The 226,690-nt window shown below is 61.0% G+C and carries 199 protein-coding genes, 2 tRNA genes and 5 pseudogenes (2 of these 206 only partly in view); 95 read left to right on the top strand and 111 right to left on the bottom strand.

Going from position 1 to position 226,690, the window contains the following annotated elements:
* The 3 genes from gshA to J3P89_RS26995 form a co-directional block, all read right to left on the bottom strand.
* Nucleotides 1-366: the 5' end (the start) of a glutamate--cysteine ligase gene (gene gshA, locus J3P89_RS27005; RefSeq protein WP_434696194.1), read on the bottom strand. The gene continues 1,218 nt to the left of window position 1, outside the view; the window shows 366 of its 1,584 coding nt (coding positions 1-366); the start codon lies at nt 364-366; its stop codon lies off the left edge, out of view.
* A 272-nt stretch (nt 367-638) separates the two neighbouring features.
* On the bottom strand, nt 639-1,022 hold the full coding sequence (locus J3P89_RS27000) for a PaaI family thioesterase (protein WP_434654137.1): 384 nt from the start codon (nt 1,020-1,022) through the stop codon (nt 639-641).
* The gene (locus tag J3P89_RS26995) at nt 1,022-3,346 is read right to left on the bottom strand and encodes a Tex family protein (protein ID WP_434696193.1); all 2,325 of its coding nucleotides are present in this window, start codon (nt 3,344-3,346) and stop codon (nt 1,022-1,024) included. Before J3P89_RS26995 ends, J3P89_RS27000 begins: the two co-directional genes overlap by 1 nt.
* 353 nt (nt 3,347-3,699) lie before the next feature.
* Here J3P89_RS26995 and ompR point away from each other — a divergent pair, with 353 nt between their 5' ends.
* The gene (ompR, locus tag J3P89_RS26990) at nt 3,700-4,440 is read left to right on the top strand and encodes an osmolarity response regulator transcription factor OmpR (protein ID WP_039592639.1); all 741 of its coding nucleotides are present in this window, start codon (nt 3,700-3,702) and stop codon (nt 4,438-4,440) included.
* Nucleotides 4,441-4,550: 110 nt separating this feature from the next.
* A complete protein-coding gene (locus tag J3P89_RS26985; RefSeq protein ID WP_434570347.1) occupies nt 4,551-5,864 on the top strand; it encodes an ATP-binding protein in 1,314 nt (437 codons plus the stop codon).
* An 84-nt stretch (nt 5,865-5,948) separates the two neighbouring features.
* On the opposite strand, the gene rimK is transcribed toward J3P89_RS26985, so the two are convergent.
* Both rimK and J3P89_RS26975 read right to left on the bottom strand, forming a co-directional pair.
* A complete protein-coding gene (gene rimK / locus J3P89_RS26980) occupies nt 5,949-6,854 on the bottom strand; it encodes a 30S ribosomal protein S6--L-glutamate ligase (protein ID WP_003196697.1) in 906 nt (301 codons plus the stop codon).
* Entirely contained in the window at nt 6,851-7,315 is a 465-nt protein-coding gene (locus J3P89_RS26975) for an ATP-dependent zinc protease family protein (RefSeq protein ID WP_434698062.1), read from the bottom strand. Before J3P89_RS26975 ends, rimK begins: the two co-directional genes overlap by 4 nt.
* Before the next feature lie 253 nt (nt 7,316-7,568).
* On the opposite strand from J3P89_RS26975, the gene J3P89_RS26970 reads away from it, so the two are divergent.
* The 3 genes from J3P89_RS26970 to J3P89_RS26960 all read left to right on the top strand — a co-directional run bounded on the left by J3P89_RS26970 (nt 7,569) and on the right by J3P89_RS26960 (nt 10,838).
* On the top strand, nt 7,569-7,973 hold the full coding sequence (locus J3P89_RS26970; protein WP_434570345.1) for an RNA-binding S4 domain-containing protein: 405 nt from the start codon (nt 7,569-7,571) through the stop codon (nt 7,971-7,973).
* Nucleotides 7,974-8,212: 239 nt separating this feature from the next.
* Nucleotides 8,213-9,115, top strand: a complete 903-nt coding sequence (gene hslO, locus J3P89_RS26965) for an Hsp33 family molecular chaperone HslO (RefSeq protein ID WP_434654132.1) — start codon at nt 8,213-8,215, stop codon at nt 9,113-9,115.
* Nucleotides 9,116-9,293: 178 nt separating this feature from the next.
* Nucleotides 9,294-10,838 (top strand): phosphoenolpyruvate carboxykinase, encoded by a 1,545-nt coding sequence (locus J3P89_RS26960; RefSeq protein ID WP_092253286.1) that lies wholly within the window; start codon nt 9,294-9,296, stop codon nt 10,836-10,838.
* 56 nt (nt 10,839-10,894) lie between these two features.
* Here J3P89_RS26960 and J3P89_RS26955 read toward each other — a convergent pair.
* From J3P89_RS26955 to J3P89_RS26945, 3 genes and pseudogenes are all read right to left on the bottom strand, one after another.
* A pseudogene (locus J3P89_RS26955) lies at nt 10,895-12,166 on the bottom strand (type II toxin-antitoxin system HipA family toxin).
* Nucleotides 12,163-12,657 (bottom strand): helix-turn-helix domain-containing protein, encoded by a 495-nt coding sequence (locus J3P89_RS26950; protein ID WP_434696192.1) that lies wholly within the window; start codon nt 12,655-12,657, stop codon nt 12,163-12,165. Before J3P89_RS26950 ends, J3P89_RS26955 begins: the two are co-directional and overlap by 4 nt.
* Before the next feature lie 174 nt (nt 12,658-12,831).
* Nucleotides 12,832-13,194, bottom strand: a complete 363-nt coding sequence (locus J3P89_RS26945) for a DUF1493 family protein (RefSeq protein WP_434696191.1) — start codon at nt 13,192-13,194, stop codon at nt 12,832-12,834.
* A gap of 178 nt (nt 13,195-13,372) precedes the next feature.
* On the opposite strand from J3P89_RS26945, the gene J3P89_RS26940 reads away from it, so the two are divergent.
* The 5 genes from J3P89_RS26940 to J3P89_RS26920 all read left to right on the top strand — a co-directional run bounded on the left by J3P89_RS26940 (nt 13,373) and on the right by J3P89_RS26920 (nt 16,957).
* Nucleotides 13,373-14,608 (top strand): colicin E3/pyocin S6 family cytotoxin, encoded by a 1,236-nt coding sequence (locus J3P89_RS26940; RefSeq protein WP_434696190.1) that lies wholly within the window; start codon nt 13,373-13,375, stop codon nt 14,606-14,608.
* An 8-nt stretch (nt 14,609-14,616) separates the two neighbouring features.
* Nucleotides 14,617-14,868 (top strand): colicin E3-like toxin immunity protein, encoded by a 252-nt coding sequence (locus J3P89_RS26935; RefSeq protein WP_434696189.1) that lies wholly within the window; start codon nt 14,617-14,619, stop codon nt 14,866-14,868.
* Nucleotides 14,869-14,912: 44 nt separating this feature from the next.
* The gene (locus tag J3P89_RS26930; RefSeq protein ID WP_434696188.1) at nt 14,913-15,140 is read left to right on the top strand and encodes a hypothetical protein; all 228 of its coding nucleotides are present in this window, start codon (nt 14,913-14,915) and stop codon (nt 15,138-15,140) included.
* Nucleotides 15,141-15,262: 122 nt separating this feature from the next.
* Nucleotides 15,263-16,489, top strand: a complete 1,227-nt coding sequence (locus tag J3P89_RS26925; protein WP_434696187.1) for a 3-hydroxyacyl-CoA dehydrogenase NAD-binding domain-containing protein — start codon at nt 15,263-15,265, stop codon at nt 16,487-16,489.
* 48 nt (nt 16,490-16,537) lie between these two features.
* On the top strand, nt 16,538-16,957 hold the full coding sequence (locus tag J3P89_RS26920; RefSeq protein ID WP_434696186.1) for an acyl-CoA thioesterase: 420 nt from the start codon (nt 16,538-16,540) through the stop codon (nt 16,955-16,957).
* 83 nt (nt 16,958-17,040) lie between these two features.
* On the opposite strand, the gene J3P89_RS26915 is transcribed toward J3P89_RS26920, so the two are convergent.
* From J3P89_RS26915 to J3P89_RS26900, 4 genes are all read right to left on the bottom strand, one after another.
* Nucleotides 17,041-17,523, bottom strand: a complete 483-nt coding sequence (locus J3P89_RS26915; RefSeq protein ID WP_305497521.1) for a glycine zipper domain-containing protein — start codon at nt 17,521-17,523, stop codon at nt 17,041-17,043.
* A gap of 239 nt (nt 17,524-17,762) precedes the next feature.
* Nucleotides 17,763-20,111: an FdhF/YdeP family oxidoreductase gene (locus tag J3P89_RS26910; RefSeq protein WP_434696185.1), complete on the bottom strand. Its 2,349-nt coding sequence runs from the start codon at nt 20,109-20,111 to the stop codon at nt 17,763-17,765.
* Nucleotides 20,108-20,947 carry a formate dehydrogenase accessory sulfurtransferase FdhD gene (gene fdhD / locus J3P89_RS26905; RefSeq protein WP_305497519.1) on the bottom strand — a complete coding sequence of 280 codons (840 nt, stop codon included), beginning with the start codon at nt 20,945-20,947 and terminating at the stop codon, nt 20,108-20,110. The genes J3P89_RS26910 and fdhD overlap by 4 nt, the downstream gene beginning before the upstream one ends.
* A 93-nt stretch (nt 20,948-21,040) precedes the next feature.
* Nucleotides 21,041-21,925 carry a LysR family transcriptional regulator gene (locus J3P89_RS26900; RefSeq protein WP_305497518.1) on the bottom strand — a complete coding sequence of 295 codons (885 nt, stop codon included), beginning with the start codon at nt 21,923-21,925 and terminating at the stop codon, nt 21,041-21,043.
* Nucleotides 21,926-22,060: 135 nt separating this feature from the next.
* Here J3P89_RS26900 and lysM point away from each other — a divergent pair, with 135 nt between their 5' ends.
* Nucleotides 22,061-22,501 carry a peptidoglycan-binding protein LysM gene (gene lysM / locus J3P89_RS26895; protein ID WP_434696184.1) on the top strand — a complete coding sequence of 147 codons (441 nt, stop codon included), beginning with the start codon at nt 22,061-22,063 and terminating at the stop codon, nt 22,499-22,501.
* Nucleotides 22,502-22,609: 108 nt separating this feature from the next.
* Here lysM and yrfG read toward each other — a convergent pair whose 3' ends face one another.
* Nucleotides 22,610-23,272: a GMP/IMP nucleotidase gene (yrfG, locus tag J3P89_RS26890; protein ID WP_305497516.1), complete on the bottom strand. Its 663-nt coding sequence runs from the start codon at nt 23,270-23,272 to the stop codon at nt 22,610-22,612.
* Nucleotides 23,273-23,361: 89 nt separating this feature from the next.
* Here yrfG and nudE point away from each other — a divergent pair, with 89 nt between their 5' ends.
* Both nudE and cysQ read left to right on the top strand, forming a co-directional pair.
* Nucleotides 23,362-23,928 (top strand): ADP compounds hydrolase NudE, encoded by a 567-nt coding sequence (gene nudE / locus J3P89_RS26885; RefSeq protein WP_305497515.1) that lies wholly within the window; start codon nt 23,362-23,364, stop codon nt 23,926-23,928.
* The gene (cysQ, locus tag J3P89_RS26880) at nt 23,925-24,752 is read left to right on the top strand and encodes a 3'(2'),5'-bisphosphate nucleotidase CysQ (protein WP_434696183.1); all 828 of its coding nucleotides are present in this window, start codon (nt 23,925-23,927) and stop codon (nt 24,750-24,752) included. The genes nudE and cysQ overlap by 4 nt, the downstream gene beginning before the upstream one ends.
* 145 nt (nt 24,753-24,897) lie before the next feature.
* Here cysQ and J3P89_RS26875 read toward each other — a convergent pair whose 3' ends face one another.
* The 4 genes from J3P89_RS26875 to rfbC all read right to left on the bottom strand — a co-directional run bounded on the left by J3P89_RS26875 (nt 24,898) and on the right by rfbC (nt 29,192).
* On the bottom strand, nt 24,898-25,353 hold the full coding sequence (locus J3P89_RS26875) for a YiiD C-terminal domain-containing protein (RefSeq protein WP_434696182.1): 456 nt from the start codon (nt 25,351-25,353) through the stop codon (nt 24,898-24,900).
* A 35-nt stretch (nt 25,354-25,388) separates the two neighbouring features.
* Complete coding sequence (locus J3P89_RS26870) at nt 25,389-26,777, bottom strand: sigma-54-dependent transcriptional regulator (protein WP_434696181.1); 1,389 nt, start codon at nt 26,775-26,777, stop codon at nt 25,389-25,391.
* Complete coding sequence (locus tag J3P89_RS26865; protein ID WP_434696180.1) at nt 26,774-28,582, bottom strand: sensor histidine kinase; 1,809 nt, start codon at nt 28,580-28,582, stop codon at nt 26,774-26,776. The genes J3P89_RS26870 and J3P89_RS26865 overlap by 4 nt, the downstream gene beginning before the upstream one ends.
* Nucleotides 28,583-28,643: 61 nt before the next feature.
* On the bottom strand, nt 28,644-29,192 hold the full coding sequence (rfbC, locus tag J3P89_RS26860; protein WP_434696179.1) for a dTDP-4-dehydrorhamnose 3,5-epimerase: 549 nt from the start codon (nt 29,190-29,192) through the stop codon (nt 28,644-28,646).
* 151 nt (nt 29,193-29,343) lie between these two features.
* Between rfbC and J3P89_RS26855 the strand changes: the two genes are divergently transcribed.
* The 5 genes from J3P89_RS26855 to J3P89_RS26835 all read left to right on the top strand — a co-directional run bounded on the left by J3P89_RS26855 (nt 29,344) and on the right by J3P89_RS26835 (nt 36,524).
* Complete coding sequence (locus J3P89_RS26855; RefSeq protein ID WP_434696178.1) at nt 29,344-32,256, top strand: aminotransferase; 2,913 nt, start codon at nt 29,344-29,346, stop codon at nt 32,254-32,256.
* A gap of 249 nt (nt 32,257-32,505) precedes the next feature.
* A complete protein-coding gene (gene aguB / locus J3P89_RS26850; protein ID WP_434673309.1) occupies nt 32,506-33,384 on the top strand; it encodes an N-carbamoylputrescine amidase in 879 nt (292 codons plus the stop codon).
* A 3-nt stretch (nt 33,385-33,387) separates the two neighbouring features.
* Complete coding sequence (gene aguA / locus J3P89_RS26845; RefSeq protein WP_434570310.1) at nt 33,388-34,494, top strand: agmatine deiminase; 1,107 nt, start codon at nt 33,388-33,390, stop codon at nt 34,492-34,494.
* A 244-nt stretch (nt 34,495-34,738) separates the two neighbouring features.
* On the top strand, nt 34,739-34,939 hold the full coding sequence (locus J3P89_RS26840; protein ID WP_305497506.1) for a hypothetical protein: 201 nt from the start codon (nt 34,739-34,741) through the stop codon (nt 34,937-34,939).
* Between the two features lie 298 nt (nt 34,940-35,237).
* A complete protein-coding gene (locus tag J3P89_RS26835; RefSeq protein WP_434696177.1) occupies nt 35,238-36,524 on the top strand; it encodes an OprD family porin in 1,287 nt (428 codons plus the stop codon).
* A gap of 274 nt (nt 36,525-36,798) precedes the next feature.
* On the opposite strand, the gene J3P89_RS26830 is transcribed toward J3P89_RS26835, so the two are convergent.
* From J3P89_RS26830 to J3P89_RS26820, 3 genes are read right to left on the bottom strand one after another with little or no spacing between them, the layout of a single operon-like run.
* A complete protein-coding gene (locus tag J3P89_RS26830; protein ID WP_434696176.1) occupies nt 36,799-37,191 on the bottom strand; it encodes an Imm50 family immunity protein in 393 nt (130 codons plus the stop codon).
* Between the two features lie 3 nt (nt 37,192-37,194).
* Entirely contained in the window at nt 37,195-41,886 is a 4,692-nt protein-coding gene (locus tag J3P89_RS26825) for an RHS repeat-associated core domain-containing protein (protein ID WP_434696175.1), read from the bottom strand.
* Nucleotides 41,886-42,626 (bottom strand): DUF4123 domain-containing protein, encoded by a 741-nt coding sequence (locus tag J3P89_RS26820; RefSeq protein ID WP_434696174.1) that lies wholly within the window; start codon nt 42,624-42,626, stop codon nt 41,886-41,888. Before J3P89_RS26820 ends, J3P89_RS26825 begins: the two co-directional genes overlap by 1 nt.
* A gap of 123 nt (nt 42,627-42,749) precedes the next feature.
* On the opposite strand from J3P89_RS26820, the gene J3P89_RS26815 reads away from it, so the two are divergent.
* The 5 genes from J3P89_RS26815 (at nt 42,750) to J3P89_RS26795 (ending at nt 45,232) form a co-directional block, all read left to right on the top strand.
* Nucleotides 42,750-42,947, top strand: a complete 198-nt coding sequence (locus J3P89_RS26815) for a hypothetical protein (protein WP_434696173.1) — start codon at nt 42,750-42,752, stop codon at nt 42,945-42,947.
* 81 nt (nt 42,948-43,028) lie between these two features.
* Nucleotides 43,029-43,775 carry a 2OG-Fe dioxygenase family protein gene (locus J3P89_RS26810; RefSeq protein ID WP_305497502.1) on the top strand — a complete coding sequence of 249 codons (747 nt, stop codon included), beginning with the start codon at nt 43,029-43,031 and terminating at the stop codon, nt 43,773-43,775.
* A 13-nt stretch (nt 43,776-43,788) separates the two neighbouring features.
* The gene (locus J3P89_RS26805) at nt 43,789-44,226 is read left to right on the top strand and encodes a GNAT family N-acetyltransferase (protein ID WP_434574309.1); all 438 of its coding nucleotides are present in this window, start codon (nt 43,789-43,791) and stop codon (nt 44,224-44,226) included.
* A complete protein-coding gene (locus J3P89_RS26800) occupies nt 44,223-44,936 on the top strand; it encodes an AzlC family ABC transporter permease (RefSeq protein WP_305497501.1) in 714 nt (237 codons plus the stop codon). Before J3P89_RS26805 ends, J3P89_RS26800 begins: the two co-directional genes overlap by 4 nt.
* On the top strand, nt 44,915-45,232 hold the full coding sequence (locus tag J3P89_RS26795) for an AzlD domain-containing protein (RefSeq protein WP_305497500.1): 318 nt from the start codon (nt 44,915-44,917) through the stop codon (nt 45,230-45,232). The genes J3P89_RS26800 and J3P89_RS26795 overlap by 22 nt, the downstream gene beginning before the upstream one ends.
* On the opposite strand, the gene J3P89_RS26790 is transcribed toward J3P89_RS26795, so the two are convergent.
* Nucleotides 45,149-46,072, bottom strand: coding sequence for a LysR family transcriptional regulator (locus J3P89_RS26790; protein WP_434696172.1), 924 nt, complete (start codon nt 46,070-46,072; stop codon nt 45,149-45,151). The genes J3P89_RS26795 and J3P89_RS26790 overlap by 84 nt on opposite strands.
* 313 nt (nt 46,073-46,385) lie before the next feature.
* Here J3P89_RS26790 and J3P89_RS26785 point away from each other — a divergent pair, with 313 nt between their 5' ends.
* Complete coding sequence (locus J3P89_RS26785; protein WP_434570298.1) at nt 46,386-46,796, top strand: MbcA/ParS/Xre antitoxin family protein; 411 nt, start codon at nt 46,386-46,388, stop codon at nt 46,794-46,796.
* Nucleotides 46,796-47,473 (top strand): RES family NAD+ phosphorylase, encoded by a 678-nt coding sequence (locus J3P89_RS26780; protein ID WP_434626540.1) that lies wholly within the window; start codon nt 46,796-46,798, stop codon nt 47,471-47,473. Before J3P89_RS26785 ends, J3P89_RS26780 begins: the two co-directional genes overlap by 1 nt.
* 64 nt (nt 47,474-47,537) lie before the next feature.
* On the opposite strand, the gene J3P89_RS26775 is transcribed toward J3P89_RS26780, so the two are convergent.
* Nucleotides 47,538-49,145 carry a methyl-accepting chemotaxis protein gene (locus tag J3P89_RS26775; protein WP_434696170.1) on the bottom strand — a complete coding sequence of 536 codons (1,608 nt, stop codon included), beginning with the start codon at nt 49,143-49,145 and terminating at the stop codon, nt 47,538-47,540.
* A 232-nt stretch (nt 49,146-49,377) separates the two neighbouring features.
* The gene (locus J3P89_RS26770; protein ID WP_305497495.1) at nt 49,378-49,656 is read right to left on the bottom strand and encodes a DUF3077 domain-containing protein; all 279 of its coding nucleotides are present in this window, start codon (nt 49,654-49,656) and stop codon (nt 49,378-49,380) included.
* A 444-nt stretch (nt 49,657-50,100) separates the two neighbouring features.
* On the opposite strand from J3P89_RS26770, the gene J3P89_RS26765 reads away from it, so the two are divergent.
* From J3P89_RS26765 to J3P89_RS26740, 6 genes are all read left to right on the top strand, one after another.
* Nucleotides 50,101-50,343 carry a CopG family ribbon-helix-helix protein gene (locus tag J3P89_RS26765; protein WP_434626539.1) on the top strand — a complete coding sequence of 81 codons (243 nt, stop codon included), beginning with the start codon at nt 50,101-50,103 and terminating at the stop codon, nt 50,341-50,343.
* Nucleotides 50,333-50,617: a type II toxin-antitoxin system RelE/ParE family toxin gene (locus J3P89_RS26760; RefSeq protein ID WP_434696169.1), complete on the top strand. Its 285-nt coding sequence runs from the start codon at nt 50,333-50,335 to the stop codon at nt 50,615-50,617. Before J3P89_RS26765 ends, J3P89_RS26760 begins: the two co-directional genes overlap by 11 nt.
* Nucleotides 50,618-50,809: 192 nt before the next feature.
* On the top strand, nt 50,810-51,451 hold the full coding sequence (locus J3P89_RS26755; protein ID WP_434626537.1) for a BRCT domain-containing protein: 642 nt from the start codon (nt 50,810-50,812) through the stop codon (nt 51,449-51,451).
* Between the two features lie 630 nt (nt 51,452-52,081).
* Nucleotides 52,082-52,666: a hypothetical protein gene (locus J3P89_RS26750; RefSeq protein WP_434626536.1), complete on the top strand. Its 585-nt coding sequence runs from the start codon at nt 52,082-52,084 to the stop codon at nt 52,664-52,666.
* A 319-nt stretch (nt 52,667-52,985) separates the two neighbouring features.
* Complete coding sequence (locus J3P89_RS26745) at nt 52,986-53,372, top strand: TIR domain-containing protein (protein WP_434626535.1); 387 nt, start codon at nt 52,986-52,988, stop codon at nt 53,370-53,372.
* A complete protein-coding gene (locus tag J3P89_RS26740; RefSeq protein WP_434626533.1) occupies nt 53,372-54,358 on the top strand; it encodes a caspase family protein in 987 nt (328 codons plus the stop codon). Before J3P89_RS26745 ends, J3P89_RS26740 begins: the two co-directional genes overlap by 1 nt.
* Nucleotides 54,359-54,433: 75 nt before the next feature.
* Here the strand turns inward: J3P89_RS26740 and J3P89_RS26735 are convergent, their stop codons facing one another.
* Nucleotides 54,434-54,697, bottom strand: a complete 264-nt coding sequence (locus J3P89_RS26735) for a hypothetical protein (protein WP_434626531.1) — start codon at nt 54,695-54,697, stop codon at nt 54,434-54,436.
* A gap of 565 nt (nt 54,698-55,262) precedes the next feature.
* Between J3P89_RS26735 and J3P89_RS26730 the strand changes: the two genes are divergently transcribed.
* On the top strand, nt 55,263-56,261 hold the full coding sequence (locus J3P89_RS26730) for a hypothetical protein (RefSeq protein ID WP_434696168.1): 999 nt from the start codon (nt 55,263-55,265) through the stop codon (nt 56,259-56,261).
* An 812-nt stretch (nt 56,262-57,073) separates the two neighbouring features.
* Here J3P89_RS26730 and J3P89_RS26725 read toward each other — a convergent pair.
* From J3P89_RS26725 to J3P89_RS26690, 8 genes are all read right to left on the bottom strand, one after another.
* Nucleotides 57,074-57,889, bottom strand: a complete 816-nt coding sequence (locus tag J3P89_RS26725) for a hypothetical protein (RefSeq protein WP_434626529.1) — start codon at nt 57,887-57,889, stop codon at nt 57,074-57,076.
* Between the two features lie 96 nt (nt 57,890-57,985).
* Nucleotides 57,986-58,061, bottom strand: a tRNA-Thr gene (locus J3P89_RS26720).
* A 360-nt stretch (nt 58,062-58,421) separates the two neighbouring features.
* Entirely contained in the window at nt 58,422-59,675 is a 1,254-nt protein-coding gene (locus J3P89_RS26715) for a methyltransferase (protein WP_434696167.1), read from the bottom strand.
* The gene (locus tag J3P89_RS26710) at nt 59,656-60,345 is read right to left on the bottom strand and encodes an ABC transporter permease (protein ID WP_434696166.1); all 690 of its coding nucleotides are present in this window, start codon (nt 60,343-60,345) and stop codon (nt 59,656-59,658) included. The genes J3P89_RS26715 and J3P89_RS26710 overlap by 20 nt, the downstream gene beginning before the upstream one ends.
* Entirely contained in the window at nt 60,342-61,037 is a 696-nt protein-coding gene (locus tag J3P89_RS26705) for an ABC transporter permease (protein ID WP_434696165.1), read from the bottom strand. Before J3P89_RS26705 ends, J3P89_RS26710 begins: the two co-directional genes overlap by 4 nt.
* 78 nt (nt 61,038-61,115) lie before the next feature.
* Complete coding sequence (locus J3P89_RS26700; RefSeq protein ID WP_434602537.1) at nt 61,116-61,868, bottom strand: ABC transporter substrate-binding protein; 753 nt, start codon at nt 61,866-61,868, stop codon at nt 61,116-61,118.
* A 13-nt stretch (nt 61,869-61,881) separates the two neighbouring features.
* Nucleotides 61,882-62,655, bottom strand: coding sequence for an ABC transporter ATP-binding protein (locus J3P89_RS26695; protein ID WP_434570273.1), 774 nt, complete (start codon nt 62,653-62,655; stop codon nt 61,882-61,884).
* A 259-nt stretch (nt 62,656-62,914) separates the two neighbouring features.
* Nucleotides 62,915-63,082 carry a hypothetical protein gene (locus J3P89_RS26690; protein WP_434626524.1) on the bottom strand — a complete coding sequence of 56 codons (168 nt, stop codon included), beginning with the start codon at nt 63,080-63,082 and terminating at the stop codon, nt 62,915-62,917.
* A 133-nt stretch (nt 63,083-63,215) separates the two neighbouring features.
* Here J3P89_RS26690 and J3P89_RS26685 point away from each other — a divergent pair, with 133 nt between their 5' ends.
* Nucleotides 63,216-63,665 (top strand): carboxypeptidase regulatory-like domain-containing protein, encoded by a 450-nt coding sequence (locus J3P89_RS26685; RefSeq protein ID WP_434696164.1) that lies wholly within the window; start codon nt 63,216-63,218, stop codon nt 63,663-63,665.
* A 9-nt stretch (nt 63,666-63,674) separates the two neighbouring features.
* Here the strand turns inward: J3P89_RS26685 and J3P89_RS26680 are convergent, their stop codons facing one another.
* The 11 genes and pseudogenes from J3P89_RS26680 to panM all read right to left on the bottom strand — a co-directional run bounded on the left by J3P89_RS26680 (nt 63,675) and on the right by panM (nt 73,033).
* Nucleotides 63,675-64,121, bottom strand: a complete 447-nt coding sequence (locus J3P89_RS26680) for a hypothetical protein (protein ID WP_434654057.1) — start codon at nt 64,119-64,121, stop codon at nt 63,675-63,677.
* A 40-nt stretch (nt 64,122-64,161) separates the two neighbouring features.
* The gene (locus tag J3P89_RS26675; RefSeq protein WP_434696163.1) at nt 64,162-66,396 is read right to left on the bottom strand and encodes an ATP-binding protein; all 2,235 of its coding nucleotides are present in this window, start codon (nt 66,394-66,396) and stop codon (nt 64,162-64,164) included.
* Nucleotides 66,393-66,998 carry a biliverdin-producing heme oxygenase gene (locus tag J3P89_RS26670; RefSeq protein WP_434696161.1) on the bottom strand — a complete coding sequence of 202 codons (606 nt, stop codon included), beginning with the start codon at nt 66,996-66,998 and terminating at the stop codon, nt 66,393-66,395. Before J3P89_RS26670 ends, J3P89_RS26675 begins: the two co-directional genes overlap by 4 nt.
* A gap of 196 nt (nt 66,999-67,194) precedes the next feature.
* Nucleotides 67,195-67,512, bottom strand: a pseudogene (locus J3P89_RS26665) (DUF1016 N-terminal domain-containing protein); the annotation flags it as partial.
* Between the two features lie 199 nt (nt 67,513-67,711).
* Nucleotides 67,712-68,119 carry a hypothetical protein gene (locus J3P89_RS26660; RefSeq protein WP_434654047.1) on the bottom strand — a complete coding sequence of 136 codons (408 nt, stop codon included), beginning with the start codon at nt 68,117-68,119 and terminating at the stop codon, nt 67,712-67,714.
* 61 nt (nt 68,120-68,180) lie between these two features.
* The gene (locus tag J3P89_RS26655; RefSeq protein ID WP_434570261.1) at nt 68,181-68,510 is read right to left on the bottom strand and encodes a DHCW motif cupin fold protein; all 330 of its coding nucleotides are present in this window, start codon (nt 68,508-68,510) and stop codon (nt 68,181-68,183) included.
* 119 nt (nt 68,511-68,629) lie between these two features.
* Nucleotides 68,630-68,705, bottom strand: a tRNA-Phe gene (locus tag J3P89_RS26650).
* Nucleotides 68,706-68,807: 102 nt separating this feature from the next.
* The gene (locus J3P89_RS26645; RefSeq protein WP_003186755.1) at nt 68,808-69,080 is read right to left on the bottom strand and encodes an oxidative damage protection protein; all 273 of its coding nucleotides are present in this window, start codon (nt 69,078-69,080) and stop codon (nt 68,808-68,810) included.
* Entirely contained in the window at nt 69,077-70,144 is a 1,068-nt protein-coding gene (gene mutY / locus J3P89_RS26640; protein WP_434696160.1) for an A/G-specific adenine glycosylase, read from the bottom strand. The genes J3P89_RS26645 and mutY overlap by 4 nt, the downstream gene beginning before the upstream one ends.
* Nucleotides 70,141-72,366, bottom strand: coding sequence for an AsmA family protein (locus J3P89_RS26635; RefSeq protein WP_434696159.1), 2,226 nt, complete (start codon nt 72,364-72,366; stop codon nt 70,141-70,143). Before J3P89_RS26635 ends, mutY begins: the two co-directional genes overlap by 4 nt.
* 268 nt (nt 72,367-72,634) lie before the next feature.
* Nucleotides 72,635-73,033, bottom strand: a complete 399-nt coding sequence (panM, locus tag J3P89_RS26630) for an aspartate 1-decarboxylase autocleavage activator PanM (RefSeq protein WP_434696157.1) — start codon at nt 73,031-73,033, stop codon at nt 72,635-72,637.
* Between the two features lie 263 nt (nt 73,034-73,296).
* On the opposite strand from panM, the gene J3P89_RS26625 reads away from it, so the two are divergent.
* The 6 genes from J3P89_RS26625 (at nt 73,297) to hisF (ending at nt 78,284) form a co-directional block, all read left to right on the top strand.
* Complete coding sequence (locus tag J3P89_RS26625) at nt 73,297-74,958, top strand: OFA family MFS transporter (protein WP_434626513.1); 1,662 nt, start codon at nt 73,297-73,299, stop codon at nt 74,956-74,958.
* 280 nt (nt 74,959-75,238) lie between these two features.
* Nucleotides 75,239-75,832: an imidazoleglycerol-phosphate dehydratase HisB gene (hisB, locus tag J3P89_RS26620; protein ID WP_003186751.1), complete on the top strand. Its 594-nt coding sequence runs from the start codon at nt 75,239-75,241 to the stop codon at nt 75,830-75,832.
* Nucleotides 75,832-76,470, top strand: coding sequence for an imidazole glycerol phosphate synthase subunit HisH (gene hisH, locus J3P89_RS26615; protein WP_434602549.1), 639 nt, complete (start codon nt 75,832-75,834; stop codon nt 76,468-76,470). Before hisB ends, hisH begins: the two co-directional genes overlap by 1 nt.
* Nucleotides 76,470-76,724, top strand: a complete 255-nt coding sequence (locus tag J3P89_RS26610; RefSeq protein WP_030141479.1) for a DUF2164 domain-containing protein — start codon at nt 76,470-76,472, stop codon at nt 76,722-76,724. Before hisH ends, J3P89_RS26610 begins: the two co-directional genes overlap by 1 nt.
* 42 nt (nt 76,725-76,766) lie before the next feature.
* Nucleotides 76,767-77,504, top strand: coding sequence for a 1-(5-phosphoribosyl)-5-[(5-phosphoribosylamino)methylideneamino]imidazole-4-carboxamide isomerase (gene hisA, locus J3P89_RS26605; protein WP_434602550.1), 738 nt, complete (start codon nt 76,767-76,769; stop codon nt 77,502-77,504).
* A 9-nt stretch (nt 77,505-77,513) separates the two neighbouring features.
* On the top strand, nt 77,514-78,284 hold the full coding sequence (gene hisF / locus J3P89_RS26600) for an imidazole glycerol phosphate synthase subunit HisF (RefSeq protein WP_305497440.1): 771 nt from the start codon (nt 77,514-77,516) through the stop codon (nt 78,282-78,284).
* Between the two features lie 32 nt (nt 78,285-78,316).
* On the opposite strand, the gene J3P89_RS26595 is transcribed toward hisF, so the two are convergent.
* Nucleotides 78,317-79,825, bottom strand: coding sequence for a trypsin-like serine peptidase (locus J3P89_RS26595; RefSeq protein ID WP_434696154.1), 1,509 nt, complete (start codon nt 79,823-79,825; stop codon nt 78,317-78,319).
* Nucleotides 79,826-80,034: 209 nt separating this feature from the next.
* Here J3P89_RS26595 and J3P89_RS26590 point away from each other — a divergent pair, with 209 nt between their 5' ends.
* Entirely contained in the window at nt 80,035-80,790 is a 756-nt protein-coding gene (locus J3P89_RS26590; protein ID WP_434696153.1) for a substrate-binding periplasmic protein, read from the top strand.
* A 10-nt stretch (nt 80,791-80,800) separates the two neighbouring features.
* Here the strand turns inward: J3P89_RS26590 and J3P89_RS26585 are convergent, their stop codons facing one another.
* The 4 genes from J3P89_RS26585 to gpmI all read right to left on the bottom strand — a co-directional run bounded on the left by J3P89_RS26585 (nt 80,801) and on the right by gpmI (nt 86,020).
* On the bottom strand, nt 80,801-81,580 hold the full coding sequence (locus J3P89_RS26585; protein ID WP_434696152.1) for a divergent polysaccharide deacetylase family protein: 780 nt from the start codon (nt 81,578-81,580) through the stop codon (nt 80,801-80,803).
* A gap of 1 nt (nt 81,581) precedes the next feature.
* Complete coding sequence (locus J3P89_RS26580; RefSeq protein WP_434602554.1) at nt 81,582-82,898, bottom strand: S41 family peptidase; 1,317 nt, start codon at nt 82,896-82,898, stop codon at nt 81,582-81,584.
* A gap of 32 nt (nt 82,899-82,930) precedes the next feature.
* A complete protein-coding gene (locus tag J3P89_RS26575; protein WP_434696151.1) occupies nt 82,931-84,223 on the bottom strand; it encodes a murein hydrolase activator EnvC family protein in 1,293 nt (430 codons plus the stop codon).
* Nucleotides 84,224-84,490: 267 nt separating this feature from the next.
* On the bottom strand, nt 84,491-86,020 hold the full coding sequence (gene gpmI, locus J3P89_RS26570; protein ID WP_434696150.1) for a 2,3-bisphosphoglycerate-independent phosphoglycerate mutase: 1,530 nt from the start codon (nt 86,018-86,020) through the stop codon (nt 84,491-84,493).
* 152 nt (nt 86,021-86,172) lie between these two features.
* Between gpmI and J3P89_RS26565 the strand changes: the two genes are divergently transcribed.
* The 3 genes from J3P89_RS26565 to secB are packed head-to-tail and all read left to right on the top strand — an operon-like array spanning nt 86,173 to nt 87,364.
* The gene (locus J3P89_RS26565) at nt 86,173-86,586 is read left to right on the top strand and encodes a rhodanese-like domain-containing protein (protein ID WP_305497431.1); all 414 of its coding nucleotides are present in this window, start codon (nt 86,173-86,175) and stop codon (nt 86,584-86,586) included.
* A 1-nt stretch (nt 86,587) separates the two neighbouring features.
* Nucleotides 86,588-86,842, top strand: a complete 255-nt coding sequence (gene grxC, locus J3P89_RS26560) for a glutaredoxin 3 (RefSeq protein ID WP_434696149.1) — start codon at nt 86,588-86,590, stop codon at nt 86,840-86,842.
* Between the two features lie 39 nt (nt 86,843-86,881).
* Entirely contained in the window at nt 86,882-87,364 is a 483-nt protein-coding gene (secB, locus tag J3P89_RS26555) for a protein-export chaperone SecB (protein WP_305497429.1), read from the top strand.
* 130 nt (nt 87,365-87,494) lie between these two features.
* Here the strand turns inward: secB and trmL are convergent, their stop codons facing one another.
* Nucleotides 87,495-87,950: a tRNA (uridine(34)/cytosine(34)/5-carboxymethylaminomethyluridine(34)-2'-O)-methyltransferase TrmL gene (gene trmL / locus J3P89_RS26550; protein ID WP_092401422.1), complete on the bottom strand. Its 456-nt coding sequence runs from the start codon at nt 87,948-87,950 to the stop codon at nt 87,495-87,497.
* Here trmL and J3P89_RS26545 point away from each other — a divergent pair.
* Nucleotides 87,949-88,389 carry a hypothetical protein gene (locus J3P89_RS26545; RefSeq protein WP_434602557.1) on the top strand — a complete coding sequence of 147 codons (441 nt, stop codon included), beginning with the start codon at nt 87,949-87,951 and terminating at the stop codon, nt 88,387-88,389. The two genes, trmL and J3P89_RS26545, sit on opposite strands and share 2 nt — an antisense overlap.
* Nucleotides 88,390-88,885: 496 nt before the next feature.
* On the opposite strand, the gene ntrC is transcribed toward J3P89_RS26545, so the two are convergent.
* The 6 genes from ntrC to glnA form a co-directional block, all read right to left on the bottom strand.
* Nucleotides 88,886-90,322 carry a nitrogen regulation protein NR(I) gene (gene ntrC / locus J3P89_RS26540; protein WP_186613250.1) on the bottom strand — a complete coding sequence of 479 codons (1,437 nt, stop codon included), beginning with the start codon at nt 90,320-90,322 and terminating at the stop codon, nt 88,886-88,888.
* Entirely contained in the window at nt 90,319-91,404 is a 1,086-nt protein-coding gene (gene glnL / locus J3P89_RS26535; protein ID WP_434570233.1) for a nitrogen regulation protein NR(II), read from the bottom strand. The genes ntrC and glnL overlap by 4 nt, the downstream gene beginning before the upstream one ends.
* A gap of 254 nt (nt 91,405-91,658) precedes the next feature.
* The gene (locus J3P89_RS26530) at nt 91,659-92,285 is read right to left on the bottom strand and encodes a DUF4124 domain-containing protein (RefSeq protein ID WP_434696148.1); all 627 of its coding nucleotides are present in this window, start codon (nt 92,283-92,285) and stop codon (nt 91,659-91,661) included.
* On the bottom strand, nt 92,282-92,800 hold the full coding sequence (locus J3P89_RS26525) for a DUF4124 domain-containing protein (RefSeq protein ID WP_434696147.1): 519 nt from the start codon (nt 92,798-92,800) through the stop codon (nt 92,282-92,284). Before J3P89_RS26525 ends, J3P89_RS26530 begins: the two co-directional genes overlap by 4 nt.
* A gap of 195 nt (nt 92,801-92,995) precedes the next feature.
* Entirely contained in the window at nt 92,996-93,553 is a 558-nt protein-coding gene (locus tag J3P89_RS26520) for a chorismate mutase (protein WP_434696146.1), read from the bottom strand.
* A gap of 119 nt (nt 93,554-93,672) precedes the next feature.
* A complete protein-coding gene (gene glnA, locus J3P89_RS26515; RefSeq protein ID WP_186638815.1) occupies nt 93,673-95,079 on the bottom strand; it encodes a type I glutamate--ammonia ligase in 1,407 nt (468 codons plus the stop codon).
* A 328-nt stretch (nt 95,080-95,407) separates the two neighbouring features.
* Here glnA and thiI point away from each other — a divergent pair, with 328 nt between their 5' ends.
* Nucleotides 95,408-96,862: a tRNA uracil 4-sulfurtransferase ThiI gene (gene thiI / locus J3P89_RS26510; RefSeq protein WP_434696145.1), complete on the top strand. Its 1,455-nt coding sequence runs from the start codon at nt 95,408-95,410 to the stop codon at nt 96,860-96,862.
* Between the two features lie 134 nt (nt 96,863-96,996).
* Nucleotides 96,997-98,817 (top strand): translational GTPase TypA, encoded by a 1,821-nt coding sequence (gene typA / locus J3P89_RS26505; protein ID WP_305497421.1) that lies wholly within the window; start codon nt 96,997-96,999, stop codon nt 98,815-98,817.
* A 218-nt stretch (nt 98,818-99,035) separates the two neighbouring features.
* Here the strand turns inward: typA and J3P89_RS26500 are convergent, their stop codons facing one another.
* Entirely contained in the window at nt 99,036-99,473 is a 438-nt protein-coding gene (locus J3P89_RS26500) for a YkgJ family cysteine cluster protein (RefSeq protein WP_024778075.1), read from the bottom strand.
* A gap of 255 nt (nt 99,474-99,728) precedes the next feature.
* On the opposite strand from J3P89_RS26500, the gene J3P89_RS26495 reads away from it, so the two are divergent.
* From J3P89_RS26495 to J3P89_RS26475, 5 genes are all read left to right on the top strand, one after another.
* Nucleotides 99,729-102,179, top strand: coding sequence for a glycogen/starch/alpha-glucan phosphorylase (locus tag J3P89_RS26495; protein ID WP_434570225.1), 2,451 nt, complete (start codon nt 99,729-99,731; stop codon nt 102,177-102,179).
* A gap of 290 nt (nt 102,180-102,469) precedes the next feature.
* A complete protein-coding gene (locus tag J3P89_RS26490; protein WP_434696144.1) occupies nt 102,470-106,093 on the top strand; it encodes a DUF2339 domain-containing protein in 3,624 nt (1,207 codons plus the stop codon).
* Between the two features lie 50 nt (nt 106,094-106,143).
* A complete protein-coding gene (locus J3P89_RS26485) occupies nt 106,144-107,460 on the top strand; it encodes a DUF3999 domain-containing protein (protein ID WP_434698061.1) in 1,317 nt (438 codons plus the stop codon).
* Nucleotides 107,461-107,688: 228 nt separating this feature from the next.
* A complete protein-coding gene (locus J3P89_RS26480; RefSeq protein WP_030141457.1) occupies nt 107,689-108,699 on the top strand; it encodes a class 1 fructose-bisphosphatase in 1,011 nt (336 codons plus the stop codon).
* A 3-nt stretch (nt 108,700-108,702) separates the two neighbouring features.
* Nucleotides 108,703-109,299 carry a DUF924 family protein gene (locus J3P89_RS26475; RefSeq protein ID WP_434696143.1) on the top strand — a complete coding sequence of 199 codons (597 nt, stop codon included), beginning with the start codon at nt 108,703-108,705 and terminating at the stop codon, nt 109,297-109,299.
* A 7-nt stretch (nt 109,300-109,306) separates the two neighbouring features.
* On the opposite strand, the gene J3P89_RS26470 is transcribed toward J3P89_RS26475, so the two are convergent.
* From J3P89_RS26470 to J3P89_RS26460, 3 genes are all read right to left on the bottom strand, one after another.
* On the bottom strand, nt 109,307-109,639 hold the full coding sequence (locus J3P89_RS26470; protein ID WP_434696142.1) for a type II toxin-antitoxin system RelE/ParE family toxin: 333 nt from the start codon (nt 109,637-109,639) through the stop codon (nt 109,307-109,309).
* On the bottom strand, nt 109,636-109,908 hold the full coding sequence (locus tag J3P89_RS26465) for a type II toxin-antitoxin system Phd/YefM family antitoxin (RefSeq protein ID WP_434626496.1): 273 nt from the start codon (nt 109,906-109,908) through the stop codon (nt 109,636-109,638). Before J3P89_RS26465 ends, J3P89_RS26470 begins: the two co-directional genes overlap by 4 nt.
* A gap of 174 nt (nt 109,909-110,082) precedes the next feature.
* Nucleotides 110,083-111,975, bottom strand: a complete 1,893-nt coding sequence (locus J3P89_RS26460; RefSeq protein WP_434696141.1) for a methyl-accepting chemotaxis protein — start codon at nt 111,973-111,975, stop codon at nt 110,083-110,085.
* Nucleotides 111,976-112,258: 283 nt separating this feature from the next.
* Between J3P89_RS26460 and J3P89_RS26455 the strand changes: the two genes are divergently transcribed.
* The gene (locus J3P89_RS26455) at nt 112,259-112,513 is read left to right on the top strand and encodes a hypothetical protein (RefSeq protein WP_092328762.1); all 255 of its coding nucleotides are present in this window, start codon (nt 112,259-112,261) and stop codon (nt 112,511-112,513) included.
* 43 nt (nt 112,514-112,556) lie between these two features.
* A complete protein-coding gene (locus J3P89_RS26450) occupies nt 112,557-113,126 on the top strand; it encodes a lipocalin family protein (RefSeq protein ID WP_434570215.1) in 570 nt (189 codons plus the stop codon).
* A gap of 134 nt (nt 113,127-113,260) precedes the next feature.
* Here the strand turns inward: J3P89_RS26450 and J3P89_RS26445 are convergent, their stop codons facing one another.
* Entirely contained in the window at nt 113,261-114,625 is a 1,365-nt protein-coding gene (locus tag J3P89_RS26445; RefSeq protein ID WP_434696138.1) for a formimidoylglutamate deiminase, read from the bottom strand.
* Between the two features lie 142 nt (nt 114,626-114,767).
* Between J3P89_RS26445 and hutC the strand changes: the two genes are divergently transcribed.
* The 17 genes from hutC (at nt 114,768) to mdoH (ending at nt 136,541) form a co-directional block, all read left to right on the top strand.
* Nucleotides 114,768-115,478: a histidine utilization repressor gene (gene hutC, locus J3P89_RS26440; RefSeq protein WP_305501386.1), complete on the top strand. Its 711-nt coding sequence runs from the start codon at nt 114,768-114,770 to the stop codon at nt 115,476-115,478.
* Complete coding sequence (locus J3P89_RS26435) at nt 115,475-116,044, top strand: HutD/Ves family protein (RefSeq protein ID WP_434696136.1); 570 nt, start codon at nt 115,475-115,477, stop codon at nt 116,042-116,044. The genes hutC and J3P89_RS26435 overlap by 4 nt, the downstream gene beginning before the upstream one ends.
* A 460-nt stretch (nt 116,045-116,504) precedes the next feature.
* Nucleotides 116,505-118,193 carry a urocanate hydratase gene (gene hutU, locus J3P89_RS26430; protein ID WP_434696134.1) on the top strand — a complete coding sequence of 563 codons (1,689 nt, stop codon included), beginning with the start codon at nt 116,505-116,507 and terminating at the stop codon, nt 118,191-118,193.
* 147 nt (nt 118,194-118,340) lie between these two features.
* Entirely contained in the window at nt 118,341-119,807 is a 1,467-nt protein-coding gene (locus J3P89_RS26425; protein WP_305497402.1) for a purine-cytosine permease family protein, read from the top strand.
* A 70-nt stretch (nt 119,808-119,877) separates the two neighbouring features.
* Nucleotides 119,878-120,846 (top strand): ABC transporter substrate-binding protein, encoded by a 969-nt coding sequence (locus J3P89_RS26420; protein ID WP_434696131.1) that lies wholly within the window; start codon nt 119,878-119,880, stop codon nt 120,844-120,846.
* 71 nt (nt 120,847-120,917) lie between these two features.
* The gene (locus J3P89_RS26415) at nt 120,918-121,769 is read left to right on the top strand and encodes an ABC transporter permease (protein WP_109752006.1); all 852 of its coding nucleotides are present in this window, start codon (nt 120,918-120,920) and stop codon (nt 121,767-121,769) included.
* Entirely contained in the window at nt 121,766-122,596 is an 831-nt protein-coding gene (locus J3P89_RS26410) for a quaternary amine ABC transporter ATP-binding protein (RefSeq protein WP_305497396.1), read from the top strand. The genes J3P89_RS26415 and J3P89_RS26410 overlap by 4 nt, the downstream gene beginning before the upstream one ends.
* A gap of 172 nt (nt 122,597-122,768) precedes the next feature.
* Entirely contained in the window at nt 122,769-124,295 is a 1,527-nt protein-coding gene (gene hutH, locus J3P89_RS26405; protein WP_434698060.1) for a histidine ammonia-lyase, read from the top strand.
* A gap of 129 nt (nt 124,296-124,424) precedes the next feature.
* On the top strand, nt 124,425-125,957 hold the full coding sequence (hutH, locus tag J3P89_RS26400) for a histidine ammonia-lyase (RefSeq protein ID WP_434696129.1): 1,533 nt from the start codon (nt 124,425-124,427) through the stop codon (nt 125,955-125,957).
* A 117-nt stretch (nt 125,958-126,074) separates the two neighbouring features.
* Nucleotides 126,075-127,277 carry an imidazolonepropionase gene (hutI, locus tag J3P89_RS26395; protein ID WP_434696126.1) on the top strand — a complete coding sequence of 401 codons (1,203 nt, stop codon included), beginning with the start codon at nt 126,075-126,077 and terminating at the stop codon, nt 127,275-127,277.
* A gap of 11 nt (nt 127,278-127,288) precedes the next feature.
* Complete coding sequence (gene hutG, locus J3P89_RS26390) at nt 127,289-128,092, top strand: N-formylglutamate deformylase (protein WP_434696124.1); 804 nt, start codon at nt 127,289-127,291, stop codon at nt 128,090-128,092.
* Between the two features lie 260 nt (nt 128,093-128,352).
* Complete coding sequence (locus J3P89_RS26385; protein WP_434696122.1) at nt 128,353-129,300, top strand: choline ABC transporter substrate-binding protein; 948 nt, start codon at nt 128,353-128,355, stop codon at nt 129,298-129,300.
* Nucleotides 129,301-129,463: 163 nt separating this feature from the next.
* Complete coding sequence (locus J3P89_RS26380; RefSeq protein ID WP_434696120.1) at nt 129,464-130,375, top strand: alpha/beta hydrolase; 912 nt, start codon at nt 129,464-129,466, stop codon at nt 130,373-130,375.
* 104 nt (nt 130,376-130,479) lie between these two features.
* Nucleotides 130,480-131,451, top strand: a complete 972-nt coding sequence (gene pip / locus J3P89_RS26375) for a prolyl aminopeptidase (protein ID WP_003196909.1) — start codon at nt 130,480-130,482, stop codon at nt 131,449-131,451.
* Nucleotides 131,448-131,885, top strand: a complete 438-nt coding sequence (gene dtd, locus J3P89_RS26370; RefSeq protein ID WP_434653960.1) for a D-aminoacyl-tRNA deacylase — start codon at nt 131,448-131,450, stop codon at nt 131,883-131,885. The genes pip and dtd overlap by 4 nt, the downstream gene beginning before the upstream one ends.
* Before the next feature lie 350 nt (nt 131,886-132,235).
* The gene (locus J3P89_RS26365) at nt 132,236-133,978 is read left to right on the top strand and encodes a glucan biosynthesis protein G (protein ID WP_434602573.1); all 1,743 of its coding nucleotides are present in this window, start codon (nt 132,236-132,238) and stop codon (nt 133,976-133,978) included.
* Nucleotides 133,971-136,541, top strand: coding sequence for a glucans biosynthesis glucosyltransferase MdoH (gene mdoH / locus J3P89_RS26360; protein ID WP_434570189.1), 2,571 nt, complete (start codon nt 133,971-133,973; stop codon nt 136,539-136,541). Before J3P89_RS26365 ends, mdoH begins: the two co-directional genes overlap by 8 nt.
* A 1,407-nt stretch (nt 136,542-137,948) precedes the next feature.
* Here the strand turns inward: mdoH and J3P89_RS26355 are convergent.
* From J3P89_RS26355 to ubiE, 10 genes and pseudogenes are all read right to left on the bottom strand, one after another.
* A complete protein-coding gene (locus J3P89_RS26355; RefSeq protein ID WP_434626477.1) occupies nt 137,949-139,865 on the bottom strand; it encodes a methyl-accepting chemotaxis protein in 1,917 nt (638 codons plus the stop codon).
* Between the two features lie 213 nt (nt 139,866-140,078).
* Nucleotides 140,079-140,786 carry a 16S rRNA (uracil(1498)-N(3))-methyltransferase gene (locus J3P89_RS26350; protein WP_434696116.1) on the bottom strand — a complete coding sequence of 236 codons (708 nt, stop codon included), beginning with the start codon at nt 140,784-140,786 and terminating at the stop codon, nt 140,079-140,081.
* A complete protein-coding gene (gene tatC, locus J3P89_RS26345) occupies nt 140,783-141,580 on the bottom strand; it encodes a twin-arginine translocase subunit TatC (RefSeq protein WP_434696114.1) in 798 nt (265 codons plus the stop codon). Before tatC ends, J3P89_RS26350 begins: the two co-directional genes overlap by 4 nt.
* Nucleotides 141,577-141,990 carry a Sec-independent protein translocase protein TatB gene (tatB, locus tag J3P89_RS26340; protein ID WP_434570182.1) on the bottom strand — a complete coding sequence of 138 codons (414 nt, stop codon included), beginning with the start codon at nt 141,988-141,990 and terminating at the stop codon, nt 141,577-141,579. Before tatB ends, tatC begins: the two co-directional genes overlap by 4 nt.
* 10 nt (nt 141,991-142,000) lie before the next feature.
* Nucleotides 142,001-142,288, bottom strand: a complete 288-nt coding sequence (locus J3P89_RS26335; RefSeq protein WP_434696112.1) for a twin-arginine translocase TatA/TatE family subunit — start codon at nt 142,286-142,288, stop codon at nt 142,001-142,003.
* 24 nt (nt 142,289-142,312) lie between these two features.
* On the bottom strand, nt 142,313-142,645 hold the full coding sequence (locus J3P89_RS26330; protein ID WP_003186671.1) for a phosphoribosyl-ATP diphosphatase: 333 nt from the start codon (nt 142,643-142,645) through the stop codon (nt 142,313-142,315).
* Nucleotides 142,638-143,036: a phosphoribosyl-AMP cyclohydrolase gene (hisI, locus tag J3P89_RS26325; protein WP_305497371.1), complete on the bottom strand. Its 399-nt coding sequence runs from the start codon at nt 143,034-143,036 to the stop codon at nt 142,638-142,640. The genes J3P89_RS26330 and hisI overlap by 8 nt, the downstream gene beginning before the upstream one ends.
* 81 nt (nt 143,037-143,117) lie before the next feature.
* Entirely contained in the window at nt 143,118-144,722 is a 1,605-nt protein-coding gene (gene ubiB / locus J3P89_RS26320) for a ubiquinone biosynthesis regulatory protein kinase UbiB (RefSeq protein ID WP_434570178.1), read from the bottom strand.
* Nucleotides 144,719-145,343, bottom strand: a pseudogene (locus J3P89_RS26315) (ubiquinone biosynthesis accessory factor UbiJ). The gene ubiB and the pseudogene J3P89_RS26315 overlap by 4 nt, the downstream one beginning before the upstream one ends.
* A complete protein-coding gene (gene ubiE, locus J3P89_RS26310; RefSeq protein ID WP_024779926.1) occupies nt 145,343-146,113 on the bottom strand; it encodes a bifunctional demethylmenaquinone methyltransferase/2-methoxy-6-polyprenyl-1,4-benzoquinol methylase UbiE in 771 nt (256 codons plus the stop codon). Before ubiE ends, J3P89_RS26315 begins: the two are co-directional and overlap by 1 nt.
* Nucleotides 146,114-146,268: 155 nt before the next feature.
* On the opposite strand from ubiE, the gene J3P89_RS26305 reads away from it, so the two are divergent.
* From J3P89_RS26305 to J3P89_RS26295, 3 genes are all read left to right on the top strand, one after another.
* Nucleotides 146,269-146,544: a polyhydroxyalkanoic acid system family protein gene (locus tag J3P89_RS26305; RefSeq protein ID WP_434696110.1), complete on the top strand. Its 276-nt coding sequence runs from the start codon at nt 146,269-146,271 to the stop codon at nt 146,542-146,544.
* 257 nt (nt 146,545-146,801) lie between these two features.
* On the top strand, nt 146,802-147,224 hold the full coding sequence (locus J3P89_RS26300) for a phasin family protein (protein ID WP_434696109.1): 423 nt from the start codon (nt 146,802-146,804) through the stop codon (nt 147,222-147,224).
* Nucleotides 147,225-147,234: 10 nt separating this feature from the next.
* Nucleotides 147,235-148,137, top strand: a complete 903-nt coding sequence (locus tag J3P89_RS26295) for a phasin family protein (protein WP_434696107.1) — start codon at nt 147,235-147,237, stop codon at nt 148,135-148,137.
* 152 nt (nt 148,138-148,289) lie between these two features.
* Here the strand turns inward: J3P89_RS26295 and J3P89_RS26290 are convergent, their stop codons facing one another.
* The 10 genes from J3P89_RS26290 to J3P89_RS26245 all read right to left on the bottom strand — a co-directional run bounded on the left by J3P89_RS26290 (nt 148,290) and on the right by J3P89_RS26245 (nt 161,313).
* The gene (locus tag J3P89_RS26290) at nt 148,290-148,910 is read right to left on the bottom strand and encodes a TetR/AcrR family transcriptional regulator (protein ID WP_434696106.1); all 621 of its coding nucleotides are present in this window, start codon (nt 148,908-148,910) and stop codon (nt 148,290-148,292) included.
* 61 nt (nt 148,911-148,971) lie between these two features.
* Nucleotides 148,972-150,654, bottom strand: a complete 1,683-nt coding sequence (gene phaC, locus J3P89_RS26285; protein ID WP_434696105.1) for a class II poly(R)-hydroxyalkanoic acid synthase — start codon at nt 150,652-150,654, stop codon at nt 148,972-148,974.
* Nucleotides 150,655-150,766: 112 nt separating this feature from the next.
* A complete protein-coding gene (phaZ, locus tag J3P89_RS26280; RefSeq protein WP_039592414.1) occupies nt 150,767-151,624 on the bottom strand; it encodes a poly(3-hydroxyalkanoate) depolymerase in 858 nt (285 codons plus the stop codon).
* Nucleotides 151,625-151,717: 93 nt separating this feature from the next.
* Nucleotides 151,718-153,397: a class II poly(R)-hydroxyalkanoic acid synthase gene (phaC, locus tag J3P89_RS26275; protein ID WP_434696104.1), complete on the bottom strand. Its 1,680-nt coding sequence runs from the start codon at nt 153,395-153,397 to the stop codon at nt 151,718-151,720.
* 277 nt (nt 153,398-153,674) lie between these two features.
* Nucleotides 153,675-154,052 carry a gamma-butyrobetaine hydroxylase-like domain-containing protein gene (locus J3P89_RS26270; protein WP_434602581.1) on the bottom strand — a complete coding sequence of 126 codons (378 nt, stop codon included), beginning with the start codon at nt 154,050-154,052 and terminating at the stop codon, nt 153,675-153,677.
* A 194-nt stretch (nt 154,053-154,246) separates the two neighbouring features.
* Nucleotides 154,247-155,584 (bottom strand): ATP-dependent protease ATPase subunit HslU, encoded by a 1,338-nt coding sequence (gene hslU / locus J3P89_RS26265; protein ID WP_434696103.1) that lies wholly within the window; start codon nt 155,582-155,584, stop codon nt 154,247-154,249.
* A gap of 43 nt (nt 155,585-155,627) precedes the next feature.
* On the bottom strand, nt 155,628-156,158 hold the full coding sequence (hslV, locus tag J3P89_RS26260; protein ID WP_003186641.1) for an ATP-dependent protease subunit HslV: 531 nt from the start codon (nt 156,156-156,158) through the stop codon (nt 155,628-155,630).
* A 269-nt stretch (nt 156,159-156,427) separates the two neighbouring features.
* Nucleotides 156,428-157,123 carry an SPOR domain-containing protein gene (locus J3P89_RS26255; RefSeq protein WP_186639635.1) on the bottom strand — a complete coding sequence of 232 codons (696 nt, stop codon included), beginning with the start codon at nt 157,121-157,123 and terminating at the stop codon, nt 156,428-156,430.
* A 1-nt stretch (nt 157,124) separates the two neighbouring features.
* The gene (argS, locus tag J3P89_RS26250) at nt 157,125-158,861 is read right to left on the bottom strand and encodes an arginine--tRNA ligase (RefSeq protein WP_305497358.1); all 1,737 of its coding nucleotides are present in this window, start codon (nt 158,859-158,861) and stop codon (nt 157,125-157,127) included.
* A 232-nt stretch (nt 158,862-159,093) separates the two neighbouring features.
* Nucleotides 159,094-161,313, bottom strand: coding sequence for a primosomal protein N' (locus J3P89_RS26245; protein WP_434696102.1), 2,220 nt, complete (start codon nt 161,311-161,313; stop codon nt 159,094-159,096).
* A gap of 288 nt (nt 161,314-161,601) precedes the next feature.
* On the opposite strand from J3P89_RS26245, the gene rpmE reads away from it, so the two are divergent.
* From rpmE to J3P89_RS26230, 3 genes are all read left to right on the top strand, one after another.
* Nucleotides 161,602-161,826, top strand: coding sequence for a 50S ribosomal protein L31 (rpmE, locus tag J3P89_RS26240; protein ID WP_305497356.1), 225 nt, complete (start codon nt 161,602-161,604; stop codon nt 161,824-161,826).
* A gap of 41 nt (nt 161,827-161,867) precedes the next feature.
* The gene (locus tag J3P89_RS26235; RefSeq protein WP_434698059.1) at nt 161,868-162,659 is read left to right on the top strand and encodes a thermonuclease family protein; all 792 of its coding nucleotides are present in this window, start codon (nt 161,868-161,870) and stop codon (nt 162,657-162,659) included.
* A gap of 177 nt (nt 162,660-162,836) precedes the next feature.
* Nucleotides 162,837-164,105 carry a malic enzyme-like NAD(P)-binding protein gene (locus J3P89_RS26230; RefSeq protein ID WP_434570160.1) on the top strand — a complete coding sequence of 423 codons (1,269 nt, stop codon included), beginning with the start codon at nt 162,837-162,839 and terminating at the stop codon, nt 164,103-164,105.
* A gap of 261 nt (nt 164,106-164,366) precedes the next feature.
* Here J3P89_RS26230 and J3P89_RS26225 read toward each other — a convergent pair whose 3' ends face one another.
* On the bottom strand, nt 164,367-166,811 hold the full coding sequence (locus tag J3P89_RS26225) for a penicillin-binding protein 1A (RefSeq protein WP_305501381.1): 2,445 nt from the start codon (nt 166,809-166,811) through the stop codon (nt 164,367-164,369).
* A 208-nt stretch (nt 166,812-167,019) separates the two neighbouring features.
* Between J3P89_RS26225 and J3P89_RS26220 the strand changes: the two genes are divergently transcribed.
* From J3P89_RS26220 to hemE, 11 genes are all read left to right on the top strand, one after another.
* Nucleotides 167,020-168,084 carry a pilus assembly protein PilM gene (locus tag J3P89_RS26220; protein WP_434696101.1) on the top strand — a complete coding sequence of 355 codons (1,065 nt, stop codon included), beginning with the start codon at nt 167,020-167,022 and terminating at the stop codon, nt 168,082-168,084.
* Nucleotides 168,084-168,650, top strand: a complete 567-nt coding sequence (locus tag J3P89_RS26215) for a PilN domain-containing protein (protein WP_434696100.1) — start codon at nt 168,084-168,086, stop codon at nt 168,648-168,650. Before J3P89_RS26220 ends, J3P89_RS26215 begins: the two co-directional genes overlap by 1 nt.
* A complete protein-coding gene (gene pilO / locus J3P89_RS26210) occupies nt 168,647-169,270 on the top strand; it encodes a type 4a pilus biogenesis protein PilO (RefSeq protein ID WP_434602584.1) in 624 nt (207 codons plus the stop codon). The genes J3P89_RS26215 and pilO overlap by 4 nt, the downstream gene beginning before the upstream one ends.
* Nucleotides 169,267-169,812, top strand: coding sequence for a pilus assembly protein PilP (locus J3P89_RS26205; RefSeq protein WP_434626461.1), 546 nt, complete (start codon nt 169,267-169,269; stop codon nt 169,810-169,812). Before pilO ends, J3P89_RS26205 begins: the two co-directional genes overlap by 4 nt.
* Nucleotides 169,809-171,881: a type IV pilus secretin PilQ gene (gene pilQ, locus J3P89_RS26200; protein WP_434696099.1), complete on the top strand. Its 2,073-nt coding sequence runs from the start codon at nt 169,809-169,811 to the stop codon at nt 171,879-171,881. Before J3P89_RS26205 ends, pilQ begins: the two co-directional genes overlap by 4 nt.
* Nucleotides 171,882-171,885: 4 nt before the next feature.
* Complete coding sequence (aroK, locus tag J3P89_RS26195) at nt 171,886-172,404, top strand: shikimate kinase AroK (protein ID WP_181290818.1); 519 nt, start codon at nt 171,886-171,888, stop codon at nt 172,402-172,404.
* A gap of 138 nt (nt 172,405-172,542) precedes the next feature.
* A complete protein-coding gene (aroB, locus tag J3P89_RS26190) occupies nt 172,543-173,643 on the top strand; it encodes a 3-dehydroquinate synthase (protein WP_434696098.1) in 1,101 nt (366 codons plus the stop codon).
* A 10-nt stretch (nt 173,644-173,653) separates the two neighbouring features.
* Nucleotides 173,654-175,240 carry an AAA family ATPase gene (locus J3P89_RS26185; RefSeq protein ID WP_434653927.1) on the top strand — a complete coding sequence of 529 codons (1,587 nt, stop codon included), beginning with the start codon at nt 173,654-173,656 and terminating at the stop codon, nt 175,238-175,240.
* 350 nt (nt 175,241-175,590) lie between these two features.
* Nucleotides 175,591-180,039, top strand: a complete 4,449-nt coding sequence (gltB, locus tag J3P89_RS26180; protein WP_434696096.1) for a glutamate synthase large subunit — start codon at nt 175,591-175,593, stop codon at nt 180,037-180,039.
* Nucleotides 180,040-180,072: 33 nt separating this feature from the next.
* Nucleotides 180,073-181,491 (top strand): FAD-dependent oxidoreductase, encoded by a 1,419-nt coding sequence (locus tag J3P89_RS26175; RefSeq protein WP_305497346.1) that lies wholly within the window; start codon nt 180,073-180,075, stop codon nt 181,489-181,491.
* Nucleotides 181,492-181,742: 251 nt separating this feature from the next.
* The gene (gene hemE / locus J3P89_RS26170) at nt 181,743-182,810 is read left to right on the top strand and encodes a uroporphyrinogen decarboxylase (RefSeq protein ID WP_434696095.1); all 1,068 of its coding nucleotides are present in this window, start codon (nt 181,743-181,745) and stop codon (nt 182,808-182,810) included.
* 45 nt (nt 182,811-182,855) lie between these two features.
* Here the strand turns inward: hemE and J3P89_RS26165 are convergent, their stop codons facing one another.
* Nucleotides 182,856-184,130 (bottom strand): MFS transporter, encoded by a 1,275-nt coding sequence (locus J3P89_RS26165; RefSeq protein WP_434696094.1) that lies wholly within the window; start codon nt 184,128-184,130, stop codon nt 182,856-182,858.
* A 120-nt stretch (nt 184,131-184,250) separates the two neighbouring features.
* On the opposite strand from J3P89_RS26165, the gene J3P89_RS26160 reads away from it, so the two are divergent.
* Both J3P89_RS26160 and J3P89_RS26155 read left to right on the top strand, forming a co-directional pair.
* A complete protein-coding gene (locus tag J3P89_RS26160; protein ID WP_434696093.1) occupies nt 184,251-185,144 on the top strand; it encodes a LysR substrate-binding domain-containing protein in 894 nt (297 codons plus the stop codon).
* Nucleotides 185,145-185,270: 126 nt separating this feature from the next.
* Entirely contained in the window at nt 185,271-185,714 is a 444-nt protein-coding gene (locus J3P89_RS26155; protein ID WP_434626450.1) for a DUF2846 domain-containing protein, read from the top strand.
* A gap of 75 nt (nt 185,715-185,789) precedes the next feature.
* On the opposite strand, the gene J3P89_RS26150 is transcribed toward J3P89_RS26155, so the two are convergent.
* From J3P89_RS26150 to J3P89_RS26055, 20 genes are all read right to left on the bottom strand, one after another.
* A complete protein-coding gene (locus J3P89_RS26150) occupies nt 185,790-187,016 on the bottom strand; it encodes a beta-ketoacyl-ACP synthase (RefSeq protein WP_434626449.1) in 1,227 nt (408 codons plus the stop codon).
* Entirely contained in the window at nt 187,016-187,744 is a 729-nt protein-coding gene (fabG, locus tag J3P89_RS26145) for a 3-oxoacyl-ACP reductase FabG (protein ID WP_434653914.1), read from the bottom strand. Before fabG ends, J3P89_RS26150 begins: the two co-directional genes overlap by 1 nt.
* Nucleotides 187,741-188,208 carry a hotdog family protein gene (locus J3P89_RS26140; RefSeq protein WP_434653912.1) on the bottom strand — a complete coding sequence of 156 codons (468 nt, stop codon included), beginning with the start codon at nt 188,206-188,208 and terminating at the stop codon, nt 187,741-187,743. Before J3P89_RS26140 ends, fabG begins: the two co-directional genes overlap by 4 nt.
* The gene (locus J3P89_RS26135) at nt 188,205-189,401 is read right to left on the bottom strand and encodes a beta-ketoacyl-[acyl-carrier-protein] synthase family protein (RefSeq protein WP_434696092.1); all 1,197 of its coding nucleotides are present in this window, start codon (nt 189,399-189,401) and stop codon (nt 188,205-188,207) included. Before J3P89_RS26135 ends, J3P89_RS26140 begins: the two co-directional genes overlap by 4 nt.
* A complete protein-coding gene (locus tag J3P89_RS26130) occupies nt 189,398-189,880 on the bottom strand; it encodes a DUF3261 domain-containing protein (RefSeq protein WP_434696091.1) in 483 nt (160 codons plus the stop codon). Before J3P89_RS26130 ends, J3P89_RS26135 begins: the two co-directional genes overlap by 4 nt.
* Nucleotides 189,877-190,605 carry a class I SAM-dependent methyltransferase gene (locus J3P89_RS26125; RefSeq protein ID WP_434626443.1) on the bottom strand — a complete coding sequence of 243 codons (729 nt, stop codon included), beginning with the start codon at nt 190,603-190,605 and terminating at the stop codon, nt 189,877-189,879. The genes J3P89_RS26130 and J3P89_RS26125 overlap by 4 nt, the downstream gene beginning before the upstream one ends.
* 10 nt (nt 190,606-190,615) lie before the next feature.
* On the bottom strand, nt 190,616-191,863 hold the full coding sequence (locus J3P89_RS26120; protein ID WP_434696090.1) for an NAD(P)/FAD-dependent oxidoreductase: 1,248 nt from the start codon (nt 191,861-191,863) through the stop codon (nt 190,616-190,618).
* Nucleotides 191,850-193,007 carry a sodium:proton antiporter gene (locus tag J3P89_RS26115; protein ID WP_434696089.1) on the bottom strand — a complete coding sequence of 386 codons (1,158 nt, stop codon included), beginning with the start codon at nt 193,005-193,007 and terminating at the stop codon, nt 191,850-191,852. Before J3P89_RS26115 ends, J3P89_RS26120 begins: the two co-directional genes overlap by 14 nt.
* A complete protein-coding gene (locus J3P89_RS26110; protein WP_434696087.1) occupies nt 193,004-195,343 on the bottom strand; it encodes an MMPL family transporter in 2,340 nt (779 codons plus the stop codon). The genes J3P89_RS26115 and J3P89_RS26110 overlap by 4 nt, the downstream gene beginning before the upstream one ends.
* A complete protein-coding gene (locus J3P89_RS26105; RefSeq protein WP_434696085.1) occupies nt 195,327-195,920 on the bottom strand; it encodes a LolA family protein in 594 nt (197 codons plus the stop codon). The genes J3P89_RS26110 and J3P89_RS26105 overlap by 17 nt, the downstream gene beginning before the upstream one ends.
* Nucleotides 195,917-196,342 (bottom strand): acyl-CoA thioesterase, encoded by a 426-nt coding sequence (locus J3P89_RS26100; RefSeq protein WP_434626437.1) that lies wholly within the window; start codon nt 196,340-196,342, stop codon nt 195,917-195,919. The genes J3P89_RS26105 and J3P89_RS26100 overlap by 4 nt, the downstream gene beginning before the upstream one ends.
* A complete protein-coding gene (locus tag J3P89_RS26095; protein ID WP_434626436.1) occupies nt 196,335-197,879 on the bottom strand; it encodes an HAL/PAL/TAL family ammonia-lyase in 1,545 nt (514 codons plus the stop codon). Before J3P89_RS26095 ends, J3P89_RS26100 begins: the two co-directional genes overlap by 8 nt.
* Nucleotides 197,860-198,798, bottom strand: coding sequence for a glycosyl transferase (locus tag J3P89_RS26090; protein ID WP_434626434.1), 939 nt, complete (start codon nt 198,796-198,798; stop codon nt 197,860-197,862). Before J3P89_RS26090 ends, J3P89_RS26095 begins: the two co-directional genes overlap by 20 nt.
* Nucleotides 198,795-199,529 carry a glycosyltransferase family 2 protein gene (locus J3P89_RS26085; protein WP_434673371.1) on the bottom strand — a complete coding sequence of 245 codons (735 nt, stop codon included), beginning with the start codon at nt 199,527-199,529 and terminating at the stop codon, nt 198,795-198,797. The genes J3P89_RS26090 and J3P89_RS26085 overlap by 4 nt, the downstream gene beginning before the upstream one ends.
* A 143-nt stretch (nt 199,530-199,672) precedes the next feature.
* The gene (locus J3P89_RS26080) at nt 199,673-201,355 is read right to left on the bottom strand and encodes an AMP-binding protein (protein WP_434696084.1); all 1,683 of its coding nucleotides are present in this window, start codon (nt 201,353-201,355) and stop codon (nt 199,673-199,675) included.
* Entirely contained in the window at nt 201,352-201,897 is a 546-nt protein-coding gene (locus J3P89_RS26075) for a hypothetical protein (protein WP_434696083.1), read from the bottom strand. The genes J3P89_RS26080 and J3P89_RS26075 overlap by 4 nt, the downstream gene beginning before the upstream one ends.
* Nucleotides 201,894-202,148 (bottom strand): acyl carrier protein, encoded by a 255-nt coding sequence (locus J3P89_RS26070; RefSeq protein ID WP_434626430.1) that lies wholly within the window; start codon nt 202,146-202,148, stop codon nt 201,894-201,896. Before J3P89_RS26070 ends, J3P89_RS26075 begins: the two co-directional genes overlap by 4 nt.
* 9 nt (nt 202,149-202,157) lie before the next feature.
* The gene (locus J3P89_RS26065; protein ID WP_434570104.1) at nt 202,158-202,415 is read right to left on the bottom strand and encodes a phosphopantetheine-binding protein; all 258 of its coding nucleotides are present in this window, start codon (nt 202,413-202,415) and stop codon (nt 202,158-202,160) included.
* Nucleotides 202,396-203,205, bottom strand: coding sequence for a lysophospholipid acyltransferase family protein (locus tag J3P89_RS26060; protein WP_434570102.1), 810 nt, complete (start codon nt 203,203-203,205; stop codon nt 202,396-202,398). The genes J3P89_RS26065 and J3P89_RS26060 overlap by 20 nt, the downstream gene beginning before the upstream one ends.
* The gene (locus J3P89_RS26055) at nt 203,181-203,900 is read right to left on the bottom strand and encodes a beta-ketoacyl synthase chain length factor (RefSeq protein WP_434696082.1); all 720 of its coding nucleotides are present in this window, start codon (nt 203,898-203,900) and stop codon (nt 203,181-203,183) included. The genes J3P89_RS26060 and J3P89_RS26055 overlap by 25 nt, the downstream gene beginning before the upstream one ends.
* Before the next feature lie 358 nt (nt 203,901-204,258).
* On the opposite strand from J3P89_RS26055, the gene J3P89_RS26050 reads away from it, so the two are divergent.
* Entirely contained in the window at nt 204,259-205,029 is a 771-nt protein-coding gene (locus J3P89_RS26050) for a ParA family protein (protein ID WP_434653896.1), read from the top strand.
* Nucleotides 205,030-205,152: 123 nt separating this feature from the next.
* On the opposite strand, the gene trxC is transcribed toward J3P89_RS26050, so the two are convergent.
* Entirely contained in the window at nt 205,153-205,575 is a 423-nt protein-coding gene (gene trxC / locus J3P89_RS26045) for a thioredoxin TrxC (RefSeq protein WP_434696081.1), read from the bottom strand.
* Nucleotides 205,576-205,740: 165 nt separating this feature from the next.
* Entirely contained in the window at nt 205,741-206,367 is a 627-nt protein-coding gene (gene ycaC, locus J3P89_RS26040) for an isochorismate family cysteine hydrolase YcaC (protein WP_018603387.1), read from the bottom strand.
* Nucleotides 206,368-206,652: 285 nt separating this feature from the next.
* Between ycaC and J3P89_RS26035 the strand changes: the two genes are divergently transcribed.
* The gene (locus J3P89_RS26035; protein ID WP_434570094.1) at nt 206,653-206,922 is read left to right on the top strand and encodes a hypothetical protein; all 270 of its coding nucleotides are present in this window, start codon (nt 206,653-206,655) and stop codon (nt 206,920-206,922) included.
* A gap of 297 nt (nt 206,923-207,219) precedes the next feature.
* Here J3P89_RS26035 and selO read toward each other — a convergent pair whose 3' ends face one another.
* From selO to J3P89_RS26010, 5 genes and pseudogenes are all read right to left on the bottom strand, one after another.
* On the bottom strand, nt 207,220-208,683 hold the full coding sequence (selO, locus tag J3P89_RS26030; protein ID WP_434626428.1) for a protein adenylyltransferase SelO: 1,464 nt from the start codon (nt 208,681-208,683) through the stop codon (nt 207,220-207,222).
* A 37-nt stretch (nt 208,684-208,720) separates the two neighbouring features.
* Nucleotides 208,721-212,083, bottom strand: coding sequence for a mechanosensitive channel MscK (gene mscK / locus J3P89_RS26025; protein WP_434696080.1), 3,363 nt, complete (start codon nt 212,081-212,083; stop codon nt 208,721-208,723).
* A 34-nt stretch (nt 212,084-212,117) separates the two neighbouring features.
* Nucleotides 212,118-213,860: a potassium/proton antiporter gene (locus J3P89_RS26020; protein WP_305497295.1), complete on the bottom strand. Its 1,743-nt coding sequence runs from the start codon at nt 213,858-213,860 to the stop codon at nt 212,118-212,120.
* A gap of 283 nt (nt 213,861-214,143) precedes the next feature.
* Nucleotides 214,144-214,743 (bottom strand): annotated as a pseudogene (locus tag J3P89_RS26015) (methyl-accepting chemotaxis protein); the annotation flags it as partial.
* 303 nt (nt 214,744-215,046) lie between these two features.
* A pseudogene (locus J3P89_RS26010) lies at nt 215,047-215,703 on the bottom strand (MCP four helix bundle domain-containing protein); the annotation flags it as partial.
* A 323-nt stretch (nt 215,704-216,026) separates the two neighbouring features.
* On the opposite strand from J3P89_RS26010, the gene J3P89_RS26005 reads away from it, so the two are divergent.
* Together J3P89_RS26005 and J3P89_RS26000 are read left to right on the top strand one after the other, a co-directional pair.
* Entirely contained in the window at nt 216,027-216,257 is a 231-nt protein-coding gene (locus J3P89_RS26005; RefSeq protein WP_305497293.1) for a hypothetical protein, read from the top strand.
* The gene (locus J3P89_RS26000; protein WP_305497292.1) at nt 216,254-216,556 is read left to right on the top strand and encodes a cell division protein ZapA; all 303 of its coding nucleotides are present in this window, start codon (nt 216,254-216,256) and stop codon (nt 216,554-216,556) included. The genes J3P89_RS26005 and J3P89_RS26000 overlap by 4 nt, the downstream gene beginning before the upstream one ends.
* A 214-nt stretch (nt 216,557-216,770) precedes the next feature.
* On the opposite strand, the gene J3P89_RS25995 is transcribed toward J3P89_RS26000, so the two are convergent.
* Both J3P89_RS25995 and putA read right to left on the bottom strand, forming a co-directional pair.
* Complete coding sequence (locus J3P89_RS25995) at nt 216,771-218,573, bottom strand: acyl-CoA dehydrogenase (RefSeq protein WP_434696079.1); 1,803 nt, start codon at nt 218,571-218,573, stop codon at nt 216,771-216,773.
* A 245-nt stretch (nt 218,574-218,818) separates the two neighbouring features.
* Complete coding sequence (putA, locus tag J3P89_RS25990) at nt 218,819-222,772, bottom strand: trifunctional transcriptional regulator/proline dehydrogenase/L-glutamate gamma-semialdehyde dehydrogenase (protein ID WP_434696078.1); 3,954 nt, start codon at nt 222,770-222,772, stop codon at nt 218,819-218,821.
* A 462-nt stretch (nt 222,773-223,234) separates the two neighbouring features.
* Between putA and putP the strand changes: the two genes are divergently transcribed.
* Together putP and J3P89_RS25980 are read left to right on the top strand one after the other, a co-directional pair.
* The gene (gene putP, locus J3P89_RS25985) at nt 223,235-224,719 is read left to right on the top strand and encodes a sodium/proline symporter PutP (protein ID WP_434696077.1); all 1,485 of its coding nucleotides are present in this window, start codon (nt 223,235-223,237) and stop codon (nt 224,717-224,719) included.
* A gap of 289 nt (nt 224,720-225,008) precedes the next feature.
* A protein-coding gene (locus J3P89_RS25980; protein ID WP_434696076.1) for a type VI secretion system tip protein VgrG crosses the window boundary here: on the top strand, nt 225,009-226,690 show its 5' portion. It continues 346 nt past the right edge of the window; the window shows 1,682 of its 2,028 coding nt (coding positions 1-1,682); its start codon is at nt 225,009-225,011; its stop codon lies off the right edge, out of view.

Below are 226,690 nucleotides of genomic sequence, written 5' to 3'. Positions count from 1 at the left end.
GCCGTAGTAGGCGATCGGAATGTCTTCCTCGGCCGGCAGCGGACACGGCATCGAAGGGCTCCACAGGTACTCGTCGCCGAGCTTGCTGTAGACAAACCGGTGGATCCTGTCGAGGCTGTGCAGGGTGTCGGCCGGGTTGGCCAGGGCCGGCGTGATGAACTCCAGCAGCGACTCGGAATAGTCAGTAGTGATCTGTTCGTTGGTCAGCGCCGAGCCCAGGGATTCGGGATGCGGGGTCTGCGCCAGGCGCCCGTCGCCCGTGACGCGCAGGCATTCACGTTCGATACCGTGCAGGCACTGCTCGAGCAGGGAGAGGTTGGCGCGCTCGCCGAGCAGGGCCAGGCGGCGGTTTAAAAGGTCGCTCAAGTTGAATTCCTTCACGCGTCAGTCGCCCCAATATGGGGGTGGGCAAGACGGTCTACAAGGGTGAAGTTGAAACTGGCGTTTTCGCCTGGTTTTTGTGCTGCCAAAGACAGGTCGTCGCAGCCCCTGTGGGAGCGAGCTTGCTCGCGATGGCGGCATGTCAGTCAACTTTGTATTGACTGGTCCACCGCTATCGCGAGCAAGCTCGCTCCCACAAATGGGATTTCGACAGCGCATTCGTGGAAGTGAAATTAACTCAAATCGATGACAGCGAGCTATAGGACAGCGAACGTGCCTTGCGCTTTTGCGACCAGCTTGTCGCCCTGCATCACCTCGGCCTCGACCACCAGCGTGCGCCGGCCCGGGTGGATGACCCGGGCGGTGCACAGCACTTCGCCGTCGGACACGGCGCGAATGTAGTTGATCTTGCACTCGATGGTTGCGCTCTGCTGGTCGAAGCCATGGACGCTGGAGCAGGCCAGCCCCATGGCAATGTCCACCAGGCTGAACAGCGCCCCGCCGTGCAGCTTGCCACCGCGGTTGCGCAACGCCGGCTCCAGACCCAGGGCGACTTGCGCCACCCCGTCCCCGAGGCTCTGCAGACGGCAGCCGAGCAGCTTGAAAAACGCGCTCTCCACCAACCCGGCCGGCGCCTCCATCAGCGTTTCTTCAGCTGCTTGGCGTTGGCGAACAGCGAGGCCATGGCGTTATTCGCCGGGGCCGCGGTGGCAGTTTCCTTACGCGGCGCGGTGTTCTGCGACTGGCGTGGCGCGGCGCCTGGACGGGCACCGCGGGCGCCGTCGATTTTCTCGCCCGGCGTGTCGCTCATGCGCATCGACAGCCCCACGCGTTTACGCGGGATGTCGACTTCCATGACCTTTACTTTCACCACATCACCGGCCTTCACGGCTTCGCGCGGGTCCTTGATGAATTTCTCCGACAAGGCCGAAATATGCACCAGGCCGTCCTGGTGCACGCCGATGTCGACGAACGCGCCGAAGTTGGTGACGTTGGTCACCACGCCTTCGAGGATCATGCCCGGTTGCAGGTCCTTGAGGTCTTCGACGCCTTCCTGGAATTCAGCGGTCTTGAACTCCGGACGTGGGTCGCGGCCCGGTTTCTCCAGCTCTTGGAGGATGTCGGTCACGGTGGGCAGGCCGAAGGTTTCGTCAGTGAATTTCTTCGGGTCCAGGCGCTTGAGAAACGCCGCGTCGCCGATCAGCGAGCGAATGTCGCGGTCGGTTTGGGCGGCGATGCGTTGCACCAGTGGATAGGCTTCCGGGTGAACTGCCGAGGAGTCGAGCGGGTTGTCACCATTCATGACGCGCAGGAAGCCGGCGGCCTGTTCGAAGGTTTTTTCGCCCAGGCGCGGGACTTTTTTCAACGCGGCGCGGGTCTTGAACGCGCCGTGTTCGTCGCGGTGGGTGACGATGTTCTGCGCCAGCGTGGCGTTCAGGCCGGAGATGCGCGCCAGCAATGCTACCGAAGCGGTGTTCACGTCCACGCCCACGGCGTTCACGCAATCCTCCACCACGGCGTCCAGGCCACGGGCCAGCTTCAATTGCGACACGTCATGCTGGTACTGGCCGACACCGATGGATTTCGGGTCGATCTTCACCAGTTCCGCCAGTGGGTCCTGCAGGCGACGGGCGATGGACACCGCGCCACGGATCGACACGTCCAGGTCCGGGAATTCCTTCGAGGCCAGTTCCGACGCCGAATAAACCGAAGCGCCGGCCTCGGAGACCATGACCTTGGTCATTTTCATGGCCGGGTATTTCTTGATCAGTTCGGCGGCCAACTTGTCGGTCTCACGGCTGGCGGTGCCGTTGCCGATGGCGATCAGGTCGACCGAGTGCTTGGCGCACAGGGCGGCAAGGATAGCGATGGTCTGGTCCCACTTGTTATGCGGCACATGCGGGTAGACCGTGGCGTGGTCCAGCAGCTTGCCGGTGGAATCGACCACGGCCACCTTGCAGCCAGTGCGCAGGCCCGGGTCCAGGCCCAGCGTGGCACGCGGCCCGGCCGGTGCGGCCAGCAGCAGGTCGTGCAGGTTGTGGGCGAACACGTTGATCGCCTCGGTCTCGGCGTTGTCGCGCAGTTCGCCCAGCAGGTCGGTTTCCAGGTGGGTGTAGAGCTTGACCTTCCAGGTCCAGCGCACCACTTCGGCCAGCCACTTGTCGGCGGCGCGGTTCTGGTTCTGGATGCCGAACTGCTGGCCGATCATGCCTTCGCACGGGTGCATGGTGCCGGGCAATTCTTCGCCGACTTTCAGCGATGAGCTGAGGATGCCTTCGTTGCGACCGCGGAAAATCGCCAGCGCCCGGTGCGACGGTACGCTCTTGAGGGGCTCGTCGTGTTCGAAGTAATCGCGGAACTTGGCGCCTTCCTCTTCTTTGCCGGCGATGACGCGAGCACTCAGGATCGCCTCCTGCTTGAGGTAGTTGCGCAGTTTTTCCAGCAGGTTCGCGTCTTCGGCGAAGCGCTCCATGAGGATGTACTTGGCGCCTTCCAGCGCAGCCTTGATCTCCGCCACGCCTTTTTCGGCATCGACGAAGCGCGCGGCTTCGGCTTCCGGCGCCAACGTGGGGTCGTTGAACAAGCCGTCGGCCAGTTCGCCGAGGCCGGCTTCCAGGGCAATCTGGCCCTTGGTGCGGCGTTTCTGCTTGTAGGGCAGGTACAAGTCTTCCAGGCGGGTCTTGGTATCGGCCAGCTTGATGTCGCGTTCCAGTTGCGGCGTCAGCTTGCCCTGCTCCTGGATGCTCGCCAGGATGCTGATGCGCCGTTCGTCGAGTTCTCGCAGGTAGCGCAGGCGCTCTTCCAGATGACGCAGCTGGGTGTCATCGAGGCTGCCGGTCACTTCCTTCCGGTAACGGGCGATGAAAGGCACCGTGGAGCCTTCATCGAGTAGCGCGACGGCCGCTTCGACCTGTTGCGGGCGTACGCCGAGTTCCTCGGCGATGCGGCTGTTGATGCTGTCCATAAAACCACCTGACAAATTGTGAAATCAGGCCCGCCGCCACAGTAACAGGGCGCGGCGAGGCTGGTTGAGCGGCCTGGCTTGCGTCGCTGCCGGGGGCAGGGGACGACCAGTGACCCGCTGAATTCAAAAAGTGCTGCCTGGCCAGGGAGAACGGTGCGCCGGTATAACGATCCGGCATCCCCTGGCGCAATAGGCCGCGCATTATAACCAGCGTTCCGCTGTTCGGGGGGGGGCGTGACCTGCGGGATGGATGGGTGAGCTACTGAAGATAGAGGAAAAATCTGCTAACAATGCACTCGGTGCGTATAACGGCAGCTAAGCCATAATGCGCGCCAAGATCAAAGGAGCTTCCTATGAGCAGCACCGCACAAACTGCTGAAGGCGAAAAAATTCTGATTGTTGACGACGATCCGGGGCTGAGCAGCCTGCTGGAGCGCTTTTTCGTCAGCAAGGGCTATCGCGCCCGCACCGTACCGAACACCGAGCAAATGGACCGGCTGCTGGCCCGTGAGGTTTTCAACCTCGTGGTCCTCGACCTGATGCTGCCTGGCGAGGACGGCTTGACGGCCTGTCGCCGCCTGCGAGGCGCCAACAACCAGATCCCGATCATCATGCTCACCGCCAAGGGCGATGAACTGAGTCGTATCAAGGGCCTGGAGCTGGGCGCCGACGATTACCTGGCGAAGCCGTTCAACCCGGATGAGCTGATGGCCCGGGTCAAGGCTGTCCTGCGTCGCCAGTCGGCGCCGGTGCCGGGCGCACCGGGCAGCGAAGACGAGAGCGTGACCTTCGGCGACTATGAACTGTCGCTGGCCACCCGGGAGCTCAAGCGCGGCGATGAGATCCACATGCTCACCACTGGCGAGTTCGCCGTGCTCAAGGCCCTGGTGATGAACGCCCGCCAGCCGCTGACCCGGGACAAGCTGATGAACCTGGCCCGTGGCCGCGAATGGGATGCGCTGGAGCGCTCCATCGACGTGCAGATTTCCCGTTTGCGCCGGATGATCGAACCCGATCCTTCCAAGCCGCGTTATATCCAGACGGTCTGGGGCGTTGGCTACGTGTTCGTGCCGGATGGCGCTGCCGGCAAGTGATCGGCGATTTGTAGGAGCGCGCAGCCTGGCGGGTGAAAATCTTTCCAGGCGACTCGCGGTCCGTCATTGTGCGAGCATCGCTCGCTCCTGCAAGTATGTAGCGGTTACTCATGAAGACCCCCGTCTGGTTCCCCCAGAGCTTTTTCTCCCGCACCCTCTGGCTGGTGCTGATCGTCGTGCTGTTTTCCAAGGCGCTGACGCTGGTTTACCTGCTGATGAACGAAGACGTGCTGGTGGACCGCCAATACAGTCACGGCGTTGCCTTGACCCTGCGCGCCTATTGGGCAGCGGACGAAACCAATCGAGTCAAAATCGCCGAGGCGGCGACTTTGATCCGGGTGGTCGGCGCCGGTGTGCCTGAAGGTGAGCAGCATTGGCCATACAGCGAGATCTACCAGCGGCAGATGCAGGCCGAACTGGGCGCCGATACCGAAGTGCGGCTGCGCATGCATTCGCCGCCGGCCTTGTGGGTGCGTGCCCCGAGCCTTGGCGATGGGTGGCTGAAGGTTCCGCTGTACCCCCATCCGCTGCGCGGCCAGAAAATCTGGAACGTGCTGGGCTGGTTCCTGGCGATCGGCCTGTTGTCGACGGCTTCGGCGTGGATTTTCGTCAGCCAGCTCAACCAGCCACTCAAGCGCCTGGTCTATGCAGCCCGGCAACTGGGCCAAGGCCGCAGCGTGCGGTTGCCCGTCAGCGATACGCCCAGCGAGATGACCGAGGTGTACCGCGCCTTCAACCAGATGGCCGAGGATGTCGAGCAGGCCGGACGCGAACGTGAGCTGATGCTCGCCGGCGTCTCCCATGACCTGCGCACGCCGCTGACACGGTTGCGGCTGTCGCTGGAACTGATGGGCGAGCACACCGACCTGACCGACGAAATGGTCCGCGATATCGAAGACATGGACGCGATTCTCGATCAGTTCCTGGCGTTCATTCGCGACGGTCGTGACGAATCGGTAGAGGAGGTGGACCTCAGCGAGCTGGTACGGGAGGTGGCTGCGCCCTACAACCAGAACGAAGAGAAGGTCCACTTGCGCCTGGAGCCCATCCAGCCGTTTCCGCTACGTCGCGTGTCGATGAAGCGCCTGTTGAACAACCTGATCGGTAACGCCCTCAACCATGCCGGCACGGGCGTTGAAGTCGCCGCCTATGTTTCCGGCGACACCAGTGCGCCTTATGTCGTCCTGAGCGTCATGGACCGCGGCGCCGGCATTGACCCAGCGGAGCTGGAAGCCATTTTCAACCCGTTCACCCGCGGTGATCGGGCTCGGGGAGGGAAGGGCACCGGGCTGGGCCTGGCCATCGTCAAGCGCATCGCCTCGATGCATGGCGGCAACGTCGAACTGCGCAATCGAGCTGGCGGCGGGCTGGAGGCTCGGGTGCGGTTGCCGTTGGGCTTGATGCTGCCGCGGGATGCGGTATAGAAGCAGCTACGAGTTATAAGCTACAAGCTGCAAGCTGAAGCAGTTCGGCTTACAGCTTGCAGCTTGAGGCTCGCAGCTGCTTTTTTAGCCTTTGCCCTTGGTCCGTGTCATGTTCGGCCCGCCATTTTTTTCCAGGTGTTCGATGATGATCCCCGCCACGTTCTTGCTGGTGGTGGTCTCGATTCCTTCCAGGCCTGGCGAAGAATTGACCTCCATCACCAGCGGTCCGTGATTGGAGCGCAGGATATCCACGCCGGCCACCGCCAATCCCATGACCTTGGCCGCGCGCAGGGCTGTCATGCGTTCTTCCGGGGTGATCTTGATCAAGCTCGCGCTGCCGCCGCGATGCAGGTTGGAGCGAAACTCACCGGGTTTGGCCTGGCGTTTCATCGAGGCGATCACTTTATCGCCGACTACGAAGCAACGAATGTCCGCGCCACCGGCTTCCTTGATGTATTCCTGGACCATGATGTTCTGCTTGAGGCCCATGAACGCCTCGATCACCGATTCCGCCGCGGTTGCGGTCTCGCACAGCACGACACCGATCCCCTGGGTGCCCTCAAGCACCTTGATCACCAGCGGCGCGCCGTTAACCATCGCGATCAGGTCGGGGATGTCATCGGGAGAGTGGGCGAAACCGGTTACCGGCAAGCCGATGCCGCGTCGGGAGAGCAATTGCAATGAGCGCAGCTTGTCTCGGGAGCGAGCGATAGCGACAGACTCATTGAGCGGGAACACCCCCATCATTTCGAACTGGCGCAGCACTGCGCAGCCATAAAAAGTCACCGATGCGCCGATACGCGGGATCACCGCATCAAAGCCTTCCAGCGGTTTGCCGCGGTAGTGGATCTGCGGCTTGTGGCTGGCGATGTTCATGTAGGCGCGCAGAGTATCGATCACCACCATTTCATGGCCACGTTCGGTCCCTGCTTCAACAAGGCGACGAGTGGAATACAGGCGCGGATTGCGCGACAGCACAGCGATCTTCATGCAACACCTGTGGCAGAGGTAGTGGACACCGGAAATACCGGTTTGTCTTGAACGTATTTGATGCCTGGATTGACGACCAGCTGGCCGTCGATCAAGGCTTTGGAACCCAACAACAGGCGATACCGCATGGATTTACGACAGGCAAGGGTGAACTCCACCCGCCAGAACCGATCACCCAGCGCCAGCGTGGTGCTGATCACGTAGCGGACCTGGGCGTGGCCGTTGGAGCTCTTGATGGTCTTGCGCGCCACCAGCGGGGCTTCGCAGCGGCGGTGGCGCAGTTGCACCACCGTCCCCAGGTGTGCGGTGAAACGCACCCACTTCTCGCCATCGCGCTCGAATGGCTCGATATCGGTGGCGTGCAGGCTGGAGGTGCTGGCGCCGGTGTCGATTTTTGCCCGCAGGCCTGCGACTCCCAGATCCGGGAGCGCCACCCATTCGCGCAGACCGACGACGGTCAGATGGTCAAAAGTCTTCAATAAAAACAACCTGAAATTGGCGCATCGGATAGCGGGCCCCGCAATCGCGGTATTCACGCAGAATAATCACAAAATGGCGACAGTTATCTACGTACTTGTTTACAGGTGTAACCGATACCGGCGCATGCCAATGCAAGCGAGCGGTTCGGCGGGCATTCTATCCGTCGGAGCGGATTCGTGCGCCCGACAAAAACGGTAGTACAGTTCTGGCTATTGGTTGAAAAGAGGAATTGCAGTGACACAAAAAAGCGAAGAGGACGACAAGGTCCGTCTCGATAAATGGTTGTGGGCAGCGCGATTCTATAAGACCCGTGCCCTGGCCAAGGCCGCCATCGAAAGCGGCAAGGTTCACCATCGCGGTGAACGTTGCAAGCCTGGCAAAGAGCCACGTATCGGCGACGAATACGTCATTCGCGCCGGGTTCGATGAAAAAACCGTGGTGGTCGAAGCCCTGTCGATTGTGCGGCGTGGCGCGCCAGAAGCGCAGACACTCTATCGCGAGACCGACGCCAGCATCGCCAAGCGCGAAGCTGCGGCCGCACAACGCAAGGCCGGGGCCCTGGGCGTCAGCACCGATGGCAAGCCGAGCAAGAAGCAGCGTCGCGACCTGTTCAGGTTTCATGGCAGCAATAGCGAATAAACCATCGGCGCACCTAGCCCGTGGCGAGGGAGCTTGCTCCCGCTCGGTTGCGCAGCGACCGTCAGATTTTGGGGCCGCTGCGCAGCCCAGCGGGAGCAAGCTCCCTCGCCACGATGTGCCAGGCCTGCAAGTCCAGATGAGCCCTTCCGGTCAGGCAAACCCTCACCTTGCTTGGAACCCACCCGGAATGCCCATAAAATGCCCGTCATCATTTGTCATCACCGCAGATACCAGACCCTATGACTGATTTACCGGATACCGACTACACCCAGCGTTTCATCTTCGATGACAGCGACGCCCGTGGCGAGCTGGTGGCGTTGGAGCGTAGCTATGCCGAAGTCCTTGCCAAGCACCCCTATCCGGAGCCGGTCGCGCAACTGCTTGGCGAACTGATGGCGGCGGCGGCATTGCTGGTGGGCACCTTGAAGTTCGATGGCTTGCTGATTCTCCAGGCGCGCTCCGACGGTCCGGTCCCCTTGCTGATGATCGAATGCTCCAGCGAGCGCGAGATTCGTGGCCTGGCCCGGTACCACGCCGAGCAGATCGGCGCCGACGCGACGCTGGCCGACATGATGCCCAACGGCGTGCTGGCCCTGACGGTCGATCCGAGTCATGGCCAGCGTTATCAGGGCATTGTCGATCTTGACGGCGCGACGCTGGCCGAATGCTTCACCAATTACTTCGTCATGTCCCAGCAGACCAACACCCGCTTCTGGCTGTACGCCGACGGGCGGCGCGCCCGTGGCCTGCTGTTGCAACAATTGCCCGCCGATCGCATTCGCGATTCGGAAGAGCGTGACGCCAGCTGGCAGCACGTCACCGCTCTGGCCAGCACCTTGAGCGCCGACGAGTTGCTGGGCCTGGACAACGAAACCATTCTGCATCGTCTCTACCACGAAGAGCAGGTGCGCCTGTTCGAGGGTCAGCCGTTGCGCTTCCAATGCAGTTGCTCCCGTGAACGATCCGGCAATGCGCTGGTCAGTCTGGGTCTGGAAGATGCGCAGCAACTGGTGATCGAGCATGGCGGCGCCATCGAGGTCGATTGCCAGTTTTGCAATGAGCGCTACCTGTTCGACGCGGCGGACATCGCACAATTGTTCGCCGGTGCGGGTGTCGACACACCGTCAGATACTCGTCACTAAAACGGTTCAGCGCAGGTAAATCTCCTGGCAAACGCCGGATTTACGCCGTACTGACGGGAGGGCCCTACTCTTTTTGGGCTTTTCTGGCATAATCCGGCCCACTTTTTTCGGGTAGTAGTGCGCGACTTCCTACTACAAAACGTTTGGAGCACTCGGCCACGGGCCGACGGGGAATCTCATGACGCAAGCCAATAACGCCGTGTACACCGATCTGAGTGTCGATGATCTGGTCAAAGAAGCCCTGAATCGCGGTGAAGGCGAGCTTGCCGATACTGGCGCGCTGGTTGTTCGTACCGGTCATCGTACCGGTCGCTCGCCAGTCGACCGTTTCATCGTGGAAGAGCCGACTACCCAGGACGCCATCGCCTGGGGCCCGATCAACCGCAAGTTCCCGGCCGACAAGTTCGACGCCCTGTGGAACCGCGTCGAGGCCTACCTGGGTGAGCGCGAGCGTTTTGTTTCCCACGTGCATGTAGGTTCCGATCCTGCGCACTACCTGCCGGTCAAGATGACCACCGAGACGGCCTGGCACAACCTGTTCGGTCGTTGCCTGTTCATCAATCCCGAGCAGTACAACGCCGGCGGCAAGGACGAGTGGCAGATCCTCAACGCGCCGAACTTCGTCTGCGAGCCTGAGCGCGACGGCACCAATTCCGACGGCACCGTGATCATCAACTTTGCTGCCAAGAAAGTGCTGATCGCTGGCATGCGCTACGCCGGCGAAATGAAAAAAGCCCTGTTCTCCGTGCAGAACTTCTTGCTCCCAGCAGTCGACGTGCTGCCGATGCACTGCGCCGCCAACATGGGCGAAGAAGGCGACGTGACCTTGTTCTTCGGTCTGTCGGGCACTGGCAAGACCACCCTGTCCGCCGACGAAAGCCGTTACCTGATCGGTGACGACGAGCACGGCTGGGGCGTGGGTGTGGTCTTCAACATCGAAGGCGGTTGCTATGCCAAGTGCATTGACCTGTCCGAGAAGAACGAGCCGGTCATCTGGAAAGCCATCCAGCACGGCGCCGTCCTGGAAAACGTGGTCCTGGACCCGGTCACCAAGAAAGCCGACTACGCCGACGACAGCCTGACCCAGAACAGCCGCGCCGCCTATCCGCGTGAGCTGATCGAAAAACGCGCGCCGAAAAACCTCGGTGGCGAGCCAAACGCCGTGATCTTCCTGACTTGCGACCTGACCGGCGTGCTGCCACCGGTGTCGATCCTCAGCGAAGAACAAGCCGCCTACCACTTCCTGTCCGGCTACACCGCACTGGTGGGTTCGACCGAAATGGGCTCGGGCAGCGGCATCAAGTCGACCTTCTCCACCTGCTTCGGCGCGCCGTTCTTCCCGCGCCCGGCCGGTGAATATGCAGAGCTGCTGATCAAGCGTATCCGTGGTTTCGGCTCCAAGGTCTACCTGGTCAACACCGGCTGGACCGGCGGCGGCTACGGCGTCGGCAAGCGCTTCAACATCCCGACCACCCGTGCGGTGATCGCGGCGATCCAGAGCGGCGCGCTGATCGGTGCTGAAACCGAACACCTGGATATCATCAACCTGGACGTGCCGCTGGCTGTCCCAGGCGTCGAAACCGGCCTGCTGAACCCGCGCAATACCTGGGCCGACAAGGCTGCCTACGACGAAGCCGCCAAGGCACTGGCCGGTCTGTTCATCGAGAACTTCAAGAAGTTCGACGTGAGCGATGCGATCAAGGCGGCGGGTCCGCAGCTGTAAGGCTTGGTGATTGAATGAAAAAGCCGCCCTTTGAGGGCGGTTTTTTTTGTGGGTCACTATCGGTTCGAAAGTCGAAATGCGGGCGCCATATGCTCCTGTTCTCGCCTCGATAGTCCTAACGCTCCCGCCAGTACGGGCCATTGACTGATCACTTCCTGAAACTGAGCAATTATTTCCAGCGCTGCGGTTTGAGTGACCCTGAAGTATGCCGCTACCTCCAGGGCGAGCTCCAGATCCAAGGCGCTGTCTGCATCAGTTATGTTCAGCTTCAATCCGTCGGCATACGGTACTGGGTTCATATCGTAGGCAGCCGACAAACGCCATCCCCGACCAGGATCAAGGATAAAACCGTGGTTGCGCAGATGATCGTCGACGTTGGAAACCAGGATATTGAACACTATCCGAGACCATAGCTCACGTAGATCCGCCTTTGCTTGCGAGCCATGTTGTATCAGCACCTCCGCCAGTTCCAGATAGCTGGCGCCAGTCGAAGCATCATCGCCATCCACCCTGTCGGTCATGGTCATGGCTGAGGCAAAGTGGAGGCGGCCGCCTCGTTCTGTGCGGTCGAACCGCTTGACCCTGAAACAGTGATGCTCGCTCGCATAGCGCTGGGCTACACCTGTAGCGACCCGCAGGCCGCAACGATTGGCCAGGGCGTTCACAACCATTTCCCAGCCGCCCACGTCATGTTCATCGCGAACACTGGGGAATTTGGCTATCCAGAGCTGACCCTGTTCATCCGCGATGCTAGCCTTAGGCCTGGCTCCCCCGAGAGAGCCTCCAGGTGCGATCAGCATTTTCAGCCACTCTCGGCCATCGAGGGCTGTGTTGTCGGGGTCGTTTTCCAAAGCCAGACTTGCCTGCTCCAAACCGCGCAGCTCCACTAGCGGAGGAGCCGCGACTCCATCACGGTCGTCGAGAAAGTTGCCTTCATCATTGAGCTTGTAGCGAATCGCTCCTACCCGATAAAGATCGTGAACGCCCAAAAGAAAATCGGACTCGTATAATTTGCTGCCTCTGGGGGCCAGTTCGTCCCGAATGTCTCGCTCCAGCCGTCGCTTCATCAGCATTTGCCCCCAGCGATCTGGACTGGAATCAGCGAACATGCCAAAGCGGGTCTGGTGCTGACCTGGAAACTGACGACCTTCAAAATGCCGCACACGAGGGTCTAGGGTGATGGAATTCAGTGCTGGATCGGACAGCGCCGCTGCGTCGTATTCAAACTCGAATACATCGGTGAAGCGAGTCTTCCTCGAATGCAGGAAGCCGAGGCGTCTCGGTCCCCCTAGCGACTCCCAATCCGCTTACACAGCAATCAAGGTCATTTTTGATCCTTCTCAGGCTTGTTATTTTTCGTCGTCAGCAAGCTGGATAGAGAGTGGGTGTTGAATGGAAAATCGGCAGGAATATGTGGAGTTTGGCCGTCGTTTTCGATCACATTGGTATCGGTTCCCTGGACTGCTGGGGATCTTTTCAAGGGACGAGCTCTGCGAACGCGTAAACCTTTTTGGGGGCCTGTGGCTGATGGCGAAAGCAGCTGAGCGTCTTGCAACTGCCTTCCGAAGTCATCGACCGCTGCGAGTTTATTCAGATCCTTTTCCAGGCCTAATACCTGCATCACTGACAGATAGGCGCCGATGGTCACGCCCGCTCCACCCGATTCCAGAGATCGCAAGGTCGTCAGGGACATGCCGGCTCTTTCCGCGACTTGCTTGGCCGTCAGCTTGCGGCGTAAACGAGCAAGCTTCAGCCTCTCGCCAAAGGTAGATAGCAGCTTGGATGTGGCAGGTAAGAGTGGTGCCGTCTTCTTGGCCATATGCCAATATTCCATCATCTGAGATTGATAGCAGGCAGAATATTAGCACTTAACCGAAGGGGCGACGCCTCTGACAGCGTCAGAGGTTTACGATGATCGTGATCGGGCCGCAAAAGGATTCTGCCATTATTCCAAACGAAATAGACTGAAACGGCCAGAATAATGGCACTTAAATCAGGTTGGTGAATCCGCTTCCAGCTCCCGAGTATCCCATCGTTGCGCCTTGACTGCCTTGTAGAGCATGCCGATGGTCAGCGGCAGCTTGTCTCCCCGGCCCTTGGCCCTGCGTTTTTGAAACAGATCAAAGCCTTCCGGTTGGAAGTAACGATAGGCGTCGTAGTCGACAAGGTCGATGACGAACCGCTCCTCCAGCGCTTCCATCAGGTGCCGGGCATCCGCGTCATCGCAGCCCAGATCGAAATTGACCGCAGTGTCCAGGCGAATGGTCTTGCGTTCCGGCAGGCCGAGTTCTTCGTGGAGTAATTCCATGAGCTGACGCATGGCGAGGTCGTCGGGAAAGTCTGGGGCGAAATGCATGTTGGAGAGTCCGAAGGACAGGTGAGGAGGGCGCGTCTGACCGGAAAGTTTAGTGCATTAAAAAAGAGAAAGATCCCACGGCGGTTTCGGAAACGTCCTGTACGCGCTGCTTTTTGCTGCCGGGTAAGGTTCGTCGCGCCCTGTCAGTGAGGCAGCGACGAGCGAACAAGGACGAAGCATGACGAAAGGAAAAGCCGGTGTCCCGCAGGTCTGGGAGCTCCGCGGTGGCGACCGAGGCTACAGGGTCCTACGGGACATGACCTCTGCCGAACTGGCTAAAAGAGACGCCGACCTCAAGGCTTACAAAGACATGCTCGCCCGGCAGGAAGCGTATATGAGCCAACGCCAGGCCCAGGTACGTGAAAGGAAAGTACCGGACATCAAGGGCTGCGTGTTTGCCAAGTCCTGCGAACTGCCCGATGCGATCATCGACTACCACAATCCAACCGGCTATATCCCGACGGAACTGCTGAGTGCTTATGGCGCATTCACGCTGTTGGGCGGCCGTGAGGTTAACGAGTCAGGCTGCGTACCGCTGGAAAAAATCAGCGGCACGCTACCGGCGAGCATTGGCACGTTGGCACTGGGTGGGACGGCGCTGGCTTCGTTGAGTGCCGGCGCGGCGGTCACTGCGCCGTTGGCGGCGGGTGCGCTGGCGGGGTTGGTGGGGCTGCTGATGCCTTCGAACCTGGCGGACGGTTCTTTGTATACCGAAGAGCAGCTGCGCTCCCTTGAGCAGGCGCGCACCCGGGTTCGGTTGCATGTCGAAACCCAGGCCGACGGGACGCTTAAAGGGTATGGCTATAACACCCAGTCAAGGCGCGACTGGGAAATGATTCCGGTGGTGACGTTCCAGCTTCGTGGTGATCAGCAAGTGGCGGATTTTGGCGATGGGGTCGAGTTGATCTGGACGCCGGCCATCGACCCTTCCGCAGCGCTGGGAATCCCCGCGCTGGAAGCCGCGCCACAGGCACCGCGCATCTGGATCTTCCCACCGACGCCCATGGCAGACAGCATTATTGTCAACCCGATTTATCCGCCCGAGTTCAAGGATTTCATTCTTGTGTTTCCGGTGGGGGCTGGGATTTCGCCGTTATATATCGTTTTTAGTGTTCGGCGAAAAGGGTTACTGGAGGCGGCCCATGACTACCATCAGGCGCCCAAGACAGATGCTATAACCGGTTTTGTTGGTTTGATTGAGGCTAAAGCAAAGACCCCGCGTCAGGGCGGTGGCGGGCTGCGGGAGCGCTGGATCGATGCTAAAGGCAGGAAAGTCTACGAATGGGACTCCAGGCACGCTGAGTTAGAGGTGTATCGCGCTAGCGACGGTAGCCACCTTGGTTCTTTTGATCACGTTACAGGCGAGCAAAAGAAGCAACCAAATCCGGAACGTAACATAAAGAAATTTTTGTGAGGGGTGACATGGGGCTAAAAATAAGGCTGCGGTGGTTTGATAAAGCATCTGAACTATTGATAGGGAAGGAGTATTCAAAAGATTTTGCTGACGATTCGTCGGTTATGGAGGATCTTGATATTCCTTTGGAAAAAAACATCAACAACGGAAACTTTGATGTGAATGCCGATTGGGTTGAAATCCTCCAGCCACATTTTCGACATGCCCTGGACCTGTCGAAGTATGACTATCAAATATCTTTCGATTATCAGAACGCTTGATGGCCTCTGACCAAACAGGTGGTTAAAACGAGGGAGGCAGAATCGTGAGTTTTGCTGTGTTGGGATTTTATCCGGACAAGGACGAATTGGTAATTGAGCAGAGCATCAGCCTGTCGGTAGAGGACTTGGCTCCCGTGATGGAATGGAAGAGCAACATCGATCATATCGGCGCGGATTTCAGGCTTTCAACGAAACAAATTATAGAAATCGAGCGCTTGGCGTCGCTGGCTTTACGTGAAGATCTTGATATGTACCTGACATCAGACGGATAACCCGCACACCTGTGAGCTGCATCCATCCGCTGAATGCCCAGCATCACACGAATAAATTTCAAAAAAATCCGCCGCCTGACTAAGGTGAACGCTGTCTTTGGATCACCAACAAGAGAGCAGACATGAGCCAGACATCCTTTGATATCCAGCGCGCCGCGGTGGTCGGGGCGGGCACCATGGGGCGAGGCATCGTGATGTGCCTGGCCAATGCCGGCGTTACGGTGCAGTGGGTCGACAATAATCCGCAAATGCTTGAGCAGGCGCTGGCGGCGGTGGCCGACACCTATGCCCACAACGTGCGCCAGGGACGCATTGACCAAGGTGAAGCCGATGCGCGCATCGCCCGAATAGCTCGGGCGGACGACTACGCGGCAATCCGCAACGTGGATCTGGTCATCGAAGCGGTCTACGAGAACCTTGAACTCAAGCAGAAGATCTTTCGCGAGCTGGACGGCATGCTCAAGCCCGAAGCGATCCTGGCAAGCAACACCTCGGCGCTGGACATCGATGCGATTGCCGCCGCCACGCGCAGGCCGGCTCAAGTGCTGGGCCTGCATTTCTTCAGCCCGGCGCATATCATGAAATTGCTCGAAATCGTTCGTGGCGCGCAAACCTCCCGGCCGGCGCTGGATGCCGCCCTGGCGCTGGGCAAACGCATGGGCAAGGTGAGCGTGGTTTCGGGCAATTGCCACGGGTTTATTGGCAACCGGATGCTTCATCCCTATGTGCTGGAGGCGCGCAAGATGCTGCTGGAGGGAGCGTTTCCCCATCAGGTCGATGCCGCGCTGCAGGGTTTCGGCTTTGCCATGGGGCCGTTCCGCATGTATGACGTGGTTGGGATCGACCTGGAATGGCGCGCGCGCGAGCTGGTGGGTAAAGGTCAGGATGCGCCCGAAGTGCAAGTGGACAACCGCCTGTGCGAGATGGGGCGGTTCGGCCAGAAGAGTGGTAACGGGTACTACCACTATGAGCCGGGCAGCCGCCAGGCTGAGCAGGATGTCGAGGTCGACGCGCTGGTGCTGCGGGTCAGTGAGGAGCTGGGGTTTCAGCGCCGCGAAATAGCTGCCGAGGAGATTCTGGAGCGCTGCTTGCTGGCATTGGTCAACGAAGGTGCGAAGATCCTCCAGGAGGGCATTGCCGAGTCTTCCCGCGACATCGACCTGGTTTATCTCAATGGCTATGGCTTCCCGGCGGACAAGGGCGGTCCGATGGCCTGGGCGGATCAGCAGGGCCTCGAAGACATCCACGCACGGTTGCTGGAGCTCGAGACGAAGCAGGGGGACCAATGGAAGCCTGCCCGTCTGATTGGCGAGCTGGCTGCGCAAGGCAAGAGCTTCTCGCAGCGGTAGTATCTGCACCCTGCACAACGCCTCAGATAGCCTGACCAAGGACAAGTGATGCCCCAACGCGCCGAGTATCTGCATTTCCAGCCAGTGACCACACGCTGGCATGACAACGATGTGTACGGTCACGTCAATAACGTCACCTACTACAGCTTTTTCGATACAGCGGTGAATACCTATCTGATCGAGACCGGCGGCCTGGATATCCATGATGGGGAGGTGGTGGGCTTCGTCGTGAGTTCAGCCTGCGATTATTTTGCCTCGATCGCTTTCCCGGACCGGGTCGAAATCGGCCTGCGAGTCGGGAAACTGGGCAACAGTTCGGTGCAATATGAGCTGGCGGTGTTCAAGGCGGGCGAGGACGAGGCCTGTGCGGCGGGGCGTTTCGTGCATGTGTTCGTAGACCGGACGTCGAATCGGCCAGTGGCGATTCCCGATCGGCTACGCGGGGCGCTGGAGCGGTTGGTGGCCTGAAAACGAAAATCGCAGCCTTCGGTCAGTCTCTGCGAGAAGGGCCGAAGGCTGCGATCATTCAACGGTCTGGATCAAGCCAGCCGTCAATCGTCGTGATAGCGATGTTTGTGCTTATGCTTGCGATGGCCGTAGGCATGGCCGCGACCCGGGTGGCCGTCACGGTAGTAGCGGCGATCACCACGGCGACCTTCATAACGGTCGTCATCGTCGTCCTTGCCCATGTAGTTACCCAATGCGCCACCGGCGCCACCGCCCGCTGCGGCACCGATCAGGCTACCCGTGCTGCCGCCCACGCTGCGGCCAACCACGTTGCCGCCGGCTGCGCCCAGCGCGCCGCCGATAGCCGCTTCGCCGCGGCTGCGTTTATCGGCACCGACCGCACTGCCACCTGCGCCGCCCAGGGCCGCGCCGATAGTGGAACCGGTGTTGCCGCCCAGGGACTGGCCGACGACCGAACCCAAAACCCCGCCCAATGCGCCGCCTACACCTGCTTCGGCGGTACCGCCGGCAGATGCGACGCCACTGATCAGGCCAAGGGACAACAAGAGAATGGAGGAGAACTTCATAGAGGAGCCTCAAAGGGATGACGGCGCGATCCTGAGGCTGGCTTCGCTTGGTTACAATCGAAATCCGACGAGTAACACGACTTGTGCACAATTCTCTAAGTTACTGTTTTTTGGGCGGAACTTAACGTTATTTCGCAGGTCTTTAGCTACTTCGGACAGGCCGTTTTTTTTGGAAAACGGCCTTTTTTGTGTCCGTTGGAAAAGTGCCCGAGGGGCCAGAATCACCCCTCGGAACTGCTTCAGGCCGACTTGGCCATGATCAATCCGTTCTCGCTTGCGGCTTCCAGGCGGATAGCCACGAACTTCGAGGTCGGGGTGTGGCTGCCGTCGCCGGTGCTTTCCAGCGGCACCAGCGGGTTCACTTCAGGGTAATAGGCGGCAGCCTGTCCGGCCGGGATATCAAAGGCCAACAGGGTAAAGCCCTTGACCCGGCGCTCGCGGCCGTCATCCCAGAGCGAGACGATGTCTGCCTTCTGCCCTGGCTTGAAGCCCAGGCGGATGATGTCCGCTTCGTTGACGAACAACACGTCACGTTGGCCCTTCACGCCACGATAGCGATCATCGAGGCCATAGATCGTGGTGTTGTACTGGTCATGCGAGCGCATGGATTGCAGGATCAGGTCCGGCAATTGGCCTGTAGCCCGGGTGCGTTCGTGGATCAGGTCGGTCGGCAACAGGTTGGGCTTGAAGTTGGCGCGGCCCGAAGGCGTGTTCCAGCGACGTGCCCCTGCGCTGTTACCCAAGTAGAAACCGCCGGGGTTCTTGAGTTTTTCGTTGAAGTCCTTGAAGCCAGGGATGGTCTCGGCGATCAGGTCGCGGATGCGGCTGTAATCGGCCACCAGCCAGTTCCAATCCACCGGGCGGCTGCCCAGGGTGGCGGCGGCGATGCCGGCAATGATCCACGGCTCGGAGCGCATCTGGTCCGACAGTGGCTGCAATTGGCCGTTCGAAGCGTGGACCATGCTGAAGGAGTCCTCCACCGTCACCGCCTGCGGGCCATCGGCTTGCAGGTCAATGTCAGTCCGGCCCAGGCAGGGCAGGATCAACGCTTCCTTGCCATGGGCCAGGTGGCTGCGGTTGAGCTTGGTGCTGATCTGTACCGTCAGGTCGCAATTGCCCAGCGCCTGGAAGGTCCGGTGGCTGTCCGGCGTAGCCTGGGCGAAGTTGCCGCCCAGGGCGATGAACACCTTGGCCCGGCCCTCGGCCATGGCGTGGATCGCCTCGACCACGTTGTGGCCGTTTTCACGCGGTACCTTGAACTGGAAGCGCCGTTCCAGAGCGTCGAGGAATGCAACGGGCGGGCGCTCGTTGATTCCCATGGTCCGGTCGCCTTGCACGTTACTGTGGCCACGCACCGGGCACAGGCCGGCGCCTGGCTTGCCAATGTTGCCGCGCAGCATCATCAGGTTGGCGATTTCCTGGATCGTCGCCACCGAATGGCGGTGCTGGGTGATACCCATCGCCCAGCACATGATCACGTTCTTGGCCTTGGCGTACATGCGCGCCGCTTGTTCGATTTCGGCGAGCGTCAACCCGGATTGCTCGGCGATCTGCTCCCAAGGGGTGTCGTCGACCACCGCCAGGTAATCCAGGACGTTGGCGCTGTGCTCGTTGAGGAACGCATGATCGAATACCGCAGGGGCGCCGCTGTTCTGCGCGTCACGTTCCCATTGCAGCAGGAACTTCGCCATGCCCCGCAGAACGGCCATGTCGCCGCCCAGAGCTGGGCGGAAATACGCGGTGTTGGTGGGTTTGTCGCCGTTGGTGAGCATTTCCAGCGGGTGTTGCGGATGTTGGAAGCGCTCCAGGCCACGCTCTTTCAGCGGGTTGATACACACCACTTGGGCGCCGCGCTTCACGGCTTCGCGCAGAGGTTCGAGCATCCGCGGGTGGTTGGTGCCGGGGTTCTGGCCCCAGACGAAAATCGCGTCGGCATGCTCGAAGTCGTCAAAGGTTACCGTGCCCTTGCCCACCCCGACACTTTGGGACAGGGCCACGCCGCTGGCCTCATGGCACATGTTCGAGCAGTCAGGGAAATTGTTGGTGCCATAGGCGCGCACGAATAGCTGGTATAGATATGCCGCTTCGTTGCTCGCGCGACCCGAGGTATAGAATTCGGCCTGGCTCGGGCTGGAAAGCCCTTGCAAGTGTTTGCCGATCATCGCGAACGCGGCTTCCCAACTGATGGGCTTGTAGCGGTCGGTTTGCGCGTCGTAACTCATAGGCTCCGTCAGGCGGCCCTGGTATTCGAGCCAGTAGTCGCTCTGCTCCAGCAACGACGTCACGCTGTGCTTGGCGAAAAAAGCCGCGTCGACACGACGCTTGGTCGCTTCCCAGTTCACCGCCTTGGCGCCGTTCTCGCAGAACTTGACCATGCCGCTTTCCGGCGAGTCACCCCAGGCGCAGCCAGGGCAGTCGAAACCGCCGTTCTGGTTGGTCTTGAGCATCATGCGAATGTTTTTCAGCGCGTTATCGCTGGTCAGCCAGGCCTGGGCGACGCTGATCAGCGCGCCCCAACCACCGGCCGGGCCCTTGTAAGGCTTGTAGCGCGGTGTGGGTTTCTGGTTGGCTTGTTGATGATTGCTCACGCTTGATTCTCCATCGCAGGGCTGTAGACCCGCGGCGCACTTTTTTGCGGCAGGTGGATGAGGTTGAGGTTGTGTTGGCGAGCCCACTGCACGGCGAGGCCCGTGGGCGACGACAGGCTGACCAGCGTCTGGATGCCCGCACGCAATACTTTTTGAATCAATTCGAGGCTGCAGCGGCTGGTGACGATCGCCAGGCCCCCGGCTATCGGGATCTGCTGCCGGATCAGCGCACCGATCAATTTGTCGAGGGCGTTGTGGCGACCGATGTCTTCGCGGCCCAGCAGCAGTTCACCCTGGTCATTCATGAACAGCGCCGCGTGTACCGCGCCGCAGTGCTGGCCCAGGGGTTGGAACTGGCCGATGCGCTGGCGCAGGCCGTCAAGCCATTGCGCCGGTGGCAGCGGTGCGCCCGGCAGCATCTTGAGGTTGGGCAGCGCCTGCTCCACCGCCTCCACCCCGCACAGCCCGCAACCGCTGGTGCCGGCCAGTTGCCGGCGTTGTTGCTTGAGGTTCCAGAAGGCGCGGTTGGCAATGGTGACCTGGGCATATTGCGCGGAACCGGCTCCGCTCAGTTGCAGGTCATAGATATCCGCCGGGTCTTCGATGATGCCGCTGCCGAGGCTGAAGCCGACGATAAAATCTTCCAGGTCAGTGGGCGTGACCAACATTACCGCTTGGCTGATGCCGTTATAGGCAATCGCCAACGCCACTTCCTCGGCCAGCGCGGCGCTGTCCGATTGCGAGTGGTCCAGGTTGCAGTAGCGATAGCTCTGGCTGGCGGCTGGCTTGGAGGCTTCCAAGGCAGGCGCAGGACAGACCGGAGGCTTGTCGTTCATGGGCATCACTGAGAGTAGGAATAGTCCTAAGACTAAATGCGGCAATCTGCCACGTCTAATCGCTATTACTGATCCTTCAATAGATGACGTCGATCAAGGAATGGTTACTGATTGCTGATAAAGGGCGAAACAAGCCTCCGCCAATGCCGAGCGTGGGGCACCGCGCCGCATGATCAGCCCCAGCGGGACCAGCGTCTGGGCGCTGTCGATGGGCTGGATTCGCAGGTCTTCGGTGAGCTTCAGCCCGCTTTCCAGCGGTACCACGGCGCAACACAGTCCGCCGTGCACAGCTTGTAACAATTGGTGCACCGCGTCGGTTTGCAGCAGCGGTTGGGGTGTCAGCCCCCGGCTGTGGAAGTGATGGTCGATGGATTGGCGAAAATGCATGCCGCTGGTGAGCATGCCCAGGGGCAGCTCCACCAGCGCTTCCCAGCTCAGCGGTTCTTCGCCAAAAAAGAAAAACCGTTGGTCGTATAGCAGGCCCATGCGGGTATGGGCGAAGGGCAGGGCTTCAAAACGCTCGTTGTCCAGACGTTCCAGGTAGGAAATGCCCAGGTCGATCCGGTTGTTCGCCAATTGTTCGAGAATGCGTTCGGAGCTCAGGGACGACAATTCGAAACGCAGGCTGGGATGGTCGGTGTGCAGGCGCTGCATCATCGCCAGCGGGTCGAAATCCGACAGCGGAACCACGCCCAGGCGCAGCGTGCCCACCAGGTTGCCGCGACAGGCCGCCGCTTCGGCCTGTAGTCCGTCGTAGGCCGCCAACACCGTGCGCGCCCAGGCCAGCACCCGTTCGCCCGGTGCGGTAAAACCCTCGAAGCGCTGGCCGCGATTGACCAGTGGCAAACCCAGCTCCTCCTCCAGGCTGCGCAGGCGCATCGACAAAGTGGGCTGGGTGATGTGACAGCGGGCGGCAGCCTGGCCGAAGTGGCGGGTTTCTTCGAGCGCGATAAGAAATTTCAGCTGCTTGATGTCCATCTTCGCTCCTGGGCGCGGGAAGATTCGGATTCTAGCGCCTTGACGGTGGCGAGGTCATTGGTCGGCTGGGAAACGGGGTCGGTTGGCTTGGTCTAGTCTTTTGCGTCTGGACATTCAAACCAAGGAGCATGTGCCATGAGTATTTTTAGTTTTGTGAAGGAAGCGGGGGAAAAGCTTATCGATCTGCTGACCCCAGGTAATGCCAATGCCAGTGAGCAATTGAAAGAGCACATCAGCAAAGTCGGGCTGGGTAATCCGAATGTACAGGCGACTGTTGAGGGCGACAAAGTCACCGTTACGGGTGAAGTCGCAAGCCAGGAAGAGAAAGAAAAAATCTTGCTGGCTGTTGGCAACATCGAAGGTGTCGGTAGCGTTGACGACCAGATCACCGTGACGGGGCCGGTGGCAAAGGCTGCGCGTTTCGTGACAGTGAAGAAGGGCGATACGCTCAGCGCCATATCCAAGGCCGAGTATGGCGACGCGAACCAGTACAACAAGATTTTTGAAGCCAACAAGCCGATGCTGTCGCACCCGGACAAGATATATCCGGGGCAGGTATTGCGTATCCCTGAATAGGATTTGAGCTCGGCGGTGTCCTTAATCGCGAGCAGGCTCGCTCCCACAGAGATTACTGGTTCGCCGCGAGCCAAGGTGGGAGCCTGCTCGCGATGAGGACGGTGCGGTTCAAAGCCCGGCAATCAAATCCCGATAATCTCTGACGGCATCGAACTCCCCCGTATCCTTCGGCCCCTTGCGACTGTCCGGCTCGCTGACCGCCAGCAAATGTGCGATGCCAAAATCCCGGGCGCTGCGCAATACCGGCAGGGTATCGTCGATGAACAGGCTGCGGGCCGGGTCGAAGTCCAGGTCGGCTTGCAGTGCGTCCCAGAATTGCGGGCTTTCCTTGGGAAAGCCGTAGTCGTGGGAGCTGATCAAACGCTCGAAATACGGAGCCAGTTCGATGCGTTCCAGCTTCAGGGACAACGAGTCGCGGTGGGCGTTGGTGATCATCACGACCCGTTTGCCGGCCTGCTGGATGGCTGCCAGAAACGTATCGGCGTCCGGGCGCAGGGCGATCAGGTGGGCGGTTTCCAGCTTCAGTTCGCGCACCGGCAGCTTCAGCTCGGCACTCCAGAAATCCAGGCAGTACCACTGCAACTGGCCGGCGTTGCGCTCGAACAGCGGCTGCAGTTCCATCTCCGCCATGGCCCGGCTGACACCATGCAGTTCGGCATAGCGCTGGGGCAGGTGCTCCAGCCAGAAGTGATTGTCGTAATGCAGGTCCAGCAGGGTGCCGTCCATGTCCAGCAGAACCGTATCGATCTCGTGCCAGGGCAACAACGCCATAAAAACTTCTCCAGCGGTAATCAGATATCCGACGCAAACAATCAGGATAGGCCGGGTATAGTAGCCTGCTATCGCCCAGGGAGCCGTTTATGCGCCAGACACCCACCATACTCGACCGACGGATCGTCGCCACCAGCCGCCTGTTTTGCGTGGAAGAACTGAAACTGCGTTTTTCCAACGGTGTGGAACGCACCTACGAACGCCTGGCGGGCAAGGGCGCAGGATACGGTGCGGTGATGATCGTGGCGATGCTCGACGCCGACCATGCGGTGTTGGTGGAAGAGTATTGCGGCGGTACCGAGGCCTACGAATGGTCCCTGCCCAAGGGCCTGATCGAGCCGGGTGAAGATGTGCTGGCGGCGGCCGAGCGCGAGCTCAAGGAGGAAGCCGGTTTTGGCGCCCGTCAACTGGAACACCTGACTGAGTTGTCATTGTCTCCCGGCTACATGAGCCAGAAGATCCAGGTGGTGCTGGCGACCGATCTGTACGAAGAGCGTCTGGAAGGCGACGAACCCGAGCCAATGCGTGTGGACAAGGTCAACCTCGGCGAGCTGTCGGCCCTGGCGCAGAATCCTCAATTCACCGAGGGCCGGGCGTTGGCGGCGTTGTACCTGGCCCGCGATCTGCTGACTCAGCGCGGAGCTTACCTGCCATGAATTTTCCGCATTCCCTGATGGCCCCGGTTATCGAGCTGGCGCTCACGGCTGGCGACGCGATCCTGCCCTTCTGGCGGGCCGATGTGGAGGTCGTGCGCAAGGCCGACGAATCGCCGGTGACCGCCGCGGACATGTCAGCTCACCATGTGATCGTGGCCGGGCTCAAAGCCCTGGCGCCGGATATCCCGATCCTTTCCGAAGAGGATGCCGATATTGCGCAAAGCGTCCGCGCCGGCTGGCAACGCTGGTGGCTGGTGGATCCGCTGGACGGCACCAAGGAATTCATTTCCGGCAGCGAGGAATTTACCGTGAATATCGCCCTGATCGAGGACGGACGAGTGGTGTTCGGTGTGGTGTCGATGCCCACCAACGGTCGTTATTATGCCGGCGGTGCGGGCCTGGGTGCGTGGCGCGGCGACAGGGATGCCGAGCCTGCGGCCATTGCGGTGCGTAACATGCTGGCGCCCGGTGAAACCTTTACGGTGGTCGCGAGCCGCCGTCATACCAGCCCGGAGCAGGAACGCCTGTTGGCCGGTTTGAGCGAAAGCCTGGGGGCGCTGCAATTGACCAATATCGGCAGTTCACTGAAGTTCTGCCTGTTGGCTGAAGGTGCGGCGGATTGCTACCCACGTCTGGCGCCGACGTCGCAATGGGACACCGCCGCTGCCCAGGGCGTGCTGGAGGGCGCGGGCGGCGAGGTACTCGACCTGCAGGGCCAGCCGTTCTGCTATCCGGCACGCGAGTCGTTATTGAATACGTCTTTCCTGGCGCTTCCGGCGAAAGCGCCGTGGCGTGGGAAGTTGCTGGAGCTGGCTCGTTCTTAAAATCTGATCTTTTAGCCCAGAAGCTTTTGTGGCGAGGGAGCTTGCTCCCGCTGGGCCGGTCCGACGCTTCGGGCGAAGCGGCCCCAAAGCGTCTGCTGCGCAGCCGAGCGGGAGCAAGCTCCCTCGCCACGGGTCTATGCGCCAATCAGCGATGCAGCACGTACTGCCCTTCAAACCGCACCGCCACGTCCTTGCTATCCACATTCACCACCTGCGTCTGCAAGGCCAGCCTTGCCCGTCCGTAGCGACGATAAGTGGCCAGGAAACGCGTCCAGGTCTTTTTATCAGGCGCCTCACAGATGACGGTCGCGTCGCGGGTAACCGGTAGCGGATAACTGATCTGCCCTTCCTGGATCACGATATGCCCGTCTTCGATGCCTTCCTCGCGCAGCGCCAGGTGCAGCCAGCCCCAGCCACCGAGCACGGCGCCGCAATACAGGCTGCCGCCGAACATGGTGCTCTTGTGGTTGACGTTGGCTGCGATCGGCAGGAACAAGCGTAGCTGCCGAGCTTGCCAGCCGAGCACCTTCAGGCCCATGTCCTGCGTCAGCGGGATGTCCCGGTGCAGGATCGTTTCCAGGTAGTGGCTGTCGCGGTTCATGCAGGCCCTCTTGGCTGAAAGTGAAAGGGTGGAGCTCAATCCGACTCTTCGGTCGGGCCATGGCTGCTGTCGCCGAAGTTCAGCCCGTGTTTGCGCAACTTGTCGTGCAGCGTCTTGCGCGGAATGCCCAAGGCTTCGGCGAGGCTGCGTACGGAGCTGTGGGAACGGGCCAGTTCGGCGGCGATCAGGGTTTTTTCAAAGTTCTCCACCTGCTCGCTCAGGCCGCCGCTGATCACATCCACCGCAGCGGGGCCGCTGTCCGGCGCGCTGTTGTCCAACGCCAGTTCCAGGCCCAGGGCAAAACGTTCGGCGGCGTTCTGCAATTCGCGCACGTTACCCGGCCAACTGTGGCGTAACAGCAGCGCCCGGTGGGGCGGCTGCAGTTCGTGCGGCGGCAGGCCATGGCGGGTGCTGGCTTCGTTGGCAAAGTGCTGGAACAGCATCAGCACATCTTCGCCGCGTTCGCGCAACGGTGGAATGCGCAGCGGCGCGACGTTCAGGCGGTAATACAGGTCGGCGCGAAAACGGCCCTGGTCGGCGGCCTGGCGCAGGTCTTCCTTGGTGGCGGCGATGACGCGGATATCCAGCGGGATCTGCTGGTTGCCCCCCAGCCGTTCCACTACGCGCTCTTGCAGCAGGCGCAGCAGTTTGACCTGTACGTCCAGGCTCATGCTTTCGATTTCATCGAGGAACAATGTGCCGCCATTGGCGAATTCGAACTTGCCGATACGGCGTTTTTGCGCGCCGGTGAAGGCGCCGGGCTCGTGGCCGAACAGTTCGCTTTCCACCACTGACTCAGCCAGGGCGCCGGCGTTGATCGCCACGAAGGGCCCGTTGCGCCGGCTTGAGAGGTCGTGCAGTGCGCGGGCAACCACTTCCTTGCCGGCCCCGGTTTCACCGAGGATCAACACGTCGGCGCGGGTCGCCGCCAAGGCGCCGATCTGCTCGCGCAGGCGCAGCATGGGCGCCGATTGGCCAACCAGGCGGGCGCTGAGTTCATGCCGGTCACTAAGGGCCAGGCGCAGGCTGCGGTTGTCCAGGACCAGGCGACGCAAGGCCAGGGCTCGGCGAACGCTGTCGAGCAGATGATCGCTGGCGAAGGGCTTCTCCAGGAAGTCATAGGCCCCGGCGCGCATTGCCTGGACCGCCAGCGGTACATCGCCGTGGCCGGTGATCAACAGGACCGGCAGCTCCGGATCCTGGGCGTGCAGCTGGTTCAGCAGTTCAAGGCCGTCCATGCCGGGCATGCGAATGTCGCTGACAACCACGCCGGGCCAGTCTCGGGGCAATTGCCCGGCCAGGCCATTGGCCTCGCCCAGGGGCAGGATCTTCAGGCCGGCCAGGTCGAGGGTCTGGCTCAAGGCCTGACGCAGGTGGGGATCGTCGTCGATCAGCACCACCTCAATCTGGTTATCGATGGTCATACACTACGGTCCTCGGACGGTTGCAGGCTCACCCCGGGCGCGCCCGCGCGCAGCTTCAGGGTAATCAGGGCGCCACCTTCCTTGTGATTGGCGAACAACAGCTCGCCGCCGAAGGCGCGCATCAGGGTGTCGCAGATCGCCAGCCCCAGGCCAAGGCCCTGGGTGCGGGTCTTGGTGGTATAAAAAGGCTCGCCGGCCCGGCCCAGGGCTTCCATGCAGAACCCCGGGCCGTTATCGCGTATGTACAGGTTGACGCCGGTTTCCGTTGCCTGGGCACTGAGCCAGAGTCTGCGCGGTGGGCCCTTTTCGGTCAGGGCATCAAGGGCGTTTGCCAGCAGGTTGCCCAGCACTTGGCGCAAGCGTGTTTCGCCGGCCTCGACCCACAAGGTGGCGGCCGGCAGGTCACGGATCAGTTCCACTTCCATACTGCGCCGACGTTTGGCGAGCAGCGCCAAGGCGTCGTCCAACGCCGGTTGCAGGGCGACGCTTTCCGGCGCGTGGCGGTCGCGGCGGGCAAAAGCGCGCAAATGGGCGATGATCGAGGCCATGCGCCCGGTCAGTTCGCTGATCAGCTTGAGATTGCCCCGGGCGTCGTCGGTGCGCTGATGGTCGAGCAGGATCTCGGCGTTTTCCGCGTAGCTTCGAATGGCCGCCAGCGGCTGGTTGAGTTCATGGCTGATGCTCGCCGACATGGTGCCCAGGGCCGACAGTTTGCCGGCCTGCACCAGGTCGTCCTGGGCGCGGACCAGCTCCTGCTGGGCCTGCTCGCGCTCCAGCACTTCCTGGCGCAGGCGCCGGTTGAGGCCTTCCAGGTCACTGGTGCGTTCCGCCACCCGACCTTCCAGCTCATGCCGGGCCTTGGCTTCGAAGGCGATCCGTTCCAGGTAATGGCGCCGGCGCTGCATCATCAACCCGAGCAGCAACATCAAGACCAGCAACGCCGAGCCACCAATGACCACCACCGTGCGCACCGGACGATCGATCAGCGTTCGCGGGGCCAGGATGCTCACGTTCCAGCCAGTCTCTTCGATGACCTGGGTCTGGGTCAGCCAGGCGTTGGCGTCCAGATGAAGCGGCTTCGGATCGCGGGTCGGGTAGGGTTGGACCGCGCTGATTGCCTTGCTCTCTTCGGTGCTCAAAGGGCGGGTTGCGCGAAACCGCCATTCCTGGCGTGAAGTCAGAATGACCACGCCGTTATGGTCGGTCACCAGCAATTGCTCAGGGGTCTTGCCCCACAGGCTTTCGGTGTGGTCCAGGTCGACCTTGACCACCAGTACGCCAATGACTTTTTCGCGATCACGTACGGCGGCGGCAAAGAAGTAACCGCGCTTGCCCGACGTGGTGCCCAGGCCGAAGAAGCGTCCAAGACGCCCGGCCATGGCTTCGATGTAGTAAGGGCGGAAAGCAAAATTGCGCCCGACGAAACTGTCGTGCTTGTCCCAGTTCGATGCCGCCAGGGTCTTGCCAGTGGCGTCCATCAAGTACATGACTTCAGCGCCAGTCTGGGCGCTGATGTTCTTCAGCAATCGATTGGCATTGCCCTGGGTAACGCCATCATCCGGCGCAGACAGGACTGCGCGCAGGGGCGGCAGCTCGCCAAGAATCTGCGGCAGCACTTCATAGCGGTGCAGGGTGCCCAACAGGTTGGCGACATAGAGATCGAGCGTCTGGCGATTCTGCCCGGCCAGCTCGCTGCGGTAGTAACGCTCCGCCAGGTGCTCCAGCGGCCACAGCAACGGCGCCAGGCACAGGGCCAGCAATGCCAGGCTGCGCCAACGGGGTCTGCGGGGGAGAGTGGAATTCATGAGCATGATGCGCCTGTGGGAACAGGCGCATTATGCCTAGGACATGCGTCAACGTCTTCGATCAGGCGAAGACGTCTGCCTGTTCCAGGGTCGAAGCCGCCAGGTCCTTGCCGGACAGTTGCGGCTGGATATCCCCCAACTGCCAGTCGATGTCTAGCGCAGGGTCGTTCCACAACAGGCTGCGTTCGGATGTCGGGTCGTAGTAGTTGGTGGTCTTGTACAGGAATTCCGCGAATTCACTCAGGACCACAAAGCCGTGGGCGAACCCTGGTGGCACCCAGAGTTGACGGTGATTGTCGGCGCTGAGGCGTACCGCAACCCATTTGCCGAAATTCGGCGAGCTGCGGCGGATATCCACGGCCACATCAAGCACTTCACCAGCGGTGACGCGCACGAGTTTGCCCTGGGTGTTCTGCAATTGGTAATGCAGGCCACGCAGCACGCCTTTCAGCGAGCGAGAATGGTTGTCCTGCACGAATCGAGTGTCGATGCCGGTCGCGTCCTTGAATGCCTTGGCGTTGAAGCTTTCATAAAAAAAACCGCGCTCGTCACCAAATACCTTGGGTTCGATGATCAAGACACCGGGCAGGTCGGTGGCGATTACATTCATTGGGTGTCTCCATGGGAATGGCAGCAGCAAGGGTGTCCATTCTTGCCCAAAAGCAGCGGTCGGCGCGAGCCCGTGTCGAAGAGGGGGGTTGCTTATCCACCGACTCAGTGGCGAGATAGGCATCCAAACAAAACCACCCAGGGGTCGTTGTATGCCACTCGCCACGTTGGTTCACCGTGCCAGTTTGCCAAGCCCACAGATCAGCGCCGAACAGGCACTGGTACTGCTGCGCTCGAATTACGGACTCAGCGGTGACCTGCGACCCCTTGGCAGTCATCAGGACCTCAACTACCGCGTCGACAGCGAACGCGGGCGGTTCGTGCTGAAAATCTGCCATGGCGACTACGCCGTCCAGGAGCTCCAGGCCCAACATGCCGCGCTCAAGCAGTTGGCCGGGCACGGCGCGGTGAAGGTGCCGCGGGTGATCGAGGCCGCCAATGGCCATGACTTGCTGACGCTAGAAGTCGACGGCCAAGCGATACACATGCGCCTGCTCGAGTACATCGACGGCCAGTCCCTCACCCAACTCAAACACCTCACGCCTGACCTGGTGACTGGGCTGGGCCGCCTGTGCGCCGACATGGACCTGGCCTTGGCCACATTCGACCACCCGGGCCTGGAGCGAACCCTGCAATGGGACGCGCGCCACGCGCCAGCCTTGATCGAACACCTGTTGCCTGTCATCGACGATGACCAACGGCGTCAGTTGATCGCCGACGTCGCACAGCAGGCCGAACGGCGCTTGCAGCCGCTCAAGGCCAGCCTGCCGATGCAGGCGATCCACATGGACATCACCGATGACAACGTGGTCTGGCAACGCGATGCGCAGCGCCAATGGCAACTGCAGGGCGTCATCGATTTCGGCGACCTGATCCGCACCTGGCGTGTCACCGATCTGTCGGTCACCTGCGCGGCGCTGTTGCATCATGCCGATGCAGATCCGTTTTTCATCCTGCCGGCGATCAAGGCCTATCACGCGGTCAATCCGTTGCAGCGTGAAGAGCTCCAGGCGCTTTGGCCGTTGATCGTGGCCCGCGCCGCTGTGCTGGTACTTAGCGGAGAGCAACAGGTCGCTGTCGACCCGGATAACCAATATGCTCGCGACAACCTCAGGCATGAATGGGAAATCTTCAACGTCGCCCATTCCGTGCCGCTTGAGTTGATGGAAGCGGCGATCCTTGCCGCCGTGGGCCATAGCCTGCCGCCCTTTGCCAACGAGGGTTTCGCACCGCTGTTGCCGACTTTGGTGGGACGTGATTTCGCCCTGATCGACCTGGGTGTGCTCAGCCCGCATTTCGAGGCGGGCAATTGGGAGCAGCCGGGGATCGACCAGCGCCTGCTGAGCGAAGCCGCCGCCGTGCATGGGTTGGCGGCCAGCCGTTACGGGCAGTATCGGTTGTCCCGCACCCGGCCGGACAGTGCCGAAGAGCCCGATACTTATCCGCTCCATGTGGAACTGCACATTCCTCACGGTACGCCGCTGGAATCGCCCTTCGCCGGGGTGTTGCACAGGGATGCTGACGGCTTGCTGCGGCTCGATGGCCCGCAATTGAGCGTGCGTTTGTGGGGCGTTTCCTCGTCGCTGCAGCCCGGGGCCGCGCTGGCAAAGGGTCAGGTAGTGGGCGAGGTGGCTGGGCCATTGCTGGTCCAGCTGTGCCGGGGCGCGCATCTGGCCCCGCCATTGTTCTGCACACCGTCCCGGGCGCAGGCCTGGCAAGCGCTCTGCCCATCACCCGCGGTGCTGTTGGGGCTGGCTTGCGATGCCGAGCCGGAAATCGATCCGCAGGCGCTGCTGGCCCGTCGCGATGCCAGTTTTGCCCGTTCGCAGAAGCACTACTACATCGACCCGCCGCGCATCGAGCGTGGCTGGCGCAACCACCTGATCGACATGCAGGGCCGCTCGTACCTCGACATGCTCAACAATGTCGCGGTGCTGGGCCATGGCCATCCGCGCATGGCGGCGGTCGCGGCCAGACAGTGGTCGCTGCTTAATACCAACTCGCGTTTTCACTACGCGGCGATCGCCGAGTTTTCCGAACGCCTGCTGGCACTGGCGCCGTCGAACATGGACCGGGTGTTCCTGGTCAACAGCGGCACCGAAGCCAACGACCTGGCGATCCGCCTGGCCTGGGCCTACAGCGGCGGGCGCGACATGCTCAGCGTGCTGGAGGCCTATCACGGTTGGTCGGTGGCGGCCGATGCGGTCTCGACGTCCATTGCCGACAATCCCCAGGCCCTCAGCAGCCGTCCGGACTGGGTGCACCCGGTGACGGCGCCGAACACCTATCGTGGTGAATTCCGCGGTGTCGACAGTGCGCCGGACTACGTGCGCAGCGTCGAGCACAACCTGGCAAAAATCGCCGAACAGAAACGTCAGCTCGCCGGCTTCATCTGCGAGCCGGTATATGGCAATGCCGGCGGCATCGCGCTGCCACCGGGGTACCTGAAACAGGTCTACGCCTTGGTGCGCGAGCGCGGTGGTGTCTGTATCGCCGACGAGGTGCAAGTCGGCTACGGGCGCATGGGCGAGTTTTTCTGGGGCTTCGAGGAGCAAGGCGTGGTGCCGGACATCATCACCATGGCCAAGGGCATGGGCAACGGTCAGCCGCTGGGGGCCGTCATCACCCGCCGGGAAATCGCCGAGGCGCTGGAAGCCGAGGGGTATTTTTTCTCTTCCGCCGGCGGCAGCCCGGTCAGTTGCCAGGTCGGCATGGCCGTGCTGGACGTCATGGAGGAAGAAAACCTGTGGGAAAACGCCCGGATCGTTGGCGGACATTTCAAGGCCCGCCTGGAAGCGCTGATCGACCAGTATCCATTGGTCGGCGCGGTGCATGGCTCCGGGTTCTACCTGGGCGTGGAGCTGATCCGCAATCGCGACACCCTCGAACCGGCCACCGAGGAAACCACCGCGCTGTGCAATCGCCTGCGGGAGTTGGGCATCTTCATGCAGCCGACTGGTGATTACCTGAACATCCTCAAGATCAAGCCACCGATGGTCACCAGTCGCCAGAGCGTGGACTTCTTCGTCGACATGCTGGCAAAAGCCCTGGAGGAGGGGTTGTAGTTTATCCGGCACAGCACGCTGTTTTCCTGTGGGAGCGAGCCTGCTCGCGAAAGCGGTGGATCAGTCAACGTCAATGTTGAATGTTCCCCCTCTTCGCGAGCAGGCTCGCTCCCACAGGTTTATTGGGTATTAATTCGATTTTTGTCGGTGTTTTGATGACAAATTATCTGCTTTATGGTTTTTCATGCTTCAAATACCGATTTTTATCGGCTATAAAGGCGCTACTGTCCATCGCCTGGGAGATGATTCATGAGTCGTATCGTTACCGTAGCCGCCACGCAAATGGCCTGTTCCTGGGATCTCGAAGCGAACATCGAGACCGCCGAGAAGCTGGTCCGCCAGGCCGCTGCCCAAGGCGCGCAAGTCATCCTTATCCAGGAATTGTTCGAGACGCCGTACTTCTGCCAGAAGCCGAACCCGGATTATTTGCAGTTGGCGACTCCGGTTGACGAGAACGTCGCCATCAAGCACTTCCAGAAAATCGCCGAAGAACTGCAGGTCGTGCTGCCGATCAGTTTTTTTGAACGGGCCGGGCGTGCGCGTTTCAACAGCATTGCGATCATCGACGCCGACGGTCGCAACCTGGGCATCTACCGCAAGAGCCACATCCCGGACGGTCCTGGCTACCATGAGAAGTATTATTTCAACCCTGGCGATACCGGCTTCAAGGTGTGGAATACCCGCTATGCGAAAATCGGCGTAGGCATCTGTTGGGACCAATGGTTTCCAGAGTGCGCCCGCAGCATGGCGTTGCAAGGTGCGGAAATTCTGTTTTACCCGACCGCCATCGGCAGCGAACCGCACGACAAGACCATTTCATCGCGCGATCATTGGCAGCGTGTACAACAGGGCCATGCCGGCGCCAACCTGATGCCGCTGGTCGCCAGCAATCGCATCGGCAACGAAGAGCAGGATGGCTATGACATCACGTTCTACGGCTCCTCGTTCATCGCCAATCAGTTCGGTGAAAAAGTCCAGGAATTGAACGAGACCGAAGAAGGCGTGCTGGTACACAGCTTCGACCTCGACGAACTGGAACACATTCGCAGTGCCTGGGGCACTTTCCGTGATCGGCGCCCGAACCTGTACGGCGCGATCAAAACCCTCGACGGCTCACTGGAGTCCTGAATCATGACAACTTTGCACAGCACTCCGCGCGCGGACGGTTTTTACATGCCTGCCGAGTGGGCGCCCCAGACTCAGGTCTGGATGATCTGGCCCGAGCGCCCGGATAACTGGCGCCTGGGCGGTAAGCCCGCGCAGGCCGCTCATGTGGCGGTTGCCAAGGCCATCGCCCGTTTCGAGCCGGTCACCGTGGCGGTATCCGCCGCCCAATACGAAAATGCTCGGGCGCGGCTCGATGTGCCGAATATCCGCCTGGTGGAAATGTCCAGCGACGACGCCTGGGTCCGGGACACAGGCCCGACGTTCGTGATCAACAACAACGGCGAAGTGCGCGGTGTCGATTGGGACTTCAATTCCTGGGGCGGCTTCGAGGGTGGGCTGTATTCCCCATGGAACCGGGACTCGCTGGTGGCCGGCAAGATTCTCGAAATCGAGCGCAGCCCGCGCTACCGCACCGAGGGCTTCGTCCTCGAAGGTGGTTCGATCCATGTCGATGGCGAAGGCACTTTGATCACCACCGAGGAATGCCTGCTCAACCACAATCGCAACCCGCACCTGAACCGCCAGGAAATCGAGGCGGTGCTCAGTGCCCAATTGGCGGTGGACAAGATCATCTGGCTGCCCGATGGCCTGTTCAATGACGAAACCGACGGCCATGTGGATAACTTTTGCTGCTACGTACGCCCTGGTGAAGTGCTGCTGGCCTGGACCGACGACCCGCAGGACCCGAACTATGCCCGCTGCCACGCGGCGATGGATGTGCTGCAAAACAGCACCGACGCCAAGGGCCGCTCGTTCACGGTGCATAAAATGCCGATTCCCGGGCCGCTGTATGCCACCGAAGAAGAATGCGCCGGGGTGGACGTGGTACACGGCTCACAGGAGCGCAAACCTGGCGAGCGTCTGGCCGGCTCTTATGTGAACTTCCTGATCGTCAATGGCGGCATCATCGCCCCGAGTTTCGACGATCCACTGGACAGCACGGCCAGGCAAATCCTGCAGGACCTGTTTCCCCAGCACGAAGTCATCATGGTGCCTGGGCGAGAGCTGTTACTGGGGGGCGGAAATATCCATTGTCTTACCCAACAGCAACCTGCCGCGCACACAAAATGAGTGGGGACGTAACAGCCCGGTGACTTCAATCGCAGCGGCTCTACACCGGTGCTTTTGGATCCATCCTGGCAAGCCCGCGGCCCCATTGGGGCGCGGGCTTTTTTGTGCGCGGTTCGTCGGCGAGCCGTTTACCTTGGCATAGCTCTTGTATCGACATCCGTGCAGTTCTGGGGAGTGGAGCTGCGTTGTTTTGTCATAAACCTTGGATAAATTGGCCGCTCATCAACCAGGAGAGGGCGCTGGAATGAATATGATAAGCGAGCGCACATGCCATCCCTTGGCCGTAAATGGTGAGTCGCTTCAAGCGTTGGCGCAGTGGTTGAAGTCCAATGGCACGCGTCAGATCAGAGAACCTGATCCGCGCCGGATGATCATCGAGCGCTACCCCGTTGGCCTGTTCAGCGAGGCGGAGCTGGAAGCGTTGTGGGATGTCATGCAGGGATAGAATTCGACGGATTGATAAAAAGCGCTGGCCGAAAGGCTGGCGCTTTTTTTATGGGTGTGCTTTTTCGCCTGATTACCGAAGATTCACGAAATTGACACGGACTTCAGGGCGCGACTAGGATTCGCCCCACGCCTGTGGCCAACAGCCATGACTCTTAAATAATAAAAAGGCCCGACACGATCGATCCGTGGCCGGGCCTTTTCATTATTTCCAGGAGCAAGAGTCCGAAAAAGAGCGCAAAAAGCGCCATTTCGGTTGCCGGTTACGGTGCGTATCAACCCGTACAAGGAAAATAATCATGTTGAACAAACGCTTTACTTTGCTAGCTCTGGGGATTTTGAGCACAACACACGCCATGGCCAGCGATCAGTCCGAGTCCAATGGGTTCGTCGAAGACAGCAGTCTGAAAGTTCTGTTGCGCAACGCCTACATCAACCGCGACTACAAGGACGGCAACAAGGACAAGGCCGAATGGGGCCAGGCCGCCATCGGTACGTTCTCGTCCGGCTTCACCCAAGGCGCAGTGGGCGTAGGCGTGGATGCGTTCGGCTTGTATGCACTGCGTCTGGACGGCGGCAAGGGGCGCACCGGTGCACAAGGCATCGATTTCTTCAAGAAAGGCGACAGCGGCAACGCGGCCGATGATCTCTCCAAATTCGGCGCCGCGGTGAAATTCCGTGTCTCCAACACAGTGTTGGCCTACGGCGACCAGATGCCGGCCCTGCCGGTGTTGAACTACGACAATTCGCGCCTGCTGCCAGAAAGCTACACCGGCACGCTGATTACCTCCAAGGAGATCAAAGGGCTCGAATTGAACGCCGGCCGCTTCACCGCCGAGTCCCGTAAAAGCGCTGAAGGCCGTGACAGCGGTGGCTTGAAATCGATCAACGTACTGGGCGGCAGCTACCAGTTCACCGAGCAATTCAAGGCTTCGCTCTACGCCTCGGATGTCGAAGACGTATTGAAGAAGCAATACGTGAACGCCAATTACGTGTTCCCGTTGGCCAAGGACCAATCCCTGACCCTGGACTTCAACGGCTATCGCACCAAGCTGGACGACAGCTATGTTCGCGAAAACGGCGTCACTGGTGACGACAACAAAATCTGGAGCCTGGCGGCAACTTTCGCCACCGGCCCGCACAGCTTCACGCTCGCCCATCAGCGCAGCACCGGCGACAGCAACCTGGGCTACGCCTACGGCGGCTACCAACGTGACCAGAATCGTGTCGGCGACGGTGGCAACACCATCTACCTGGCCAACTCCTACTGGTCCGACTTCAATGCCGAAGACGAACGCAGTTGGCAGCTGGGCTACGGCCTGGACTTCACCACCTTCGGTGTACCGGGGCTGACCTACAACGTGGCCTATGTGCGTGGCGACAACATCACCACCTCCACCAGCGAAGGCGGCACCGAACGCGAGATCTTCAACCAGTTCAAATACGTGGTCCAGAGCGGCCCGGCCAAAGACCTGAGCGTACGGTTGCGCAGTTCGGTCCTGCGCGTGTCGCAGAAATCCAGTGAGTACAACGTCAGCGGTAATGAGCTGCGGGTGTTTGTGGATTATCCGATTAATGTTTTTTGATGGTTGATTGGGTTTAGGGAAACTTTATGAAATCCTCGGCCTGACTATCAGGTCGGGGATTTTGAGATCTTTTAGATTTTTGGGGACTGGTGGTAGTGGAACGGTGTGGCTTTCTTCGGGCCTTCGCCTTTGCGCAGAGTGAGGAGGCGGAAGGCTCCCAGGTCTGTTTTTTGATGTTTGATCGGGCTGCCACAGTTTAATACGCCCGATCTTCGGATGGAGGACAGGTCGACGCATTTTCTCAAGAGTTTTTTATGGAACTCTCGGCATGACCTCATTCAATTACGTTTCTATAGGCTGAGGGTCCACATAGCAGCAAGTGTTTGGTTTCTAGTTCTATAAGCGAGGTTTCGTTAGATGCTTGAATTAGAAGGCTATCTTTTTGTTGTGTTATCTGAACAGTTAGTTTGGTGTTTGTTGGTATGTTGATGATTTTTAGGTTTTTTGGTGTTCCGCAATTTAGACCTACTCGGCATATGTTAAATCCTGATTGCTTCCATTTCTGCGGGGGGGCATCGGGGTATTCTGCAATGTCGAATTCAAAAATGAGTGTCGGAATATCGTTGTCTATAATTAATGACGCCAAGTCGATTTTGCCGATAGGTACCGGGGATGAAAAAATCTTATTAAAAAAAATACTTCCTTCAAGATCATTCCAGAAAATCATGGCTTACTCCGTGAAATAATAATGTTCTTTTGCGATTTTTCCTGTTCTTCTTTGTTCTAAGGGACGCAAATTAAAATGTGCTTTCTGGTCGCCTCTATTGTCTGGTTGATTAAATTGATGCCCCGCAGAGTGGTCTTGGATTATGACTTTAGAACCGTCGTGTCGTGTAAATTGATATTCTCGAGCCGAAATTGGTTTTCCTTTGCTGTTCAGTACACTCTCGCCGGATCTCTCCGTCATTCTTGCATAGCTGTATTGTTGTGTTTTTCCCGTGGTGGCGTCGTAAACAAGGTCCGGTTGCTGGGTCTTTGGTATGCCAGCGTCTGTTTTTGCATGCCTAAATGCGCCGTGGCGAGAAGGTTGGGGTAGTTGAGGCTCGCTTTTTTGCTGGCCTTCAGCTGGTTTATCTTTGTTCCCCGGACAATCCACCAACCCCAACGGATCCACCCACCCCGTCGGGTTCAGGGTGTACCGGTACCCATTGAGCCCACCCGCCAGCTTGCTCGGATCCGCCGTCAGATACCGCCCCGTGTCCGGATTGTAGTAGCGATGCCGATTGTAATGCAGGCCGCTTTCCAGGTCGTGGTATTGGCCTTGGAAACGCAGCGGCTGGGTCAGTCGCTTGCCGGCGCCGTGGGCCAGTTTGGTGAGTTTGCCGTAGCCGGTGTAGCGCGCCGCCCAGACGATTTCGCCCTGGTGGCTGGTCAGTTCCTGGGGCGTGCCGAGGTGGTCGTTGTGGTAGTAGAACGGCGTGGCGTTTTTTGGGCCTTGGCCTTTGAGCAGGGCGAGGGGGCGGAAGGTGCCGGGCTCGTAGACGTAGCTTTGATAATGCTGGTCGCTGCTTTCGGCGATGAGCTGGTCGCCTTGCCAGATGAATTCGGTGGTCTGGCCGTCCACGGTCTTTTCGATGCGTCGGCCGAAGGCGTCGTAGCGGTAGGACGCTTCGTTGCCTTCCGGGGTGGTGAGGCCAATCAGGCGGTGCTGGTTGTCGTAGCGGTATTCGGTGATCAGGCACTGGGCTTTGCCGCGGCGCTCGCGGACCAGGTTGCCGTAGGCGTCGTAGTCGTAGTGGCGATCGCCCTCCATCAGCAGGCGGTTGCCCTTGAGGGTGGTCGGGCCGGGGCGGTCGTGCAGCAGCAGGTTGCCGGCCGGATCGTGGGAAAAGTGCTCGGGGGGCTGGCTGTGGGCGTAGTCGATACGCAGCAGGCGATCTTGCGGGTCGTAGTGGTAGGCGCGTCGGTTTCGGGTGTCGGACAGCGTGGCGAGGTTGCCATTGGCGCTGTAGGAATAGTCGCGCCAGAACAGTTGTTTCTGCTGGGTCTGCCACACGGTCTGGGCCTTGAGGCGGCCCTGTTCGTCGTAGCTGTAGTCGCTGAGCAGCAGGCCTTGCTGGCGCTGGCGTTCGCGGGTGCCGGTGAAGCGGTGTTCGGTCAGGCACTGGCCGTTGAGGTCGATGGCCAGCAGCGCGCCGCCATAGAGGTGGCGGTAATTGAGGGTGCTGCGGTCGGGCAGGCGGCAGTAGGTCAGCCGGCCGGCCTCGTCGTAGCGATAGTGCAGGGTGGCCCAGCCCTGGTGTTCGGCGACGAGGCGGTCCTGGTTGTCGTATTCGTAGGACAGCGGCCAGTGGCCGTCGTCGACGCTGACCAGCCGGCCGAGGGCGTCGTAGCGGTACTCGACCGGTTTGCCGTCGGGCAAGGTCTTGCGCAACAGGCGGCCAGCGCTGTCGCGCTGATAAGCGGTGAGCCGCTGGCTGCCATCGGAACCGAACTCGGTCTTTTCCAGCAGGTGGCCGTTGAGGTCGTAGGCGTAGCCGGTGCGCTGGCCGTCGAAGCCGGTTTCCTGTCGGATCAATCCGTTGGGCGTGTAGGCCAGCTGATATTTTTCGCCGGATTCGTTCTCGATTTCGGTGAGCAACAACCGCGCCGAGTCGTAGCGATACTTCAGTTCGCTGCCATCGGGATTGAGCCGCCGGCTGATCAGGTGCAGGTCGTCGGCGTATTCGTAGCGGGTGATGCGCCCCAGTTCGTCGCGTTCGGCGGTGACCTTGCCGTAGGCGTTGTAGCTCCAGGCGCGGGTGGCGCCGGTGGGCAGGGTGGTTTGCAGCAAGCGGCCGACGGCGTCCCATTGGTAATGGGTGACAGCGCCATGTTCGTCCTGGCGGCTGATCTGCCGGCCCAGCGCATCGTAGGTATATCGAAGCACGCTATCGTCGGGCAGGCACTCTTCCACCAGTTGACCGAGAGTGTTCCAGGCCAATGAATGGGAGCTACGGTCGGGGTGGGTAATGTGTGTCAGGCGACCTTGGTCGCTGTAGTGGTAGTACGTGATGTTTCCGTCTGGATCGGTCTGCCGGGTAATGTCGCCTTGCCGATTGCGGCGGTATTTCCAACTGGCTTTGCCGCGATGGACATCGCTGACGAACCCGTTGATGTGTTCGTACACCACCGGTGCTTCTTCCGGCGGGATGATGGCAGTCAGCAAACCATCTTCGTCGTAGCGGTATTCGGTCACGGCTCCCAGTGGGTCTTTCTCTGCAACCAGCCGGCCTTTTTTGTCATAGGCCTTGCGATGTTGGGCGCCGTCCGGATCGGTCTTGCTGATGAGCCGGGCCTTGTCGTCGTGGGTATAGACCTCCTCGCTACCGTCGACATTGGTTACGGTGACGCTGCCGTTATCGTCCCAGGCATATCGTGCCTGCATTTGCGAGAAACTGGCCCAATGCCGGATGCAGCGGGCCAGCTTGCCTTTGTTCTGCCACTCCCAGAAAAAACTGGCGCCACCAGCCAGCTGTCGCTCGACGATGACATGCTGTTCGTCATAGCGATAACGCTCGGTTTCGCCACTGGCATTTGTCACCTCGACCAGTCGATGCAGGGCGTCATAGTGGTAAGTGACCAGCGTCTGGGCAGTCGTCCAGTATTGCTCATACGTTTGCGCCACTTGAAATCGCTGATAGTCGACCGCGATGATGCGACTGTCGTGGTAACGCAAGAGCAGCCCACGTCCCGCGCCGTTGTCCAGGCGTTGGATTTTTCCGACGACGTCGCGAGTAATGCGCAACCGATTGCCATAACTGTCGCTGATGGCAATCAAAGTCGCGTCATCATTTTGAAGGTGAAAGTGATAGAACGAAGGACGCTGACCCGCTTGAGCCACGATCAGCTCGTTGGGCGCGTCACCCAGATAGATAGCCGCACGGGACAGGCTGTTGGTAATCGTCGGACGCTGCTGGCTCGGACGCGGGAAGGGGATCGACCGATTTTCATGATCGGTCCAGACGACTTCATTACCGATGATTTCGAGCCGATGGGCCAGCGCATGGCTCCAGCCGTAGCCCAGGCCACAGTCGATTTCCACTGCGCTGGTCCGATACAGGCGTGTCCACTCGAATCGCAACAGTCCGTCGAGTTGGCCATCGTTCAGCGTCAACAACTCTTCGCCGGTCACCATCGATACCGGGCATTTATCGGTGCAGGTACGGGCGGCGGGTTCGGCACTCTTGCCGGTGGGCGTGGTAGCCTGCCTGGACGCATCGTCGGCTGTCTTTCCAGCGACCAGCCTGGCGTTTCTCCTGCCGTCAATGCGTAGCTCGACCGCACCTTTTTTCATCGGCGCAGCCAGGCCCCGCACCGCTACGGGAATGTACTTGGCGACATACCCCATGAAGCCATTGATGATGGCGAATATGGACTCTACGAAACCGGTCACCGCTTTGAGGATTATTTCCCCATATTTCTTCAGCCGTGCCGCGAGATAGATGATCCCTGTGCCCTCGGCAACCACCGTCAGGACAATCGCCAGCACGATGTCGATTACGATTCCCATGACCGCGGCGGTGGTCATCCTTGCGGTATCGCCGGCCGTTTGCATCGGCGGTAGGCTTGCCAGCCAGATCAGTGCGCAACGCATCATCAGGAAGAGTGCGGCCTCGTCGCTGGCCAGCAGCATGGCTTTCTTCATGATGTCAGGAGTTTTCCTGGCGACTTCGATGAGCCGATCAGCCCCTTCTCCCAGCTCTTCAACGAACTTCGCCGGGTTTTGCAGCATCTCAAGTGCCAGGCGGATTCCATCCCACACGCCCCTGATGGCTTCCCAGCCGCCTTCGAGAACGCCGCTGCCCACTGCCAGGGCGGTGCCGGAGACAGACAGGCTCGACCATTGGTGCCGGTAACCCGCTGGGCTCTCCCATTTATTGCGCAGGAATTTTTCCAGCTCGCCTGTCAGCCCGTCATAGGCATTGAACAGCTCATTGATCTGAGTCGGTGTGACCTCGCTGTGCACGCGTATCTGGTAGTACTTGCCGGGAACACCTTCGGTCCAGCGGGCCTTTCCCTGTGCATCCAGCCTTACGGTGCTGACCGCGCCGGTGTCCACATCGACGATTTCAACGTCGATATCGCCGATCGGGATGTCGTAGACCGACTCGAACTTGCTCTCGATCAGCAAAGGCCCTTTGCGTGGGCACCTGGCCACATTCGAGTTAAAATCGCTGTCAGTCATTCCCAGCGTTTTTTGACTGTCACCGACCTTGATGCCGCGTTCCATGCCCGTCAGCGAAGGCAGGTCCCTGAGCCGGCTCACATCGTCGGCACGTTGTGCATACCAGGCTTGGGTCTGCTCCTGATAACGCTTCAAACCGTCCTTGAATGTCGCCAGTTCCTCATCGACGAACGCGATGTGATTATTCGCGGACATCAACCTTGCTCCAGCATCAGATCGTCCAGCAGCGTTTTCCGGAGATTGTCCTGAGATTTCGCGTGGCGTACGTAGTGGCTGACTTTCAGTTTCAGAATGCTTTCTGGCCAAGCGATATAAACGTCAAGGCGCTCTTCTTCGAGCCAATGCATCAGGCTGTCTACCAATGCCGATGGGCTCTCCAGCGCGTCCAACAGCTTTTCTGACATTTCCCACCACGGCCAGTCTTTCGCCGCAGGCACTTTCGTAGGGACTGTTTCCAGGGACTTGCCATTGATCAGGTATCGCTCGAAGATCGGTAAAAGAGTGCTGGCGTTGCCACCCAGTTCTTCCAGGATCGGATGGATGTATCGCCCATCCCAAAACCGAAAAAATACCTCGCTCCCGTCCGGCATCCTCACTTGCGTCAAGCTGCGCAGATGCGCCAGTACCTCGCCGGGTTCGCAGCGGGATACGGCCAGCCAGCCCCAATCGAGGGCATCGCTCCCAGCGATCCATGTCAGGAACGCCGAGTCGGGCTCAAGCTTGGTGACATAGGGCATCACCGCTTGCCAGGCGGCGTAGGGGGTGTCGCACCAGATGGGCAGCAGTGGATGGGCGGGAACTGAAGTGCGAAGGGCTTGCAACGCATCGGCTTCGCTCGCTGCGCTGATGATCAGGTACAGGTGTTCGTTTTCCTGCAACGGCTGTTGCGCCAGCCATGTCCTGGGGTCGAGGGGCGTGAACGCAGATGGCGCCATGAGGCTCTCCTTGCCGAAAGGTGGTGTCGGAACCGGGATTTGTCCCGGGGCCGCACGTCTATCAAGGAATGAGCCAGGTAATTGGGAACGCCCGCGAGCCGGCGGCTCCAGAGATTTCCACGAATGCTTCAGGCGGGCTGGGCCGGTTTTTTCACAGAAAAATGCCTAACAGATGGCGTGGTGCTGCGTCGGTTTTTGCGCATTCAGGGCAACGGCAATGTTTTCACCAGCGCTCGCTTTAAAAAGGTCCTCTTGAGGGTGATCTTCATGGCAAAAAGTCGCGCTAATGAAATTTTTTGCACCGTTTCAAGCGCGGCTTGAAATGCTTCAAATACTTTCTCATGGACGGAAATCCTGCACCTAATAGATTAGTCCGCTCATTGCAGTGGAGACCTGAGAAAAATGATCGTACTGAACAGGGAAGTGGGCGAAGCGCTAAGGCGTGACAAATACGTCAACGTCCGCGGTGGTGACTTCAATCTCTACGGTCATTTCGGCGACTTTGTCCGGCTGACCAAAAGCTGGGAAAACATGGAGCCCGACAGCTATTACGGTCAGGCCGAGTCCGGCATGCGTTTCCGTCGCTATAGCGATTTCGAATACAACCCAGCAACCCGTGAGCTCAAGCAACTCGAGCACCGGGCCTATGTCCAGTCCAAGGCCAACAACAGCTATGTCGGCGGACTGGAGCGGCACTTCCAGGATTTCTCCAACGAAGTGATCAATTCGCCGGTCATGCGCAGCCTGATCGACACGGATTTCGAGGTGTACAAGAACGTCCTTCCGCAGGAATTGCACGATGAGATCTGGCAGTGCCAGATCCACCAGATCCGCATCGAGATCAAGCCGGGCAAGCAATTGGAAATCACCCCCGAGGGCATCCATTGCGATGGGTATCCGTTCAGCGGCGTGCACTTCTGGGGCCGCAACAATGTGGCGGGCGCTGAAAGCCGTCTCTACAGTCCCCAGGAAGAGCAACTGGCGGCGACCACCTACGAGGACATCCTCGACACGACGTTCTTCCTTGATCGCGACATGCGCCATTACGTGACCCCTGCCCGCAACACCCATAGTCATGAAATGGCCTTCAGGCAGATTTTGGCGATTTCCTTTTCGCGGCCCGGGACCGCTTTCGACATTGTTCGCTGAACAGCTCGAACCCATGGATGAGTCGGCGCAGCAGGTCCTGCTGCGCCGGGCCATGGTCAGGGACGCCGAACGACTGGAGCAATTTTTTCGCGGTTTTGCCGAAGTGTCATTCTGCGAATGGCAGGATGCCCGGTTCCTGCGCGGAGTGTTGCTGCAGGAAACCACCACTGCCTACCTGGCCTTCGATGCGACGGGTGACGTCGTCGGCGCGGTCATCGGCGGTATGCTTGGCACTCGCGGCACCATCAATCACCTGGCCGTCAGCCCAAGGCATCGCACTCAAGGCCTGGGCCAGCGGCTGGTGGAGGCGGCATCGGCCGACATGAAGCGGGTCGGCGTGCTGCGCATGTTTCTGTTCGTCGACGAAGCCAATCTGGCCGGCAAGCGTTTCTGGGCGGCCCAAGGGTTTTGCGAACCCCGGGGTGAAATCACTTTCGAGAGGGATTTATGAACAAGACTTCCAGCCAGCCGCTGGCGGTCGAACCACAAGCCTCGCGAACCTTTGCTGAAGCCAGTCCGGTGGTAGCGGGTTATTTCACGGTTTCGTTTGTGTTCGGTCTGATGGCGGTCAACGCCGGCTTGCCTTTGTGGCTGCCAGTTGCGATGTGCCTGTTCGTGTACGCGGGAGCTTCACAATTCGCCGCGCTGGCGTTGATTTCCAGCGGGGCCTCCTTGACCACCATCGTGCTGACGACATTCCTGATCAATGCCCGTCACATGCTGATGTCTGTCTATATGGCCAAGGCCTTGCGAGCACTGGGGCTTAGCCGCTTCGAGCGCTGGTGCTACGCGTCGGGGCTCACCGACGAGTCGTTCGCTTTCCACAGCGTCAAGCTCGGCAGCGGGGCGCCGGTAAGCGTGCGCTACCTGATCGGTTTCAACCTCTTCTGCCACACGTCCTGGGTGCTGGGCGGTTTGCTGGGGGCTGTCTGTGCGCAATACGCCGCGCACCTGATCAAGTATCAGCTCGATTACGCCCTGACCGCGATGATGCTCTATGTGCTGGTTTCGCTGTGCAACACGCGTAACAAACTGATCGCGGCGCTGGCGGCCGTGGCCTGCATGGGCGCGCTGAGCCTGCTGGGCAGCTCGCCGTTCAACGTATTCATTGCCACGTTTTTTGGCTGCGGGGTGGGCGTATGCCTGACCAAACGTTCCTGATCCTGGTTGTGGTCCTGATGATGGCCGTGACCTTCCTGCCCCGGGCCTTGCCGCTGCAGGTCAACACCGAAAACTGGCCACCCTTCGTTGCCCGTGCACTGGAATACCTGCCGGTGGCGATCGTCGCTGCGATCACCCTGACGCCGTTGTTGATCAAGGACCAGCAGATACAGCTCGACCGTCCAGAGTTCTACGCCGCGATTCCGACCCTGCTATGTGCGTATTTCAGCCGCAACCTGTTTCTCAGTGTGGCGGTGGGCACGGCGGCGTATATCGCGCTCGGTTCGTTCCTGTAGCGTCAGGTCCACCACATCATGCAGCGCCTGGTCGGAAAGCTCAGGGTTGTTTACCGCCAGGCGTACTTCCAGGAAGTCCTCGAAATCCGGGAAGATAGCCAAGCCGTTGCGCAGCGCCGCGTCCCGGGAGACAAGGCCCAAACCGTCGAGCTGGGTAATCAACGACAGCGTCAGGGTTTCGCTGCAGGAATAGACCATTCGCTGACTCGGCCCGTATTCACCGAGACCGGCGTCGAGAAAACGCAGGAAACTGCGCGAATAAGGACATTCCTCTGCCGGACGCACCTGAAACCGGTCACCCAGCAGGCCAAGGGAATCATCTTCTTCGCCACAATGAGCGCCGACCACGCGTACCTGGACATCCGGCATCGGAATGCTGGTAAATCCGCTCGGCTGTCCGACCAGGATCGCCAGGTCAAAATGCTCGTTCTTGAGCTTGCTCAGGTTCTCCATCGATTCGGCGTAGCTGAACTCCAACTGATACTGAGGGAAAACGGCGATCAGGCGTTCGATCATCCGTCGATTGAATTCCGCCGGCAGCGTCGTGTTGAGCGCTACCTTGAGGGTACGTCGCCTGGGCGTCTTGAGCGCCGCGACTTTTTCCTCCAGCTGCCGGGTGGCCGCGAGGACCTGGTCCATGAAGGGCGTCAGTTCCGAGCCCTGGCTGGTCAATGCGAGGCCTTTGTTCGAGCGGCGGAACAACCGAAACCCGAATTGTTCCTCGACCTTGTTCAGTTGTGCCGCCAATGCCTGCACCGTCAGGCACGACTGCTCCGCCGCAGCCGACAACGAGCCGGTCTGCACGATGCGCATGAGGTTGCGTAAGGTTCTGCTATCCATGAGGTAATGCCCTCTGCTTAAGTGGGCTCGCTGTTATTTGGCACCTGGCCAGGGTCTGGCGGTGCGATGCTGGCTATCATCAAGCACCTTGCCACGGTTGTCGCGGTTTTGTGGCGAAAAGCTCCGGCAGGCGATGATTGGAGCTTATGCGCGATTCTGATTTTTTGCTGGTGCTGTGTATAGGCCGAAACATCTGCGGGTAAATCCAGACTTCCTGGTCCTCAATCTATTCGCTTGCGAATTAAAACTTAATTTTTATCCGTTTATGTATTAGTCTTTACGCAACAGTCCGTAATACAGGAGCCCAAACCTCATGGCGACTTCCTCCATCACGCTCAACGCACAGCAACAATTGGATTCCCCGGACGCGGGTCGAATCGCGTTGAAGTTCTTCTTCAACCTCATGGAGTTGTGGGGCTGCAGCGTCGAGCAGCAGCGCACGCTGTTGGGCAAGGTAGGGAACACGACTTTCTACAAGTACAAACAATTACCCGACAACGTAAGACTGCCGCGCGATACCCTCGAGCGAATCTCCTACCTCATGGGTATTCATAAAGCCCTGAGCATCATCTTCAGCAACAGCCGGGACCGCGTGTATCAATGGGTCAGCAGTCCCAATAACGCGGCACCATTCAACGGCCAGTCGGCGCTTTCCTACATGCTGACCGGGCGAGTGGTGGACATCGCCGATGTGCGGCGATACCTCGACGGAGTGCGCGGCTGATGACGCCACCACTGGCGGACCCGCAATGGAAACGGGCCTATCGGATCGTCAACAGCAGCTTTCCGCCGATCACGCTGTTCGAAGACGTGCTTGATCCCGAAGACCTGCCCACCGCCTACGCCCTCGAAGCGCTGACCAATGACCGGCTCATGGAAGAGGCCGGCGTGCTGTCCCGGGTACGCCCCGAAGACCGGGTTTCCGGCCCGGGCTCCTCGCCGGTGATGGCGGCGTTCACTCACATCGGCAAGCGCAGCCGCTTCAGCGACGGCACGTTCGGCGTCTACTACGCTGCCAGCAGCCAGGAAGCCGCGATTGCCGAGACCTGCTACCACCAGGCACGCTTCCTTGGCGCGACGAACGAGCCGGACCTGGAGTTGACCATGCGCACCTACGTCAACAAGATCGTCAAACCCCTGCACGACATCCGCCACGATTATCCCCATCTGCATAACCCGGACCCTGACGCCTACGGCCCGTCCCAGCTATTTGCCCGGGAGCTGCGTGAAACCTTGTCGTGGGGATTGCTGTACAACAGCGTCCGCTTGCCCGGCCATGAGTGCGTGGCCGCGTTTCGCCCGCCGGCGGTGTCGATTCCGGTGCAGGGCAAGCATATTCGTTACGTGTGGAGTGCCCAGAAACGGGAGATTTCGTTTGTATTCGAGGTGAGTCAGGTGTGAACAAGGAGCTGCCGTGCGGCCGCCGGCAAGCTCCTTCATCCCACGTACATGCGGGCGTGGTTGATCAAATCTTGAACTGCTGCACCGAAGCCTGCATCGAGCCCGCGGCATCGTTCAGATGGTCAGCCGTTTTCGTCAGATCGTGAATCGAGCGGGTGTTTTCCCGAGACTGCTCGGCTATTGCTTCTACCCGCTGAGCCATTTCATCACTGGCTTTTGATTGCTCGGCAATGGTCTGGGAGATTTCCTCCACCACTTCGGCAGCATGCCGTGCGCCCGTGCGGATTTCGCTGATCGACACGCCGGCCTGCTGGGCAAGGTTGACGCCTTCGTCCACGCGGCTGACGCATGCCTGCATGTTCGCCACCGCATCCCGGGCGCTGGACTGGATGCGCTCGATCATCGCGGTGATCTCCTGGGTGGACTGAGTGGTGCGCGCCGCCAGGTTGCGCACCTCATCGGCCACCACCGCAAAACCGCGGCCCGCCTCGCCGGCTCGAGCAGCTTCGATAGCGGCGTTGAGGGCCAGCAGATTGGTCTGTTCGGCGATGCTCTTGATCACCTGGATGATCGAATGGATATCCTCGGACGACGCATCCAGGGCGGTGATCTTGCCGGACGACTGGTTGACCACCTCGGCGATCCGGTTCATGCCTTCCACTACACCCAGAATCACCTGCCCACCGCTGCTCGCCAGTTGTTCGGACTGCGCCGAAATCGTCCGCGCGCTGTCGGCGTGCTGATGGATCTGGCTGATGTTCGCCATCATCTGCTCCATGCTCGCCGCCATGCTGGTAGCGCTCTGAGCTTGCTGGTCGGCGCTGGACACAATCTGCCGCGCCGTATCGCCCAGATTGCGGGACGTGCCATGCAACTCGTCGCTCTGGCTACGGATCGTCGCGATCATCTGCCGCAAGTTGGCCTGCATCTGTTCGATCACCGCCTGTAACTGGCCCAGCTCATCATCGCCATGAGGGCCCATCGAGCGCTGCAAATCGCCTTGAGAAATCGCCTGAGTATTGATGATGATCTTGTTCAGCGGCGTGAGCACCGCCTTGAGCAGGCTCCATGACAGCAATGCAAGCGCCACGCAGGTGGCCAGCAAGGTTATGATCAACCAGCGCTCCGAGGTATGGATGCTGTGGTCCTGATGTTCGCGAGAAACTTGCGCCTGGCTTTCGATCAATTCACTGACCGCTTCGTTACGCTCTTCCAGCGCCGAAAACGCTTTATCGAACTCGGTACGCAACGCCCGGCCATCCTGAGCCCCGCTCAACGCCTTGCCAATCACTTGCTTCGCCGAGGCGATATACGCCTCGGCCTGAGGCTTCAGCTCGGCAATGGTCTGGGAAATCGTACCCGGCAAGCGAGCCTCGGCGTTCTCCGCGATAACCTTGCGCATCCGCTGCGAATGCTCATCGAACGCCTCGGTGACTTCCTTCGCGCCCTCGGCATCTCCCGGTACAACCAGCAAGGCAGCCAACACATCGCCACGAATGGCGTCGTGCATCATGTCCGCCTCCATGTGCTTGCGCATCGCCGAGATACTGGTCTCGTTCTGCGCCAGAGCATCGGTCATGGCGTGGTAACCCCACAGCCCGATACCGCCCAGCAACAGCGCAAAAAACAGGCTGACCAACCCCGAACCTACAACCTTGGTGCGGATTTTCATCGCTTGTTGCTCCTGGAGCGGGGGATTTCGGGCAAGTGTAGATGAGCGCTCGCCGAGCCTTGGAAAGGCATGCTCTTGATTGAGGCTATCGGCGGGGAAAATAAATAGATGAATGCTCCATTAACCCGTGGTGAGGGAGCTTGCCCCCGCTGGGCTGCGAAGCGGCCCCTCTTTGCTACAGACGAAACCCAATGCTGCCCCCGCACAAGGAGCAGCATCGCATCACTACCCTTTAAGCAGGATTACTCCCCGGCGCCTCCAGCACCTTCACCACGTCGTCGATGACGGCTTTGCTCATCTCCTGCAAATAACACGACGCCCAGGCATAACGATCCGTACCCCGAACCATCGCCGCGTCATCGGCCAGACGCATGGCGATGTGGAGAAGATCGGAGGCGTGGGAGAGGGCTTCGCCGATGGGGATGCCGCTGTTGACGCGGAACAGGGGGCGGTCGGAGTGGTAGGAGAAGGGGGTTAGGCCTGGGGTTTTGAGGTCTCGCGGGTTTGGCATGGTCTGGCTCCTTGACTATGAGAGCCGCCTACCGTCCTTTCCTACGGGATGGGGTGGCGGCCGTGCACGGGGTAGGAAAACCGGGAATCAAGGCACCCGGCACACCCGAAGGTGTCCCGCGCACAGCCGCCATAACGCGTATCGCAGACACAAAAAAAGCGCCTGCAATAATAAGCGGGGCGCAGCTGATGCGCCTTGATTATTTCGGGTTTCCTACGCCCGGCCGCTGAATTGGCAGCGACGATCAGAGAGTATTGGGTGATTGGAAAGCACGCAATCGTGGCGCGATGGTGGCGAGTAATGCTTTGTGTGTCTCAAGCAAGTCCAGCAAAGCGGATGGGCCTGAGAACAAAAAAATCGTGAAGCGTCTCGCGACGAGTTATCAATTCAAGCCAGCGCCAAGCGGTGTAATATGCCAAAAACTCGCTCATCATCGAGGCTGTCATGACCGGGATACACTTGACCCTGCCGGAAGACCTTTCAAATTCTCTTGCTGACCTGGCCAAGACTAGTGGCCAAAGCGTGAGCTATTTGGCCATGGAGGTGCTCCGTGACTACATCGAGCACGAAAAGGCGCTGACTACGCAAATCGAACTGGCGGTAAAGGAGGCCGATCAGGGTAAATTTGCCTCGGATGATCAGGTCGCGGCAATGCGCTCCCGGCGTTGGAGCAGGAATGCAGGTTGAGTGGCTGGAAAGAGCACTCAAAAATCTGGAGGACGAAGCTAGCTACATAGCCTTGGAGAATTCCAAGGCTGCCGATGACTTTTCCGATGCTATTTTTGCCAGCGTGAACAAGCTAGCCCAATTCCCAACCATGGGGCGCGAGGGCCGAGTCAAAAACACCCGCGAATGGGCTGTTCCCAATTGGTCTTATCTCATTCCCTATCGGGTACGCGGCGATCGTCTTCAAATCCTCGGTGTATTCCATACAAGACAACGGCCTCGTATCAAGTGGTAACGGGGGGCGCAGCGTATTTGCGGGGAACTCCACGGCTCTTAGGGAATTGGGCGCAGACCCGATATTGTGGGAAAAAGGGGACGGATTTATTTTCGGAGAGAGTGCGCTCAGAAGTGCTAGGTTTGACATAGCGTTTACTCAGTCAGCACTGTTCCAGCGTCAAGCTAATCCCGACCCAAAGGAACCCCTGTAATGGACCTACACAGCGAATTCGAAAAGAGCAAATACTTCCACCATGCCCGTATCGACCGGCGCGCGGCCGATGCCTTGATAGGGTTGGCCGCAGGGATCACGGCGGACGGTGACGTGAACACCACGGAAGCGATTTTCTTGAAGCAATGGTTAGAAAACAACCTCGCGCATCTCAATGATCCAGTAATCAATCTGCTTTATTCACGTTTGGCGTCCATGCTTCAAGACGATGCGCTGGACCCGGACGAGTCTCTTGAGCTGCTTAACATCCTGCGTGGTTTTTCTGGAGCGAGTATTGAGCCTTCGCAGGTTGGCAGAGCTGTTGCGGTTGCCCCTACGGACCTGCCGTTCAATTCACCTGCCCCTGATTTGCTGTGGGATGGCCGAATGTTTGTCTTTACAGGCGTTATGGCCTTCGGGCCGCGCAAGGATTGTCAGGCGTTGGTCGAGGAGCGGGGTGGTTTGATAGGGGGTGGCGTGAGCAAGAAAGTGCATTATCTGGTCGTCGGTAGCGTGGGTAATGAACAATGGCGCCACAGTACCTACGGAACGAAAATCATGAAGGCAGTGGAGCTGCGGGAGGCGGGTGCTTCGATTGCTATTGTGGGTGAGGATCACTGGCAGAGAATGCTGTTTGGTTGAGATGGCTTCGTTGGTGTCGTTCCAACGCAGGCAGCCGTGTCTTGACCGACACATTGTCGGTAGGACTAACGACCTCATCGCGAACAGGCTCGCTCCTACGGGTTTTCAGGGTGTAGGTGGCAAGTGAACATCCCAGAAACAACAAAGCCCTCGCATTTCTGCGGGGGCTTCGTTTTGTATGGTGCGGCACCAGGAGTCGAACTTTCGCATAACCATTTGTTTTTTATCGATATTGAATACTTCCACTTTTATCTCTACCCCTAAAAATTACCCCAGCGGCATCCGAGTGATAACAGGAGCTTCGGTGTATTCCTCTTCTTTGAAAGCGGGGAGCCCCGAGCGTCTAAAATCTCGCTGCAGCGTCGCGGACGTTACCGAGCCCTCGCACAAACGCCGCTTGAGAGAAAAAGCCTCTGAGAGTTGCTGACTTCAGCTGATGCCCACTTGGTTCCCCGGAGTGATCGACAGCCGATCTAGACTCAGTGCTTACAGACCACTCTGCTGAAAGCAGCAGCGGTAACTCCGCCCCTGCACAATCCGCAAAAATTGGCCCGATCCGCAAAAACCCCTAGCAATGCATGGCCTTTTGATACTACTATCAAGCTTCGCCTAAATGATAGTTGTAAGAAAATGAAGTCTGACGACGAAGAGTACAAACTCTACGAAAAAATTTATCTTGCAGAAGCCGAGCGAAAAGAAAAATTGCTGGCACGTCTAAACTTGCCATTGGCTATGATAGTAGCGCTGTTGAGTTACCTTTCATATCTACTTTCGAAAGCTCCGAGCGTCGATAGCAAAGAAGGGGTTTTCTTCTGGGTCACATACCTGATGGCTGGAGTCTATCTTTTAGTTGCGATGGCTCATTTCTCTAAAGCTTGGCGAGTTCGAAAAGATGATTTAGTTATCCCAACCGCTGAAGACCTTGAATATCACCGAAAAATCTTGATTAAATATTATGATGGAGATATTTCAAATGCCAACGGCCAATTTATGCAAATCATGATGGAATATTACATCATGGGCGCAACAACAAACGCAAAAAACAATGATGGCCGCAGCACTCAACTAGACCAATTTTCGAAATACGTCATTTACTCTGTAATAGCTTCAGTTATCGCTTTCATCCCGGTGTACTCAGCAACTCATAACGAGGAGATTTGTGATGTCCGATCAAAAGCCGCCACCGCCACCGCCACCTCCGATGCGCAATGTTAGAGGTGATGTTCCATTACCACGTCGCGAGCCGCCGCCACCTCCACCAACCAAAAAAGATTAAGTAAAAATCCGATCGGTGATATGTCCATGACTAAATCAGTCCAGCAGTTTGGATGTACCCGATCTCTAAAAAATGACCTTTTACGCAAAATGGTCGACGGGCAAATTTTTGCGAAATATAGAAAAATAAAATCCCAGGATTTTTCAATAGTATTTAAGGACGAAAAAACAAGCCAGCTATGCTAGCTAAAAATCCGGAAGCACAAATGACACAACTATAAACCGTAATTGTCAAATGCCAATACATGGAGTTACTGTAATGAAAAAGCGCGTATTCATTTCTTTCGATTATGACAACGATGTAACCCTGAAAACTTTTTTGGTGGGGCAGGCAAAACTTGACGACAGCCCATTCGATTTAGCAGATTGGTCTATCAAAGAGCACATTGATGACAACTGGAAGGCCAAAGCCAGAACGAGGATTAAAGCCGTTGATGTAGTGTGCGTAATTTGTGGCAATAACACTGACACGGCTGTTGGAGTAAGCGCCGAAGTGAAAATCGCCCAGGAAGAAGGGATACCGTATTTCCTTCTCAATGGCTATTCTGATACGACATGCATAAAACCTAAAGCTGCGCTATCCAGCGATAAGTTGTATAAGTGGACGTGGTCTAACCTTAAGGCACTTATCGGCGGAGACCGATAATGAAAAAAGCCTTAGTCATCGGTATAGATGATTACCCAACAGCACCATTAAAGGGCTGTGTCAATGACGCAGTTGCGATTGCTGAATTACTAGAAAATGACGGGGGCGGCGATCCCAATTTTTCTGTTATCAAATTAGTCAGTAACGAACAACAAGTCACAAGCGAGCTACTGATAAATTCCATCTCTGAGCTTTTTAGTGGAGAGGCTGATACAGCGCTCTTATATTTCGCCGGGCACGGAATAATTGTTCCAGAAACCAACGCTGGGTACATTGTAAGTAGTGATGGGCGACGTGGCGCATGGGGCACCTCACTTTCAGAAATACTCGCACTGGCAAATAGATCTCACCCCAAGATTAAGTCCTGCGTGATAATTCTTGATTGTTGTCATTCGGGTTACGCAGGAGAAGTGGCGGGAGTAGACGGAAATGCATCTGTAATTGGCACTGGAGTAACTATATTAACTGCGAGCCATCGTGAAGGTGGTGCGATGGAGGAAGATGGCCGAGGAATATTCACTGATATATTACTTGACGGTCTTAGAGGTGGGTGCTCAGACATTCTTGGAAATATCACCCCAGCCGCAATTTATTCCCATGTTGATCAGACGCTCGGACCATGGGAGCAGCGCCCAATGTACAAAGCGAATGTACAGCACTTTGTCGCCTTGAGAAAAGTAGATCCAAAGGTACCAAAAGAAGTATTGCGGAGACTTGTAAAATATTTCCCAAACAAAACTGATATTTTTGCATTAGACCCATCCTTTGAGCCTGACAGAGAAAATATTCCAGACGAGTTCAAACATCTACCTGTAAGCGAAGAGAATGTGAAAATATTCAAAGAGCTCCAACAGTGCAATCGCTACGGCCTTGTGATCCCAGTAGATGCGGACCATATGTTTTATGCCGCAATAAATTCGAAAGGATGCAAGCTTACTGGACTAGGAGCCCACTACAGAAAACTAGCAGAGATGAAAAGAATATAACCCTTATCGCTACTTTCTAACCCTTGGGGAGCGTTTCTCATAAATCTCTCCAAGCCAAATTTCACGTAAAAATCATCAATCCAAACCAATATTATTTATAATAAATTCCAAATACTTCCTCACTTGTTCCCTATCGCTATCCTTTTCCGCCTCAGTAAGATTAAGGTAAGGTGTTTTTATCTGTTGCTCCCATTTCACTACAAGCTCGCTAGGAACTGTCAGCGAGCCGTCGTCATTTCGCGAACACTTAGAATGAAGGTATTTTTGCCAGTGTGCCCAGCGCTCGTGCTCAATTGCGGCAAGCGGCTCCAATAATTTAAGCAGATGCGACGCTGACATGTCATTTCACCATATTAATTCAGTCAACGTTTATTCTAGCAGCTATTGAAAAATCTGCGAACCCTGCTCGGATATACACAAGCATCAACGTTCGCAAGAATCAAAATTAAGGCTTTATTTTGGAAATAGCTCATATGTTTCTTCCAGTTCGCTACAGTATGTCGACCGTAAATATCCAGATTTATATGTGTTTAATTTTCGAGCGTACATTGAATGAGCATGTCTTTCCCAATCGAATTTTGATCAACCGTGCAGTCAGGAAATAGTAATACCGAGTCGCCTCACTCCGCTCAGCTAGGCGGTGTTCAAGAAACCAAACCACATGCTCTCTCTGCCAGCTCCAAGCGATTCTCGGTATAGGCGATCGTCTGTTCCTAGTCAAAACCATCTTAGATCAGTGATTGCGCCGCTAGAAAAGCCTTGCGCTGAACGTCAGCCAAAAGGGACGTCCGATCTACAAATTCATGCGTCCCTTTTTTTAGCTTTTTTCAATCAAAAATGGCGTTATAGTGGGTTAAGAGATATTGGTTGCGCGTCCGGTGGGACGTCGACATAAGGAGAAGTTATGGAAAACTCAACAAGAAATCAACATTTTATCTCTCAGTCCGAGCAACGAAGTAATTGCATAGACGAGAGCAGACCAAAGGATAAGCAGCGAATCTACAAATTTGAAATTGCAGATCGAGAAAATAGCGTTGTTCGCCTGACCAATGCTGGGGGCGTCAAGATCAAGAAGAATCTCTCTTTTGATGATCTTTTCAGTTTTGATGTAAAAAACTCATCCCTAAGAAAAAATCTAGAAGATTTCTTTCATAAATTTGAAGCTGATCTTGCTCCAGCCGCTGACCTTCTCGTTTCCGAGTCAAAGGCCAATTCTGGAGGCGACGTGTTGAAGGGCGCCGCTGAAAAAGTGTTCAAAGCAAAGTTTATGGGGTGGATAAGAAACCCATATTCTATTGCTCGAACAATTGATATGTATAAGGGGGTGGCGGGATTGTATCCAACCAGCCCTATTTTGCTAGCCGACTTCTGTGACATTCGCACGGGAGTCAAGCCCCACCTGGCTGCTGTTTGCACAGAGTTCGGGGTGACGAGTGATCAGTACTTCCAGTGGCTGGAGATTCTTTTTCTGGCGTTAATGATCCCGCCTGGCAGCACAAAAAGTATTTTGGAAGCTACCGTCGAGAAGATTGTTGAGTCAAAGGGTCGAATGGGCCATGTAATAGTGGCAACTTTTGACGACGTTACGGGCTGCCGAGTCGCTATACCGGACACAGGCTATCTTCAAGGAACTGAGGATCCCAATCACAATATGTTTCTTTTTAATTTGAGTCGGAGTGCGTTTGCTGCATTCAATGTCGTGGACTTGTCAAAACAGACCCTTGTAGAGGTCCCATCGCGGATGAGGGGCCAAGTAGGATCATTCAATATGAAATTCTCGGCACAGCATCATCATAATGATATGAAGCTACTTGAGAGATTTAATGCGCTTGCCGCGTATCAAGCCCATTCTCATATTTTTTGTGCCGATCCTCAGGTCTTCGGAATTACCACTATTCAATGAGGAAACAGGGGTCAAAACGAGGATGTAGTGCAAACAAATCTGTAGCCCGAGCGGCCCGTGGGGCTATGCAGGTGATCGGTAATTTCACAGTTGCAAATTTTGTAAGAGAAATGCAGCGCGGTTGCACTGGTGCGCTTTAGGCCAACGCAGATGGTGCAGAGCAGAGAACCCCGGTTTTGCTGGGTGCGAATAAGTAAAACGTATGTTTGCGGGCGTTTTTCTATTTTCGATCAGTCTATTTCGGACGGCACAGAGCAACTTTTAACTGGCGCAGACCGTTCTGCCACAACCCCGGCCAGCCGAGCGCTGTAGCCCGTCCGGGTGGGTGGCTGAGCTTTCACAACTGCGCTCGATTACGACCTGGTAAGCATGCCAGAACGGATACCCGAATATGATGCTGGGAAGTCCCCGAATCTGTTTTTTGAGCTATCAGATCGCCATCCCCAGTTGAGGGCTAGGAAAAAGGTAATTTTGGAAATTTGGTTGCGAGAGGGGCTGTAAGCCTTGTGTAACGCGGCTTCGAACGATTACCAAAGAAAGTGATTTGGGGTACTGAAAAAGTAATTCTTTGACAAGCTATTGATTTTAAAGGATTTAACAAGGTTTGGACCTGGCTCGGATAAAAGGTAATCTGATTACTAAAAAATTACCCTTTTATACCTTTATGAGATTAGTCTTACTTATTGACTTAAAAGGTTTTGTCTTTCCAATTGACAGCGAGCTACCAAATTATCTTTCCCCCATGGGCCAAGAAAATCGTAGGAAATGGTAGTAAGGGTCGGTGATTGTCTCTCGACGACTTCACAAGCTGGCTACTCAAGAGCTTCCAGGTGGAGACTCCTCGGGTACCGACGTCGGGATATGAAAGCATTAAGAGCCCACATGCCAACGAAACCCGCCAGCGCTCCTGCCACCGCAGAGGACCCAGAGGATAAACGCGCCGGAATATCAGAAATAGAAAGTTGACTGTCGTACATCGCAGTCAAGAAACCTGCGCAGGCAACACCGACCATGGCAATCGAAAAAGTTGCCTTTGAAATGCTGTCTTTTTTGATCTTTTTCTGAGGCTTTGGCCGGGTGAATTGACCGAGGTTGGTAAAGCCTTTAGGTAAACCCCGCAGCGTTCCGCTTATGCGCGGCTTCCGATCAGTGCTTGTATGAAGAATCTCCACCACCACGCCATCGTTGGCATCCAGAAAATCGAACTTCAACAGTGCCTCATTAGCCGCTGTGCTTTTGCCATAAGCAATCTGAATGTCGGTCACCGGACGACTTGTTTTCAGCAACGAAACCGACAGGATTTCTCCGTCAGATCCGACCTGCAAACGCAGCGGATCTTTCAGGACAATATCCGCGCCATTGATGGTGTTCTCGCCGTTGTTCCAAATAATAACTAGGGTTTTCGTCAGGCGAGGAATGGCGATTCCGTCGTATAGGACGTCTATCAGGGGAGGCAGTGTGTCTGCAGCGCTGCCCAGGAGATGCTCGCCTAGATGAACGTAGGCCATCTTGGTACGTCTTCGGGACCGGAGGTACAAAACATAGCCGAATATAAGCCCGCCAATGCCGAGCAGCCCGCCAATCCAGCCCAGCCCCAAAACGCGCAACGCCTCATCAATCCATGGCACAGACGAATCCTCGAGCTGAACGCGGCCTTATTACGTCAGTTGTTACGTCTAACGCAAAAACAAAAGGCCTGCATCGCTGCAAGCCTTCGTTTTGTATGGTGCCGGCACCAGGAGTCGAACCCGGGACCTACTGATTACAAGTCAGTTGCTCTACCAACTGAGCTATACCGGCGTGTGGGCGACGATTATAGCGATTGGGCCGGTTCTGTAAACCCCTGAATTCTGACTATTTTTACGCAGGCCGTGGCTCGGCGGTGCGGCGGAGCTTGCGTGCGGGCATCAATCGACGCACGGCCAGCGAAAATGCTGCCCTGACGGCGTTAAAACCAACCGTTATGTCGGTTTGTTTTGGCGCTTATGCACAATGGGAAGGAAGCGCCGAACGGAATCTTTCCTTTTTGTGACACTTTTCTCTTTTGCCCGCAAATCCCTGTTTTCATGGTTTTTTATCCATATGAACAAAAAATGAACAGCTTGGAGACGCTCAGAAAATCACGACTTACTTGGATCCAGGCTTATTTCATCAACAGAGTTATCCACAGGCTGTCGCGTGTGGCTGACGCTCTGCCAGCAGTAATAGATTTCTTGGCGTAAGAGGTGCTTCGCAGAAGATGCCAAGGCGCACTTCGTAACCCTTTTGGCTGAGGAAAAGTGCCCGGTCCAGCACCAGCCAAAGCTCCAACGGTCGTCGGAAAAGGCCTCGCACCAGTTCCAGGTTGCGTACCTCGGCCAGGCGTTGATAACCCGCAGCCTCCAGTTGATCCCAATCGGGGGAACCAACTATGGATAATTTCTTCAGGGCCGCCAGGTCTGTGCAGTATTGAGAGAACGGTTTTTCCAGCCAGGCGCTGGGTAATGACGGTGTAGGCAGGTAGTCGTCGCTGCGGCGGATTTGCCTTTGCAGCAGGTCGAAGGCCAGGCGTCGGGCCATGGATTTGTCCCGTTGTCGTCGGACGCGCGCGCCGGCGGTGACGGTTTCGCTCAGTGGCAGGCCGAGGTCGTCCAGCGACAGTTGCAGGCTGGATTGGCTGGCCGCATCGGACAGCGGTTGATACTGCGCCGTGCTGATGCGGTTGTAGCAGCACGGCGCGATAGCGATTTGTGCGCAGCCGGCGGTACTCGCCAGGTGCATGAGCCGCACATGCAGGTCGCCGCAGGCGTGGAGGGCTACCGGGGTGTGTTCCGGTTGGATCGCCTGGGCCGCGTCCGTTGCCATCACATCCTGCTGTAGGTGCGTAGCGGGCAGGTTGTGGCGCTGGCTCAGTTGCTGGCCGGCGGCGACCAGCATGGGGTCGTATTCCAGGCAGGTCAGGTGCTGATCGTCGTGCAGTAACCGGCGACCCAGGTGGCCTTTGCCGGCGCACCAGTCGAGCCAGTGGGTCGGTTTGGTGGCGAAGGTCAGGCGGCTGGCGAAGGCTTCGATCTGCTGCCATTTGCGCCCGGGTACGTCGACGTTGAGGCGCTGAGTTGACGCTTCCAGCAGGCTGGCGGGCAGCTCGGCGACCGTGCTCAAAGCGCGGGCGATAGCGGCCAGTTCCGGGAACGGCGCGGGCGCGTTTTCAATCAACCACGGCTGATGATGGGCGTTTTCCGCCGCTTGCAGCGAACGCTGGCGTAGCCATTGGGCCAGTTCGGGGTGGGACGTTTCCCAAGGTAGCTGCAGATGAGTGAAAGGGCGGGGCTTCCATAGCGCCTGGTGCTCTGTGAGAAAAGCATCCAGGGCCATGAAACGGGCGAGCAACGCTTCGCCCGTCAACACCTCGCTCTCAGCGCCCTTGGCAGGCATCGACGCGCAACCAGCGTTCCAGTTGCTTGAAGCCTTGTACCAGGACGAAGGACATCAGCAGGTAGAACATGCCGGCCGCGAAGAAGATCTCTACCGGCAGGTAGGTCCGGGCGATGATCGTACGGGCCATGCCGGTGAGTTCCAGCAGGGTCACGGTGCTCGCGAGGGCACTGGCCTTGAGCATCAGGATCACTTCGTTGCTGTAGGCCGGCAGGCCGATGCGCGCGGCGCGGGGCAGCATGATGTACAGCAGCGCCTTGGGGCGAGACATGCCCAGGGCCCGCGCGGCTTCAATTTCGCCACGGGGAATGGCCTGGATCGCGCCGCGCAGGATCTCGGCGATGTAGGCGGCGGTGTGCAGGGTCATGGTTGCGGTGGCGCACCAGAACGGGTCCCGCAGATAAGGCCACAAGGCGCTGCTGCGCACGGCGTCGAACTGCGCCAGGCCGTAATACACCAGGAACAGCTGAACCAGCAGCGGAGTGCCGCGGAAAAAGAAGATGTAGGCGTAGGGCAACGCCCGCACGTACCACAGGCGCGATGAACGGGCGATGCCCAGCGGAATCGCCAGCAACAGGCCGGCGATCACGGCGATGGCCACCAGCTCCAGGGTCAACGTCGCGCCCTGGGCCAGTTTCGGCAGCCACTTGATGATGACTTCCCAGCTCATTGCGTGCTCCTGGCGAAACCACGGGCCGCGCGTCGTTCAAGCAGGTGCATGCCGATCATGGCGAGTACTGTCAGTCCCAGGTACATGAGCGCGGCGACCATATAGAAGGTGAACGGCTGTTTGGAAATGGTTACGCCGATTTGCGCGTGTCGCATGATTTCTTCCAGGCCGATCACCGAGACCAGCGCGGTGTCCTTCATCAGGATCATGAACAGGTTGCCCAGGCCGGGCAGGGCGATGCGCCACATTTGCGGCATGATCAATCGGGTAAAGATCCGCCATTTCGAAAGGCCCAAAGCGACGCCGGCTTCACGGTGACCCTTGGGGATCGCCAGGATTGCGCCGCGAAACACTTCAGTAGCGTAGGCGCCAAAGCACAGGCCGAGTGCGATGACGCCGGCGGCGAAGGCGTTGAGAGCAAGGTCGGGATTGCCGAAGTACTCACCCAAGGTGCGCATCAGGTTGACGGTGCCGAAATAGATCAACAGCACCCAGAGCAATTCCGGGATTCCGCGGACCAGCGTTGAATAAGTGCCACCAAGCCATTGCAACGGCTTGTATGACGAGGTCTTGGCCAGGGCACCGAGCAGCCCGAGTACCAGCCCCAGGCATAAGGCAGAAAGGGCCAACTGGACGGTCATCAGCGCGCCGGCGGCTAGCGCCGGGCCGAATCCGTAGAGATCGATCATCATGGGTATGCGTTCATATCGCGGCAGGCTTTGCTAAGGACCGGCGCCGTACAACAAAGGCGCCGGCCAGGCACGTCAGGATCAATAGATGCTGAACGGGAAGTACTTGTCGTTGATCTTTTTATAGGTGCCGTCGGCAACGATCTCTTTTAATGCGGCGTTCAGCTTGTTGCGCAATTCATTGTCACCCTTGCGCACGGCGATGGCGATTTTGTCGCCGTCTACCACCGCGTCACCTTTGAATTCGTAAGCCCGGCCAGCGTCGGTTTTCAGCCAGTCGTAGTTCGCGTATTTGTCTGCCAGGATCCCGTCGAGACGACCGGAGGTCAGGTCCAGGTAGGCGTTTTCCTGGGTGTCGTAGAGTTTCAGTTCGACACCTTCCATGTTTTCTTCCATCCAGGTGCCGGCGAGCGTGGAGCGCTGTGTCCCGATGACCTTACCCTGAAGAGACTCTTTATCGATTTTGAAATCGACGTTTTTCGGCGCGATGAATTGCAGTTTGTTGGTGTAGTACGGGTCGGTGAAATCCACCGCTTGCTTGCGCTCTTCATTGATCGAAAGCGAAGAGATCAGGAAATCGAACTTCTTCGCCATCAAGGCCGGAATGATCCCGTCCCAGTCGGAAGTGACCACTTCGCACTCGACTTTCATCTTGGCGCACAGGGCGTCGCCGATGTCTTTGTCGAAACCCACGACCTGGCCGCTGGCGTCCTTGTTATTGAACGGAGGGTAGGCTGCTTCGATGCCCATTTTCAGTTTGCCGTCCGCCATGGCGTTGGCCGAAAGGACCAGGCTGGCCGCAGCGGCCAAGAGGATTTTCCTGTAGGTCTGCATAGGTACTGCTCCGTTAGCGGTTGCTGGACATGAATTGTTTGCAGCGCGCCGAAAGCGGGCTTTCGAAAACCTGCTGTGGCGTTCCTTGTTCTTCGACCAGGCCCTGATGAAGAAATACCACTTCGCTGGAAACCTGGCGGGCAAACCCCATTTCGTGGGTAACCAGCAGCATGGTGCGGCCTTCTTCGGCCAGGGCGCGGATCACACTAAGTACTTCCTGGACCATTTCCGGGTCAAGGGCAGAGGTGGGTTCGTCGAACAGAATCACCTTGGGCTGCATCGCTAGCGTACGGGCAATGGCGGCGCGTTGCTGCTGGCCGCCGGACAATTCGGCCGGGTAGGCGTGGCGCTTGTCGGCGATGCCGACCTTGGCCAGCAGGGCTTCGGCGATATCGACGGCTTCGGCCTTGCTCTGGCCGAGCACCCGGCGCGGAGCCTCGATGATGTTGTCGAGCACGCTCATGTGCGGCCAGAGGTTGAAGTTCTGGAAGACAAAACCGATCTCGCTGCGTATGCGGTTGATCTGTTTGCCGTCGGCGGCTACCAGTTCGCCGTTTTTCGCCGCCTTGAGCTTGAGCTCTTCGCCAGCCACCAGGATCTGCCCCTGGTTGGGGTTCTCCAGCAGGTTGATACAACGCAGGAACGTGGACTTGCCGGATCCGGAAGAGCCGAGGATCGAGATCACGTCGCCGTCGCGAGCGGTCAGCGAGACGCCCTTGAGCACCTCCAGCTGGCCGTAGCGTTTGTGCAGGTTGCGGATTTCAAGCGCGGGCGTGGCCTGGGCCATGTGCGTTCCTCATGATATGTGCTCCCTTGCTGTCGGCAGCCTTCCTGGCGAGGCGGCCAAGCTAGCATGCGTCCGGATGGCCGCCAACAGCGCTACGCGCGGTAAACCGGCGACTTGCGGCAGCTTGTCGCATCGGCGCAGCAGACTGTCGCGCCGTCAACAACCGAACGGCTGTTTGAACCTGCCTGTCAGCGAATTGCCTGGGGAGTCGCGTAAAAAAAGGCGCGATGGTGCCAGCTTTGGGCGGGGGTGGGAAGGGTTAACCGGATGAGCGTTCGTGTTGTACCTGTTTATTGTTCGCAGGAAAATTTGTTTGTTTATCTTTGGCGGCTTTGGGTTGCTCGCGTTCTGCCATGAAGTCTGCAGTTGCGGCAGCAGTATCGAACCATCTGTCCCAGCCTTGCTGATGTTTAACGCTATTTGTCATGACAATGTTCCTGGCTGCCTCTATTCCGAACCGCAGTATGAGCAAATTCCAATCGATCTAAACATATATGAAGGATCAGTAGTCACACCCGAAAGTACAATAGAGTCTTTTCCAGAGATCGGGAGGTTCCATCATGAGATCCCTACAATGTTCTTTGTTGCCTTTCGTTACCATCGCCATTCTGCTATTCCCTCTCGCCCTCAACGCCACCAACCTCGCGCCCATCGACAACACAGGCGTCCAGATCCAACCCATGCAGCAGAACGGCATTACTTATCTGTCCGGCGGCATCGGCGAAGACGAAGCCCGGGCCATCGGACAGGCCCAGGGGTACAACCTGCACATGACTTTTGCGATCGGTCCGGAGAACAAATACGTTCCGGATGTGGACGTGACTGTGCTGAACGCATCAGGACAAACATTACTGACGCTCAGCGATGCGGGCCCGCTGGTGTATGTGCAATTGCCGCCGGGCAAGTACAGCGTGGTGGCGACGCGCAACGGGGAGGAGCGCCGCGACACCGCCGATGTGGGCAGCGGAGCCGCGCGCAAGCTGGTGTTCCACTGGAACAGCAGCGAGTAGCCTGCCCGCTTATTCGCCGGCGGGCCCTTCCATCGACTGGCGATAACGGTCCAGCGCCTCGCTGAAGTCCTTGATGAACTCCGGCGTGCTGAGCCAGCGCTGGGCCGCCTCGCGGTCCATGTCGTCGACCCACATGCGGTAGTCCACCAGCATGTCGGCAGCCAGGTTGGTGGCGGCCATGCTCTCGTTTTCGGCGTTCTTCAGATCCAGCAGGCCCGGGCGCTCGATGATCATTTCGCTGACGTTTGCCAGCAATGTGTCGAGCATTTCGCTGCGGCTGACGGCCTCGGCGTCGCGCAGCTTGACGAACAACTCCTGTACGTAAACCGGTGGCTGGGCGGTTGCATGGGCCGGATCGCCATACATCGGGATGGATTTTCGCCCGGTCATGCGGATCTGCTTGGCTTTGTCTTTGGCACGCTTGGCGCGTTTCTGCTGTTTGTTCAGTGAGGCCATTGGGCTTCGGTTTCCAATTCGTTAGGGGGCGGTGCCCGGCTCAGTCGATTTTCGGCACGGTAAAGCGGAATTCACTGCCCTGGCCTGGCTGGCTTTCGGCGTGCAGTTTACCGCCATGAGCCTGGACAATCCCCTTGGATATATACAACCCAAGTCCGGTGCCATTCGGGTTGCCTTCCTTGGTGGTCCAGTAGCGGTCAAAAACATGCGGCAACTGTTCGGGGGCGATGCCTTCGCCGGTATCGCGGACGCTGAACACGATCTCATCGCCCACCGACATCGCGCTGATGCCCACGGTCCCTTGCTGCGGCGTGAATTTGATGGCATTGCCGATCAGGTTGGACAGCACCTGGAACAGCCGTTCGGGATCTGCGTTGATCTTGAGGTTGGGCTCGGCATGGAAAGAAATATCGATTGCCTTGGCGGAGGCCAGCGGCGTCAGTAGCGAACAGGCGTCTTCGAAGATCTGGCTGACGTCCATCGGCTGAGGGTTGATGGTGTAGCGCCCGGCGTCGATGCGCGAGGTGTCGAGCAGGTCTTCCAGCAGTGCATTCATGCGACTGGCGGCTTGTTGCATGGTGTCGATGGCCGAGGCAATTCGCTTCGAGCTGTGTGAGCCGTCGGAGCTGAAGGCCTTTTGCATCATGCCGCAAAGCATGGAAATGACCGTCATCGGGTTGCGCAAATCATGGGACACGACCGCCACCAGTTCATCGCGCGCTTGCACCGCCTGGCGCTCCTTGCGTACCTGTCGGGCCAGATCATTTTCCAGGGCCGAGCGGCGTAGGTCGTTGGCGGCGAACAAGTCGCCATGGCTCCACTTGGCGCTGATACCGTCCATCTCGACTTTCCAGATTTCAAACGAGGTGCGCGGCCGCAGGCGTAATCCGGTCTCGCTGTCTTCTAGGTCGAGGGGTTTTTGCGGGTCGCCGCTCCAATTGATGGTTTGCTTCACTTCGGGACGGAACCACAGCACGCCGTTTTCCACAGGCTTGGGCAGATGAATCGCCAGCACCCCGCTCGCTACATTCTGAAAAGCCTTGGCCGGGGCGAAAACGCTGCCCAGGTTATGGTGAGAGAAAACCGGCTGACCTGTTGCCAATATCCACTTGTGCAATTCGCGGATTTGCTCCGGTTCGGGGCACAGGCCGTGGCGATGCAGTTTGTTGTCCTCGAAGATCGCAACGCCGCTGGCCCCGGTGAGGTCCATCAGGCGTTGTGGCTCGCGACACAGGCCATCGAAGACGTTTTCGCTGGATTCGGCCATGGCGGCGGCAAGCGCCTGTAGGTCCTCCAGCTTGGCGTCCCGTTGCCGGGTCAGTTCAAGGGTTTCCATGGCGCTGATCTGTAGCGACAGGATCTGGCCGATGGTCTGGCAGGCCATGCGCATTTCATGGGGCACGAGCAGCGGCTGGCGATTGCCGCAGCTGATCAAGCCCCACAGCTGTTCGCCTTTCATCAACGAGATGCTCATCGACGACAGCACGCCCATGTTCTTCATGTATTGACGGTGGATCGGCGAGACGCTGCGCAGCGTCGAAAAACTCAGATCCAGCGGCGCCTGGGTATCGGGACGCAGCTCGGGCACCAGTGGTATCGGCGTGTAGTCGGCGTTGGGGATGATGCGCAACCAGTTGGTGCGATACAGCTCACGGGCCTGCTCGGGAATATCCGAGGCTGGAAAAAACAGCCCCTTGTAAAGCTCCATCGATGGCGCGCTGGCTTCGGCGATGACCTGCCCGTGGCCTTCTTCCTCAAAACGATAGATCAGCACGCGGTCGTAGCCGGTCATGGCCTGGATTTCCCGCACGCTGATTTCGTACAGGGCTTGAAGATCTTTTGCGCTTTGCAGGCGCTGGAGCATGCGGCCCAGGTTGGCCTCGCCGCTGACGCCTTCGGGGCGATAGTCGCTCAGGTGTTGTTCCAGCTCGATGATCAAGGCGCCCTGATGGCGATGCACCAAGGCGTCAAAACGCTGCTGGTTCACGACGATGGCTACGGGCGCGTTGTCGTTTCCCGGGGCCGCGTGACAGGCAATGAGGATGGCTTCTGCCTGCTCCAGTCCCACCAGTGCATCAAGCGTCTGGTCCAGCAATCTGTGGGGATCCTGTCCCATCAATTGCAAGACGTTGGCGCTGACCTGACGGATTACGAAGTCGGGCTCGGACAGCATCAGCAACACGCCATGAGGCTGGATGGCGCCGGGGAAGCGAATCGGTTCGTCTGCGCAATTAGCCAGCAGTTCTTCGAAGGCTTCCTGGTTTTCCGGGTTCATAGCAGTACCTTTTGGCTGTCCAGCCAGTGTTCAAAATGAGTAAACGTCGACCTGGCGGCGCGTGTGACTTCGAGCGTCTGGGGTTCGCCAAGGTTCCTGTCGTCCAGGTATTGGAGGAAATCCTTCCAGCGGCGGCCGGTGAGTTCACCATACACATTGAGAAAGGCAGCGCCGCTGGAGGCATCCAGGCCAAGCTGCTCCGCCACCCTGCGTCGCAGAATCTGTCCGCCGAGGGTCGCCCCCTCCAATACGTAGGAAACCCCGAGGGCGGCCGCACGGGAGTCGATCTGCGGCAGTTGCTGGCAAACGGGCAGCGCTTCGATAGCGGCTGCATCCATGCCCAGCGCCGTGAGATCGGCCCGCAATACCGGAAGCTTGATGCGCAGGGATTGGTCCAGCCCGGACGGAATCAATGCCAATACCTGAAGCCGTTGTTCCAATGGCTGGTAAAAACCGTAATAGGCCGCCATCAGGCGCCGGTACAGATCCAGGTTCAGCCGTTCCGAAAAAAACGGCAGGCGTTTTTCCAAGGCGACATGCAACTCGGCGGTTTCAGTCCGCAATGCCTGGATCAAAGAGGGGTGGGTTGCGGCCGGTGACATGCAGAACGAAGCTCGTTGGCTGGAGCGTTGCTGAAAAAAAACGCATCAATATTACATGGGTTTTTTGAGTGTGCGTTTCGATAGCGGCTTCATTTCTTCAGGTCGCTGCGTCCGGGGGGGACTCCTCAAGTCGCGCCCGTTCGCAATCCAGCGCCTCGCGCTTGCCTCCTGCTCTACCGTAGGTCGATCGCGGCTATTCGTGACGCAGTGCGTCACAGATTGGGAATGCCTGATAAAAAAGTCGCATGTAACGCAGGTTTGAGGCATCAAACCCTTTCCCAAACCGCGCCGTCAGCACCTTCGCCAACGAGGCTAGCAACCTTGCGCCATAAGCCGCGCGTTCGGCGCCTCCTTGCTCGAACTCGATGATGTGCCGGCCGATCTGCCAGCAGGTCTGTACCTGGAGAGTGTCAACGGCACGCAACACTTTCTGGCGTGCCTGGCGAATCAGCTCGCCTAGTTCGTTGATCAAGGGCGCGAGCTGTGGATCGTCTTGGGGCAGTATCGGCTTCATCGAAGTGTCCAGCCATTGGAAGGGGCGGACCAGAAGAATGCTCCCATGAAAGCTTCGATGATGTCAGACGGAGCTGATTGCTTTAGAGGAAAAATAGCTGATTGATGCAGGACGGGTATGACGCAGCCCACGCTGGTGGAGCTTGGTCTGTAGGAGCCGTCCCACCAGCGTATGATCCATCGTCAGTCGCTGACTGAAGTCAGCCTTGGCCTTGCGTCAGCGCCTGGGATGCGGCCACATAATCAGCCTGGAATTGCTTGCTTTCCACCCAATCCAGGGCAGTCTGCTCATCGACGCCCGTGGTCAGGCGACGGTATTCGATCAAGGCGGTGATGATGAAGTCGGTCGCTTCTTCTTCACCTTCCTGTTCCAGCACGAGCGCCAGCAGTGGATGGCCCAGGAATGCTTCGAGCATGGCTTTCTGGCTGACCTTCTCGGCGGCGCTCATGATGCGGAACAGGTCCGACAGGTCCACGGTTTCCAGGTCGATGCGCTCGTCGTTCGGGTCCAGGAAGTCGTTCGGCGCAGCGGCACGCTGGATGCGATTCTTCTTGGCTTTCTCCTTGGCGCGCTGGCTGCGTTTTTGCTGTTTGTTCGCCGATGACATGGTCGGATTCCTGATGAATAAGGCCATCTATCCTACAGCTTCGACGCGAACGCTTCGAATCTCAATCCACCACGAACAGCGTCGCCCCTGATGGAGTGGAGGAGCGATGAGGCTCGGCCTGGTCGGCCACCTGGTAGCTCATGCCGGGCTTGAGCAGGAATTGCCGGCCGTCTTCGAGTTCGGTGTTCAGCTCGCCTTTGAGACAAAGCAGGATATGGCCCTTGGTGCACCAATGGTCGGCCAGGTAGCCGGCCGTGTATTCCACCATCCGTACCCGAACGCTGCCGAAATGCTGCGTGCGCCAGTAAGCGGTTCCGGTAATGCCTTTGTGTTCGGTGGGTTCGATGGTGGACCAGTCGGTGGTGCCGAAGGGGATGCCGGTGATATCCATGTCGACTCGCATGCAGGAGGAGGGGAGCGGACGAATGTAGCTGAGTCGACAGGATGCAGGAAGGAAATCCCGGACAATAAAAAACCCCGATCAATTTCTTGATCGGGGTTTTCGGTATTTGGTGCCCAGAGACGGAATCGAACCGCCGACACGGGGATTTTCAATCCCCTGCTCTACCGACTGAGCTATCTGGGCAACGGGGCGCATTAAACGGGTTTTTCAGGGGGGCGTCAAGCAAGTTATCAAAAAATATTTAACTATTACCGTCGCTTACGATTCGCCCCCGCTCCGGGCAGCTTATTCGGAGGGCGGCACGTAGCCCTCGGCCTTGGCGTATTCTTCGCCGGAAAAGAACTTGTCCATCTCCCCTTGAAGATATTTGCGATCTTCGGCATTCATCATGTTCAGGCGTTTTTCGTTGATCAGCAGCGTCTGGTGTTTTTGCCAGTCGCCCCAGGCCTTGGCTGATACGTTGTCGTAGATGTCCTGGCCCTTGGCACCGGGAAACGGTGCGCGCTCCAGGCCTTCCAGCTGTTCTTTGTACTTGCGGCACATGATGGTGCGGGTCATTGCAACTCTCCTGCGTTCAATACAGCGGCCGCGCGTTCGAGCAATGTCTTGACCGGGGCGGCGAGGCCCAGGCGCGGCGGGGTGGCGAGGTTATACCAGAGCCAGTCGGCCTCGGCCACGTGATGGCCGGTTTCGCGGACCCGGACCAGCCAGGGTTCGATTGCCAACTGGAAGTGGCTGAAGGTGTGTACCAGGCTTGGCATTGCCTGTTGCTGACCCAGCTCCAGCGAATGTTGCAGGGCCAGGTGTTGCAGGTCGTCGAGGTCGTCGAGTTCCGGCAGGCTCCACAGACCGCCCCACAAACCGGTGGATGGGCGGCGGTAAAGCAAGATGGCGCCTTCGCGGTTAGCCAGCATCGGCATCAAGGTGCGTTTCTTGGGAACTTCCTTGCGCGGCTTGGGAATCGGATAACGGGTTTCCAGGCCCAGCATGTGGGCTTCGCAGACTTTTTCCAGCGGGCAGAGCAGGCAACTGGGTCTGCTGCGGGTACAGAGCGTGGCGCCCAGGTCCATCATCGCCTGGGTATAGGCGTTGACCCGATCCTGAGGGGTAAAGCGTTCGGCGGTGGCCCAGAGCTGTTTCGCAACCTTTGGCTCGCCTGGGTAGCCTTCCTGGGCAGTAAAGCGCGCCAGCACCCGCTTGACGTTGCCATCGAGGATCGGCGCCCGCAGGCCCATGCTGATGCTGGCAATCGCGCCAGCGGTGGATAGGCCGATTCCCGGCAGTTCGGTGAGCTTCTCCACATCCCGGGGAAATTCGCCGCCATATTGCTCGACGACGATTTTCGCGGTTTTCTGCAGGTTACGAGCGCGGGTGTAGTAGCCCAACCCGGTCCACAGGTGCAGCACTTCATCCTCCGGCGCGGCGGCAAGGGCCTGGACGGAAGGCAGGGCGGTCATGAACCGGTCGAAGTAATTGAGCACGGTGCTGACCTGGGTCTGCTGGAGCATGATCTCCGAGACCCATACCCGATACGGGGAGATGTCTCGCTGCCAGGGCAGGTCATGGCGCCCGTGGCGGTCGAACCAATCCAATACGGCGCTGGAAAACTGCTCGGATGTCATCGCTTGAACAGCCCCTTCAGCGCGTCTTTGAGCTCGGGGCTGACCTTGTCGCCGAGCTTCTCGTCGATCTTGTCGCCGAGGCGGTCGCCGGCCAGCTTCGCGGCAACCTTGCCCAGCCCGTCGTTGTCCAGGCGGCAGGCTTTCGCGCCCAGCTCCAGCGGGCCTCGGCAGCGTAACGGCCACTCGACATCGACATAACGCTCGTTGACCTGGCAGGCCGGGTCGGGCATGTCGCTCTTGTCGCCTTCAACGATGACGCCGACGCGGTAGTCCATGCCCAATACCCGCAGGTCGATGTCACCATTGCCATTGACCGTCATGCCGGGAATGCGCACTTTCAAGTCCGGGTTGCTGGCCACGCCATTGTGGAAGGTAAGGTTGCCGTCGAGTTGCTGGAACGGTGTGTCCTTGCCGCGCGGTTCACCGCTGAGACTCTTGCGGTTCAGCGTGGCGATGCCTTTGCACAGCTGCTGTTCGAGGTTGGCATTGAGCAGCACACCGTCATTGATGACGAACCCGGCATTGCCGTTCAGGCTGTCGATCAGGGCCTTCTGGCTGTTGCCGCTGGCGGTGACGGCACTGTTGAGCGTCACCAGGCCTTTGACGGGCGGATTTTTGCCCTGGCTTTCGATGATCTTGTCGGCCGGCACCCGGTTGATGCGGGTTTGCAGGCTCAACTGCGGCGTGGGCTGGCGCACGTCCAGCGTGCCCTTGGCTTCGAAGTTGCCGTTATACAAATCGCCCCGCAGGTTTTCCAGCGTCAACAGGCCGCCGAGCCCGGTGGCCTTCAGCGCGGCATTCTGGATGGGCAGCTTGTCGAGGGTCAGCTGGCCGAAGCTCAGGTCGGCATCGACATCGAGCTTGCTCAGGCGCTCCACCGGGAACAATCGATCGTTGCTCCACGCACCCTGGGTCGGGGCGCTTGGTAGCGGTGTGCTGCCGGCACCAGCCATGGCGCTGGCCTCGGTGTTGCTGACTTCGGCCTCGCGGGCAGCCTTGGCGCTGTTGGCTTCGGCGGACTTTGGCGGCAGGTAGCGATCAACATTGAAGGTGTCGGCCTTGAGCTGGGCACGCAGTGACTGCTTGGCGATATCTTCCACGGCGATGCGACCACTGAAATTGCTCTCATCGATTTTCAGGTTGATGTCGTTGAGCTCGACGCTGGTCGGTGTGGCTGCAATGCGGCTCGCCAGCTCGACCTTGCTCAGGCTGCCATCGGCCATCGCCGGCAGTTTCTGGCCGATGCTGTCGACGAAGCTGGCCAGGTCGAATGAAGCAATCGACACGCCGCCATTCAGCTGCGGCGTTTTGTCGAGATCGTTGACCTTCAGCTCGCCCAGGGCGCGAAGCTGGTTCAAGGAAAGCTTGATACCGGTCCATTCGGCAACGTTGGCTGCCTTGTCGAGGAACAGTTGCCCTTGCGCCGCAAAGCTCACGGTCTTGCCTTGCAACGGATCGCCGGTGGCTTCACCGGACAGCTTCAGGTCTTCGAATTTGTAGCGTTGCAGTGCGCGTTCGAAGCGCAGCTCGCCAGTCACCTCGGTGCGCACCCGAACAGCCGGCTGGTTGCTGGACAGGAAAGCCGTGAGGGTAACCGGGATATTGGTGGAATCGTGGATCGGGCCGGTGCTCAGCTGGATGCTTTCAGCGGTAAACAGCTTGCCGGTCTGCTCGTCGCTGTATTCGACCCGGGCGTTGTTCACGGTCAGGCTGTCGATGTCCAGGCGAGTGGGTTGGGCCGGTTTCTCTGTCGGAGCGTTGGCCGGCGGGGCGGACTGTTCGGTTGGCGCCGGCGCCTTCGTAGCGGTCGTGGAGGCGGGCGCCTTGCCGATGTCTTCCCAGTTGCCATGACCGTTCTTGTCGCGGTTGAGCCGCAGGTTCAGACCTTCGACCCGTACGTCGCTCATCTGCACTTCACGGCGCAACAGCGGCATCACCCGGACTGAAAGCCCAAGCATCTGCAGGTCGGCAAAGGGTTGGGTCGGATTGGCCAGGGTCGCAACGCTGGCTTCGTGCAATTCAAGACCCAGCCATGGAAACAGGCTCCAGCCGATATCGCCATTGAGGGTCAGCTCGATGTGGGCCTTGTCGCGGGCTATCTGGCGGATCTCTTCCTTATAGTCGTTGGGATCGAAGAGGTGGGTCAGGGCAAAGCCCAGGGCCACAATGATCAGCAACAGCCCGAGAAGTACCAGACCCAGGATTTTGCCGAACGCTTTCATGGGCGAATCCTTGTAGGTTGAGTTCAAATTTTACCGGAGAGTATAACGTCCCGGGTTGGTGGAGCGTTGGGTCATCGTTTTTCGATCCTCCACTGGTGGAACGGCAGGCGCGGTTCACCGTGGCGAGGGAGCTTGCTCCCGCTGGACTGCGAAGCAGTCCCAAACCAGGCGAATCAGGACGCCTGGCACACCGTGGAGACAGCTTTAGGGGGCGCTGCGCTCCCCAGCGGGAGCAAGCTCCCTCGCCACGGGATATGACCGGTCACCGTCAGCTTTCATTCAGCGATATCTTCAGCTTTGCCGCCAAGGCCTGCACCTCCAGATGCCCGGCCGGTGCCTCGAGCCGAAGCCCGGCGTCTTCCTGTCGAGCCATCCTCCGTGCTTCGCTCACCAAGCGCTCAGCTACGCCACGGCGGCGGGTAACCTTTCTTACGCACAGGTGAGACAAGTACCAAGCGTCCTGGTGCCGTTGCAGGCGTGCGGCGCCGAGCAGTCGGTCGTTGAACCGTGCCGCAATCAGCGTACCTTCCGTCAGGCACCTGTTGATCAACTGCCCGGCATCGCTGAACGGCTCGAACAGCCAGGCCGGGGCGTCCTGATAGATTTTCTGCAGGTCCTGATGATCCTGATGAGTGGCTTCATTCAGACGCTCGACAACGATGGGCATGGAAATTCCTGAAAAATAAACGAATAACGCCCTACAGAAAGTGAGAAGAGGCGCGATAAGACGAATGACAGAAAAAAGGTGATAGCACTTTGGTTTTTCTGTCACGAGCAAATGGTAACCTTTGTCAGTTCGCCCGTCCTTCTGCGACGTGATGTCGCACCAAAATGGAGCTTCACCGCAAAATACAGTCATGCCTGCGTGCAAATGAAGACTGAGGGTGATGCGTGGCTGGCGAACCTATTCCAATAACTGGGGGATACACAATGAGCACGAGCATTACGGCGGACGGCGTTGCCGACCAGCCTGCGTTCCTCTCCAAGGAACGCATTATCGCCAAGCCCGGCTTCAACCGCTGGCTGGTGCCACCGGCCGCGCTGGCCATTCACCTGTGCATCGGCATGGCCTACGGCTTTTCGGTGTTCTGGTTGCCGCTGTCCAAGGCCATGGGCATCACCAAGCCGGTAGCCTGCGCGCCGGACATGAGCTTCATCTCGCAAGTCTTTTCGTCCCAATGTGACTGGCCGATCTCGATGCTCGGCTGGATCTACACCCTGTTCTTCATTTTCCTGGGTTGCTCGGCAGCCATCTGGGGCGGCTGGCTGGAACATGCCGGTCCGCGCAAGGCTGGCGTGGTATCGGCCCTGTGCTGGTGCGGTGGCCTGCTGATTTCGGCGCTGGGTATCTATACCCATCAGATCTGGCTGATGTGGGTCGGCTCCGGTGTCATCGGTGGTATCGGCCTGGGCCTGGGCTACATCTCCCCGGTCTCGACGCTGATCAAGTGGTTCCCGGACAAGCGCGGCATGGCGACCGGCATGGCGATCATGGGCTTCGGTGGTGGCGCGATGGTGGGTGCCCCGTTGGCTGCAGCGCTGATGAGCCATTTCGCTACGCCAACCGACGTGGGCGTATGGCAGAGCTTCCTGGTGATGGCTGCGATCTACTTCGTGTTCATGATCGGTGGCGCCCTGTCGTATCGCGTACCGCCAACCGGCTGGAAGCCTGAGGGCTGGAACCCTGCACCGAAAAAAGCCGCGAACGCGATGATCACCCATCGCCACGTTCACGTGAACGTTGCCTGGAAAACCCCGCAGTTCCGTCTGGTCTGGCTGGTGCTGTGCCTGAACGTATCCGCCGGTATCGGCATCCTGGGCATGGCTTCGCCACTGCTGCAGGAAGTGTTCGGCGGCAAATTGCTCGGCAACGACCTGCCGTTCGGTCAGCTGGACGCCGCGCAACTGGGCCAGATCGCTGCCATTGCAGCCGGTTTCACCGGTTTGCTGAGCCTGTTCAACATCGGTGGCCGGTTCTTCTGGGCCTCCTTCTCGGACTACCTGGGTCGCAAAAACACCTACTTCGTGTTCTTTGCCCTGGGCGTGGCCTTGTATGCCCTGATCCCGAGCCTGGGCCACCTGGGCAGCGTCGCGCTGTTCGTGGCGGCGTTCTGCATCATCCTGTCGATGTACGGCGGCGGTTTCGCCACCGTGCCGGCCTACCTGGCGGACCTGTTCGGTACGCAAATGGTCGGTGCGATCCACGGTCGCCTGTTGACCGCCTGGGCGGCAGCCGGTGTGCTGGGTCCGGTACTGGTGAACTACCTGCGTGAATATCAACTGAGCATCGGCGTTGAACGCGCCGCGGCCTATGACATCACCCTGTACATCCTCGCCGGCCTGCTGGTGCTGGGCTTCCTGTGCAACCTGATGGTTCGCCCGGTCGCCGACAAGTACTTCATGACCGACGCCGAACTGGCCGCAGAGCAAGCGCTGGGCCACGACAAGGGCGCCGACAGCACCACTTCGCTGGAATGGAAAGCCGCACCGGGCACCAAGCCCCTGGCGATCGCCGCCTGGCTGGTGGTGGGCATTCCGCTGGCGTGGGGTGTGTGGGTGACCCTGCAGAAGACGGCGGTGTTGTTCCGCTAAAACCGTTGCCCTGGCCAGCGGGTCAGGGCAATCCTTGTGGGAGCGAGCTTGCTCGCGAATGGGGCGTGTCAGTCGACATGAATGTCCTCTGACGCACCGCTTTCGCGAGCAGGCTCGCTCCCACATTTGTTTTTATGAGTCCTGGAAGACTTGTATGGACATGTCTAACGCCGCCGCATCGGTTTCAGCCCGTCAGCGGTGTCACCTCTTTTGTTTCTGTTTGCCGCTCGCGCCCCTATAATGGCTGCCTTTTTCGCCCAATGATTTTGCGGAGCTGGTGATGGCCGAACGTAAGGCGTCTGTCGAGCGCGACACTCTGGAAACCCAGATCAAAGCCTCGATCAACCTGGATGGCACCGGAAAGGCCCGGTTTGATATCGGCGTGCCTTTTCTTGAGCACATGCTCGACCAGATCGCCCGTCACGGGCTGATCGACCTGGACATCGTCAGCAAGGGCGACCTGCATATCGACGACCATCACACCGTCGAAGATGTCGGTATCACGCTGGGCCAGGCTTTCACCAAAGCCATCGGCGACAAGAAGGGCATCCGTCGCTACGGCCATGCCTACGTGCCGCTCGATGAAGCGCTGTCGCGCGTGGTCATCGATTTCTCCGGCCGCCCTGGCCTGCAGATGCATGTGCCGTACACCCGCGCCACTGTCGGCGGCTTCGACGTCGACCTGTTCCAGGAGTTCTTCCAGGGCTTCGTCAATCACGCCAACGTGACCCTGCACATCGACAACCTGCGTGGGCACAACACCCATCACCAGATCGAAACCGTGTTCAAGGCGTTCGGCCGCGCGCTGCGCATGGCTGTCGAGCTCGATGACCGCATGGCCGGCCAGATGCCTTCCACCAAAGGCGTCCTGTAATGCAGACGGTTGCGGTTATCGATTACGGCATGGGCAACCTGCACTCGGTGGCCAAGGCCCTCGAGCACGTAGGCGCCGGCAAGGTATTGATCACCAGCGATGCCGACGTGATTCGCGAAGCCGACCGGGTGGTGTTTCCCGGCGTCGGCGCGATTCGCGACTGCATGGCCGAGATTCGGCGCCTGGGCTTCGACAAACTGGTGCACGAAGTCAGCCAGGATCGCCCGTTCCTCGGCATCTGCGTGGGCATGCAGGCTTTGCTCGACCGCAGTGAAGAGAACGACGGGGTCGATTGCATCTCGCTGTTCCCGGGCCAGGTCAAGTTCTTTGGCAAGGACCTGCATGAAGACGGCGAGCACTTGAAAGTGCCGCACATGGGCTGGAACGAAGTGCGGCAAACGGTGGACCACCCGCTGTGGCACGATATTCCGGACCTCGCGCGTTTCTACTTCGTGCACAGCTACTACATCGCCGCCGGCAATGCCCGGCAGGTGGTGGGCAGCGGTCACTATGGTGTCGATTTCGCCGCGGCCCTGGCCGATGGCTCGCGCTTCGCCGTGCAGTTTCACCCGGAGAAGAGCCATACCCATGGCCTGCAACTGCTGCAGAACTTCGCGGCGTGGGACGGGCGCTGGTAATGGCCCGCAAGAAACCGCCGATCCTCACCCTCACGCCTGAGCAGGAAAGTGAGGCGAACCGCAAGATCCAGCGGTTCATGGAGGAGCGTTTCGAGCTGGACCTTGGCTCGTTCGAAGCGGCGGAAATTCTTGATCTGTTTACCCGCGAAATTGCTCCGCACTATTACAACAGGGCGATTTTCGATGTGCAGGCGCACCTTAAGGAAAGGTTCGAAAGCATCGAAAGCGACTTGTGGGCGCTCGAGAAAAACTGATTTTCGAGCCAAGCTGAATTTTCGTATTTGAAGGTTTGCCAGATGCTGATTATCCCCGCTATCGATCTCAAGGACGGCGCTTGTGTCCGTCTGCGCCAGGGCCGCATGGAAGACTCCACGGTGTTTTCCGACGACCCGGTGAGCATGGCCGCCAAGTGGGTGGAGGGCGGTTGCCGTCGCCTGCATCTGGTTGACCTGAACGGTGCCTTCGAAGGCCAGCCGGTCAACGGTGAAGTGGTCACCGCCATCGCCAAACGGTACCCGAACCTGCCGATCCAGATCGGTGGCGGCATTCGTTCGCTGGAGACCATCGAGCACTACGTCAAGGCCGGCGTGAGCTACGTGATCATCGGCACCAAGGCCGTCAAGGAACCCGAGTTCGTCGCCGAAGCCTGCCGTGCCTTCCCGGGAAAAGTCATCGTTGGCCTCGACGCCAAGGACGGTTTTGTCGCCACCGACGGCTGGGCTGAAGTGAGTACCGTGCAAGTGATCGACCTGGCCAAGCGTTTCGAAGCCGACGGCGTGTCCGCCATCGTCTACACCGACATTGCCAAGGACGGCATGATGCAGGGCTGTAACGTTCCGTTCACCGCTGCCCTGGCCGCAGCCACGAAGATCCCGGTGATCGCCTCCGGCGGCATCCACAACCTGGGCGACATCAAGGCACTGCTCGACGCCAGGGCGCCGGGCATCATCGGTGCGATCACTGGTCGCGCGATCTATGAAGGTACCCTGGACGTCGCCGAGGCCCAGGCCTTCTGCGATTTCTATAAAGGCTGAGGACTTATCATGGCGCTGGCCAAACGCATCATCCCTTGCCTGGACGTGGATAACGGCCGGGTGGTCAAGGGCGTCAAGTTCGAGAACATCCGTGACGCTGGCGACCCGGTGGAAATCGCCCGTCGTTATGACGAGCAGGGTGCGGACGAGATTACTTTCCTGGATATCACGGCCAGCGTCGACGGCCGCGATACCACGCTGCACACCGTCGAGCGCATGGCCAGCCAGGTGTTCATCCCGCTGACCGTGGGCGGTGGCGTGCGCAGCGTGCAGGACATCCGCAACCTGCTCAATGCCGGCGCGGACAAGGTATCCATCAACACCGCGGCGGTGTTCAACCCGGAATTTGTCGGCGAGGCGGCCGAGCATTTCGGCTCGCAGTGCATCGTCGTGGCGATCGACGCGAAGAAGGTCTCCGGCCCGGGCGAAACCCCGCGCTGGGAAATCTTCACCCATGGCGGGCGCAAGCCAACCGGGCTGGACGCCGTTGAATGGGCGAAGAAGATGGAAGGCCTGGGCGCCGGAGAAATCCTGCTGACCAGCATGGACCAGGACGGCATGAAGAACGGCTTCGATCTCGGCGTCACCCGTGCCATCAGCGATGCCTTGGGCATTCCGGTGATCGCTTCTGGCGGTGTTGGTAACCTGCAGCACTTGGCCGATGGCATTCTGGAAGGCCACGCCAGCGCGGTATTGGCGGCGAGCATTTTCCACTTTGGCGAATACACCGTGCCGGAAGCCAAGGCCTACATGGCCCAGCGCGGTATCTGCGTCAGATAAGCCGAGAGTCCGGCAGGCGAGCCGAGGGCGAATCAGGGCGAGTCCTGGATATCCTTGAGCGGGGTAGGGTTCAGGATGTCCATTCTTGGCTCGGATGCTTGTCTGGATATGTCATAGGCAATGGTGCAGAGCTTTCCAGGCAGATCCGAATTGTCCAGCCATGCGTCTATGTATTCGATGTCGCTGTAATCGGTTTTGTCTGAACAGTCAGTCGTCCCTGTCGGGCCGAACTTGTAGGCGTAGGTTCGATGTGGCAGTTCATTCGCAGCTGTCGACAGTTGTACGCCTGCAGTGAAACTCAAGTCAGGCTGAGCTGTTGGAGCGTTGTCGAGAATTTCGACCGGAAGGGACAACACGTTGTTGATGAGCCCCACTGAGGGACGTTGATCAGCGGAGTCGACACCCACGATGCAGAGGAAGTACATGCCCACCTGGTCGCCTATCCCGGTGTTTATGAAAGCGTCCTGCGCACTGGTTACTCCGCTGTAGTCTTGCGGCCTTTCGCAATCCATTGCGGTTCGAACGGTCTTATGACGATAGAACGGCGTGTTGATTGTGAAGTGGTAGTTCCAGGTCGGGATGTCTGCGCTGCCGTCGTCTTTCTTCCCGATCCTTACGTACCTTTGCGGGCTGTCCGCTGCGGCGCTGGCGGAAAAGACCGGATACAGCGGGCAAGACGAATTCACGTCTTGAACGAGGAGGCCCTCTACAAAGCAGCGGCTGAGAAAGTCCGTAGGATTCCCATAAACATCGTCCGGTATAGCTTTATAGCTGTCGCCAACTGGAGTGCAAGGAGCGTGCTGCTCGCAGGGGTGGGCTTGGATGGTCAGGTTGCCAGTGCCTATCACGCCGATGATCTTATTGGTACGGCGCTCCAGTAGCGGGCTGCCGGAGCCACCACCTTTCAAATCCTTGCAGCGGGTCATCAGCGTATTACGCCAGACCCAGCGGCCCTCCACGATTTCCTGGGCAGGTTGCAAGGTACAGGCAGCCAGCCGCAGCGTGTTCTGATCGTGGACTGGCGCGCCTACGATCAGGACATCCGTCCCGTCGACGGGGCGCTCGGTGGCCAAGCCCAATGGCTGTATCCCGTCCTTGAGCAAGGTTTGCAAGCTGACGTCCAGTTCAATGATTGCCATGTCTACGCCCTGGATGCTTCTCCACGCGATTTTTTTCATCGGGTAAGTCAGGTAGGGGGCAGTATCGGCGAAGTAGTTGAACTGCATGAGGCCGACGATTGGCTTGTTGGTAACGATGTTTGCGTTGGTCAGCTCGGTGCAATGTCCCGAGGTCAACACGTAGGCGGGCGTGGGCATTGTCCCGGAAGGGTCATGGGTATCGAGAAGTGTCGCAGTACAATTCCCGTTCATCGTAGAGAAGCGTCCAATACCCTGCCAATGGTCATGTGAGCCATCTTTGTTGTTCAGGATTTTTGAGTCGGCGAAGTTCTGAACCCCTTCGCCATAGTCTTTGCCATGTGCAACGCTCAGTGCGCCAGACAGGCAAAACAGACCGCCCAGTAACAAGTAGATCGTTTTCATTGAGTCATGCCTTTGATTAATTGGGGCCGGTCTTGACCGGCTTCGTTAATTAATCAGCCTCGACGTGATGGAAGGTGGTAACTAATTACCTCCGCCAAGGTTGCGTTTGCGCGCATCCTGTTTGGTTAGGTGTTTGATGTGAAACGACGGTAGACACGTCGGCGGGCCCAAGGCAATCTGGAACATGCCATGGACCCGGGTAATCAGATATGTTCAAACGCGCTCTAGTTGTTTTTACCAGCACTTTCCTGCTGTTCATGAGCGGGGCGCAGGCCGGGGACGGCCGCGATGCTGGCCTGGTATTGCTGACGGAGAACTTTCCGCCCTACAACATGGCGAAGAACGGCAAGAACTTCGCCCAGGACGAAAACATCCATGGCATTGCGGTGGACATCGTCCGCGAGATATTCAAACGCGCCGATATTTCCTACAGCCTGACGCTGCGTTTTCCCTGGGAACGAATCTACAAGCTTGCCTTGGAAAAACCTGGTTATGGGGTGTTTGTAACGGCTCGGCTGCCTGAGCGGGAAAAGCTCTTCAAATGGGTTGGCCCCATCGGCCCGGACGATTGGATCATGCTCGCCAAGGCCGACAGCAAGATTGCCCTCGACTCGTTGGACCAGGCACGTCAGTACAGGATTGGTGCCTACAAGGGCGATGCAATTGCCGAAACATTGGCCAAACAGGGGCTCAAGCCCATTGTCGTGTTGCGCGATCAGGACAACGCCAGAAAACTCGTCAACGGCCAGATAGACCTATGGGCCACCGGCGACCCGGCAGGGCGTTATCTGGCGCGTCAGGAGGGGGTGAGCGATCTCAAGACCGTACTGCGATTCAACAGTGCCGAGCTCTACCTGGCCTTGAACAAGGACGTGCCGGACGAGGTGGTGAGCCGCCTGCAAAAGGCTCTGGATGAGCTGCGCAAGGAAGGCGAAGTGGACGCGATCATGGCGCGCTATCTCTGAGACGCCAAGCCTAACGATAAACCCCATCCTTTCCGTGCCCGGCCATCGCTCGGTTGCTGCGCAGGCTGATCATCGACTTGATGTCGATCCACTCGATGCCCTGGGCCTTGAGCTTGGGCAGTTCGCGCTCGAGCACGGCGAGGGTCTGCGGATAGGGATGGCCGATCATCACGGCCGAGCCCTGCCGCCGAGCCAGATCGATGGCGATCTGAAGCTGGCCGGCGATAGCCGCTTCGGTGCGCTCATCATCAAGAAATACATCCCGCGACACGCTGGCGAGGCCGATCTTTTGTGCTTCGGCAGCGGCGACCGTCTGCGCGCTGGTGCGGCTGTCGACGAAAAACTTGTGACGCTGTTGCAGATTCGCCATCAGCCACGCCATCGCCTGGGGTTGCGCGGTCATGCGGCTGCCCATGTGGTTGTTGATACCGCTGGTGTAGGGCACCGCGGCAAACGCGGCGTCCAGGCGCTTGCCCAATTCTTCGATGGATAATTCCGGATGCCAGGCGAACGGCCCGGTGGCCGGATCCATGGGCATGTGCAGCATGACGAGTTTGCCGGCGCGATGAGCCTCGCGGGCGATTTCGGCGGCGTGGGGCGTGTCGGGCATGATTGCCGCGGTGACCGGACCGGACAGGGCCAGGACACGGCGATCCCGGGGCAGATTCTGCCCCAGGTCATCGATGATCAGGCTCAGGTAAGCCTTCTGCGGCGGGGAAGCTGTGGCGGGAGCCGCGTTAACGGCTCCCGCCAGCAGGCACAACAGGACGAAAATGAAACGCTGGCCCATCTCAGCGGCCGGACGTGATGTTCAACCCTTTGAGCAGGCTCAACGCCTGGGCCAACTGATAGTCGTCATCCTGCGGCATCGGCTTGGCCTTGGCGCCGGAGCCGGTCGGTTTGTCCGCGCCGCCGTTGCCATTGCCCAAGTGACCTTGCAGGTCGGCTTCCTTGAAGTACTCGCTGTCCGCCTCGCTGGTGATCTTGGCCTTGCGCACCTCGATGTCCGGGACAATGCCCTGGGCCTGGATGGAACGGCCGTTGGGCGTGAAGTACAGCGCGGTGGTGATCTTCAGGGCGCGGTCGTTGTTCAGCGGCAACACGGTTTGCACCGAGCCCTTGCCGAAACTGGTGGTGCCCATGACAACGCCACGTTTCTGGTCTTGCAGAGCACCGGCGACGATCTCCGACGCCGATGCGCTGCCACCGTTGATAAGCACGACCAATGGCACGGCTTCGCTGAGGTCGTTGCCGGTGGCCGAGAAGCGCAGTTCGGAATTGGCGATGCGGCCCTTGGTGTAGACGATCAGGCCCTTGGTGATGAAATGATCCACCACTTCCACGGCCGATTGCAGAACGCCGCCGGGGTTGTTGCGCAAGTCCAGGACTAGGCCGTTGAGCTTCTTGCCGTTGTCCTTGCGCATCTTGGCCAGGGCCTTGGCGACTTCCTCGCCGGTCTTGACCTGGAACTGGGTGATGCGGATGTAGCCGTAGCCGGACTCCAGCAATTGGCTCTTCACGCTCTTGACCTGGATGACCGCCCGGGTCAGGGTCACGTCGAATGGCGTGCCGCCGTCGCGCACCAGGGTCAGGGTGATTTTTTCGCCGATCTTGCCGCGCATTTTGTCCACGGCTTCGGTCATGCTCTGGCCACGGGTCGGTTGGCCGTTGATCTTGACGATGAAGTCGCCAGCCTGGATGCCAGCCTTGGAGGCGGGCGTATCGTCGATCGGCGAGACCACCTTGACGAAACCGTCTTCGCTGCCGACCTCGATGCCCAGGCCGCCGAATTCGCCGCTGGTGCTTTCCTGCAACTCGGCAAAATCCTCAGGGCCCAGGTAGGCCGAATGCGGGTCAAGGTTGCTGAGCATGCCTTTGATGGCGTTCTCCAGCAGCATCTTGTCGTCCACCGGTTCCACGTACGCGGCTTTGATCCGGTCCATGACTTCGGCAAAGGTGCGCAGTTCATCCAACGGCAGCGGGGCCTTGGTGGTGGCGGCCGTAGCGGCGGTCGACGCCGGCGCGGGTTGCGCGGCGAAAGCCAGGGGCGCGCCGATCACGAGGGCGATCGTCAGGGCCAGCGAGGTGAGGCGGGACAAATGCAGCATGTCGAACGAACTCCTGAGTTGGATGGGCGCGCTTATCCTTGCGCACGACACCATTGTGCCGGGTCACTGGGGCGACCCTGCTGGCGAATAGCAAAATACAGTGCTGGCGTGTCCTGCCCGCCACTGTTGCCGACCGTGGAGATGGACTCGCCGGCCTTGACCACATCACCCGCCGATTTGAGCAGCGTCTGGTTGTGGCCGTAAAGGCTCAGGTATCCGTTGCCGTGATCGAGGATCACCAGCAGGCCGGCACCGCGCAGCCAGTCGGCAAACACCACGCGCCCGGCATGTACAGCGTGCACCTGGCTACCGGCGGATGCGCTGATCATCACGCCGTCCCACTTGGTGCGGGTATCGTCGCCACGGGTTTCACCGAAGCGTGCAAGTAATCGACCATTGACCGGCCATGGAAGTTTGCCCCGGGCTGAAGCAAAAGCGCCGCCGAAGGTTTCGCCATCGCTGGAAACCACTGCGCCGGGGCTGGATTTAGCCGGCTTGCGCGGGGCTTCGCCGGCATCGGCGTCGGCCTGGGCTTCACGCAAACGCTTTTTTTCGGCTTCCTGCTGGGCGATCAGCGCTTTCTGCCGCGCTTCTTCCGCCTCCCGAGCCTGGCGAGCCAAGGTTTCTTCGATGGTTTTCAAGACATTTGCCAGTTCGGCCTGGTCCTGTTCGCGGGCCTTGAGCTTGCTGTCGCGAGCCTTCACGTCGTCATTGAGCTTGGCCAGGGCCACCTGGCGCTCCTTGCGAACCTTCTCGAGTTCTTCACGCTGGGTGTCGAGGCTGCTTTTCTGCACGAGCAACTGGGCTTGCTGCAGCTCGATGTCTTTCTCGACATTGGCCAGCTGGCGCAGGGTTTCATTGAAGCTCTTGAGCTGCTCCAGGCGGGCCTGGCTCAGGTAGTCGTAATAGGTGAGGGTGCGGGCGAATTTCTCGGGATTCTGCTGGTTGAGCAGCAGCTTGAGGTATTCCTGGCGACCGTTCTGGTAGGCCGCCCGTGCCTGGATGGCGATCAGCTTTTGCTGTTCAGTGCGCGCGCTCTGGAGTTTTTTTTTCTCTCCATCGAGGCGTTGCAACTCGGATTCGCTTTTCTTCAGCTCTTTCTGCAGGGCGTCGACCTGCTTCTCCAGCTTGCCCATCTCGGTTTCGGTGCCGCGCAGGTCTTTCTGCACGCTGGATTTTTCTTCCTGCAACTTGTTCAGCAGCTTCTTCAGCTCGGCGATGTCCTGGCGCGTGGCTTCCAACTGTTGTTGGGTTTGCGCGCGCTCGTCCGCGAAGGCCGGTTGGAGCAGGCAGGTCAGAGCAAGGGCTATCAGGACGCGGAGCATAGAGGCGGGTGGCACCAGGGAAAGGGACGGCCTAGTATGCCCGCCCCACGCTGCAAAAAAAACGCCCATTTGGGGCTGTGTGATAACTGGCCGAAAAAACACCAAGAACCAATGTGGGAGCGAGCTTGCTGTGGCGAGGGAGCTTGCTCCCGCTGGGCTGCGAAGCAGCCCCTCGACAATAGATCAAGCCAGAAGCCTCTGCGATGGCTGCGCCATCGAACGGGAGCAAGCTCCCTCGCCACACAAACAGTGCTCAATGCTGCGACGTCAGACCAGGATCGAAGTCCCGGTCATCTCCGCCGGCTGTTCCATGCCCAGCAGCATCAGCATGGTCGGTGCGACGTCGGCCAATACGCCGCCGTCGCGGACCTTGAAGTCACGCTTGCCGACATAGATGAATGGCACCGGCTCAGTGGTGTGGGCCGTATGGGCCTGGCCGGTGGACTCGTCGGACATTTGCTCGACGTTGCCGTGGTCGGCGGTGATCAGCGCTTCACCGCCGACTTTTTCCAGCGCCTCGACGATGCGGCCGACGCAGGTGTCCAGGCATTCCACCGCCTTGACCGCTGCGTCGAACACGCCGCTGTGACCGACCATGTCACCGTTGGCGTAGTTGACCACGATCACGTCGTAACGTTGGTTCTCGATGGCGTCGACGATGCGGTCGGTCACTTCCGGCGCGCTCATTTCCGGTTGCAGATCGTAGGTGGCGACCTTCGGCGACGGAATCAGGATGCGCTCTTCGCCCGGGAAGGGCTCTTCGCGGCCGCCGGAGAAGAAGAACGTCACATGGGCGTACTTCTCGGTTTCCGCGATGCGCAGCTGGGTCTTGCCGTTTTTCGCCAGGTAGTCACCCAGCACGTTTTCCAGGCTGCCGGCAGCGAAGGCCGATGGCGCGGGAATGCTGGCGGCGTATTGGGTCAGCATCACGAAACCGGCCAGCTTCGGCTGGCGGGCGCGCTCGAATTCCTTGAAATCGTCTTCGACGAATACGCGAGTCAGTTCGCGGGCACGGTCGGCGCGGAAGTTCATGAACACCACGGCGTCGCCGTCTTCGACTTTTACCGGCTCGCCGATGGTTGTGGCCTTGACGAACTCGTCGCTTTCACCACGTTCGTAGGCAGCTTGCAGGCCTTCTTGCGCGGTGGCGGCGTGGAATTCCGCATTGCCGTCGACGATCAGGTTGTAGGCCTGGGCGACGCGGTCCCAGCGGTTGTCACGGTCCATGGCGAAGTAACGGCCGATCAGGCTGGCGATCCGGCCCTTGCCGAGGGTCTTAAACGTGTCGTCCAGCAATTTGATCGACGATTCGGCGCTCTTCGGCGGCGTGTCACGGCCATCCAGGAAGGCGTGAAGATAGATGTTTTCAGCGCCGCGCCTGGCGGCCAGCTCGGCCATGGCGATCAGGTGGTCCTGATGGCTGTGCACGCCACCGTCGGACAGCAGGCCCATGAAGTGCACGGCCTTGCCGGCAGCCACGGCTTTATCCACGGCAGCGCAGATGGTCGGGTTTTCGAAAAATTCGCCGTCGCGGATCGATTTGGTTACGCGGGTGAAGTCCTGATACACCACGCGGCCGGCGCCGAGGTTCATGTGGCCGACTTCGGAGTTGCCCATCTGCCCGTCGGGCAGGCCGACGTCCATGCCGCTGCCGGAGATCAAGCCGTTCGGCACGGTGGCCCACAGGCGATCCAGCACAGGCTTCCTGGCCGCGTAGACGGCGTTGGATTCGTGGCTGTCACTGTGACCGAAGCCGTCCAGAATCATCAGGACCAAAGGTTTAGGCGTGGTAGTCATGGAATCCACTCGTGGCTGGTTAAAAGAAGACGATGGAAAAGGGACGGGCAGTTTAAAGGTAAGTTCCGGTGCCGTCACCGCCGGGCGGGGTTTGGCCGGCCTTGCGTGCTGTGTATACTGGCCGACATTTTAACGCCCTGGAACCTCCTTCGATGGTTGCTCACCTGATTGAATTTGCCACTAACCACTACATTCTCGTCGGTATCTTCGTCGTACTGCTGGCGTTGCTGGTTGCCCACACGATGCAGGGCGGCGGACGCAGCCTGAGCACCGGCGAGCTGACCGCGCTGGTCAACAAGGACGCCGGCGTAGTGGTCGACATCCGTCCGACCAAGGATTACGCCGCCGGTCACATCGTCGGCGCGCTGAACATTCCTCAGGACAAACTGATCGCTCGTGTGGCCGAACTGGAAAAACACAAGGCCAAGACGCTGATCCTGGTCGACGCCCAAGGCCAGCAGGCCGGTACCCTTGCCCGCGAACTGATGAAGTCCGGCTTCACCGCCGCGAAACTGTCTGGTGGCGTTGCGAGCTGGAAAGCCGACAATCTGCCCTTGGTGAAGTGACATGCCCCACGTAGTTGTCTATTCCAGCGATTACTGCCCCTATTGCTCCCGAGCCAAGATGCTGCTCAAGAACAAGGGCGTAGCCTTCGAAGAAATCAAGGTCGACGGCAAGCCGCAGTTGCGCGCCGAGATGACCAGGAAGGCCGAGCGTACCTCCGTGCCGCAGATCTGGATCGGCGACACCCACGTGGGCGGTTGCGATGACCTGTTCGCCCTGGAGCGCGCCGGCAAGCTCGACGCGCTGCTCAAGGCCTGAATTCCAATTAATAGAACCTGAAAGTAAGAAGGATCTGCGATGACTGACCAACAGAACACAGCTGCCACTGAAGAAGAAGCCGCACCGCAATTCTCCTTGCAGCGCATTTACGTTCGCGACCTGTCCTTCGAAGCCCCGAAAAGCCCGGCGATCTTTCGCCAGCAGTGGGAGCCGAGCGTGGCCCTGGACCTGAATACCCGCCAGAAAGCCCTGGAAGAAGATTTCCACGAAGTGGTGCTGACCCTGTCGGTGACCGTGAAGAATGGCGACGAAGTCGCGTTCATCGCCGAAGTCCAGCAGGCCGGTATCTTCCTGATCAAGAATCTCGATGCCGCTTCGATGAGCCACACCCTGGGCGCGTTCTGCCCGAACATCCTGTTCCCGTACGCCCGCGAAACCTTGGACAGCCTGGTGACCCGCGGCTCGTTCCCGGCCCTGATGCTGGCCCCGGTGAACTTCGATGCCCTGTACGCGCAAGAGCTGCAGCGCATGCAACAAGAAGGCGGCGCGACCGTCCAGTAAACGGCGCTTTCAGCCGAGTATCAAACCTGTGGGAGCGAGCCTGCTCGCGAAAGCGGTATATCAGTCAATCAAGTACCGACTGAGCTGACGCTTTCGCGAGCAGGCTCGCTCCCACATTTGTTATGCGCTGCTACTGAAAGCCGTTCTGCCGCCACGCCTCATAAACCGCCACCGCCACGGTGTTTGACAGGTTCAGGCTGCGGCAGCCTTCACGCATCGGCAAGCGCAAGCGTTGGTCCGCCGGTAGTGCGTCGAGCACTTCGGCCGGCAGGCCACGGCTTTCCGGGCCGAACAGGAATGCATCGCCGGCGACGAAGCTGGCGTCATGAAACGGCCGCGAGCCCTTGGTGGTGAAGGCGAACAGACGCGGATGCCCCAGGCTTTCCAGGCAACTGGCCAAGTCGGCGTGCCGCTGCAAGGTGGCATACTCGTGGTAGTCGAGGCCGGCGCGGCGCAGGCGCTTGTCGTCCATTTCGAAGCCCAGCGGTTCGATCAGGTGCAGGTGGCAGCCGCTGTTGGCGCACAGCCTGATGACGTTGCCGGTATTGGGTGGTATTTCCGGTTGAAAAAGGATGACGTGAAACATGCACGGCTCCGCAGATAAAGATGAGCGGCATTCTACGCCGCAAACCGATCGACGTTCGAAGCTATTGCCTCGGGTGATGGGCTCTCTGGCGATCGTCGGCATGATGGTCGGGCTGATGATCGGCCGCCTGACAACGCCCGATCCGAGCGAGCTGCAACAGGTCGAGGTCACCCAGGGAGGGCTGGTGGCCTGGTTCAACAACGAACCGGAGCTCCATGGGGAAATCATCGACGGCACTGTGGCGCTGTTGTTTCAGGCGCAAGGTCGGCCGCAGAAAGGCCAGCTCAAGCTCAACGGCAAGGACGTGAACTGGCGGGTGCGGTTGAGTGACAAGGGGCTGTTGCTGACTTTGGTGGCGGCGCGTCCGTTGCGAGGGGAGTGGACCGGCAGCGAAGTCGATGACCGCTGGCGGCTGGAGATCCGTCTCCAGGAGCAATAAAAGAGGGAATCCCCGGCCTGCCTGTACCAAGGTCCCCAAAACGGGAGGGCTTGCCGTGAAGGCGCAGCCCGGATGTAAAGAAGGGAAACCTTGACCTGCCTGTATCAAGGCCCCCAAAACAGTGGGCTCGATGAGCCCGGTGTAAAAGAGGGGAATCCCCGGCCTGCCTGTACCAAGGTCCCCGAAACTGGGTAATGATTGGGTTATTGCAGGGGGCGTGCCAGTTTTAAATGGCTTGTCACAAAAAACTGCTGAAGATGCGAAAAAGCCCCGTATTCCGGGGCTTTTGCTTTTGTTTGTGCGGTTTTTTTCGAGTTGGGTCGATTGGTTTTGGCTTGAGGTGCATGTGCAATTGCGGTTCGTAGTGCATTGAAGCGGTGCACAAAGATCCAATGTGGGAGCGGGCTTGCTCGCGAATGCGGTGTATCAGTCGACATCACTTTGTCTGATACACCGCTTTCGCGAGCAAGCCCGCTCCCACAGGGTCAAAGGCCGGTCAACCCTCATCCCCCTCATCATCATCCCCACCATCAACCTTCATCCCCAATTCCTTGATCTTGCGAGTCAAGGTATTGCGGCCCCAGCCCAGCAGCACGGCGGCGTCGCGGCGGCGGCCGGCGGTGTGCTTGAGGGCCGTTTCGATCATGATGCGTTCGAAGGCCGGGACGGCGCTGTCGAGCAGGCTCGATTGACCGCGGGCCAGGGCCTGGTCGGCCCATTGGCGCAGGGCCTGTTCCCAGTTGGTCACCGGCGCCGAATCCTGTGGCAGGCTCAACAGTTCCGGTGGCAAGTCGCTGATGTGCACTTCGCGACCCGACGCCATCACCGTGATCCAGCGGCAGGTGTTCTCCAGCTGGCGCACGTTGCCGGGCCACGGCAGGTTCTTGAGGTATTCCTCGGTCTCGCTCTTGAGCAGCTTGGGCTCCACCGCCAGCTCCTGGGCCGCACGGCCGAGGAAGTGCCGGGCCAGGGTCGGGATGTCCTCGCGACGGTCCGCCAGGCGCGGGATGTGTATGCGGATCACGTTCAGGCGATGGAACAGGTCTTCGCGGAACTTGCCGGCGTGGACCAGGGTTTCCAGGTTCTGGTGGGTCGCGGCGATGATCCGGACATCGACCTTGACCGGCGTATGCCCGCCGACTCGATAGAACTCGCCGTCGGCCAGTACCCGCAGCAGCCGGGTCTGGGTGTCAGCCGGCATGTCGCCGATTTCATCGAGGAACAACGTACCGCCATCGGCTTGTTCGAAGCGGCCCCGGCGCAGGTTGGCCGCGCCGGTGAACGCGCCTTTTTCATGGCCGAACAGCTCGGACTCCATCAGGTCCTTGGGAATCGCCGCCATGTTCAGCGCAATGAACGGCGACGCCGCACGCGGGCTGTGGCGGTGCAGGGCGTGGGCAACCAATTCCTTGCCGGTACCCGATTCACCGTTGATCAGCACGGTGATGTTGGAATGGCTCAGTCGACCGATGGCGCGAAACACTTCCTGCATCGCCGGCGCTTCGCCGATGATTTCCGGGGTGCGGGCCAGGGCCGGGACTTCCTCCAGGCCTTGTTGCTCCTGGGCGTGCTGGTTGGCGCGCTTGACCAGGGACACGGCTTCGTCGACGTCGAACGGCTTGGGCAGGTATTCGAACGCACCGCCCTGGTAAGACGCCACGGCGCTGTCCAGGTCGGAATGAGCGGTCATGATGATCACTGGCAGCCGCGGATGTTGCTCGCGAATCCGCGCCAGCAAGTCCAGGCCACTGGCGCCGGGCATGCGGATATCGGAAATGATGACGTCCGGCTGCTGACGGGCCAGGCGGCTCATCACCCCGTCGGCGCTGTCGAAGCTCTGGGTGGTCATGCCTTCCTGTTGCAAGGCTTTTTCCAGGACCCAGCGGATAGAACGGTCGTCATCGACGATCCACACGGTTTCACTACGGCTCATGTCGATGTGGCTCCTTGTTCCAGTGGCAGGAAGATCGAGAAAGTGGTGTGGCCGGGGTGGCTCTCACATTCGATCAAGCCCTGATGCTGACTGATGATGTTCTGGGTGATGGACAGGCCCAGCCCGGTACCGTCCGGGCGGCCGCTGACCATGGGGAAGAAGATGGTTTCCTGCAGTTCCGCAGGGATGCCCGGGCCGTTGTCGATGATTTCGATCTTGGTCACCAGGCGATGGCGCACATGACCGATGGTGAACTGGCGCATGGCGCGGGTGCGCAGGCTGATGCGACCCATGCGCAGCTCGTTCTGGCTGCTGATGGCCTGCATGGCGTTACGCACGATGTTCAGCACCGCCTGGATCATCTGCTCGCGGTCGATCAGGACGTCGGGAATGCTCGGGTCGTAGTCGCGCACCAAGGTGATGCAACCCTGGCTCTCCGCCTCCACCAGGCTGCTGACGCGCTCCAGTACTTCGTGAACGTTGCACAGCGCCAGTGAGGGCAGCTTGTTCGAGCCAAGCATGCGATCCACCAGGTTTCGCAGGCGGTCGGCTTCTTCGATGATGACGTTGGTGTAGTCCTTGAGGCTTTCTTCCGGCAGTTCCCGGGCGAGCAACTGCGCCGCGCCACGAATGCCACCCAGCGGATTCTTGATCTCATGGGCCAGGCCGCGCACCAGCATCTTGCTGGTTTCCTGCTTGGACAATTGCGCCTCCTCCTTGGTGATGCGCAGCAGGCGATCACGGGGATGGACTTCCAGAAGCAGGAGGGTGGCATTGTTGTTGAGGATCGGCGTTACCGCGTAGTCGACCGTCAGGGTCTGGCCGGTCAGGGCGGTGAGCATCGCTTCGCGCTTGGTGAACGGGTGAGCCTGTTCGACGGCCTGGCGCAGGGAATTCAGCGCTTCGGCGGATTCGGTAAACAGTTCGCTGATGAACTGCCCATGGCTGCGCTGGCCGCTGACGGCCAGGAGCATCTCTGCCGCCGGGTTCATGTACTCCAGACGCAGTTCGGCGTCGAGCAGGATGGTCGCGGTGGTGAGATTGTCGAGCAGCAAACGGTGTAGTGCGTCGCTAATGGTCATCAGGACCTCTTTTAAAGCGTAGCGATCAAGGGCAGGCCCCCAAATCGCGCGCGCGATTCATGCGCTGATACCAGCAAAATGCAAAAACCAAACCAAGGCTCCGAAAAGAAGCGTTTCAGGCGTCAAATAGCCTTTTCTCGCCCATCTGTGTGGCGTTCTGCCAGTTTTTGCGGGTAGTTTCGAACCAAAATGGGTTGGAATCTGGGTAGAGGTGCAGAGCTGTGCACTGACATGGTGCGCCATCCTGAATGGCATTAGAAGAAGGGCAGGATGCTGCTTTTTTCCTCCTCGGGCTTGTCCGCCAGGGGGCATTCGGGGCGTTGGCCGTAGTCGGCGATAGCACAGGGTTTGACGCGGCGCTTTTGCGCCAGGGACATGCGCTGCATGTGGAAGGGCTGGTTGGCGGTGCGCTCGACGATTCGCGCTTGCTCGTCGAGGATCTCCACTGCCAGGTGATGCGTGCCGCGATCAATATTCTTCAGCGCAAACACTGGGCTGGGTCCCGGCTCGCCAGTGGGCTTGCCGTCCAGCAGCAGACGGTAGCGGTGACCTTTCTGCAAACCGGGCTCACTGGTGGCGGTGACGATCAGTTCCCCCGCGGTACTGCGTATCGTCGCATCTGGCTCGGGTATCAGCAGCCGGAGCATCTCGTATCGGAACAAGGGCTTGGCGGGTGGCTTTTCGGCGGTCGTCGTCGGCGTAGTCCCGGAGGGCGTGGCCGGCATCCGGTTGCCGGGCGGTAGCGGTACTTTCTTCGCGTTGCCGGGGCGTGGCTGGTCGGTGAAGACGCGATTGCCCTGGGCATCGATGTAGGTGAAGACCTGCGCCAGGCTCGGTAGCGCCACCAGCAGCAGGCCGAGGGCGAGCAGCCAGCGGATCATGGAAGGTGAATCCGCTGGACAGTGAAGGTAACGGTTTCGCTTTGTTGCACGAGACGTTCCCCGTTGATGACCTGGACTGCCAGGCTGTGTTCGCCGCGGTCGATGTTCACCAGTTGCAGGCGCGGCACGTTACTCGGCTGCCCGTACGGCTGGCCGTCCAGCAATAGCCTGAACAGATGCGGGCCTTGCAGGCGCGGCTGCGCCCGGACGCCAACGGTGAAGGTGCCGTTATTGGCGCGCAGGGCTTCTTCGGTGGGGATGTCGGTCAGTTCCAGGATGTCATAGGCGTTACGCGGCGCGTCGCTGCCTTGCGTGGCCGCAGGTGCTTCGCGGCTGGCCGGTGTCTGGGACTCCACGCTGTTGAGCGGCGGCAATTCCACGGCCTGGGCTGGTACGCCGTCGGGCGGCTGATTGCTGTAGGCGGTGTTGCCGTCGGCGTCGGTGTATTTGTAGATCTGCGCGGTAGCAGGCAATGCCAACAGCGATAAGAAGATGATTGAGAAAACACGACCCATGGAAAATCGACCGAAAACGAAAGGTGATGGGTGCAGCATAGGCCAGCGTGGCTGGTTGGCCCAGTTGCTGTGTTGCACGTATTTCCTGTGGGAGCGAGCTTGCTCGCGAAGGCGGCGTGTCAGGCGCTGAGGTGTTGAATGTGCTGGCCTCATCGCGAGCAGGCTCGCTCCCACAGGGGGGAGTTTTGGTGTGTGTCAGGATTTTGCGGACACGCACAGCTCGGCGGTTGCTCGGATCAAGGCAAGCCTGTGTATTGGGTGTTGTTTGTTGTGGTGAGTGGCGCGGGCCAGCCATTGCGGGCACTGCGGGTCGGTGCGGTAGGGGGCGAAGTCGGCCAGTTGCTGCAACAGACGTTTTTGCAGTCGATCGAGTTTGGGGCGGATCTCGCCCACCAGGTCCGGGCGTGGCAGGTCCGGGGCCTTGCCGTCGAGGGCCCAGTCGGACAGGTTGATGTATTGCACCAGTTTGTTGGCTTCAATCTGGGCGGCGAAAAACGCTTCCACGGTTTCACCGGTCAGTTTGTAGGCCGGCGCCTGGGCGACGGCGGCGGCAATGACTTCACGCTCGCGCTGGCGATCCTCCACCGGTTTGCCGCTGTCCCATTTGCTCAACGCCACCTGATCGGCGATGGTCAGGCGTTCGCCGATGGCGTTCAGCAGTGGAGTAAGGGCTTCGGGGGCGTTGCTCGCTTCGGCGCTGGTGGCCAGCAGTGCGGCGGACAGGGCAAGGCAGAGCTTGAGGCGCGGAGTCATGGGCAGTCTCGTCTTTATGGAGGAGCGACGAGGCATCATGCCTGTAACCGGTGCCCATGAAAAAGGCCTCCCGAAGGAGGCCTCTTTTATTTCACGCCGTACGTGACGGCGCTACCGGATCAGCAGCTGTAGTACAGCTCATATTCCAGTGGGTGTACGAAGGTGCGAACCTTGATTTCTTCTTCGCTTTTCAGCGCGATGTAAGCGTCGATGAAGTCATCGCTGAATACGCCGCCCTTGGTCAGGAACGCACGGCCCTTGTCCAGCTCTTCCAGGGCTTCTTTCAGGCTACCGCAAACCTGTGGGATTTCCTTGGCCTCTTCAGGCGGCAGGTCATACAGGTTCTTGTCGGCGGCATCGCCGGGGTGGATCTTGTTCTGGATACCGTCCAGGCCGGCCATCATCAGTGCTGCGAAGGCCAGGTATGGGTTGGCAGCCGGATCCGGGAAGCGCGCTTCGATACGACGGGCTTTAGGGCTGTTCACGTAAGGAATACGGATCGAGGCGGAACGGTTGCGAGCCGAGTAGGCCAGCATGACCGGTGCTTCGAAGCCTGGAACCAGACGCTTGTAGGAGTTGGTCGACGGGTTGGTGAAGCCGTTCAGGGCCTTACCGTGCTTGATAATGCCGCCGATGAAGTACAGGGCGGTGTCCGACAGACCGGCATAACCTTCGCCAGCGAAGGTGTTCTTGCCGTCCTTGGAGATCGACATGTGCACGTGCATGCCCGAACCGTTGTCGCCGTACAGAGGCTTCGGCATGAAGGTCGCGGTGCGGCCGTAGGCGTCGGCAACGTTGTGCACGCAGTACTTCAGGGTCTGGACTTCGTCAGCCTTCTTGACCAGCGTGTTGAACTTCACGCCGATTTCGTTCTGGCCGGCAGTCGCCACTTCGTGGTGGTGAACTTCGACGGTCTGGCCCATTTCTTCCAGCGCGTTGCACATGGACGTACGGATTTCGTGGTCGAAATCGAACGGCGGAACCGGGAAGTAGCCGCCTTTGACGCCTGGACGGTGGCCTTTGTTGCCGCCTTCCACGTCCTGGTCGGACATCCACGAACCCTGTTCGGAGAAGATCTTGAACATGGAACCGGAGATGTCGGATTTGAACTTGACCGAGTCGAAGATGAAGAACTCAGGCTCAGGACCGAAGAAAGCGGTGTCGCCGATACCGGTGGACTTCAGGTATTCCTCGGCGCGGTGGGCGATGGCGCGTGGGTCGCGGTCATAGCCTTGCATGGTCGAAGGTTCGATGATGTCGCAAACCAGGATCAGGGTCGGCTCTTCGGTGAACGGATCGAGGACCGCGGTTTCGTCGTCCGGCATCAGGATCATGTCGGAGGCTTCGATGCCTTTCCAGCCGGAGATGGAGGAACCGTCGAACATCTTGCCGATTTCAAAAAATTCGTCGTCCAGCGCATCACGGGCCGGCATGGTCACGTGATGTTGAGTGCCCTTGGTGTCAGTGAAGCGCAGATCAATCCACTTGACGTCATGATCTTTGATGAGTTGAACCGACTTCGACATATGTCCTCCGGGTGGCTTCGGGCGGTAATGGTGTGCCCTTAGATATGGGTGATGCCGGCGCGAATACTCTGCCAAGGCAACCTGCCTCACAAGGGAGCAATTTGCATGCCAGTGCCCCAGCATGGGTTTTTTGCACCAAATCCTCGCTTTTGAAAGGGGCTGGACGCGGATTGTCGGACAATTGCGCACCGCAATGTGGCGTCTTTTGTGGAATGTGACCTGTTTTGGTGCGGCCAAAACCAATTGCAGATTAACTGGTTAAACCTTGAGCAATTTCCGCTATAATCCGCGCCCCCCTTTTTCGGCTGGCCGTTCGCGCGCTGTTTTCATGAAACTAATCGTAAAAGTCTTCCCCGAGATCACCATCAAGAGCCGCCCGGTACGGATGCGTTTCATCCGCCAGTTGGCCAAGAACATCCGTGCCGTGCTCCGTGACCTGGACCCGGCCGTGGTGGTGAATGGCGTGTGGGACAACCTCGAACTGGAAACCCGCGTCAGCGAACCCAAGGCCTTGAAGGAAATGACCGAGCGCCTGAGCTGCATGCCGGGCATCGCGCATTTCCTCCAGGTCGACGAATATCCGCTGGGGGACTTCGACGATATCCTCGCCAAGTGCATGCTCCATTATGGTGACGCCCTGGCCGGCAAGATCTTCTCGGTACGCTGCAAGCGCGCCGGCAAGCATCCGTTCAGCTCGATGGACGTCGAGCGTTATGTCGGCAGCCAGTTGCGCCGGCAGTGCGGCGCGGCCGGTATTTCCCTGAAAGACCCTGAAGTTGAAGTGCGCATCGAGATTCGCGACCAGCGGTTGTTCGTGATCCACAGCCAGCACGACAGCATCGGCGGTTATCCGCTGGGTTCGCTGGAACAGACGTTGGTATTGATGTCCGGTGGTTTCGACTCCACCGTCGCCGCCTACCAGATCATGCGTCGCGGCTTGATGAGCCATTTCTGCTTCTTCAACCTCGGCGGGCGCGCCCACGAACTGGGCGTCATGGAAGTGGCGCACTTCATCTGGAAGAAGTACGGCAGCTCCCAGCGCGTGTTATTTGTGAGCGTGCCGTTCGAGGAAGTCCTGGGCGAGATTCTCGGCAAAGTCGATAACAGTCATATGGGCGTCATTTTGAAGCGTATGATGTTGCGTGCCGCGACGAGCATCGCCGACCGCCTGCACATCGACGCGCTGGTCACCGGCGAGGCGATTTCCCAGGTTTCGAGCCAGACGCTGCCGAACCTGTCGGTGATCGACTGCGTGACCGAGAAACTCGTGCTGCGGCCACTGATCGCCAGCCACAAGCAGGACATCATCGACACGGCCACCCAGATCGGCACCGCCGATTTTGCCCGGCACATGCCGGAGTACTGCGGGGTCATCTCGGTCAATCCGAAGACGGCGGCCAAGCGCGGGCGCGTGGAGCACGAAGAGAAAGAATTCGACATGGCGGTACTCGAACGCGCGATCGAGAACGCCAGGCTGGTGCCGATCGATCGGGTCATCGACGAATTGGGCCAGGACATTCAGATTGAAGAAGTCGGCGAAGCGCTGGCCGGTCAGATCATCATCGACATCCGTCACCCGGACGATGCTGAAGACGACCCGCTGAGCGTCGCCGGCGTCGAGGTACAAACGATGCCGTTCTATGCAGTGAACGCGCGTTTCAAGGAACTGGACCCTACTCGCCAGTACCTGCTGTATTGCGACAAAGGCGTGATGAGTCGCCTGCATGCCCATCATTTGCTCAGTGAGGGGCATGCCAATGTGCGCGTTTATCGACCGAGCTAAGTGCCCGGGGCTGTTTGCCTGTGGCCTGCGTCACCGGCCCCCCGACGCCGCCGACACGCTGTAACTGTCGGACTCTACTGTAAATCGCTGCCACGACCTGTCAGCACACCGAATCCTCTGATCGAGATACACAAGTGATCGAAAATCTACGCAACATCGCCATCATTGCTCACGTTGACCATGGTAAGACCACCCTGGTAGACAAACTCTTGCGTCAATCCGGCACCCTGGAGCGCAACGAGCTCAACGACGAGCGCGTGATGGACTCCAACGACCAGGAAAAAGAGCGCGGTATTACCATCCTGGCGAAAAACACCGCCATCAACTGGAACGGCTACCACATCAACATCGTGGATACCCCGGGCCACGCCGACTTCGGTGGTGAAGTCGAGCGCGTGATGTCGATGGTCGACTCCGTGCTGCTGCTGGTCGACGCCCAGGACGGCCCTATGCCGCAAACCCGTTTCGTGACCAAGAAGGCCTTCGAAGCCGGCCTGCGTCCGATCGTTTGCATCAACAAGGTTGACCGTCCAGGCGCGCGTCCGGACTGGGTTCTGGACCAGATCTTCGACCTGTTCGACAACCTGGGCGCCACCGAAGAACAGCTGGACTTCAAAGTCGTCTACGCCTCGGCCCTGAACGGTATTGCCGGTCTGGACCACACCGAAATGGCTGACGACATGACCCCGCTGTACCAGTCGATCGTCGACAACGTACCCGCGCCGAAAGTCGACCGTGACGGCCCGTTCCAGATGCAGATCTCGGCACTGGACTACAACAGCTTCCTGGGTGTGATCGGTGTTGGCCGTATCGCTCGTGGTCGCGTCAAGCCGAACACCCCGGTCGTGGCTATCGGTGCCGACGGCAAGAAGCGCAACGGTCGTATCCTCAAGCTGATGGGTCACCACGGTCTGCACCGTGTAGACGTTGAAGAAGCAGCTGCCGGCGACATCGTCTGCATCAGCGGCATGGACTCGCTGTTCATCTCCGACACCCTGTGCCACCCGGACACCGTTGAAGCGATGAAGCCGTTGACCGTCGACGAGCCGACCGTTTCCATGACCTTCCAGGTAAACGACTCGCCATTCTGCGGTAAAGAAGGCAAGTTCGTGACTTCCCGTAACATCAAGGAACGTCTGGACAAAGAGCTGCTGTACAACGTTGCACTGCGCGTTGAAGAAGGCGACTCGGCTGACAAGTTCAAGGTCTCGGGCCGTGGCGAACTGCACCTCTCGGTTCTGATCGAAACCATGCGTCGCGAAGGCTTCGAAATGGCTGTAGGCCGTCCCGAAGTGATCATCCGTCTGGTTGACGGCGTGAAGCACGAACCGTTCGAAAACGTCACCATCGACCTGCCGGAAGAATCCCAGGGCAAGGTGATGGAAGAGATGGGCCTGCGTAAGGGCGACCTGACCAACATGGTGCCGGATGGCAAGGGCCGTGTACGTCTGGAATACAACATCCCTGCTCGTGGTCTGATCGGTTTCCGTAACCAGTTCCTGACCCTGACCAACGGCGCTGGCATCCTGACTTCGATCTTCGACCGTTACGACGTGATGAAGTCCGGCGACATGTCCGGCCGTCAGAACGGCGTTCTGGTTTCGGTTGAAACCGGCAAGGCACTGACCTACTCCCTGGAAACCCTCCAGGCGCGTGGCAAGCTGTTCGTTGAGCACGGCCAGGAAATCTACGGCGGCCAGATCGTTGGTCTGAACAGCCGTGACAACGACCTGGGCGTGAACCCTACCAAGGGCAAGAAGCTCGACAACATGCGTGCTTCGGGCAAAGACGAAACCATCGCCCTGGTTCCACCTGTTCGCTTCACCCTGGAACAGGCTCTGGAATTCATCCAGGACGACGAGCTGTGCGAAGTGACGCCTAAGTCGATCCGCCTGCGCAAGAAGATCCTGGACGAAAGCGAGCGTACCCGCGCCGCCAAGAAAGCCAAGAACTGATTTAGCCCAGGCTGAATGAAAAACGCCCCCGGTTGTGAGACCGGGGGCGTTTTTTTATGCCTGGAAGTTATGCGGCGCCTGTTGGGGCCTCATCGCGAGCAAGCTCGCTCCCACAGTTGATTTTCAGCGGATCAGATTTTGTGTCCGACATAAATCCACTGTGGGAGCGAGCTTGCTCGCGATGGCGACGGTTCAGGCGCTGCTGAATCAGCAATAGATCAAAACCGATCCAAAGTCCGCGGATTACGCTCGCGCTCCACTTCCTTGGGCTTGTAGGCACAATACCCAGGCCGTGGCCCGACCCGTGGATGATTGCGGCAGGTATCCGGGCGCTTTTCGTAAATGGTGCACAGCCGGCTCTTGCGATCCAGATACAGGCAATCGTTGTTGCTCATGCGCTGGAGCGTGAAGATTTCCGATTTCTGGTTGTAGCGCTCGACGATCCCTTCCTTTTGCAGGCGCTTGGCGATGTTTTTCGGCGGGTCGCCCAGCTCGAACTCATCGACGATGCCGATGCGGATCAGGTCCTTGATCTTGACCTCCACCGGCAGCGTGCAGCAGCTCGACACGCAGGAACCGCACATCGGGGCGGAATACTTCGCCCAGGTATCGAGTCGGTCGATCTCCGCGGCGGCGATCAGGTTGGGCTTCATCATCACGGTTTACCAGCATGCATCAGGGCGCGCGATCATACCGGGACTGGTGAAATTTTGAACGACCATCTGCCGGTTTTTTTTACCTCGCGGCAAAACCCCGCCTGGACCGGCACGGCCCCTGCATTCACTCGGCTATCTGGCAATTCTCTGGCGGCGATTCTCCGACACCGGGGAAAAACCACCGAACCAAGAGCCCGTACCGTCTGTCAGACCGTCTAGGCTCAGACATTTCCATGCTCGTTCGAGGTCTCATCAATGACTCAAGAACCACTTGTTCGCGAAGCCGAGGTTGCGGCTTTTCGCGACGCCGTGTTGACCAAACTCACTTATGCCGTCGGCAAGGACCCCGATCATGCGTTTGATCACGATTGGTTCGAAGCCATCGCCCTCGCTGCCCGCGACCATATGGTTGAACACTGGATGGACCATACGCGACAGATCTACCGAAAGGGCCAGAAGCGCGTCTACTACCTCTCCCTGGAGTTTCTCATCGGCCGGCTGCTGTACGACAGCCTGAGCAACCTCGGCTTGCTGGACACCGCCCGCGAAGCCTTGACCGAGCTGGGTGTGGACCTTGAGCGCATCCGTCTGCTGGAGCCCGACGCGGCCTTGGGCAACGGCGGTCTCGGCCGTCTGGCGGCGTGCTTCATGGAAAGCATGTCGACCCTCGGTATCGCCGGCCATGGTTATGGCATTCGTTACGAGCACGGCCTGTTCCGCCAGGCGATTGTCGACGGCTGGCAACAGGAGCAGACCGAACACTGGCTGGACTTCGGCAACCCGTGGGAATTCGAGCGGCCGGAGGTCGTCTACCCGATCGGCTTCGGCGGCAGCGTCGAGACAGTCACCGACGACACCGGCAAGACCCGGCAGGTCTGGTCTCCGGCCGAAACCGTGCGGGCAATTGCCTATGACACGCCGGTCGTCGGCTGGCGCGGCGCCAGCGTCAATACCTTGCGCCTGTGGCGTGCCCGAGCCGTGGAAGACCTGCACCTGGAGCGCTTCAACGCTGGCGACCACCTCGGCGCCGTAGCGGAAGTGGCCCGCGCCGAGAGTATTTCCCGCGTGCTGTATCCGGCCGACAGCACCGAAGCCGGCCAGGAACTGCGCCTGCGTCAGGAATATTTCTTCGTCGCTGCTTCGCTGCAGGATTTGCTGCGCCGCCATCGCAACATGCACACCTCGGTACTGACCCTGGGCGATCACGCGGCGATCCAGCTCAACGACACCCACCCGTCGATTGCCGTGGCCGAGCTGATGCGCCAATTGGTGGACGTCTACGACGTGGCGTGGGACGCGGCCTGGCAGATCACCCAGGACACGCTCTCCTACACCAACCACACGCTGCTGCCAGAAGCATTGGAAACCTGGCCGGTGGGGCTGATGGAGCGCATGTTGCCGCGGCACATGCAGATCATCTACCTGATTAACGCCCAGCATATCGATTCGCTGCGGGCCAAGGGCGTGCACGATTTCGACGTGTTGCGCTCGGTGTCGCTGATCGAAGAAGACAACGGTCGCCGGGTGCGCATGGGTAACCTCGCGTTCCTCGGTTCCCACAGCGTCAACGGCGTGTCCGGACTGCACACGCAACTGATGCGCAGCACCGTATTTTCTGAGCTGCACAAGCTTTATCCGGACCGGATCAACAACAAGACCAACGGCATCACTTTCCGCCGCTGGCTGTTCCAGGCCAACGCCGAACTGACCTCGATGATGGTCGACGCCCTCGGCCCGAGCGTGCTCGACAACCCCGAGGAGCGGCTGATCGAACTGGAGCCGTTTGCCGACAAACCGGCGTTCCGCAAGCAATTCGCCGAGCAGCGCCTGCACAGCAAGAAAGCCCTGGCCTACCTGATCCACGAGCGGCTGGGCATTGCCGTCAACCCGGCGGCGATGTTCGACGTGCAGGTCAAGCGGATCCACGAGTACAAACGCCAGTTGCTCAACCTGATGCACACCGTGGCGCTGTACCAGGCGATCCGCGCCGAGCCTGAGGTGGATTGGGTGCCGCGGGTGAAGATCTTCGCCGGCAAGGCCGCCGCCAGTTATCACCAGGCCAAGCTGATTATCAAGCTGACCAACGACATCGCCCGGGTGGTCAACAACGACCCGACCGTGCGCGGCTTGCTCAAAGTGGTGTTCCTGCCCAACTACAACGTCAGCCTGGCCGAAAGCATCATCCCGGCGGCGGACCTCTCGGAGCAGATTTCCACGGCCGGTTTCGAGGCTTCGGGTACCAGCAACATGAAGTTCGGCCTCAACGGCGCGCTGACCATCGGCACCATGGACGGCGCCAACGTGGAAATGCATGACCGCGTCGGTGGCGAGCACATGTTCATCTTCGGCCTGACCGCCGAGCAGGTGGAAGCGCGCAAGCGCAACGGCGAATTCAGTGCCGCGCCGGACATCGCCGCGTCCCATCGCCTCAACGATGTGCTGCAGGCGATTCGTGGCGGGGTGTTCTCCCCGGACGATCCGATGCGCTACACCGGGTTGGTGGACTCGCTGGTGGATTACGACCGCTTCTTGGTCTGCGCCGATTTCGACGCCTACTGGAACGCCCAGGCCAAAGTCGAGGAGAGGTGGCACGATCCCAAGCAGTGGTGGCGCTCGGCGGTGCTCAACACCGCGCGCATGGGCTGGTTCTCCTCGGACCGGACCATTCGCGAATACGCCACCGATATCTGGAAGGCCCTGGACTGACTGTTGCAAGAAATGTGAGCGAAGCCCAACGGCGGTAGGGCTTCGTCGATATACTAGGCGTCAGTTTCGCCGGGCAGTGTGGCCGGACCAGTACTGGAAATGCCAGGAATCCAATGTGGGAGCGAGCTTGCTCGCGATAGCGGTGTATCAGGCGACATTCATATTGCCCGACACGCCGCCATCGCGAGCAAGCTCGCTCCCACAGGGTTTCGGGGTTTTCCACTAGACTGAGCCAGACCCCACATCACCCCGGTCATGCCCGCAACGGGCCGCTTAGGGATATCGACCATATGCAATGGATTTTGACACTGTTGGGCCTGGCACTCGGCTGGGTGGTGGAAGAGTCGTTTGCCGACGCGCTGATCGGTGCGCTGGTGGGGCTTGGCATCGCCCAGTCGTTTCGACTGGGACGCCTGGGTATCCAGGCCGCCAAGCAACAGATCCTGCTGCAAGATGCCCAACGCAGCTTGCTCACGCTGGAAGCGCGTCTGGCGGTGCTCGAACGCGGCAACGTGGCCGAACCGAGTGAACCGGCTCCAGCACCGGAAATTGTCGTTGCCCAAGCGGCGAAGCCCGAGGCGCGCACCGAGCCGGAGCTCATCTGGCAGCTGCCGCCAGAACTCGAACCAATCCCCGCGATGGCCACCCAGGCCAGCCAGCCGTTGCCCGATGACGTTTGGAAACCCGCGCCCGAAACATCCAGTCGGCGCGCAACCCGCGACTTCGAACCTCTGCCCCTGGAACCGAGGACTACCGAGCCGACGGCCCCTCGCGGTCCGAATCTGATCGATCGTGCCTGGACGGGCGCGCGCAACTGGCTGTTCGGCGGCAACACCGTGCTGCGGGTCGGCGTGGTGCTGTTGTTCCTCGGCCTGGCCTTCCTGCTGCGCTACGCCACTGAAGGCATGGTAGTGCCGATCGAGTTGCGTTACGCCGGCGTCGCGGCCAGTGCCTTGGGCCTGTTGGGCCTGGGCTGGTGGTTGCGCCACCGCAACAGCAACTATGCGTTGATGTTGCAGGGGACGGGGATCGCGGTGCTGTACCTGACCGTGTTCGCCGCCATGCGCCTGCACCCGCTGCTCGATTCCAAGGCTGCCCTGGGCCTGTTGGTTGCAGTCACGGTGTTTTCCGCGATCCTGGCCGTTACCCAGAATGCCCTGGGGCTGGCGGCAGCTGCCGCACTGGGCGGCTTCGCCGCGCCGATCCTGACCTCCACCGGCAGCGGCAACCATGTCGCGCTGTTCAGCTATTTCATCCTGCTCAATACCGGCATCTTCGCGATTGCCTGGTTCCGCGCCTGGCGCCTGCTCAACCTGATCGGCTTCGTCGGCACCTTCGGCATCGGTTTCGCCTGGGGCCTGCGCTCCTATACACCGGAACTGCTCTGGAGCACTGAGCCGTTCCTAATCGTGTTCTTCCTGATGTACCTGGCGATCGGGTTGCTGTTCACCCGGCGCAAGTTGCTGGAATTGAGCGATGCGCCTGAAGATGACAGCCGCCAAGCGCTGCTGCGCTGGTCGGCGCGCAAGGGCGACTATGTGGACGGCAGCATGCTGTTCGGTCCGCCGCTGGTGGGCTTCGGCTTGCAGTTCGCGTTGGTGCAGCATCTGGAATTCGCCGCCGCCTTCAGCGCCCTGGCCCTGGGCATGATCTACATGGGGCTGGCCCGCGTATTGATGGGCGGGCGCGCTGTATTGCTGGCCGAAACCTGCCTGGCCCTGGGCGTGATTTTCACCAGCCTGGCGATTCCCCTTGGCCTCGACGCCCGTTGGACTGCCGCAGCGTGGGCGGTGGAAGGCGCCGGGATCTTCTGGCTCGGCCTGCGTCAGCAGCGACCTTTTGCGCGAATCTTTGCCCTGTTGCTGCAATTGGGGGCGGCGCTGGCCTTCGTCAGCGAACTGCATAGCGGCGAAGGTAGCCTGCTGGAAGGTTCGTGGCTGGGCGCGTTGATGCTCGGTGGTGCCTTGCTGTTCAGCTTCTACCAACTGCGCAAGGCCGAGCCCGGGCACGCCGCAAGTTGGGAGCTGCGCGGGCAACCCGTGCTGGCGGTGCTGGGGCTTGGCTTCCTCTACCTGCTGGCACCGCTGTTTTTCTTTATTCATGGTACTGCCATCGCCTGGGCGTTGGCCGGGCTGGCGACGCTGGTCGTCGGCCTGCGCCTGCAATCACGCAGCTTCCTGTTTACCGCGTTCGCCGTGCAACTGCTCGGCGGTGCGCTGTTCCTGCTGCGTCTGCAAGGCGCCGAAGGCGATTCGGCGGCGGTGTTCAACGCCGGTTGGAGCGGTCTGCTCAGCGCCTCGTTGATCGGCCTGGCATTGATCGGCGGTATGTTGCTGGCGGCGCGCGACGACATGGTGCGCAACGATGTGCGCTTGCTGCGCGGCTTGTCGGTGGTGTTGCTGGCCGGGTTGGTGCTGATCAATCTCGCGGTACTGTTCGTGTTGCCCTGGCAAACGGCGAGCGGCGTGTGGGCGGCCAGCGGTCTGTTGATCATCTGGCTGAGCCTGTACCTGAAGCAGCGCGTGAGCTTTGTCTTTGGCCTGCTGCTGCAAGTGATTGGCGGTGCGGCTTTCCTGATGGCAGGGCCGGCGCTGCTGGGCTCGCTTGATGCCGAGGACCTGCGTCCCTTGGCCCACAGCGGATTCTGGACACCGCTGGTGCTGGGGCTGGCTGCGCTGGTGGGCGCATGGCGTCTGCAAAAGGCGCACGCGGCGCGGGAACTCGATGCCTTGAGTTTGCAGCGCCTGTCCGAGCTGCTGCTGATCTGGGGCGCTGGTTGGTGGGCGCTGGCGTGGGGCAGCGAAGTGCTGCGCTTTGCCCCGCAAAACCTGCAAGGCAGTTTGTTGTTGATTGTCGCGGCCGCCAGTGTGGCGGTGTGGAGCGTTTTGTCGCTGCGCTTGAAATGGCCGGCGCTGGGGTTACTGTGCACCTTGTTGATTCCAGCAGCAGGCTGTGTGCTGGTGGCGATCGGGCACAGCCGTTATCACCCGGCGGCGGATTTCGGCTGGCTGGCCTGGCTGGCGGTATTTGCCGTGCATTTCCTGTCGCTCAAGCGCCTGGCCGCGACGCTGCCGGCCCAGGCGCGCAGCACCGCCCATGTGCTCGGTTGCTGGTTGTTGATGGCGGTGCTGATGCTGGAGTTGCGTTACGGCCTGCTGTTGCTGTCCGAGCAGTACAATGCCTGGCGGTGGTTGGCGTGGGCGATCCTGCCGGGCCTCTACCTGGTGCTGATGGCCACGCCGCGTACCTTGCCGTGGCCGGTGTCGGCCCAACCGCGCGAATACCGCGTCTACGCGGCGGCGCCCATGGCACTGTTGATGCTCGGTTGGTTCTGGCTGACCAACACGTTCAGTGATGGCAACTCGGAGCCGCTGCCTTATGTGCCGTTGCTCAATCCGTTGGAACTGGGTCTGCTGTTCGCCTTGTTCGGTATCTATGTGTGGGCCCGCAATGCCGTGGAGCAAACGACGAACCGCTGGAGTCGGATCGGACAGGTCGCTCAGTTGATCGCCGGTGTGTCGCTGTTCGCGTTCTTCACCGCCCTGGTGATGCGCACTGCGCACCAGTGGATGGATGTCCCGTTCGAGCTGGATGCATTGCTTGAATCGATGTTCGTGCAGGCCGGATTGTCCATTGTCTGGACCCTGATCGCCCTGGGCCTGATGATTGGCGGCCACCTGCGGCATCGTCGCGAGGTGTGGCTGATCGGCGCGGCGTTGATTGCGGTGGTGGTGGCCAAGTTGTTCTTTGTCGAATTGAGTAACCGTGGTGGTCTGGCGCGGATCGTGTCGTTTATCGGCGTGGGCGTGTTGCTGTTGGTGGTCGGCTACTTTGCGCCGCTGCCGCCCAAACGCCCGGAGCCGGCCGTGGATGCCGAGCCGCCGATGCCTGTCAGTGAGGGAGTGTCATCTTGAGTCGCAAGTTGAGTCGAATCGGGCTGGGCGTGGTGGGATTGTGGGTGGCCATGTCGGCCGGGGCACAGGAACAACCGCAAGACTTCGCCCATCAGGTGCCGTTGGCCTTGAGCGGCGAGGGGCCGTGGTATCGCCTGGCGTTGCCGCTGGACGTGCAGTTGCAGGCGCGCCAGACCGACCTGAGCGACTTGCGGGTCTTCAACGCGGCGGGCCAGGCCCAGGCCTACGCATTGGTTCGCGAGTCGGCGCAGAGCCGGGAAAGTCGCACGCTCACCGATGTGAAATGGTTCCCGCTGTACAACGCCGCCGATGACAGCGAGCGTGCGCCCAGCGTGCGTGTGCAATCGAACGCCAACGGCACGCTGGTGGAAGTCCAGCCGTCCAGTCGGCTCGAGGCGGGCGAGGAAGAGTTGCGCGGCTGGTTGCTGGACGCCAGCGCGATCAAGGCGCCGTTGCAGCAACTGATCCTCGACTGGACCAGCGAGCGCGATGGCTTCCAGCGCTTCACCATCGAAGCCAGCGACGACTTGCAGCACTGGCAGTCGTGGGGCGAAGGCCAGATCGCCCGGCTGACGTTTGCCGATGAGCGGGTCGAGCAGCATGAGGTGAGCTTGCCGGGGCAGTCGGCGCGCTACTTGCGACTGCTGTGGGATTCGCCGTCCTCGGCGCCGGTGCTGACCTCGGCCCAGCTGCAAAGCGCCAGCCGCGAGAGTCTGCCGCTGCCGTTGGTCTGGTCGCAGCCGCTGGCTGGTGGCACGACCAAGGCTGGCGAATACACCTGGCAGTTACCCATGGGGTTGAACGTCGAACAGGTGCAGATCGAGTTGAGCCAGGCCAACACCCTGGCGCCGGCGACCCTGGCCGGTCGCCGCGAAAGCAGCCAACCCTGGCAGCCGATGGGCAGCGGTCTGCTCTATCGCCTGACCCAGAATGGCCTGGACGTGTTGCAAAACCAGCTGCAGCTGTCCGGCCAGACCGTTCAACAACTGAAGCTGACAGTGGACGAGCGCGGCGGCGGCCTGGGCGCCGAGGCCCCGGCCCTGCGCTTTGCCGTGCGTCCGACCCAGGTGGTGTTCCTGGCGCGCGGCGAGGGCCCCTGGCGCCTGGCGCTGGGCAGCTCGACAGTCAAGGCGGCCAGTTTGCCATTGACCACGCTGGTGCCCGACTACAAACCTTCGCGGCTGGCGACGTTGGGTACGGCGACGGTGAACGGCACGGCCACGTCGACCCCGAGAGTCGAAACCACGCCTGCGCCCGTCGAGACCAATTGGAAAAAAATCGGCTTATGGGCGGTCTTGCTGCTGAGTGTGCTGTTCCTCGCAGCGATGGCGTTCAGCCTGTTGCGCAAGCCACCGGTCAAATCCTGAAATGCAAACCGAGTTGTCTGCTTCGCGAGCAAGCCCGCTCCCACAGGAATCCGCGTTCCAATGTGGGAGCGGGCTTGCTCGCGAAAGCGGTCTCCCTGCCACCTCAAAATCACGAGCAACCGCCACCCCGTGAACTCAATCCTCCATATCCCGTCTCATAGGAGGAATTAACTCCCGACTCGCGCTAAACTGCGCGGGTTTTCCGCCCCCTATTCTTCGGAGCCGTCCATGTCCCGCGTTACCTTGAGTCGCTATTTGATTGAGCAGACCCGCAGCAACAATACCCCTGCCGATCTGCGCTTTTTGATCGAAGTGGTGGCGCGTGCGTGCAAGGAAATCAGCCACGCCGTTTCCAAGGGCGCGCTGGGTGGTGTCCTTGGCAGCATGGGCACCGAGAACGTGCAGGGCGAAGTGCAGAAGAAGCTCGACGTACTGTCCAACGAAATCCTGCTCGAAGCCAACGAGTGGGGCGGTCACCTGGCCGGCATGGCGTCCGAGGAAATGGACAATGCCTACCAGATCCCGGGCAAGTATCCCAAGGGCGCCTACCTGCTGGTGTTCGACCCGTTGGACGGCTCGTCGAACATCGACATCAACGCGCCGGTCGGCACCATCTTCTCGGTACTGCGTTGCCCGAACGAGTACCTGAGCCAGAACGAAGCGTTGAACGAAAAGGCCTTCCTGCAGCCAGGCACCGAACAGGTCGCCGCCGGCTATGCCATCTACGGGCCTCAGACCATGCTGGTGCTGACCCTGGGCGACGGCGTGAAAGGCTTCACCCTGGATCGCGAAATGGGCAGTTTTGTCCTGACCCATGAAGACATCACCATTCCTGAGACCACCCAGGAGTTCGCCATCAACATGTCCAACCAGCGTCACTGGGAAGCCCCGGTACAACGCTACGTCAGCGAGCTGCTGGCCGGCGAAGAAGGCCCGCTGAAGAAGAACTACAACATGCGCTGGGTCGCCGCGATGGTTGCCGATGTGCACCGCATCCTGACCCGTGGCGGCTTGTTCATGTACCCGCGCGACAGCCGCGAGCCATCCAAGCCGGGCAAACTGCGCCTGATGTACGAAGCCAACCCGATGTCGTTCCTGGTGGAACAGGCGGGCGGCGCTTCCACCGATGGCCACCAACGCATTCTCGACATCAAGCCTGAAGGCCTGCATCAGCGCGTAGCGGTGTTCCTCGGCTCGAAGGAAGAAGTGGCGCGCGCCACGGCCTACCACAAGGAATAAATCATGGCCGAGCCCTGGCAGCCGTTGCTCGATTGGTGGTTTGGCACAGCCGAAAAACCAGATGAGATCGCGGCTGACAAGGGCAAGCTATGGTTCGGCAAAGGCCATGATCGCCAGGCGCAAGAGCGCTTCGGTGATCAGGTCGAGCAGGCACTGGCCGGCGGATTGACCGATTGGGCGCAACGCCCGGAAGGTTGGCTGGCCTTGGTGCTGCTACTGGATCAACTTCCGCGGATGATCTATCGCAACACCCCCGAAGGTTTTTCCGGCGATCTGCGTGCCCAAGCGCTGGTAGCACAGGGACTGGCGGCGGGTTTCGACCGGCAACTCAAGCCCATCCAGCGCGTATTCATTTATCTGGTACTCGAACACTGCGAAAACCTCGCGGTGCAGAACGAAGCCGTGTCGCGGTTCATCGACCTGGTCCGGGAGCAACCGGAGGCGCAGCGGGCGGTGTTTGAAGACAACCTGGATTATGCCGAACGGCATCAGAAGATCATTGCCCGGTTTGGACGCTTCCCTCATCGCAATGCGGTGCTTGGGCGTGAGTCTACGGCTGAGGAAGTGGAGTTCTTGAGCAGGCCTGGGTCCAGGTTCTAGTGAGTTGTTAAGGACCGCTTCGAAGCAATCGCTGCATTAGCAGGGTCGGCAAGCTCTTGCGGTTATCGGCGATGATATGGATATAGATCGTTTGGCCCCGCACCTCATAAATGATTCGGTTCATCCCTGACAATATCTGCCGGTACTGACCGAGATTGAGCCTTTCGATTTCTTCTGGAATCGATCCTGCGTAAGGCAAGGTCTCCAAATGACGGATCGCCGTCTTCAGGCTGGCGTAAGTGCTTTGCCATGTCTGGAAAGAAAACCGACCGATGAGATAGGCGCGAAGCTCTTTAAGATCTGTTTCGGCTGACTGAAGAATGACGATCTTCAACCTCATTGGTCGTCCGCCTTGTCCAGCTCGCCGAAGACTTCTTCTATTTCCCTGAATTTACCGTTTTCAATTTCTTGGTTGCCCATCGCCAGCAGCTTTAGCAACGCCATGGTGTCTTCTTGTTCTTCAAAACTTTTTACATCCATGACCACGAGCTTGGCTTCACCGTTTTGGGTGATGATCAACGGCTCTCTGCTCTCTGTGATGCTCTTGACGATTTCGGCGGTATGGCTCTTCAAATAGCTGATGGGTTTGATTTGTGATGAGAGTTTCATGGTGCGGGGCCTCGAAAGAATGAACGGACTGAGTTTAGTCTTAATTCAGTCTTTCGTCAGGGTGTCGGTCTGATTTCTGCTGAGGGCTGATGCCGCTATCGCGGACAGCTCGCTCCCACAGTAGAGTGCGGTCAACTGTGGGAGCGAGCTTGCTCGCGATGGGTCTTGAGAGCGCTAGATCCGGAAACTACCCACCAATTGCTTCAACCGCGCCGCCTGCTGTTCCAAGTCGGAACAGGCACGCAAGGTGGCCTGCAGGTTTTCCACGCCTTCCTGGTTCAGGGTGTTGATCTCGTTGATGTCGACGTTGATCGATTCCACCACGGCGGTCTGTTCTTCGGTGGCGGTCGCCACGGACTGGTTCATGCCGTCGATTTCGCCGATGCGCTGGGTCACGCTGCCCAGGCGTTCGCCCGCCTGGTTGGCGATGCCAACGCTGCTTTCGCTCTGACGCTGGCTGTCGGTCATGGTCAGCACCGCTTCCCGCGCGCCGACCTGCAACTCTTCGATCATCTTCTGCACTTGCTGCGCCGAATCCTGGGTACGGTGGGCCAGGTTGCGCACTTCATCGGCAACCACCGCGAAGCCGCGACCGGCTTCACCGGCACGGGCGGCTTCGATGGCGGCGTTCAGGGCAAGCAGGTTGGTCTGCTGGGAAATGCTGGTGATCACTTCCAGGATCTGGCCGATGTTCACCGTGTTGCTGTTCAGGGTTTCGATGTTGCCGCACGAATCGCTGATCTTGGCCGACAGCTGCTGCATGGCGGTGATGGTTTTATCCACCACTTGCTGGCCGTCTTCGGCCAGGTTGCGGGCTTCACTGGAATGCTGCGAGGCGAGGGCGGCGTTCTGGGCGATCTCCTGGGCGGCGGCGCCGAGCTGGTTGATGGCCGCGGCCACGCTGCTGGTCCGCGAGGCCTGCTGGTCGGAGTTGTACATCGACGAGTTGGACGCGCTGACCACCCGCAGGGCGACTTCGTTGACCTGGCCGGTCGCCGAAGCCACTTCGCGGATCGAAGTATGGATACGCTCGACGAAGCGGTTGAACGATGTACCCAGCGCACCGAATTCGTCCTGGCCATGAATGGTCAGGCGCCGAGTCAGGTCGCCTTCGCCTTCGGCGATATCGTGCATGGCGCGGCCCATGGTCAGCAGCGGTTGCATCAGCACCCGGATCAGCATGCCCAGGAGGGCGATGATGAACACCACGGCGATGATCATGGCGATCAGTGCCGAGGTGCGAAATTCGCTGAGCATCGCCAGTGCGGTGTCTTTATCGAGTACCAGCGCCACGTACCAGTTGGCTCCGGGCACGCCATTGACCTGGGTAAAGGAGATGAATTGAGTCTTGCCGTCGAGTTCGACTTCCTTCAGGCCCGGGCCGATTTGCGGCGCGCCGTTGGGGTAGGCCTCGGCGAGCGTCTTGAGGACGCGCTTGCTGTCGGGGTGGATCAGGATCTTGCCGTCGGCGCTGACGATGAAAGCATGGCCATGGCCGCCGAAGTTCAGCGAGTTGATGATGGCGCTGACGCTCGACAGGTCGATGTCTGCGCCGGCCACGCCGATCATTTGGTTCTGCCGCTGTACCGGCGTGGCAACGGTGATCACCAACTTGCCCGACGAGGCCGCGATGTAGGGCTCGGTGACGATGGTCTGCTGGGCGCTATTGGCAGCCTTGTACCAGCCACGGGCGCGCGGGTCATAGTCGGCGGCACGATTACCGGCCGGTATCGAGAACATCACACCGTCGGTACCGCCGAAATAGCTGAGCTGGAAATTACCGGTGTAGGCCGGCAGGCCCACGGCGCGTTTCAGGCTTTCGGCACTGTTTCCGTCGATGGCGATTTGCTGGGCCAGCGATTGCAGCAATTGGATTCGGCCTTCGACCCATGTCTGGATATTGCGACTGGTCAGGTTGCCGAGTTCCTGCATGGACGTCTCGGTGCTGGTGTTGAGACTTTGTCGTTGACGATAGTCGTTGAACAGGATGAAACAGGCGAATGCGATGGCCACCACAAGGGCGGCAGCCAGCAGGATTTTGTGGCTGAATTTCATGTTTCTGGTCATTAAGAACGCTACCGCGTAGGGACGGGTCAGGAAGGGCTGCCAATTTGCCATAGTGCAAGATTTTGCGCTGTTACTTTTTATCGGCGCAAAAGCCCGTCCCATCAGGCGTGAAGGGGTCGCTCCCGACGAAAGGCACGACCGCGTCACAAACCGGTTGATTTCCGATGAAACACCGCTGCACAGCCAATAAATACCAGGGGCACGAGGGAACCAGACAGGGGTTTTCTCTTCTAAGGATCAGGTTGGCACCCTGCCACCTCCCTTCTGCTCCAGGAGTTACACCATGTCGCTGCGATCCATCGCCCTGCTGTTTGTGTGCGTCGTCTTGACCGCATGCAGCAAGGTCAACCAGGAAAACTATTCGAAGCTGTCGGCTGGCATGCCCAAGGCCGAAGTCGAAACGTTACTGGGGAAACCGACTGATTGTTCGGGCGCGCTCGGTATGTCCAGCTGCACCTGGGGCGACCAGAAAAGCTTTATCAGCGTGCAGTATGCCGGTGACAAAGTGTTGATGTTTTCCGGCCAAGGCCTGAAGTAACCTGAAGTAAACCGGGGCCAAGCGCCCACGGGAGAAAAAAATAATGATGCGGTTAGTTTTTGTGCTTCTGGCTGGCCTGGTATTGGCCGGCTGTGCCTCTTCTGGCGTAGACCCGTTGGCGCCCAAGACAGTCAACAGCGTCAATCTCAAGCGGTACCAAGGGACCTGGTACGAACTGGCCCGCCTGCCGATGTACTTCCAGCGCAACTGCGCGCAATCCGAAGCGCATTACACCCTCAAGCCTGACGGCAACATGGACGTATTCAACCGCTGCCTGACTTCCGACTGGAAATGGGAAGAGGCCAGGGGCACGGCTTACCCGCAAGTGCCGGGTAAAACCGACAAGCTCTGGGTCGAATTCGATACCTGGTTCTCGCGGATCCTGCCGGGCGTGGCAAAAGGGGAATATTGGGTGTTGTACGTCAGCGACGACTACAAGACCGCCATCGTCGGCGACCCGAGCCGGCGCTACATGTGGTTGCTGTCCCGCACGCCGACGGTGAAGGTGGATGTACGTGAAGAGCTGCTGAGCAAGGCCCGCCAGCAGGGCTATGACACGACGCGGTTGGTCTGGCGCGCATCGGACCGGCAGATGGCGAAGACTTCGGACTGACTGACACCCGAAAACCATGTGGGAGCGAGCTTGCTCGCGATGAGGCCTTTACCTTCAACATCGATGTTGATTGAAAGTCCGCTATCGCGAGCAAGCTCGCTCCCACATTGGTATCTGCCTGATGATTTTTAGGATCAGCCCAGCAGCTCGCGCAACACCTGGGTGAACGCCCGTGCGCTTTCCTCTTCGCCAGCATGGCGCCCATCGCGCACCACCCACTTGCCACCCACCATCACATCCCGCACCTGGCGATCGCCACCGGCGAACAGCCAACGATTGAGAATACCGTCGCCGTTGGCCGTGGCCAGGTACGGATCGTTGCCATCAAGCACCAGCCAATCGGCGCGTTTGCCTACTGTGAAAGCACCGATGGGTTGTCGCAGGGCCTGGGCGCCACCGTCCAGCGCGGCGTCATACAGCGTGCGCCCGACCATCGGTTGGTCCGTTCGATACAACCGGTTGCGCCGCTGGTCTCGCAAACGCTGGCCGTATTCCAGCCAACGCAACTCTTCCACCACACTCAACGACACATGGCTGTCGGAGCCGATGCCCATCCGCCCTCCTTGGGCGAGGAAGTCCACGGCCGGGAAAATCCCGTCGCCGAGATTGGCTTCAGTGGTCAGGCACAACCCGGCAATCGCCCGGCTCCTGGCCATGAGGCTGACTTCCTGGGGGTTGGCGTGCGTTGCGTGGACCAGGCACCAGCGCTGGTCGACTTCGGTATTTTCGTACAGCCATTGCAGCGGCCGCGCGCCACTCCAGCTCAGGCAATCGTCGACTTCCTTTTGCTGTTCGGCGATGTGGATGTGCACCGGGCAATGCGGATCGCTGGCGGCCAGTACGTCCTTGATCTGTCCGGGCGTCACGGCGCGCAAGGAGTGGAAACACAAGCCCAGCGCCTGATTGGCTTGCCCGGCCAGGACGGGTTGCAAGCGCTCCTGAAGTTTCAGGTAGTTCTCGGTGCTGTTGATGAACCGGCGCTGCCCCTCGTTGGGCGCCTGGCCGCCGAAGCCGGAATGGCTATAGAGCACCGGCAGCAACGTCAGGCCGATGCCGGCGGCGCTGGCGGCGTGGCTGATGCGCAGCGCCAGTTCGGCCGGGTCAGCGTAGGGCGCGCCGTCGACGTCATGGTGCACGTAGTGGAATTCGGCGACCGAGGTGTAGCCGGCCTTGAGCATTTCGATGTACAGCTGGCGGGCGATAATGCCGAGTTGCCCGGGGCTGATTTTCCCGACGAGGCGGTACATCAGGTCACGCCATGTCCAGAAGCTGTCGTTGGGGTTGCCGGCCACCTCAGCCAGTCCGGCCATGGCCCGCTGGAAAGCATGGGAATGCAGGTTCGGCATGCCTGGCAATAGCGGGCCGTCCAGTCGTTCGGCGCCGTCTGCGTGGGCGTCGGCCTGGATGTGGGTCAGGATGCCGTTGGCGTCGACCTCAAGACGTACATCATTGGCCCATCCACTAGGCAGCAGCGCGCGTTCGGCAAAGAAGGCGGACATGATTGACCCTCATCTGTGAAATTTGTATATACATATACAGACGTTTGCCTGGCCGGTAAACTCCGGCAAGCTAGCCACCTAATTTGCAGAACAGGGAACCGCCGTGCCGACTCCGCCTGCCAAACCGCCGCTGGCCGCAACCATGGGTGACAGTCCGGCGCCCTTGTACGCCCGCGTCAAACAGATGATCACCCAGCAGATCGACAGTGGAAACTGGCCGCCGCACTATCGCGTGCCGTCGGAAAGCGAACTGGTCAGTCAGTTGGGCTTCAGCCGCATGACCATCAACCGTGCCCTGCGGGAAATGACCGCCGATGGCCTGTTGGTGCGCATGCAGGGTGTCGGCACGTTCGTCGCCGAGCCCAAGAGCCAGTCCGCGCTGTTCGAAGTGCACAACATCGCCGATGAAATCGCCTCCCGGGGTCATCGCCATACCTGCAAGGTCATTACCCTAGAAGAGGAGGCCGCCGGCTCCGAACGTGCCCTGGCCCTGGATATGCGCGAAGGCCAGAAGGTCTTTCACTCGCTGATCGTGCATTTCGAGAACGACATTCCCGTGCAGATCGAGGACCGTTTCGTCAATGCGCTCGTGGCGCCCGACTACCTCAAGCAGGACTTCACCCAGCAAACGCCTTACGCTTACCTGAACCAGGTCGCGCCGCTGACCGAGGGGGAGCATGTGGTCGAGGCGATCCTGGCCGAGCCGAGCGAATGCAAGCTGTTGCAGATCGAGCGGGGCGAGCCGTGCCTGCTGATTCGCCGTCGCACCTGGTCCGGGCGCCAGCCGGTGACCGCCGCGCGCCTGATCCATCCGGGCTCCCGCCATAGCCTGGAAGGACGCTTTCACAAATGAGCCGGCTGAAGGTTTTACGCGCCGCCGACTACCCACGCATGCCGTGGAAAAACGGCGGTGGCAGCACCGAAGAAATCACCCGCGATGCAGGCGCCGGCCTGGAAGGTTTCGGTTGGCGCCTGTCGATCGCCGATATCGCTGAGTCGGGCGGTTTTTCCACCTTCGCCGGTTACGAACGGGTCATCAGTGTCTTGCAGGGTGACGGCATGACGCTGAATGTCGATGGCCAGGCCACGCGGGCATTGCATCCGCTGGACCCGTTTGCGTTCAGCGGCGAAAGCCATGTGCACTGCACCTTGCTGGGCGGGCCGATCCGCGATTTCAACCTGATCTATGCGCCGCAGCGTTACCGCGTGCGGTTGCAGTGGATGGGTGGGCAGCAGCATTTTCTCAGCGAGGCGGGGACGGTGTTGGTGTTCAGCGCGGCGCCGACGCTGAGGGTCAATATTGACGAGGCGGTCCAGACGCTGGGGCTTTATGACTGCCTGCAACTGAGCGGCAACACCGGGCTGTTGGAGATCACCACCCACGGCCAATGCTGCGTGATCGAGCTGACGGCCCACTAAGTCGCCTGGCGATAGCGCTTTTGTGGCGAGGGAGCTTGCTCCCGCTCGACTGCGCAGCAGTCGCAAAATAGGGGCCGCTACACCGAAGCGTCGGACCGGCCCAGCGGGAGCAAGCTCCCTCGCCACAAAAAGCCTTTCATTGTTCCTTCTGCACGCACCAACTTGTTACCGAACGCCCCAGCGTGGCGCAATACCACGCTTTTATGCCCCTCCGACTGACCCCTGAAAAATCCTTTACAAAAATTTCATGCAACTCGGCAGCCCTTCAATCACAGGGCTTTCAGCCAACTCCCCAGCTGTTTATGAACATCGCCTCGGACAAGTTGGCCGCTTGATTGCATATGCTTGTACATACAAGTAAAGACGTATGCGTATGAGTCGCCTGCATTCAACGCAACGTTCGCTGAATCACTGCCCACCGCCCGGGCTGGTCTGGATTGATCGCTGAGGAGTTTTTGCTGTGACCGACGCTACCCGCAAACCTGAAAAATACCGTGACGTTGAAATCCGCGCGCCTCGCGGTAACACGCTGACCGCCAAGAGCTGGCTGACTGAAGCGCCGCTGCGGATGTTGATGAACAACCTCGACCCGGAAGTGGCGGAGAACCCGAAGGAGTTGGTGGTCTACGGTGGCATCGGTCGCGCGGCGCGCAACTGGGAATGCTACGACAAGATTGTCGAAAGCCTGACCAACCTGAATGACGACGAAACCCTGCTGGTGCAATCCGGCAAGCCGGTGGGCGTATTCAAGACCCACAGCAACGCTCCTCGCGTACTGATCGCCAACTCCAACCTGGTGCCGCACTGGGCCAGTTGGGAGCATTTCAACGAACTCGACGCCAAGGGCCTGGCCATGTACGGCCAGATGACCGCCGGCAGCTGGATCTACATCGGCAGCCAGGGCATCGTCCAAGGCACTTATGAAACCTTCGTCGAGGCTGGTCGCCAGCATTACGATTCCAACCTCAAGGGCCGTTGGGTCCTGACCGCAGGCCTGGGTGGCATGGGCGGCGCGCAACCCTTGGCCGCGACCTTGGCCGGTGCGTGCTCGCTGAACATCGAATGCCAGCAGGTCAGCATCGATTTCCGTTTGAAAACCCGCTACGTCGACGAACAAGCCAGAGACCTCGACGACGCCTTGGCGCGCATCGAGAAATACACTGCCGAAGGCAAGGCGATTTCCATCGCGTTGTGTGGGAACGCGGCTGAAATCCTGCCGGAAATGGTCCGTCGTGGTGTGCGCCCGGACATGGTCACCGACCAGACCAGCGCCCACGATCCGCTCAACGGTTACCTGCCGGCCGGCTGGACCTGGGACGAATACCGCGCCCGCGCCAAGACCGAACCTGCTGCCGTGGTGAAGGCCGCCAAGCAATCGATGGCCGTTCACGTCGAAGCCATGCTGGCCTTCCAGAAAATGGGCGTACCGACCTTCGACTACGGCAATAACATCCGCCAGATGGCCCAGGAAGAGGGCGTCGAGAATGCCTTCGACTTCCCGGGCTTCGTTCCGGCGTATATCCGCCCGCTGTTCTGCCGCGGCATCGGCCCGTTCCGCTGGGCCGCGCTGTCGGGTGACCCGCAGGACATCTACAAGACCGACGCCAAGGTCAAGGAACTGATCGCCGACGACGCTCACCTGCACAACTGGCTGGACATGGCCCGCGAGCGCATCAGCTTCCAGGGTTTGCCTGCACGTATCTGCTGGGTTGGCCTGGGCCAGCGCGCCAAGTTGGGCCTGGCCTTCAACGAGATGGTGCGCAGCGGTGAGTTGTCGGCGCCGATCGTGATCGGCCGCGACCACCTGGACTCCGGCTCCGTCGCCAGCCCGAACCGTGAAACCGAATCCATGCAGGACGGCTCCGACGCCGTTTCCGACTGGCCGCTGCTCAATGCCTTGCTCAACACCGCCAGTGGCGCGACTTGGGTGTCGCTGCACCACGGTGGTGGCGTCGGCATGGGTTTCTCCCAGCACTCGGGCATGGTGATCGTCTGCGACGGCACCGACGAAGCGGCCGAGCGTATCGCCCGCGTACTGCATAACGACCCGGGCACTGGCGTCATGCGTCATGCCGATGCGGGTTACCAGATTGCCATTGATTGTGCGAAGGAGCAGGGGCTGAACCTGCCGATGATCACCGGCAAGTAATCCCGGATCCCTTGTGGGAGCGAGCTTGCTCGCGATAGCGGTGGATCAGTACCGGTTCCGTCTACTGACACGCCCTCATCGCGAGCAAGCTCGCTCCCACAGGGTGCGGCGCAAATGAATCCGAGAACAATCCACAGAGGTTGAACCATGGCTGTCACCAGCACACGCGATAGCAGCAAGCCGTTGATCGAGAAACGTTCGATCGACTACATCCCGGAAGCGGAGCGACACGGTCGGTTGTTGAGCCAGTTCACCCTCTGGATGGGGGCCAACCTGCAGATCACGGCAATTGTCACCGGCGCGTTGGCGGTGGTGCTTGGCGGTGATGTGTTCTGGTCGTTGATCGGTCTGCTGATCGGCCAGGTGCTCGGCGGTGGCGTCATGGCCTTGCATGCCGCGCAAGGGCCCAAGCTGGGCCTGCCGCAGATGATCTCCAGCCGGGTGCAGTTCGGTGTGTATGGCGCGGCCATCCCGATCGTGCTGGTGTGCCTGATGTACCTGGGTTTCACCGCCACGGGAACCGTGCTTTCCGGCCAGGCGCTGGGCCAGTTGTTTGGTGTCAGCGACAGTCTCGGCATTCTCATTTTCGCCAGCGTCATCGTGCTGGTGACGGTGCTCGGTTACCGGGTGATTCACTTCATTGGCCGGGTCGCCAGCGTCATTGGTGTGATTGCCTTTGTCTACCTGTTCGCTCGCCTGATCAGCCAGACGGACGTTGGCGCGCTCTTGCAAATTCGCCATTTCAGCTGGAGCAGTTTCCTGCTGGCGGTGTCGCTCGCGGCCTCCTGGCAGATCGCCTTCGGCCCCTACGTGGCTGACTACTCGCGGTACCTGCCGAGCAAGACGTCCTCGGTGAAAACCTTTTTCGCCGCCGGCGCGGGTTCCGTCATCGGCGCGCAGGTGGCGATGATCCTCGGCGTGTTTGCCGCCGCTTCGGCCAACGGGCAGTTCGCCGGTCACGAAGTGGCCTACATCGTAGGCCTGGGAGGCACGGGCGCCACCGCTGCGCTGCTGTACTTCAGCATCGCCTTTGGCAAGGTCACCATCTCCACGCTGAACTCCTACGGCAGCTTCATGTGCATCGCGACGATCATCAGCGGTTTCCGCGGGCACCTGAACGTAACGCGCTTGCAGCGTCTGGTCTTCGTGCTGGTCATCGTCGGCGCCGCGACCCTGATCGCGCTGCTCGGCCAGCATTCGTTCCTCGGCGCGTTCAAGTCTTTCATCCTGTTCTTGCTCGCATTCTTCACGCCGTGGAGCGCGATCAACCTGGTGGACTACTACTGCATCACGCGCGAGCGCTATGACGTGCCGGCACTGAACGACCCGAACGGTCGCTACGGTCGTTGGAACGCCCTCGGCATCAGCGTCTACGTCTTCGGTGTATTGGTTCAGTTGCCGTTCATCGCCACCAAGTTCTATACCGGCCCGTTGGTGAAAGCCATGGGTGGTGTGGATATCTCGTGGATCATCGGTCTGGTGGTCCCGGCGGCGTTGTATTACCTCATCGCCAGAAAGTGGCACAGCGCAGTACCCGATCAATTGATCCTGCCGGTCGAGCAGGACGCGGTTGACGCACAACCGAGCAGGGCGGGCCGCATCCAAGCGGTCTGATGGGACGTTGACAGGGCTGGATGCCTCTTGACTGCCGTAAGCCAATCCAACTGATTAGGAGCGTCACACAATGAAATCGAACAAGACCCTGCTGACCGCATTGCTTGCCATGGGCCTGCTGGCCAGCGCTGGCGCCACGCAAGCGGCCGGCTGGTGCGAGTCGGGCAAACCGGTGAAGTTCGCCGGCCTGAACTGGGAAAGCGGCATGCTGCTGACCGACGTGATGCAAGTGGTGCTGGAAAAAGGCTACGGCTGCAAGACCGACAGCCTGCCAGGCAACTCCATCACCATGGAGAACGCCCTGAGCAGCAACGACATCCAGGTGTTCGCCGAAGAGTGGGTCGGCCGCAGTGAGGTGTGGAACAAGGCCGAGAAGGCCGGCAAGGTGGTCGGCGTCGGTGCCCCGGTGGTGGGCGCGATCGAAGGCTGGTACGTGCCGCGCTACGTGGTCGAAGGCGATGCCAAGCGCAAGCTCGAAGCCAAGGCCCCGGGCCTGAAGAATATCGCCGACCTGGGCCAGTACGCCGCCGTGTTCAAGGATCAGGAGGAACCGTCCAAGGGCCGCTTCTACAACTGCCCGGCCGGTTGGACCTGCGAGCTGGACAACAGCGAAATGCTGAAAAGCTACGGCCTGGAAAAAACCTACACCAACTTCCGTCCAGGCACCGGCCCGGCCCTGGATGCGGCAGTGCTGTCGAGCTACAAGCGTGGCGAGCCGATCCTGTTCTACTACTGGTCGCCAACACCGCTGATGGGCCAGGTCGACCTGGTGAAGCTCGAAGAAAAACCGGGTGTGGATAAAAGCGTGAGCATCAAGGTCGGCCTGTCCAAGACCTTCCATGACGAAGCCCCGGAATTGGTGGCAGTGCTGGAAAAGGTCAACCTGCCGATCGACATCCTGAACCAGAACCTCGGGCGCATGGCCAAAGAGCGGATCGAGTCGCCGAAACTGGCGAAGATCTTCCTGAAGGAACATCCTGAAGTCTGGCATGCCTGGGTCAGCGAAGACGCTGCCAGGAAAATCGACGCGGCTCTGTAGGTCGAATATTTCCCGGCCAACCGTGGGGCTGGCCGGGACGTTCACCGCATCCACCTGATCGAGAGTCTCTTATGTTTCCCGAAAGCTTTACCTTCTCCATCGCCGACTGGGTCAACGGTTGGGTCGACTCCCTGGTGACCAACTATGGCGATGTGTTCCGGCATATCTCCGACACGTTGCTGTGGGCCATCGTCAACCTTGAAGGTCTGCTGCGCATGGCCCCCTGGTGGCTGATGCTGGCGATCGTCGGCGGTGTCGCCTGGCATGCCACCCGCAAGGTCGTGGCGACGGCGGTGATCGTCGGCCTGTTGTTCCTGGTGGGCGCGGTGGGCCTGTGGGACAAACTGATGCAGACCCTCGCGCTGATGCTGGTAGCGACGCTGATTTCGGTGCTGATCGGGATTCCGCTGGGCATTCTCTCGGCGCGCAGCAATCGCCTGCGTTCGGTGCTGATGCCCCTGCTGGACATCATGCAGACCATGCCAAGCTTCGTGTACCTGATTCCGGTGTTGATGCTGTTCGGCCTGGGCAAGGTCCCGGCGATCTTCGCCACGGTGATCTACGCCGCGCCGCCCTTGATCCGCCTGACCGACCTGGGCATCCGCCAGGTTGACGGCGAAGTCATGGAAGCCATCAACGCCTTTGGCGCCAACCGCTGGCAGCAGCTGTTCGGCGTGCAACTGCCCCTGGCCCTGCCGAGCATCATGGCCGGGATCAACCAGACCACCATGATGGCCCTGTCGATGGTGGTCATCGCCTCGATGATCGGCGCCCGTGGCCTGGGTGAAGATGTACTGGTCGGCATCCAGACCCTCAACGTCGGGCGCGGCCTCGAAGCCGGGCTCGCCATCGTGATTCTCGCCGTGGTCATCGACCGCATTACCCAGGCCTACGGTCGTCCTCGGCATGAGGTGAGCAAATGAGCAACGCAGCCGTCAGCAAGATCGAAGTCAGGAACGTCTTCAAGATTTTCGGCAACCGGTCCAAGGAGGCCCTGGAGCTGATCCGTCAAAACAGGACCAAGGACCAGGTCCTGGCCGAAACCGGCTGCGTGGTCGGCGTGAACGACCTGTCGCTGAGCATCGGCACCGGTGAGATTTTCGTGATCATGGGCCTGTCCGGTTCCGGCAAGTCCACTTTGGTTCGCCACTTCAACCGGTTGATCGACCCTACCAGCGGCGCGATCCTGGTGGACGGCGAAGACATCCTGCAACTGGACATGGATGCCTTGCGTGAATTTCGTCGACGCAAGATCAGCATGGTGTTCCAGAGCTTCGGCCTGCTGCCCCACAAGAGCGTGCTGGACAACGTCGCCTACGGCTTGAAAGTGCGCGGCGAAAGCAAGCAGGTCTGCGCCGAACGGGCGTTGCACTGGATCAGCACCGTGGGCCTGAAGGGCTACGAGAACAAATACCCGCACCAGCTCTCCGGCGGCATGCGCCAGCGCGTCGGCCTGGCCCGGGCGTTGGCGGCGGATACCGACATCATCCTGATGGACGAGGCGTTCAGCGCCCTCGATCCGCTGATCCGCGCGGAAATGCAGGACCAGTTGCTGGAACTGCAAAAGACCTTGCACAAGACCATCGTCTTCATCACCCACGACCTCGACGAGGCCGTACGCATCGGCAACCGCATCGCGATTCTCAAGGACGGCAAGCTGATCCAGGTCGGCACGCCACGGGAGATCCTGCACTCGCCGGCGGATGAGTATGTCGATCGGTTTGTGCAGCGCAGGGCGGCAGTGGTGTAAGGCTGTGGTGGCTGGCGCGCTTCTGTGGCGAGGGAGCTTGCTCCCGCTCGAGTGCGTAGCGCTCGCAAGATTTTGGGGCCGCTGCGCGGCCCAGCGGGAGCAAGCTCCCTCGCCACAAAGGCAGTGCTTTAGCCAGGTGTGTTGCTGAAAAGAATTTCCCATGAGGTTGAAGATGTCCCAGGCTGAAAAAATCATCATCATCGCCGACGCCCCGCTGCGCTGGCAGGACGTGGTCGCCGTCGCCCGCTTCGGCGCTGTGCTGGAGCTATCGGCCCAGGCCTGGGCGCGCATCGACAATGCCCAGGCCATCGTCCAGCGCATCGTCGAAAGCGGTGAACGGGCCTATGGCGTCAACACCGGCCTGGGCGCCTTGTGCAATGTCTCGCTCAAGGACGAACAGCTCAGCCAATTGTCGCGCAACACCTTGCTTAGCCATGCCTGTGGCGTCGGCCCCGCGCTGTCCGATGAGCAGACCCGGGCGATCCTCTGCGCGGCCATTCTCAACTACAGCCAAGGCAAATCCGGCATCCATCGCCGGGTGGTCGAGGCCTTGCTGGCGCTGCTCAATCGCGGCATCACGCCGCAAGTGCCGTCCCAGGGTTCGGTGGGCTACCTGACCCACATGGCCCACATCAGCATCGCGCTGCTGGGCGTCGGCGAGGTCAGCTTTCGCGGGCAGGTCGTCTCGGCGCAGCAGGCGCTGGCCGCAGAAGGTCTGCAACCGGTGCAACTGGGGGCCAAGGACGGTTTGTGCCTGGTCAACGGCACGCCGTGCATGACCGGCCTCAGTTGCCTGGCCCTGGCCGATGCGACGCGCCTGGTGCAGTGGGCCGATGTGATCGGTGCCATGAGCTTCGAGGCCCAGCGCGGGCAGATCGCCGCGTTCGATGCCGAGATCATCGCGCTCAAGCCGCACCCCGGCATGCAGCAGGTGGGCAGTAACTTGCGGGCGCTGCTCGATGGCAGCGAAGTCATCGCTTCGAGCCTGGGCATCCGCACCCAAGACGCCTTGAGCATCCGCTCGACTCCGCAAGTGCATGGCGCCGCTCGTGATCAGTTGGAGCATGCCCGGCAACAGATCGAAACCGAACTCAACGCCGCTACCGACAACCCGCTGCTGCTGGGTACGCCGGACAATTTCCGGGTCGTGTCCCAGGCCAACCCTCATGGCCAGTCGGTGGCGCTGGCGGCTGACCTGTTGGCGATCGCCATGGCGGAAATCGGCTCCATCGCCGAGCGTCGCCTCGACCGTTTGATCAACCCGCACGTCAGTGGGCTGCCGGCCTTCCTGGTGGCCAATCCCGGGGTGAATTCGGGGATGATGATCGTGCAATACGTCGCCGCGTCACTGTGCGCGGAGAACAAGCAACTGGCGCAACCGGCGGTGCTCGACAATTTCGTCACCTCCGGGTTGCAGGAAGACCATTTGAGCATGGGCACCAACGCGGCCCTGAAGCTGCACCGGGCGCTGGAAAACTGTACGCAGATCCTCGCCATCGAATACCTGCTGGCGGCCCAGGCCTTTGAGTTTCTCAAGGCGCAGCGTTTTGGCGCTGGCACCGACACCGCCTGGAAGCTGCTGCGCGAGCGCGTCCCGGCCTACGACCAGGATCGCTGGCTGGCGCCGGACATCGCCAGCGCCGCCGGGCTGCTCAGAGATCCGAATGTGCTGCACCACGTTCTACCGAATTTGAATTGATCAAAAAAACGCCAGCGTGCCAAGGCACCTGTAGCCCACAAGGCATCGCCCAAAAGGCGAAGGTGACGGATAACGGAACATTCCGGAGCGACTGGCGGGTAAAAACAAAACTCTCAAAAGGAGCAATACATGACTGCCTTGAACCTGATTCCCGGCCAATTGAGCCTGGCTCAATTGCGTGACATCTATCAGCAACCGGTGACGCTCAGCCTCGACGCCAGCGCATCGGCGCAGATCGAAGCCAGCGTTGCCTGCGTGGAGCAGATCCTCGCCGAGAATCGCACAGCCTACGGCATCAACACCGGTTTCGGCCTGTTGGCCTCGACCCGCATCGCCAGCGAAGACCTGGAAAACCTGCAGCGCTCTTTGGTGCTGTCCCATGCCGCCGGCGTCGGCGAGCCGATCAGCGATGCGCTGGTGCGGTTGATCATGGTGCTCAAGGTCAACAGCCTGAGCCGGGGTTTCTCCGGCATTCGTCGGCAGGTGATCGATGCGCTGATCGCACTGATCAACGCCGAGGTCTACCCGCACATTCCGCTGAAAGGTTCGGTGGGCGCATCCGGTGACCTGGCGCCTCTGGCCCACATGTCCCTGGTGCTGCTGGGCGAGGGCAAGGCCCGTTACAAAGGCGAATGGCTGCCGGCTGTCGACGCCCTGAAAGTCGCCGGCCTCGCGCCGCTGACCCTGGCCGCCAAGGAAGGTCTGGCGTTGCTCAATGGCACCCAGGTGTCCACCGCGTTTGCCTTGCGCGGCCTGTTTGAAGGCGAAGACCTGTTTGCCGCTGCCCTGGCCCTGGGCAGCCTCACGGTGGAAGCGGTGCTTGGCTCACGCTCGCCATTCGATGCGCGCATCCATGCGGCTCGCGGCCAGAAAGGCCAGATCGATGCCGCCGCGGCCTATCGCGACCTGTTGGGCGAGCGCAGCGAAGTGTCGGATTCGCACCAGAACTGCGACAAGGTCCAGGACCCGTACTCCCTGCGTTGCCAGCCGCAAGTGATGGGCGCCTGCCTGACCCAGTTCCGCCAGGCCGGCGAGGTGCTGGTGATCGAGGCCAACGCTGTGTCGGATAACCCGCTGGTGTTCGCCGCCGAGGGCGACGTGATCTCCGGCGGCAACTTCCACGCCGAACCGGTGGCGATGGCTGCCGATAACATGGCCCTGGCGATCGCCGAGATCGGCTCCCTGAGCGAGCGGCGCATTTCGTTGATGATGGACAAGCACATGTCGCAACTGCCGCCATTCCTGGTGGCCAATGGCGGGGTCAACTCTGGCTTCATGATCGCCCAGGTTACCGCTGCGGCCTTGGCCAGTGAAAACAAGGCGCTGTCCCATCCTCATTCGGTGGACAGCCTGCCGACCTCGGCGAACCAGGAAGACCACGTCTCCATGGCCCCGGCCGCCGGCAAGCGCTTGTGGGAAATGGCCGAGAACACCCGCGGGATTCTCGCGGTGGAATGGCTGGCGGCGTGCCAGGGGTTGGATCTGCGCGGCGGCTTGAAAACCTCGGCCAAACTGGAACAGGCCCGGGCGTTGCTGCGTGCAGAAGTACCGTTTTACGAGAAGGACCGGTTCTTTGCGCCGGACATCAACGCGGCCAGTGAGCTGTTGGCGAGTCGGTGTCTGAACGAGCTGGTCACGGCGCAGTTGTTGCCGAGCCTTTGATGGCCACTTCGCGAGCAGGCTCGCTCCCACATGGATGGCGCACCCTCAGATTCTGCGCAACTTCTGTGGGAGCGAGCCTGCTCGCGAATCGATTTTGAATGCGACGAGGAAACCGGGATGAAAACCCTCTGGCAAAACTGCCACGCCGCCACCATGGCCCAGGGCGCCTACTCGATTATCGAAGACGCCGCCATTATTACTCAGGACGAGCACATCCAATGGATCGGCCCCCGTGCCGAATTGCCGGTGGGCGACTACCCGGCCATCAACGACCTGAAGGGCGCCTGGGTCACCCCGGGGCTGATCGATTGCCACACCCACGCGGTGTTCGGCGGCAACCGCAGCGGTGAATTCGAACAGCGCCTGCAAGGCGTCAGCTACGCCGACATCGCCGCGGCCGGCGGTGGCATCGCCAGCACCGTGCGCGCGACCCGCGCCGCCAGCGAGGACGAGCTGTTCGCCAGCGCCGCCAAACGCCTGAAAAGCCTGATGCGCGACGGCGTGACCACGGTGGAAATCAAGTCCGGCTACGGCCTCGACCTGCCCAGCGAACGCAAGATGCTGCGGGTCATCCGCCGCCTCGGCGCCGAGCTGCCGGTCAGCGTGCGTAGCACCTGCCTGGCGGCCCACGCCTTGCCACCGGAATACCAGGACCGCGCCGATGACTACATCGAGCACATCTGCACTGAAATGCTCCCGGCGTTGGCCGCCGAAGGGCTGGTGGATGCGGTGGATGCATTCTGCGAATACCTGGCGTTTTCCCCGGAGCAGGTCGAACGGGTGTTCTTGACCGCACAGCGATTGGGCCTGCCGGTTAAGCTGCACGCCGAGCAACTGTCGTCGTTGCATGGTTCCAGCCTGGCGGCGCGGTATCAGGCGCTGTCGGCCGATCACCTGGAATTCATGACCGAGGACGACGCCAAGGCCATGGCCGAGTCTGGCACCGTAGCGGTGCTGCTGCCGGGGGCATTTTATTTCCTGCGTGAAACCCAGTTGCCGCCCATGGATGCCCTGCGCAAGCACGGCGTGAAAATCGCCGTCGCCAGTGACCTCAACCCCGGCACCTCGCCCGCGCTGTCGTTGCGCCTGATGTTGAACATGGCCTGCACCTGCCTGCGCCTGACCCCGGAAGAAGCACTGGCGGGAGCAACGATTCATGCCGCCCAGGCCCTGGGCATGGCTCAGACCCACGGCTCGCTGGAAGCCGGCAAGGTGGCGGATTTTGTCGCCTGGCACATCGATCGCCCGGCCGATCTGTCGTACTGGCTCGGCGGCGATCTGGAAAAACGCGTCGTGCGCCACGGCGTGGAAATCGATTGAGGAGAACGGTTGTGGAGAAGGTCCTGAATTTCAAGCAAGGGCGCGTGCCGCTGTTGATCAGCATGCCTCACGCCGGCCTGCGCCTGACGCCGGCGGTAGAGGCCGGGTTGATCCCCGAGGCCCAGAGCCTGCCGGACACCGATTGGCATATCCCCCGGCTGTATGATTTCGCCGATGAGCTGGGCGCCAGCACCCTGGCGGCCGAATACTCGCGGTTCGTCGTCGACCTGAACCGTCCTTCTGATGACAAACCGATGTACGTCGGCGCCACCACCGGCCTGTACCCGGCGACGCTGTTCGATGGCGTGCCGTTGTTTCGTGAAGGCCTGGTGCCGTCCGCCGAGGAGCGGGCGACGTATCTGCAGCAGATCTGGATGCCCTACCATCAGGCCCTGCAACAGGAACTGGCGCGGCTCAAGGCCGAGTTCGGCTATGCCTTGCTGTTCGATGCCCACTCGATCCGTTCGGTGATCCCGCACCTGTTCGACGGCAAGCTGCCTGACTTCAATCTCGGCACGTTCAACGGCGCCAGTTGCGACCCGGCCCTGGCCAGCCAGCTCGAAGCCATTTGCGCCCGCCACGACCAGTTCACCCATGTGCTCAACGGACGCTTCAAGGGCGGACACATCACCCGGCACTACGGCAACCCGGCCGGGGACATTCACGCAGTGCAGCTGGAACTGTGCCAGAGCACCTACATGGAAGAGTTCGAGCCATTCAACTATCGCCCGGACCTGGCGGCGCCGACCCAGGTGGTACTCAGGGAGTTGCTGGAAGGTTTCCTGGCGTGGGGACAAGAGGCCTACAAACGCTAATTCGAGGTGAGGCGGCTATTGTGGCGAGGGAGCTTGCTCCCGCTTGAGTGCGCAGCGCTCACAAGATCCTTGGGGCGGCTTCGCCACCCAGCGGGAGCAAGCTCCCTCGCCACAGAAGCGTTCATCGTCTTACCTGTCGCCACCGTGCAAAACCGCGTCGCCACAGTTCATCTTCAGCCCCTCGACGCTGCGTAATGTTCCGGTCACGGTGCACCAAGACACCGGCCTACAATAATCCGCTGCCGCACGAGACCTTTCCGATGAAAAGACCGTTCAAACGCTGTCTGTCGATCCTCTGCGGTACCGTCCTGTTGAGCTCCGGCGCGATGGCTGCCGAGGCAACGTCCTGCCAGACCGTGCGCATGGGCGTGGTCAACTGGACCGATGTGATCGCCACCAGCGGCATGGCTGACGTACTGCTCACCGGCCTGGGCTACGAAAGCAAGCAGACCAGCGCCGTGCAGCAGATCATCTTCGCCGGCATCCGCGACAAGCGGCTCGACATTTTCCTGGGCTACTGGAAACCGGCGATGGACAAGAACATCGCCCCGTTCCTGGCGGCCAATCAAGTGAAAGTACTGGACAAACCAAGCCTGGCCGACGCCCAGGCGACCCTGGCCGTTCCCGACTACGTGGCGGCGGCGGGGCTCAAGACCTTCGCCGACATCGCCCGGTTCAAGGACCAGTTGGGGGCGAAAATCTACGGCATCGAGCCGGGCAGCGGCGCCAATACCACCATCAAGACCATGATCGAGACCAATCACTTCGGTCTCAAGGATTTCAAGCTGATCGAGTCCGGCGAGGCCGGGATGCTGGCGGCGGTGCAGCGGGCAGTCAATCGCAAGGAATTCGTGGTCTTCGTCGGCTGGACCCCACACCCGATGAACATCAACATGAACATCACTTACCTGACCGGCAGCGAAGACGTCTATGGCCCCAACGAAGGCGCCGCGACGGTCTCCATCGTCACCGCGCCGGATTACGCACAGCGGTGTCCGAACGTGCAGCGGCTGCTGGAGAACCTCACGTTTACCGCCGCCCAGGAAAGCCAGTTGATGGTGCCGATCATGGAGCGCAAGACGCCCCAGGACGTCGCGCGGCAATGGTTGCGCGAGCATCCCGAGGACCTGCAGCGCTGGCTCGCCGGCGTGACCAGCTTCGATGGCAAGGATGGCATCGCGGCGGTGCAGGCCAGTCTCAAGAACTGACCCAATCTTGCGGGTACTGATAACCCCCGTGGCGAGGGAGCTTGCTCCCGCTCGGTTGCGCAGCAGCCGCCAGGAAGCGAGGACTGCTGCGCAGCCCAGCGGGAGCAAGCTCCCTCGCCACAAAAGCTTTCGGGCTAAACCATAGCGTCCACGGCGAACCACAATGGCCTACCCACTCTCCCAGGCAATGTCCGCCTTCATCGACAAGACCCTGAGCTTCACCAGCCCGGATGACAGCCTCGCCGGCTCGCGCCAGGCTTACAGCCGGATGTGCCGGGCATTCACCCCGCCGCGCCCATCAACGCTTGCGGTCGAGGATCTGCACCTGGCTGGCGTCGCTGTCCGGGCCTATCACTTGCGTACTTCGCCGCCGCTCGCCGGGTGGCCGTGCATTCTTTATCTGCACGGTGGCGGTTGGGTGGTCGGGGACCTGGATTCCCATGATTTCATTTGCATGGAACTGGCCGCGGCCCTCGGCGTGCTGGTGGTGGCGGTGGATTACCGGCTCGCCCCCGAGCATCCGTTTCCCGCTGGGTTCGAAGATTGCCTCACCGTGTGGCGCCACCTGGGGGACCTGCCGTTTGCCATCAACCCTCGGCGCCGGGCCGTGGTGGGCGACAGCGCCGGCGGCAACCTCGCCGCTGCGGTGTGCCTGGCCTTGCGCGATGCAGGGCAGCCTCTGCCCCGGTCCCAGGTGCTGATCTACCCGGCGCTTGGTGGTCCCGAGCATTTACCGTCGCGCACCGAATGTTTCGACGCGCCGCTCTTGAGCCGCAGTGACCTGCAACGCTATGACGCGTGGTACCTGCGTGGTACCCAAACCTCAGCCTACGCCGCGCCATTGCTCGCCAATGATTTCAGCGGCCTGCCCGCGACGCTGGTTGCCGTGGCGCAATGGGATCCGCTGCGCGACGATGGCGTCCTCTATAACGAGCGCATGAGCGCCGCAGGGGTAGCCTCTGAGTTGTACAACGGCGAGGGTCTGGTCCACGGTTGCCTGCGCGCCCGGGGCCAGGTGCCGGAGGTCGATCAGCTATATCGCAGGCTACTGGCCTACCTGGCCGACACGCTTTGACTGCCGCAGGGCATGCTCATTAAGGTAATTCGGGTTTATGATGCCGGACGGCAGACTAAATAGAAGTCCCCACACGGATGACTCGACCCCTTACGGAGCGCGCAATGCAGACTTTGTACCCGCAGATCAAACCCCATGCCCGGCACGATCTGGCTGTCGATGACACCCACACGCTCTATGTCGATGAAAGCGGCTCGCCGGAAGGCCTGCCTGTCGTGTTCATCCACGGTGGCCCGGGGGCGGGTTGCGATGCGCAAAGCCGTCGCTACTTCGATCCGAATCTGTACCGCATCGTTACGTTCGATCAGCGCGGCTGCGGCCGTTCCACGCCTCACGCGAGCCTGGAAAACAACACCACCTGGGACCTCGTCGAAGACCTGGAGCGCATCCGCAAGCACCTGGGCATCGAAAAGTGGGTGCTGTTCGGCGGCTCCTGGGGCTCGACCCTGGCCCTGGCCTACGCTCAGACTCATCCGGAGCGGGTACATGGCCTGATCTTGCGTGGGATCTTTCTCTGCCGTCCGCAGGAAATCGAATGGTTCTACCAGGCCGGGGCCAGTCGCCTGTTTCCCGATTACTGGCAGGATTACATCGCGCCGATCCCCCTGGATGAGCGCGACGATCTGCTCAGCGCGTTCCACAAACGCCTGACCGGCAACGACCAGATCGCCCAGATGCACGCGGCCAAGGCCTGGTCCACCTGGGAGGGGCGCACCGCGACCCTGCGCCCGAACCCGCTGGTGGTCGATCGTTTCTCCGAGCCGCAGCGAGCGCTGTCGATCGCCCGGATCGAATGCCACTACTTCACCAACAACGCCTTTCTCGAACCCAATCAGTTGATTCGCGACATGGGCAAGATCGCCCATTTGCCGGGCGTCATCGTGCATGGTCGCTACGACGTGATCTGCCCTTTGGACAATGCCTGGGAGCTGCACCAGAACTGGCCCAACAGCGAGCTGCAGGTGATCCGTGACGCCGGCCATGCCGCTTCGGAACCAGGGATTACCGACGCGTTGGTGCGCGCCGCCGCGCAAATGGCCCGCCGCCTGCTCGACCTGCCCCCCGAAGAAGCATGAAGGGGTTGCTGCAGCGGGTTCGCGGCGCCCGGGTCGAAGTCGCGGGCGAGATCGTCGGGGCCGTGGACCATGGCTTGCTGGTGCTGATAGCCGTCGAGCCTGGGGATACCCGGGCCAGTGCCGACAAACTCCTGCACAAGCTGCTTAACTATCGGGTGTTCAGCGACGCCGACGGCAAGATGAACCTGTCCCTGGCGGACGTCGCGGGTGGTTTGCTGCTGGTCTCGCAGTTCACCCTGGCGGCGGACACCAAAAGCGGTCTGCGCCCGAGCTTTTCAACCGCCGCGCCGCCCGTCCTTGGCGAAGAGTTGTACAACTATCTGCTGAGCCAGGCGAAACAGGTGCATGGCACCGTGGCATCAGGTAGATTCGGCGCCGACATGCAAGTGCATCTGGTCAATGATGGCCCGGTAACCTTTCTGTTACAGGTCTGAAAGCGTTTGAAACATCTTTTCGGTCCGGTTTCGAGTCAAAACAGGGAGTTTTCTCGATAAATACTTTGCTAGCCCTGATGCGTTGTCACGCGGCCTACTAGATAATCGCGCGCTACGGGGGATCGGCGTTCGCCGGTCCATTTGACTTAGGTAGAGACTTGTCCTGAACCGTTTGGGGAATCATTTTGTCCCATCGGAGTCGGAACAATGCTCGCCAACTTGGCAAGAGTGGTCCGCAGGAGCGGTTTTTCAGCGCCGTTACCGTGCAGATACTTTATCTGGCCGTTGGTTTTTTGATCTGTTTTCGGCGAGGGTTGCTCGTGATTGTTAGTCCCTGTAATGCACCAAAAATGACTGCCAAACGGTTTAGAAACGCTCTGGTAGCGGGCTCGGCCCTGCTGTGCCTGTTTGGCGCGGGCCAACTGTGGGCATTCAGCCTGGATGATGTATCGGCGAAGGCACAAGAACTGGCCGGGCAGAAATTCGAAGCCCCGCGCAGCAACCTGCCGAACGAATTCCGCGAAATGAAATTCGCCGATTATCAGAAAATCCGTTTCCGCACCGAAAAAGCTGAATGGGCCGACCAGAAGACACCGTTCAGGCTGTCCTTCTATCACCAGGGCATGCATTTCGACACACCGGTGAAGATCAATGAAATCACCGCGACCACCGTCGAAGAGATCAAATACGACCCGACACGCTTCGATTTCGGTGATGTGAAGTTCGATCCGAAGGCCACCGAACAATTGGGCTACGCGGGTTTCCGCGTGTTGTACCCGATCAACAAGGCCGACAAGCAAGACGAAATCATGACCATGCTCGGCGCCAGCTACTTCCGCGTCATCGGCAAGGGCCAGGTTTATGGCTTGTCCGCTCGCGGCATGGCGATCGATACCGCATTGCCATCGGGTGAAGAGTTCCCGCGTTTTCGTGAGTTCTGGATCCAGCGTCCGAAGCCGACCGACAAGCACCTGGTGATCTTCGCCTTGCTCGATTCGCCACGGGCCACCGGCGCTTATCGCCTGACTGTGCGCCCGGGCACCGATACCGTCGTTGACGTCAAATCGCGTGTTTTCCTGCGTGATCGCGTCAACAAGCTGGGCATCGCCCCGTTGACCAGCATGTTCCTGTTCGGCGCGAATCAGCCGTCCAAGGTCCTGAACTACCGTCGCGAGCTCCACGACTCCAGCGGCCTGTCCATCCATGCCGGCAACGGCGAGTGGATCTGGCGTCCGCTGAACAACCCGAAACACCTGGCCGTGAGCAACTTCTCGGTAGAAAACCCGCGTGGTTTCGGCCTGCTGCAACGTGGTCGTGACTTCAGCCACTACGAAGACCTGGACGACCGCTACGAAAAACGTCCAAGCGCCTGGATCGAACCGAAAGGCGACTGGGGCAAGGGTACCGTCGACCTCGTCGAGATCCCGACCGCCGACGAAACCAACGACAATATCGTTGCGTTCTGGAGCCCGGAAAAACTGCCTGAGCCAGGCCAGCCACTGGACTTCGCCTATCGCCTGCACTGGACACTTGATGAAGCCAGCCTGCACTCGCCAGACAGCGCCTGGGTCAAGCAGACCCTGCGTTCCACGGGTGACGTGAAGCAGTCCAACCTGATTCGCCAGCCGGATGGCAGCGTGGCCTACCTGGTCGATTTCGAAGGCCCGTCCCTGCAAGCCCTGCCTGAAGACGCCGAGGTGCGTAGCCAGGTGAGCGTGGGTGACAACGGCGAAATCGTCGAGAACAGCGTGCGCTACAACCCTGAAACCAAGGGCTGGCGCCTGACGTTGCGCCTGAAGATCAAGGATCCGGGCAAGGCGACCGAGATGCGTGCCGCGTTGGTCCGGCCGCTGGTTCCTGTAGAGCTGCCGGCTACCTCGCATTCCGTGACCACGCTGGCCAAGGCCGACAAGGTCGCCAAGCAGCAGAGCGAGAAAGAGAAAGCCAACGAACAGGCCGGCGAGCAGCAGGAAGCCAAGGCCGTCAAGGCGTCCACCGCCGCCGCCGAGCCGACCCCAACCCCGCAGGAACCGGAGCAGACTGAGCAAGTCCTGACCGAGACCTGGAGCTATCAGTTGCCTGCCGATGAGTAATACTTCCGTACAGCCAGTGTCTCTGAGCGAGTATCTGGCCCATTTGCCGATGACCGACGAGCAGCGCGCCGAACTGGCGGGCTGCAAGTCCTTCAGCGAATTGCATGAACGCCTGGCTTCGTCGACGTTCGATGCGCCCGACGAGGCTGCCCAAGCCTCGGTGGGCCGTCGCCTGGCGCTCAGCACTGCCGAGGAACTCGAGGACGCCGAAATGCTGGCCCTCGATTCCAGTGGCCGTGTATGCCTGAAGGCTACTCCGCCGATTCGCCGGACCAAGGTCGTGCCGGAGCCATGGCGCACCAACATCCTGGTACGCGCCTGGCGCCGCCTGACCGGTCGCACCAACCCGCCGAAGCCGCCCAAGGACGAGCGCGTCTTGCCGCATGCGCGCTGGCGTACCGTGGGTTCGATCCGCCGCTACATCCTGTTGATCCTGATGCTCGGCCAGACCATCGTGGCCGGCTGGTACATGAAAGGCATCATGCCGTACCAGGGCTGGTCGCTGGTGGACTTGGATGAAGTGCTGCATCAGCCGCTGCTGCAGACGGCCACGCAAGTGCTGCCATACGCGCTGCAAACCAGCATCCTGATCCTGTTCGGGATCCTGTTCTGCTGGGTCTCGGCCGGTTTCTGGACCGCGCTGATGGGATTCCTCGAACTGCTCACCGGGCATGACAAGTACCGCATTTCCGGTGCCAGCGCCGGTAACGAGCCAATTCCCAAGGATGCCCGCACCGCCCTGGTGATGCCGATCTGTAACGAGGACGTGCCACGGGTATTCGCCGGTCTGCGCGCCACGTTCGAGTCGGTTGCGGCCACGGGTGACCTGGACCGCTTCGACTTCTTCGTGCTCAGCGACAGTAACGAAACCGATATCTGCGTCGCCGAGCAGCAGGCCTGGCTGGATGTCTGCCGTGAAACCGGGGGCTTCGGCAAGATATTCTATCGCCGCCGCCGTCGCCGCGTGAAACGCAAGAGCGGCAACCTCGACGACTTCTGCCGTCGCTGGGGCAGCGACTACAAGTACATGGTCGTGCTCGACGCCGACAGCGTCATGAGCGGCGAATGCCTGACCAGCCTGGTGCGCCTGATGGAAGCCACGCCGGACGCTGGCATCATCCAGACCGCACCACGTGCCTCGGGCATGGACACGCTGTATGCGCGCATGCAGCAGTTCGCCACACGGGTCTACGGTCCGCTGTTCACCGCCGGCCTGCACTTCTGGCAGTTGGGCGAGTCGCACTACTGGGGCCACAACGCGATCATCCGCATGAAGCCGTTTATCGACCACTGCGCCCTGGCGCCGTTGCCCGGTAAAGGTGCCTTCTCCGGTGCGATCCTCTCCCACGACTTTGTTGAAGCTGCGCTGATGCGCCGTGCCGGCTGGGGCGTGTGGATTGCCTATGACCTGCCGGGGAGCTACGAAGAGCTGCCACCGAACCTGCTGGACGAACTCAAGCGTGACCGTCGCTGGTGCCACGGCAACCTGATGAACTTCCGGCTGTTCCTGGTCAAGGGCATGCACCCGGTGCACCGTGCGGTGTTCCTGACCGGCGTGATGTCCTACCTGTCGGCACCGCTGTGGTTCTTCTTCCTGGTGCTGTCCACCGCGCTGCTGGCGGTGAACACGCTGATGGAGCCGCAGTACTTCCTCGAGCCGCGCCAGTTGTATCCGCTGTGGCCACAATGGCATCCGGAAAAAGCCATCGCGCTGTTCTCGACTACCATCGTGCTGCTGTTCCTGCCCAAGCTCTTGAGCATCGTGTTGATCTGGGCGAAAGGCGCGAAGGAGTTCGGCGGCAAGTTCAAGGTCACGATGTCGATGCTGCTGGAAATGCTGTTCTCCATGCTGCTGGCGCCGGTGCGCATGATCTTCCACACCCGTTTCGTGCTGGCCGCCTTCCTGGGCTGGGCCGCGACCTGGAACTCGCCCAAGCGTGACGATGACTCCACGCCTTGGAGCGAAGCCATCAAGCGCCACGGCCCGCAGACCCTGCTGGGCTTCTTCTGGGCCTTGCTGGTGATCTGGCTGAACCCGAGCTTCCTGTGGTGGCTCGTGCCGATTGTCGGCTCGCTGATGTTGTCGATCCCGGTTTCGGTGATCTCCAGCCGCGTGGGCCTGGGCTTGAAGTCCCGTGATGAAAGCCTGTTCCTGATTCCCGAGGAATACGCGCCGCCACAGGAACTGCTGTCGACTGACCAGTACACCCATGAAAACCGTTGGCACGCGCTGAATGACGGCTTCATCCGGGCGGTGGTCGATCCGCGACAGAACGCCTTGGCGTACGCATTGGCTACCTCCCGTCACGGCAAGGCCGAGCCGATCGAATGGCTGCGCGTCGAGCGCGTCCGTCATGCCTTGAAGGTAGGCCCGGCCGGGCTCAACAACGCCGAGCGATTGGCGCTGCTGAGCGATCCGGTGGCCCTGTCCCGCCTGCATGAGCAGGTCTGGAGCGAGGCGCATCCCGAGTGGCTGGCGGCGTGGCGTGAATCGGTCAAGGCCGATCCGCATGCACCGTTGCTGCCGCTTCAACCGGTGGGCGCACAGCCTCAACTGGCCTGATACTCAAAAAGCCCCGCTTCTGAAAAGAAGCGGGGCTTTTTGTTGGGCGCATTTTTATCGGTGGTTCGCTCTTGTGGCGAGGAGCTTGCTCCCGCTGGATGACGTAGCTGCCTGATGTTTCTAGGTAATGGAGCCGCCAGACATCGCTGCTAAACGAAAAGGGTGGCGGCAGTACGCGGGTTAGCAGACCAGGAATCAAGGAACCCGGCGCACCGAAGTGCCCCACGCACAGCCGCCATAAAACGGACCTGCGTGCCTTGATATTATGCCGAGCTGCTAAACCCGATCGCTGAACTGTCAGCGACCTGCAAACGTTAGAGCCCAGGGCCAAGGCGCACAAGCCGGCGGATTCTGGCGTAGTTGTAGGCAAAGGCGCAAGACGTCGTAGCCTTGGGATGACGGACTGTGGGACGTAGGTATTTTTGTATGTATATCCGTTGTTTAGGTCACGGCTGCTTATGGTTCCGTCCTTACGACGGGTCACTTTTGAGAAGCGCAAAAGTAACCAAAACGCTTTTGCCCCACCACTCGGTGCCTCGCTAAGGCTCGGCATGCCCTCACTCCGGCATTGCTCCGTGGGCCCGCCGCGAAGGACCATCCATGGTCCAGCGCGGCTACCTCGGCATCCATGCCGAGGTGCCCACTCCACAATGCCTGCGTTCGGCCAGCGTGGTTAACGGGGCGCCCGAGATCCACGTCCACCGCGAGGCGGCCTGATAGCCGACCTGTCTCTAGGTGACCGCGTTCATTCTGTAGGAGTGAGTTTGTTCGCGAACAACCTGCACATTCGACATTTTTCGTTGGTGGCCGCATTAACCGTGGCGAGGGAGCTTGCTCCCGCTGGGCTGCGGAGGAGCCCCCAAAACCATTCGGCAAGATGCATCAGGGAAACAGCAGGTCGTTTTTTACGGCCGCTGCGCAGCCGAGCGGGAGCAAGCTCCCTCGCCACGGGTTTGTTGTTTGTTCAGGAAAAATGGTTTTTTCATGTGGGAGTGAAGACCGCGGCACTTTCGCCATGCATGCCAACTGCCCCAGCGTCATCACGAGCAAGCTCGGGTCCCACAGGGAAACGCGGTCACCAAAGAAACAGGTCGGCTTTCAGGCCGCCTCGCGGTGGACGTGGATCTCGGGCGCCCCGTTAACCACGATGGCCGAACGCAGGTATTGCGTAGTGGGCATCCCGGCATGGATGCCGGGATAGCCGCGCTGGGCCATGGATGGCCCTTCGCGGCGGGCCCACGGAGCAATGCCGGAGTGAGGGCACACCGAGCCTAAGCGAGGTGCCAAGTGGTGGGGCAGAGGCGCTTTGGTTACTTTCGCGCCTTTCGAAAGTGACTCGCCGTCAGGGCGAAACCCTAAGTAGCCATTACTTAAACAACGGATATACACACAACTTCAACACCCGAATCAAACCCGAAACCGGCCCACCAACGTCTGCAAATGAACCCCCAACCGCGCCAGTTCGGCACTGGAGGCGGCTGTCTCCTCACTGGACGACGCCGTCTGCTCTGACACATCCCGCACATTCAGCACGCTACGGTTGATCTCCTCGGCCACCGCACTCTGCTGCTCTGCCGCCGCTGCGATCTGCTGGTTCATCGACTGGATCGCCGACACCGTGCGAGTGATGTTTTCCAGCGAGCCACCGGCGCGGCGGGTCAGTTCGACGCTGCTGTCGGTCAGGCTGCGGCTGTTGTCCATGATGGTCGCGACCTGTTCGGTACCCGCTTGCAGGCCGACGATCAGTTCTTCGATTTCCTCGGTGGACTTCTGGGTGCGCTGGGCCAGGCTGCGAACTTCGTCGGCCACCACGGCGAAGCCGCGCCCGGCTTCACCGGCTCGGGCTGCCTCGATGGCCGCGTTGAGCGCCAGCAGGTTGGTTTGCTGGGCCACCGACTTGATCACGTCCAGGACGCTGCCGATCTTGTCGCTTTCGCGCTTCAGATCGCCCATGGCGGCGGTAGAGTTGCCCACTTCCCGCGCCAGGCGCTCGATCTGGGCGATGGCTTCGCCGACGACCTTGTCACCTTCGCGGGCCTGTTGGTCGGCGGCGACGGCGGCCTCGGAGGCTTCCTCGGCGTTGCGCGCCACTTCCTGCACGGTGGCGGTCATTTCGTGCATGGCAGTGGCGACCTGATCGGTCTCGATCTTCTGGCTATTGACCCCGGCGCTGGTCTGTTCGGTCACCGCCGAGAGTTGTTCAGCAGCGCTGGCGATCTGGGTAACGCCTTCACCGATGCCGCCGATCAACTGCCGCAAGCCAACGGTCATGCGTTGCATGGCACGTTGCAATTGACCGAGTTCGTCGCGGCGTTCGGATGTCAGGTTGTGGGTAAGATCGCCCGCGGCGACGCGTTCTGCCACCTTCAGGGTCTCATCCAGCGGGCCGACGATCTGCCGAGTGATGAGCAAGGCGGCGATCACACCGAACAGCAGCGCCAGTGCGGCGGCTGCGATCAGGACGGTCTTGGCCTGGGCGGTGTCGTGGTCGCGCACGGCCGTCTGGGACGCGGTGAGCTTCTGGCTGGAGTCGATCAGGACCTGGCCTTGCTCGCTCATACGCTGCAGAGCGGCACCGTTATCAAGTTGGGAGTCACGGAACTGGCTGACTGCCGCCCGGTAGATGTTCATCGAGTCGCTGGCCTGCTGGAGCCTGTCGGCGTGTTCCTCAGGCAACTGGGCTGGCAAGCGTGCCAGCAGTTTCAGGACATCGGTAATTGCATCGATGGCCGGCTGTTGGGCCTCGCTTTTGCCGCTGTAGGTGTAACCGCGAACCTGATAGCGTGCCTGTTGGATCGCCTTGCTCAAGGTCACCACGCTGTTGAACTGGGTGATGTCGCCGCCCTGCAGCAGCGCTTTCTCCACTTCGGCGACGCGGGCTACGGTGCTATCGGCACTGGCGCCCAGCTTGCCGCGGGCATCTTCGCGGCTGACGGTGGCGCTGGTCATCTGGGCGAAGGCGCTTTTGTATTCGGCGACGGCGGCCAGTTGCTTGTCGATCAACGCCACGTCGTCAGGCTGTTCGATCATCTCGCGAGCTGTCTTCAACCCGGCTTCGAGCTTGCCGAGCAGGTCGTTGACCTGCTGCGGGCCTTTTTCGCCGCGCGTGGTGTTGTAGTCGATGCTGGCGAGGTCAAGGTCCTTGCTCAGGTCGTTCAGGCTGGCAATGAACCCCAGCTTGTCGCCCCGGCTGATGACATTGCCCAGGCCGGACCAGCCGGTGAACGCGATCATCAGGGTGAGGAACAGCACCAGGCCGAAGCCGAAGCCAAGTTTGCGATTAACGCTTACGTTTCCCAGACCCTGGGCAAGCCACCGGAACATGCTGATACTCCCTTGGAGCGTTGAATTGGTTTTATGGGGACTGTATCGGCGGCTTTGGCGGGAGCTGTAGAAAATAGACGCGACGGGTGTTTTTCGTGGCGAGGGAGCTTGCTCCCGCTTGGTCGCGAAGCGGCCACCCGGGGGCAGGAATTTACGACTGCTTCGCAGCCGAGCGGGAGCAAGCTCCCTCGCCACAGGAAAGCAAACAGTTCGTTAGAACAGCCGTGCAAGCAGGGCCGTGACGGCGGTCTCGACCCGCAGGATCCGTTCGCCGAGCTGCACCGGTTGCAGGCCGGCCTTGCCCAGCAGGTCGATTTCGTAGGGGATCCAGCCGCCTTCCGGGCCGATGGCCAAGGTCACCGGTTCTGTCAGCGCGCGCGGGCAGGGCGGGTGATTGCCAGGATGGCCGACCAGCCCGAGGGTGCCTTCAACGATGGCGGGCAGGCGATCTTCGACGAAGGGCTTGAAGCGTTTTTCAATGATGATTTCCGGCAGCACGCTGTCCCGGGCCTGCTCCAGGCCAAGAATCAGTTGTTCGCGAATCGCCTCGGGTTCCAGGAAGGGCGTCTGCCAGAAGCTCTTTTCCACACGATAACTGTTCACCAGCACCACGCGCGGCACGCCCATGGTGGCGACGGTCTGGAATACCCGGCGGAGCATCTTCGGACGCGGCAATGCCAACACCAGGGTCAGCGGCAACTTGGCCGGCGGCGGCTGGTCGAGGGTCACTTGCAGTTCGGCTTCGCGAGCCTCCAGGCGCAACACCTGGGCCGTGCCCATCAGGCCACCGATACGGCCGACCCGCAGGCTGTCGCCGACGGCGCTGCGGTGGACTTCCAGCATGTGCGTCAGGCGCCGATCGCTCAGGATGACGCGGTCCGGCTCGATGAAATCGGCCTCTTCGAGCAGCAGCAGGTTCACGCTTGGGTCGCTGGCGGCTGGTCGTTGTGGTCGTCGACCGGCTGGTCCTCGGGTTCTTCTTCGCGGCGCTTGCGCACCAGGCCGCCGAACAGGATGCCGATCTCGAACAGCAGCCACATCGGCACGGCCAGCAAGGTCTGGGAGAAAATATCCGGCGGCGTGAGGATCATGCCGACCACGAAGCAACCGATGATCACGTACGGACGGATTTTCTTCAGGTAGGCGACGTCGACCACGCCGATCCACACCAGCAATACCACCGCCACGGGAATCTCGAACGCCACGCCAAAGGCGAAGAACAGCGTCATGACGAAATCCAGGTAGCTGGTAATGTCGGTCATCATTTCCACGCCTGCCGGGGTGGCGGCGGCGAAGAACTTGAAGATCAGCGGGAATACGAAGAAGTAGGCGAAGGCCATGCCGGTGTAGAACAGCAGGATGCTCGACACCAGCAGCGGCACGGCGATGCGTTTTTCATGCTTGTACAGGCCCGGAGCGATGAAGCCCCAGATCTGATGCAGGATCACCGGGATCGCCAGGAACAGCGAGACCATCATCGTCAGTTTCAACGGCGTCAGGAACGGCGACGAGACATCGGTGGCGATCATCGTCGCGCCTACCGGCAGGTACTCGCGCAGCGGCGTGGAGACGAAGGTGTAGATCTGCTGGGTGAAGGCAAACAGCCCGGCAAAGATGATGCACACCGCCGCGACGCAGCGCAGCAGGCGGGTGCGCAACTCGGTGAGGTGCGATACCAGCGGCATCGGCTGGTCGTTTTCAGGGATATCGCTCATGGGGCTCGCGGCGGCAGAGTGGAGTCGTTGGGAGTCGGGGGCGTCGCAGTCACCGGATCAACCGGTTTGGCCGGTTCAACCACAACTGGCGCAGCTTCGACCGCCGGGACCTGGGGAGCAATCGTCGGCTCGGCCACGGGCTGGACCGGCGTCGGCTCCTGCTGGGTCGGCGAGAAGATCTTCCGTGCTTCCTGTTCCAGGGACAGGATGTGTTCGTTGTGCAGTTGCCGACGGATGTCGTCGGCACCGATTTCACGTTCAACTTCCTGTTTGATCGCATTGAAGCTGCGCTTCAGGCGCCCGATCCACAGACCGGCGGTGCGCGCAGCGCCCGGCAGGCGTTCGGGCCCCAGTACCAACAGGGCGACGAGGCCGACGAGCAGCAGTTCAGTGAAGCTGATCCCAAACATTAGTCAGTGCTCACGAGTCTTTGCGGATTGGCTCTTCGACTTTCTGGGCCTGCACGTCGATGGTGTTCGGCGCATTCACCGGCTGCGTGGCCTGTGGGTGTACCGGTTGGGCCGGTTGTACCGGTTGCGACGGATTGGCCTGTGGGTCGGCCGGCTTCTCGTCATCGTTCATGGCCTTGCGAAAGCCCTTGATCGACTCACCGACATCGGTGCCGAGGTTTTTCAGTTTCTTGGTGCCGAACACCAGCACCACGACCACCAGAATGACGATCCAGTGTTTCCAGTCAAAAATACCCATGTGGCTATTCCTCTCAAAAGTTGATCAGGCGGACGGGCGCGAGGCTTTCTCGACGTGCCCGGACAGACCGAAGCGACGGTCCAGTTCATCCAGTACGGCCTGCGGATGCTGCCCCAGTTGGGCGAGCATGACGAGGCTGTGGAACCACAGGTCGGCGGTCTCGTAGATCACGTCGCTGCAGTCGCCGCTGATGGCAGCGTCCTTGGCGGCAATGATGGTTTCGACCGACTCTTCGCCGACCTTTTCCAGAATCTTGTTCAAACCCTTGTGGTACAGGCTGGCGACATAGGAGCTGTCGGCCGCGGCGCCCTTGCGCTCTTCCAGCACCTGGGCCAGGCGGGTCAGGGTGTCACTCATGGTTGTGTCCTGAATAGATGGCGTGCGGGTCCTTGAGTACCGGGTCGACGGTTTTCCAGTCGCCGTTCTCGAAGACACGGTAGAAGCAGCTTTGACGGCCGGTATGGCAGGCGATTTCACCGACCTGTTCGACCATCAGGATAATGACGTCGCCGTCGCAGTCCAGGCGCATCTCGTGCAGGTGTTGCACGTGCCCGGACTCTTCACCCTTGCGCCACAGCTTGCCACGGGAACGTGACCAATAGATGGCGCGATTCTCGGCGGCGGTCAGGGCCAGCGCCTCGCGGTTCATCCAGGCCATCATCAGCACACGCCCGGTCTTGTGATCCTGGGCGATCGCCGGCACCAGGCCGTCGGCGTCCCATTTGATCTCGTCCTGCCAGTTTTTCATCTTCGACTCCGACCATGGGCCGCGCACTTCCAGTCGGCGGGCCCAGCGTTGAAACAGTGTGCCAGCGTGAACCGGTGCTGGCTATCGACGAACGACCAGATACAAACCGACGGCCACCATGATCCCGGCGGGCCAATGGCCCAGTTCGCTCAACGGGCCACCGGCGGCCAGCACGGCGCCGCCACCCAGGTGGGCCGCGCCAAGCAGGCGCAGGAACCAATCGTCGCGCCGCTGTTTCCAGGGTGGAGCAGGATCATGGGCATGGGGCTGGGACATGCGTTCGAGCAGATCGCGGGTCATGTTGGCCAGGTGCGGAATCTGCTCGAACTGGCTCTGGACGTTGCCCAGCAAGGTCTTCGGGCTGACGCGTTCGCGCATCCAGCGTTCAAGGAAGGGCTGGGCGGTGTTCCACAAATCCAGGTCCGGGTACAGCTGGCGGCCGAGGCCTTCGATGTTCAACAGGGTTTTTTGCAGCAACACCAACTGCGGCTGGACCTCCATGTTGAAGCGGCGCGCAGTCTGGAACAGGCGCATCAGCACCTGGCCGAATGAAATATCTTTTAACGGTTTTTCGAAAATCGGTTCGCACACGGTGCGGATCGCCGCTTCGAATTCGTTGAGCTTGGTCTCGGCCGGCACCCAGCCCGAATCGATGTGCAACTGCGCGACGCGGCGGTAGTCACGCTTGAAGAAGGCGAACAGGTTGCGCGCCAGGTAATCCTGGTCCTCGGGGGTGAGGCTGCCGACGATGCCGCAATCGATGGCGATGTACTGCGGGCTCCACGGTTGCACGGTGCTGACGAAGATGTTGCCCGGGTGCATGTCGGCGTGGAAGAAACTGTCGCGAAACACCTGGGTGAAGAAAATCTCCACGCCGCGCTCGGCAAGCAGTTTCATGTCGGTGCGCTGGTCGGCGAGGGTTGCCAGGTCGGTCACCTGGATCCCGTAGATGCGCTCCATCACCAGGACTTTCGGCCGGCACCAATCCCAATAGACTTGCGGCACGTACAGCAGTGGCGAGCCCTCGAAATTGCGCCGCAGCTGGCTGGCGTTGGCGGCCTCGCGCAGCAGGTCGAGCTCATCGAAGATGGTTTTTTCATAGTCCTGGACCACGTCCACCGGATGCAGCAGGCGTGCATCGGCTGACACCCGCTCGGCGGCGCGGGCAAGGATGAACAGCCAGGCCAGGTCTTGGGCAATGATCGGCTTGAGGCCCGGGCGGATCACCTTGACCACCACTTCTTCACCCGTCTTGAGCTGGGCGGCGTGGACCTGGGCGACCGACGCCGAAGCCAGCGGCTCGACATCGAAACGGCTGAAGACTTCGCTGATCTTCTTGCCCAACTGCGCCTCGATCAGCGCTACCGACAGTTTCGAGTCGAAGGGCGGCACGCGATCCTGCAGCAGCATCAGTTCGTCGGCGATGTCTTCGGGGAGCAGGTCGCGACGGGTCGAGAGGATCTGCCCGAACTTGATGAAGATCGGCCCCAGGTCCTGCAAGGCCAGGCGCAGGCGTGCGCCGCGGCTCAAGTCCAGCGTTCGACGGGGGAACCAGCGCCACGGCAGCACAAAGCGCAGTGCCAGGAGAAACCAGGGCAGCGGCAGGGCGAACAGCAGGTCATCGAGGCGGTAGCGGATCACGACGCGCTGGATGCGCAACAGACGGCGGACGGCAAGCAGCTTCATGCGTTATCGCTTGGGTTCAAGGGATCGGGAAAGGCGCTCGAAACGCGCCTCGAGACGTTCCAGATCGAGCTTGATCTGGTCCAGTTCGGCAAAACGGGCCTGGGCTTCGCGTTGGCCTACGAGCGTACGCGATTCCTCGGCCAGGTATTCACTCAGATTCTGTCCCAGGCTGGCGAAGCCCTGGCGGTACCAGCGGGAGCGGCTGCGCAGATGGCCACTGAGCAATTGGGTGGCGACCGGGCCGATCCAGCGGGACACTTCGTATTCCCAGTCCAGTTCCAGGTCCTGGAGAATCGCCGCCAGTTCCAGTAGCACGCCGCTGTCGCCGTCGAGCTCGACGTCGGGGCTGTGCAGCACCGCCGTCTTGTTCTTGCTCAGCGCCAACTCCAGCAGGCTCGATGCCGGGGCGCGCAGCGTGCAGTCGGCCTCGGCCTCCCAATGGGCGGCGAGCATCAGGCCTTCGTCGCTGGGCAGGATGAACAGCTGCAACGCCGGGCTGCGGCAGTCGACGGCAATCACCTTGCCGCTCAAGTGTGCCAGGCGCATCGGCGCCGTGCTGTCCAGGCGCAGGACCCGGTTGATACCGAGTTCGACACTGGCGAGCAGCCCGGTGAGCAGCATCAGGGCTTGATACCGCGGTGCAGGGCGACGATGCCGGACGTCATGTTGTGGTAGGTGACCCGATCGAAACCGGCTTCGACCATCATCGACTTCAGCGTTTCCTGGTCGGGGTGCATGCGGATCGATTCGGCCAGGTAACGATAACTTTCCGCGTCGTTGGTGATCAGCTTGCCCATCAACGGCATGAAGGCGAACGAGTAGGCGTCATAAGCCTTGGACATCAACGCGTTGGTCGGCTTGGAAAACTCCAGTACCAACAGCCGGCCACCGGGCTTGAGCACGCGCAACATCGAGCGCAGGGCATCTTCCTTGTGGGTGACGTTGCGCAGGCCGAAGGCGATGGTCACGCAGTCGAAATGGTTGTCGGGGAACGGCAGCTTCTCGGCGTCGGCCTGGACGAACTCGACGTTGCCGGCCACGCCCAGGTCGAGCAGGCGGTCACGACCGACCTTGAGCATGGATTCGTTGATGTCGGCGAGCACCACATGGCCGGTGGGGCCGACGATGTGGGAGAACTTTTTAGTCAGGTCACCGGTACCGCCGGCAATGTCCAGCACGCGGTTGCCGCTGCGCACGCCCGACAACTCGATCGCGAAACGCTTCCAGAGGCGATGCATGCCGCCCGAGAGCAGGTCGTTCATCAAGTCGTACTTGGCGGCCACCGAGTGGAAAACCTCGGCGACTTTCTCCGCTTTCTGGCTTTCCGGCACGTTCTTGAAGCCGAAGTGTGTGGTGGGTTCGGCATCGCTGCCTTTGCGCTGATCAGTCATATCGCGGTCACCAAAAAAGAATGCGGGACATTCTAATCCCGGTGGAGGGCTTTGTCTTGGCAAGGCTGCAGGTAAGATGAGCCACCGCCCGGACGTTTTGACGCAGGCAGGGTCGCAAACGTTCAGGCAAGTCTCGATCAAGCAGGAGTTAACAGATGGCCCGTATTACTGTTGAGCGTGCCCATGACCTGGGCAAGGAAGCGGCCCGCGAAAAGGCCGACAAGCTGGCCCAGAAACTGTCCGACAGCTACGGCCTGGAGCCCAAGTGGGAGGGCGACACGCTGAAGCTCAAGCGTTCCGGGGTCAAGGGTGAAGTGCATGTGGGCGAGGATTCGATCCGCGTCGAAGTGGAGCTGGGCATGTTGATGTCGGCCATGAGCGGGACAATCAAGACGGAAATCGAAAAGGCGCTGGACAAGGCGTTGGCTTGATTGAAGTGCAGAGGACTGAAGTCCCCGCCTATCTATCAACTGTGGGAGCGAGCCTGCTCGCGAATGCGATGGATCAGCAACATTGATGTTGAATGACACACCGCTTTCGCGAGCAGGCTCGCTCCCACAGGGGAAATCATCGTCCCGGGTTTTATGTCAGTTGTTAGGGTGCCCTTTCTAATTATTCTCACTACTTTGTGCCTGAGCCCGACCGTGTGCGGGCAGTTGCTCAAACCTGTCTTCGAGTGAGGTGCACCATGGCCAAAGTTATTCTGAAGAAAAAAACCGACGTTGAATCTTCCACGCTGGGCGACGTGAAAACGTACGCTCGCAAGATCTGGCTGGCGGGCCTGGGCGCGTATATTAAGGTCGGTCAGGAGGGCGGCGACTACTTCAAGGAGCTGGTCAAGGCCGGTGAAGTTGTTGAAACCAAAGGCAAAAAGAACATTGCTGGGAAACTTGAAGCGGCGAACAGCGAACTGATCGAAGCCAAGACCGACGTCAATACTTTCAAGGCCCGCGTCGAAGTTCAACTCGACAAAGTCGAGAAGGTATTCGACGCGCGTGTTGCAAGTGCCTTGAATCGTATCGGCATTCCGTCTAAACATGACGTTGAGACACTCTCTGCTAAGCTCGATGAGCTGACGGCATTGCTCGAACGTGTCGCGCGTAAACATTAAGGAGAACGGGATGGCTGGCAAGAAAATCACCGAAAAAGAAGGCAGCTCGTGGGCCGGGAAGATTGAAAAGTACTCCCGCAAAATCTGGCTTGCTGGTTTAGGCGTGTACTCGAAGATCGACACTGACGGCAGCAAACTCTTCGAGTCCCTGGTCAAGGACGGCGAGAAGGCCGAAAAACTCACCAAGACGGCGGTCGGCAAACAAGTCGATGCCGCCAAGGATTCTGCCGAGTCCACCAAGTCGCGCATGGGCGGCGTGAAGGATCGTGCACTGGGCAAGTGGGATGAGCTGGAAGGGGCTTTCGACAAGCGTCTGAACAGTGCAATTTCCCGCTTGGGCGTGCCGAGCCGCAATGAAGTCAAGGAACTGCACAGCAAGGTCGACACCCTGACCAGGCAGATCGAAAAACTCACCGGGGCCAAGGTCACGCCGGTCGCGACCAAGCCTGCTGCAACCAGGACGGCGGCGGCCAAGCCTGCAGCGAAGACGGCAGCCAAGCCACTGGTCAAGGCGGCGGCAAAATCCGTCGCCAAGCCTGCGGCCAAAGCAGCGGCCAAGCCAGTAGCCAAAACCGCAGCGGCCAAGCCTGCAGCCAAGGCGGCGGCCAAACCCGTCGCGGCAAAAACTGCAGCCAAACCTGCCGCCAAGCCAGCGGCCAAGACGGCGGCGGCTAAACCAGCTGCGGCCAAACCGGCTGCCAAGCCAGCGGCAAAAGCCGCAGCAAAACCGGCCGCGGCGAAAAAGCCCGCAGTGAAAAAACCGGCCGCGCCAAAAGCAGCCGCACCCAAGGCGCCGGCCGCGGCCGCCAAACCGGCCACCCCGACGAGCACGGCAAACTCTGCCTCGGCTCCAACCCCGGTAGCCACTCCGACTCCAGCGTCGGTTCCGTCGACGCCTACCAGCCAGTCCTGATTTTCCGGGACATGCAAAGACGCCCGGCCTGTGAAGGTCGGGCGTTTTCATGTGGGAGCGGGCTTGCTCGCGAACGGGGTGGGTCAGCCAACATCAATACTGATGAGCGATCGCTTTCGCGAGCAAGCCCGCTCCCACAGTGCGGTGCGGCATTATGGGTGCTCCTCCAGATACCGCAACGCCATCTGCTCGGTCGCGACCTTGATCGCCGGCGGCAAGTGCGGCGCCACCAGCATCATGATCTGATAGACCACCAGGCGAACCTCGCCCTCGCGATCAAGGATCCGCTGATAATCCAGCGAAAACAGCAACGTCAGGGTGATCTGCTCCACCAGTTGCCCGAGTGCCTGGGTGTCGCTCACCAGCAGGCCCTGGGCCTTGAGCTGCGCCAGCAAAGAGGCCAGGGTCCGTTTCAACGCGTTGAGCAACTGGCGGATACCCTTGGCCAGTTTCGGCAGGCGCCCCGCCAGGTTTGACAAGTCCTGGAACAGGAACCGGTATTGGGCCAGGCGCTCGACGATCAAATGCAGGAACAACCAGTAGTCCTCCGGCGCCAGTTGCGCATCGGCGGGCGGATCCAGCAGCGGTGCGAGCTCGGCCTGGAATCGCTCGAACAATCCGAGTATCAGCGGTTCCTTGCCATGGAAGTGGTAGTAGAGGTTGCCGGGGCTGATGCCCATCTCGTTGGCGACTTCGAGGGTGGAAACATTCGGCTCGCCCTTCTCGTTGAATAATTGCAGGGCACACTCGAGGATTCGGTCGCGGGTTTTCATCCGGTCTTCTTGGTCGGTGGAGTCTTTCCACGGCCCGCAGTGCGACCGTGGGACGAGGCGTTCAGCGTACCCGTACGTAATTCCCGGGTGCCGCTTCCAGGGCCGGGTATTTCGCGTTGCCCAGCGTCATCTGCGTTTCGTGCTGGGCGCCGGAGCGCTCCTGGATCCAGCCCAGCCATTGGGTCCACCAACTGCCCTCGATGTGCTTGGCGTCGTAGTACCAGGCGCGCGGGTCGCTGCTCAGTTTCGGATTCTCGATGTAGTTGGCCTTGGGGTTGCCTGGCGGGTTGAGGATGCTCTGGACGTGTCCGCTGTTGGACAGCACGAAACGTCGTTCGCCGCCCAGCAGCAACGTCGAACGGTACACCGCATCCCACGGCGTGATGTGGTCGTTGATGCCGGCCACGCTGAAGCTGTCCACGGTGACTTTCTGCAAGTCGATAGGCGTGCCGCACACCTCCAGGGCGCCCGGCCGTGTCAGCGGGTTGTGTTTGAAAAAATCCAGCAGGTCGCCGTGATAGGCCGCCGGAAGCCGCGTGCAGTCGTTGTTCCAGTAGAGAATATCGAATGCCGGCGGCTCCTTGCCCAGCAGGTAGTTGTTGACGAAGTAGGTCCAGATCAAGTCGTTGGGCCGCATCCAGGCGAAGACCCGAGCCATGTCGCGGCCATCGAGAATGCCTTTCTGATAGGAGCGGCGTTTGGCGGCTTCGAGGGTCTGTTCGTCGATGAACAGCGTCGCCGGGCTCTCGATCTCGCTGTCCAGCAAGCTCACCAGGTAGGTGGCGCTGGCCACCCGGCGCAGTTGGCGCTTGGCTTGCAGATGGCCCTGCAGGGCGGCGATGGTCATGCCACCGGCGCAGGCGCCCATCAGGTTGACTTCGCGGGCGCCGGTGATCGTCCGGCAGACGTTCATGGCCTCTTCCGTCGCCTCGACATAACTGGACAGGCCCCATTCCCGATGGCGCACGTCCGGGTTGCGCCAACTGATGATGAACACCTGCAAGCCGTTTTTCAGAGCGTACTGGACGAAGCTGTTGGAAGGGCTCAGGTCGAAGATGTAGAACTTGTTGATCTGCGGCGGCACGATCAGCAGCGGCGTGGCGTATTGCTTTTCGCTCATAGGCTTGTACTGGATCAGTTCCAGCAGCTCGTTGCGAAACACCACTGCGCCGGGCGTACTCGCCAGGGTCTTGCCGACTTCAAAGGCGTGTGGCGTGACTTGCCGGGGCAAGCCGTCGTTGTGCAGCAGGTCGTCGACCAGATGGCTGATCCCGCGAATCAGGCTGCTGCCTCCGGAATTGAACAGCTCCTTGATCGCCAGCGGGTTGAGCAGGGTATTGGACGGCGATACCGCGTCGTTAAGCAGGGAGAAGGCGAAATGCGCACGGGCCTGATCATCCGGGCTCATGCCGCCCTCATCGATCCACTGGCGGACTTCCTTCTGCCAGCTCAGGTAGGCCTGCAGGCTGCGGCGGTAGAACGGGTTGAGCTGCCAGGTGGGGTCGGCGAAGCGTTTGTCGTCGGGGTTGGTCGGGTGCAGGGTTTCCCCCAGCAGGACGCGCCCCAGCTGGCCGCCGAGCCTCAACGCGTGTCGGGCACTGTGGACCGGGTTGCGCAGGCCATGGGCGGCAACGTTGCGCAGGGTCGACAGCAGGTCCCTGCCGCGCAGGCCGGTGACCGCACTCTGTGCGTTGATGAAGCTGGCAGGGGCGGGCATGGAACCCTTCGCCGGTTTGTCGCGCATGAGTCAACTCCTTCATCATCAGGCTGAAAACAAACACACCGAACCAGACAACATAGTCGCTGTTTCGGGTAGTTGCGCGATCCGGCGTCCTGCCAGGCGCAAATGGGCGGTGTCAGCCGCCACCCAGCGGCGCGGGATGCGGGTGCATGACCGCGCGCTGACGTTCTTCCTCGAGGAACTTCATGATGATCGGCGCCACGGCCTCGGCCCGGGTGATCAGGAACAGGTGGCCGTCATCGATGATGTGCAACTGCGAATTGGGGATGCGCCAGGCCAGCATGCGCATGTTGATCAGGGGGATCAGCGGGTCGTCATCCCCGGCCAGGATCAAGGTCGGCTGGTGGATCTTGTGCAGCCAATGGATGCTGGTCCAGCCGAGGCCCGCGAACAGTTGCCAGTAATAACCGAGCTTGCCCGCCGAACGTACCTTGGCCGCGTGACGAGCCGCCAGGCTTGGGTCGCGGCGGAACGAGCCGCCGTAGATCAGCGGCGCGATGCGCATCACATGGGACGGCTGCACGTAGCGTCGAGGACTGGCCATCATCCACAGCACCTTCGGCTTGCCCGGCACCATCACCGCGCCGGCGGCCGTGGCGGCGAGCACCAGCTTCTTGCAGCGCTCCGGATAATCATGGGCGAACTGTTGGGCCAGGGCGCCGCCCCAGGACACACCGATCACGTTGACCTGCCCATAGTCGAGGTAATCGAGCATCCGCGCGGTAAGCTTGGCCAGGCCCGGAAAACGATACGGCCGGCTCGGCGTCGACGAACCGCCGACCCCGGGCACATCGAAGGCGATCACTTCCAGGTCCGGGTCCAGGGCCTCGATGAACGGGAAGACCAGCTCCAGGTTGGCGCCGATGCCGTTGAAAATCAGCAACGGCGTCAAGTGAGGCTTGCCGGGACGCACCGCGGTGCGCAAGGTCTGGCCATCCAGGTCGACGGTACGGAAAATGTACGGTTGCGGCATGCTTCAAGCCCTGGGGTTAAAAAAGCAGAATGGCAGCTTCAAGCTACGAGCTTCAAGTCAAGGCGCTTGAAGCTTGAAACTTGCGGCTTACAGCTATCTTTCATGGACATAAGTGCCCGGCGCCGCTTCCCCAGCCGCATACGTCTTGTTGCCCAGCACGGTGGGGGCCTTCTTCAGCTTGCCCGAGCGTTCGGCCTGCCAGGCTTGCCAGTGCAGCCACCAGGAGTCGGTGTGCTTGGTGGAGTTTTCCATCCAGTCCTCGGCCTTGGCCGGCATGTCTTCGCTGGTCATGTAGCGTGACTTGGGATTGCCCGGCGGGTTGAGAATGCTCTGGATGTGACCGCTGCTCGACAGCACGAATTCAACCTTGCCGCCGAACAGCTGCGCCGATTTGTAGCAGGACTTCCACGGCGTGATGTGGTCGTTGGTGCCGGCCAGGGAAAAGATATCGGCGCTGACCTGCTTGAGGTCGATCGGCGTGCCGCACACTTCCAGTGCGTTGGGGCGGATCAGCGGGTTGTTCTTGAACATCTCGATTAGGTCGCCATGGAACGCCGCCGGGAGTCGCGTGGTGTCGTTGTTCCAGAACAGGATGTCGAACACCGGCGGCTCGTTGCCCAGCAGGTAATTGTTCACCCAGTAGTTCCAGATCAGGTCATTGGGCCGCATCCAGGCGAACACCTTGGCCATGTCGCGGCCTTCAAGGACGCCGGCCTGGTAGGAATGGCGCTTGGCCGTTTCCAGGGTCTGCTCGTCGACGAACAGCGCCACGTCGGTGTCCAGGGTGGTGTCCAGCACGCTCACCAGCAGGGTCAGGGCGTTGACCTTTTTCTCCCCCAGCGCGGCGTAATGGCCGAGCAGGGCGGTGCAGGTGATGCCGCCCGAGCAGGCGCCCAGCATGTTCACGTCCTTGCTGCCGGTGATGGCCGTGACCACATCCACCGCTTCCTTGAGCGCCTCGATGTAGGTCGACAGGCCCCACTCGCGCTGCGCCTTGGTGGGGTTGCGCCAGCTGATGATGAAGGTCTGCACGTTGCTGCGCAGGCAGAAGCGCGCCAGGCTCTTGTCCGGGCTCAGGTCGAATACATAGAACTTATTGATTTGCGGCGGCACCACCAGCAACGGTCGCTCATGGACCTGCTCGGTGATAGGGCGGTACTGGATCAGCTCCAGCACGTCATTGCGAAAGACTACCGCGCCTTCGGTCACGCCCAGGCTCTTGCCGACTTCGAATGCACCCATGTCTACCTGGCTCGGCATCCCGCCGTTGTGCACCAGGTCCTTGGCCAGGTGGGACAGGCCATCGAGCAGGCTCTTGCCGCCGGTTTCGAAGAAACGCTTGACCGCCGCCGGGTTGGCCGCCGAGTTGGTCGGGGCCATGGCTTCGGTCATCAGGTTGATCACGAAGTGCCCACGGCTGATGTCTTGGGGCGAGAGGCTGCTGTCGTCGATCCAGGCGTGCAGCTCCTTGCGCCACGCCAGATAGGTTTGCAAATAACGTCTGTAGAGCGGGTTCTGGCTCCACGCCGGGTCGTTGAAACGACGGTCATCACTGGCGGGCTGCAACTCGGATTTGCCGAACAGGACTTTCCTCAGTTCAGCGCCGAAATGGGCGACGTGCTTGACGCTGTGCAGCGGTTGTTTGATGGTCTGGGTCAGCACCATCCGGGCAGAGGCCAGCAGGTCTTTCCTGCGCAAGCCGACGACGGGATTCAAGCCCAGGGTGTTTTCCGAAGCTTGGTACTTCAACTCATCGTTGTTCTTGTTGCTCATCTACGACGCTCCATTGTCCTTCAGACGAGTACCGGGGACCGTGCCAGAAGCGCAAGGCCAATACCAGGTACGCTGCTCGGGGTGACCATTAATTCCGCATCGAGGGCAATGAGGAAACGTGTGCCAGGAACTCGCCGGTTCCTTTGCAGGGAACTTGCCAGCTCCATTGGTTACCCGAGTTTAATTTTTTTCGCAAGCAGGCCAGTCATTGACGTTGCCGCGCAGGCATTCAAGCAGATGAGTCTAGAAAATTCGCCCTAATGCGCCAGCCCTTGAGCTAGAGCATCAGCTTGACGACGGACGCATTCGGGTCGCGGGTTTTTCCGGCCGCCTTGAGTTCGGCGAGATAATCGTTCCACAGGTCTTCCTGGCGCACCGCCAGCTGGTACAGATAGTCCCAGGTGAACAATCCGCTGTCATGGCCATCGTCGAAGGTCAGTTTCAGTGCGTATTGGCCGGCCGGTTCGACCTTGGTCAGGCCGACGCCGAGCTTGCCGTATTGCAGGATAGGTTTGCCGTGGCCCTGGACCTCGGCCGAAGGCGAGTGCACCCGCAGGAATTCCGCGGGCAGGTGATACTCCTCGTCCGGCGCGTATTTGAGCGTCAGGGTCTTGGAGGCTTTGTGCAGGTTGATGGCGGTGGGGAGTCTGGTCATGAGTCGTCGCTCTCTTGAAGCCTTGGGTGAACGCCATGTGGCGAGGGAGCTTGCTCCCGCTGGAGGGCGAAGCCCTCCCAAGAGCCCGCCGCGATCCCCCTGGATGAACGGCGGCTTCCGGTTCCTGGGGCTACCTCGTAGCCCAGCGGGAGCAAGCTCACTCGCCACAAGAGCTCGCTCACCTATCGTGTGGCCTACAGGATATACCGCGACAGGTCTTCGTTCTGCGCCAGCTCGCCGAGGTGGCTGTTGACGTATTCGGCGTCGATGATGATCGGCGCTTCGTTGTGGGCGCTGGCCAGGTCGCCGGCGCTGAACGAGACTTCCTCAAGCAAGCGTTCGAGCAGCGTGTGCAGGCGCCGGGCACCGATGTTCTCGGTCTTCTCGTTGACCTGCCAGGCGATCTGCGCCAGACGCTTGATGCCTTCCGGCGCGAACTCGATGTTCAGGCCTTCGGTCTTGAGCAGCGCGCAGTATTGTTCGGTCAGCGACGCATGGGGCTCACTCAGGATGCGCTCGAAGTCTTCCGGCGACAGCGCCTTGAGTTCGACCCGGATCGGCAAGCGGCCTTGCAGCTCAGGCACCAGGTCGCTCGGCTTGCTCAGGTGGAACGCACCGGAGGCGATGAACAGGATGTGGTCGGTCTTGACCATGCCCAGCTTGGTGTTCACCGTGCAGCCTTCGATCAACGGTAGCAGGTCGCGTTGCACGCCTTCACGAGAAACGTCAGCGCCGCCGACATTGCCGCGCTTGGCGACCTTGTCGATTTCGTCGATGAACACGATGCCGTGCTGCTCGACCGCTTCCAGGGCCTTGGCCTTCAGTTCCTCTTCGTTGACCAGGCGACTGGCTTCTTCATCGCGCACCAGCTTCAGCGCATCCTTGACCTTGAGCTTGCGGCTTTTCTTCTTGCCCTTGCCCATGTTGGCGAACAGGCTCTGCAACTGGTTGGTCATTTCTTCCATGCCTGGCGGCGCGGAAATGTCGACGCCGGCCATTTCGGCCACTTCGATCTCGATCTCCTTGTCGTCCAGCTGGCCTTCGCGCAGGCGTTTGCGGAACAGCTGGCGGGTGTTGGAGTCCTGGGTCGTGGCGGCGTCGGCGTTGAAGCCCATGCGCGCCGGTGGCAGCAGGGCATCGAGGATGCGCTCCTCCGCGGCGTCTTCGGCGCGATGGCGAACCTTGGTGATTTCCTGTTCGCGCAGCAGCTTGATCGCCGCATCGGCCAGGTCACGAATGATCGACTCGACGTCGCGGCCCACGTAGCCGACTTCGGTGAACTTGGTGGCTTCGACCTTGATGAATGGCGCGTTGGCGAGCTTGGCCAGGCGCCGGGCGATCTCGGTCTTGCCGACACCGGTCGGGCCGATCATCAGGATGTTCTTGGGGGTCACTTCGACGCGCAGTTCTTCCGGCAGTTGCATCCGGCGCCAGCGGTTACGCAAGGCGATGGCGACGGCGCGCTTGGCATCGTCCTGGCCGATGATGTGGCGATTGAGTTCGTGGACGATTTCGCGGGGAGTCATGGACATAATAATTGGCGGTCCTCAAGCGGGAGTCTGGGCCTGGAAGGGCTTACTCCGCGAGGTCCTGCTCCTCAATGGTCTGGGTGTGGTTGGTGAAGACGCAGATGTCGCCGGCGATGCCCAGGGCAGTCTCGACGATCTCGCGGGCCGAAAGGTCGGTCTTTTTCAGCAGGGCGCTGGCGGCAGCCTGGGCGTAGGCGCCACCGGAACCCATGGCGATCAGGCCGTCTTCCGGTTCAACCACGTCGCCGTTGCCGGTAATGATCAAGGAAGCATCCTTGTTGGCCACCGCAAGCATGGCTTCGAGGCGGCTCAGGGAGCGGTCGGTGCGCCATTCCTTGGCCAGCTCGACGGCTGCACGGACCAAGTGACCCTGATGTTTTTCAAGTTGCCCTTCGAAACGCTCGAACAGGGTGAAGGCGTCGGCGGTGGCCCCGGCGAAACCGGCGATGACCTGGCCGTGATACAGGCGGCGGACTTTCTTCGCGTTGCCTTTCATCACGGTGTTGCCCAATGAAACCTGGCCGTCGCCGCCCATGACGACTTTGCCGTGACGGCGGACTGAAACGATGGTGGTCAAGGGAAGAGTCTCCACGCAGCGGGGCGAAAATGCCCGGATGGAACACATATGGGGGTGGCGTGGGGTTTTTCAACTGCGGGGCGGGGGAGGGGATGAGTGGTCCCCGGCTTTTCTTGCGCAGCGCTTTTGTGGCGAGGGAGCTTGCTCCCGCTGGACCGCGCAGCGGTCCCAAGCTTTTGGGCTGCTACGCCCGAGGCGCCAGCCCGACCCAGCGGGAGCAAGCTCCCTCGCCACGAAAAGCCCCGCTGCCACAAATGCTTTCGTCAGAATCAGCGGCTTTGGCGTTGTTGTAACAACAGGTTGCTGAAACCGCTGCCAGCCAGTTGTTTCTGGGCCTTGGTCAGCTCTTCGCGGTTGCTGAACGGTCCGACCAGTACGCGATACCAGGTTTCGTCCTTCACGGTTCCGGACTCCACCGACACCGACTGGCCCAGCAGAATGATCTGCGCCCGGACCTTGTCGGCGTCGGCTTCCTTGCGGAACGAGCCGGCCTGCAGGAAGAATTTTGTCACCGGCGCGGCCTTCTGCACCGGCGGGGCCGGTGGCGGCGTAATGCCGGCCAGGGCGGCCTGGGCGCGGGCGGTGTCGATCTTCGCCGCTTCGGCCGGGGTCACTGGCGTGGTCGGCACCTGCGGCGTCGGCAGGGTCTTCTCCGGCACCGCATCGGGCGGCACGATGACCTCCGATTCCGGGAGCAAGGTGTAGAAGTCGTATTTCGGCTTCACCGGTTGTGTCGGGCTCGGCGGGGTCTTGTTGGCCTCGGCGATCCGCGTGGCTTTCTGCTGCTCTTGCCGAACACGCTTGACGTCATCGCCCTGGCCCGGTTCCAGCTTCATCAGGAATACGATGAATGCGCCGACAGTCAGGCCGATCGCCATCCACAACCAGCCCGGAATCGGCTGTTTGGCCGGAGGCTGGTAACGACTGGCGCCGCGTTTGGGTGCAGGTTTTTTCTTGGCGGCCAAGTTACATGCGCTCCAGCGTTTCCAGGCCCAGCAGTTCCAGGCCTTGCTTGAGCGTGCGCCCGGTCAGCGCGGCGAGGCGCAGGCGGCTCTGCATTTGTGCCGGGGTCTCGGCGTTGAGGATCGGGCAATTCTCGTAGAAGCTGGAAAACAGCCCGGCGACGTCGTACAGGTAGGCGCACAAGGTGTGCGGCGTGCCCTTGTCGGCCACGTTGTTAAGGACTTCACCGAACTGCGCCAGCCTGGCCGCCAGCTCCTGCTCGTGGGCGGCTTCGAGGACGATCTGGCCCTCGATTTCGTCGAAGCCCTTGCCGAGTTTGCGGAACACGCCCGCCACGCGGGTGTAGGCGTAGAGCAGGTACGGTGCGGTGTTGCCTTCGAAGTTGAGCATCAGGTCGAAGTTGAAACTGTAGTCGCTGGTGCGGTGCTTCGACAGGTCGGCGTATTTCACCGCGTCGATGCCGACCACCTTGGCGATCTTGCGCAGTTCGTCTTCGGCCAGCTCCGGGTTCTTGCCCTTGACCAGAGTGTACGCACGGTCCTGGGCTTCGGTCAGCAGGTCGATCAGCTTCACCGTGCCACCATCGCGAGTCTTGAACGGGCGGCCATCGGCGCCGTTCATGGTGCCGAACCCCATGTGTTCCATTTCCATCGGGTGGGTCACGAAACCGGCCAGGCGGGCCACTTCGAACACCTGCTGGAAGTGCAGGGCCTGGCGCTGGTCGACGAAGTACAGGACCCGATCGGCCTTGAGCACGCCGTTGCGATAACGCACGGCCGCCAAGTCGGTGGTGGCGTAGAGGTAGCCACCGTCGGCCTTGACGATGATCACCGGCAGCGGCTCGCCATCGGCGGTCTTGAACTGGTCGAGGAACACGCACTGGGCGCCGTTGCTTTCCACCAGCATGCCTTTGGCCCGGAGGTCGTTGACCACGTTGATCAGGTCGTCGTTGTAGGCGCTTTCGCCCATCACGTCGGCCATGCTCAGCTTGACGTTCAGCAGCTCGTAGATCTTCTGGCAGTGGGACAGCGAGATGTCCTTGAACTTTGTCCACAGCGCCAGGCACTCGGCATCGCCGGCCTGCAGCTTGACCACCAGGCCACGGGCGCGGTCGGCAAACTCGGGCGATTCGTCGAAGCGTTGCTTGGCGGCGCGGTAGAAGTTTTCCAGGTCCGAGAGCTCGTCGCTGGTGATCGGGTTTTCCTGCAGATAGGCCATCAGCATGCCGAACTGGGTGCCCCAGTCGCCGACGTGGTTCTGGCGGATCACCGTGTCACCGAGAAACTCCAGGACGCGCGCCACGCCATCGCCAATGATGGTCGAGCGCAGGTGACCGACGTGCATTTCCTTGGCGAGGTTGGGGGCCGACAGGTCGACCACGGTGCGCTGCAACGGGCCGGCCTTGCGTACGCCGAGGCGCTCGTCGGCCAGGGCCGCGTCCAGCCGCGAGGCCAGCGCCTGGGTATTCTGGAAGAAGTTGATGAACCCGGGGCCGGCAATTTCGGCCTTGGTGACGTTTTCGTCGGCCGGCAATGCGGCGATGATCTTTTCCGCCAGGTCGCGAGGTTTCATGCCGGCCGGTTTGGCGAGCATCATCGCGATGTTGCTGGCAAAGTCACCGTGGGTCTTGTCGCGGGTGTTCTCGACCTGAATCGCCGGCGACAGGCCTTCTGGCAGCACACCTTCAGTGACGAGTTGGGTGATGGCTTGCTGGATAAGCTGGCGAATGGTGTCTTTCATGGTCTTCTCTTTCAACCGCAGGCGCGGCGGCGCTTCGATGCGCTGGTGGAAAAACTGGGCATTATCCGTGGCGCGGGCGAGCTTGCCAACTGTAGCGGGTCGGTTGATGCCTGTCAGGGATGGCTCGGATGTACTTGGGCCCTGTGGGAGCGGGCTTGCTCGCGAAAGCGACGGCACAGCCAACATCACCACAACTGACCCACCGCCTTCGCGAGCAAGCCCGCTCCCACAGTTAATACAAATCCACCGGATCCACATCCAGCGACCAGCGCACCGCCCGCCCGCTGGGCAGTTGTTCCAGTACCAGCAACCAGGCGCTCAGCAACCGATGCAGCGGTGCGCGAGCATTGGCCTGTAATAAAAGCTGTGCGCGATAACGTCCCGCCCGCCGTTCCATCGGAGCCGGCACCGGGCCCAATAGTTCGATCCCGCTGAGGCTCTGTTCCGCCAGCAGGCGCTCGGCCTCGCTGCACGCTTCGTCCAGGAAGCCTTCGGCCTGTCCTGGCTTGTGGGCCTCGGCCCGCAGCAGCGCCAGATGGGCGAACGGCGGCAGCCCGGCGGCGCGACGTTCGCTCAAGGCCTGCTCGGCGAAGGCGAAGTAGCCCTGCTCGGTCAGCTGGATCAGCAGCGGGTGGTCGGCCAGGTGGGTCTGGATAATCACTTTGCCCGGCTCCTCGGCCCGTCCGGCGCGACCTGCGACCTGGACGATCAGCTGCGCCATGCGCTCGCTCGCGCGGAAGTCACCGGAAAACAACCCACCGTCGGCATCCAGGATCGATACCAGCGTCACGCGCGGGAAGTGATGCCCCTTGGCGAGCATCTGCGTGCCCACCAGGATGCACGGCTGGCCCTTCTGGATCGTGGCGAACAGCTGATTCATCGCATCCTTGCGCGAGGTGCTGTCGCGATCCACCCGCAGCACCGGGTAATCAGGAAACAGGATGCCCAGACGTTCTTCGGCGCGCTCGGTGCCAGCGCCTACCGGGCGCAGGTCCACTTTCCCGCATTGCGGGCAGTGCCTCGGTACCGGCTCGGAGTGTCCGCAATGGTGACAGCGCAGTTCGCCGTAGCGCTGATGCACGGTCATCCGCGCGTCGCAGCGTTCGCAGCCGGACATCCAGCCGCAGTCATGGCACAGCAGGGTCGGGGCGAACCCCCGACGGTTGAGAAACACCAGCACCTGCTGCCCGGCGGCCAGGGTCTGGCCGATGGCTTGCTGCATCGGTCCGGAAATGCCGCTGTCCAGCGGGCGGCTTTTCACATCCAGGCGCAGGAAGCGCGGCTGCTTGGCGCCGCCGGCCCGCTCGTTGAGGCGCAGCAGGCCGTAGCGACCGGTGTAGGCGTTGTGCAGGCTTTCCAGGGAGGGCGTGGCCGAGCCGAGCACGATCGGGATGTTTTCCTGGCGCGCACGCACCAGCGCCAGGTCACGGGCGTGGTAGCGCAGGCCTTCCTGCTGTTTATAGGAGCCGTCGTGTTCTTCATCGATGATGATCAGGCCGGGTTTTTTCATCGGCGTGAACAGCGCCGAGCGGGTGCCGATGATGATGTCGGCCTCGCCGTCGCGCGCGGCGAGCCAGGCTTCCAGGCGCTCGCGGTCGTTGACCGCCGAATGCACCAGGGCGATGCGCGCATTGAAGCGCTGCTCGAAGCGCGCCAGGGTCTGCGGGCCCAGGTTGATTTCCGGAATCAGCACCAAAGCCTGCTTGCCGGCTTCGAGGGTCTGACGGATCAGTTGCAGGTAGACCTCGGTCTTGCCGCTGCCGGTGACTCCCGCCAGCAGAAAGGCGTGATAACTGTCGAAACCCGCGCGAATCGCCTCGCAAGCGGTCCGCTGTTCGGCGTTGAGCGGCAGTTCCGGCTGGGCCAGCCAGTGTTCGTGGCGCGCGTCGGGGGCGTGCCGGCGGACTTCTACCTGGACGAGATTCTTGGCCAGCAGCAGGTCAAGGCTGTCCTTGCTGAGCATCAACTTGCTCAACAGCTGGTGCGCTACCCCATGGGGATGCTGGGCCAGGGTCGCCAGGGCCTCGCGTTGGCGCGGTGCGCGGGCGATGCGCGGGTCATCCAGCGAAGCGCCCGGCGTCACCGACCAGAATCGCTCCTGGCGTGCCTCGGCCGGTTCGCCCTGGCGCAACAGCACCGGTAACGCCCAGCTCAGGGTGTCGCCCAGGCTGTGCTGATAATACTGTGCGGTCCACAGGCACAGTTTGAACAGCGCCGCGGGCAGCGGTGGCGTGGCGTCGAGCAGCGCCAGGGCCGGTTTGAGCTTGTCGACCGGCACTTCGCTGTGATCGGTGACTTCCACCAGGATCCCGATCATTTCCCGCCGGCCGAACGGCACCCGCAGGCGCATGCCCGGCTGCAACTGGGCGCGTGTTACCCCGGCTGGGGCACGGTAGTCGAACAGACGGCGCAGGGGCGATGGCAGGGCGAGGCGCAGGATGGCGTCGGGCACGCGGGGATCTCGGTAGGCGGATAAATTCGCGAGGCTGAGCGCGATTCAATGTGGGAGCGAGCTTGCTCGCGATGGCGGCGGGTCAGTTTGCATTGACGTTGAATGCCAGACCGCTATCGCGAGCAAGCTCGCTCCCACAGGGATTGTGCTGAGGGCGCGAGCCTAGCAGACGGTTGGTACAAGTTGTAGCTTGCGTGATTAATCTTGTCTGGTAGAATCCGCGGCCTAATTACGTGCGGTATTCAACAATAGTGTTGGGTGGCGGCACGCTAGCCTGAGGAAAACACCATGAAAACCGATATCCATCCGGACTACCCAGTTGTGGCCGTAACCTGCAGCTGCGGCAACAAGTTCGAAACGCGTTCGACCTACGGCAAAGCCCTGGCGATCGACGTTTGCAACGAATGCCACCCGTTCTACACCGGTAAGCAAAAGACTCTGGATACCGGCGGCCGTGTTCAGAAGTTCGCCGATCGTTTCGGTGCTTTCGGCAAAGTTACTCCAAAAGCCTGAGGCTGATCATCTTGGAAAGTCGTTCCGGCTATTCCAGGCTGATGAAAAAGGCGTCCCTAGCGGGCGCCTTTTTTGTGTCCGCGATTTGGCTCTGTGGTGCCCAGGCGGCGTGCCCGCCCCCGGATGGACTGTCCGACGTGGCCGTGCAACGGGTGGTCGATGGCGACACCTTGTACCTCAGCGACGGTCGTCGCATCCGCATGATCGGTCTCAACAGTCCGGAACTGGGAAAGCGCGGGCGTGCGGATGAGCCGTTTGCCGTGGCGGCGCGCCAGCGGCTTGAGGCGCTGGTGGCTGCCAGCGCCGGTCGGGTCAGGGTGTCGCCTGGCAAGGACGACCGGGACGACTACGGGCGCACGCTGGCCCATGTCTATGACCAGCAGGGTCGGAACCTGGAAGAGCAATTGATTGCCGAGGGGCTGGGTTACCTGGTTGCGGTTGCGCCGAATGTCGATCTGGTCGAATGCCAGCAGGCGGCGGAGCGCAAGGCGCGGCAAGCCGGCCTGGGGCTATGGAAGAAGTCACCCGTCGTGCGCGCGGAGCAGATCAAGGCCCCCGGTTTTGCGCTGGTCAGCGGCCGCGTAGACAGTGTGCAACGCAATCGCGGCGGGATCTGGATCGAGCTGCAAGGCTCGGTTGTCCTGCATATTGCGGCCAATCTGCAGCGAAGCTTTGACGCTTCGATGCTCAAGGGCCTGGAAGGCCGGACCATCGAGGCCCGTGGTTGGGTTATCGATCGCTCTCGACGCGGTGCGGCCAGGCCCGGGCAGGCGCGGTGGATGTTGCCTCTGACTGATCCGGCAATGTTGCAGGCAGTGCTCAGGCAGAAATAATTGTAGACATTTTTTGACGTTATTGTATCCATGAATCCCTTGTGTTTCCTGGTTCTTGGCCCAAAGTCGTAGGGCAGGGCGCTTGACAGCAGTGACTGGTCAGTCTTGTAGGGACTTTGCGAGGCGCGTATCCTCGGCGGTCCGTCTGTCCAACACAGTAAAAAGCGGAATGCCCACATGTCTGATCTGAAAACTGCCGCTCTCGAATATCACGCTAATCCTCGTCCAGGAAAGCTGAGTGTCGAGCTCACCAAGGCCACCGCCACTGCCCGCGACCTGTCGCTGGCCTACAGCCCCGGCGTAGCCGAGCCAGTACGCGAAATCGCTCGCGACCCTGAGCTGGCCTACAAATACACCGGCAAGGGCAACCTGGTTGCAGTCATTTCCGATGGCACCGCGATTCTCGGCCTGGGTAACCTCGGCCCACTGGCCTCCAAGCCGGTCATGGAAGGCAAGGGCGTGCTGTTCAAGCGCTTCGCCGGTATCGACGTGTTCGACATCGAAGTCGATTCCGAAAGCCCGCAAGCCTTCATCGACACCGTCAAGCGCATCTCCATCACCTTCGGCGGCATCAACCTGGAAGACATCAAGGCACCTGAGTGCTTCGAGATCGAGCGCGCCCTGATCGAACAGTGCGACATTCCAGTTTTCCACGATGACCAGCACGGCACCGCGATCGTGACCGCAGCCGGCATGATCAATGCCCTGGAAATCGCCGGCAAGACCCTGCCGGAAGCCAAGATCGTCTGCCTGGGCGCGGGTGCCGCGGCCATCTCCTGTATGAAGTTGCTGGTGAGCATGGGCGCCAGGATTGAAAACATCTTCATGGTTGACCGTACCGGCGTGATCCACTCCGGCCGTGACGACCTGAACCAGTACAAGGCCGTGTTTGCCCACGCGACCGACAAGCGCTCCCTGGCGGATGCGCTGGACGGTGCAGACGTTTTCGTCGGCCTGTCGGGTCCGAACCTGCTGAGCCCGGAAAACCTGTTGCGCATGGCGCCGAACCCGATCGTGTTCGCCTGCTCGAACCCGGACCCGGAAATCTCCCCGGAACTGGCTCACGCCACCCGCAGCGACGTGATCATGGCCACCGGCCGCTCGGACTATCCGAACCAGGTCAACAACGTCCTGGGCTTCCCGTTCATCTTCCGTGGTGCCCTGGACGTACGCGCCAAGCGCATCAACGAAGAAATGAAAGTCGCCGCCGCCAACGCCCTGCGCGAACTGGCCAAGCTGCCGGTGCCTCAGGATGTGTGTGACGCCTATGGCGGCATCAAGCTGGAATTCGGTCGTGAGTACATCATTCCGAAGCCAATGGATGCGCGCCTGATCACCCTGATCTCCGACGCCGTGGCCAAGGCCGCGATCGAGACTGGCGTGGCCACCCTGCCGTATCCGAAGAACTACCCGCTCAAGAGCGTGGATGACGTGTTCAACGGCTAAGCCGTTGTAGCGCTTCAACAAAAAGCCCCGGCTCGTGTGAGCCGGGGCTTTTTATTGGGATAGGAATAACCCCTTCGAGAAAACCACAGAACCCGTGGCGAGGGAGCTTGCTCCCGCTGGGCTGCGCAGCAGCCCCAAAAGAGGCGGTCGCTGCGCAACCGAGCGGGAGCAAGCTCCCTCGCCACAGGTTATCTACACAATGTCCGATTGAAAAAAAGCCCCGCGCTTCTCTCGAAGGCGGGGCTTTTCGGTGGCGTCCGGTCAGAACAGATCGATCGGCGCTGCCTCATCCGCCGGCAGCGGGCTACCCGGCGCTACACCGTTGCCCAGCTCATTGACCGACGGCGGCGTGTCTTCGCTCTTGAACAGCTCGAAGTACGCGCCAGGCGTGCCTGGGGTGGCCGCGCGACCGCTGACCGGGTCGACCCGCAGGCTGAGGATGCCTTCCGGTTCTGGCTGGGTGTGGGGTGGCCGGTCCTTGAGGGCGGCGCCCATGTAGGTCATCCAGATCGGCAGCGCCACGGTACCGCCGAATTCGCGACGACCCAGGCTCTCGGGCTGGTCGAAACCGGTCCAGACGGTGGTCACGTAATCGCCGTTGTAGCCCGAGAACCACGCATCCTTCGATTCGTTGGTGGTACCGGTCTTGCCGGCCAGGTCGGTGCGACCCAGTGCCAGGGCGCGCCGGCCGGTGCCGAGCTTGATCACATCCTGCAGCATGCTGTTGAGGATGTAGGTGGTACGGCCGTCAACGATGCGTTCGGCGATTGCCGGCGCTTGCGGTACGCCAGGGGCGGTGGTGGCTTCGCCGCCAGTTGCGTTGACCGTGAAGGTCTCGGCGGCGGGGGCGGCGACGCCGTCGCTGGCCTGCTCGCCTGTCGGTACTCGTGGCGGGTTGGCGACAAACAGCGTTTCGCCGTTGCGGCTTTCGATCCTGTCGATGATGTACGGAGTGATCTTGTAGCCGCCGTTGGCAAAGGTGCTCCAACCCGTGGCGATTTCCATGGGCGTCAGGGTCGCGGTGCCCAGGGCCAGGGACAGGTTGCGCGGCAGGTCCTGCTTGTTGAAGCCGAACTTGCTGATGTAGTCGATGGTGCGGTCCACGCCCAGCGCTTGCAGCAGGCGGATCGAGACAAGGTTGCGGGACTTGTACAGCGCTTCGCGCAGGCGAATCGGGCCGAGGAAGGTATTGGTGTCGTTCTTCGGTCGCCAGACCTTGTCGAGGTACTCGTCGACAAACACGATCGGCGCATCGTTGACCAGGCTGGCGGCGGTGTAGCCGTTATCCAGCGCAGCGCTGTAGACGAACGGCTTGAAGCTCGAGCCCGGTTGACGCTTGGCCTGCAAGGCGCGGTTGTAATTGCTCTGCTCGAAGGCGAAGCCACCCACCAGAGAGCGGATCGCGCCATTCTGCGGGTCCAGCGACACCAGCGCGCCTTGGGCGGCAGGTATCTGACTGAACTTGAGGGAGTTGTCCGGCTGGCGCTGTACGCGGATCAGGTCGCCGACCTGAGCGACGTCCGACGGCTGCCGCGGGTTGGCGCCCATGCTGTTGGTATTGAGGAACGGACGGGCCCATTTCATGGTGTCCCAGGCCACGTGCTCTTCGGACTCGCCATTGCGGGTCAGGACCTTGATGCCGTCCTTGTCCACCTGAGTGACGATCGCCGGCTCCAGGCTGCTGATGGTGCGCTGCTTGGTCAGCTCCAGGGCCCAGGCTTCCTTGGTCTTGCCTGGCAGGCGCGATTCCGGCCCACGGTAGCCGTGGCGCTGGTCGTAGGTCATTAGGCCTTCGTGGAGCGCGGTATTGGCCATTTCCTGCAGGTTGCTCGGCACCGTGGTGGTGACCCGGAAACCTTCGGTATAGGCGTCGCTGCCATAGCGCCCGACCATCTCGGCCCGGGCCATTTCGGCGATGTACGGGGCGTTCACTTCCGGAGTCGGTACGTGATAGCTGGCGTTGAGCGGCTCATTGATCGCGGCGGTGTACTCGGCTTCGCTGATCTTGCCGAGCTTGTACATGCGTCCAAGGATCCAGTCGCGACGCTCCTTGCTGCGTGCCGGGTTGGCCAGCGGGTTGAAGCGCGACGGTGCCTTGGGCAGGCCGGCGATCATCGCCATCTGCGCCAGGCTCACATCGCGGATCGACTTGCCGTAATACACCTGCGCCGCCGCTTCGATGCCGTAGGCGCGGTTGCCCAGGTAAATCTTGTTCACGTACAGCTCGAGGATTTCATCCTTGGTCAGCTGCCGCTCGATCTGCAGGGCCAGGAGGATCTCGGTGGTCTTGCGCGAGAAGCTGCGTTCGCTGGTCAGGAAGAAGTTCTTGGCGACCTGCATGGTGATGGTGCTGCCGCCGGACTGGATGTGCCCGCTCTTGACCAATTGGCTGGCGGCGCGCATCAGGCTGCCCGGATCGACGCCATAGTGGTTGGCGAAGTTGTCGTCTTCAGCACTTAGTAACGCATTGATGAAATTGGGCGGAATGTCGGCGAAACGGATCGGCGTGCGGCGCATTTCGCCAAATTCGGCGATCAATTTATTGTCGCTGCTGTAGACCCGCAGAGGAATCTGCAACTGAATACTTCTCAGCGCCTCCACGGACGGCAATCCCGGACTAAGGTAAAGAAAGGCACCACTCAGACCCAGGAGCAGTCCGCAGAAAACCGCGACGATGGACCATCCGAAAAATTTCAGCAGACGAATCAAGGCTTTTGGATATCCAGGCAAAGAATGAAAAAGGCGCCAGGTTCAGGGAAGGACCCATGCCAGCAACAAAGCGAAAAAAAACGCTGGGCATTATAAGCATTTTTTTTCGTCGGAAACGCCATCCGGACGTCCGTCGGACCGGGGGGATTGAACGCAATTCATATTAGAGAGTCCGTAACTCACGGATAGTCATAGGGAATTGGTAGTGCTACGACTCTTCAATAAAAAAGCCCACACACTTCTGGGGATCGACATCAGCTCGACGTCGGTGAAGCTGCTCGAATTGAGCCGTCAGGGCGATCGTCTGCGTGTCGAGTCCTACGCTGTCGAGCCGTTGCCAGCCAATGCCGTGGTGGAAAAGAACATCGCCGAGCTGGAAGGGGTGGGCCAGGCGCTTTCACGAGTGCTGGCCAAGGCCAGGACACCCTTGCGCAACGTGGCGGTGGCCGTGGCGGGGTCGGCGGTTATCACCAAGACCATCGAGATGGACGCCGGGCTGTCCGATGACGACATGGAGAACCAGCTCAAGATCGAGGCCGACCAGTACATTCCTTATCCACTGGACGAAGTGGCGATCGATTTCGAGGTGATCGGCGTATCGCCTCGCAGCGCCGAGCGTGTCGAGGTGCTGCTGGCGGCTTGTCGCAAAGAGAATGTCGAGGTGCGCGAGGCGGCGCTGGCGCTTGCCGGGCTGACGGCCCGGGTGGTCGATGTGGAAGCGTACGCGCTGGAGCGTGCGTTCGGCCTGCTCGCCACTCAGCTGGCGGCATCCCAGGAGCGCCTGACCGTGGCGGTGATCGACATCGGAGCCACGATGACCACGCTCAGTGTGCTGCACAACGGGCGCATCATTTACACCCGCGAGCAGTTGTTCGGTGGGCGCCAGCTTACCGAGGAAATCCAGCGCCGTTATGGCCTGACGCCGGAGCAGGCCGGCGTGGCAAAAAAGCAGGGCGGCCTGCCGGACGACTATCTCGGCGAAGTGCTGCAACCGTTTCGCGAAGCGCTGGTGCAGCAAGTGTCGCGTTCCCTGCAGTTTTTCTTCGCTTCAGGTCAGTACAGCGCAGTGGACCACATCCTGCTGGCGGGAGGGACGGCCTCGGTCGCAGGCCTCGACCGTTTGATCGAGCAGCGCCTGGGCACGCCTACCCAGGTGGCCAACCCGTTTACCAACATGGCCTTGAGCAGCAAGGTCAATGCCGGTGCCCTGGCCAGTGATGCGCCAGCCCTGATGATTGCCTGCGGGCTGGCCCTCAGGAGTTTCGACTGATGGCGCGGATCAACCTGCTTCCCTGGCGCGAAGAACTGCGCGAAGAGCGGCGCAAGCGCTTCTTGCTGGCATTGGTGGGGGCGCTGGTCGGTGCGGTGGGGTTAACGCTGCTGGCGGCACAGTACCTGAGCAACGAGATCGACTACCAAATGGCGCGCAACGCCCATCTGACCGGGGAAATCGCCGTGCTGGACGAGCGCATCAAGCAGATCAGCGAGCTGAAGGCGCGGCGCCAGCAACTGTTGGAGCGCATGCGGATCATCCAGGACTTGCAGGGCAACCGGCCGGTCAGTGCGCGCATTTTCGATCAAATGGCGCGGACCCTGCCGGATGGGGTGTTTTTCACCGAAGTGAAAATGGAAGAGGGCACGCTCTCCATCAAAGGGGCCGCGGCGTCAAACAACCGGGTCTCGGACCTGATGCGCAACCTCGACTCGTCGGAGCTGTTCGATGCGCCCAGCCTGACGGAGGTCAAGGCCACCACGGCGGGCCAGCTCGACCAGGCCAATGTCTTCCAGCTGACGGTTCGCCAGACCCGTCCGGCCGATGCGGAGGACGCCCAATGAAGCCGGCAGAGTGGTTCGACGCGCTGCGCAAGATCGATCTCAGTGACCTGGACACCAACAACGTCGGTTCATGGCCGACGCCGGTCAAGTGGCTGGCCGGCATCATGCTAGTGATCCTGGTGCTCGGCCTGGGCTACAACTTTGCCCTCAGTGACCTGGAAAACCAGCTGCAGCAGGTCCGTGAGGAGGAGAACACCCTCAAGGCCCAATTTGCCGGCAAGGCGCACATGGCGGCGAACCTGGAGCGCTATACCGAGCAGATGAAGCAGATGGAAACTTCCTTTGGCGTGCTGTTGCGGCAATTGCCCAGTGACACCGAAGTGCCGGGCCTGCTGGAGGACATCACGCGCACCGGCCTGGGCAGCGGCCTGGAGTTCGAGGAGATCAAGTTGCTGCCGGAAGTCACCCAGCCGTTCTACATCGAGTTGCCGATCCAGATCACCGTGACCGGCGGCTACCATGACCTGGCGACCTTCGTCAGCGGCGTAGCCGGGTTGCCCCGGATCGTCACCCTGCACGATTTCGAGATCGCGCCGATGGAGCCGGAGGCGGGGACGAAGCTGCGCATGAACATCCAGGCCAAGACCTACCGGTACAACGAGCAGGAGGCGCAGCCATGACGCCGGTCTGCCGCCTGGGTCTGCTGGTCGGGCTGGTTGCGCTGGCCGGGTGCAACAACGACAACGGTTTCAGTGACCTGGATGCCTACATGAACGAGATGCGCCTGCGCCCGCCCGGCAAGATCGAGCCAATGCCGACCTTCAGGCCTCACGAAACCTTTACCTACAGCGCGGCCAACTTGCGCAGCCCCTTTTCCCGGCAGGTTCCAGTCGATCAGGCTGGTCGACAGCAGGGCTCGCGCAACGTCCGCCCCGACCCGAACCGAGTCAAGCAATACCTGGAAGGCTTCAACATCGAGCAATTCGAGATGGTCGGTACGATCTCCAATGCCAGTGGCTCTTTTGCGCTGTTGCGTGGCGCTGGTGGGGTACACCGGCTGAAGGTCGGAGATTACCTGGGGCGTAACGACGGGCGGATCATCGCTATCAGCGCCACCCAGGTTGAAGTGGTCGAAATCGTTCCCGATGGCCAGGGCGCCTGGCTGGAGCGGCCGCGGACCATTCCCTTGAAAGAGCACTCAATAGTGGAACTCCAACAATGAACAGGATTTTTTCAGCCCTCGGTATTTCGCTATGGATAGCGTTGTTGTCGCCGGTGGTTCATGGCGCCAGCCTGAAAGCGCTGGACGTGGCGGCGTTACCGGGGGACCGGGTCGAGTTGAAGTTGACCTTCGACGGGCCGCCGCCCAAGCCCCGTGGTTATACCACCGAGCAACCGGCCCGGATTGCGCTTGATCTGCAGGGGGTGACCAGCCAGCTGGCCAGCAAGAGCCGCGACCTGGGCAGCGGCAATGCCCGCAGCGCCACCGTGGTCGAGGCGGGGGATCGGACCCGGTTGATCATCGGCCTTACGCAACTGGCGCCCTATGACACACGCGTGGAGGGCAACAACCTGTTTGTGGTGGTTGGCAAGGGCGCGACCCCGAGGAGCCCAACCCAACCCGCTCGCCCGGCAGCCCCCGTCCCTGCGCCTGCCAGGGCTCGCGCCCCGGCGGGCAAAGCCATTCGCGGGGTGGATTTCCAGCGCGGGACCCAGGGCGAAGGCAATGTGGTGATCGATTTGTCCGATCCGTCGATCGCCCCGGACATCCAGGAGCGCGAAGGCAAGATCATCCTCGATTTCGCCAGGACCCAGTTGCCCGAGCCGCTAAGGGTGCGCCTGGACGTCAAGGATTTCGCCACCCCGGTGCAGTTCATCAATGCCAGCGCCGCCTCCGATCGCGCCACCATCAGCATCGAGCCCAGCGGAACCTTCGATTACTCGACCTACCAGACCGACAACAAGCTGACCGTCAGTGTCCGGCCGATGACCGTCGAGGACCTGCAAAAACGCGATACCGATCGAGCCGCCTATAATGGCGAAAAACTGTCCCTGAACTTCCAGGACATCGAGGTGCGTTCGGTACTGCAACTGATTGCCGATTTCACCAACCTCAACCTGGTGGCCAGCGATACGGTGCAGGGCGGTATCACCCTGCGGTTGCAGAACGTGCCGTGGGATCAGGCGCTGGACCTGGTGCTCAAGACCAAGGGGCTCGACAAGCGCAAAGTAGGTAACGTGCTGCTGGTGGCACCGGCTGACGAGATCGCCGCCCGCGAACGCCAGGAGCTGGAATCGCAAAAGCAGATTGCCGACCTCGCCCCGTTGCGCCGCGAACTGCTGCAGGTCAACTACGCGAAGGCGGCGGACATCGCCAAGCTCTTCCAGTCGGTGACCAGTGCCGAGGCCAAGGCCGATGAGCGCGGCACGATCACGGTCGATGAGCGGACCAACAACATCATCGCCTACCAGACCCAGGACCGGCTCGACGAACTGCGGCGGATCGTGGCGCAGCTGGATATCCCGGTGCGCCAGGTGATGATCGAGGCGCGTATCGTCGAGGCCAACGTCGACTACGACAAAAGCCTGGGCGTGCGCTGGGGGGGCTCGATACAGAACAAGGGCAACTGGAACTCTTCCGGGGTGACCACCGGTGATTCCACCACCATCGGTACGCCGGGCAGCACCAGCACGAACCAGCCATTCGTCGACCTCGGCGCCTCAGGCAACACCTCGGGGATCGGTATCGCGTTCATCACCGACAATGTACTGCTCGACCTTGAGCTGACGGCCATGGAGAAAACCGGCAACGGTGAAATCGTCTCACAGCCCAAGGTGGTGACCTCCGACAAGGAGACGGCAAAAATCCTCAAGGGCACGGAGATTCCCTACCAGGAGGCCAGTTCCAGCGGCGCCACCTCGGTGTCGTTCAAGGAGGCCTCGTTGTCGCTTGAGGTCACGCCGCAGATAACCCCGGACAACCGCATCATCATGGAGGTCAAGGTCACCAAGGACGAGCCGGACTACCTGAACAAGGTCCAGGATGTACCGCCGATCAAGAAAAACGAGGTCAACGCCAAGGTGCTGGTCAACGACGGCGAGACCATTGTGATTGGGGGCGTTTTCTCAAATACTCAGAGCAAGGTTGTAGATAAGGTGCCATTTCTTGGCGATGTGCCGTATCTTGGCCGCCTTTTCCGGCGTGATGTGGTTTCGGAGAAAAAATCCGAGCTGCTGGTATTTCTCACTCCGCGTATCATGAACAACCAGGCGATTGCTGTGAGTCGTTGATTCTGTGCGAAATTTGATTCTTGTTGGGCCGATGGGGGCTGGAAAAAGCACCATCGGTCGTTTGCTGGCCAAAGAGCTGCGCCTGCCATTCAAAGATTCCGACAAGGAAATTGAATTGCGCACGGGCGCCAATATCCCATGGATCTTCGATAAGGAAGGCGAACCGGGCTTTCGCGACCGCGAGCAGGCGATGATTGCCGAGCTGTGCGGTTTCGAAGGCGTGGTGCTGGCGACCGGCGGCGGCGCGGTCATGCGCGAGGCCAATCGTCGGGCGCTGCATGCCGGCGGGCGAGTGGTCTACCTGCACGCCTCCGTCGAACAACAGGTGGGTCGCACCGCCCGTGATCGCAACCGGCCGCTGTTGCGCACCGCCGACCCGGCCAAGACGCTGCGGGACCTGCTCGAATTGCGTGATCCGCTGTATCGAGAAATCGCCGACCTGGTCATCGAAACCGACGAACGGCCGCCACGGATGGTGGTGCTGGAAATTCTCGATCGCCTTCAGCAACTGCCACCCCGTTAATGCGCCGAGCGAAATGCGCTATCCTCGACGTCCCGTTTTGGCTCGACTGGGTTGTGGCGGATGGCCATTAACTGAGACACCGTGGACTTCGTTAATTGCAGGTAGGGATGCCTGATTTCATCTTCACTGTGGGGACACATGCAGACACTTAAGGTCGACCTGGGCGAGCGCAGCTACCCGATTCATATTGGCGAAGGCTTGCTCGACCAGCCCGAACTGCTGGCGCCGCATATCGCCGGACGGCAAGTCGCGATCATCACCAACGAAACCGTCGCTCCTTTATACCTGGAACGCTTGACTCGCAGCCTGTCGGCTTTTTCCGTCATCTGCGTCGTGTTGCCCGACGGTGAAGCGTTCAAGAACTGGGAAACCCTGCAATTGATCTTCGACGGCTTGCTGACTGCACGTCATGATCGTCGCACCACGGTGGTCGCCCTGGGCGGCGGCGTGATCGGCGACATGGCCGGGTTCGCTGCGGCGTGCTATCAACGCGGTGTGGATTTCATCCAGATTCCTACCACGCTGCTATCGCAGGTCGATTCGTCCGTGGGCGGAAAGACCGGCATCAACCATCCGCTGGGCAAGAACATGGTGGGCGCGTTCTATCAGCCCAACGTGGTGCTCATCGACACCGCCTCCCTCAAGACGTTGCCGGCCCGTGAACTGTCCGCAGGCCTGGCTGAAGTGATCAAGTACGGGCTGATCTGCGACGAGCCGTTCCTCGGCTGGCTCGAAGAAAACGTCGACCGCCTGCGTGCGCTGGATCAACAGGCCCTGACTTACGCGATCGAGCGCTCTTGCGCAGCCAAGGCTGCCGTCGTCGGCGCCGATGAGCGCGAATCGGGTGTGCGGGCCACGCTCAACCTCGGCCATACCTTCGGTCATGCCATCGAAACCCATATGGGCTATGGCGTCTGGCTGCACGGTGAGGCCGTTGCCGCAGGGACGGTCATGGCCCTGGAAATGTCCGCGCGCCTGGGTTGGATCAGCCAGCAGGAACGCGATCGTGGTATTCGCCTGTTTCAACGTGCCGGGTTGCCGGTGGTTCCGCCGGAGGAAATGACCGAGGCGGATTTTCTTGAACACATGGCAATCGACAAAAAAGTGATCGACGGTCGTCTGCGTCTGGTGCTGCTGCGCCGCATGGGCGAAGCGGTAGTGACCGACGATTATCCGAAAGAGGTTCTACAGGCCACGCTGGGAGCGGATTACCGCGCCCTGGCTCAGCTTAAAGGTTAATAAGATTCCGATGACTAGTCTGCATGCCGACGAGGCGTTCCTCGGCCATTTCCAATTGAGTCATGACCCTTTCGCTCCGCGGGTCCCGGGCTTCAAGTTTTTCCCTGCCCAACGCAAGCCAGTGCTGGGCCAGTTGCACCATCTGGCCCGCTACAGCCAATTGCTGCTGGTGGTCACCGGCCCCCAGGGCAGTGGCAAGACCTTGCTGCGCCAGGCCCTGGTGGCCAGTACCAACAAGCAGTCGGTGCAAAGCGTGGTGGTATCGGCCCGTGGTGCGGGTGATGCCGCGGGTGTGCTGCGCCAGGTGGCCCAGGCTCTGAATGTCGCCCAGGCGGAAATCGGCGCGATTCTCGACCAGATCGTACAATTGGCGCTCACCGGACAGGAAGTCTACCTGCTGGTGGACGATGCCGAACAACTCGACGAATCGGCCCTGGAGGCGCTGCTGGCCCTGGCTGCCGGCGCGCCGGAAGGCCGTCCTCATGTGTTCCTGTTCGGTGAGTCGTCACTGATCGCCGAGCTGGACCAGTTGGAGCTCGAGGAAGAGCGTTTCCACGTTATCGAACTCGCGCCCTACACCGAGGAAGAAACCCGTGAATACCTGGCCCAGCGGCTGGAGGGGGCTGGCCGGGGTATCGAACTTTTCACCGCGGATCAGATCTCTGAGATTCACGAAAGCTCGGACGGCTGGCCTGGCAACATCAACCAGGTGGCCCGAGATGCTCTGATCGAAATCATGATCGCCAGCCGCTCAGCGGTGAAGCGTCCAAGTATGGGGTTCAACATGCCGAAGAAACACGTATTGGCGATTTCCGCCGTTGTCGTGGTTGCGGTGGCCGCCGCCTGGCTGATGCCAGGTCGCAACAAGGCACCGACCACCGGCGCACCTGCCAACGAACAGGCACAGCTGCCTCTCGGCCAGGGCACTCCACAAGCCAACGGCGGTGCGCCGGCGGTGGAGTTTGCCGGCAATACCCAGCCGATGCCGCTGCCGCTGGTCGGCCAGTCGCAACCGGTCATGCGCGGTCCTCTGGCAGAAGCCGCGGGGGGCATCACCGAAGGCGACGATGGCGCGCCGCCGCCGATCGATGACAGCAGCGACGTACCGCCAACCGTGACCACCACCGCACCACCTGCGGGCGTGCCGGCCGGTCCGGCACCGACGCCGACACCTGCCCCGGCTGCCAAACCGACCCCTGCGCCTACCCAGGTCGCCACCGCCAAGCCGGCCCCGACCCCGGCGGCCCCAGCGGCCAAGCCAGCACCGGCGCCTGCGGCCAAGCCTGCCGCCACCCCGGCCAAAGCCACGGGCGGTAGCTGGTACGCAGGTCAGGCACCGGGTAACTACGTGGTGCAGATCCTCGGCACCAGCTCCGAAGCCACTGCGCAGAACTTCGTCAAGGAGCAGGGCGGCGAGTACCGTTATTTCAAGAAAGTGCTCAACGGCAAGCCGCTGTATGTCATCACCTACGGCAGCTTTGCCAATCGTGACGCAGCCGTTTCCGCCATCAAGGCCTTGCCAGCGAAGGTTCAGGCTGGTAAACCTTGGCCTCGCACTGTCGCCAGCGTCCAACAGGAACTGGCAGCAACTCGCTGATGATTCGGCGGCCTTACCCAGGCCGCCTCTCCCGGCAACCTCAAAATTTCCGCAAGGGCGGGCGACCTTTCAGGCCGCGCGCCTTGTGGTGTCTGCGTCACAGTAGTGTTTGAGTCGTAGCGGTCGAACCCAAAAAAGTTTTGACTAGCACAGCATATAGCTTTAAACCTTTCACAAATGCGACATGGATTTGCGACAGTTCGTCGTCAAATTTGTGAGCCTCTGTGTCGGTGTGTACAATGACCTCCCTTTTGCCCCCGCAAAGCTGGCGTACGTTCGGCGCGGCACGCAACTGGCTGAATTGAAAAGAAATTTGCCTCGCTAAGAGGCAGCCTGGTGAGAAAGTGTCTATGAAAGCAGGTCTGTACCAACCAGATGAATTCAAGGATAACTGCGGTTTCGGCCTGATAGCCCATATGCAGGGCGAGCCCAGTCATACCCTTTTGCAAACGGCCATTGAGGCCCTGACCTGCATGACCCACCGTGGTGGGATCAACGCCGACGGCAAGACCGGCGATGGCTGTGGCTTGCTGATTCAAAAGCCTGACGAGTTCCTGCGTGCCATCGCCCAGGAAACGTTTGGCGTGACCCTGCCCAAGCAATACGCCGTGGGCATGGTGTTTTTCAACCAGGACCCGGTAAAGGCACAAGCCGCTCGCGAGAACATGAACCGCGAGATCCTCGCCGCCGGCCTGCAACTGGTCGGCTGGCGCAAAGTGCCGATCGACACCAGCGTCCTCGGCCGCCTGGCCCTTGAGCGCCTGCCGTTGATCGAGCAAGTGTTCATTGCCGGTGAAGGTTTGAGCGACCAGGAAATGTCGATCAAGCTGTTCAGCTCCCGTCGTCGTTCGTCCGTGGCTAACGCCGCTGACACCGACCACTACATCTGCAGCTTTTCCCACAAGACCATCATTTACAAAGGCCTGATGATGCCGGCGGACCTCACCGCCTTTTATCCGGACCTGAGCGATGAGCGCCTGAAAACCGCGATCTGCGTATTCCACCAGCGCTTCTCCACCAACACCCTGCCGAAATGGCCGCTGGCCCAGCCCTTCCGTTTCCTCGCGCACAACGGCGAGATCAACACCATCACCGGCAACCGCAACTGGGCCCTGGCCCGTCGCACCAAGTTCGCCAATGACCTGATGCCGGACCTCGAAGAGCTCGGCCCGCTGGTCAACCGTGTGGGTTCTGACTCCTCGAGCATGGACAACATGCTCGAACTGATGGTGACCGGCGGCATCGACCTGTTCCGTGGCGTGCGCATGCTTGTTCCGCCAGCCTGGCAGAACGTCGAAACCATGGACCCGGACCTGCGCGCCTTCTACGAATACAACTCCATGCACATGGAGCCGTGGGACGGCCCGGCCGGTATCGTCATGACCGACGGTCGCTACGCGGTATGCCTGCTCGACCGTAACGGTCTGCGTCCGGCGCGCTGGGTCACCACCACCAATGGTTTCATCACCCTGGCGTCGGAAATCGGCGTGTGGAACTACCAGCCCGAAGACGTCATCGCCAAAGGCCGCGTGGGCCCTGGGCAGATTTTCGCCGTGGACACCGAGACCGGGCAGATCCTCGACACCGACGCGATCGACAACCGTCTGAAGTCCCGTCATCCCTACAAGCAGTGGCTGCGCAAGAATGCCTTGCGCATCCAGGCGACCATGGAAGACAACGACCACGGCTCGGCTTTCTACGACGTCGACCAGCTCAAGCAGTACATGAAGATGTACCAGGTGACGTTCGAAGAGCGTGACCAGGTGTTGCGTCCGCTGGGCGAGCAGGGCTACGAAGCGGTCGGCTCCATGGGCGATGACACGCCGATGGCCGTGCTGTCCCAGCGTGTGCGCACGCCATATGACTATTTCCGCCAGCAGTTCGCCCAGGTAACCAACCCGCCGATCGACCCGCTGCGCGAAGCGATCGTGATGTCCCTGGAAATCTGCCTCGGTGCCGAGCGCAACATTTTCCAGGAGTCGCCGGAACACGCTTCGCGGGTGATCCTCAGCTCGCCGGTCATCTCCCCGGCCAAGTGGCGCTCGCTGACCAACCTTGATCGCCCGGGCTTCGAACGTCAGGTCATCGACCTGAACTACGACGAAAGCGTCGGCCTGGAAGCGGCGATCCGCAACGTTGCCGATCAGGCTGAAGAAGCCGCGCGTGCCGGTCGTACCCAGATCGTCCTGACCGACCGTCATATCGCGCCCGGCAAGCTGCCGATCCACGCCTCGCTGGCCACCGGCGCGGTGCACCATCGCCTGACCGAAAAAGGCCTGCGCTGCGATTCCAACATCCTCGTGGAAACCGCCACGGCTCGCGACCCGCATCACTTTGCGGTGCTGATCGGCTTTGGCGCCTCGGCGGTGTACCCGTTCCTGGCCTACGAAGTGCTGGGCGACCTGATCCGTACCGGTGAAGTGCTGGGCGACCTCTACGAGGTGTTCAAGAACTACCGCAAAGGCATTACCAAGGGCCTGCTCAAGATCCTCTCGAAGATGGGTATCTCGACTATCGCCTCGTACCGTGGCGCGCAGTTGTTCGAGGCCATCGGTCTGTCCGAAGAAGTCTGCGAGCTGAGCTTCCGTGGTGTCCCGAGTCGCATCAAGGGCGCCCGTTTCGTCGACATCGAAGCCGAGCAGAAAGCCCTGGCCGCCGAAGCCTGGAGCCCGCGCAAGCCGATCCAGCAGGGCGGTCTGCTGAAGTTCGTCCACGGTGGCGAATACCACGCCTACAACCCGGACGTGGTCAACACCCTGCAAGCCGCCGTGCAACAGGGCGACTACGGCAAGTTCAAGGAGTACACGGCGCTGGTGGATAACCGCCCGGTGTCGATGATCCGCGACCTGCTCAAGGTCAAGACCCTCGATACGCCGCTGGATATCAGCGAAGTGGAGCCGCTGGAGTCGGTGCTCAAGCGTTTCGACTCCGCCGGTATCTCCTTGGGCGCCTTGTCTCCAGAGGCCCACGAAGCCCTGGCCGAAGCCATGAACCGCCTCGGTGCGCGTTCGAACTCCGGCGAAGGCGGCGAAGACCCGGCGCGCTACGGCACCATCAAGAGTTCGAAAATCAAGCAGGTGGCCACCGGCCGCTTCGGTGTGACGCCGGAGTATCTGGTCAACGCCGAAGTGCTGCAGATCAAGGTCGCCCAAGGCGCCAAGCCCGGCGAAGGCGGCCAGTTGCCTGGCGGCAAGGTCAACGGCCTGATCGCCAAGCTGCGCTACGCGGTGCCCGGCGTGACGCTGATTTCGCCGCCGCCGCACCATGACATCTATTCGATCGAAGACTTGTCGCAACTGATCTTCGACCTCAAGCAGGTGAACCCGAAGGCTCTGGTCTCGGTGAAACTGGTGGCGGAAGCCGGCGTGGGCACGATTGCCGCCGGCGTGGCGAAAGCCTATGCCGACCTGATCACCATCTCCGGCTACGACGGCGGCACCGGTGCCTCGCCGCTGACCTCGATCAAGTACGCTGGCGCGCCGTGGGAACTGGGCCTGGCCGAAACCCACCAGACCCTGCGCGGCAACGACCTGCGCGGCAAGGTGCGGGTGCAGACCGACGGGGGCCTGAAGACCGGCCTCGACGTGATCAAGGCCGCCATTCTCGGTGCCGAGAGCTTCGGCTTCGGTACCGCGCCGATGATCGCCCTGGGCTGCAAATACCTGCGCATCTGCCATCTGAACAACTGCGCCACGGGCGTGGCGACCCAGAACGAGAAGTTGCGCAAGGATCACTACATCGGCACCGTCGATATGGTGGTGAACTTCTTCACCTACGTGGCCGAAGAGACCCGTGAGTGGCTGGCCAAGCTGGGCGTGCGCTCGCTGGAAGAGCTGATCGGCCGCACCGATCTGCTCGAAGTGCTCGAAGGCCAGACCGCCAAGCAGCATCACTTGGACCTGACCCCTTTGCTGGGCAGCGACCTGATCCCGGCGGACAAGCCACAATTCTGCCAGGTCGATCGCAACCCGCCGTTCGACAAGGGCGAGCTGGCCGAGAAGATGGTCGACATGGCCGCTTCGGCGATCAATGACCTGAGCGGTGCTCAGTTCGAGCTGAATATCTGCAACTGCGACCGCTCCATCGGCGCGCGGATTTCCGGCGAGATCGCCCGCAAGCACGGCAACCAGGGCATGGCTCACGCGCCGATCACGTTCCGCTTCAAGGGCACGGCCGGGCAAAGCTTTGGCGTCTGGAACGCCGGCGGCCTGAACATGTACCTGCAAGGTGACGCGAACGACTACGTGGGCAAGGGCATGACCGGCGGCAAACTGGTCATCGTTCCGCCCAAGGGCAGTGTCTACCGGACCCAGGACAGTGCGATCATCGGCAACACCTGCCTCTACGGCGCCACGGGCGGCAAGCTGTTCGCCGCCGGCACCGCGGGTGAGCGTTTCGCCGTACGTAACTCCGGCGCCCACACCGTGGTGGAAGGCACCGGCGATCACTGCTGCGAGTACATGACCGGTGGTTTCGTCTGCGTACTGGGCAAGACCGGTTACAACTTCGGCTCAGGCATGACCGGCGGTTTCGCCTATGTGCTCGACCAGGACAACAGCTTCGTCGACCGGGTCAACCACGAACTGGTGGAAATCCAGCGGATCAGCGGCGAGGCGATGGAAGCCTACCGCAGCCACCTGCAACGCGTGCTGAACGAATACGTCGAGGAAACCGACAGTGAGTGGGGTCGTGAACTCGCCGAGAACCTCGATGACTACGTACGTCGTTTCTGGCTGGTCAAGCCGAAAGCGGCCAACCTGAAGTCGTTGCTTTCCAGCACCCGTGCCAACCCGCAGTGATATGCGCCTGAAGAGTTTGATGAGGTTTTAACAATGGCTGAACGTCTGAATAACGACTTCCAGTTCATCGATGTCGGGCGCAAGGATCCGAAGAAGAAACTGTTGCGTCAACGCAAGAAAGAGTTCGTGGAAATCTACGAGCCCTTCAAACCCCAGCAGTCGGCCGACCAGGCTCACCGTTGCCTGGGCTGCGGTAACCCGTACTGCGAATGGAAGTGCCCGGTGCACAACTTCATTCCCAACTGGCTGAAGCTGGTGGCCGAGGGCAACATCCTCCAGGCCGCCGAACTGTCCCACCAGACCAACACCTTGCCGGAAGTCTGCGGCCGGGTGTGCCCGCAGGATCGCCTGTGCGAGGGTGCCTGCACCCTCAACGACGGTTTTGGCGCGGTGACCATCGGTTCGGTGGAGAAGTACATCACCGACACCGCATTCGCCATGGGCTGGCGCCCGGACATGTCCAAGGTCAAGCCGACCGGCAAGCGTGTCGCGATCATCGGCGCCGGTCCGGCGGGCCTGGGCTGTGCCGACGTATTGGTGCGCGGTGGCGTGACCCCGGTGGTGTTCGACAAGAACCCGGAAATCGGTGGCCTGCTGACCTTCGGCATTCCCGAGTTCAAGCTGGAAAAGAGCGTGTTGAGCAATCGTCGCGAAGTGTTCACCGGCATGGGTATCGAGTTCCGCCTGAACACCGAGGTGGGCAAGGACGTCACCATGGAGCAACTGCTTGAGGAATACGACGCGGTCTTCATGGGCATGGGCACCTACACCTACATGAAGGGCGGCTTTGCCGGCGAGGACCTGCCAGGCGTCTACGACGCGCTGGACTTCCTGATCGCCAACGTCAACCGCAACCTGGGCTTTGAAAAGTCGCCGGAAGATTTCGTCGACATGAAAGGCAAGAAAGTCGTGGTACTCGGTGGTGGCGACACGGCGATGGACTGCAACCGCACCTCGATTCGCCAGGGCGCCAAGTCGGTGACCTGCGCCTATCGTCGTGACGAAGCAAACATGCCGGGCTCGCGCAAAGAGGTGAAGAACGCCAAGGAAGAGGGCGTGAAATTCCTCTACAACCGCCAGCCGATTGCGATTGTCGGGGAAGACAAGGTCGAAGGCGTGAAGGTAGTCGAGACCCGTCTTGGCGAACCGGATGCCCGTGGCCGCCGCAGCCCCGAGCCGATCCCCGGTTCCGAAGAGATCATCCCGGCCGATGCCGTGGTCATCGCCTTCGGCTTCCGTCCAAGCCCGGCGCCGTGGTTCGAGCAGTTCAGCATCCAGACCGACAGCCAAGGCCGCGTCGTTGCCCCGGAACAAGGCCAGTACAAGCACCAGACCAGCAATCCGAAGATCTTCGCCGGTGGCGACATGGTCCGCGGTTCGGACCTGGTGGTGACGGCGATCTTCGAAGGCCGCAATGCGGCGGAAGGGATTCTGGATTACTTGCAGGTCTGAACCGCCTCCAGGCCTCAAATGCAGTAACCCTGTGGGAGCGAGCCTGCTCGCGAAAGCGGCCTGTCAGCCAACTTCAATGTTGGATGTGCCGGCCTCTTCGCGAGCAGGCTCGCTCCCACAGTTGTTTTGTGGTGTTAGACGACTGTGTTCCACCGCGACAAATTGCCCCGATAGATAAAAGGCACGGCTCTTGCCGTGCCTTTTGCGTCGCGCTCTGAGAAAATGCCCGCACTTTTTTTCCGGATGCCGACATGACTGCCCTGAAGAACGACCGTTTCCTTCGCGCCCTGCTCAAGCAACCTGTAGACGTCACCCCGGTGTGGATGATGCGCCAGGCCGGTCGCTATCTGCCGGAGTACCGCGCCAGTCGCGCCAAGGCCGGCGACTTCATGAGCCTGTGCATGAACCCGCAGTTCGCCTGTGAAGTCACGATGCAGCCGCTGGACCGCTACCCGCAGCTTGACGCGGCGATCCTGTTCTCCGACATCCTCACCATCCCTGACGCCATGGGCCAGGGCTTGTACTTCGAGACTGGTGAAGGCCCGCGCTTCAGGAAAGTCGTCAGCAGCCTGGCCGACATCGAGGCGTTGCCGATTCCCGATCCGCAGAAAGACCTCGGCTATGTCATGGACGCCGTCAGCACCATTCGCCGCGAACTGAACGGCCGCGTCCCGTTGATCGGTTTCTCTGGCAGCCCGTGGACGCTTGCGACCTATATGGTCGAAGGCGGCTCGTCGAAAGACTTCCGCAAGACCAAGGCGATGCTCTACGACAATCCCCAGGCCATGCATTTGCTGCTGGACAAGCTGGCGCAGTCGGTCACGTCCTATCTCAACGGCCAGATCATGGCCGGTGCGCAAGCGGTGCAGATCTTCGACACCTGGGGCGGCAACCTGTCGGCGGCGGCGTACCAGGAGTTTTCCCTGGCCTACATGCGCAAGATCGTCAGCGGTCTGATTCGCGAACACGAAGGTCGCAAAGTCCCGGTGATCCTGTTCACCAAGAACGGCGGGCTGTGGCTGGAAAGCATCGCCGATGCCGGCGCCGACGCCCTGGGCCTGGACTGGACCTGTGACATCGGCAATGCCCGCGAGCGCGTCGGTAACAGAGTCGCGCTGCAAGGCAACATGGATCCGACCGTGCTGTATGCCAAGCCAGAAGCCATCCGTGCCGAAGTCGGGCGCATCCTCGCCAGTTATGGCAAGGGCAGCGGGCACGTGTTCAATCTCGGTCACGGGATCACCCCGGAAGTCGACCCGGAACACGCCGGGGCCTTCCTGCGGGCGGTGCATGAGTTGTCGGCGCAATATCACGACTGACTCAGCGCGGGAGCGAGCCAGCTCGCTCCCGCAACGGTTCATGCGTCAGGCTTTCAAGTCACCCAGCGGCGGCAACCTGGCGAGCTTCAGCGCGATCAGCAGCGCGATCACCAGTAACGATCCGATGAACAACCCGGTTCCGTTCCATCCCCCCAGGTGCCACGCGACCCCGCCCGCCGTACCGGCAATGCTCGAGCCGGCGTAATAGCTGAACAAGTACAACGACGAAGCCTGGCCCTTGGCCTTCAGGGCGCGGCGGCCGATCCAGCTGCTGGCCACCGAGTGCGCGCCGAAGAAACCGAAGGTGAACACCAGCATGCCGATGATCACCAGCCAGAGCGGCGTAAACAGCGTCAACAGCAGGCCCGCCAGCATCAACGCGATGGTCGCCCAGAGCATTTTCCGCCGGCCGAGCTTGTCAGCCATTGCCCCGACCTTGGCCGAACTGTAGATGCCGGATAGGTACACGACCGACAGCAACCCGACAAATGCCTGGTCCATATGGTAAGGCGCGGCCAGCAGGCGGTAGCCGATGTAGTTGAACAGCGTGACGAACGCCCCCATCAGTACGAAGGCTTCAAGAAACAGCAGGGGTAGCCCGGCGTCGCGAAAGTGCAGGGTGAAACCGTCCATCAGGCTGCGTGGGTGCAACGAGCGTGGGCGGAAGTTGCGCGATTCGGGAAGGATCCGCCAGAACACCGCCGCCGCAACCAGGGCCAGGCCACCGATCATCAGCATCGCGGTATGCCAGCTGACAAAGTCGATCAATACGCCGGTGATCAGCCGCCCGCACATGCCGCCGATGGCGTTGCCGGCGATGTAAAGCCCCATTGCCAGGCCGATATGCCTGGGATGGATTTCTTCGCTCAGGTAGGTCATCGCCACCGCCGCCAATCCGCTTAACGACAACCCCACCAGGGCGCGCAAGACCAGCACGCCTTGCCAAGTCGGCATCATCGCACTGGCGATCGTGCACAGCGCCGCTGCGAACAGCGCGGCGACCATCACTGATTTGCGGCCGATGCGGTCGGAAATCGGACCGGTGACCAACAGGCCGACGGCAAGCAGGCCGGTCGCCACCGACAGGATCAAGCTGCTCTGGGCGGCGTTGATGGAAAACTCCGCCGACAGCAGCGGCATCATCGGTTGCACGCAATACAACAGCGCGAAGGTTGCAAAACCGCCGCAGAACAAGGCCAACACCGTACGCATGAACAACGGCGTGCCTTTTTCGATATAGATGTCCTTGAGCTCGGCAGCGGCATCATCCTGAGGGCGCGGCGGGATTTCATGGGCCAGTGGAGCGACAGCGGTTTTCACGATGGACCTCGGGGAGCACGGCCTGGCAGGCAATGAAAAAAGCATATAGCCGGCTAATGTTTCTATCCAATATATTGTTCGACCTGTTTAAGACGTTTTGCGACTTGCTGGGAAGGACACATGGAACTGCGTCACTTGCGTTACTTCATCGCCGTCGCCGAAGAACTGCACTTTGGCCGCGCCGCGTTGGCCCTGGGCATCTCCCAGCCGCCGCTGAGTCAACAGATCCAGGCGCTGGAGCAAGAGATTGGTGCACGCCTGTTCGAGCGCACCAACCGTCGCGTCGAGCTGAGCGAGGCCGGACGGCTGTTTCTCGAAGAGGCGCGCCGGGTCCTGGCCCAGGTCGACAAGGCTGCCGACGTAGCCCGCCGCGCCCAGTTGGGCGAATTGGGCGAGCTGAAAATCGGCTTCACCTCCTCAGCCCCCTTCAATTCCACCATTCCCCAGGCGATATTCACCTTTCGCCAGCGCTTTCCCGCAGTTCACCTGAACCTGCGGGAAATGAGCAGCACCCAAGTGGCCGATGCGTTGCTCGACGAGGCCATCGACGTGGGCATCATGCGTCCGCTGCCGCTTCCCGACGCCTTGAGCGAAATCGAACTCAGCCGCGAACCCTTGGTGGCTGTGCTCAGCTCCAAGCATCCGCTAGCCCAGGGCAGTGACAAAGGCCTGTTTCTCGCTTCGCTGGCCGAGGAACCGTTCGTGTTTTTCCCCCGCAGCTACGGCAGCGGTCTCTACGCCCAACTCCTGACACTGGCCCGCGACGCCGGTTTCAGCCCGCACTTCGCCCAGGAAGCGGGCGAAGCCATGACCATCATCGGCCTGGTGGCGGCGGGGCTGGGCGTCTCGGTCTTGCCGGCGTCTTACCAGCGCATGCGTATCGACGGCGTGGTCTACCGGTCATTGCTCGATCCGGCGGCGGTCTCGGCGGTGTGGCTGGTCCAGCGCAAGGACCAGCGTTCGCCGATGGCGAAGGCGTTTGTGGCGCTGTTGACAAGCAATCCCTTGAGTTGACTTCTGCGCGCGGAACCGCGGTGGCGCAGAGGCTATGATTTATCTCCGGAACGCGCTTTTCGCTTGAGTTTTCCTGCAGGTCAGCCGATACGCTCATGTTCGACCAACCCACCATGGAGAAACAGGATGTTCAAGCAGTTGACCTTTACCGCCTTGCTGGCAGTTGCCACGCTGACCACAGGGTGTGCTTCGGTAAAAATGGCGGATGATTCCCAAGACGCGCGGGCGAAAACCTTCCAGACTTCCCCTGACAAAGCGAACATCTACGTTTATCGCAACGAGAGCATGGGCGCCGGGGTAAAAATGCCCGTAACGCTCAACGGCAAGGCTGTCGGGCAGACTGTTGCCAAGTCGTACTTGATGCTGTCGGTGCCGGCTGGTCAACAAACCCTGGTTTCGTCTGCGGAAAATGACTCAGAGCTCAAGCTCAGCACCGAACCAGGCAAGAATTATTTCGTCTGGCAGGAAGTGAAAGTGGGTTTCATCAAGGCTCGTAACAACCTGCAGGTTGTTGATGACAAAACCGGTCGCGCCGGGGTGTCTGAAAGCAAGCTGATCCAAGCCGAGTAGCCCGACTGTCTTTGAGCCGGACTGTTTAGAGGGCACCCAAGGGTGCCCTTTTTCTTTCCAGTCCCTGCGACTGCTTCAACGCCAGCGCCGAAAAATCAGCGAGGTGTTGACCCCGCCGAAGGCGAAGTTGTTGTTCATCACGTACTCGTTGCTCATGCTGCGAAACTCGTTGCGAAGGTAATCGAGACGGCCGCATTCGGGGTCGACTTCGTCGAGGTTGAAGGTGTGCACGTAGCGGTCACGGTTCAGCATTTCGATGCTGAACCAGGATTCCAGGGCTCCGCAGGCGCCCAGGGTGTGGCCGAGGAAGCTTTTCTGCGAGCTGATGGGCATGTGTTCGCCAAACAGGCTGCTGGTGGCCAGGGTTTCGGCAATGTCGCCCTGCTCGGTGGCGGTGCCGTGGCCGTTGACGTAGCCAATGGCGGACGGTTCGAGGCCGGCGTCTTCGAGGGCCAGTTCCATGGCGCGGCGCATGGTGCTCAATTCGGGACGGGTGGCGTGCTGGCCGTCGGCATTGCTGCCGAAGCCGACGATCTCGGCGTGGATCCGCGCGCCACGAGCCAGCGCGTGCTCAAGTTCTTCGAGCACCAGCATGCCGGCGCCCTCGCCGATCACCAGGCCATCGCGGCCCTTGTCGTAGGGTCGCGGGCTGGTTTGTGGGGCATCGTTTTTCAGGCTGGTGGCGTAGAGCGCATCGAAGACCATTGCTTCGGTCGGGCACAGTTCCTCGGCGCCGCCGGCGAGCATCAACGGCAGGCGGCCGAACTTGATCGCCTCGTAGGCATAGCCGATGCCATGGCTGCCGCTGGTGCAGGCGCTGGACGTGGGAATCAGGCGCCCGGTCAGCCCGAAGAAGATGCTGATATTGGCCGCCGTGGTGTGCGGCATCATCCGCACGTAGGAGTTGGCGTTCAAACCTTCGGCGACGCTGTTGAGCAGCATGTTGCCGAAGGCCTTGATCTCATCGGTGCTTCCCGTGGAGGAGCCGCACGACACACCCATGCGTCCATCCTTGATCGACGGGTCGTCCAACAGTCCGGCGTCGGCCAGGGCTTGTTCCGCCGAGCCCACCGCCAGGCGGGAAACCCGGCCCATGCTGCGCAGTTGCTTGCGGGTCCAGTGGGCCGGGACCTGAAAGTCGTCCACGGGCCCGGCCAGGCGGGTGTTCAATTCGCTGAAGCGGTCCCACTCGTGCATGCGCCGGATGCCGCTGCGGTTGGCGGCGAAGTGGGCCGCGATAGTCTCCCAATCGCTGCCCAGGGAGGTGATGCCGGCCATGCCGGTGACGACGACGCGCTTCATCAGCACAGGCCTCCATTGACGGCCAGGACTTGCCGGGTGATGTAGCCGGCTTCGGCGGACATCAGGAAATTCACCGCGCTGGCCACTTCTTCAGGCGTGCCCATGCGCTGGGCGGGGATCATTTTCATCAGTTCTTCCACGGGGACGTTTTCATCGAGCATGGCGGTGTCGATCAACCCCGGCGCGACGCAGTTGACGGTGATCTTGCGCTTGCCCAGCTCGATTGCCAACGCCTTGGCCGCGCCGATCAGGCCCGCCTTCGAGGCGCTGTAGTTGACCTGGCCACGGTTGCCGATCAGGCCGGACACCGACGTGATGCAAACGATTCGTCCGGCGGCGCGACGGCGAATCATCGGCATCATCACCGGGTGGAGCACGTTGTAGAAACCGTCGAGGTTGGTGCGTATCACACTGTCCCAATCGTCCTCGCTCAGGGCGGGGAACGCGCCGTCGCGGGTCAGGCCGGCGTTGAGCACCACGCCGTAATAGGCGCCGTGGGTTTCCACGTCGGCCTCAAGGATGGTCTTGCAGGCGGCGCGGTCGGAGACGTCGAATTGCAGCACCCGGGCATTGCGGCCCAAGGCCTGGATTTGCGCCTGGACGGCTTCGGCCTCGGCGCGACCGCTGCGGCAGTGCAAGACGATGTCGTGGCCGGCCTGGGCCAGGCGCAGGGCGATGGCGCGGCCGATGCCACGGCTGGAGCCGGTGACCAGTACGGATTCAGTCATGGCTGGTTTCCTGTTGCGGACGGTTCATTGAGGTACTGCGCGGCGTGGGGCGGGCGGAACACGTTCAACCGTGCGCTGGCATGGATGCCCGGCGCGCGGATGTGGCATTCGAACACACCCATGCCGTTGTCGTCTTCCAGCGATCGGATGCCGTGCAAGGTCAGCTCGGTGCCGAGGGGGAAATATTCGACGTTGCATTCGAACTTGCGGGTTCCGAGCAAAAAGCCCAGCTCCACGGCATCGCCGCGTTGGCGTGCGTGGCAACCGGCAAACGCCGCAACGCTCTGGGCCATCAGCTCGATGCCGACCCAGGCCGGCAGCGCGCCGTCGTCGCGGTTGAACAGACCGCCGGGCCTGACGGTAGCGAGGGTGTGGATCTGCTCGTCATCAAAGGACAGGATCCGGTCGATGAGAATCATGTCGCCGGCGTGGGGCAGCAGTTCGGCCAGCGGCCAGTCAATCATTGCGCGTCTCCGATAATCAGGCTGACGTTGTTGCCGCCGAAAGCAAACGAGTTGCTCATCAGGCGACGGGGCAGGTTCGGGTGCAAGCGGGTGTCGGACGTTACCCAGTCCAATGCCGGCAGCTCGGGATCGGCCTGGCCGTCCCAGACGTGCGGCGGCAGGGCCTGTGCGGTATTTTCGCGGGACAGGGCCAACCAGCAGAACGCAGCCTCCAATGCGCCCGCCGCGCCGAGGGTGTGGCCGGTCAGCGGCTTGGTCGACGAGCAGGGCACGCCGGCCGGGAACAGGCCGGCCACTGCGTGGCTTTCCATGGCGTCGTTATGTTGCGTGGCGGTGCCATGCAAATTCAGGTAGTCGATCTGGCTGGCGTCCAGGCCGGCGCAGCGCAAGGCTTTTTCCATCGCCTGGCGGGCACCCCGGCCGCTGGGTTCCGGCGCAGAGATGTGGTGCGCATCGGAACTGGCGCCGTCGCCGAGCAGGGCAATCGGGTGCCCGGCGGACGGGGTCCTGCTCATGAGAAACAGCACCGCCGCTTCGCCGATGTTGATGCCGCTGCGGTTCACCGAGAACGGATTGCAGCGCTCGCTCGAGACCGCTTCCAGCGCAGAAAAGCCATTGAGGGTCAGCTTGCATAAACTGTCCACGCCACCGCAAAGCACCGCGTCGCACAATCCCAGGTCGAGCAGGCGGCGAGCGCTCATCAGGGCCCGAGCGCTGGAGGTGCAAGCGGTCGATATCACGTAGGACGGGCCGCTCAGGCCAAGCCAGTCGGAGAGAAAGTTGGCGGGCGCGCTGAGTTCCTGCTGCTGGTAGTCGTAACCTTCGGGGAATCGTTGCTCGCGCAGATAGTGGGCAATGCCCTGGCTGGCCTCGTCGATGCCCGAAGTGCTTGTCCCCAGCACGATGCCGATGCGCGCACGACCGTAAGCCTGGATGGCCTGATCGATCTCGGGACGAATCTGCAACCCTGCTTCGAGCAGCAGCTGATTGTTGCGGCTGCGTTGCGCCGCCATGGATTCAGGGATAGTGGCGAGCTCTCCGGTTACGCAAGCCACCGGCAATGCCCGTTCGGCTACCCAGCCGGCTTCGACGCGCACGCCTGAGCAGTCGCCGGCAAACAGGTTGCGGGCAACGTTTTGTTTGCCTCGACCCAGGGCGCAAATCACGCCCAAGGCGTTCAAATAAGCGGTCATCGTGCGCTCTCGCTCAACGGTGTAATGCGATAATTCGGCCCCTGCGGCAGGCTCAATTGAAAATCCCGCGGTTGCGTGTAGCGCACCTGCCAGCGGGTATCGAGCGTTCGTCGAGCGTCTTGCTGCCGGGCGGTCGGGTAACGGCCGGCCAGTTCCGTCTCGGGGGTCAGGGCAAACAGCAGGGCGGCGAACAATTCCCGGGCTTCGGCATTGGGCGGCAGCAGGCCGTCGGCTTGCCATTGGCTGTCGACCAGGCGCTGGCGAGCGACGGGAATGCCCAGCGGATCCATCATCGACCAGCGGATGCCGGCGCTTTCGCGCTGAATCACCAGCAGCCAATCCTGGCGCTGGCCGTCCAGTTGCCGTTCGACGTGCAATTGCAGCGGCAGCGCCAGGGTCGGCATGCGCTCAGGCAGTGGTGCCTGGCTGGCGCAGGCGCTGAGCAGCAAGAGTAAACCTGCAAGCAGACCACGGATCATCCGGCGACCCCTTCGAGCGGCTTGCGGGCCACCACATTGACCAGGGTTTCCTCGCGCTCGCCAAACGGCCTGGGCCGGCGCAGGCCCCAGCGTTCCAGCAGGCCGAAGTCCCTGGCGCGGCTCCACCACAGGTACGGATAGGAGACGTTGCAGTCTTCGAAGCGGAACCCTTGATTAGCGATCATCGCCAGGTATTGCGCGGCGCTTTTCTGCACCTGCATCGGGTGGCGGAACAGCCAGCGGATCACCCAGGTGTCGATGTAGGCCTTGGTGGATTCGGCAAACAGCAGGTAGCCGCCGGGCTTGAGCACGCGATAGAACTCGGCGAGGGCTTTTTCCTGTTCCACCAGGTGATGGAAGGTCTGGTGGCAGAACAGCAAATCGACGCTGGCATCGGGCACCGCCAATGTCGCGCAGTCGCTGCCGATCAGCTCCACGGCCATGCCCTGGCGAGCCGCTTCCTCGGCGCTGAGGTTCAGGCTATGAGGGTCGGCGTCGACGCCAATCAGGCGTTGCGGCGCGAACACCTGGCGCAGATACCGGAACGACTTGCCCTGGCCGCAACCGGCATCCAGCAGCACCGGATTGGCCGGCGGCGAGGAGCTGAACAGGCTGCGCAGATCGTCGATGGCCACGCGCAGCACATGGTGCTGCCAGGTGTGGCTGCGCAGGAACCAGAAACCGAAGCGGGTTTCTTCGACGTAGTTGTCGCTCAGGTAGCTCATGTTTGCTTGCTCATGGCGCCGGGCTCGCGCAGATTTCCGAAAGCATGCGCAAGCGCCGCTTGGGTTCGCTGACGAACGGGTTGCGCTGGTCCCAGGCATAGCCGGCGAGGATCGCGCTGATCATCCGGCGAATGTCGGCGGAGCCTTCGCTGTAGAAAATCACATCCTGGAAAGTACCGGCGTACCAGCCCTCGACGTAGCAGCGGAAGGTATCGACGCCGCGCTTGAGCGGTTCGGCGAACTCGCTCTGCCAATCCACCTGTTCACCTTGCAGCTGGCGATGCAGCACGCCGGCGGCCATGCTTGCCGAGCGCATGGCGATGGTCACGCCGGAAGAAAACACCGGGTCGAGGAATTCCGCGGCGTTGCCCAGCAGGGCGAAGCCAGGGCCGTGCAGGGTCTTGACGTTGGCCGAGTAGCCGCCGATGGTCCGTGCCGGCGTGTCCCACACGGCATTGCCCAGTACGCTGGCCAGGCTTGGGGTTTCGTTGATGAAGCCGCGCAGGCAGGCATCGAGGTCGTCGGTGCGGCCTTCGAAATGCTCCGCCGCGGCGACCACGCCGACCGAGCAACGACCGCCGCTGAACGGAATGGTCCAGAACCACACGTCGCGCTGGGTCGGATGCGTGGTGATGAGGATTTTCTCCCGATCGAATGCCGGGCTGTCGATGCGGTCTTCGATGTGGGTGAACACCGCTTGGCGCGGCGGGAAGTTCGACGGCGCCTCAAGGTCCAGCAGGCGCGGCAGGACCCGGCCGTAGCCGCTGGCGTCAAGGACAAAGTCTGCCTCGACGCGGTACTCGCTGCCGTCTTCGCGCTGCACGCCCAGTTGCGGTTTGCCCCGGCTGAAGTCGGCGCTGGCGATGGCCTGGCCGTAGCGGATTTCAACGCCTTGCAGCGCTGCCTGATCGGCCAGCAACTTGTCGAAGTCGGCGCGCTGGACCTGGAATGTGGTGGGCTTGCCTTCGCTGAAGGTGTCGCCGAAATCGAAGGCGCTGTAGCGCTCGCCCCAGGCGAATGCCGCGCCATTCTTGCGCTGGAACCCGGCGGCGTTGACCGCCTCGAGCATGCCGGCTTCCTCGACGAAATCCAGGCAATGGGACAGCAGGCTTTCGCCAATGGAGAACCGTGGGAAATGCTGGCGCTCGATGACCAGCACATCGTGGCCCTTGCGCTTGAGCAGTGCGGCGGCGATGGCGCCGGAAGGGCCTGCGCCGATGATGACGACCTGTCGACGTTCCATTTCAACTGTTGGCACTGGGTCTCCTCGCCGGGACGGCAATCGAGGGAATACGGTGAAAGCCGGCCAGGGCCGGCAGCAATGTGGCGAACAACCCCATCAGCATCAGCGCGAAGTACAGCGCCGGGCTGATGAGTTGCTGTTGCAGCAGCAGATTGAGAAAGACGATTTCACTCAAGCCGCGAATATTCAGCAGGATGCTTTCCCGAAAGCGGCTGGCACCGACGAACGAGGCTCCGGCCCAACCCAGCCCCAGCCAGTTGCCCAGCAGTTTGCTGGCAATCGGCAACAGCAGCAACGCCGCCAGCTGGACCCAGCCGAGGCTGGCCAGGGCGCTGTGCACATTGATCTGCACAATGCCGAACGTCAGGATCAAGGGGATGGCCAGGTAGGTCTGCAACCTGTGCATCCACTCCGCGCCGAGCGGCAATACCAGCGGCACTTTGAGCGCCGCCATGCACAGCAGATAGCCGATACCGGTGATCAGCGCGTTGAGCCGGTAATGCTCGGCCACCACCAGCAGGACAAAGAACAGGCCACTGTGCAGCAAGGGTTGGCGCAGGCCCGCCAGTCGCAGCAGCAACGGCACGCCGGCGGCGGCCAGCGGCAGCAGCAGGCTGGCCAGGTGCAGGCTGCCCTGGGCGAGGGCGAACAGGCTCCAGCAGATCAGGTCGATCAGGATCGCCGTCTGCACCAGGCGGCGGGTCGCGTCGGGCGGGTAGCCGATGTGGCGCAGATACAGATACAGCACGGGTATCGCCGTGATCGCGAACAGCAGCCCCACCGCCAGCGAGCTGATCCACGGTTGCGGCGGCAGCAGCCAGAACGCGGTCGCCAGGCCGCAGGCAAACGGCACGCCAAAGCTCGGCAGGGCGATCTTCACGCTCTGGCGGTCGAGGCGCAGGTCGATCACATCGCTGAGGATATGCCCGAGCAAGAGGGCGAACGCCAGGCTGTAGAGGTTCTTCAACCACACCGGCGAGACCAGTTGCGCACCGCTGAGGTGCCAGCCCGGTTCGATCCAGAAATACATCAGCAAGGGCAGGCCGAACGTCGCCAGCAGCAACTGGCTGACGATCGGGATCAGCCCGCAGCGCCGCCCGACAATCGTCGCCACGGCAAACAGCGCCAGGGCCATCAACCAGAACAGCAGGGTCATCATTGCACCGGCTCCGTAGCGGCATTCGCATGGGCCTGCTGCCCGGCCCACGGCGCCAGCAAGAAGCTGAACGCCAGCCCCAGGCTCACCGCGAGACCGAAGTTGCTCACGGCCGGCGTGCTGGACAATGCCAGCAGGCCGAACGACAGCCAGGTGGTGGTCGCCGCCAGCAGCGTGCCCAGCAGGCTCACGGCGGCCCCGCCGATCCGTTCACGCATGAGGATGGCGTAGTCGACCCCGATGGCCGTCACCAGCAACAGGCCGAACAGACTGAACAGCGTCAACGGTTGCCCCAGCCAGCCGAGGCTCGCCAGGCTGCACAGCGCGGCCAGGAGCGGCAGGGCGACGACGCGTAGGGCCCCGCCGACGCCGAACGGCCAGATCAGCACCAGCACGATCAGCACGCAGGAGGCCAGCTTCAGTTCGGCGGCGCTGACCTGCGTGGCGGCGAAGACGCGGTTGAGGTCGCCGAGGCGATCCACTAATTGCACGCCGGGCAGATCCACCGCCTGCACGCGGAGCAACGCGGCATCGTTCAAGCCTTGCAGGCTGACCACCGCCGCCACGCCTTGGCCTGTCGGGCCGAGCCAGAGCATGCGGTAGGGTTCGGCCAGCGGCCCGCTCAATGCGGCATCGATGTCGGCGGTTGGCAAGGCCTGCAACTGCTTCAACTCCGCTTGCAGCGCGGCGAGCGGCACGCCCAGGTCCAGCAGCGGTTGCCAGAACGCCGGCAACCGCGCCAGGGCCGCGCGGAGTTTTTCCTGTTCGGCGGGTGGGCTGACCAGTTGATTGAGGGACAGGTAGCCCTGGAGTTTTTCCAGGCCGATCAACTGGTCGAGCCGCTCGTTGAGGGCGGTCTGGCGTTCGAGCAACTGCGCTTGATCATCGGCACGGATCAGGAAGAACTGGCTGGTCGGCTGGAAACCGGTGATGCGCGCGACATCGCGGGCTTCGTCGGTCAGGTGCTGGGGCGTGCCGATCCACTGGCGGATGTCGTTCTTGCTGGTCAGTTGCCAGAGTCCGCCACCACAGAAGGCCAGCAACAAGGCCAGCAGAATCGGCGTGCGCACCCGTGCCAGCAACATTTCGCGGCACCTGAGCAGGTTATCGCAGAGGCGTAGCGGCCATTGCGCTGGGCGCAGGTCGGCGTGCTTGAGCAGGGCCGGCAACAGGCAGACCGCCGACAGATAGGCACCGACCAGGCCGGCGGCAGAGAAGATAGCAATCTGGGTCAGGGCCGGGAAGGGCGTCCAGGCCAGCGCCAGATAGCCGATGCAAGTGGTTGCCAGGCTCAGGCTCAGGCCCGGCAGGGTCAGGCGCAGGGCCGGCCAGCTGCGCCACGGCTTGAGGCTCCAGCTTTTGGACAGGTAGTGCAGCGGGTAATCCACCGCCACGCCGATCAGGCTCGAACCCAGGACCAGGGTCATCACATGCATGCGCCCGAACAGCGCCACGCACGCCACCGCGCCGAACAATATGCCGACCAGCACCGGCACGAACGCCAGCCACACGGCAAAGCGTCGGAACGCCAGCAACAGCAGTACCAGGATGCCGACCGTCGCGCCGCCGCCGACCCAGGTGATCTCCCGCGAAGCCTGTCGCTGGCCACTGGCGGCATACAACAGGCCGCTGGCCGCCAACAATTGGCCCTGGGCCTGGCTGGCTTGATCACGGCTGCGTTGCAGCAGATCGGCGACTTGCAGCGGCAGGTGCATGTCAAAGGCGTTACCCTGGGTACGCGCCCGCAGCATTACCCAATGCTTGCCGTCGGCTTCGGCGACCAGCGCGCCGCTGCCCACGTCCAGTTGTATGGCGCCGCGTTGTGGCTGGCTATTCTGGATGCGCCCGGTCAGGCCGAGCCAGTCGTCCTGGCTGGGCACCAGGCTGAAGCCGCTGAACGGGTCGAACAGGGCCTGTACCCGCTGCTGGATAAACGCCTGGGGCTGCTCGATCAACTGTTGCCGGTCGACTGCCGAGAGCATCGCCAAGCGGCCATCCAGCAACTGCGAACGAAGCGCCGGCAAGTCGGCCTGAAGCGTCCATTGGACCTTGTCGAACAGCCCGCTGGCCTGCCATTGCTCGCCGAGGGCTTGCGCCAGGGCGATGGCCTGCTGGCGATCGGCGTGGCCGACCAGCACCAGAACCTCGCGATTGAGCGGTTCCTGCATGCGCTGTTCAGCGACAAGTTCCAAGGCGTCCGGGGACGTGCCTGGGACCAGTTCCATGAGATTGGCCGACAGCGGCGCACCGTTGCGCCATTGCCAACCGGCGAGCGCGAGCACCGCCAGCAGCAGGATCAGGAACAGCCGCGGTAGCCTGCGTTCACTCGGCAAAGTCATGTTGCTCCGCTTCGCTCAACGGTTGCGCGGCGGTAGCGTCCTGCATCCGCAGTACGGTGCTGTCACCCTGGGTTTCTAGCAGTTCGATGCGCTGGACCAGTTCGCCGCCGTCGATGTTGATCTGCTTGAATACTTGTTTGAGCAATACCGAGCGTGGAGTCAGGGTGAGTTTCCACTGCTGCGGCTGGCCCGACAGGCTCAGCTCGAAATCCCGCTGCAAGCCGCTGCTGTCGCCCTGCAATACCGCCAGGAACAGGCGGTTCTGCTCGGCGCCGGCGCTCTTGTTCGGCAGCATCTGCCAGGCGTTGCCATCGCGCCGGGCGATACCTTTGGCCGTGATCCGGTAGTCCTGTTGCAACGGCGTTTGCAGCAACCACAACAGGCCGTGGTTTTTCCCCAGCACGAAACGGCCCTTGCTGATCAGCGGCTGGGGCAGGGCGCGCAGATGTTTTTCCTGGATGAACTGGCCGTGGATCACCTCCGGGCGGGCCAGTTGCTCGCTCAATTGCTGCAGGTCGAACGCCTGGGCCAGCGGCGCCAGGCCACACAGCAGCAGCCAGATGAACAGGCGTTTCATGACAGTTTCCTCTCGACGGCTTCGACAAATACCCGAGGCGAGGCCAGCAGCATTTCACGGCTGGCCATGTCCACGGCCACCTGCACCGAACTCGCCCGGGTCAGGCGTTCGCCGGTGGCGGCGTCGCTGATCAGGTAATTGATCTTCAGCCGGTTTTCCCACTCCACCAGGCTGGCGCGCACGGTCAGGGCCTGGCCGAACACCGCGCTGCGCACATAGCGTAACTGCAAGTCGATGATCGGCCAGGCATGGCCGGACTCGAGCATGTCGTTGTAGTTGTGGCCGATCAGGTCGAGCAAGGCGCAGCGGGCCACTTCGAGATATTTGACGTAGTGGCCGTGCCAAACCACGTTCATCGAGTCGACGTCGAAAAACGGCACCACGATCCGGGTGTCAACGTGCAGAGCGCCCTGGCTACGCATGCAGCCTCCAGTGTTGCTCGGCGATGCGTTGCAGGCACAGGCGCAATTCGCCTTCCAGGGCGCGATCTTCGATGACCGGCGGGAAGTCTTCGGACAGTTGCCGGTGCATGGCGGCCAGCGCTGGCGGCAATGGTCGCGCGTCGTCGACACGGCTGCGCAGCCACACGCCTTGGTTGGCCGCCAGCAAGGTCGCGGCGGCCACCTGTTCGGTCAGCTCCAGCACACGGATCGCGTCCCGGGCGGCGATGGTGCCCATGCTGACCTTGTCCTGGTTGTGGCATTCGGTGGAGCGCGAGAACACGCTGGCAGGCATGGTGTTCTTCAAGGCTTCGGCGGTCCAGGCGCTGGTGCCGATCTGCACGGCCTTGAAGCCATGGTTGAGCATCGCCCGCTCGGCGCTGGCGCCGGACAGGTTGCTCGGCAGGCCATGGTTGTAGCGCTCGTCCACCAACAGTGCGAGCTGGCGGTCGAGCAGGTCGGCGACGTTGGCCACCAGGTTTTTCAGGCTGTCCATGGCAAAGGCGATGTGCCCGCCGTAGAAATGCCCGCCATGCAGCACACGCTCGGCTTCGGCGTCGATGATCGGGTTGTCGTTGGCGCTGTTGAGCTCGGTTTCGATGAACGAACGCAGCCAGCCCAGGCTGTCCGCCAACACCCCTAGTACGTGAGGGGCGCAGCGCAGGGAGTAGCGATCCTGCAGGCGATGCAGCGGCGCGGTCGGCGCGTCGATGGCCAGGTCCTTGCGCAGCCACGCGGCGACCTGCATCTGGCCCGGGTGTGGCTTGGCGGCGAACAGGCGCTCGTCGAAGTGCTCCGGGTTGCCTTGCAGGGCGACGACATTCAGCGCGGTGATCCGGGTCGCCAGTTGCAACAGGTAATCGGCGCGGGCGAAGGCCAGGCAGGCCAGGCCGGTCATCACTGCGGTGCCGTTCATCAGCGCCAGGGCTTCCTTGGGTCGCAGCACCAGCGGCGTCCAGCCCAGTTCGCGGTGCACGTCGGCGGCCAGCCGGCGCTCGCCACGGAACATGACCTCCCGTTCACCAGACAGCGTGGCGGCGACGTAGGACAGCGGCGTCAGGTCGCCACTGGCGCCCACCGAGCCTTCTTCCGGAATCAACGGCAGGATGTCGTGTTCGAGGAAGGCCTGGAGCCGTTCCAGCAGCTCCACTCGCACGCCTGACACGCCGTGGCACAGCGACTGCAACCGCGCGGCCAGCACGGCGCGGGTAGCCTGGGCATCGAGGAGCTTGCCCAGCCCGCAGCCGTGGAAGGTGTACAAGTGCCGCGGCAAGGCTTCGACATGGTGCAACGGCACGGCCACCACGCAAGAGTCACCGTAGCCGGTGGTCACGCCATAGATGACGCCTTCCTTGTCCAGCAACGAGTCGAGGAATTGCGCACCCTTGGCAATGCGCTGGCGGAACGCCGGGTCCGCCTGCAATTGCGTCGGCGCCTGACGGTTGGCCAGGGCCAGCACGTCTTCGATGCGCAAGGCGTGTTCGCCGAAAGTTACCGGCTCAGGAATGGGCTTGGTCATCGGTCTTCCAGAAAGGGTAAAAGTTGAACCACTGTTGTGGCGCCTGGAGGCAATACTGCGCCAGGCGGCCGGCGTACAGGCCGGCCCAATGGGCGATCACCTGTTCGCGCTCGTTGCGTTTCCAAACCACGGCATCGGCGAACGGTTCGAGGGTGACGCGATAACGTCCCTCGTGCTTGAGGCACATCAGCAGGTTGACCGGGCATTTCAACAGGCCGGCCAGCAGCCAGGGCCCTTGCGGGAAGGCGGCCGGGTGCCCCATGAAATCCACCGTCACGCTGCGCCCGCCATGCAGCGGCACGCGGTCGCCGGCGATCGCCAACCATTCGCCCCGCTCCAGGCGTTCGCTCAGTTGCAGCATGATCAGCGGGTCCAGCTCGCTGACCTGGATCAACCGCAGGTGCGTGGCGCCGGCCTCGCCGAGCAAGCGATTGAACTGCTCGGCGTGCTTGGTGTGCACCAGCACGTTCATGGTGACTTTCTCGCCCAGTTCGGCCAGGGCCCGGCACATTTCCAGATTGCCCAGGTGCGCGCCCACCAGCATTTGCCCGCGGCTGTCGCGCAGGTGATTGCGCAGCAGCGCCGGGTCGACGATTTCGATCTGGTCGATGCTCAGCTTGCCGTTCCAGACGTCGAGTTTATCCAGCAGCGAATCGGCAAAAGCCATGAACTGTCCGAACACTCGCCGATGCGTTGGGCGCAACTCGGGCTGACGGCTCCAGTCGGCGAGCCGTTGCTGGTACTGCCACGCCGCTTGCCGGGCGCTGCGGCCGAAAACGAAGAAATACAGGACGATGCCGTACAGCACCGGCGTGAGAAGCCTTCGGCCAAGGACCTTCGCAGCCAACGCGGTGAGTTTCATCAACCAGAAACTGCCGCGTTCCTGGCGGTCCGCCCAGTGTTGTTTGTCTGTGCTCATGCTCGCCACCGCCGCCAGAGAATCACCGGCAAGCGCACCAGCATGCCGAAGAACAACCGAGTGTGCATGCGCGAAATCAGCACGTTGTCATGGAACAGGCGAAAGTGCGAAACCCCGTCCAAAGGGTAATGCACGCGGGTGCGCAACCAGTGCATCGGCTGGTTGCGCCAGGACAGGCGCACCAGGATGTCCGAATCGAAGTCCATGCGCTTGCCGATGTTCGCCGAGTCGATCAGTGCCAGGGTCGGGGCCAGCGGATAGACCCGGAAGCCGCACATCGAATCGCGGATCTGCAGGGACAGGCTGTTGATCCAGACCATCACGTGAGTCAGGTAGCGTGCGTACAGACGGCCCTTCGGCACGCTGGCGTCGTACAGCGGATAACCGCAGATCAGCGCGTCCGGGTGGGCGCGGGATTGCTCGATGAAGGTGCGCACGTCACCAAGGTCGTGTTGCCCATCGGCGTCGACCTGCAAGGCGTGGCTGAAGCCCAGGCGCGAAGCCTCCCGCAGGCCGGTCATCACCGCGCCGCCTTTACCCTGGTTCACTGCCAGCCGGACCAGGTGAACCCGCTCATGCCCGGCCAGTTGCTCCAGCACAGCCGCGCAGGCCGGGCTGCTGGCGTCGTCCACCAGCACGCAGGGCAAACCGTTGCCAAGCAACGTCTGGACCACCGTCGCGATGGCTGTTTCGTGGTTGTAGACCGGGATGACGGCGCAGGGGTTATGCATGCGGTATGTCTCGGCGGCTGAGGAGCATTTTGTGGCGAGGGAGCTTGCTCCCGCTGGGCTGCGAAGCAGCCCCTGATTTTTCAAGAGCGAGCGCTTCGCACTCGAGCGGGAGCAAGCTCCCTCGCCACAGGACAGCGGTGCGGTTAGTCATCGGCCACCCCCAGAACAATCCGCCCACTGGAGCACGCCGCGGTGTCATTGCGATAGGTGAAATATAACTTGCCGCGCTCGCGATCGAAGCGCAGGTGTAGCTGGATTTCATCGCCGGGGCGCACCAATTGTTGGAATTTCAGCACTTCCATGCCGACGAACCGCGGCGGCAGGTCCATCAGTTGGCGGCCCAGGTTCAAGGCCCAGTCCACCTGCACCACGCCGGGCAGGACCGGCGCGGTGGGGAAGTGACCGCTGAAGTACGCCAAGTCTGGCGGTACGGCCAGACGCAGGTTCCATTCGCCGTCGGTCTCGCCTTGGTCGAGCACTTCAGGCGCCTTCGAACGTGGCGCCATCAGCAAAGCTTCGACCTCGGCCTGGGCCAGTTTGCCCTGGGCGTTGAACGGCAGTTGCCGCAGCCAGCGCCAGCGTCGCGGCAGGGCCAGGGTTTCGCAATGTCCGCTCAGGTGCTGGCGCAGGGCCTCGGTCATGGCTCGTCGGCCCAGGTTGCGCAAGGCATGCAGGCCGGTTTCGCTGAGCACCAGCAGTGCGCCGAGAGAAGCACGATTTTCCTGGACCACCCCCAGCCGTGCTTCGCTGACCCAGTCGTGGGCCGTCAGCGCCTGCTCCAGCATTGGCAACGAGATACGTTTTTCTTCAAGCTTGACGATGCGATCCAGGCGGCCGAGCAATTCGAAGCGCCCGTCCTCGGTGATACGCGCCGCGTCGGCGCTGTGCTCGACATGGCCGCTTGGGAGATAAGGCGAAGCAATCAGCAGGGCGCCGTCACTGTCCTGGCCCAGTTCGACGCCGGCAAAGGGTTGCCAGAGGTCGCCGCCCTGACGCCAGGCGATACCGCCGGTTTCCGAGCTGCCGAACACTTCCGTTGGCCATTGTCCCAGGCGTTGCTGAAGGCTGCGGGCTGCTTCGGCCGGCAGTGCGCCGCCGGAGGAGAAAACCCGACGCACGCTGCTCAAGGCCGGCCAATCGAGATTGTCGCCCATGCGCTTGAGCAGCGCCGGGCTGGCGACCCAGGCAAATGCCGGATGCTCGCGACTGGCGCGCTGAAGGTCTTCCGGGAAAGCCAACTGCCGGCGCACAAAGGTGCGTCCGGCGCATAACGGCCACAGCACCCGGAACAGCAGACCGTAGATATGCTGGGTGGCGACGCTGCCGATCATGCAGGCCTGCGGACCGAGGTCGGCGCCCCACAATTGCTCCAGCGCCTGGACTTCATTGCTCAGCTGGCGCAGGGTTTTCTCGATGCGCTTGGGCTCGCCACTGGAGCCGGAGGTACACAGGGTCAACCAGCACTGATCGAGGTCCAGTTCGGCAGCCTCCAGCGGCGCCTGGCGGATCTCGTCGGGCCGGGCGTCTACGGGCAGGTCGGTCAGCCACAAGTCGACGTCGGCCGACCAGCGCTGGCGGGTTTGCGCTTGCAGGTCGGCGGGCAGCAGCACATGCGCCCCGGCGCGCCAGGCGCCGAGCAGGGCCACCGCGAGGTCGGCGGCATCTTCGAAATGCACGGCCACGCGCCGGATGTCCCGGGCTTGCAGGCTAGCGGCCAGGCAGAGCGCGTCGTCGCGCAGTTGCGAGTGGTTTAATGCCGGGGCGACTGCAACAACACGGTCCGGCTGGGCCTTGAGCAGCATCTGCTCAAGTGTTATCCAATTCATGGGCGGCCTCTTACCCGTTGTCGTATGAGCCATTCAATGGCAAACATCAGGCCCATCAGTCCGTAGGAAATCAGGCCGGTGTACAACATCCACCAGCTCAGCGGCGCCCAAAGCGTCAGGACCGCAGCGAGCACACCGTTACACAGGAAAAACACACTCCAGGCCACTGTCACCTGGCGGGTATAGATCACCGCCCTGGCCGGCAATTGCGGTTCCCGCAGGCGGGCCAGGCGTTCAACCATCGGCGGGCCATATTTCAGGCTCAGGGTGAACAGCCCGAGCATGAACGCGCTGATCAGCACCGGATACCAGCGCAGCAGGAGCGGGCTGTCGAACACCGCGAGCAATACACAAAAGGTAATCGCCGAGGCCGCCATCCAGCGACTGCCGGGGTTGCCTTTGCCGAGTAACGCCCGGGCCAGCCACAGGCCACCTAATAACAGCCCGAACTGCCATGGAGCAAAGTGCTCCATGCCGAAATACACCGCGAAGGGGTACAGCAGGCCCGCCAGCAGCAGGCCGAGGCCAATCAGCCGGCTCATGCGGCCGGTTGGACCAGTCGATAGACCGCCTCGACCACGTCGTTGACGGTGCGCACCGACTTGAATTCTTCGGCGGCAATCTTCTTGCCGGTCTGGCGCTTGATGTGGTCGATCAGGTCGACCGCATCGATGCTGTCGATTTCCAGATCCTGGTAGAGGTTGGCTTCCAGCGTCACGTGATCGGGGTCCAGCTCGAAGAGCTCGACCAGTGCAGCACGCAGAATGTTGAAAATGTCGTCGCGAGTTTGCATGGTCCGGTCTCAGGGGCGTTTTGCAGTGACGAAGGCCGCAAGGCTTGCCACATTGCTGAAATGGTTACGGGTGTCCTTGGCGTCGGCGTCGATCTTGATGCCGTACTGCTTCTGAATCGCCAGGCCGAGCTCCAGGGCATCCACCGAATCCAGGCCCAGGCCTTCGCCGAACAGGGTCTGGTCGTCGCCGATGTCCTCGACGGCGATGTCTTCCAGGCCAAGGGCGTCGATGATCAGCTGTTTGATGTCACGGTGCAGATCGCTCATCTTCGGCGAGCTCCTTGATGTAATAGTGATGCAGAAAATCGTTGAGCCGGCGCGAAGCCTGCGGCGGGGGGCCAAGCGCGGTGAAGGCTTGTGGGTCTATATCGGCCCCCACGCGAAAACTGAAGTGCACGCGCCGCTGGGGGATGCGATACCAGGGTTCGGCCTTGGTCAGGGTGGTGGGGCTGACCTTGATCGTCACGGGTGTGAGGATCTTCGCGCCCCGCAGGGCGATGGCCGCGGCCCCGCGATGAAAGGCCGGGGCCTGGCCTGGCTGGGTGCGCGTACCTTCGGGAAAGACGATCAGGCACTGGCCGTCTTGCAGCGCGTCACTGGCAGCATCGAGCATGTCCATGCTGCCATCGTTGCTGATGTATTGCGTCGAGCGCAGCGGGCCACGGGTAAAGGGGTTGGTCCAGAGACTCTGCTTGACCACGCAGTTGGCGTCGCGCACCAGCCCGATCAGGAACACCACGTCGATCAGCGAGGGGTGGTTGGCGATGATCATCTGCCCGGGCCGGCCGAGTTTCTCCGCGCCGTCGATTCGATAGGTGAGCACGCCGGTACGGGCCATGAACCGGATGAAGAACCAGAACAGACGTCCAACCGTGCGGCGGGCCCGTTGCCGATGGGCCGTGGGATCGCCGGGTAACGCACTGAGCAACGGGAACACCACCAGTCGCAGGCACAGCCCGCCCAGCCCGAAGAGGGCGAAGCTTGCAGCAGTTGCGAGCAGGCGCCAGTAGTAGGCGTCGCGATGTTTACCGGTCACCGGTTGCGTTGCCAGGTCCATAGACGATTCTTCCAGGCATGTTGGCAGGTGGTGTCGTTTTCCAGCAGCTTACGCAGCAGATCCAGGGCATGGGGCCAGTCGCTGCCGGGCATCGGTGCCGACGGGCTGGATAATTCAAGTTGCCAGTCATCGCCCGAAGTCAGCAGGAGCCCCAGCGCGTAGGGAAACGGCACGTCGTTGACCCACGGCGCGTACACCTGCGGTGGTTGCTCTTCAGTGATCACCAGCAGTACCGCCGGCGCACCCTCGTTCAGCAGTGCGGCGGCCTCCAGCATGCCGTGCTCCAGGCCGTCGCCGGTAGCGGCGAGGGCGGTCATCTCGCTGGTTTCGCCGCGCATGATCGACCACAGGCCGATGACGGCGTTATGCACCGACAGGCTGAACTGTGTCGGCGACAAGGGCTGATCGGCTGCCAGGTCCTTGAGAATCTCAAATGTGCGCGGGGTTTCGCCGTGACGGGAAATAAAGACCAACGGCAGGTCCGGCCGACCTTCGGCCAGTGGCCAGGCGACGCTGAACGCCATGCGCGCCAGGCGGCTGAGTCGGCGGCGCTGCATGGCGGGCAGGAAGGACACGTCAGGGGCCGCATCGCTGATGGGCGGCACGACCGGTTGTCGGCTCCATGCCTGCCAATCGTCCACGCTTTCGAGCCCAGGGGCCCATGCGCGCCATTGGGCGATGTTGAAATTGATCACAGACTCATCCCACCCCTGCGGGCTTTTTCTTGTCACGGTTCAGTGGCTTGACCCGCGTCCAACCCTGCATGGCCTTGCGACCCAAGTGGCGCGCATTATCCCGGTGCGGTTGGCTTGTAGCAAATGCTGGTTACATTTTGTCCAGAGAAATCCGTCGGCTGGTCAGGCCCTGCTCGGGCATGGCCATTATCGCGCTTGTAACGACGCTGTCTGTCGGACGCTTCAGCCACTTGATCGGCAAATTGACGCTCGGTTCCGCGAAAAAGCCACCGACACTGTAATCCGTCCATGACCGAGGTAGCGAAGCGGCGCCTTGGCCTACTACACTCGGGAATCTTTGATACACGGAGGTTTTGTCATGCGGCGTGTGGTGTTCAATCAGAAAGGTGGCGTGGGCAAGTCCAGCATCGCCTGCAATCTGGCGGCGGTCAGCGCCAGCGAGGGTTATCGCACGCTGTTGGTGGACCTGGATGCCCAGGCCAACTCCACTCAATACCTGACTGGCCTGACCGGCGATGACATTCCCATGGGGATCGCCGACTTCTTCAAGCAGACCCTGTCGTCGGGGCCGTTCTCGAAGAAGAACAAGGTCGATATCTACGAGACGCCGTTTGACAACCTGCATGTCATCACTGCCACGGCAGAATTGACGGATCTGCAGCCCAAGCTTGAGGCGAAACACAAGATCAACAAGCTGCGCAAGCTGCTTGAAGAGCTGGACGAAGATTACGACCGGATCTACCTGGATACACCGCCAGCCCTCAACTTCTATGCCGTTTCGGCGTTGATCGCGGCTGATCGGGTACTGATTCCTTTCGATTGCGACAGCTTCTCTCGCCAGGCGCTGTATGGCCTGATGGCGGAAATCGAAGAGCTAAAGGACGACCATAACGAAGGCCTGGAAGTCGAAGGCATTGTCGTCAACCAATTCCAGGCCCGCGCCAGCCTGCCGCAGCAGATCCTCGACGAATTGATTGCCGAGGGCTTGCCGGTACTGCCGGTGTACCTGAGCAGTTCGGTGCGCATGCGTGAGTCGCACCAGGCGAGCCTGCCGCTGATCCACCTGGACCCGCGGCATAAGCTGACCCAGCAGTTTGTGGAATTGCATAATCTGCTGGAAAACGCCTGACTGCGGTTTGTGCAAAACCAATGTGGGAGCGGGCTTGCTCGCGAAGACGGTGTATCAGACACATAAATGTCGACTGGCACACCGCCTTCGCGAGCAAGCCCGCTCCCACAATATCGAATGGCTTCAGATCCCCTGGCCGCGCAACCAATTCATCAGCTGCGGCAAAGGAAACGCCCCGCTCTGCCGGGCAACCTCCCGGCCATCCTTGAACAGAATCAGGCTGGGAATCGAGCGAATCCCCAGCTGGGCCGACAGTTGTTGATTGGCCTCGCTGTCGAGCTTGGCCAGTCGGCATTTACCCGACAGCTGCGCGGCGGCCTGTTCGAAGACCGGCGCGAAGGACTTGCACGGACCGCACCAGTCTGCCCAGACATCCACCAACAGCGGCAGGTCGCCCTTGATCTGGCTGGCGTAGTCGCCTTGCTTGAGTTCGAACGCTTCGCTCAATAACACCTGGGCCTTGCAACGTCCGCACTTGGGCTGGTCGCCCAGGCGTTCGGCGGGGATGCGATTGAGGCCGTTGCAATGAGGGCAGGGGATCAGCATCGGGTCGGTCTCCTGTAAGTCGTTGGCACAACACTATACGCAAATCACAAAAAAAACCTGTGGGAGCGAGCCTGCTCGCGAAGGCGGAGGATCAGTCAAGAATAATTGACTGTCGGACCGCTTTCGCGAGCAGGCTCGCTCCCACAGGGTATATCGGTGTGGCCGTTACTTCGCGTTGGTCAGCGTGTTGTAGCTGGTCATGAGGTTGCGATAGTCCGGGATGTGGTTGGAGAACAGGGTCGCCAGACCTTCCACATCGTTGCGCCAGTCGCGGTGCAGTTCGCAGGCCAGGCCGAACCACGTCATCAATTGCGCGCCCGAGGAGGACATGCGGTCCCACGCCGATTGGCGGGTCAGTTCGTTGAACGTACCGGACGCATCGGTCACTACGAACACCTCGAAACCTTCGGCCAGGGCCGACAGGGCCGGGAAGGCTACGCAGACTTCAGTCACGACACCGGCGATGATCAATTGCTTCTTGCCGGTGGCCTTGATCGCCTTGACGAAATCTTCGTTGTCCCAGGCGTTGATCTGGCCAGGACGAGCAATGTAAGGCGCGTCCGGGAACAGCGTCTTGAGTTCTGGCATCAGCGGGCCGTTGGGGCCGGTTTCGAAGCTGGTGGTGAGGATGGTTGGCAGTTGGAAGTACTTGGCCAGGTCAGCCAGGGCCAGCACGTTGTTCTTGAAACGGTCCGGGTCGATGTCGCGCACCAGCGACAGCAGGCCAGCCTGGTGGTCCACCAGCAGAACGGCGGCGTTATCTTTGTCGAGACGGTTGTAGGAAGTAGTCATGGCGTAGTCCTCTAAGTTTTGGTGGCCGAACGTTTCGGCGTGAGTAAGGGTTTCTAGATGTCGGTAAATCGGTGATCCATCTGGCCGAAGCGCCGGCTTCAATCCGTGTTGCGTTTCGATGGGTAAAGATTAAAACCGACACCTTTGTCGCGCCAGACTGCAAAAATCAGCCTTAGCGTTCTATTTGAGGAACGATGCGCTGCGCCATTCATCAGATGAGCCGCACCCCGAGCCCGCCAGACCCTCAAAACACCACAACGTAATTTTTGCGAACCCGGAGGTCCCATGAGCAATCCTCAAGACCCAACCCTTCCCCAGACGCTGGACAACCCCAACGACGACGGCTTCGTGCTTGGCACCGCCGGCCGCGACGAAGACCCGAACGCCGCCACGGCCTATGCGACCGATGACCGCCATGATCGCGATGAGCTGACCCCGGAAGACGCCCGCGGCATGCCGGGGTATCCCGACGAAAAAAAACCGGCGGAACCGGCGGCGGAAGAAGCGGAATCGGGAATCGAGACGCCTGAGCAGGGGAACGATAAGGCGGGGTGAGCGGGTAGCCCGGAGGTGGGCGGTTGATTGAAGATCGCCATCGCGAGCAGGCTCGCTCCCACAGGAGTTTGGTGTTGTGGTCTATATCGCGATCACATCGCTCCCAATGTGGGAGCGAGCCTGCTCGCGAATACTCTCTCTCCCTGACAATCTGAAGCCGTGGCGAGGGAGCTTGCTCCCGCTCGGCGGCGTAGCCGTCGTGGTTTACCTGGACGACTGCGTCGGTCTTTCAGGACTGCTTCGCAGCCCAGCGGGAGCAAGCTCCCTCGCCACGGGGGCCATGTGTCTGGCAGGTCGTTACGACGAGCAACTGATCTCCAGGTGCTTGCCCCATTCCGGCGGCCTTTCGGCGTAGCTGTCCATGCCCGGTTGTTCTTCGAACGGACGGGACAGTACGCCGTGGAGGCGGCGGACTTCTTCGTAGTCGCCTGATTCGGCGGCGTCGATGGCTTTCTGCGCCAGGTAGTTGCGCAATACATACAACGGATTGACCGCGTGCATGCGGGCTCTGCGCTGGGCTTGATCGACAACGCCCTCGCGATTGACCCGAGCGAGGTAAAGCTCGCCCCAGGCATCGAAACCCTTGAGATCGACAAAGTCATCGCGCAAGCGGGCGACGGCCTGTTCGGGCGCCTGTTCGCCCAGGCGACGGAAAAACAGGCTGTAGTCGACGCCGCTGTTCTGCATCAGTTGCAGCAGGCGCTCCACCAGTTTCTGGTCATCGTCCTCGGCGCGGGTCAGGCCGAGGCGGCGGCGCATCAGGTCCAGGTAATGGGCCTGGTACAGCGGCAGATACAGACCCAGGGTCTCGCGCAGGGCGTCGACGCTGATGAAGGGGGTCAGGGCCTGGGCCAGGGCGCTGAGGTTCCACTGGCCGATGGGCACCTGGTTGCTGAATGAATAGCGGCCCTGGTCGTCGGAGTGGTTGCAGATGAAGTTGGCGTCGAAGTCGTCGAGGAAGGCGAAAGGGCCGAAGTCGAAGGTGATACCCAATATCGACATGTTGTCGGTATTCATCACCCCGTGACAGAAGCCGTAGGCCTGCCATTTGGCAATCAACTCGGCGTTGCGTTCGACAATCTCCCGATACATCGCCAGGTACGGTTCCGGTTGCTCCCGGCACTCAGGGAAATGCAGGTTCAGCACGTGCTCGGCCAGGGCCGCGTGCAACTCCGGTTTCTTGGTGTAGTAGAAGTATTCGAAATGCCCGAAGCGCACATGACTCGGCGCCAGGCGCAGCACCATGGCGGCGCGCTCCTGCTTTTCGCGCCATACCGGGGTGTCGGAGCCGATCACACAAAGCGCGCGCGTGGTTGGGATGCCCAACGCATGCAAGGCTTCGGAGGCGAGGAATTCGCGGATCGAGGAGCGCAGTACCGCCCGGCCATCGCCCATCCGCGAAAATGGCGTCTGGCCGGCGCCCTTGAGGTGCAGGTCCCAATGCTCGCCGGCCTCGTTGTACACCTCGCCCAGCAGCAACCCGCGGCCATCGCCCAATTGCGGGTTGTAGTGGCCGAACTGATGCCCGGAATACACCATGGCCCGAGGCTCGGTTTCGGCCCAGAGTTTGTGGCCGCCGAAAATTTCGGCAAACAATGGCGTCTGTGCTTCGGCCGGATCCAGGTCAAGCAGCGCCATCGCGGCCGGGCTGGCAACCACCAGGCGCGGATTGTCGATGGGCTCCGGCAGCACGTGGGCCGAGAAACCGTCGCCCAGGCGGGCGAAGCGGTTATCGAAAGTCAGCGTTTCCAGTGTTTTCATGGCCATCTCCGACGGGGCGCCCGCAGGCATCCCGCGATCAGTCGAGTGTCTGTTGCGGTGGCTCGGGAACGGGCTTGATGCTAGCTACGGTCGAGGACACAGGCCCGAGGGTCTTGTGGTCGGGCTCGGCGGGCACCAGTTTGTATTCCTGGCCTTGCAGGTTCTTCAGATAGATCTCCATCTGACGGAACGAGATGTTGATATGTTCCTTTTTGAATTCCCGGTTGATGAACCGGTTGATCTCGTCCAGCACCGGGTTGCGGTCGCCGAGGTCGCGCACGTGCATGCGCAGCTCGTGGTCCAGGGTGCTTTCGCCGAAGTTCAGGAAGTACACGATCGGCTCCGGCTCCTTCAACACACGCGGGTTGTCGCGGGCAGCCTTGAGCAGCAGTTCGCGAACCCGATCCAGGTCCGAGCCGTAGTCCACGCCGAGTTTCAGGGTTACCCGGGTCACGGTGTCGGTCAGCGACCAGTTGATCAGTTGCCCGGTGATGAAGGTCTTGTTCGGGACGATGATGTCCTTGCGATCGAAGTCGGTGATGGTGGTCGCGCGAATGCGGATCTTGCTGACCGTGCCCGACAGGTTGCCAATGGTGATGGTGTCGCCGATCCGTACCGGACGCTCGAACAGGATCATGATGCCGGAGATGAAGTTGGCGAAGATCTCCTGCATGCCGAAGCCCAGGCCCACCGACAGCGCGGCCACCAGCCATTGCAGCTTGTCCCAGCTCACGCCCAGTGTGGACAACGTGGTGACAAAACCGACGCCGGCGATGACATAGGACAGCAGCGTGGTGGTGGCGTAGGCGCTGCCCTGGGCCAGGTTCAGCTTCGACAGCACGAACACTTCCAGCAGGCCAGGCAGGTTGCGCGCCAGGGCGAAGGTGATACCGATGATGATCAGCGCGCCAAGCATGTCGCCGATGCTGATGGGCACCATGCTCATGTTCACGCCGGTGCCGCTGGTGTATTCGTAGAGGGTGATGTTGTCCAGGTAGGAGAACACGCTGATCAGGTCCGACCAGACCCAGTACAGCGCGGCCATGAAACCGCCCAGCAGGGCCAGGCGGATCAGGCGCAGGGACTGTTCGTTGACCTTCTCGATGTCCAGGGTCGGCTCCTCGACCACCGTTTCACCGTCGCCGACCTCCTTGGCCGCCTGGCGCTTGGCCAGGGCGCGCTGGTAGGCCAGTCGCCGGGCCGCGACCGACAGGCCGCGCACGAAGGTGGCTTCGATTACCAGCCAGAACATCAGCAGGTACAGGGTATTGATCAAGCGATCGCTGAGTTTCAGCGCGGTGTAGTAGTAGCCGAAGCAGACAGCGACGAACAATGCGATCGGCAGCGCGGTGAACAGTACGCCGACGGCCTTGCGAAACAGCGAGGCGTTGGTGTGCGTCGGGCTGCTGAGCAGCAGTCGGCTGAGCAGCCAGGCCATCGAGGCGTAGCAGGTCAACACCACCGGCATGCCGAGTACGTCATCGGCCAGGGCCGACGGCTGCAACTCCGCCACGGCAACCACCGCCACCAGGGCCAGCACCACCAGGCCAAGTCGACGGATCCAGGCCTGGAGGAATTCCACCTGGGGTTTTTCCCAGCGGAAATGCAGCTCGGCGACGCCTCCGGGAGAGAGGATTCGATAGGCGGTATAGAACACCAGCCAGGCTTGGCCGATCTGCAGTAGCGCGGCGCCGAGGTTGGTGTTCTGCCCGCGGGCGTCGATCTGCAAGGCATAGCCGCACAGCGCCAGTGCCAGGGCCACCGGCATCGCCAGCAGGATGTTGATCAGGATCGCCTGGGGCGTGTGCCACTGGCTGTCGCGCTTGAAGTGGCCGACATCCTGGTGAACCTTGTTCAAGCGCGCATAAAGATTCTTGCGTCGCCACAGCAGCGCACCGATCAGCAGGGCCAGGGGCAGGAACAGCAGCGGCCGCTGGGTCAGGCCGTCGGCCAGCTCACTGAGGCTCGACGCCCAGGGCAGTGAGTCGACCTGCTTCTCCAGGCGGGCCGGCACGCCACGCATCCATTCGAAATCCAGCGGTTTGTTGCTGGGAATCCAGAACATCTGTTCTTCGAGCGTCGCCCGCAGGTTCTGGGCGGTACTGAGCAGTTGCTTCTGGTTGAGCTGCAAGGTGATGGATTCGTTGAGCACCGCGCTCAACTCACGGTTCAGCCGTTCCAACAGGTCGACCCGGGTCAGGGCCAGCTCCAGCAGGGTCTTGCGCAGTTGCGGCGTGACCTGCTCCGACGGCTGGGACGCCAGCAGGCTGTCGACATAAGCGCTTGGATTGTTCAGCAGCTCGCGTTGCTGGCTGACCTCGAACTGGTACAGGCGGATGTCGGCGATCTGGTCGGCGAGGTTCTGGTCCAGTTTCAGGTGTGGCAGGGTCTGGCGCTGCTTGTAGAGAATCTTGGAGAGCAGCAGGCTGCCCTTGAGCACGCTGATCTGCTCATCCAGAGCGGCGTCGGTCTGGGTGACGCTATCGAGCAACTGCTTGGTTTGCAGGTTCTGCTGGGTGACCTCGTTGAGCCGATCGGTGCTTTTGAGCAGGTAATCGGAGAGCTTCAGGTTGGCCGAACTTTCGGTCGCCAGCAGGCTGCTGCCGCCGGCCTTCTGCGCTTCGATGGATTGCTGGGTCACCGTTTCCTGGGACTGGGCCAGGCGCTTCTGGTTGATCAGGTTCTGCAGATCCTGGATCTCTCGCTCCATGCGGTCGATCTTTTCCGACAGCAAATCATGCTGGCTGTTGCCCAGGTCTTGCAGCTGGCTGTTGCCGGCCAGCTCCTGGCGGCGCAATGGAATCAGCGCATTGAGGGCCGCCAGTTCAGCGTTGAGCTGGTCGCGCTGTTCGGCGCTGAGGGCCTTGCCGGCGTCGCGGCCGGCCTTGAGGATGGTGTTGATCTGCTGGATGCGGGTCTGGCTGGCGGAGATTTCCGCCTGGGCGCGCTCGGGGCGGGTCTGGGCGGTGATCACCAGGCTGTTGGCGTCGGCCAGGGCCTTTTGCAGGTCGCTCTGCTGGGTGGAGCGCTCCGTCAGCATCTGTTCGAGCTGAGGGATGGGCAGGTTGGCGTAGCGCTGCGCCACCGGCACCACATTGGTGCCCTTGAGCCGCGCCAGCTCGCGCTGGTTCTCGATGTTCTGCTTGGGGGCGTTGGCCAGTTGCTGCTTGAGGGCTTGCAGCTTCTGTTCGTAGTCGGCCTTGTTGCTGAGCTGGGTCAGGGTGTTCTGCAACACGGCCTGCAAGGCTTTCTGGTCGGCCTCCGGCAGTTTGCGGTCGGCGATCTTGTCCAGGCTGGCCTGGACCGAGGCGCTGGTAGGCGGTTCGGCGGCGTGCACCGTGCAGATGGAAAGACTCAGGCCGAGCAGGGCGATGGCGAAAAAGGAGCGCAGGGTAGGCATAAAGACCGGTCAAGCAAGTGAGAGTGGGAGCAGTTTAGAGGAACAAGCCGGGGCCCGGGCGACTTCCTTCGGGGAATCTGACGCCCACTTTGCCGATCTTGTTCCCGTCCATGGCCGCGACCGTCCATAGGGTACTGTTCCACTCCACCTGGTCGCCGACCACCGGAGCCCCCCCGACTTTCTGGGCAATGAAGCGGCCCAGGGACATGTCCGGATCGATGCCGTCGAGTTGCAGCCCGTACAGCGCCGCGACCGCGGCCAGCTGGGCGTCTCCTTCGAGTACGAAGTCGCCGAAAAAGCGCAGATCGAGGCCCCGTTGCGGCGCCTGGCTGAACAGTTTTCCCAGGGCTGGCAGGTCGTGTTCATGGCCGATTACACACAGCAGATCACCGACTTCCAGGACCGTACTACCCGACGGATGGAGCAGTTGCTGGCCACGAAACAAGGCCGCAATACGGGTTCCGTCAGGCATTTTCAGATCCCGAAGCGGCGAGCCGATGCACCACTTTTCCGCACCGAGGCGATAGATGAACAGCTCCCACTCGCTGGTGACGTGAACCTCCAGCGCTGCCCGGGAAATCGGCAGAGGTTCTGGCGGGACGGTCACGTGCAGAAGCTTGGCGACCCACGGCAGGCTCGTGCCTTGCACCAGCAGCGACACCAGCACGATAAAGAATGCCAGGTTGAAATAGAGCTGTGCGTGAGGCAAACCGGCCATCAGCGGGAACACCGCGAGGATGATCGGTACCGCGCCACGCAGGCCGACCCAGGAAATGAACACTTTCTCGCGACCGTGGAAAGCCTTGAACGGCAACAGCCCGACCATGACCGACAGCGGGCGCGCGAAGAGGATCATCCACAGGGCCAGGCCCAGGGCGGGGAGGGCGATCGGCAGCAGGTCATGGGGCGTGACCAGCAGGCCCAACACCAGGAACATGCCGATCTGCGCCAGCCAGGCCATGCCATCGAGCATATGGAGGATGCCGTGGCGACTGCGTATCGGGCGGTTGCCGATCACCAGGCCACACAGGTACACGGCCAGGAAGCCGCTGCCATGCAGGGCGTTGGTCAGGGCAAACACGGCCAGGCCGCCGCTGATCACCAGGATCGGGTAGAGGCCGTTGGCGAGGTTGATGCGGTTGACCAGTTGCAGCATCAGCCAGCCGCCACCCAGGCCGATCACGGCGCCGATACCGAACTCGCGCACCAGGTGCCCCAACAGGCTCCACTGCAGGCCGGTTTCGCCGCTGGCGAGCATGCCGATCAGGGTGACGGTGAGGAACACCGCCATCGGGTCGTTGCTGCCGGACTCGATTTCCAGAGTGGCGCTGACCCGTTCGTTGAGGCCTTTGCCGCCCAACAGCGAAAACACCGCCGCAGCGTCGGTGGAGCCGACGATCGCACCGATCAGCAGGCCCTGGATCAGGTTCAGGTCGAATAGCCACGCCGCTGCCAGGCCGGTCAGCCCGGTGGTGATCAGCACGCCGACGGTGGCCAGCGACAACGCCGGCCACAATGCCACGCGAAAGCTTGAGACCCGCGTGCGCAAGCCGCCGTCGAGCAGAATCACCGCCAGCGCGAGGTTGCCGACCAGGTAGGCCGTGGCGTAGTTGTCAAAAAGAATACCGGCACCGTCCACGCCGGCGACCATGCCCACGGCGAGGATGATCACCAGGATCGGGATGCCCAGGCGCGACGAAAGAGAACTGACCAGAATGCTCGCACTCACCAGCAACGCGCCGATCAAGAACAGGCTGTTGATGGTCGTCGCAGTCAAAGGCAGTACTCCGGAATCTTGAGGGGGCAGGCGCAAACTGACCATGCAGTCTGCGTGCCAGCGATTCTAACCTGTTGAAATGTGATGCTGTCAAAAAAGGTTGGGATCGACGTATGTGCACCGGATCCAGAGAGGAAAACACCGTGGCGAGGGAGCTTGCTCCCGCTCGGCTGCGAAGCAGTCGTCGCTTTTAGAGACGGGGCCGCTGCGCAGCCCAGCGGGAGCAAGCTCCCTCGCCACAAAAGCGTGGGTCGCGCACAGTCTGTGAGCGACCCACAGGCGGTCAGAGGCTGAACCGCCCGACCATGCTGTTCAGGTCTACGGCCAGGCGCGACAGTTCGGCGCTGGCGGCGGTGGTCTGGTTGGCGCCGGTGGCCGATTGCACCGACAGGTCGCGGATGTTCACCAGGTTGCGGTCGACTTCGCGGGCCACCTGAGCCTGTTCCTCGGCGGCGCTGGCGATCACCAGGTTGCGTTCGTTGATCTCGACGATGGCGGTGTTGATGGTGTCCAGGGACATCCCGGCCCCGCGGGCGATGTTCAACGTCGACTCGGCGCGTTCGGTGCTGTTGCGCATCGAATCCACGGCCTGTTCGGTGCCGCTCTGGATGCTGCCGATCATGCGCTCGATCTCGCTGGTCGACTGCTGGGTGCGGTGGGCGAGGGCGCGTACTTCATCGGCTACCACCGCAAAACCACGACCGGCTTCACCGGCGCGGGCCGCTTCAATGGCGGCGTTCAGTGCCAGCAGGTTGGTCTGGTCGGCCAGGCCACGGATCACATCGAGCACTTTGCCGATATCGCGGGACTCATCGGCGAGGTTGCCGATCAGCGTCGCGGTGCTCTGCACGTCGGCGCTCATGCGTTCGATGGCGCTGACGGTCTCTTGCACCAGGTCACGACCGTCACCCGCCGAAGTGGTGGCGTTCTTCGACGCTTCGGAAGTGCTGACTGCGTTGCGGGCGACTTCTTCCACGGCGCTGGTCATCTCGTTGACCGCCGTGGCGGCCTGCTCGATTTCGTTGTTCTGCTGGGTCAGGCCACGGGCACTTTCGTCGGTGACGCTGTTGAGCTCTTCGGCGGCGGAGGCCAGTTGGGTGGCCGAGCCGGAGATCCGCTGCAGAGTGTCGCGCAATTTCTCCTGCATGGTCGCCATTGCTCGCAACAGGCGGCCGGCTTCGTCGCTGCCATCCACGACGATCGGCCGGGTCAGGTTGCCCTTGGCAATTTCTTCGGCGGCATCCAGCGCGTTGGCGATTGGCTTGGTGATGCTGTTGGTCAACAGCCAGGCGAACAGCAGGGTCAGGCCGGTGGCGACGACCAGCAAGGTGACGACCCAGGTGAAAGCCGTTGAGTACTGTTGGGCAGCACCCTGGTTGAGCATTTCGGCTTGGCGATTGTTGATTTCCATCAAACGGGTGACCGCCGCGTTGATCGCGTCGGAGTTGCTCAGCAATTCAGTGTTGAGCAGCGCTTGCAATTGATCGAGCTGGTTGTTGCGCGACAGGGTCTTCATCCGCTCTTCGAGCTGGCGGTACTGATTCAGCAACTGTACGTATTGCTCATAAGCGGCGCGTTCATCCGGGGCGCTGATGAGCTTTTCGTATGCGGTCTGCGCCTCGCGGATCTGCTGATTGCGTTGTTCGAACAGCTCATAGGTTTTCTGCTGGACGTCCGGTTCACGGTTGGTCAGCAGGCGATAGGACAGGACGCGAAGGCGCAGGGTGAGCTGGGTGAACTCGTCGAGGGCCTTGATGCTCGGGACGCTGTTCTGGACGATGGTTTCGCCCGAGACGCGGATCTTGCTCATCTGGCTCAAGGCAAATACGCCCAGGGCCAGCATCAGGGCGCCGATCAGGGCAAACCCCAGGAACGCCCGCGGCGCGATGTTCATATTACGTAGGGACATGGAAGTTACCGTGAAAAAGCGCGTCCGTGCGGGGCTGTGACTGGTTTCCTGACTTATCGGTCTGGCAACTGAAGTCTTGAGGGCGCTGCGTGCTTTTGTCGCACGCCATCGGGGTTGGCGCGACGAAGGGTCGGAACCAGATTTCCCGATCACAGTCTTTACAGCTCGCGAGCGGGATACCGCTGCCTTCTGAGTCGTGGCGCCGACGGTGACTTTTCTTTATCGTACGCGCCCCCTTGAAAAGCCTGGAATTCAATATGTTGGAAACATCCCTCAGCCAGCTGGAGCAACTGGTCAACGACCTGGTGCAACAGAACCGCCACCTGACCGGCCTGAATGAAAGCCTGAGCGCCGAACTGGCCAAGGCCAAGGATGAAAACGAAAGCCTGCAGCTGAACCTGATGGAACAGGAAGAATTGCACGGCACCACCGCCGCACGGATCCAGGCCCTGATCGAGCGCGCCAGCACCGCAACGGTCGGCGCATGAAGCAGGGTGCCGATGGGGTGACGGTCGTCTCGATTCTCGGAGAGGAATACTCGATCAAGGCGCCGGCCGGGCAGGAGCAGGCGCTGCTGGACGCCGCCTCGATGCTCAAGGCGGCCCTGGCCGATACCAAGCGCAAATTCCCGACGTTGATCGGCGACCGCCTGCTGGTGCTGGCGGCCATGAATCTGTGTTCGCAACAGATCGAAATGCAAAAGCAGCACCGCGCGGAGCTCGACCGCTACGAGGAGCAGGTCAGCGCCACGGTCGAGGTTATTGCCAAGACGATCCAGCAGGCTTGAACCTTTAGCGAATGTTGGCTGTGGTGCGGGTGGGAGCGAGCCTGCTCGCGAAAGCGTCGGATCAGGCGATTCAGCTTTAACTGACAGACCGCTTTCGCGAGCAGGCTCGCTCCCACAGTAGATCTATGGTGAACGCAGATGTTGCGTTCACTTGAGCCCCCTGTGGGAGCGAGCTTGCTCGCGAATGGATTTCAGCCGCGCAGCAAGCTCCGGCTCAAAACCACTCATCCCGCATCCCCAGGCACGTATCATCCCGCGCCTCGAGAATCGCTAGCTCGTGGTGACAGCCCGGCACTTCCCAGGTCAGGAAGTAGCGCGCCGCTTGCAGCTTGCCCCTGTAGAACTCCACATCCGCCGCATTGCCCCTGGCCAGCCCTTCCTCGGCGCGAATCGCCTGTTCCAGCCAGCGCCAGCCAATCACCATATGACCAAACACCTTCAGGTACAGCGCCGAATTGGCCAGGCTGCTGTTGACCTTGCCCTGGGCCAGGTCCGTCAGCAGCCCGAGGGTGACCGATTGCAGGCGCGCCACCAGTGCTTCCAGCGGCTGGCGCAGGGGCGTCAACGAATCGTACGCCTGGGCGCGCTCGCTGGTATCGGCCACCAGACGGATCAGTTGCTTGAGACCGGCCCCGCCGTTCTGTGCCAGTTTGCGTCCGAGCAAGTCCAGGGACTGGATGCCATGGGTGCCTTCATGGATCGGGTTCAGGCGGTTGTCGCGGTAATACTGCTCCACCGGATATTCACGGGTGTAACCATGGCCGCCGAGAATCTGGATCGCCAGTTCGTTGGCCTTCAGGCAGAACTCCGATGGCCATGATTTGACGATAGGCGTCAGCAGGTCCAGCAACTCATGGGCGCGGCGGCGCTCGGCTTCGCTCTCAAGCGTAGTGGTGTCGTCGAACAGCCGCGCCGCGTACAGGCCCAGGTCGAACGAACCTTCCACATAGGCTTTCTGGGTCAACAGCATGCGGCGTACGTCGGCGTGCTGGATGATCGGTACGGGCGCGGTGCCTGGATCCTTGCTGTCGGGTACCCGGCCCTGCGGGCGTTCGCGGGCGTATTCAAGGGAATACAGGTAACCGGCGTAGCCCAGCATGACGGCGCCCATGCCGACGCCTATCCGCGCCTCGTTCATCATCTGGAACATGTAGCTCAGGCCATGGTGCGGTTTGCCGACCAGGTAGCCGACACACTCACCGTTATCACCGAAGTTCAGCGCCGTAGACGTAGTGCCGCGCCAGCCCATCTTGTGAAACAGCCCGGCCAGCAGTACGTCGTTGCGCTTGCCCAGGCTGCCATCTTCGTTGACCAGGAACTTGGGCACGATAAACAGCGAGATGCCCTTCACGCCCGGCGGCGCGTCCGGCAGTTTGGCCAGGACCATGTGCACGATGTTTTCCGACAGCGGATGGTCGCCACCGGAAATGAAGATCTTGTTGCCCTTGAGTCGATAAGTGCCGTCGGACGCCGGTTCCGCGCGCGTACGAATATCCGCCAGCGAAGAACCCGCGTGTGGTTCGGTCAGGGCCATGGTGCCAAAGAAACGGCCGTCGATCATCGGTTGCAGGAAGCGTTGTTTCTGCTCATCGCTACCAAAGCTTTCGATCAGGTTCGCCGCGCCCATGGTCAGGAACGGGTAGGAAGTCGAAGCGGCATTGGCCGACTGGAAGTGCGCGAAGCACGCCTGGGACAGTAGCGTCGGCAGTTGCATGCCGCCGGCGTCGAAGCTGCGGGCGGCGTTGAGAAAGCCCGCCTCCAGGAACGCATCCACCGCAGGTTTCACTTCCGGGATCAAGATGGCCTGGCCATCTTCATAGCGCGGTTCGTTTTCGTCGTTCTTGCGGTTGTGCGGCGCGAAGTATTTTTCGGCGATGCTGCGGGCCGTACCGATGGCCGCGTCGAAGGTTTCGCGATTGTGCTCGGCAAACCGTTCGCGCTGGGTCAGGCCTTCGGCATCAAGGACTTCATACAGCTCGAAAGCCAGATTGCGGGAACTGAGCAGCGTCTCGGACATGGCGGCCTACCTTTTCTTGGAATGGGCCGAGTCTAGGTGTGAGGCGGGAGGGTGAACAGGATGATTGATGACAGTGATGCAGAGGCGGGGGCGACACTAATCAAAATGTGGGAGCGAGCCTGCTCGCGAAAGCGGTGAGTCAGCAACATTGAGGTCGACTGATACGCCATCTTCGCGAGCAGGCTCGCTCCCACATTGGGTTTCGATTGCCAGGCACCTATTGCGGGTGCCTGGCCTACAGCGTTTTAGCCGATCGTCATCAGACTGGCGTTACCACCCGCCGCGGCGGTGTTGACGCTCAGCGCGCGTTCGATCACCAGGCGTTCCAGGGCGATATTGGTTTCGCCCTGGGACAAGCCATGCACCCCGACGATCGCCCCGGCGCGCTTGGCCACTTGCTGGCACACGCCGCGCAACTGGTCAGAGTCGCCGTGGTGCAGGACTGCGTCGAACAGCACGTCGTCCTTGGTCCAATCGGCAACCCGCTGGATACGCGCTTGAATGTCCTTCGGCAAGCGTGCGAACAACGCCTTGCTGGTGTCGGTTTCCGGCCACACGGCCGAGCCGCCCACGGCGAATACGGCCGCCAGCTGCGTCAGCAGGTCGCCTTCCACGTCCGCCAGGCACAACACGTGCTCGCGGGGCAGGATGGCGTAGCTGTTGCGTTCGCCGGTCGGGCCGGTCAGCTGGCGGGTGATGCCGCTTTGCGACTGGGCGGCGAACTGCACGCACAGGGCGCTCAGTTCGGCGAGCTTGTGGCTGTCGGCCCAGGCTTGCAGGGCGGTCAGCGGTTTGCTCATGGCGTCGCGCAAGCGCAGGTCCGGTGCCGACAGGGCATCGCCCCGTACGAAGGACTGCTGGATCGCATCGGTAGGACGAGTCGACAACAAGCGGTACAGGTACAGCGGGCCGCCGGCCTTCGGACCGGTGCCCGACAGGCCTTCGCCGCCGAACGGCTGCACGCCGACCACGGCACCGACGATGTTGCGGTTTACATAGACGTTACCGGCATGGACGTTGTCGATCACCTTGGCGATGGTTTCATCGATACGCGTGTGCACGCCCAGGGTCAGGCCGTAGCCGGAGGCGTTGATCTGACCGATCAACTGGTCCAGTTCCTTGCGCTTGTAGCGCACCACGTGCAGCACCGGGCCGAAGATCTCGCGTTGCAGCTCGTCGAAGCTTTCCAGCTCGATCAGGGTCGGCATCACGAAGGTGCCGCGCTTGCACTCGTCGCTGTCGGCGATTGCCATCTGATACACGGTGCGACCTTTGTCGCGCATGGCCTGGATGTGTTTCTCGATACCGGCCTTGGCTTCGGCGTCGATCACCGGGCCGATGTCCACCGACAGGCGCTCGGGGTTGCCGAGGCGCGATTCGGCCATGGCGCCCTTGAGCATTTCGATGACGCGGTCGGCGGAATCTTCCTGCAGGCACAGAACACGCAGGGCCGAGCAACGCTGGCCGGCGCTGTCGAAAGCCGAGGACACCACGTCGATGACCACTTGTTCGGTCAGGGCCGAAGAGTCGACGATCATCGCGTTCTGGCCGCCGGTTTCGGCGATCAGCGGGATCGGCCGGCCCTGGTTGTCCAGGCGTCCGGCGATATTGCGTTGCAGCAGGCGCGCGACTTCGGTTGAACCGGTGAACATCACGCCTTTTACCCGATCGTCACCCACCAGGCGTGCACCAACGGTTTCGCCACGGCCCGGCAGCAATTGCAGGACGCCTTCCGGAATGCCGGCTTCAAGCATCAGGCGCACTGCCTGGGCAGCCACCAGAGGCGTCTGCTCGGCGGGCTTGGCCAGTACCGGGTTGCCGGCGGCCAGTGCGGCGGCGACCTGGCCGCTGAAAATCGCCAGCGGGAAGTTCCATGGGCTGATGCAGACCACCGGGCCCAATGGACGGTGGGCATCGTTGGTGAAATCGTTGCGCGCCTGCACCGCGTAGTAGCGCAGGAAGTCCACGGCCTCGCGTACCTCGGCGATGGCGTTGGCGAAGGTCTTGCCGGCTTCGCGGGCCAGCAGGCCCATCAGCGGCTGGATCTCGCCTTCCATCAGGTCGGCGGCGCGCTCCAGAATCGCAGCGCGTTCGGCCGGTGGCGTGGCTTGCCAGATCGGCGCGGCGTTGAGGGCGCACTGGATGGCGTTGTCAACATCGGCGACGGTAGCCTCCTGCACGTGGCCCACCACGTCACGGTGATCGGCCGGGTTCAGCACCGGTGCCGGGGTTTCTTCACTGGCGGCGCAGCCGAGCATCGGCGCGGCTTTCCAGTCGTTGTGGGCGGTGGCCAGCAGGGCGCAGGACAACGAGGCCAGGCGATGTTCGTTGGCCAGGTCGATGCCGCTGGAGTTGGCGCGCTCGCTGCCGTACAAATCGCGTGGCAACGGAATACGCGGGTGCGGCAGGCCGAAACCGCCTTCCAGCGTTGCCATCTGCTCGATGCTCGCCACTGGATCGGCCACCAGCTCCTGGATGGAAATCGACTGGTCGGCGATGCGGTTGACGAACGAAGTGTTCGCGCCGTTTTCCAGCAAGCGCCGCACCAGGTAGGCCAGCAGCGTTTCGTGGGTGCCGACAGGCGCGTACACACGGCACGGACGGTTCAGCTTGCCTTCGGAAACCTTGCCTACAACCTGTTCGTACAGCGGTTCGCCCATGCCGTGCAGGCACTGGAACTCATACTGCCCCGGGTAATAGTTCTGACCGGCGATGTGGTAAATCGCCGACAAAGTGTGGGCGTTGTGCGTGGCGAATTGCGGATAGATGACTTCCGGCACCGACAGCAGCTTGCGGGCGCAGGCGATGTAGGAAACGTCGGTGTACACCTTGCGGGTGTAGACCGGATAGCCTTCCAGGCCTTCGACCTGGGCGCGCTTGATCTCGCTGTCCCAGTAGGCGCCTTTCACCAGGCGGATCATCAGGCGGTGACGGCTGCGACGAGCGAGGTCGATCACATAGTCGATGACGTACGGGCAACGCTTCTGGTAGGCCTGGATCACAAAGCCGATGCCGTTCCAGCCGGTCAGCTGCGGCTCGAAGCACAGGCGCTCGAGCAGGTCCAGGGACAGTTCGAGGCGGTCGGCCTCTTCGGCGTCGATGTTCAGGCCGATGTCGTATTGCTTGGCGAGCAGGGTCAGCGACAGCAGGCGCGGGTACAGTTCGTCCATGACGCGTTCGTACTGGGCGCGGCTGTAACGCGGGTGCAGGGCCGAAAGCTTGATGGAAATGCCCGGGCCTTCGTAAATCCCACGGCCGTGAGAGGCTTTGCCGATCGAATGGATGGCTTGTTCGTACGAGGCCAGGTACTTCTGGGCGTCATGTTCGGTGAGCGCGGCTTCACCGAGCATGTCGTAGGAATAACGGAAGCCCTTGGCTTCGAATTTGCTGGCGTTGGCCAGGGCTTCGGCGATGGTTTCGCCGGTGACGAACTGCTCGCCCATCAGGCGCATGGCCATGTCGACGCCCTTGCGGATCATCGGCTCGCCGCTCTTGCCAATGATGCGGCTCAGCGACGAAGTCAGGCCGGCTTCATTATGAGTGGCGACCAACTTGCCGGTCAGCAGCAGGCCCCAGGTGGCGGCGTTGACGAACAGCGACGGGCTGTTGCCCAGGTGCGGCTGCCAGTTGCCCGTGCTGATCTTGTCGCGAATCAGTGCGTCGCGGGTGCCTTTGTCCGGGATGCGCAGCAGTGCTTCGGCGAGGCACATCAGCGCCACGCCTTCCTGGGACGACAGGGAAAATTCCTGCAGCAAGCCCTGGACAATACCGGCACGCCCGCCGGCGCTCTTCTGGTTGCGCAGTTTTTCCGCGATCGACGCCGCGAGCTTGTTGGTGGCTTCGGCCATTTCGGCCGGCAGTCGGGCCTGCTCGATCAGCATCGGCACCACTTCCGGCTCAGGGCGGCGGTAGGCGGCGGTAATGGAGGCGCGCAGGACCGATTGCGGCAGAATGCTTTCGGCGAACTCCAGGAAGCACTGGTGAGCGTGATCGGGCTGGACTTCACCGGCATCATCGCTGTCGGCGCGGGTCGAACCGTTCAGCTCGGTCAGGGTTGCACCACCCTCGAGTTTTTCCAGGTAATTGAAAATTGCCTGCTTGATCAGCCAGTGCGGCGTGCGATCAATCGAGGTTGCGGCCGCCTTCAGGCGTTCGCGGGTCGGGTCGTCGAGTTTGACCCCAAGGGTGGTGGTAGCCATATTTTTATCCTCATGTTTACCACGTATGGCGTGGCATCAGCTGGCGGCAAGATTAGCTGCGAGCCGATAGAGGTGCAACCGGGTGCAACCTGTTTTTTGTCGAAATATTGAGCAGCTCATCAGGACGCACCGGGCTCCGAACATGCTTCGCACTTTGTTGGTGCGCTACTGAGCCGAAAATCACCCTTGTTTGCACCAATAGCGTGCGAAAAGTCTCCTTCCGTACGAATATTCCGACTAGGTGCAACTTATTTGAACGAAACTGGTTGCACCTTATTTGATTTGTTGAATAGCATTCGCGGCCAAGGTGCAACCGGCTTTCCGCCGAGGGGCATCGGCTGGTGGCTTTCCTGGGGAAACATCAGTCATAAATTCGCGGGTCCACAAAACGTCGGTACAACGTCTGCGTTGTCCGGGTTTTCAACTGCCACCGCACCATAAAAACAAAGCCAGGGCGTACTCATGAGTTTCAGCAATCCTACCCTGATCACCTTCGTGATCTATATCGCAGCCATGGTCCTGATCGGCCTGATGGCTTATCGCTCCACCAACAACCTTTCCGATTACATCCTGGGCGGTCGCAGCCTGGGCAGTGTCGTGACGGCGCTCTCTGCCGGTGCCTCCGACATGAGCGGCTGGCTGTTGATGGGTTTGCCCGGCGCCATCTATATGTCCGGCCTGTCGGAAAGCTGGATCGCCATCGGCCTGATCATCGGTGCCTACCTGAACTGGCTGTTCGTGGCCGGGCGCCTGCGGGTGCAGACCGAGCACAACGGTGACGCGCTGACGCTGCCGGACTACTTCGCCAGCCGTTTCGAAGACAAGAGCGGTTTGCTGCGGATCATCTCCGCCGTCGTGATCCTGGTGTTCTTCACCATCTACTGCGCTTCCGGCATTGTTGCCGGTGCCCGTCTGTTCGAAAGCACTTTCGGCATGTCCTACGAGACCGCGCTGTGGGCCGGTGCCGCCGCGACCATCGCCTACACCTTCATCGGTGGTTTCCTGGCCGTGAGCTGGACCGATACCGTGCAGGCCACGCTGATGATCTTCGCGTTGATCCTCACGCCGATCATCGTGCTGCTGGCCACCGGCGGCGTCGATACCACTTTCCTGGCTATCGAAGCGAAAGACCCTACGTCGTTCGACATGCTGAAAAACACCACCTTCATCGGCATCATCTCGCTGATGGGCTGGGGCCTGGGCTACTTCGGCCAGCCGCATATCCTGGCGCGCTTCATGGCGGCAGATTCGGTCAAGTCGATTGCCAAGGCGCGTCGTATTTCCATGGCCTGGATGATCCTGTGCCTGGGCGGCACCGTTGCCGTCGGTTTCTTTGGTATCGCCTACTTCTCGGCGCACCCTGAAGTGGCCGGTCCGGTAACCGAAAACCCTGAGCGTGTGTTCATCGAACTGGCGAAACTGCTGTTCAATCCATGGGTTGCCGGTGTCCTGCTGTCGGCCATCCTGGCGGCGGTCATGAGCACCTTGAGCTGCCAACTGCTGGTATGCTCCAGTTCCTTGACCGAAGACTTCTACAAGACGTTCCTGCGCAAGAGCGCTTCCCAGCTGGAACTGGTCTGGGTCGGTCGTTTCATGGTGCTGCTGGTAGCGGTCATCGCCATCGCCCTGGCCGCCAACCCGGAAAACCGTGTACTGGGCCTGGTGAGCTACGCCTGGGCCGGTTTCGGTGCGGCATTCGGTCCTGTGGTACTGATTTCGGTGATCTGGAAAGACATGACCCGTAACGGCGCGCTGGCCGGGATCCTGGTGGGTGCGATCACCGTAATCGTCTGGAAGCATTTCGAGCTGCTGGGCCTTTACGAAATCATCCCTGGCTTCATCTTTGCCAGCCTGGCGATCTACCTGGTCAGCAAGATGGGTTCGCCAACCGCCGGCATGCTGCAGCGCTTCGAAGCGGCCGAGAAGGATTTCCGCTTGAATCAATAAGCCACTCGGCGAGGCCTTCATGGCTCGTCTGAAGGTTTGGAAAACGGCTCGTCTCTTATGGAGGCGGGCCGTTTTTTTTGGCGGCGCCCCGGCCCGATTGTTGGAGATACTCCGCCGTTACCTCACTTTGCCTGACAGGCTCTGCCAAACCGCGATGTCAGGCGATACGTTTGTTTTTTGCAACCTTTGCCCCGTCGTCTGTAAGGCAAATCTGTTTTTTCCGCTGATCGGTCCAATCCACCATGGCTCATGCAGAATCGTTCGCCTCCCTTTCGCAGAGGCACATCGGATGTTCGCGCCTGCCAACTCGCCACGTTTTACGCTGACATTCGACAGCGGCCCGAATGAATTGCAGGTCCTTGAGTTCAAGGGCACGGAAGCCGTCAGCCAGCCCTATCGCTTTGATCTGGAGCTGGTCAGCGAACGGCCCGACCTGGTGCTTGAAGATCTACTGCATCGTCAGGCTTATCTGCGCTTCGATCACCAAGGTGGCGGGATACACGGCCAGGTTTATAGCGTCGCCCAAGGCGATTCAGGCGAGCGGCTGAGCCGTTATCAGGTCAGCCTGGTGCCTCGCCTGGCTTACTTGCGCCATCGCATCAACCAGCGGATTTTCCAGCACTTGAGCGTGCCGGAAATCATCGCTCGCGTATTGAAGGACCACGGTATTCTCGCCGATGCCTGCCAGTTCACCGGTCTCGGCAGACGATACCCCGAGCGTGAATATTGCGTGCAGTACCACGAAAGCGATCTGGTTTTTATCGAACGGATTTGCGCCGAAGTCGGCATCCATTATCACTTCCGACACAGTCCTGACGGCCACCTGCTGATATTTGGCGACGACCAGACGGTGTTCCCGCGCTTGCCCGAGTCCACTGTGTATCTGCCCGGCAGCGGCATGGCTGCCGCCGAGCCGGCCATCAAGCGCCTGGCCGTGCGGTTGCAGACCCGCACCAACGCCGTGATGTTGCGCGACTATGACTTTCGCAAGCCGGGCCTCTCGTTGCAGGCGGACATCGACAATCAGCAACTTCCCGTTCTGGAGAGTTATCACTACCCCGGCCAGTTCACCGACCGCGACGATGGCCAGCATCTGGCCCAGCATGCTCTCGAGCGGCAGGCGGGTGATGGGTGCCTGGCGGAGGGCGGCAGCGATGACAGCGCCTTTGCCAGCGGACATTTCATGTGTGTCAAGGAGCATCCCCGGGCGCAATGGAACGACCTCTGGTTGCTGACGCAGGTTGACCACCATGGCCGCCAGCCGCAGGTGCTGGAAGAAAACGCCTCTGTCGGCGCGGATGAGTTCCAGGGCTACCGAAATAGCTTCCTCGCGACGCCGTGTGAAGTGTTCTTTCGTCCGCCGTTGCAACACAGGAAGCCGTCCGTCAACGGCTACCAGCCCGCGGTGGTGACCGGCCCGGCGGACAGCGAGATCCATTGCGACGCGTTCGGGCGGGTCAAGGTGCAACTGGTCTGGGATCGCGACGGTAAGCGTGACGAGCATTCCAGTTGCTGGCTGAGGGTGGCGAGCGGCTGGGCACACGATCACTACGGCGGCGTGATGATTCCCCGGGTCGGCATGGAAGTGCTGGTGGGGTTCATGGAGGGCGACGTGGACAAGCCGCTGGTGGTGGGCTGTCTGCCGAACGGCGCCAACCCGGTACCGCTGGACCTGCCGGCAGACAAGACCCGCAGCATATTGCGCAGCCAGAGCAGCCCCGGTGGCGGTGGCTACAACGAGTTGCGCATCGAGGACCGCAAGGGTGCCGAGGAAATCTACCTGAGGGCCCAGCGCAACTGGACCCAGCACGTGTTGCACGACCAGCGCGTGCAGGTCGATCACGAGCGCAGCATCGTGGTCGCAGGCTTGTCGCGGCATGAACTGCAGAACAGCGAGCAGCGCATCACCGCAGGTCGGCGTCAGGTCGAGGTCCGCCAGGACGATCACCTGCTGGTCACGGGCGATCGGCA

This window comes from Pseudomonas sp. Z1-14, assembly GCF_051132005.1.
In the GTDB taxonomy this organism is placed as follows: Bacteria; Pseudomonadota; Gammaproteobacteria; order Pseudomonadales; family Pseudomonadaceae; genus Aquipseudomonas.
Note: the sequence above shows the minus strand (reverse complement) of the source record. Positions and strands in the feature narration are given on the sequence as shown.

What these genes read in the sequence shown, in the direction of transcription:
- J3P89_RS27000 (WP_434654137.1), bottom strand. Translation starts at nt 1,022, where the DNA reads ATGGAGGCGCCGGCCGGGTTGGTGGAGAGCGCGTTTTTCAAGCTGCTC.
- J3P89_RS26995 (WP_434696193.1), bottom strand. Translation starts at nt 3,346, where the DNA reads ATGGACAGCATCAACAGCCGCATCGCCGAGGAACTCGGCGTACGCCCG.
- ompR (WP_039592639.1), top strand. Translation starts at nt 3,700, where the DNA reads ATGAGCAGCACCGCACAAACTGCTGAAGGCGAAAAAATTCTGATTGTT.
- J3P89_RS26985 (WP_434570347.1), top strand. Translation starts at nt 4,551, where the DNA reads ATGAAGACCCCCGTCTGGTTCCCCCAGAGCTTTTTCTCCCGCACCCTC.
- rimK (WP_003196697.1), bottom strand. Translation starts at nt 6,854, where the DNA reads ATGAAGATCGCTGTGCTGTCGCGCAATCCGCGCCTGTATTCCACTCGT.
- hslO (WP_434654132.1), top strand. Translation starts at nt 8,213, where the DNA reads ATGACTGATTTACCGGATACCGACTACACCCAGCGTTTCATCTTCGAT.
- J3P89_RS26960 (WP_092253286.1), top strand. Translation starts at nt 9,294, where the DNA reads ATGACGCAAGCCAATAACGCCGTGTACACCGATCTGAGTGTCGATGAT.
- J3P89_RS26950 (WP_434696192.1), bottom strand. Translation starts at nt 12,657, where the DNA reads ATGGCCAAGAAGACGGCACCACTCTTACCTGCCACATCCAAGCTGCTA.
- J3P89_RS26945 (WP_434696191.1), bottom strand. Translation starts at nt 13,194, where the DNA reads ATGCATTTCGCCCCAGACTTTCCCGACGACCTCGCCATGCGTCAGCTC.
- J3P89_RS26940 (WP_434696190.1), top strand. Translation starts at nt 13,373, where the DNA reads ATGACGAAAGGAAAAGCCGGTGTCCCGCAGGTCTGGGAGCTCCGCGGT.
- J3P89_RS26935 (WP_434696189.1), top strand. Translation starts at nt 14,617, where the DNA reads ATGGGGCTAAAAATAAGGCTGCGGTGGTTTGATAAAGCATCTGAACTA.
- J3P89_RS26925 (WP_434696187.1), top strand. Translation starts at nt 15,263, where the DNA reads ATGAGCCAGACATCCTTTGATATCCAGCGCGCCGCGGTGGTCGGGGCG.
- J3P89_RS26920 (WP_434696186.1), top strand. Translation starts at nt 16,538, where the DNA reads ATGCCCCAACGCGCCGAGTATCTGCATTTCCAGCCAGTGACCACACGC.
- J3P89_RS26915 (WP_305497521.1), bottom strand. Translation starts at nt 17,523, where the DNA reads ATGAAGTTCTCCTCCATTCTCTTGTTGTCCCTTGGCCTGATCAGTGGC.
- fdhD (WP_305497519.1), bottom strand. Translation starts at nt 20,947, where the DNA reads ATGAACGACAAGCCTCCGGTCTGTCCTGCGCCTGCCTTGGAAGCCTCC.
- J3P89_RS26900 (WP_305497518.1), bottom strand. Translation starts at nt 21,925, where the DNA reads ATGGACATCAAGCAGCTGAAATTTCTTATCGCGCTCGAAGAAACCCGC.
- lysM (WP_434696184.1), top strand. Translation starts at nt 22,061, where the DNA reads ATGAGTATTTTTAGTTTTGTGAAGGAAGCGGGGGAAAAGCTTATCGAT.
- yrfG (WP_305497516.1), bottom strand. Translation starts at nt 23,272, where the DNA reads ATGGCGTTGTTGCCCTGGCACGAGATCGATACGGTTCTGCTGGACATG.
- nudE (WP_305497515.1), top strand. Translation starts at nt 23,362, where the DNA reads ATGCGCCAGACACCCACCATACTCGACCGACGGATCGTCGCCACCAGC.
- cysQ (WP_434696183.1), top strand. Translation starts at nt 23,925, where the DNA reads ATGAATTTTCCGCATTCCCTGATGGCCCCGGTTATCGAGCTGGCGCTC.
- J3P89_RS26875 (WP_434696182.1), bottom strand. Translation starts at nt 25,353, where the DNA reads ATGAACCGCGACAGCCACTACCTGGAAACGATCCTGCACCGGGACATC.
- J3P89_RS26870 (WP_434696181.1), bottom strand. Translation starts at nt 26,777, where the DNA reads ATGACCATCGATAACCAGATTGAGGTGGTGCTGATCGACGACGATCCC.
- J3P89_RS26865 (WP_434696180.1), bottom strand. Translation starts at nt 28,582, where the DNA reads ATGAATTCCACTCTCCCCCGCAGACCCCGTTGGCGCAGCCTGGCATTG.
- rfbC (WP_434696179.1), bottom strand. Translation starts at nt 29,192, where the DNA reads ATGAATGTAATCGCCACCGACCTGCCCGGTGTCTTGATCATCGAACCC.
- J3P89_RS26855 (WP_434696178.1), top strand. Translation starts at nt 29,344, where the DNA reads ATGCCACTCGCCACGTTGGTTCACCGTGCCAGTTTGCCAAGCCCACAG.
- aguB (WP_434673309.1), top strand. Translation starts at nt 32,506, where the DNA reads ATGAGTCGTATCGTTACCGTAGCCGCCACGCAAATGGCCTGTTCCTGG.
- aguA (WP_434570310.1), top strand. Translation starts at nt 33,388, where the DNA reads ATGACAACTTTGCACAGCACTCCGCGCGCGGACGGTTTTTACATGCCT.
- J3P89_RS26840 (WP_305497506.1), top strand. Translation starts at nt 34,739, where the DNA reads ATGAATATGATAAGCGAGCGCACATGCCATCCCTTGGCCGTAAATGGT.
- J3P89_RS26835 (WP_434696177.1), top strand. Translation starts at nt 35,238, where the DNA reads ATGTTGAACAAACGCTTTACTTTGCTAGCTCTGGGGATTTTGAGCACA.
- J3P89_RS26830 (WP_434696176.1), bottom strand. Translation starts at nt 37,191, where the DNA reads ATGATTTTCTGGAATGATCTTGAAGGAAGTATTTTTTTTAATAAGATT.
- J3P89_RS26825 (WP_434696175.1), bottom strand. Translation starts at nt 41,886, where the DNA reads ATGTCCGCGAATAATCACATCGCGTTCGTCGATGAGGAACTGGCGACA.
- J3P89_RS26820 (WP_434696174.1), bottom strand. Translation starts at nt 42,626, where the DNA reads ATGGCGCCATCTGCGTTCACGCCCCTCGACCCCAGGACATGGCTGGCG.
- J3P89_RS26815 (WP_434696173.1), top strand. Translation starts at nt 42,750, where the DNA reads ATGCTTCAGGCGGGCTGGGCCGGTTTTTTCACAGAAAAATGCCTAACA.
- J3P89_RS26810 (WP_305497502.1), top strand. Translation starts at nt 43,029, where the DNA reads ATGATCGTACTGAACAGGGAAGTGGGCGAAGCGCTAAGGCGTGACAAA.
- J3P89_RS26805 (WP_434574309.1), top strand. Translation starts at nt 43,789, where the DNA reads ATGGATGAGTCGGCGCAGCAGGTCCTGCTGCGCCGGGCCATGGTCAGG.
- J3P89_RS26800 (WP_305497501.1), top strand. Translation starts at nt 44,223, where the DNA reads ATGAACAAGACTTCCAGCCAGCCGCTGGCGGTCGAACCACAAGCCTCG.
- J3P89_RS26795 (WP_305497500.1), top strand. Translation starts at nt 44,915, where the DNA reads ATGCCTGACCAAACGTTCCTGATCCTGGTTGTGGTCCTGATGATGGCC.
- J3P89_RS26790 (WP_434696172.1), bottom strand. Translation starts at nt 46,072, where the DNA reads ATGGATAGCAGAACCTTACGCAACCTCATGCGCATCGTGCAGACCGGC.
- J3P89_RS26785 (WP_434570298.1), top strand. Translation starts at nt 46,386, where the DNA reads ATGGCGACTTCCTCCATCACGCTCAACGCACAGCAACAATTGGATTCC.
- J3P89_RS26780 (WP_434626540.1), top strand. Translation starts at nt 46,796, where the DNA reads ATGACGCCACCACTGGCGGACCCGCAATGGAAACGGGCCTATCGGATC.
- J3P89_RS26775 (WP_434696170.1), bottom strand. Translation starts at nt 49,145, where the DNA reads ATGAAAATCCGCACCAAGGTTGTAGGTTCGGGGTTGGTCAGCCTGTTT.
- J3P89_RS26770 (WP_305497495.1), bottom strand. Translation starts at nt 49,656, where the DNA reads ATGCCAAACCCGCGAGACCTCAAAACCCCAGGCCTAACCCCCTTCTCC.
- J3P89_RS26765 (WP_434626539.1), top strand. Translation starts at nt 50,101, where the DNA reads ATGACCGGGATACACTTGACCCTGCCGGAAGACCTTTCAAATTCTCTT.
- J3P89_RS26760 (WP_434696169.1), top strand. Translation starts at nt 50,333, where the DNA reads ATGCAGGTTGAGTGGCTGGAAAGAGCACTCAAAAATCTGGAGGACGAA.
- J3P89_RS26755 (WP_434626537.1), top strand. Translation starts at nt 50,810, where the DNA reads ATGGACCTACACAGCGAATTCGAAAAGAGCAAATACTTCCACCATGCC.
- J3P89_RS26750 (WP_434626536.1), top strand. Translation starts at nt 52,082, where the DNA reads ATGAAGTCTGACGACGAAGAGTACAAACTCTACGAAAAAATTTATCTT.
- J3P89_RS26745 (WP_434626535.1), top strand. Translation starts at nt 52,986, where the DNA reads ATGAAAAAGCGCGTATTCATTTCTTTCGATTATGACAACGATGTAACC.
- J3P89_RS26740 (WP_434626533.1), top strand. Translation starts at nt 53,372, where the DNA reads ATGAAAAAAGCCTTAGTCATCGGTATAGATGATTACCCAACAGCACCA.
- J3P89_RS26735 (WP_434626531.1), bottom strand. Translation starts at nt 54,697, where the DNA reads ATGTCAGCGTCGCATCTGCTTAAATTATTGGAGCCGCTTGCCGCAATT.
- J3P89_RS26730 (WP_434696168.1), top strand. Translation starts at nt 55,263, where the DNA reads ATGGAAAACTCAACAAGAAATCAACATTTTATCTCTCAGTCCGAGCAA.
- J3P89_RS26715 (WP_434696167.1), bottom strand. Translation starts at nt 59,675, where the DNA reads ATGCCTGCCAAGGGCGCTGAGAGCGAGGTGTTGACGGGCGAAGCGTTG.
- J3P89_RS26710 (WP_434696166.1), bottom strand. Translation starts at nt 60,345, where the DNA reads ATGAGCTGGGAAGTCATCATCAAGTGGCTGCCGAAACTGGCCCAGGGC.
- J3P89_RS26705 (WP_434696165.1), bottom strand. Translation starts at nt 61,037, where the DNA reads ATGATGATCGATCTCTACGGATTCGGCCCGGCGCTAGCCGCCGGCGCG.
- J3P89_RS26700 (WP_434602537.1), bottom strand. Translation starts at nt 61,868, where the DNA reads ATGCAGACCTACAGGAAAATCCTCTTGGCCGCTGCGGCCAGCCTGGTC.
- J3P89_RS26695 (WP_434570273.1), bottom strand. Translation starts at nt 62,655, where the DNA reads ATGGCCCAGGCCACGCCCGCGCTTGAAATCCGCAACCTGCACAAACGC.
- J3P89_RS26690 (WP_434626524.1), bottom strand. Translation starts at nt 63,082, where the DNA reads ATGACAAATAGCGTTAAACATCAGCAAGGCTGGGACAGATGGTTCGAT.
- J3P89_RS26685 (WP_434696164.1), top strand. Translation starts at nt 63,216, where the DNA reads ATGAGATCCCTACAATGTTCTTTGTTGCCTTTCGTTACCATCGCCATT.
- J3P89_RS26680 (WP_434654057.1), bottom strand. Translation starts at nt 64,121, where the DNA reads ATGGCCTCACTGAACAAACAGCAGAAACGCGCCAAGCGTGCCAAAGAC.
- J3P89_RS26675 (WP_434696163.1), bottom strand. Translation starts at nt 66,396, where the DNA reads ATGAACCCGGAAAACCAGGAAGCCTTCGAAGAACTGCTGGCTAATTGC.
- J3P89_RS26670 (WP_434696161.1), bottom strand. Translation starts at nt 66,998, where the DNA reads ATGTCACCGGCCGCAACCCACCCCTCTTTGATCCAGGCATTGCGGACT.
- J3P89_RS26660 (WP_434654047.1), bottom strand. Translation starts at nt 68,119, where the DNA reads ATGTCATCGGCGAACAAACAGCAAAAACGCAGCCAGCGCGCCAAGGAG.
- J3P89_RS26655 (WP_434570261.1), bottom strand. Translation starts at nt 68,510, where the DNA reads ATGGATATCACCGGCATCCCCTTCGGCACCACCGACTGGTCCACCATC.
- J3P89_RS26645 (WP_003186755.1), bottom strand. Translation starts at nt 69,080, where the DNA reads ATGACCCGCACCATCATGTGCCGCAAGTACAAAGAACAGCTGGAAGGC.
- mutY (WP_434696160.1), bottom strand. Translation starts at nt 70,144, where the DNA reads ATGACATCCGAGCAGTTTTCCAGCGCCGTATTGGATTGGTTCGACCGC.
- J3P89_RS26635 (WP_434696159.1), bottom strand. Translation starts at nt 72,366, where the DNA reads ATGAAAGCGTTCGGCAAAATCCTGGGTCTGGTACTTCTCGGGCTGTTG.
- panM (WP_434696157.1), bottom strand. Translation starts at nt 73,033, where the DNA reads ATGCCCATCGTTGTCGAGCGTCTGAATGAAGCCACTCATCAGGATCAT.
- J3P89_RS26625 (WP_434626513.1), top strand. Translation starts at nt 73,297, where the DNA reads ATGAGCACGAGCATTACGGCGGACGGCGTTGCCGACCAGCCTGCGTTC.
- hisB (WP_003186751.1), top strand. Translation starts at nt 75,239, where the DNA reads ATGGCCGAACGTAAGGCGTCTGTCGAGCGCGACACTCTGGAAACCCAG.
- hisH (WP_434602549.1), top strand. Translation starts at nt 75,832, where the DNA reads ATGCAGACGGTTGCGGTTATCGATTACGGCATGGGCAACCTGCACTCG.
- J3P89_RS26610 (WP_030141479.1), top strand. Translation starts at nt 76,470, where the DNA reads ATGGCCCGCAAGAAACCGCCGATCCTCACCCTCACGCCTGAGCAGGAA.
- hisA (WP_434602550.1), top strand. Translation starts at nt 76,767, where the DNA reads ATGCTGATTATCCCCGCTATCGATCTCAAGGACGGCGCTTGTGTCCGT.
- hisF (WP_305497440.1), top strand. Translation starts at nt 77,514, where the DNA reads ATGGCGCTGGCCAAACGCATCATCCCTTGCCTGGACGTGGATAACGGC.
- J3P89_RS26595 (WP_434696154.1), bottom strand. Translation starts at nt 79,825, where the DNA reads ATGAAAACGATCTACTTGTTACTGGGCGGTCTGTTTTGCCTGTCTGGC.
- J3P89_RS26590 (WP_434696153.1), top strand. Translation starts at nt 80,035, where the DNA reads ATGTTCAAACGCGCTCTAGTTGTTTTTACCAGCACTTTCCTGCTGTTC.
- J3P89_RS26585 (WP_434696152.1), bottom strand. Translation starts at nt 81,580, where the DNA reads ATGGGCCAGCGTTTCATTTTCGTCCTGTTGTGCCTGCTGGCGGGAGCC.
- J3P89_RS26580 (WP_434602554.1), bottom strand. Translation starts at nt 82,898, where the DNA reads ATGCTGCATTTGTCCCGCCTCACCTCGCTGGCCCTGACGATCGCCCTC.
- J3P89_RS26575 (WP_434696151.1), bottom strand. Translation starts at nt 84,223, where the DNA reads ATGCTCCGCGTCCTGATAGCCCTTGCTCTGACCTGCCTGCTCCAACCG.
- gpmI (WP_434696150.1), bottom strand. Translation starts at nt 86,020, where the DNA reads ATGACTACCACGCCTAAACCTTTGGTCCTGATGATTCTGGACGGCTTC.
- J3P89_RS26565 (WP_305497431.1), top strand. Translation starts at nt 86,173, where the DNA reads ATGGTTGCTCACCTGATTGAATTTGCCACTAACCACTACATTCTCGTC.
- grxC (WP_434696149.1), top strand. Translation starts at nt 86,588, where the DNA reads ATGCCCCACGTAGTTGTCTATTCCAGCGATTACTGCCCCTATTGCTCC.
- secB (WP_305497429.1), top strand. Translation starts at nt 86,882, where the DNA reads ATGACTGACCAACAGAACACAGCTGCCACTGAAGAAGAAGCCGCACCG.
- J3P89_RS26545 (WP_434602557.1), top strand. Translation starts at nt 87,949, where the DNA reads ATGCACGGCTCCGCAGATAAAGATGAGCGGCATTCTACGCCGCAAACC.
- trmL (WP_092401422.1), bottom strand. Translation starts at nt 87,950, where the DNA reads ATGTTTCACGTCATCCTTTTTCAACCGGAAATACCACCCAATACCGGC.
- ntrC (WP_186613250.1), bottom strand. Translation starts at nt 90,322, where the DNA reads ATGAGCCGTAGTGAAACCGTGTGGATCGTCGATGACGACCGTTCTATC.
- glnL (WP_434570233.1), bottom strand. Translation starts at nt 91,404, where the DNA reads ATGACCATTAGCGACGCACTACACCGTTTGCTGCTCGACAATCTCACC.
- J3P89_RS26530 (WP_434696148.1), bottom strand. Translation starts at nt 92,285, where the DNA reads ATGATCCGCTGGCTGCTCGCCCTCGGCCTGCTGCTGGTGGCGCTACCG.
- J3P89_RS26525 (WP_434696147.1), bottom strand. Translation starts at nt 92,800, where the DNA reads ATGGGTCGTGTTTTCTCAATCATCTTCTTATCGCTGTTGGCATTGCCT.
- J3P89_RS26520 (WP_434696146.1), bottom strand. Translation starts at nt 93,553, where the DNA reads ATGACTCCGCGCCTCAAGCTCTGCCTTGCCCTGTCCGCCGCACTGCTG.
- glnA (WP_186638815.1), bottom strand. Translation starts at nt 95,079, where the DNA reads ATGTCGAAGTCGGTTCAACTCATCAAAGATCATGACGTCAAGTGGATT.
- thiI (WP_434696145.1), top strand. Translation starts at nt 95,408, where the DNA reads ATGAAACTAATCGTAAAAGTCTTCCCCGAGATCACCATCAAGAGCCGC.
- J3P89_RS26500 (WP_024778075.1), bottom strand. Translation starts at nt 99,473, where the DNA reads ATGATGAAGCCCAACCTGATCGCCGCCGCGGAGATCGACCGACTCGAT.
- J3P89_RS26495 (WP_434570225.1), top strand. Translation starts at nt 99,729, where the DNA reads ATGACTCAAGAACCACTTGTTCGCGAAGCCGAGGTTGCGGCTTTTCGC.
- J3P89_RS26490 (WP_434696144.1), top strand. Translation starts at nt 102,470, where the DNA reads ATGCAATGGATTTTGACACTGTTGGGCCTGGCACTCGGCTGGGTGGTG.
- J3P89_RS26485 (WP_434698061.1), top strand. Translation starts at nt 106,144, where the DNA reads ATGTCGGCCGGGGCACAGGAACAACCGCAAGACTTCGCCCATCAGGTG.
- J3P89_RS26480 (WP_030141457.1), top strand. Translation starts at nt 107,689, where the DNA reads ATGTCCCGCGTTACCTTGAGTCGCTATTTGATTGAGCAGACCCGCAGC.
- J3P89_RS26475 (WP_434696143.1), top strand. Translation starts at nt 108,703, where the DNA reads ATGGCCGAGCCCTGGCAGCCGTTGCTCGATTGGTGGTTTGGCACAGCC.
- J3P89_RS26470 (WP_434696142.1), bottom strand. Translation starts at nt 109,639, where the DNA reads ATGAGGTTGAAGATCGTCATTCTTCAGTCAGCCGAAACAGATCTTAAA.
- J3P89_RS26465 (WP_434626496.1), bottom strand. Translation starts at nt 109,908, where the DNA reads ATGAAACTCTCATCACAAATCAAACCCATCAGCTATTTGAAGAGCCAT.
- J3P89_RS26460 (WP_434696141.1), bottom strand. Translation starts at nt 111,975, where the DNA reads ATGACCAGAAACATGAAATTCAGCCACAAAATCCTGCTGGCTGCCGCC.
- J3P89_RS26455 (WP_092328762.1), top strand. Translation starts at nt 112,259, where the DNA reads ATGTCGCTGCGATCCATCGCCCTGCTGTTTGTGTGCGTCGTCTTGACC.
- J3P89_RS26450 (WP_434570215.1), top strand. Translation starts at nt 112,557, where the DNA reads ATGATGCGGTTAGTTTTTGTGCTTCTGGCTGGCCTGGTATTGGCCGGC.
- J3P89_RS26445 (WP_434696138.1), bottom strand. Translation starts at nt 114,625, where the DNA reads ATGTCCGCCTTCTTTGCCGAACGCGCGCTGCTGCCTAGTGGATGGGCC.
- hutC (WP_305501386.1), top strand. Translation starts at nt 114,768, where the DNA reads ATGGGTGACAGTCCGGCGCCCTTGTACGCCCGCGTCAAACAGATGATC.
- J3P89_RS26435 (WP_434696136.1), top strand. Translation starts at nt 115,475, where the DNA reads ATGAGCCGGCTGAAGGTTTTACGCGCCGCCGACTACCCACGCATGCCG.
- J3P89_RS26425 (WP_305497402.1), top strand. Translation starts at nt 118,341, where the DNA reads ATGGCTGTCACCAGCACACGCGATAGCAGCAAGCCGTTGATCGAGAAA.
- J3P89_RS26420 (WP_434696131.1), top strand. Translation starts at nt 119,878, where the DNA reads ATGAAATCGAACAAGACCCTGCTGACCGCATTGCTTGCCATGGGCCTG.
- J3P89_RS26415 (WP_109752006.1), top strand. Translation starts at nt 120,918, where the DNA reads ATGTTTCCCGAAAGCTTTACCTTCTCCATCGCCGACTGGGTCAACGGT.
- J3P89_RS26410 (WP_305497396.1), top strand. Translation starts at nt 121,766, where the DNA reads ATGAGCAACGCAGCCGTCAGCAAGATCGAAGTCAGGAACGTCTTCAAG.
- hutH (WP_434698060.1), top strand. Translation starts at nt 122,769, where the DNA reads ATGTCCCAGGCTGAAAAAATCATCATCATCGCCGACGCCCCGCTGCGC.
- hutH (WP_434696129.1), top strand. Translation starts at nt 124,425, where the DNA reads ATGACTGCCTTGAACCTGATTCCCGGCCAATTGAGCCTGGCTCAATTG.
- hutI (WP_434696126.1), top strand. Translation starts at nt 126,075, where the DNA reads ATGAAAACCCTCTGGCAAAACTGCCACGCCGCCACCATGGCCCAGGGC.
- J3P89_RS26385 (WP_434696122.1), top strand. Translation starts at nt 128,353, where the DNA reads ATGAAAAGACCGTTCAAACGCTGTCTGTCGATCCTCTGCGGTACCGTC.
- J3P89_RS26380 (WP_434696120.1), top strand. Translation starts at nt 129,464, where the DNA reads ATGGCCTACCCACTCTCCCAGGCAATGTCCGCCTTCATCGACAAGACC.
- pip (WP_003196909.1), top strand. Translation starts at nt 130,480, where the DNA reads ATGCAGACTTTGTACCCGCAGATCAAACCCCATGCCCGGCACGATCTG.
- dtd (WP_434653960.1), top strand. Translation starts at nt 131,448, where the DNA reads ATGAAGGGGTTGCTGCAGCGGGTTCGCGGCGCCCGGGTCGAAGTCGCG.
- J3P89_RS26365 (WP_434602573.1), top strand. Translation starts at nt 132,236, where the DNA reads ATGACTGCCAAACGGTTTAGAAACGCTCTGGTAGCGGGCTCGGCCCTG.
- mdoH (WP_434570189.1), top strand. Translation starts at nt 133,971, where the DNA reads ATGAGTAATACTTCCGTACAGCCAGTGTCTCTGAGCGAGTATCTGGCC.
- J3P89_RS26355 (WP_434626477.1), bottom strand. Translation starts at nt 139,865, where the DNA reads ATGTTCCGGTGGCTTGCCCAGGGTCTGGGAAACGTAAGCGTTAATCGC.
- tatC (WP_434696114.1), bottom strand. Translation starts at nt 141,580, where the DNA reads ATGAGCGATATCCCTGAAAACGACCAGCCGATGCCGCTGGTATCGCAC.
- tatB (WP_434570182.1), bottom strand. Translation starts at nt 141,990, where the DNA reads ATGTTTGGGATCAGCTTCACTGAACTGCTGCTCGTCGGCCTCGTCGCC.
- J3P89_RS26335 (WP_434696112.1), bottom strand. Translation starts at nt 142,288, where the DNA reads ATGGGTATTTTTGACTGGAAACACTGGATCGTCATTCTGGTGGTCGTG.
- J3P89_RS26330 (WP_003186671.1), bottom strand. Translation starts at nt 142,645, where the DNA reads ATGAGTGACACCCTGACCCGCCTGGCCCAGGTGCTGGAAGAGCGCAAG.
- hisI (WP_305497371.1), bottom strand. Translation starts at nt 143,036, where the DNA reads ATGAAAAACTGGCAGGACGAGATCAAATGGGACGCCGACGGCCTGGTG.
- ubiB (WP_434570178.1), bottom strand. Translation starts at nt 144,722, where the DNA reads ATGAAGCTGCTTGCCGTCCGCCGTCTGTTGCGCATCCAGCGCGTCGTG.
- ubiE (WP_024779926.1), bottom strand. Translation starts at nt 146,113, where the DNA reads ATGACTGATCAGCGCAAAGGCAGCGATGCCGAACCCACCACACACTTC.
- J3P89_RS26305 (WP_434696110.1), top strand. Translation starts at nt 146,269, where the DNA reads ATGGCCCGTATTACTGTTGAGCGTGCCCATGACCTGGGCAAGGAAGCG.
- J3P89_RS26300 (WP_434696109.1), top strand. Translation starts at nt 146,802, where the DNA reads ATGGCCAAAGTTATTCTGAAGAAAAAAACCGACGTTGAATCTTCCACG.
- J3P89_RS26295 (WP_434696107.1), top strand. Translation starts at nt 147,235, where the DNA reads ATGGCTGGCAAGAAAATCACCGAAAAAGAAGGCAGCTCGTGGGCCGGG.
- J3P89_RS26290 (WP_434696106.1), bottom strand. Translation starts at nt 148,910, where the DNA reads ATGAAAACCCGCGACCGAATCCTCGAGTGTGCCCTGCAATTATTCAAC.
- phaC (WP_434696105.1), bottom strand. Translation starts at nt 150,654, where the DNA reads ATGCGCGACAAACCGGCGAAGGGTTCCATGCCCGCCCCTGCCAGCTTC.
- phaZ (WP_039592414.1), bottom strand. Translation starts at nt 151,624, where the DNA reads ATGCCGCAACCGTACATTTTCCGTACCGTCGACCTGGATGGCCAGACC.
- phaC (WP_434696104.1), bottom strand. Translation starts at nt 153,397, where the DNA reads ATGAGCAACAAGAACAACGATGAGTTGAAGTACCAAGCTTCGGAAAAC.
- J3P89_RS26270 (WP_434602581.1), bottom strand. Translation starts at nt 154,052, where the DNA reads ATGACCAGACTCCCCACCGCCATCAACCTGCACAAAGCCTCCAAGACC.
- hslU (WP_434696103.1), bottom strand. Translation starts at nt 155,584, where the DNA reads ATGTCCATGACTCCCCGCGAAATCGTCCACGAACTCAATCGCCACATC.
- argS (WP_305497358.1), bottom strand. Translation starts at nt 158,861, where the DNA reads ATGAAAGACACCATTCGCCAGCTTATCCAGCAAGCCATCACCCAACTC.
- rpmE (WP_305497356.1), top strand. Translation starts at nt 161,602, where the DNA reads ATGAAAACCGATATCCATCCGGACTACCCAGTTGTGGCCGTAACCTGC.
- J3P89_RS26235 (WP_434698059.1), top strand. Translation starts at nt 161,868, where the DNA reads ATGAAAAAGGCGTCCCTAGCGGGCGCCTTTTTTGTGTCCGCGATTTGG.
- J3P89_RS26230 (WP_434570160.1), top strand. Translation starts at nt 162,837, where the DNA reads ATGTCTGATCTGAAAACTGCCGCTCTCGAATATCACGCTAATCCTCGT.
- J3P89_RS26215 (WP_434696100.1), top strand. Translation starts at nt 168,084, where the DNA reads ATGGCGCGGATCAACCTGCTTCCCTGGCGCGAAGAACTGCGCGAAGAG.
- pilO (WP_434602584.1), top strand. Translation starts at nt 168,647, where the DNA reads ATGAAGCCGGCAGAGTGGTTCGACGCGCTGCGCAAGATCGATCTCAGT.
- J3P89_RS26205 (WP_434626461.1), top strand. Translation starts at nt 169,267, where the DNA reads ATGACGCCGGTCTGCCGCCTGGGTCTGCTGGTCGGGCTGGTTGCGCTG.
- pilQ (WP_434696099.1), top strand. Translation starts at nt 169,809, where the DNA reads ATGAACAGGATTTTTTCAGCCCTCGGTATTTCGCTATGGATAGCGTTG.
- aroB (WP_434696098.1), top strand. Translation starts at nt 172,543, where the DNA reads ATGCAGACACTTAAGGTCGACCTGGGCGAGCGCAGCTACCCGATTCAT.
- J3P89_RS26185 (WP_434653927.1), top strand. Translation starts at nt 173,654, where the DNA reads ATGACTAGTCTGCATGCCGACGAGGCGTTCCTCGGCCATTTCCAATTG.
- gltB (WP_434696096.1), top strand. Translation starts at nt 175,591, where the DNA reads ATGAAAGCAGGTCTGTACCAACCAGATGAATTCAAGGATAACTGCGGT.
- J3P89_RS26175 (WP_305497346.1), top strand. Translation starts at nt 180,073, where the DNA reads ATGGCTGAACGTCTGAATAACGACTTCCAGTTCATCGATGTCGGGCGC.
- hemE (WP_434696095.1), top strand. Translation starts at nt 181,743, where the DNA reads ATGACTGCCCTGAAGAACGACCGTTTCCTTCGCGCCCTGCTCAAGCAA.
- J3P89_RS26160 (WP_434696093.1), top strand. Translation starts at nt 184,251, where the DNA reads ATGGAACTGCGTCACTTGCGTTACTTCATCGCCGTCGCCGAAGAACTG.
- J3P89_RS26155 (WP_434626450.1), top strand. Translation starts at nt 185,271, where the DNA reads ATGTTCAAGCAGTTGACCTTTACCGCCTTGCTGGCAGTTGCCACGCTG.
- J3P89_RS26150 (WP_434626449.1), bottom strand. Translation starts at nt 187,016, where the DNA reads ATGAAGCGCGTCGTCGTCACCGGCATGGCCGGCATCACCTCCCTGGGC.
- fabG (WP_434653914.1), bottom strand. Translation starts at nt 187,744, where the DNA reads ATGACTGAATCCGTACTGGTCACCGGCTCCAGCCGTGGCATCGGCCGC.
- J3P89_RS26140 (WP_434653912.1), bottom strand. Translation starts at nt 188,208, where the DNA reads ATGATTGACTGGCCGCTGGCCGAACTGCTGCCCCACGCCGGCGACATG.
- J3P89_RS26135 (WP_434696092.1), bottom strand. Translation starts at nt 189,401, where the DNA reads ATGACCGCTTATTTGAACGCCTTGGGCGTGATTTGCGCCCTGGGTCGA.
- J3P89_RS26130 (WP_434696091.1), bottom strand. Translation starts at nt 189,880, where the DNA reads ATGATCCGTGGTCTGCTTGCAGGTTTACTCTTGCTGCTCAGCGCCTGC.
- J3P89_RS26125 (WP_434626443.1), bottom strand. Translation starts at nt 190,605, where the DNA reads ATGAGCTACCTGAGCGACAACTACGTCGAAGAAACCCGCTTCGGTTTC.
- J3P89_RS26115 (WP_434696089.1), bottom strand. Translation starts at nt 193,007, where the DNA reads ATGATGACCCTGCTGTTCTGGTTGATGGCCCTGGCGCTGTTTGCCGTG.
- J3P89_RS26110 (WP_434696087.1), bottom strand. Translation starts at nt 195,343, where the DNA reads ATGACTTTGCCGAGTGAACGCAGGCTACCGCGGCTGTTCCTGATCCTG.
- J3P89_RS26105 (WP_434696085.1), bottom strand. Translation starts at nt 195,920, where the DNA reads ATGAAACGCCTGTTCATCTGGCTGCTGCTGTGTGGCCTGGCGCCGCTG.
- J3P89_RS26100 (WP_434626437.1), bottom strand. Translation starts at nt 196,342, where the DNA reads ATGCGTAGCCAGGGCGCTCTGCACGTTGACACCCGGATCGTGGTGCCG.
- J3P89_RS26095 (WP_434626436.1), bottom strand. Translation starts at nt 197,879, where the DNA reads ATGACCAAGCCCATTCCTGAGCCGGTAACTTTCGGCGAACACGCCTTG.
- J3P89_RS26090 (WP_434626434.1), bottom strand. Translation starts at nt 198,798, where the DNA reads ATGAGCACAGACAAACAACACTGGGCGGACCGCCAGGAACGCGGCAGT.
- J3P89_RS26085 (WP_434673371.1), bottom strand. Translation starts at nt 199,529, where the DNA reads ATGCATAACCCCTGCGCCGTCATCCCGGTCTACAACCACGAAACAGCC.
- J3P89_RS26080 (WP_434696084.1), bottom strand. Translation starts at nt 201,355, where the DNA reads ATGAATTGGATAACACTTGAGCAGATGCTGCTCAAGGCCCAGCCGGAC.
- J3P89_RS26075 (WP_434696083.1), bottom strand. Translation starts at nt 201,897, where the DNA reads ATGAGCCGGCTGATTGGCCTCGGCCTGCTGCTGGCGGGCCTGCTGTAC.
- J3P89_RS26070 (WP_434626430.1), bottom strand. Translation starts at nt 202,148, where the DNA reads ATGCAAACTCGCGACGACATTTTCAACATTCTGCGTGCTGCACTGGTC.
- J3P89_RS26065 (WP_434570104.1), bottom strand. Translation starts at nt 202,415, where the DNA reads ATGAGCGATCTGCACCGTGACATCAAACAGCTGATCATCGACGCCCTT.
- J3P89_RS26060 (WP_434570102.1), bottom strand. Translation starts at nt 203,205, where the DNA reads ATGGACCTGGCAACGCAACCGGTGACCGGTAAACATCGCGACGCCTAC.
- J3P89_RS26050 (WP_434653896.1), top strand. Translation starts at nt 204,259, where the DNA reads ATGCGGCGTGTGGTGTTCAATCAGAAAGGTGGCGTGGGCAAGTCCAGC.
- trxC (WP_434696081.1), bottom strand. Translation starts at nt 205,575, where the DNA reads ATGCTGATCCCCTGCCCTCATTGCAACGGCCTCAATCGCATCCCCGCC.
- ycaC (WP_018603387.1), bottom strand. Translation starts at nt 206,367, where the DNA reads ATGACTACTTCCTACAACCGTCTCGACAAAGATAACGCCGCCGTTCTG.
- J3P89_RS26035 (WP_434570094.1), top strand. Translation starts at nt 206,653, where the DNA reads ATGAGCAATCCTCAAGACCCAACCCTTCCCCAGACGCTGGACAACCCC.
- selO (WP_434626428.1), bottom strand. Translation starts at nt 208,683, where the DNA reads ATGAAAACACTGGAAACGCTGACTTTCGATAACCGCTTCGCCCGCCTG.
- mscK (WP_434696080.1), bottom strand. Translation starts at nt 212,083, where the DNA reads ATGCCTACCCTGCGCTCCTTTTTCGCCATCGCCCTGCTCGGCCTGAGT.
- J3P89_RS26005 (WP_305497293.1), top strand. Translation starts at nt 216,027, where the DNA reads ATGTTGGAAACATCCCTCAGCCAGCTGGAGCAACTGGTCAACGACCTG.
- J3P89_RS26000 (WP_305497292.1), top strand. Translation starts at nt 216,254, where the DNA reads ATGAAGCAGGGTGCCGATGGGGTGACGGTCGTCTCGATTCTCGGAGAG.
- J3P89_RS25995 (WP_434696079.1), bottom strand. Translation starts at nt 218,573, where the DNA reads ATGTCCGAGACGCTGCTCAGTTCCCGCAATCTGGCTTTCGAGCTGTAT.
- putA (WP_434696078.1), bottom strand. Translation starts at nt 222,772, where the DNA reads ATGGCTACCACCACCCTTGGGGTCAAACTCGACGACCCGACCCGCGAA.
- putP (WP_434696077.1), top strand. Translation starts at nt 223,235, where the DNA reads ATGAGTTTCAGCAATCCTACCCTGATCACCTTCGTGATCTATATCGCA.